The following is a 230,686-nucleotide window of genomic DNA, read 5'->3' on the forward strand; positions in this document are numbered from 1 at the left end:
ACATCGGAATCGGTATCAACAAATACTTTGATGTCCATCAGACTGCGAAGATGTTCATCAATCAGCACATGCAATCCTTCTACAATGACAATATGGTTCGGTGCCAGTTCAACCGTCTCATTGGCAGCACGGTTATCTATGGTGAAGTCATATACGGGAGCATACGCCGCTTGGCCTTTTTTCAACAGGGTGAGATGCTCAATCAACAGATCATTATCGAATGCAAACGGGTGATCGTAATTGGTGAGTCGGCGTTGCTCAGGTGTGAGCTGCGACTGGTCTTTGTAATAATTGTCTTGGGATATAAAAGTAACCTTACCTGATCCCAGACGGTCTATGACGGAGCGAGCTACCGTCGTTTTACCGGAGCCGGTTCCTCCGGCGATACCAATAATGAGCATGGTTGTTCCATAAGCCTCCCTAAAATGGCAGCATGATGAATGGATAAAAGCATATCAGAAATCCTTCGTTCATGGCCTTTATCCACATGTCTGTCTCTGAATACACAATTCTTTCATTGTACCATAGCACACGACTTTTTTCATCTTGGTGTATGGACCATGTTTTGCCTTCAAGGGGTGTTATGCATGCTCATATTCATTTTACTGCATATCTTTGGATGATACTCCCCGTGGTGACTCCCATAGGGCCATTAGGCGCTGGCCGATGGAACTTTTGGTGAACAGATTCAGGATGACATAACCAAGTACACTTCCTGTTGTATTGGCTATTATATCGTTCAGATCGGTACTGCGACCGTTGCCCAAGGTTACTCGGAGCATGAGTTGTGTTATTTCAATGAGGATACTTAGAGCCAATCCCGCTAATGCTGCTGTTCGCATCGAATGAATCCAAGGCTTTATGAAAGGAAGCATGAACCCCAGTGGCATAAACAGCACAATGTTAAGGAGAAAGCTTGGTGTATCCGCGGTCAGGAGCGGAATCCATTGAATGCTTTGATACCATGGGGTCTGATTGGCATAGATTCCGATGTTCACGTCGATAGGGAAAAATACAAAATGCATAACGCCCAACATATATATGGCAAATGCGAGCATCGACACATAATGTCTGACCGTGTACCTGGTTTTGCTCACCCTGGCATGGAGCATCAGGGCGAGCAGGACCAGAACGAATAACGGACCAAGTACGATGAGAGATGAGATTGAATATTGGATGGACATGGAATGGCTCCTTCGATAAGGCAATGATATTAGGCTATTGAAGTTGAATCTTCATTTCCAATCCCTTGATGAATTGTTTATCTTTAACCTCTTCAGCGAAGTCATCCTTGATCTCAAAAGGTTTCACTATCAGATATTTTATATTCTTGGCAGTTGTGGCATATATGCGTTCGGATGTTAATTGGGTTCCCTTATAGGTGCCCTCGCCGCTAAGTGAGGTCAGTTGCCGCCCTTGATCATCATAGACGGCAAATCCGATGTGACTCAGCTGTTCCTGCTCTTTTGCCGTAAGAGTATTCTTATCATTCAAACTGATAACAGTAGTTAGGCGAGTAGTGACAGGGGTAACCTCAGCTTCCGTAACAGCGGCCGTATACAGATCGTTGGTCATGGCTGTGTTAGGCAGAACCTGATGAATGTTTTCTGTTGATTTGGCAAATGGAACCGTAAGCTCGAACTCATGATCGATGCCCTGCAATGTCAATTGAACTTTGGCGTCGAACTGATCCGGCCAATGTGCCGTTCCCTGATCGGAGGAAATGACCTGTTCAAAGAGCAGTGTATCTGGCTGCGTTTCTCCTACCGAACTATAGAACAGTCCGCTATTCGGACGGGTCCCGTCCACTTTGAAAAAGACATTCTCAATTCCGCTGCTCAGTTTCACGATGTCCTTGCCATTGTCATATTCGCCTTGATTCAGATTAGGCGCAGTGAAATGAACCAGAAACGCAGCACGTGTACCATCATATACCGCTTCAAGCACTTCGAGCTTCACATCCTGGTAAGCAACCTTACTGTTAACAGGGGTAGTCAAGCCTTCGTTGCCCGCCGTTCGCAGACCCATATCAGCTTCTATAGAGCTGAAGAGGCTGCCCACGAGTGGAATATTGCGCAAGGAGGCAGCCATGGCCGGTGATACAAAGCCGGATGCAAATACGGTAACGCCCAACACTCCGGCTGCGATCGTCGCGGCTGCAGCCTTGTGCCATCGCTTGTTCCGGCGACTGGAGCGCAAAGTCTGTTCCGTTTTCAATGTGTTTGGTGACGTCGGCAGAGATTCCAGTGTGGCATCAATCCGGTTACGAACGAGTTCAGACATCAGAGGACGCTCCTTCGCTTGGTTCTTTAATTCCTGATCGATATTAAACGGGTTTGACATGTAAGTTTACCTCCCGAAAATTTTTGAATTTTTGATATAACTCCTGCCTTGCCCGAGTAAGTCTCATTTTCACTGCACTTTCGGAAATATTCAGGGCATCGGCGACTTGACGGAGGGACAGGTCTTCAAAATAATGCAAAATGACAACAATTCGTTTCGATTCCTCCAGACGGTCTACCGCTTCTCGCATATCGACCTCGTCGTAGGGACTGGAATGCTCCCGCTTTTCTGAAGGTACTTCCGCATAAGCGGTGGAGAGAGCGCGGCGGGACAGCATCGTGTTACATTCATTGATGAGGATGCGAAACAGCCAGGTTTTAAAATACCGGGGTTCCCGGAGTGTATGCACCGATTTGTATGCGTTCAGAATTGTCTCCTGAATGGCATCGGCCACGTCCTCCTCTTTTCGCAGCATGGATTTTGCGGTATTGTACAAAGAGTTTTCAATGTCTCGAATAAGCCGGATAAAGGCTTCACGATCTCCTTGGATGGCCTGGTTAACGAGATCGGTTGAACCCATGGATAACAGCTCCTTTCGTATTGGAGGGATGAAGCCAGCACTTGGCTGGTTTTTATATGAATTAGACTGGCGGGCAGGGCATATGGTCACATTTTCTTTTTATAGTTTTAAAAAAGGGCGTTGTTATATATGACGTATCGGGTCTCTGCGTTCCCTTCAATAGAAGAGAGGCTGATATTGCCTAAGATTGGATGATTGACTTTTTCAAAAACAGCACTATAATAAACTTATATTCATAACACGGACTGTTACTGGGGAAACCAGGCATGACCGAATTCGATTGCTTTACTGTAATCGCTTTCGGTCTTTTTTTATTTTGTTGGGGGGGTGAGAACATTGAAGGTTATTAAGAAAGTGAATAACAATGTGGCGATTGCTATTAATGAACATAGCGAAGAGGTATTTGTGGTAGGCAAGGGTGTAGGATTCCTGAAAACGCCTTACGAGCTGACGGAGACGGACTTGGTGGAGAAAATTTTCGTAGCACCGAAGAACATCCGGATGTATGATCTGCTGAACAGTATTCCGATTGAGGATATTTATCTGGCGGAGGAAGTCATCAAGCTGGGCAGTCAGATCCTGAATAAAACATTTAACCCGAATCTGCTTCTCACCCTGTCTGACCATATCAGTTTTGCATTAACCCGAACCAAAGAAGGCATCCGTATCAAAAATCCACTTGAATGGGAAGTGCGGACACTCTATCCGGACGAGACCCGGGTGGGGGAGGCTGCGCTGAAGCTGATTCAGGAAAAAACGGATATGGCTCTGCCAACAGCCGAAACAACACTGATCGCATTACATTTTGTCAATGCACAGGTAGGCTCGGGAGAGATGACGGATACCACCAAGGTAACCACAGTTACGGGCGAGATCCTGTCCGTGATCAAATATGCTCTCAAAATTGATTTTCAGGAAGACTCCATTCACTTTATGCGATTTGCAACACACATCAGATACTTCATCATGCGGCAGATGAGCGGTAAGTCGCTCAAAGACGAGAATGAATCTTTGTTCCTGATGGTGAAGGAGAAGTTTCCGAAAGAACTCGCTTGTGTGGAGAAGATTGCTGATTTCCTGAAAAATAACTATGGCTGGACCTGTTCTGATGATGAAAAGTTATATTTGATTCTGCATATCCAACGATTGATTTCGAATGAACCAACGGAATGAACTAGTGAAGGAACTAACCGAATAATCCATATTGGACTGTTACTGATTCGATCAGGCATGACCAAGCGTAGGGAATGACGATTCCCCGGCTTGGTCATTTTTTATATATTCAATTTATTCATGTAGAGGAGAAGGGTCATGAACAACAAAGACTTGGCTAAAAACGTACTTGATCTCGTTGGCGGCGAGCAAAATATATCGGGTCTGACACACTGTGCAACCCGTTTGAGATTCGTATTGAAGGATGATAGCAAAGCAGACCTTAAGGCGCTGGATCAGCTCGAAGGTGTGCTTAAGGCACAGAATTCCGGGGGACAGGTTCAGATTGTCATTGGTGCCAAAGTAGACGCAGTCTACAGTGAAATGAAAAATCTGACTTCTGACCAGATTGGCGAGCTTACAGAGTCTACAGACAATGGACCGAAAAAGAGACGCAACCCCGTCAACGTAGTGCTTGAAACCATCGCAGGTATATTCACGCCTGTTCTGCCAGCACTTGTTGGTTGCGGGATGATCAAATGTTTGGCCACCGTTATAACTGCAATGGGTTACCTGGAAGGCTCCGGTTTCCTGACGATTATTAACATGATCGGGGACTGTATTTTCTACTTCATGCCATTCTTCCTGGCTGTTAGTGCAGCAAATCGTTTCAAAACCAATCCCTATTTGGCGGTAGCTCTTGCTGCGGGATTAATGCATCCAACTATTTTGAACGCTGCGGCTCAGATTGCTGAGACAGGTGTAAACAGTATTGATTTTCTCGGCATGCCGATTCTGTTGATGAAATATTCCTCTTCCGTCATTCCCATCATTCTGGCGGTATGGATCATGAGTTATGTGTATCCAATCGTCAATCGAGTGATTCCCAAGTTTCTACAGGTCCTGCTTACCCCAATGATTGTTTTGTTCATCATGATTCCAGTGGAATTAATCGTGCTTGGGCCAGTAGGATCATATATCGGTGACTGGTTGACCAATGGCATTAACTCATTGTTCTCAACCGCAGGTGTTCTTGCTGGTGCCATTCTTGGATTTTTCAAACCGATTATGGTCATGTTTGGTATGCACTATGCGATCATGCCTATTCAGGTTCAACAAGTGGCTACACTGGGTGCAACCGTGCTGTTACCAACGGCATTGGCCGCGAATTTGGCTCAGGCTGGAGCAGCCTTCGGTGTGTTTGTACTGACGAAGAGTAAAACGATGAAATCAGCAGCTGCTTCCAGTGGATTCACCGCGTTGTTCGGGATTACCGAGCCGGCGATCTATGGTGTAACGCTGAAATACAAACGTCCGTTTTTCGCAGGTTGTTTGGCAGGCGGATTAGTCGGTGGATTCTACAGCTTGGTGCATACAACAGCGAATGCAATTTCACTGCCAGGTGTATTGGCCATTGGCACGTATTCATCGGATCGTTACATGTATGTCGTTATTGGTTGTATTGCCGCAGTTGTACTCGGGTTTGTGTTCACGCTGTTGGCGGGCATCAAGGAAGATACAGATGGAAGTAAATCGAAGCAGCAAGCTACGGATAAAGTAAACAGCAATCAGCCAGCCGTTGCCACAGAGGTGACTCCAGCATCCGTATCATCACAGACATCCACATCTTCGGACATGCTTATCGTTAGTCCAATGACAGGGGAGATCAAACCGATCTCTGAGGTGGAAGATCAAGCATTTGCCCAAGAGTTAATGGGTAAAGGCATTGCGATTGTTCCGACAGATGGCAAGGTATACGCTCCATTTGACGGGGTAGTCGAAGCACTTTATCGCACCAAACATGCCATCGGATTGAAAGCTGCGAATGGTGTCGAGATCCTGATTCATATCGGGGTGGATACCGTCAGTCTGAAAGGGAAATATTTTAACGCCCATATCGAACAGGGGCAGACAATCAAGGCCGGCGATTTATTGGTGGAATTTGATCCAGAAGGCATTACGTCAGCAGGCTATAACACCATTACATCCATTGTCGTTACCAACATGCAACAGTACGGAGATGTGCTGACTACAGCGACCAGCGGCCCGATTGGGGAGAGCGAAGCGCTAATGAAGCTGATCCCTTAAAACTTGAAATAAAACCTTAATCATACGTAATAACAGGAGGAAACTAAAATGACGAATTCCAATTTTCCAAAAGATTTTTTGTGGGGCGGTGCACTATCTGCCTGTCAGGCCGAGGGAGCTTATAATGTAGATGGCAAGAGCCTGACCATTCCAGAAGTGATGAAGTTCAACGAGAAGAACGATCGCAAGGTGACCAAGCAGATCAGAGTGAATTGGGAGATGATTGAAGAGGCCAGGAATGACCCGGATACGATTAAATATCCGAAGCGTCGGGGTATCGATTTTTATCATAACTTCCGTGAGGTTATCACCTTGTTTGCCGAGATGGGCTTCAAAGTATTTCGTTATTCCATTTCATGGGCCAGAGTATTTCCGGGTGGCGACGATGCCGCTCCGAACGAAAAGGCACTAGAGTTCTATGATCAGGTGATTGATGAATGTCTTAAACATGGAATGGAGCCCCTGATCACCATCAGCCACTTTGATACACCAATTGTACTGATGGACAAGTTCGGAGGATGGTATAACCGCAAGCTGATCGATCTGTATGTGAACTATTGTGATGTGCTGTTTAATCGCTACAAGGGCAAAGTGAAATATTGGGTGACGTTCAACGAGATCAACATGAGCGTGAAAGCATCGGCCAAGACGCTGGGCATCATTGATTATGATGCTCCAAATTATGAGGAAATGTTGTTCCAGGGATTGCATCATCAATTTGTAGCTGCGTCCAGAGCAACCAAGATGGCTCATGAGATCGATGCGAATAACCAGATCGGAAGTATGGTCGCGTATTTCACAACGTATCCTTACACTTGCAAGCCGGAGGATGCGCTTCAGATGCAACAGGATGATCAGATGAAAAATCAGTTCTATCTCGATGTGCTCAATAAAGGCGAGTACCCTTACTATAGTAAAACGTATTTCAAAAACAAGGAGATCCAGCTGAACATCGAGGATGGCGATCTGGATAGCATTCGCGCACATACAGCTGATTTCGTGGGGATGTCGTATTACAACTCGATGATTTCCAGCAGTGATACAGAGCAGCTCGAACTAACGGCAGGCAATGTACACAGTGTATATAAAAACCCGCATCTGCCCGCTAACGAGTGGGGTTGGCAGATTGATCCGATTGGCCTGCGTTATACGCTTAATCTCGTCTATGATCGGTATCAAAAGCCTGTCTTCATTCTGGAGAACAGCTCAGGCTTCTACGATAAGCTGAATGAAGATGGAACGATCAACGATCCCTACCGAATTGATTTCCTGAGCAAACATATCGAACAGATGGGACTCGCCATTGCGGATGGGGTCGAAGTGTTGGGTTACACGATGTGGGGGCCCATCGACATGATCAGTTCAGGGACTTCCGAGATGAGCAAACGGTACGGATTTATCTACGTCGATCAGGACGACTATGGCAATGGTACGCTGAAAAGATATCGTAAGGATTCGTTCTTCTGGTATCAGAATGTGATCCGTACCAACGGAGCAGAACTGTAACGCACCATGAACATTTTGGGTCGCATCAAAAAAATACCCGGCGGCTTGCTGATTGTTCCTATGCTGGCCGCCGCGGTCATCAACACGGTGTTTCCATCGTTTTTTCAGATCGGAGATCCAACAACAGCGCTGTTCACATCAAAAGGTACCATGGTGCTGATCGGTATGATATTACTGATATCAGGAACACAGCTTAACTTGTCACAGCTTCTGGTGACTTTGAAGAGAGCAGGGGTGCTCTGTATATCACGTATCCTCATCAGCTGCCTGTTCGGATGGGCGTTTGTACACTTTTTTGGCATAAGTGGGTTCGGTGGAGTGTCTGCGGTAGCCTTCATCGCCGTGCTGACCAGTTGTAATCCGGGATTATATCTGGCCTTGATGAACACATATGGAGATGATGTGGATCGTGCTGCGTTTGGCATTCTAAATCTGATCGCCGTGCCGGTTATTCCGGTTATGATATTGAATTCGGCAAGCGGTGTCGGTATCGATTACCTTAGTGTACTTGCTACGCTAGTGCCTTTTTTCATTGGCATAATGCTTGGTAACCTGGACAGCAACATCCAGAAGATGTTCGCTCCGGGAACACTGATTCTGCTGCCTTTCCTGGGTACAAGCTTTGGGTCCAATATTGATCTGCGTATTGCATTTCAGTCCAGTCTGTCCGGCTTGCTGGTCACGGTGTTATTTTTGCTGATCTGCATGTTGCCGCTCATTGGAATCGATCGCACGATATTAAGACGGCCCGGTTACGCAGCGGCTGCGACATGTTCGGTTGCTGGATTATCCATGGTGGTGCCTTCGATGGCTGCCGAATTCAATCCGGTGTATGCGCCATATGTGGACACAGCTATCGCTCAGATTGCGTTTGCCGTGATCCTGACGTCGGTGACCGTGCCTTATATCGTGAAGCGTTTGACGGGAGGAACAGCGACGGAAACTTCTGCTTCGACAAATCACTAGAAAAAAACAGCATGTGTTCTGTCAGGTCATGACGGATCACGTGCTGTTTTGATTTGTTCATCTATATGATCTCCTGGGGGAGGAGAGGGATCGATCGGTTTATTTTACAGACCCAGCAGTTGTTTAACACTTTCAGCTACAGCTTTGCTGGATTGTGGATTCTGTCCTGTGACCACGCGGCCATCTGTTGTGACATAGGAGCTGAAGGCAGCAGCTTTATCGTATTGTGCAGCACGTTCTCTCAAAGCATCTTCCAGCAGGAAAGGAACATACTCGGTTTGTTGAGCCAATGCTTCTTCTTCATTCGTGAAGCCGGAAACCGTTTTGTCGTTGATTAGAAGCAGGCCGTTGGACAACTTCACATTCAGCAGGGCTGTAACCCCGTGGCACACGCCGGATACAACGCCACCTTTTTCATAGATATCGCGAGAAAGCTCTTGCAGTTCAGCATTGTCCGGGAAATCCCACATCGTACCGTGGCCCCCTGTGAAGTAGATCGCATCATAGTCACTTGCATTTACTTCGCTAGGTTTCAACGTGTTCTTCAGTTGGTTCATGAATGTTTCGTTCTCGAAATAGGCTCTGGTGCTGTCATCCAGAGAGTCGCCCAGACTTTTCGGATCAAGTGGTACGTTCCCACCTTTAGGGCTAACCAGATCGATCTGAACATTGTCATTATGGTCAAACTCTTCAATAAAGTGAGTTGCTTCGCTCAGCCACAAGCCAGTAGGCTCGTCCTTTGTTGCATACTTATCTACATTTGTTAGAACAACCAGTATCTTTTTCATATAAAAACCTCCCGTAAAATATATAACATCAATTTATATTAATTATCACAAAATTAAATTGTGTAAAATCTATTATCGAATATAACATAACCTTTTTCTAAAGTAAAATCATGAACGTATCGTCGATCTCCAATGTGACTTTCAAGCGTAGGAGTAAAGAACAATCTAGTAGTAGTAAATATGCCCGTAAGAATGCAGTTTTACTTATTATGCCCTACTTAATTTACTCAAATTGTAAGCGGAGGTAGGCGTGTGTGAGGAAAATCGTAATTAAATCAAATTTGAAGTTAATTTGATTGAACAACTAGTTCTTTTGATTTAGAATGGCGGAAGATGCCAACGAGAAACTGGTACAAATTACATATATACTTGGAGGAACATTCATGAAACGTTCAGGCAAATTTTTCGCTTCAACAGTGGTTGCTGCTGTTGCTGCAGTATCCATCGTCTCTTCAGCTTCAGCGAGCACAGTTTCAGTCTCCAACATCTCTGGCGTAACACCTATCAACATTAGCAGTATGGATATCGAAACAGCTTTGATGATGGTTCAGAGCGAACGTACCAAATTGCTGGATGCGCAATTGCAAACGCAAATCCAGGAGGTACAGAACCGTAATCAACAGATCGCGGAGTTGAACTCTCAGTTGCAGATAGCCCAGCAAAACGGGGATGAAGCAACTGTTCAAAAGCTGAAAGGCCAAATTGATGCTGCGGGCAACTCCCAACAGATGGACATGCTTCGTCTGCAGTCCATGTCTAACAAGCGCAATGAAGCGTTTGATGTAATGACAAACTTTGTCAAAAAAATGCAGGATTCAAGATCATCCATCATCGGTAACATGCGTTAAGAACGGATAATTAACTGCAACAACACAAAAAGAGCGAAGCCGGAATTTACTTTCCGAAACTTCGCTCTTTTTCTCTTTTTTATGATATATATCATCTAATCCAAGTTAGCCCGACCAGTCACGACGCCGAGTGAACAGATCCTGCAACTCATCCGTCGACAATTCGGTAATCCAGTTCTCGGAGCTTGTGATGATGTTATCGCTGAGCTGCTGTTTGCTCTCCAACATCTCGTCGATTCGCTCCTCCAATGTGCCAAGAGAGATGAACTTATGCACCTGAACATCCTTAGTCTGACCCATCCGATAAGCCCGGTCGGTAGCTTGGTTCTCAACAGCCGGGTTCCACCAGCGGTCAAAATGGAAGACATGATTGGCTGCGGTCAGATTCAATCCCACGCCGCCAGCCTTGATGGACAGAATGAAGACGGACGGTTGCTTATCCTCAGGCAATGTACGGGATTGGAATTCCTCAATCATGCGATCTCGCGCCGTTTTGGACGTACCCCCGTGCAGGTACAATACAGGCTCCTGCAACTCCTGACGTAGTACTTGTTGCAGCATCTGTCCCATACCGATGTATTGGGTGAAAATCAGGCATCGTTCGCCCTCGTCCCGTAATTCACGGACAAGCTCCATCAGTCGTTCCAGCTTTGCAGAGCGGCTGATTAGCATCGCCATATCCTGCGGGCTGTACACATCATAAGCAGATGTCAGTGCACCGTCTTCGGGCAGCTCCTCCGGCAAAGCTTCTTTTGTCAGCAGCAGCGGGTGGTCACACAATTGCTTAAGCTGAGTTAGGGCTGAGAGGATCGCACCTTTGCGCTTGATACCTTCCAATTCTTTCATTTTATCCATCAGGGCCTGCACGGATTGGTCATACAATGCACTTTGTTCGCCCGTAAGGTGAATGTAAGTTTTCATCTCATTTTTGTCCGGCAGATCAAGCTGGATATTTGGATCTTTTTTCTTACGGCGCAGCATGAACGGTTTCACGAGCTGTTGAAGATCCTGCATCCGTTGCTCATCCTTATCCTTCTCTATGGCACTAATGAAGCGAGTCTGAAATGCTCGGGGGTTGCCCAGATATCCTGGATTGATAAAGTCATAGATCGACCACAGCTCGGACAACCGATTCTCGATCGGCGTACCTGTCATGGCAATGCGGTGTTTCGCAGGGAAGCTGCGGACAGCCAGCGACTGTTTGGTCTGAGCATTCTTGATATTCTGTGCCTCATCGAGACAGATGCATGACCACGTATAAGTCTGTAACATCTCCTGATCCAGTGTAGCCGTAGCAAAGGACGTGATAATAATATCCACCTGCTCGGTCTGCTCCCGGAATTCTTCTCCACTTAATCGGCGTGCGCCATAATGCAGACTGACATGAATGGAGGGTGCGAAGCGGCTAATTTCCTTTTGCCAGTTGCCCAGTACGGAAGTTGGGCAGATCAGAAGTACCGGGGCTTGTCCCGGCTTACGTGGTTCATGATCCTTGATGTGTAACAGATACGTGATGAACTGAATGGTTTTCCCAAGACCCATATCATCGGCAAGACATGCCCCTAGTCCGAATCTGCGCAGGAAACCAAGCCATGCAAAACCTTCCTTCTGATACGATCGCAGCTCGGCATGAAGCCCTGTCGGAATGGGCAGAGAAGGCGCGCCACCTTGTCCACCACCCAGTTGTGCGATAACCCGATTAAGGTGTTCGTTCAGTTCAACCTCCAGCCGAATGTTCTCATTATCCTGCGGTTGCTGCTCTTCCTCGGTTTGTTGTCCTTCCTTCCATTTCTGATTGCGATATTCGCGCTGTTCATTGTGCAGCAGATGCAGGTGCAGAATATCCTGGAATGAGAGTCCCTGTTCCCGATCTACACCGCCCATGGCACGACGTATCTGTTCCAGCAGGTCGGGGTCGAGAGGAACCCATTCTCCGCGGAAGCGAACCAATCGTTCATTACGGGCAACAAGGTCGGCGAATTCATCTTCGCTAAGATCCGTGTCACCAATCGCAATTCGCCAGTCAAAATGAATAATCGAGTCCAGTCCAAAGAACGACTGTCCCCGCTCACTGCCTTCCTCCGGCTGAACCTTGGCACGCAGCTTTGGTTTCTTCTTACGGGCTGCTTCCCACCAACCAGGCAGCAGAACTTGCCAGCCCGCTGCGAGCAACCGCCCGCTATCCTGCGTCAGGAACTGCCAGGCTTCCTGATCTCCCAAAGGATCACTCAGCACATCGCGTCTACCGCTAATGGAACCTCCGAGACGCGGCAGATGTGCACGCAGTTGATCCAGCCATCCGGCAGAGCGGTCCAGAACGAAGGGGGTCCATACCTCTGGCCATTCCCCTTCAAGCCTACCCCGTGAATCCAGCATGACTGGTACCAATACGGCGGCATCCAGCTTATTCTGTAATACCAGTCGCAGTCGCCATGATGGCTCATCCTCATCTGGCTCCTGCAATTGCAGCATGGGTCTGAAGGGTGCTGCATCTGCTTTCCAACCAATGGATACGAGCCAGGACTGGGCGTCCATTCCGGCTGTCTTAGGGAGAGTGCCACGCTCTGGGAACAACTGCGGGAATTCACGCCGTAGATCGGTCGCCGCTTCCTCTGAACTGTACCAGCGCTGGAATACAAAGGCGGAGTAGGCCGCCCCGAGTCCTTCGGCATAACTCTCGTCCGTCTGATGAATCGCCTTGGTAAGCGATGCTCGATCCTGCTTTTTCAAGCTATCCGGGTCCCAGGTCCACTGAAGCTGTCCTGCACGGTAGGCCTCGAAGCTAGGTACGTATTTGCGTTTTTCGATAGATGCTGCGAGCGCGGGAGCTAGTCGAATCAGATGTTCCGCTTGCTCGTCCCACTTCCATTCAATATGAAGCAGGGTATGCATCTCGGCAAAGAAGGGAATTACTTCTTCCGCTGGCAGAACAACCAGCTCAATCTCTTCAATCTGCCGAACTTCCAGTTCGGTCCCGTAGAAGGAAGGCGCATGCCAGGCGAACAATCGCTGCTTCAGCGACTGTCCTGATACAAAGTGGTGTGTGTTGAGTGCTCCGTAAAACAAAGCATCGCCATATCCGGTTAAAGCGACGTGAACCTCAATCGTTTCAGTGTAAGGATGAATTAAGCTCATGAGATCAGTTTACCTTTCCGAAGCTCTTCCTGCAGGGCACGCAGCCGACTGTTACGAACGGCGAGTGTGGTGATGAACTGCTCCCAGTGCGCTTCTTGCTTCAACTTTTTATAGATTTTGGACAGGCGTTTCAGCAGCTTCACCGCTGCCTTGTATCCGTCCCTGTTTTTGTGTCCGATATAACGCTCTACCGCCTGATGATAGAAGGGGAGCAGCAGTTCAGGTGCATCTTTTTCGATCGGTTGCAGCACCGCTACGCGGAATTCGAGAGGTTCCGTTCCCGTACTCAGTTGAAAATCAATCCATCTGCGCCACTGTCCACGCGAATGCATAGCATCCTCGTAGGCGGGGCGGGAGTGGGGAAGCATACTGACAAGCGTGTCCCACATACGGTTCTCTGCATCGGGCAGATGTTGAATGGCCGTATCCCATAGATGCATGTAATCATTCAAAGGTGTATTACGCCGATTCGCCAGAAGGGGGCCAAGTTGTACCAACCAATCCCCAAGCCTTTTCCATTCAGCCGAATCTGCGAGTACATGGAGAAAATGCAGCAGATGTTCTGGCGGGAAACCGTAGGCCGAGCTTCCATGGACGAGTCGTTGCCACGCCTGATCATCCTGCCCCAGATGGAAGTGCATCCAGCTCTGCGCGAGTACTAGCGGCAGGGGCAGTGTTACGGCTTTGCTTGCTCTCTCACTACTACTTCCATTACTTTGAGCGCTATCCAAGACACTTCCACCTGAATGGTGAGGTGTCGAAGCGGCGGTTATATTGCGCTCTATATCATTTAAAATAGTCTGTTCCGATTTCAGCATGTCCTGAGACTCTTGAAGCTCAGGCACAATCCAGTTTAACCACAGTTGTCGATAGATCGGAGTGAAGAACATCATGCTGGCTGTCTCAGACATCATCTGTTTGCGTAAATAAGCCGAGGTTTCGGCCAGTCTGCTCCAAAGTTGTTCAAGCTTGTTTCCCTTTAGACCTGACAGGTCTAGTGGATGGTTAAAAATCCGCTCAATGTCTTTCAGAAGTGCATCCACCGCGAGCTGGGCAGGGTAACTCAAGTACACGGGGGTATGCGTGATGGAGTTACGGGCCGGTGGCACGCAGAATCGGATGAGGTGCAGCTGTACATGTAGTTCAAAAAGTTGGTCCATTGCAGCGGACAGCCTTGGTTTAATGGCATATAGCTCGTCCGTTGCTTCCTGTACGTAGGATGTGCTTGCTGTGCCGGTACCCAGCCGTTTCAGACAGGAGTGGAATAACTCATGCCATTCCGAGATTTCGAGATCAGCAAGCTCTGTTGCACGTTCCTTGATCTGGCTGTATTGGTTGTCCGGAATGTCCATATCCTGTTGTTCATCGGCTTCTGTGTAGCTGGATAGTCCTGCGGACATGGCCCCAACGGCTTTGGTCGTTTGTTTAAGCGCAGTACTGGAGTGTGCATTCACAATCGCATGGACAGGTCGCTCCAGTTGCTCAGCATAACTCATTAATACAGCCGTCATATGTTTGCATACGGAACTCACCGGGCAGGTACAATGACTTGTAGTCAGGGATTGCATGCTCAGGGTGACCTCATATTCTTCCGATCCTTGTACAACGGCCGAAATCCCTTGTTGTTCGGAATAGGTTAATGGTCCGACACGTTTCTGTTTATAATATTGGAATCCGCGCATGATCGTCAGGTTATTAAAATGCTCTGCAACCTGCCTGATCAACTGTTGCCACTGCGCATCATCCATCCTCATGTTATTCGGTATGTTCATCATTCCATCTCCTGGGGTAAACATAGGTTCAGTAGTCACCACGTCTATGACGTGATGTTGTAAATTTGTTGTATCCATCATATCAGTTATGAGCCAATCCGTGCATGGGTTATGAAGAATTTGAAGTTATTTTAGACCAACAGGAATCAGGATGAACACGTCGGTTCTGCTGGCGGCTGACATGCAAGAATGCACCATATTGTGTATGCTTATGGTATGTATTCCTATCAGGAACGATGCAGGCCGGGGAAACGGCCATATTACACACAACAGGAGAGAGCATATGAAAATACTTACGTTAAACACACACGCTTGGGCGGAAGAGGATCAACTGAACAAGATCAGTCAACTGGCTGATTTTATTAATACACATCAATTCGATGTGATCTCCATGCAGGAGGTCAACCAATCCATGCAGGAAGCGGCGCTTTCTGAAGAAGAACTGAAGATGTATTATGTTACTGAATCCGACGCTGTGATTAAAAAAGACAACTATGCCTACGTCCTGCTTCAGCAGCTGACAGAGCAATATTACTGGACGTGGATTCCCGCGCATGTTGGGTTCCAAAAGTACGATGAAGGACTGGCGATCCTTAGCCGGACGCCGATTAAGCAGGCTTTTGGGGAATACGTGTCTCACATGAGGGATTATAACAATTACCGTACACGCAAGATTGTGGGAATCGAGACGGTCGTTCAAGGTGAAGCAACCTGGTTTGTGAACGGACATTATAACTGGTGGGATGATGCGCAGGAACCTTTCAAGGGACAGTGGGAGTTGACGGAGAGCAAGCTTGCCCCCTACATGGACCAGCCGTTATATATAATGGGTGATTTCAATAATGTCGCGGAAGTGCGTGATGAAGGCTATGATTATATGATGAGCAAAGGATGGAATGACCTCTACACCACAGCATTGCAAAAGGATGAAGGAGCAACTGTGGTGAAGGCCATTGCCGGCTGGGCAGATAACAAACGCGATCTTCGGATTGACTATATTTTCTCCAATCGTCCGATTCAGGCTAAATCTTCCACCGTGGTCTTGAACGGTAAAAACGGACCGGTCGTGTCTGACCATTTTGGTGTCGCTGTAGAGATATAACAGCCGTGTGACCATAAACTATAAAGGTGATATCACCGCCAATACGAAACAAAGCCTCTGCTGACTTCCTGTTAAGGGAAGTTGCCGGAGGCTTTTCACATTCTAAATCATTTTCTGTGTCTATGTACATTTCATATCATTCATTCTTTCTTTCTGCTGTGGAACTGGACTGTTACTCGAGCGCCAGCATCTGATGTACAAACTTTTTCAGATTCGCGCTTGTCTCGCTAAGCTGTTCGATACTTTCCATGAACTCGGTAACAAGCTTGGCCTGATCCACCGTTGCTGTTGTAATCTGACTGATCTCTTGTTCCATATGCTTCATGGAATCTTGTACACTACCGAGGGATGTTTCGATATCAGCCGCTGCTTGTTTCGTATGATCGGACAGCTTGCGTACTTCACTGGCAACCACACCGAAGCCAGCTCCCTGATCGCCCACACGGGCTGCTTCTATCATGGCGTTGAGTCCAAGCAGGTTGGTTTGTTCCGATACTTCACGAATGACGTTTGTTACTTTACCTACACTGACCGAGTTCTCTGAAGCTTTTTGGGAGTTGCGCAGAATCTCTTCCGAGGTTGCGGAGAGTTCTTCGGAATGTGCAGCAATCTGCTGAATGCCACCAACGAGAGCGTTAATGGTTGTTTCATTTTCACGAATCAGATTTTCCAGTGTCATATGGCTATCCAGCGCGTAGTTCACACCCAATATACCCACAACCTGATCGTTCTCTTTAATAGGGATTAGAATGGAATCAAAAGGTCTGCCCTGCAGATCACCAGGCATACGTGCCACGGTACGGGAATCTCTGTTAGTCAGCATTTTGAAATGTTTATAATCATCATGCAGCTCATCCCCAACCTTCACACCAATCTCCAGACTTTTTGCCTCGGAAAAATACAATACTTTCTCATGATCATTAATGGATATGGATATGTCGTCACGGAACATTTGGCTAACAAAAGGCATAGCATTTACCAGAGATTCAAGAGTATTCAATGTGCATCTTTCCTTCCCGATACAAAAAGTGGAATTTTTCAATCTATATAAGTTGAACTAAAGATATATTCACACGTACACTCCGATGACAGAATAACCTTCCAATCGCTGTTATCCCCAGATTTTTTTGATTCCCTTTTCTCAAGGGAAAAATCCGGTGATAGCGTATGCTTACGATGCAGCTTTCTTTCAGAAATCTTTTAGGCGAACGCTTCGCTTTTTCAGTTTTTTTCTGTCCTCTACGTTTCTGTGTAAATGATTAGTTCAACATATATAGTTTCTATATCGGTAACATTTTCCGTTTTTTTGAATTAATGTCCCAATGAAGGTGTAATTGGCGAAGGGAAAACCAAATCTTCTGATTTTTTGTAAGCGTAATCAAAAATCTGTAGCCACCACCGAACATGTCAGTTATACTGGGATTATTATTCGGCTATTCAGAAGATAACCAAGGGACATACCTATTTCCCGGTAAGGGGATTACCCACCTAGGTTAAGCGCTATACTTTATCGGTTAGGTGCTCCAGTGTGGATGGTATGAATGCAATGATATAAGACTTTATTTCAACGGGAGAAGGATGTGTGCCATCGATGACGACCTATTTCAGTGAACCACAGAGCATGTATTACCGATTTGGAGAAGATCAGGATCAGGTGCTGAAGGTGCTAGCCGAGAGGTATATTGGAGCCAATGCGCAGGCTGATTTTGTATATCGGGTATTCCAGAAGTCTGGTATTTTGCAAAATGAAAAAGGGCTTTATGATCTGAATTTAGGTAAACGCTTTCCTGATGCACCTAAAGACCATATATCCTACGCAGCTGCACTGGTATGGGGGGACGAGGACCGGAATCTGGACGTATTGGTCCGCTGTTATGGACCTGTTCGTTTCTATTTCAATGAGCAGTTGGTCTATCGTTCTACCGTAATGGATGAGATTAGTCCAGACGCAACGGTGAAGCTCAGCATCGATATCAAGCCCGGTTGGAACACCATTTGGCTGGAAATGAAAAACACACCTGCCGGCTTCGGTTGCCAGTTCGGCTCAGATGAAGGTAAAGTGCGTATTCTGAACGTATTTGCGCCGTTTCAGGAGAGACAGGGACAAGCGGGTTGGGTGTTCTCCCAACCGAACCTTGCTGCGAGTAAGCAACCAGACCTGCTTGGAAAAGAAGCAGATTACAGTTTGAACTGGCTGCCTGAGACAGGCTGGTCTGACGAAGATAAAACCAAGCCAGCTTTCGAACGAATATTCGGAAATCTTTCTGGAAAACATGCTTATGCCTGGTCCCATCTGAACAATAACGATTCAACCGGGAGTCTGGTGCGATTGTCAGGCCAATCCTCCGGTTCTCTGAGTATTTGGATTGGCGGCAAGCCTGTAGCGCAAGTGAAGGAAGCGGGTCCGTTCGAGGTGGATGTACCAGCCTCTTTTGGGCGGAGTGACCTGCTTGTCCGAAGTGAATGCAATGATACGGCGGCGGGACCTTGGCAATTTAATTTGAATGCAACCGTTTCGGGTAAGCCACTTTCACTGGAACTTCCTCAGCGTGTGCACGGTGCTTCCGGAGAGTCTTGGTTATATGTCGGCCCTTTTGAATCGGGGGTTGAACCGGATTTGCAGGATCTGACCCGAACGGATCGAGTGTACCAAACAGGATTAGAACAGACATATTGGCGCTTGGATCGACCGGATGCCTGGATCAGACCCTATTATGAAAATGCCATGTTAAGCAACAAATGGACAGTGGGCAGTGTGACTAATTATGGTCGCTGGGACTATCCATTGGGTGTCACTGTATATGGTCTATTACGGACGGGGCGTTATTTGCAGAGACCGGACATTACACGTTATGCGGCTGAGCATGTGCAGGCATGTACCCAGATGTATGAATACTCCTTATGGGATCGGGAGCAGTATGGTTTCCCGGCAGTTAATCAACAATTGGTCATGCTGAAAATGCTGGATAACTGCGGTTCTTTTGGTTCAGCCATGCTGGAAGCGTACTCCGAGTGTCATGAACCAACGTTTCTTACGATTGCTGAACGGATTGCAGATTTCATGCTTTCCCGCCTGGAACGGCAGGAGGATGGTGCATTTTATCGCACATGTGTAGGGGAGTATGCCGAGAATACCATGTGGGCAGATGACCTCTATATGAGCACGCCGTTTCTCGTTCGTTATGCACGGGTGACAGGCAACTCAGCCGCATTGGATGAAGCCGCCAGACAATTTTCACTGTATCGGAAGTATCTGTTTATGCCTGAGTTCAAGATCATGTCCCATGTGTATGATTTCAAATACGGACAGGCAACGCAGATTCCATGGGGACGGGGAAATGGCTGGACACTGTTTTCCTTGACAGAGGTATTGGAAGCTTTGCCAGCAGAGCATCCCGAGCGCCCAGCCTTAATAGATTTCTTCAATGAGCTGTGTGAGGGGTACGCAGCGCTTCAAGGGGAAAGCGGGTTGTGGCATCAGGTGTTGAATGTTCCACAGACGTATGAAGAAGCCTCCTGCACGGCGATGTTTGCCTATGGTTTTGCGAGAGGTGTGCGTTTTGGCTGGTTCAAAGACCCTGAATTTTATGTCGCAGCTGCCGAGCGGGCTTGGAAGGGACTCATCTGCAAAGCAATCGATCGTCAAGGGAATGTGCATGGCGTGTGCAGCGGTTCGAGATATGCGTTTACGGCAGAGTATTATGATCAGGACTTGCGTACCGTCACCAATGACAATCACGGAATAGGCATTATGATGCTGGCAGGAACCGAAGTGGCAAAAATGAAGAAACATCTGGCTGAGCACAGGGTGTCTTCACCTGCAGTCTCACATTCCTGACAGACCACCGAGGTCTGATGTTCATACTTTCGTTCCATATCAACCCGCTATCTTCTTCTTACGTATCATGCATGTATACCCGTAATCATACCGATACGGGAACGGAACCGCCGGGAATATCATTCCTGGTGGTTTTTGATTCCTGTAACTCCTTACTTTTTTGACAGGAAAGCTTACTTTTGTTTATGTCATGTGCAGCAATGGATCGATACAATAGATTTTGTAAGCGATTCCATAAATGCAAGAAGGGGAGGAAATTCATTTATGATGATTACAAAAAAGTGGGTAACCCTGTTCTGCCTGTCCCTGTTATTGTTCGCTACAGCCTGTTCTGGAGGGGCCACTGATACACCATCTTCTTCTGGCGAAGCAAGTGGAAGTGAGGGAGATTCATCAGGCAAGATTGAATTGCGCATGACCTGGTGGGGATCACAGACCAGACATGATCTGACGACCAAAGTGATCCAATTGTTTGAAGAGAAACATCCGGGAATCACCATTAAACCTGAATATTCCGGTTGGGACGGTTACTTTGACAAGTTGACTACACAGGTAGCCGGTTCGAATGCACCAGATATCATCCAGATGGATTACGCCTTTTTGACTGACTTTGCCCGGCGTGGTGCCTTGCTTGACCTGACCCCGTTTGCAGAGAGTAAAGAGCTGCGGACAGAGGATCATGATCAGAGCATGATTACAGCCGGTTCGATTGACGATAAATTATATGCGATTACCCTCGGAGTTAACGCACCAGGTGTCATCTATGACGCCACCGTATTTCAGGAATTAGGAATCGAAGAACCACAAGAGAGTTGGACATGGAAGGATTTTGGGGATATTGCGACCAAGATCGCCGCAGCCAAAGGTGAGGGATTCTATGGATCGGCAGACATTTCCGGTACAACGAACATGTTTGAAGTGTTTATTCGGCAATCCGGGAAAGGATTGTTTGATGGTGGCACAATGACCGCTACCAGCGAGGAGCTTCAGCAATGGTTCGATATGTGGAGCGCACTACGCGAGAATGGTGGAGTGACCACAGCGGAGATAACGGCATCCACAACCAATGCGCTGGAGACACGCCCGATCTCACTGGGCACAGCTGCCATGGATTTTGCATGGTCCAATCAATTGCTGACATTCCAGCAGGTGAACAAAAATCAGGATCATAAGCTTGGCATACAAGTGCTTCCGCATGGTGTAGGTGAAAAGCAAATCGGTGAATATCTGAAGCCAGGCCAGTTCCTCTCCGGTTATGGCAAAACCAAACATCCAAAGGAAGTTGCCATGTTCATTGATTTCATGGTCAATGATCCAGAAGCAACCGCTATTCTTGGTTCTGAACGTGGGGTGCCGGTCAATTCCAGTATTCGTGAACAGATGCAACCTACGCTGCCGGAAGCAGAGCAAGTCATTTTCCAATTTATCGATACGGTATCGAAGAACTCCAGCGAGATTGACCCGCCATACCCGCAAGGATTTGCTGAAGTGGACACGAGTTTCAAGAGCGCAAGTGAGCAGATCGCCTTCGGTCAAGGCAGTACTCCGGATGTGATTGCACAGTTTATTGAAGGAGCCAAGGCTACGCTTGGATCGAGTCAATAATAATTGAAACTGTCTCAGACTTCTAATTCTGCGGGGAGGTTGCGAAGATGACGACATCACAGGTCAGTCAAGCCCGAATCGAGCGTGTAACTACCCGGCGGGTGAAACGGAGATATGCCCACAATGGAGCAGCGCTTCTGTTCCTCGCCCCATGGCTTGTCGGATTGTTATTTCTAACCCTTGGTCCCATGTTGGTATCGTTATACATCTCGTTCACTGATTACAGTATCCTGGCCGCCCCTTCCTGGGTCGGTCTGGATAACTACACCACGATGTTTACATCGGATAAACTGTTTACCCAGTCGCTCAAAGTCACATTCACGTATGTCGCTGTATCGGTACCGGTAAAGTTGATCTTTGCGCTGCTGGTAGCCATGTTGCTTAATAAAGGGATTCGAGGGCTCGGTATTTACCGGACAGTGTATTATATTCCGACATTGCTTGGAGGTAGCGTGGCGATTGCCATGTTGTGGCGTAAAATGCTGGGTGGGGACGGGCTACTCAATAGTGTACTTGCCATGGTAGGCATTAAGGCACCCGATTGGGTTGCTAATCCGAAGTATGCCCTGTACTCCATCGTACTGTTATCCGTGTGGCAGTTCGGATCGTCGATGATTATTTTCCTGGCAGGCCTGAAGCAGATTCCACCCGAGTATGATGAAGCCTCAGCGGTAGATGGTGCAGGTCCTCTGCGGAGATTCTTCTATATAACGTTGCCGATTCTGTCACCTGTCATCTTCTTCAATCTCGTGATGCAGCTGATTACGTCGTTTCAATCGTTCACACAGGCTTTTGTTATCAGTAATGGTAGCGGAGGGCCAGTGAATTCAACCTTAATGTACTCTCTGTATCTGTACAAAAAAGGATTCTCATTCTTTCAGATGGGCTACGCTTCCGCGATGGCCTGGGTGCTGGTCATCCTGATTGGCGTATTTACATTGCTCGTATTCCGCAGCAGCAAGCTGTGGGTGCACTATGAGGATGGTGGGAAATCATGATTGGACAACGGAACTCTACAGCATGGGTCGTCGGCAAACATGTGTTGATCTCAGGCATCGCCTTTGTCATGCTCTACCCGATCCTCTGGATGCTGGGCAGCTCATTCAAACCGGGACATATGATCTTTACAGAGACCTGGTTCTGGCCACAGGAATGGAATTGGCAAAATTACATGAATGGCTGGTCGGGTATTCAGGGCAATCCATTCTCCCGCTTCCTGACCAACTCTGTCATCCTGTCGCTTGGCGCCGTGCTGGGCAATGTCATCTCCTGCTCTATGGCGGCATATGCGTTCGCTCGGCTGAATTTTCGTTTCAAAGCCATCTGCTTTGGCCTGATGCTTATGACGATCATGCTGCCACATCATGTGACGCTGATCCCGCAGTATATCCTTTTCAACCACCTGGAGTGGGTGAATACGTATCTGCCGCTTGTGGTGCCAAAATGGCTGGCGACCGATGCCTTCTTCATTTTCCTCATGGTACAGTTCTTCCGGGGATTGCCCAAAGAGCTGGATGAGGCGGCAACTATCGATGGATGCGGTCCTGTGAAAATATACACCAAAATCATCATTCCACTTGCTTTTCCAGCGCTGGTTACCACGATGATCTTTACGTTCTTGTGGACATGGGACGACTTCTTCAGTCAGTTGATCTACTTGAGTGACGTGAGCAAATACACCGTGCCGCTGGGTCTGCGTTTGTTCCTTGATTCCAGCTCTCAATCCGATTGGGGTCCGATGTTTGCCATGTCGGTGTTGTCGTTGGTGCCATGTTTCATTGTATTTATTGTGTGTCAAAAGTACTTCGTGGAAGGAATCGCGACCTCTGGGCTCAAAGGGTAATTCCAAGACGAAACGAGTTGATTTTTCCATGGGGAAAGGAAGATGGTCTTCATTTATTAATCAAAAGCTGCAGCAAAGCAAGCTCTCCACGTTGATGGTGACTTGCTTTATTGCGTTTAACCTGTTGCTCGTCTCGGTTATCGTCTGGCTGGCATATCAGTCTTTCTCCGCGGTCACATTTGCCGAGATTAGCAAAGCACGTCTGGCTCTTCTGAACGAAAGCACACGTCGGGGATTTGATTTCATCACAGGGGTAACCGGAACCGCCTATGCTTTGGCAAGCAATCGGGAACTGTCCAGTCTGCTTGAAACGGCTGATACGGGCAGGCTTGCACAGATTCACCAGCGGAGAGAGGTCTCTCGAATCCTGGATCATACCATGGTCGTGAGTGAAGGCATCACCTCCATCGAACTGTATACGGATGTTTTTAATGAGGTGACAGTGACTATGGCTGATCGCATATTTCCGGTGGATACCATCGCACACGACTCTTGGTTTGCTACGCTTGAAAAGGCTGATGCCGCTTGGGTTCCGCTGCGTGAGAACGAATCGGGCCAATCTCTGGTCGGATACGCCCAACGGATTTTCGACAGTCGTGGCGGGACGGTTGCCTATGTGCTCATTCGACTGAGCAGAGCGGACATCGTGCGCAGGTTTGCCGATGTACCCATGGTGCTTGATGGAAAAGTCCTGTTGGTAGATACGGCTGGTAATGTCGTAATGCAGATGGGGAAAGTTGATCCAGCAGGGGAGAAGGAACGAGCGGATCGAAGGAATGAAGCGAGTACAGTACAGGAAAAGGGTGAAGCTGTAAATTCATCTTCTTCTATTATAGATAGTGCATGGATTCAGGAACATGTCCAACCTGGTGCAGACGGATACGAAGTGGTTTCCGGTCAACCCGGAGGTGCTCAATTGGTGCTGTACTCCAGGCCAGCCATGCTTCAGTGGCGCCTTGTACAGACTATTCCGGTATATACACTGTTATCTCCGCTCAGACAAGCGGGCTGGCAGATCCTTGGCATCGCCGTACTTGGACTATTATGCTCGGCTGTGCTGGCATACCTGTTTGTAAGGCAGATCATCCGGCCTTTACGACAATTGATCAAGCGAATGAGACAACTGGAGAAAGGGGACTTTGATACCCGGGTCCAACTCTCATTTACGGAGGAATATGCCCACTTGGCTTATGGCTTTAATCACATGGCTTCACAGCTCACGACGCTGATGGAACAGGTGAAGGAGGAGAGCCGGGCCAAGCGTGAAGCCCAGACGGGCTTGCTTGAGGCCCAGATCAAACCCCATTTTCTATACAACACCCTCGACATGATCCACTGGCGCGCACTTGATTACGAAGCCAAGGATATCAGTCGCATGATTGTACAACTGAGTAAGCTGTTACGGATCGGACTGAGTGGAGGGAGATTGTTTATAAGGGTTCGTGATGAGTTGGAACATGCCCGTTGCTACGTTAACATCCAGTCAGAGCGGCTACCGTTCTCCATTCAATATCAGGAGCAGATCGATCCGCATATGCGCGGTTGTTACATTCCCAAAATCATTTTGCAGCCTTTTATCGAAAATGCTGTGATGCACGGGCACCCTGAAGAAGGCACGCTTCGAATTCAGGTGTATATGCACGAAGAGGTTGGCCCGCATGAGGATATCGTCATTCGTATCACGGATAATGGGCGGGGTTTGCCGGAAGGGTGGAAACTCGAAGAGACGTGTGGCATCGGTGTGCGGAATGTACATCAGCGCATCCAGCTTTATTGTGGGAAGAGGTATGGGGTTCAACTGAGCGATAGAGAGTCAGGTGGCGTGGAAGTGACCATTACGCTGCCGCGTATTGAGACCGACGAGCAATTAAATCTATGGCTGGACGGTGAAAAATGATGAAGACCATTATGCTTGTTGATGACGATCCTCATATTGTAAAGGCATTAACAGATCATATCGATTGGCCTTCTCTGGGCCTCAGCATTGCAGGCACTGCTTCCAATGGCTTGGATGCGCTGGAGCTGTTTCACTGCATGCATCCAGATGTCGTTATGACTGACGTCTACCTGCCGGGGATGACTGGGCTTGAGATCACACAGACGTTACGACGTGATCATCCCCACCTGCCGATCATCATTCTTAGTGGATATGACGAATTCGAGAACGCCCGGGCAGCCATGCGCTGGGGTGTGAATCACTTTTTGCTGAAGCCGGCAGAGGTTGAGGAGATTGAGTCTGTGTTGCGTGAGGTTTTATTAGAACAAGATGTACGAGAGCGGCATGAGCGGCTGGAGCGGACGTACAAGCAGGAGGTCGGACGGGTACTTCCCTATCTGCGCAAACAATTTCTTCACGAACTGCTGACTACGCGATATCGGGCAGACGAGCTGCCTAAAGAACGCATGGACTATATAGGTATTCATATGTCCTCACAGACACGAGCCATTAGTCTGCAACTGAATCGCCCCGTGTTTTTGACTCGAATGAAAGAACGGGATTGGCAGCTTCTCCGCTATGGGGCGGCCGATATTATTCAGGAGACGGTGAAGGAGCAAGCGGCGTGCCTAAATGGTCAGGTAGAGATTGTTGATTATTCGGATCAGGTATTTGTGTTGCTTCTATTAGGAGATAAAGATTATCTGGAGGAATGTCTGCCACTTGTGGAGCGGATGATCGATCAGATCTTTACGTATCTGAAAATTGAAGTGAGTGCTGGAATCGGAAGATCCAAAAGTCACCCATGTGAGGTGATAGATTCCTATCTCGAGAGCAGGGAAGCGGTGGAAACAGCAGAGTTTCAAGGTGGAAGTCGTATCTACCATTATGAAGCATCAAAGGAAACAGAACCAAGTGTGACCGATTATTCATTATTGCTTCGTCAATGGAACGAGGCTTGGACGGATATTCGACCTGACCTGGCGGAAGAGGTATGGCATCATATTTGCCTTTTACTGAAAGAGGGGAAATGTGTTGGGATACAGGATGTACAGGTTGTGGCCGTCAGTCTGTTTGACACATTGATGCATAGCTGGAACCGACTTCATCCTATGTTAACGCCGCCGCTGGCGATGAGTGACTTTCTGCGTGAAATTCAATCGAAATATGCTTTGCATGATCTGGTAAGCTGGATGGATCGTATTATCTGCAACTGGTTGGAACAGATACGCAAGGAGATGGGCGAGAAGAAAAGCAATAAACTGATAGAGCAGGTGAAACAGTATGTGGAGCTGCATTACGCCGAAGAGATCAGTTTTGAAGCGATAGCCAAGGGGCTGTTCGTACATCCGAAGTATCTGAGTCAATTGTTCAAAAGGGTGACCGGTGAGAATTTCGTGAGTTATTTGAACGGGTACCGAATTCAGAGAGCATTGGAACTGTTGCAGTCGGGACATTACATGGTATATGAGGTGAGCGAGATGACGGGGTTCCGTAATGCGACGTATTTCAGCCAGGTGTTCAAAATGCTTACGGGCAAGAGTCCGTCTGAGGTGGGGTAGAGCGATACAGGTACAGTAATTATATAAGGTGGAAGAGGAGGTCTGGTTCTTATAATGATCGATCAGCAGGAATATTACATTAAAGGCTTATCCTACTCCATTAGATCAGCAGAGGAAAAGGATGCGGAGGCCTTGTCTTCACTACGTGTACAAATCGATGGGGAAACCGAGAACATGGATCGTGAAGAGGGCGAGGCGTATATCGACGCAGCCGGGTATAGGCGGATCATCCATTTGGACACTGAGAAGTCACGGAATCTGTTCCTTGTTGCTGTGGCGGCGGGCGAGATTGTGGGATACTCCCGATGTGAAGGTACAGAGTTGAAGCGCTTTTGCCATAAAGTTGAGTTCGGCGTGTGTGTAGCCCGAGAGTTCTGGGGACATGGGATCGGTAAGAACCTGCTGGAGAAGTCGATAGAATGGGCAGACCAGACTGGTGTAGAGAAGATGACGTTGAACGTGCTGGCATCCAACGATAAGGCAATCAAGCTATATCAAAAGAGAGGCTTCGTGATCGAAGGTATTTTGAAAAAGGATCGGCGACACGCGGATGGACAGTATCACGACACGATAGTGATGGGCAGGTTCAGAGACTAATAGTATAAAAAGTACAATCTATATAAGCCCACAGGTTATGGAGTTCAATGGTTAGATTTGGTACCGACATAATAGATAGCAGCGTTATTTAGTAGAAATATTATGTTTCTTATCTTATAGAACGAATGTAGTGATGTGAAAGAGTCAGTTTACAACCTATATTGAGATAGGTTAGAGCAGTGAGTGTATATAGGGTAAAGTAAAAGGATATTGCCATTGGAAAAAGAGATTATAAAGAAATTGAACTAGATATAAAGTTAGCTTGGTAATGGGATATTTTACAAGTGGTAATTGTATTGTGCATATGATATATTCTATATCCGGCCAAAAAAACACGAGAAACAAAGTGTTGCAGGTGAAACAAATAAGCTTCGAAAGAAACTTAAAAAAAGAGCTTGCTAAGTTGGTTCGGAAGTGTTATGATATAAAAGTTGCTGAGGAGAACAACGCTTGGTAACAAAACAAGTTTGATCTTTGAAAACTGAACAACGAGTGAGTAAACATTCTGCTTGCAGAATGAACGCGAAAGTTTGAAACAAGCCTTGGCTTGGATCAGCTGGAGCACAAATGAGATTTTTAATCTCGTCAGATTCAAAATGAGCTTATCGCTCTTTTCAATACTTTATTGGAGAGTTTGATCCTGGCTCAGGACGAACGCTGGCGGCATGCCTAATACATGCAAGTCGAGCGGAGTTGATAGGAAGCTTGCTTCCTTGATACTTAGCGGCGGACGGGTGAGTAACACGTAGGCAACCTGCCCTCAAGTTTGGGACAACTACCGGAAACGGTAGCTAATACCGAATAATTGTTTTCTTCGCCTGAAGGAAACTGGAAAGACGGAGCAATCTGTCACTTGGGGATGGGCCTGCGGCGCATTAGCTAGTTGGTGAGGTAACGGCTCACCAAGGCGACGATGCGTAGCCGACCTGAGAGGGTGATCGGCCACACTGGGACTGAGACACGGCCCAGACTCCTACGGGAGGCAGCAGTAGGGAATCTTCCGCAATGGGCGAAAGCCTGACGGAGCAATGCCGCGTGAGTGATGAAGGTTTTCGGATCGTAAAGCTCTGTTGCCAGGGAAGAACGCTTGGGAGAGTAACTGCTCTCAAGGTGACGGTACCTGAGAAGAAAGCCCCGGCTAACTACGTGCCAGCAGCCGCGGTAATACGTAGGGGGCAAGCGTTGTCCGGAATTATTGGGCGTAAAGCGCGCGCAGGCGGTCATTTAAGTCTGGTGTTTAATCCCGGGGCTCAACCCCGGATCGCACTGGAAACTGGGTGACTTGAGTGCAGAAGAGGAGAGTGGAATTCCACGTGTAGCGGTGAAATGCGTAGATATGTGGAGGAACACCAGTGGCGAAGGCGACTCTCTGGGCTGTAACTGACGCTGAGGCGCGAAAGCGTGGGGAGCAAACAGGATTAGATACCCTGGTAGTCCACGCCGTAAACGATGAGTGCTAGGTGTTAGGGGTTTCGATACCCTTGGTGCCGAAGTTAACACATTAAGCACTCCGCCTGGGGAGTACGGTCGCAAGACTGAAACTCAAAGGAATTGACGGGGACCCGCACAAGCAGTGGAGTATGTGGTTTAATTCGAAGCAACGCGAAGAACCTTACCAGGTCTTGACATCCCTCTGACCGGTACAGAGATGTACCTTTCCTTCGGGACAGAGGAGACAGGTGGTGCATGGTTGTCGTCAGCTCGTGTCGTGAGATGTTGGGTTAAGTCCCGCAACGAGCGCAACCCTTATATTTAGTTGCCAGCACTTCGGGTGGGCACTCTAGATAGACTGCCGGTGACAAACCGGAGGAAGGTGGGGATGACGTCAAATCATCATGCCCCTTATGACCTGGGCTACACACGTACTACAATGGCCGGTACAACGGGCTGCGAAATCGCGAGATGGAGCCAATCCCAACAAAGCCGGTCTCAGTTCGGATTGCAGGCTGCAACTCGCCTGCATGAAGTCGGAATTGCTAGTAATCGCGGATCAGCATGCCGCGGTGAATACGTTCCCGGGTCTTGTACACACCGCCCGTCACACCACGAGAGTTTATAACACCCGAAGTCGGTGGGGTAACCGCAAGGAGCCAGCCGCCGAAGGTGGGATAGATGATTGGGGTGAAGTCGTAACAAGGTAGCCGTATCGGAAGGTGCGGCTGGATCACCTCCTTTCTATGGAGAATCGTTTCCTGCAACGGAAACATTCAAATACGCAGGTTCTTAGAACCTGCAACAGCGATTCATTTCGGTCCGTCACTTCGGTGTGGATGAAATGAAGAGCATAAACTACTCACTCGTTGTTCGGTTTTGAGAGCTCAAACTCTCAAAACAGCTTGCTTTTGCATGGAGCTTGTTCTTTGAAAACTAGATATCGAAACGAAACAAACGCGAATTAGAACATTCCTTTTTAGCTGAACTTGTGTTAAACAAGTTTCAATAAAAACGGTAGATTGCTGGAGCGAGTGATCGAAATGGAGCGACTTTTGGATTTGGACGTAGTCCAAACCAAGCGGAGCGACAGCTCGAACACGAGCGCAATGGTTAAGCTACTAAGAGCACACGGAGGATGCCTAGGCGCTAGGAGCCGATGAAGGACGTGGCGAACAACGAAACTGCCTCGGGGAGCTGTAAGCAAGCTTTGATCCGGGGGTGTCCGAATGGGGAAACCCAGCTGGGGTAATTTCCAGTTACTCATAACTGAATACATAGGTTATGTAGAGGCATACCAGGGGAACTGAAACATCTAAGTACCCTGAGGAAGAGAAAACAATAGTGATTCCGTCAGTAGCGGCGAGCGAACGCGGAGAAGCCCAAACCAGAGAGCTTGCTCTTTGGGGTTGTGGGACGTCTCACATGGAGTTACAAAGGAACCGGTTAAGCGAAGAGGTCTGGAAAGGCCCGCCAAAGAAGGTAAAAGCCCTGTAGTTGAAAGTCTGTTCCCTCCGAGACGGATCCCGAGTAGTGCGGGGCACGTGAAACCCCGTATGAATCCGGCAGGACCATCTGCCAAGGCTAAATACTTCCTAGCGACCGATAGTGAAGCAGTACCGTGAGGGAAAGGTGAAAAGCACCCCGGAAGGGGAGTGAAATAGAACCTGAAACCGTGTGCTTACAAAAAGTCAGAGCCCGTTTTAGGGGTGATGGCGTGCCTTTTGTAGAATGAACCGGCGAGTTACGTTCCCGTGCAAGGTTAAGGTGAAGAGCCGGAGCCGCAGCGAAAGCGAGTCTGAATAGGGCGACATAGTACGTGGACGTAGACCCGAAACCGGGTGATCTACCCCTGTCCAGGGTGAAGGTGCGGTAACACGCACTGGAGGCCCGAACCCACGCATGTTGAAAAATGCGGGGATGAGGTGGGGGTAGCGGAGAAATTCCAATCGAACTCGGAGATAGCTGGTTCTCCCCGAAATAGCTTTAGGGCTAGCCTCGGAAAACAGAGTCGTGGAGGTAGAGCACTGATTGGGTGCGGGGCCCGCAAGGGTTACCAAGCTCAGTCAAACTCCGAATGCCATAGACTTACTTCCGGGAGTCAGACAGTGAGTGCTAAGATCCATTGTCAAAAGGGAAACAGCCCAGACCATCAGCTAAGGTCCCCAAGTGTGTGTTAAGTGGGAAAGGATGTGGAGTTGCACAGACAACCAGGATGTTGGCTTAGAAGCAGCCACCATTGAAAGAGTGCGTAATAGCTCACTGGTCGAGTGACTCTGCGCCGAAAATGTAACGGGGCTAAACACACCACCGAAGCTATGGCTTGATGCTTTGCATCAGGGGTAGGGGAGCGTTGTATAAGGGTTGAAGGTGTACCGTAAGGAGCGCTGGACATTATACAAGTGAGAATGCCGGTATGAGTAACGAAAAGATCAGTGAGAATCTGATCCGCCGAAAGCCTAAGGGTTCCTGAGGAAGGCTCGTCCGCTCAGGGTAAGTCGGGACCTAAGGCGAGGCCGAAAGGCGTAGTCGAAGGACAACAGGTCGAAATTCCTGTACCACCGTAAGCCGTTATGAGCAATGGGGGGACGCAGTAGGGTAGTGACGCGGACTGATGGATGTCCGTCTAAGCAGTGAGGCTGATGTGTAGGCAAATCCGCACATTGTAAGGCTGAGCTGTGATGGGGAGCGAAAATTACAGTAGCGAAGGTCATGATCTCACACTGCCAAGAAAAGCCTCTAGCCAGGTGATGGTGCCCGTACCGCAAACCGACACAGGTAGGCGAGAAGAGTATTCTAAGGCGCGCGGAAGAACTCTCGTTAAGGAACTCGGCAAAATGACCCCGTAACTTCGGGAGAAGGGGTGCCCCGGTAGTGTGAATAGCACGAGGGGGCCGCAGTGAAAAGGCCCAAGCGACTGTTTAGCAAAAACACAGGTCTGTGCGAAGCCGTAAGGCGAAGTATACGGGCTGACGCCTGCCCGGTGCTGGAAGGTTAAGGGGAGTGGTTAGGGAGTAATCCCGAAGCTGTGAACCGAAGCCCCAGTAAACGGCGGCCGTAACTATAACGGTCCTAAGGTAGCGAAATTCCTTGTCAGGTAAATTCTGACCCGCACGAATGGCGTAACGACTTGGGCGCTGTCTCAACGAGAGATCCGGTGAAATTTTAATACCTGTGAAGATGCAGGTTACCCGCGACAAGACGGAAAGACCCCATGGAGCTTTACTGCAGCTTGATATTGAATTTGGGTACGATCTGTACAGGATAGGTGGGAGCCTTTGAAGCATGAGCGCCAGCTTGTGTGGAGGCAACGTTGGGATACCACCCTGATCGTATCTAGGTTCTAACCTGGTACCGTAATCCGGTGCGGGGACAGTGTCAGGTGGGCAGTTTGACTGGGGCGGTCGCCTCCTAAAGAGTAACGGAGGCGCCCAAAGGTTCCCTCAGAATGGTTGGAAATCATTCGAAGAGTGCAAAGGCATAAGGGAGCTTGACTGCGAGACCTACAAGTCGAGCAGGGACGAAAGTCGGGCTTAGTGATCCGGTGGTACCGCATGGAAGGGCCATCGCTCAACGGATAAAAGCTACCCTGGGGATAACAGGCTTATCTCCCCCAAGAGTCCACATCGACGGGGAGGTTTGGCACCTCGATGTCGGCTCATCGCATCCTGGGGCTGAAGTAGGTCCCAAGGGTTGGGCTGTTCGCCCATTAAAGCGGTACGCGAGCTGGGTTCAGAACGTCGTGAGACAGTTCGGTCCCTATCTGTCGTGGGCGTAGGAAATTTGAGAGGAGCTGTCCTTAGTACGAGAGGACCGGGATGGACGTACCGCTGGTGTACCAGTTGTTCCGCCAGGAGCACCGCTGGGTAGCTATGTACGGACGGGATAAACGCTGAAAGCATCTAAGCGTGAAGCCCCCCTCAAGATGAGATTTCCCAGTATGTAAGACCCCTTGAAGACGACGAGGTAGATAGGCTGGGGGTGGAAGTGCAGCAATGCATGGAGCTGACCAGTACTAATCGGTCGAGGGCTTATCCAATAGCAAGTGATAATTCGCATGTTTCGTTTCGAATCTAGTTTTCAGAGAACAACACTCTGAAATGTAAGCTACGCGTTTGGTGGCGATGGCGGAGGGGTTCCACACGTACCCATCCCGAACACGACCGTTAAGCCCTCTAGCGCCGATGGTACTTGGACCGCAGGGTCCTGGGAGAGTAGGACGCCGCCAAGCGAAACCCCACTGGGGTATTTTTTTTCGAAAATTGATAAGGGCCCTTAGCTCAGTTGGTTAGAGCGCACCTCTGATAAGGGTGAGGCCGGTGGTTCGAGTCCACCAGGGCCCATAGCAAGACCACAACAAGAAATACACCAGAGTATGGGGCCATAGCTCAGCTGGGAGAGCGCCTGCCTTGCAAGCAGGAGGTCAGCGGTTCGATCCCGCTTGGCTCCACCATTCCCTGATAGCTCAGTTGGTAGAGCACTCGACTGTTAATCGAGTTGTCACAGGTTCGAGCCCTGTTCGGGGAGCCAGTAAGGCCCGTTGGTCAAGGGGTTAAGACACCTCCCTTTCACGGAGGTAACAGGGGTTCGAATCCCCTACGGGTCATAGCTATATTTATAGCTTCAACAAGGGATGAGAATCCCAAAGGTTCGTCGGAGGATATACCTCGTTAGCAACTGCTTCGCAGTCTCGAACGAAGTGAGAGTATCCCCTACGGGTCATAATATGGAGGCTTAGCTCAGCTGGGAGAGCATCTGCCTTACAAGCAGAGGGTCGGGGGTTCGATCCCCTCAGCCTCCACCATAAAACTTTTATAACGACGCGGGGTGGAGCAGCCCGGTAGCTCGTCGGGCTCATAACCCGAAGGCCGCAGGTTCAAATCCTGCCCCCGCAATTAACTTTCCTTGAGAAAGTACTATGGAACCGTGGTGTAGTTGGCCTAACATGCCTGCCTGTCACGCAGGAGATCGCGGGTTCGAATCCCGTCGGTTCCGCCATTTTTTTAATGTAGTAAGGCTCGGTAGCTCAGTCGGTAGAGCAGAGGACTGAAAATCCTCGTGTCGGCGGTTCGATTCCGTCCCGAGCCACCATTTATAACACTATGTAATACGCCGGTGTAGCTCAACTGGTAGAGCAACTGACTTGTAATCAGTAGGTTGGGGGTTCAAGTCCTCTCGCCGGCACCATGTAATCCTGGAGGATTAGCGAAGCGGCCAAACGCATCAGACTGTAAATCTGCTCCCGTACGGGTTCGGTGGTTCGAATCCATCATCCTCCACCAGTTTTTCTATGAGTCATTAGCTCAGTTGGTAGAGCACCTGACTTTTAATCAGGGTGTCGAAGGTTCGAGCCCTTCATGACTCACCATTATATGCGCGTGTGGCGGAATTGGCAGACGCACTAGACTTAGGATCTAGCGTCTTTGACGTGGGGGTTCAAGTCCCTCCACGCGCATCCTTTATTTGCGGAAGTGGCTCAGCGGTAGAGCATCGCCTTGCCAAGGCGAGGGTCGCGGGTTCGATTCCCGTCTTCCGCTCCAATATTTTGCGCCCTTAGCTCAGCTGGATAGAGCGTTTGACTACGAATCAAAAGGCCGGGAGTTCGAATCTCTCAGGGCGCGCCATTATAACTTCATATTTTGCCGGCGTGGCGGAATGGCAGACGCGTTCGACTCAAAATCGAGTGGGAAACCGTGGAGGTTCGAGTCCTCTCGCCGGTATAGATAACGGGATGTAGCTCAGCTTGGTAGAGCACCTGGTTTGGGACCAGGGGGTCGCATGTTCAAATCGTGTCATCCCGATTGTTGTTATGCGGGTGTAGTTCAATGGTAGAACTTTAGCCTTCCAAGCTAATAGCGTGGGTTCGATTCCCATCACCCGCTTAAATATTGATAAGAAAGAGATGGTATTCACCGTCTCTTTCTTTTTTTGCATTCATAGGCATATTGATCATAATTGTATACAAAGATCACGGATTATATGGCTGATTAGCATATACCAGTAATCCCATCCTCATGATATATTTCCCCCCTTTTAAGTCTGTTCTTAGTCATTGTGGAAGATGTTTAAATGGAGAAGGTCTAACACATGTTCGAACACAAGAATATCTTTTCTTTACCGCATTTCATAAAAACGCTTACAAAAATAGCTTGCGTAAATCATTAACCTGTAATACCATATCAATTAAGCGCTTAACCTTTAGGGGTAAGGCGCTTAAACTTAACTTAGATTAAGCGCTTAACCCGTAAAGGAAAGGACGGCGATCAATTCATGAAAACAATTCGACTGACGATGGCTCAGGCACTGCTTCGATACCTGGATCAGCAATATATCTCGGTTGACGGGGTGGAAACCAAGTTTGTGAAGGGAATCATCGGTATTTTTGGACATGGCAATGTAACAGGCATTGGAGAAGCGCTGGAGCGCAGCCCGGGAAGCCTGACGTATATGCAAGGCAAGAACGAACAAGGCATGGTGCATACGGCAGCGGCTTATGCCAAGCAGAAGAATCGTAGACAGATCTATGCATGTACAACATCCATTGGACCTGGTGCTTTGAATATGATTACAGCAGCAGCTACCGCAACGGTGAACCGAATTCCAGTTTTATTGCTGCCTGGAGATAACTTTGCTACACGGGAACCGGACCCGGTACTTCAGCAGTTGGAAGTGAGCAGTGATTATACAATCTCAGCCACTGACCCATTCAAAGCCGTCAGCAAGTACTGGGATCGCATTGTTCGTCCCGAACAGTTGATGATTGCTGTTACACAGGCCATGCGTGTGCTAACCGATCCAGCAGAGACGGGAGCAGTAACGCTCGCACTGCCGCAGGATGTGCAGGCAGAGGCATACGATTATCCAGAATCGTTCTTTGCTCGCAAAGTACATTATCTGGACCGTCGCCCCCCGGTACAAGCAGCCATTGAGCGGGCAACGGAGCAGATTGCCCGAGGCAGAAAGCCGCTGCTCGTTGCAGGCGGCGGTGTGTTGTACTCTGAGGCGTCCGTTCAACTCGTGGAATTCGCCGAGGTATTTGGTATTCCAATCGCCGAGACGCAGGCGGGCAAGAGCGCAGTCTCTTGGGACCACCCACTAAATGTGGGGGCCATCGGGGTTACAGGTTCTCTAGCAGCCAACAGGCTGGCGAGAGAAGCGGATGTGGTGATCGGCGTCGGTACTCGTTTCTCCGATTTTACGACGGCGTCCCGCTCTGCTTTTCAACATCCGGAAGCTTCATTCATCAACATTAACCTGAATGGCATGGATGCCGCCAAGTTAGGTGGTGAAGCCATTCTGGCAGATGCACGCGAAGGATTGCAGACTTTGCAAAAGGAATTGCAGGAAAGACAATACCGAAGTGCATATGGTGCATCCGAAATCGCTGATCTCCGCGCTGAGTGGAATGCAGAAGTGGATCGGCTGTATGCAGCACAGCATGAAGCAGGGCTGGCACAGACTACAGCAGTTGGCGTGGTTAACCGTACCATTGATCCATCTTCCGTCATCGTGTGTGCGGCAGGTAGTCTGCCGGGTGATCTACATCGTCTGTGGCGTGCGTCTGAACCAAAGACATACCACATGGAGTATGGGTTCTCCTGTATGGGGTACGAGGTAAGTGGAGCTTTCGGAGCAGCACTTGCGGAGCCGGATCGGGAAGTGTACGCCATGGTAGGAGATGGCAGTTATCTGATGCTGCATTCGGAGTTTGTGACCAGTCTGCAGGAACAGAAGAAGATGACTATCCTATTATTCAACAACAATGGATTCCAGTGTATTCATAATTTGCAGCGGGAACATGGTAGTGACGGATTCGGCAATGAGTTCCGTTATCGGGAATCCGAGAGTGGACGACTGACCGGGGACTACATGCCAATGGACTTTGCTGCACACGCCCGAAGTATGGGAGCCAAATCCTATAGAGCGGAGACAGCAGAACAGCTGGAACAGGCACTCCGAGATGCGAAGAACGAAACAGTGAGTACGTTGATTGAGATTCCGGTCGTGCCTGGAACCAACGCAGATGGATACGAGTCATGGTGGAATGTGGGTGTACCTGAGGTATCTGCCGAAGAAAAGGTAGTTCATGCTCATCACACCATGCAAGCCAACCGTGCCAAAGCAAGACCGATTTAATCCGGTTTATATAGAATACCTTCTAAAAAGGGAGCCTGAGGAAGCGGAGTTAAAAGCTTCTGAAAGAAAGCTGTACCGGAAGGTTGTTCTGTCATCGGAGTGTACAGTGTAAATATAGTGAACAACAAAGGAGACGTGGAGCAATGAGCAAGCTGCCATTCCAGCTTGGGATTCATCCGATCAATTGGGTCGGTGAAGATGTGAAAGAGCATGGTGATGCCACAACGTGTGCACAGATTCTGGATGACATTCAGCGTCTTGGGCTGACAGGTACAGAGATGGGACGTAAATATCCAACCGATCCTGCTATATTGCGTGAGGAATTGAGTAAAAGGAATATCAATCTGGTCTCCCAATGGAAATCCGTACTTTTCTCCGACCCGGCGTATCGTCAGTCGGAGCTGGACAGTTATCGCAGACATGCGGAGTTTCTGCAATCTATGGGCAGTAAGGTGATCAGTACGGCGGAGGTAGGCGGGTCACTTCATTTTGATCCAAGACGAACTCCGAATGAAAAAGAAGTGCTCAGACTCAGCGAATCTGAATGGCATATCCTCGCTGAAGGGTTGAACGAAGCAGGAGCTATCGCCCGTGAACACGGTTTGAAGCTTACGTACCATCATCATGGAGGCACGGTGGTAGAGCAACCGGATGAGATTGATCGACTGATGGAGCTGACAGACCCTTCTCTCGTGTATCTGCTCTATGATACTGGTCATGCCTACTATGGTGGAGCCGATCCACTTGAGCTGCTGCGCAAACATTATGATCGGATCGCTTATATCCATCTGAAAGATATCCGCCCGCATGTGCTGGATGAAGCACGCGCGGAACAGTCTGATTTTGTTGGTTGTATTCGTAAAGGAGTGTTCACTGTACCAGGAGATGGATGCATTGATTTTGCACCAATTCTGCAAGAACTGATCACAAGAGGGTACGATGGCTGGGCGATGCTTGAAGGAGAGCAGGACCCTGCAATTCATAACCCGTATGAGTATGCGAAGCGATCTTTGAACTATATGGAGTCGTTACACCAACACAGCTGATTCGTTTAGCATTGCAGCAGTCAGAGGCCACACCTATGAATTGAAAAAGGAAGAAGCCCAGCAAGAGTATAACGTTACGATTGGAAAATAAAACTGACTTACTCTAGCCGTTTACGAGTCCTTACGATGGAATGAGTAACTAGTCTAGATATCGATATACAACATGTAAAATCCCACCACAGAAAGGGGCTCACATGCAATGACCTACGTATCCTTTCCGGTATCCAGGAAGAAGGATTTCACCGCGATTGGCCGCTTGTGCATCGACTTGAACGCCAATGAGATCAATCGCCCGATGGAAGAGACGATGACGTTCACGAAGTATGTTGGCGGCTCTCCGGCCAATATTACGATTGGCATGTCCAGACTGGGTATGGAGACGGCTTTTATCGGTAAGATCGCGGGTGACCAGATGGGCAGATTCATCCAGAGTTATTTGGAGAAGAACGGCATCGACACATCGAATGTAGTTACAGATGACACTGGAGCGGTGACAGGGCTTGCTTTTACCGAAATCAAAAGCCCAACGGATTGCAGTATCCTGATGTACCGGGACAATGTAGCGGATCTGTTATTACAGGCGCAAGAAGTACAAGAGCAGTTGATTGCTGACTCCAAAGTGCTGCTAATCTCAGGCACAGCCCTCGCGCAAAGCCCATCCCGTGAAGCTGTATTACAGGCACTAACGTATGCGAAAAAACATGGCACAGTTATTGTGTTTGATCTGGACTATCGCCCATACACCTGGACATCAGATGAAGAGACAGCGGTCTATTACAACCTTGCAGCCGAGAAATGCGATATCATCCTGGGCACACGTGAAGAGTTCGACATGATGGAGACATTCGACCATAATCCGGATCATAGCGATCAGGTAACTGCACAGAAATGGTTTGACTTCTCAGCGAACATCGTTGTAATCAAGCACGGTAAGGAAGGGTCCATTGCTTATACACGTGAAGGGCTTTCACACCGTGCGGACAGCTATCCGGCAAAAGTGGTCAAAACGTTCGGTGCAGGCGACTCCTATGCGGCCGGCTTCCTATATGGATTGATGCAGGGATGGACGATTGAGCGCAGTATGGCGTATGGCAGTGGCGCAGCAAGTATCGTCATTTCGAGCCACAGCTGTTCGGATGCGATGCCAACGGTAGAACAGGTGAATGACTACATCGAACGTTGCAATCGGGGCGAGATCACCGTGTCTTGAAGCTCGTTGCAATACTTTGAATAACAAACACACTCATACAGATCAGCACCAATGATATAAGTTAACATACGGGATCACACATAAGCGAAGGGAGACAGAGCTATGGGAAAAGGGATTTCTGAAGCGTCTGCAACAGCGACAATGGTACAAAACTGGATCGGAGGTGCCTGGGTAACCCCAGTGTCAACTCGTACGGAGCCGGTTGTGAATCCGGCCACGGAAGAAGTTATTGCACATGTGCCACTGTCTGAACAAGCGGACGTGGATCTGGCGGTTCAGACAGCACGAGAAGCGTTCAAATCCTGGAGTAGCACACCGGTTCCGCGCCGTGCACGTATTCTGTTCCGCTACCAGCAGCTGCTGGTTGAACATTGGGAAGAACTCGCCCGCCTGGTAACGCTGGAGAATGGTAAAAGCTACGCCGAAGCGTATGGCGAGGTATTGCGTGGCATTGAGTGCGTTGAGTTCGCGGCAGGTGCCCCGAATCTGATGATGGGCAAACAACTGCCTGACATCGCGACAGGACTGGAGTCGGGCATGTACCGCTACCCGATCGGCGTTATCGGGGGAATTACCCCATTCAATTTCCCAATGATGGTACCCTGCTGGATGTTCCCGCTGGCTATTGCGTGTGGCAACACCTTTGTCCTGAAGCCGTCCGAGCGTACACCGCTGCTGGCAGGCCGCCTGGCAGAGCTGTTTAAGGAAGCAGGGCTTCCGGACGGCGTGCTCAACATCGTACACGGTGCACATGATGTCGTGAACGGGTTGCTGGAACACAAGGATGTTCAAGCGATCTCCTTTGTCGGATCACAACCAGTGGCTGAATACGTCTACACTACTGCATCCAAGCATGGCAAACGGGTACAGGCACTGGCTGGTGCCAAAAACCACTCCATCGTTATGCCGGACGCCGATCTCGATCTGACGGTGAAAGAGATTACGAGTGCAGCCTTTGGTTCAGCAGGGGAACGCTGCATGGCATGTGCGGTTGTTGTGGCTGTGGGTGATGTGGCTGACGAACTGGTACAAAAGCTGGTGGAAGCAGCAGACCGCATTACCATCGGTAACGGTATGGATGAGGGCGTGTTCCTCGGACCTGTCATCCGTGGACCACATAAAGAGCGTACACTCAGTTACATTGAAGCCGGAGAGCAGGAAGGCGCGGCTTTGATCCGGGATGGACGCAAAGATCAGGCAACAAGTGAATCCGGTTATTTTGTAGGGCCAACGGTATTCGACCAAGTTGAGAGCAATATGAAAATTTGGCAGGATGAGATCTTTGCTCCAGTACTCTCGGTAGCAAGAGTGTCTACGCTGGAGGAAGCCGTTGAGCTGGCGAACCGTTCCGACTTTGCCAACGGTGCGTGTCTGTTCACCCGCAGCGGGGCGAGTATGCGTCAATTCCGTGAAACGATTGATGCGGGCATGTTGGGGATTAACCTGGGCGTACCTGCGCCAATGGCATTTTTCCCGTTTTCGGGCTGGAAGAAGTCCTTCTACGGTGATCTTCACGCCAATGGCACGGATGGTGTTGAATTCTACACTCGCAAGAAGATGGTAACGGCGCGCTGGTAACAACCAGAGCATCACTCGGGCTAAGGGGAACGCCCAGCCCATATGGACGCACATAGGGAGGATAACGGAATGGGCAAGGACAAAGTAAGAATTGGCATCATCGGTGCGGGACGGATCGGCAAAATTCATGCAGACAATCTCCTGCGCAACCCGCATGCGGAGATTGTGGGAATCAGTGACTTGTTCGCGGGTCCTGAATTGGAGGCTTGGGCCTCCAGTCGTGGCATCCCTGTTGTAACGACGGACAGCAGTGAGTTGATCTCGATGCCTAATGTAGACGCGGTGCTGATCTGTTCTTCAACCGATACACATGTGCCGCTGATCGAACAGGCCGCTCAGGCGGGCAAACATATCTTCTGCGAGAAGCCGGTCAGCATGGATCTGGCACAGACCCAAGCGGCTGTAGCGGCAGTTCAGAAGGCTGGCGTGAAGCTGCAAATTGGATTTAACCGCCGCTTCGATCACAACTTCAGACGGATACGTGCACATGTGCAGGATGGTACGATTGGTGATCCGCATATTATCAAAATTACTTCTCGCGACCCGAGTCCACCGCCTGCGGAGTATATCCGGGTATCTGGCGGAATCTTCATGGACATGATGATCCACGATTTTGACATGGCACGGTATCTGTCCGGGAGTGAAGTGGAAGAAGTGTACGCTCAGGGCAACGTGCTGATCAATCCGGTTTTTGCGGAACATGGTGACGTGGATACAGCGATTGTAACGATGACGTTTGCCAATGGAGCGATTGGTGTCATTGATAACAGTCGTCAGGCTGTATACGGGTATGACCAGCGTGTTGAAGTGTTTGGCTCGATGGGCAGCGCCGCAGCGGCGAATGATCATCCGAATACGGCTGAGATCAGTACAGCGGCCGGGCTCATGCGCGACAAACCGTTACACTTTTTCCTGGAACGCTACAATGAAGCGTATGTGCAGGAGACAGCCCTCTTTATTGATGCAATCCTCCATGATACACCGGTTATCGTAGATGGCCACGATGCAGTACAGGCTGAACGAATTGCGCTGGCAGCAAAACTGTCCATGGAGCGGGGAAGACCTGTGAAGCTGAGTGAAGTTCCTGGGATGTCATTGGAATCGCAAACGGCAACGCCATAGTAGATGATTAAAGTCACTTTTTATAATAGAGGGCATGAATAGTCCAAGTTTTTGTTTTTTTATAAGTATCAGGTTGTTGTGGACGACTACAGAAAGGAGTGGATGGCAAGATGTCAGAACGTATTGTGAAACCCGTGGTCAACCCCGAGGGAGACGGTACACTTATAAACGTAACACCGGAGTCTGCTGGGTGGGAATATGTTGGCTTTCAGGTAGCGAAGCTGGCAGAGGGGGAGACACTAACCCGTGAGAGCGGTGATCAGGAACTCTGTGTGGTGCTCCTCAGCGGTTTCGCCAATGTAAGTACCCGGGAGCACACATGGGATAATATCGGAAAAAGAATGAGTGTTTTCGAGAAAATCCCGCCGTATTCAGTCTACGTCTCAACTTCCGATCAAGTGCAGATCACAGCACGTACCGAACTGGAAATTGCTATATGTGTTGCACCCGGTAAAGGCACGTATCCAGCTCGTCTCATTGCACCCGAAGATGTAGGGGTAGAGGCGAGAGGGTATGGCAATCTGGAACGCCAGATTCACAACATTTTGCCAGAACAGAAGGAAGCAGACAGTTTGCTCGTTGTTGAGGTGTTTACACCAGATGGGCATTGGTCCAGTTACCCGCCACATAAGCATGATCGGGATGCACTCCCGGATGAATCTTTGCTGGAAGAAACGTATTATTTCCGTGTACAGCCTGAGCAGGGATTTGCCATTCAGCGCATATACACGGACGATCGCTCTGTGGATGAGACACTTGCAGTGAAGAACGGTGAAGTGGTGCTTGTTCCGGACGGATATCATCCGGTAGGCGCTCCTCCGGGGTATGAGGTCTACTATCTGAACGTGATGGCTGGACCAACCCGGACCTGGAAATTCCATAATGACCCTGACCATGAGTGGTTGATGAAAAAGTAAAACAGTTCATGCTACGCACATTGTGCTGGCTTCAAGTTGCGTATGCAGACTTCCCCCTGCATAATAAGAAGAGAACAATTATCTATGTATAACGAAATTTATATATAGCACAAATGGGGAAAAAACAATGAAAGCAACCATATACGATATAGCACGTGAGGCGGGTGTATCCATTGCAACCGTCTCACAGGTCATTAATGGCAAAGGCAAGATCAGTGAGAAGCGGCGCGCCGAGATTATGGAGATCATGGAGCGCCTTCACTATCAACCCAGCGCGATCGCAGCTGCACTTACAGGTAAGCAGACGTATACATTGGGGCTGCTCGTACCGGACATCTCAAACCCGTATTTCGCAGAACTCGCCAGAGCCGTGGAAGATCGAAGCCGACAATTGGGTTATAGCGTGGTCATCTGCAGTACGGATAATAAGGACGAGCGGGTAGAGCGTTACCTGAATCTGCTCCAGCAAAAAAGGGTCGATGGTATGATGATCGGAACCGGGATCGATAATGCCGAAATTTTGTCACCCCTCTTGCAGCAGTCCATCCCTGTCGCTTTGATTGCTCGCCATATGCCATCCCTGTCGGTGCATACAGTCACCATTGACGACTTGCTTGGCGGCACGCTCGCAGCGCAACATCTGCTTGAACTTGGGCACACCCGTGTAGCAGTGCTGTCGGAACCGTCCAAAGTCAGCAGCAGTCAGGAACGTGTACGTGGATTCCGTGAAACCTTGATTAAGGCAGGTCATACGCTGGAACCGAATCAGATCCGAGAATCGGCAGCTGACCTGAGCTCAGCCAAAAAAGAGGCGCTACTGCTGCTCGGTGAGAAGGATCACCCGACAGGTTTGTTCTGTTGTAATGACATTCAGGCCATTGGTGCACTTCAGGCAGCCAAAGAGCTGGGCCTACGGGTGCCAGAGGATGTGTCGATTATCGGATTTGATAATACGATTCTGGCTTCGGTGACGAGTCCGCCGCTTACAACCGTTGCCCAGCCAATTGAAGAACTGGGACATCGCGCTGTAGATTTGTTGATTGAAGAGTTAAAGGATGAACAAAAAGAGCCACAGAAGATTGTGCTGAAGCCTGAGCTGGTTATCCGAGAATCAGCAGGTCATGTATTGGGCTGAAAACAATTAGGTTTCTGATGTAACCTGATCAGTTTTGAGGCCAAGCCTACGTGTGTCATATTCTTTTATGCAGATACGGGGCCGCTTCATCCCTTATTCCGAATATGTAACGTATCAACATAACAAACAAGCCGCATTCACCCTATGGGAGAACGCGGCTTGTTGATTTATATCTTGAACTTTTTCACTTCTTCAGCGAGCGTATTAGCTTGTTGAGCCAGTTCATTGGAGCGTTCCGAGATACTCGTAATATAATTGAACTGTTCTTGCGTTGAAGAGGCAACCTCTTCGGTGGAAGCGGCGCTCTGTTCGGACATGGCCGCAACACTGGAGATCACTTCAGCAATCTTGCCAGAACTGTTATCCAATTCGGTTGTTGCAGACGAAACTTGTTGAAGCTGAGTGTCAATGCCTTCAATAGATTGCTTGATTCGCATAAATGAGTTGCGCATCTCATGTACGGCAGCAACCTGTTGCTCAATACCATGTTCAGCAGAATCGACCTCGCTCACGCTTTGGTGGCTAGCCGCCTGGATTTCATTCAGCAACACGATGATGTCCTGAGCAGAGCCGGCGGATTGTTCAGCCAGTTTGCGCACTTCCTCGGCAACCACCGCAAATCCAAGTCCATGTTCACCCGCTCTGGCGGCTTCAATCGAAGCGTTCAGTGCGAGCAGGTTAGTCTGAGAGGCAATACCTTGAATCATGCTGACGATGCTTTCAATCTTCTGTGATTTGTCTGCGAGTAGATTGATTGATTCACCCACACGGTCAATCGATTGGCGGTTACCATCCGAAAGCTCCACCTGATGATCTACCGCTTGTAGCCCAGCTAGCATGGCTTCTCCTGCCTCACGCATCATCGTTACGGACTGCTCGACACTGCGATTGATACCACCAACACTATCACTCATCTCCGACAGACGGCTTGAGCCATCATACACGGATTCAGCCTGTGTACTGGAACCTTGAGCGAGTTCATCAGTGGCAATGGAGATCTGCTCAGCGATGCGTTTGGTTTTATCTGTATGCTCCTGCATCTCACCGGAGATACTTTGTACGCGATCAGCAGAAGCCGTTACTTGCCTAAACAGCGAGCTAAGCTGATCGGACATCTGATTGAATGCCATACCTAGTTCAGCGAATTCATCTTTGCCTTTGATCTGCACCCTTCCTGTAAAATCACCACTCGACATTTGGCGGGAGGTCTCATGTAGATTTCTCAGTGGCTTGATGAAGAGTGTTGCGATCCAATAGGCACCTGCCAGTACAACTAATAATGTAATGGCGATAATGAGAATGTAGTTATTGCGCAATTCATAATAGTCCGCATAGGCGAGTTTCTCAGATATGACTGATCCGATAATCCAACCAGTACTTGGAATTTGTTTGAAGTAGAGGAGCAGATTTTCTCCGTTATATTGGAATGATCTTTGTCCTGAAGGATGCGTTTGCATCTCTGCAAGCAACGGTCCCAATTGATCGTTTTCTGCGGCTGAAGTACTTGCAAGATCAGCCTCGGGATGAGCTAAAATAACTCCCTTTTTGTCGAGCATAAAAGTGTAGCCTAGTCCATCCAGGTTAATTTGGTTGACTGTATCGGTTAACTTGGAAAGTAGAATATCAGAAGCAACCACTCCCCGTATTGCACCATTTTCTGTCTTTACTGGCATGGCGATAGACACCGTAAATTGTTTGGATTTGTTGTCGATGTAAGGGTCAGTAAAAATCAGCTTGTCTGCTTGTAGAGCCTCTTTATACCAAGAACGATCCCTGGGATCATAATCTTTATCTGGGACGAAGTCAGAACCATTTATAAACTGTCCTTCCTTATTTCCGTAAAATATGTCCTCTAAGTTGTTAGGGTTGGTGCCCTTATACATGATGGACAGATAATCTTCATTAAGATCAGAAGATGAAACAGCCTCCTGAATTACAAGGCCTAGTGTTTCCACTAATTTCTCGTTTCCGTGTAACCAGCCGTCCAACTGAAATGTTGCGGTAGATATTAATCCTTCTAGTTTGTTGTTCACACTCTGAGAAGCTTGGTTTTCCGTCTGAACCAAACCAAGTGGTGCGAGCGCGCCTGCTATAAGCAGAACAGTGACGAAGAAGGCTAACATCAATTTGAGTTTTAACTTCATACTTTTCCCCCTAGATGTCATGAATGTGTTAGTATGTTTGAAGCTTATTATATATATCGTCATATAATATTTAATCCTTAGGCGAGACCAAATGGTAAAATGCGGAAGAATAACGAACACAAAACGAGTTTTATTTGATATATAATATGTAAGGCCTCAATTTCTAGGAGGAGGTTAGACTGTGAAAAACAGAATCAAGATGATTATAGGTATCGTCACGATTATTGTTGTCGTAGCTATTGCAGTGCGTATGTATACCTCTGGTCAATATACTAAGTATATCCCCAGCAAACATACGACGTTTCGAGCAGAGGTTACAGATCATATGAGCATGCTGGATCGATTGGATCGACTGACGATTAGGAAGATTTCAAGTGCAGATTCGTATAATGAAGATGATGAAGTGACGATTACAGATCCCAATGAGATTAGAGACATGCTGAAGCTATTAAAGGATATTGATCTTAAAAGAGTACGGGAATTCGACGTTTCCGAAAGGAATCCGGATTACTATGAGTGGCGACTCACCATTAATAAAGAAGGTCGCTTTACCGATGGATTTGGACTGACGTTTTATAATGAAAAGTCCATCTCAATCTACAGCGAGGCAAAAACGAGAGACAAATTTGAGGACTACGAGATTACCAATGAGTTTAATCTGAATGAGATGGACCGCCTTTTTGAAAAGCTGAAGGAGGAGCAAACTTGACCATCATATCCAACTATTATGAACGCCCTATTGAAGAACAGGATATTCCTTTCCTGTGGGAGATGTTATACGCATCCCTGCATAGAAGAGAAGGCGATGAACCTTTTCCAATCGAAAGTATTCATACTCCCGGACTGTCCAAATACGTTGAAGATTGGGGAAGAGAAGGGGACTTCGGGTATGTTGCAGTTGACCAGCAGGGCAAGAGACTAGGTTCAATAACATTAAGATTCTATACGGATCAGAATGCGGGATACGGTTATGTGAATGCAGCTACGCCAGAGATGGGAATGGCTGTAACGGAAGATGCACGTGGAAAAGGAGTAGGTACCTTACTGCTTCAGACCGCATTAGATGAGGTTGAACGGCGGAGAATTGCAGCAGTCTCGCTTAGTGTTGACCCGGATAACCAAGCGATTCGCTTATATAAGCGGTTAGGATTCGTGGAGGAGTCCCTAAATGGTACATCGGTAACGATGGTGCGTGTAAGTAAACTTGAATCTTAAATGATGAGCGTTCGGATCACTGGCATAACTGAGTAAGCAAAGTGGAACTGCAAAGAAAAGGCGCTTCCTCATGGGGAACGCCTCTTTCTGTGTGCCATGTACAGCATCGGTATCTCTCTTATTATACTTAGTCCGTATCACTTCAATATTATTTCAACAAAAATGCCAAAGCCTCATCATACGTTTCCCATTGAAATTCAGTTTGGTGCGCCGATTCTTTGGAAATCCGATTCAATTGCATTTTGGCGATCGCACCACCTACAGCTACACTGGCTCGCTTCATACCCCACTGTGTCAGTAATTTCTGGTGTTCCACAATTTTTTCTTTGGTATCCTGAGGGAAAGCCTTCATGTTCCGCATATCTATTAGCACATCAAACGAATTTCCCAATTGTTCCGCTATTCTCTGGATTTCTGTATTCGCTTGTTCGACATGTTCAGGAGAAACAATACCTTCCCAGATAATTTCAATAATAGGTTTAGTTGAATCCAAACGTCTAACAGACATGTAGGCAACTCCTCGATAATAAAATAATATGTAATATATGAGACTATAAGCCTATTAATTATACCTTTTTATAGCGAGAATGAAAACTGATTTCATAATATAGTGGTTCTTATGGACTACTTATTCCTAGGGAAGTTAAATTCAGGGATTGTTATCACATCGTCATTGGGAGGATGGCTGGATAGCTAAAAGCCATCCAGAGGATGAACTCCAGATGGCTTCTATGATTGTAACATGATAAATTGAAAATCCTGCGTAAGTTAGAAGCCAATCTTCAAACTGTTGCCTTCCGTAGCTACACCTTTGGAAAGGGAAATGCTCAGCTTTTGTTCTGCCGAGAAACCAAGTGTTTCCCCGTCATGCAGTGTGACGTCGTTTTCAACCACATACGTTGTTGTCATGAACATCATCTCAAATACATCGCTTAAGGATTCAGACGATTGCATAATCTCCATCTCTTCTTTACCAAAGTTACGTAGTCCGTAAGTGTAAGCTGAAGCGCCTTCGGCATTTTGGAATAATCCGATGAAAATCCAGAGCGAGACGGGCAACTCATCATGTTTGATCCCACGGCTGGTTTCGACATATTGACTGGCTTCAACAACAAGTGGTGCCATGTATATGGCCAACGCGTGATCCAACTGTAATAAGGCACTTGCTGTTTGAGTGAACAGAACATGTCCATCAATAGCATTTGATGCGTTCAGAACAGAGACAATAATCTGAGACTGGTGCCGTGAGGTAACTTGCTCCGCTTCTCGCCAAAGGATGTTTAGCTTGGCATTCTCCTCAACTTCACGGTCGGGTACAGGCGCGGCAATGTGAGCACATACCACCTGCATCCCATTCACCTCAAAAAAGAGATTGCCCTCCTCCGGCCGTTCTTCAATCTCGATATCCCATTCGTTCTTCATGTTCCTGATGAAGAGATCAAAATCACAATCGTCACGCTCCAGCAGGACAAAACCCACGATGGTTTCACTGTAATTAGTCGATTCCACAGCACCACCTGCAGGTACCTTCTCCTTTTTGCGCCGCCGAAGCTTGTCAAACAATCCCATGACATGTTCTCCTTCCAATTCCAGAACGATTCTGGTCATTGTACACTGCTATCTATTCACTACCTTACCATAAAGGAGTTAACATGAATCGAAGCAATGCACCATTCGACAGAAATTACAGGAACAGAACTAGCAACAACGCAATGATCGCAGGCAAACCTTGTTTAATGATGATGGAACGTGAAGAAGTAGCCCCTCCATAGAGAGCCGCGATAATCACACACGCCAGGAAGAAAATCTGAATATGCTGTCCAACGGCAGCATCCGGATATACGAGTCCCCAGATCAGACCTGCCGCAAGAAATCCATTGTAGAGACCTTGATTGGCCGCGAGGGATTTGGTGGATTTGGCGAATTCCGGCGTGAGATTAAAGGTTTTCATTGTGCGTGGACGAGTCCACATAAACATCTCCATCACCATGATATAGAAGTGTTCGACAGCTACAAGAGCTACAAAAATGATACTAATCAAAGGAAACACCTTGCTTTCTGATATGTAATTTATGTACTTGTCCATCCTAGTATAAATGTTTGCAACAAGAACGGAAAGAGTGAATTTAATTTGTAACAATTTAATTGCGTATTATTGAAATTATTTATCGTTTTCCAGTTGAGTTATGATGTTGAAATTAAAAAAAGGTATACAAAGCTAAGCATACGCCGATTGTCGACAATCCATTCATTGGGTAATAATGAACAATAAAGAAGTGGTATTGCTCAGGAAAGGGAGAGGATTACTATGGGAAAGGTTCAATTCGTCTTGTTGGCTGATGATCCATCCACATTTGTGACCCGAGTTGTACCTTTTATCGACATTGAACTTGCAGGAATTCCGGGTGACCGTCATTATGGTCTGCTTCGTCCGGCGGACTCACGTCAGAAAATCTACAAGCGTGGTACACCGATTGCGAATCGCCGCCAGCTCAGTATTGTGTCTGAGGAAGAATGTGCTCTTATTGCTGAGAAAATGTACATTCCTGAAGTGCGCCCAGAGTGGCTTGGTGCCAATCTACTGGTCCGTGGTATTGATCGATTGACGGAACTGCCTGCTGGAACGCGGCTCCTATTTCCGAACGGGACAGGGTTAATATGTGAAGGGGAGAACCTTCCCTGTGTACATCCGGGGAAAATGATTGAACAATTCTACGAACAGGACGGTTTGCGCAAAAAAATCGTGCCTGCGGCTCGCAAAAAACGTGGGATTGTGTGCTCGGTTGAAAGGGAGGGTGTAATCCATACGGGGGATACCATAGAAGTCATTCGCCTGTCCTGATTTTCAGGACAGGTTAATTTATTAGCCCTCGGCGCTCACCATTCAGATGTCTAGAGTGTAAGTACTCCTCTGGTGTACTACCAATAATGGACTTGAAATCTCGGATGAAATGGGATTGATCATGATATCCAAGATCCTGAGATAGCTTAATCAGGTCACAGTGAAGACCGCGGTCCATCCATTCTGCAGCATTTTGCAGACGATACAACTTGATTACGGTTTTGGGTCCGATGCCCACATACTGATTGAACAGGCGTTGAAGCTTTCGGGTATGCATATTCCAATAGGAAGACAGATCATCTACTCTCAGCATCTCCCGGTTCTGTTCAATCTGTTGTACAATATCGTTAACCATTCTCGCTTGAGGATCTTCAGCAGGAAGGTGTGCACATAATAGCTGGTCGATGTAACTGGTTTTATCCGCATCATCTCCTGTCCCAAGAAGCCGGTCTTCTAAGGACTCCGCTGTGACGTCAAGAATATTGGATACATTCATCGGCTGTCCGTACAATGAAGAAACAGGAACCCTAAGGAAGGGATAAAACCCTCCTGGGTTGAACTTCACGCCAAATACACGACCTTTCCCGCTCACAAGATAGGAGAATTTACGTCCCGATGGTCCGAAGAAAAACGTATTGTTCCGTTCCACAATCAGATTGACACAAGGGTTAGGCACGACATGTTGGGGATACGGTTCAAGTCCGGTCAGGTCCCACGATACGATCCAGTAATGTTTAACAAAAGGCCGAAGTGCTTCGGAAGGAGCATGGCGTGTCAGTTGATATTTATGGTCACCTTCATTCAGATTCAACAGGCCCATGCTTGGTCTGTCTCCTTGTTCTACCTGTTTCATCTGGACACCCCTCCTGCTCATCTACATTATTTAGGTTCTCTGAACAACAATGCCCGCACAGCAAAACGGGGTAAAATGAGTTGCCTGCGCCATCTCGAAGGTTGACTGAGGAGGCGATAGAGCCATTCCAGGTTAAGCTTCTGCCATATCGCAGGGGCACGTTTGGTTTTGCCAGCCACGATATCGAGACTGCCTCCTACACCTATGGCTACACGAGCGTTCAACTGGTGACGATACTTGTTAATCCAGTATTCCGCATGGGGCGCACCCAGAGCTACGATAAGAAAGTCTGGTTGAGAAGTACAAATCTCTTCCACAATCTGTTGTTCCTCATCTGCCTGGAAATAACCATGGTGTCGGCCTTTTACGATAACTCCAGGGTAACGCTGTGCAATGACCTTTACTGCCTGTTCACTGACGCTTTCCTCTGCTCCCAGCATGTAGAATGACCAGTGTTCTCGATCACCTTCCTCCAATAAACGAAACAGCAGATCACAACCGGTTACCCGTTCAGTCAATTGTCCGCCCCGAAAACGGGATACCATCACAATGCCGGCACCGTCAGCCGTGACCAACCCGGCTTGATCGACAACCTCTCGAAGAGAGGCATTCTTTTGACAGGACATGACAATCTCGGGATTGCCTGTGATGACATGGAATAGTTCATTGCTTTCCTGATCTACAACTTCACCAAGGATTGCAACCGTTTGATTCATCGTTATATTGGGAAAAGGGATGCCCATAATATTCGTGGATTGGCTCATATCTCATTTCCTTTCTGATTCTGTCTCATCACCTTGAACAGTCCTGTTATTTCACTCCAGTTTAGTATATCTGATCTTCTGGGAAAGCACTATATGGGCGCAATCCGTTTGGATTAGGGTATAACATTCCCGAAAACATAAAGAGCTTATATTTTACCTGTTGTCGCGTTTTTACAATACGGCCTTTGGGGTATAACGATAGGATAGGAGTGCGAGCTTGGCAGATCGCGTATCCAATACATAAAGGGAGTGAGTCCATGGAACTGAAATATGAATTCTATATCAATGCAGGACTGGAAGAGGTGTGGAATGCTCTAATATCACCAGACGGCACACGAAACAGCTTTTTCGGCAGTGAACTTCGTACCAATTTCCAACCAGGTCAGCCGTTTGCTTATGTAGGGCCGGGCAATGATGGTGCAGAAACAGTCCATGTGTATGGAGATATATTGGAATTTGAACCGTTGTCCAGACTTAGTTATCAGGAGCATCCCGGACCGTCTTACCATGCGAATCATGCTGAGCTTCAATCCAGAGTGGTCTTCCAGTTGGAAACGGTAGGTGAGTGTACGAAGCTGACGCTGATCAATGATCAGTTTACAGATAACCATCCTTCCATTGCGAATGCACAGAGTAGCTGGTGGATGATTCTAAGCAGCATCAAAACTTGGGTGGAGACGGGTAAAACACTGAATTTTGGCTGGTAGCTGGTAAGAGGCAGTCATTTAAGATTTATTTTCATAAAAATAAAGACATTTAATATAAGAACCAGTGCTGATTCAGTGCTGGTTCTTGTTTTTATACAAAAATTGAGACTATTGCTCTACACTTAATGTCTGATAATGTCGAAATATATATCATATGAGCTAAGAGGAGAAATGAGCATGTTTCGTAAACGTACTGAATCGACCAAACACCTTCGTATAGATGCGTATCAGAATTTACTGGAGTATAGTCGTAAACTGGTAGCAAACGCAGAAAAGGGCGACTATGACGCATGGATCGAAGATGGCATTGAGTTTCAGGATACCGATGAAATAGCTAGTAATATCAAAAAAGCAGTACATATGATGAAAGCTCAAAACGAAGACGTGGAAATGCGCCTTAGAATGCTGAATCAGGCGATGCATGTGGGATTATGGGAATCTGAAATTGTTGCTGGTGATCCACTGGATAACAACAATATCGTCGCATTTTCGAATGAATTCCGCCAAATGTTAGGCTTCCATAATGCCAAGGATTATCCCAATTCATTTGCAAGCTGGGCGAAATCGATATATCCGGATGACAGACCCCAACTGGTGCAGGAGATTATGAAACATGTGAATGACATAAGAGCAACAACTGCCTATAACGTCATCAGCCGTATGATTACTAAAAGTGGAGAAATTCGCTGGTTCCGATGCCTTGGACAAGTCATCCGAAATCAGGCTGGAGTTCCGGTCAAACTTCTGGGTATCATGTTTGATATTCATGAGGAGAAGAGCAAGTCTGATGAGCTGGAAGCACTCGTCACCCGATATGATCTGGTTAACCGCGCATTGGTGGAGGCACCGTGGGATATGACCGTCGTGGCTGGAGATGTGGTTAATCCAAATAATGAATTCTGGTGGTCACCCCAGTTCCGTAAAGAATTAGGGTTTAAAGACGAGCAGGATTTCCCGAATGTGTTCAACAGCTGGAGCAGCCGACTTCATCCGGAAGACCATGATCGGACGATCAACGAATTTGCCAGACATATGAACGATTACAGTGGTCGTACACCGTACGATCTGGATTATCGTCTGCAACGCAAAGACGGGGAGTATCGGTGGTATCACGCGGGTGGGGAGACCATTAGGGATCAGGATGGAGTACCACTCCGTGTAGCTGGAACCATTCGAGATGTCACCCATGAGAAGAATAAGGAACAGATCGTGGAAGCCATGAATCTGAAGACAAAACAATTGTCAGAGTCCATTGGCGAGATGGTACGTGGAATCAACTCGATTACCGATCAGGCACAGGATCTGGTTACTGCACAGGAGTTATCTGCCGATGCAGCTATTCAAGTGAAGAGCAGTGCAGATGATACGAAGAATATCACCGTGTTTATTCGAGAGATTGCCAGTCAGACGAATCTACTGGGGTTGAATGCAGCAATTGAAGCTGCACGAGCGGGAGAGCTGGGACTGGGATTTGGCGTCGTTGCAGGAGAAGTGCGGAAACTGGCTGATCACAGTTCAGAGGCCACAGTAAATATCGAAGATAGCATGCAGAAGATGAAAACACTGATTGATCAGATTCTTGAACATATCGGTAATATGTCCACGTTAACGCAAAATCAGGCTGCCCTGACACAGCAGGTGAATGCTTCAATGGATGAGATTAATACCATGTCACAGGATCTGGTTGATTACTCGCGGAATCTATAATCTCGAAGCCGTCTGTTGTAACATCAGACTCATTGGCAAACATCATCAACAAAAAATCCACCGGGATGCATTTCTGCTCTCGGTGGATTTTTTGTATTTTCTATATATAGCTAAGATGTATAGCTTCAGTTACAGCTATTGAATTAAACTTGTTGAACTTTGATCAGGTTTGTATTACCGGATTGACCGATTGGAACACCAGCGGACAATACAATGATGTCACCTTTTTCAATGTAACCTGTTTTGATTGCGTTACGCGTAGCCGATTCGAACATTTCATCCGTTGTCGTTACTTTGTCGCCCATAACCGGAATAACACCAGAGAGCAGGCAGATTTTCGCCAATACTTCTTCATGTTGTGTAACTGCGATGATTGGCGCTTTTGGACGATATTTGGAGATCATGCGTGCTGTGAATCCACTCTCAGTCGAAGTGATGATTGCTTTTGCATTCAGTACGAGGGAAGAACTTACAGCGCCCTGACTGATAACTTCAGTAATATCAGCGATCTGTTGAGCCGATTTTTGTGCGAATTGCTCTTTGTAATCGATCATTGTTTCAGCACGGCGAGCAACAGCAGCCATCGTGCGCACGGATTGTACCGGATATTTACCAGCAGCTGATTCACCGGACAACATCACAACATCAGCACCTTGAAGTACAGCGTTTGCCACGTCACTAACTTCGGAACGAGTAGGGCGTGGGTTCACTTGCATGGACTCCAGCATGTGTGTAGCTACGATAACCGGTTTACCAGCGCGGTTACATTTATCGATCATTTCTTTTTGCATCATGGGTACGTCTTCGATCGGCACTTCAACCCCGAGATCCCCACGAGCTACCATGATACCGTCAGATGCTTCAATAATATCGTCCAGGTTCGTCATACCTTCCTGGTTTTCGATTTTGGAGATGATCTGTACGTGGTCTACACCGCGTTCTTTCAAAATGCTGCGGATTTCACGGATGTCATCACCTTTACGAACAAAGGATGCTGCGATAATTTCGATATCGTTTTCGATCCCAAATCCGATGTGCATAACGTCACGCTCGGTTACACCTGGCAATGTCGTTTTGATTCCTGGCAAGTTAACCCCTTTGCGTGGTTTCAGAATGCCGCCACTGATAATTTTACAATGGATATCGGATCCTTCCACAGACAGTACAGTCAGATCCACAAGGCCATCATCGATGAGGATACGATCGCCAGGTTTCACAACGAGGTTCAGTTCCGGATAGTTTACAGAGATACGCTCAGCATCACCGAGAATTTCTTCGGTAGTCAGGATCAGCTCTTTACCAGCTTGCAGATGGCAGGATGCTTCTTTCAGTTTACCGATACGTACTTCCGGCCCTTTGATGTCCATCATGATCGGTACATAGGTGTTCAGTTCGGAAGCTGCTTTGCGGATATTGTTAATCCGTGTAACGTGATCTTCCAGTTCGCCATGAGCCATGTTCAGACGGGCAACGGTCATACCTTCCTGAATCATTACTTTTAACAATTCGATTGAGTCACAAGCAGGTCCCATGGTACAAATAATTTTTGTTTTTAACATGCTAATTTCCTCCTCATATTTAAGCTTATATGTGTATTGTAGCGTTTTCTGTCGAATCAGGGTATGAACTATAGTACAATGATTAGAGTATAGTCCGATAATGAGGTGTGTTATGGTCACTCCACTTGAAGTACGACATATTAATGGTGTCGGTTGGTACGAAGAAGCTGTGCAATCTCAAGAAACTTGGCGGCTTAGCTTGGTTACTTATGGAAAATGTGTATATTGGGTGAACGGTGATAAACAGATCATGGAAAAGGGTGAATTGCTCCTCATTCCAGGTGGTACCCCATATTACGGCAAGAGTATTCCTACAGTAACGCACACACAGATTGTCATTCAATTGCAACGCGACCATACGGAAACTCTGCCTGCACTGGAACGGTATGAGGCTTTGCGGCATAAACCTGGATGTTACGAGCTGATCCATCAACGCATGAGCGCTATTTATCAACAATGGCAGGAGCGTCCGTCTTATTATGTCATGATGAGCCAAGCCTTATTGATGGAAGTGTTGATTTATATGAACAGGGAGCTTGATCGTGGAGTTATCCCGCCGGAGAGGCATAATCATGTTGAACGGATGAAGCGATATATTGAGCGGCATTATCGGGAGAAAGTAACGAAGGAAGAACTCGGGGACGAGATTAATAAAACTCCCAATTATGCTGCTGCATTATTCAAAAGCATGACAAATCAGACCATCAGTCAATATGTCCATGATCAACGGATGAAACGAGCCATATATCTGCTCACCGAGTCACAACTCTCCATCCAGGAAATTGCCGAATTTCTCGGCTACCGGGATCTCTCTTATTTTTACCGCATATTCAAACGTATAACCGGAAGTCCACCGTCTGACCTTCTCCATGAACGTCCACCTATAGCATGAAACGCGTAGTCCAATCCAAATAAAGTTCTTCTATATAAGTAGGTTTAATTAAATGAGTACAAAAAAAGAGGGCATATGCCCTCTTTTGCTGTATAGCAGGATCATCATCCCGCCTGTTACATATATAAATGTCGTTATACATGACTGCTTGGATTAGAAGCTGTGAGTGGCTGCTTGCCTTTTTTTCGTGCATGCCCAAGACGAAGAGCAAAGACATGTACAGTCCAATACGCGGCCTCAGCAAACAAAATGCCTCCAGCGATGTCCAGCAAGGAATGCTGTTTTACAAACACCGTTGAAGCAATAATCAACCACAGCCATACCGACCAAGAAATCCGAGCCAAAGGTTTAAAGTTCAAGTGTCTGTTGATCACAATAAACAGCAAATAGCTGGTCAGAACATGAACACTTGGGAAACAGTTGAAGGGCGCATCATTAGTATAGATAAACTGTACTAACACGCTGCTCAGATCAGTTCCGCCGATCTCCGGTCGTGGGACATGGGTAGGGAACACCGCAAAGCAGACATTGGCAGCCATGACACCAACATTATAGGTAATCAACGTACGCCAGAATAGCGACTTGTTCGTCAGACCCAAATAGAGAAATCCAAGATACAGAATGGGCATCCAGCTAATGTACGGATAAATAAATTCTTTGAGAAAAGGAATCTGTGTGTCAATCCAAGCATAATTGTAGAACACATCACTTCCGGTGTTGCTGCCTAAAAAAACGTAAATGGAGCCTTGGAGCGGTATGCACAGAATAGCCAGTAAATGCCCCCAGCGCTGAAAGAATGCTTTCATAGTATCCCCCTGATTTCATTATGCATTGTGAAACTATCGTTAATGGGTACTTCATAGATATATGACGTTGAAGAGTCGCCACACCCCTGCAGCTTTGAACTCTTGTAATACTATAATGGACAGATAAAGGTATAAGCCATACCTGATTTTAGGTGAAAAGAAGTCAGGATAAGTCTCTTTTTTGTTACTTTTATAGTTTTATCCATAATAGGAATATTCAATATGCGAATGATGTGATACAACTATATTGGTATATAAGTTCTTATGACAACGGAAAACATAAATGAAACGAGGTAGGTGAATGTATGATTAATCCGCAACCCAAGCCAAAACATTCCTTTTCCGAGCGCAAACCTGTGCTCACCGTTGTGATTATTGAGTTGCTTCTCCTGTTAGCTGTATTTGCAGCAGGGGCCATTGCAACGATAAAACAACTGGACTACACTTTCCCTGTACTCATTTCCTTTACACCCATTGCAATGGTTCTGATGATCTATCTGACGTTAAGACGCAAGTGGGGAAAGACTGGCTTCCGATCTTTGCGAAGTATCCCAGCTGGCCATGCAAAGTATTATATTCCACTACTCCTTGTACTGGGTACACTTGCCCTGAAAGGATTTGGGGAGCTGAGCTTGTCACAGGTAGCCTTTTTCATCTTTTTTACCTTGCTCGTAGCTTTTGTAGAGGAAACGATCTATCGTGGACTTATTTTCAAAACATTGCTTCAAAAAAGTGCAGTGGCCGCAGTTGTGACCTCCAGCATCTTGTTTTCGATTACACATCTGCTGAACGCATTGTCTGGTCAGGATATAACGGATACGATCATGCAATTGATCTATGCGCTGCTCTTGGGAGCTGTACTTGCGTTATTGATGCTGAAGAACGGAAATATCGTACCGCTTATATTGTTTCATTTCATACATAATCTGATTCAATTTCTAGGGAATGATCTGGAGGACACAGGGACACTTCCTTACGATCTGTTTATACTTACAGTACTGATTGCTTACTGTGCATGGTTAGTGTGGAGCAATCGAACACATTCGTCCATTCCATCCAAAGGGAGTGAGCAAGCCAATACGGTTGTTCATTAATGGTATTGCGGGTATTGCTTGAAAGTAGTTATCATACAGTTTCCCGTCAGCAGTTGGATCATGGTATACTTCAGTCTGGCGGGAAGACAGATATGTTCATGATACGAGGTCTGCCTATCCGTACATTAGGTTTAGACAGTAGGTGATATAGTGGAGAAGACAGCACAAGGTGTAGCAGAATGGATGGTACAGGAGATTAAATTCACAGGAACACTTCATCAGGAAGCTGCCATAGAATATGTGAAGACCCATTTTGGTGAAGAGTTTGTTTTTGTGAACGAGAACGGCAATACATCCTTGTCCAAGGAAGTGAAGAAAGCTTTCCGAAAGCTTCATCGTGGTCAGATCGCCTGGGATCGGGATGCATTTATGTGGGCATGGACATAGTGTGTTATACTGGAGTAAGATGATTCGTTGGCTGTGTTGGATATGCATGTCAGATTATTATATAAAAAATGTATAAGATGGATTAGATCTGCATATCCTTTCATAAGACCGTACACAAGCGATCAGGCACATAAACGTGATAAACCCTGGCCCCACGCGTGTTAATAACATGTATTTCCAAAGCTGTTTGAAAAGAAAATACAAAGATTTGCTTTTTGGCTGAAATGGAGTTATAATAAAAACAAGTTGTAGAGAGTGGAAAACCTAATTCATATATTGTAAAGGGCGATCACTTATAGGTTTATGACTGGTACCTTTTTCAATGTGTGAATTTTTATTTGCTTGCTGCAAAGAACAAAGGAACATGTTAATCTTTATTTGGAGGTGTAATTCACATGCAAAACGGAACAGTAAAATGGTTCAACGCTGATAAAGGCTTCGGTTTCATCGAAGTTGAAGGCGGAGAAGATGTATTCGTACACTTCAGCGCTATTACAGGCGAAGGCTTCAAAACGCTGGACGAAGGTCAACGCGTGCAATTTAAAATTGTACAAGGAAACCGTGGTCCTCAAGCAGAAGAAGTTGTAAAACTGTAATTAAAGCATAGCTGCCTTTAACATGTTATAATGGTAAAGGCAGCTTCTTTTTTTTGATCAGTTATATAAAATTCGGCCCATTAGTTGTCGAGGCAGGAGTTCGGTGGAACGTGAAACTTCCGCTAAGTATAGGCTTCTGTGAAATAACGTCGGTTAGATGTTTTTCCATAACAAAGGGGGTAGAAGTCATGTATAATCGCAAAAAACCGTTGGAAGAGATTCCACAAGCTGATGCGGCAATCTGGGAATGTACGAGTGATACGTGCAAAGGATGGATGCGGGACAATTTTGCGTTTGATAACGTACCTACTTGTCCGATATGTGCTTCTGAGATGGTCAGCACGACTAGGATGCTACCATTGCTTGAGAATTCGAATAGTAATCTGAAAACGATGCCTAAAGGAAATCGGATTTAACATAGCTTACCCGCCTCTAACGAGGTGTTTTTTTTTAAGATCAAATTGACACCCTGTGCGAAGGTAAGGGTATTAAATATGAAGTTCCCGGCATTCGTTTTAGCGAATGCCTTTTTTGTATCATTTTTTAACAGAAAATATAATGTAAATGACGGGAATCACATGAAAAAAACAAAGACCCTTTTTGCTATAAGCAAAAAGGGTCTTTGTTATGACTACAATTTTACCGCTATCAGATTTGAGTTTTAAATGAACAGGAATGGCAGCAAAAACAGAGTTGCTACCAGAGCCAGTTCGATCCCTGCTCCTGCTCCATAGCCATAACCGCGACCGTATCCATATCGACCGTAGGCTGAAGATTTAACTTTTTTTGATGCAACAGCGTTTTTCTTGCTGCTTTTTACCAGCTGTTGTTTGGACTTGACTGAACATAGACGTGGTCCCTCGAAACATCCGTTCAAATAAACTTTGCCATCACGACATTGACTAAGCGTACCATACATATGCTTACCGTCGTTCATAACGAGACAAACGGAACGTCCAACGTGCGGAGAAACCGTTTCTTCACATACCGGATTAATTCTGTACATGCAAATCCTCCTCATTAGATGCGGTTGCCGCTTGAATTCAACGGTTTGTATATCATAGTAAAAAGAAGAGCAATTGGTATGGACGAGTACCCGGAAAATCGAATGGGGAGGAGCCGTTTTTGAATCTGCTCCATACACTGGGAGGAGTGAGGAGGGGTTTCGCGTGGATTATCATGACATGCTGGCTCGGTTAGGGGAGGGAAGTGCCCATCCTGGAGGTTTTTTGGCAACGCTGAAATTGCTGGATAGCTTAGCACTGCCTGTGGGTAGTCATATTCTTGAGATAGGGTGCGGCACTGGGAGAACTGCGTGTCACCTGGCTAAAAGTGGATATCGGGTAACGGCGATTGATCTTCATCGCAATATGCTGGATAAGGCAGTTCGACGGGCGAGACGAGAACGGGTGGATGTTCGATTTGTTCAGGCTGATGTAGCATCGTTACCTTTTCCTGAAAATCAATTTGATATGGTATTCGTGGAGTCGGTCACAATCTTCACCCCATGGCGGAGTGCACTTGCTGAGTATAGTAGAGTGTTGAAGCCGAGTGGACTTTTGGTGGATCGCGAGATGGTTCTATCAGGTCAGAAGACCGAATTGATGTGTCGCAGGTTAAAGCAATTTTACGGTATACGAACTCTGGTAACGGCTACAGCATGGAGTAAACGCCTCAAGCAGTGTGGTTTCACCAAGGTGGAGGTCAAAGAACATTCGCGTTCCATGGGAAAATGGGGCGTTGATCATGATCCACATCGGGAGATCGATATGAATTGGTTTGAGGATGAACGTATGCAGCGAATGAGTCAAACCAATGATCGTTTGCTCGCGAAATACGGCAAAAAGTTGGGATATGCTGTTTTTGCGGCTAGGGCGCCGTTGGAGGTCAAAAAGGGAAAATAGGAAAAAGGCAACTCACACAATCGTGTGGGTTGCCTTTGTTTTGTTCTGACAGTACGTACTACAGCATATCGTTGTCGATAATCCGCCAGTGGTGTTTGAGCAGGGCTTCCAGTTGGTTCTTATCTTTGGCTCGAAAAGCACTTAAAATTTGCCGGTGCTCTTCATTAACTTCGAGCAGTACCTCAGATAGCTTTGGTTTATTATCACTAACATACGACTGCCGGATGAAACTGTTCTTCAATGTGTTTAACATCTCAATGACTGTAGCGTTACCACATCGCTGAATGTACAGATTATGGAACTGATATTGGTTCTTGTTGTAGGCAGCAAGATCAAGTTGGCTGATATCTTCGTCCATTCGGACTACCAGAGTTTCCATCTCCATAAGTTCAGATGGTCTGAGATGGTCTGCTGCAAGTGTGGCGGCAAGCGCCTCCAGCACACCGATCGCTTGGGAGAATTCCAGTTTTTTGCCTGCATCAAAAGGAGTGACAATAAATCCCCTGCGTGGGATGTATTGCAGCAGATTGTCTGAAGCCAGCTGAAAAAGCGCCTCCCGGGTAGGTGTGCGACTGATGTCCAGCTTTTTGCATATTTCGGCCTCGTTGATCTTCTGGTTGGGAAGTAAAGTCCCGTCCTGAATCTTCTGGGCAATGTAATCGTATACGTGATCTTTCAAGGACCGGTATTTGGGTACCTCCATACCGAATCCTCCTTTCTATGTATAGTGAATAAATAGATGGGTGTGAGGCCGTACTGCACGCGCCGTTCAGGAGTTTCAAGTTTTTATCATCTTAACACCGAGGGGGAAGTTGGGCAAGCAAACTTCATGTTTCAGGCGATGTAAATGCTGTGTCATATATAGTACATTTTATGGAATTAAAGCGTATAAATGTTTAAATAATCATTGTGATAAACCAGATTGTTTGTTAGTATAACTTACATATAAGTCCATATATTGTCTTATATATATTGTATACAAATTATTTTGCTACTCATTCAAAAAAAGAATAGGGGTATGATGTGTGAAAAAAGTGCTGTTGCCAATGATGCTGTTGTTACTGGTTGTAATCATGTCCGCATGTGGGCAGGAAAAAACGACAGGAGCCGGATCGGAACCAGATTCATCCTCGGGAAATAGCTCGACAGCAAAGGAAGTCATTGTACTTGGAACCAGTGCAGACTATGCACCCTATGAATTTCATAAGAAAATCGATGGTAAAGATACCATTGTAGGTTTTGACATCGAGATTGCGAAAGTAATTGCGGCTGATCTGGGAGCCGAGCTGAAGATTGAGGACATGGACTTTGATGGCCTTCTTATGGCCCTCGGTACAGATAAGGTTGATTTTGTAATATCAGGCTTAACCCCTACCGAAGAACGGAAGAAGAATGTTGATTTTACGGATATCTACTATTATGCAGAGCAGGCTGTACTTGTTAGAGAAGGGGAAGATACGGCATTAAAGTCCATGGATGATCTATCAGGCAAACAGGTTGGTGTACAAAAGAGTTCCATTCAGGAAGGGATTGCTCAGGAGATAGAGGGGGCAAAGCTCACTTCTCTGGCCAAAATACCTGAACTGATTCTGGAGTTGCAGACGGGGCGTGTAGACGCACTCATCCTGGAGAAGCCGGTGGCTGAACAGTATGTGAAGAACCAAGAGGGGCTTGTTGTTGCAGGTGTGGAGATCGAACAGGCTGAAGACGAGGGTGGTTCGGCCATCGCGGTGAAGAAAGGTAATCAGAAGCTGCTGGATCAGATCAACACTACATTGGAAAAACTCAAAACGAACGGAGATATTGAACGGTTCGTCGTTGAAGCGAATGAGATGCTCGGCGAATAAACCGGACGAGTGAGGGATATGCCGTGAATTTAGATTTTTCCTTTCTATTAGAACATTGGCAGGATTATGCACGAAGTGCGTGGGTTACGCTTGAACTTTCCTTCTTCGGTGTATTGTTTGGTACGTTACTTGGTGTGATCATGGCATTAATGCGATTATCCCAAATATGGCCAATTAAATTTGTGGCATCGGCGTATATTGAACTCATTCGAGGAACGCCGATGCTGGTACAGATTCTTATTATTCATTATGGTCTGACGGTTATAGGTGTGAACTTGCCAGCATTTATGTCAGGGGTGGTAGCTCTGACGATGAATAGCTCGGCTTATATGGCGGAGGTGTTCAGGGCCGGGATTCAAGCGATTGATAAAGGACAGACCGAGGCTTCGCGCTCCCTTGGTATGACGCATGGTATGACACTTCGCTATATTATACTGCCGCAGGCTTTTCGTAACATGCTCCCAGCTATCGGCAATGAATTCATTATTATCATTAAAGATTCTTCGCTTGTCTCCATGATCGGCATAGCCGAGATTATATACACGGCCAGAACGATTCAGGGTGTTACGTTCCAGCCGCTTGCTCCGCTGCTTGTTGCCGCCGGCCTCTATTTTATCATCACATTTACACTGGCTAATTTACTCTCGTGGTTGGAACGTAGATTGTCTACTTCTCGCTAACTATTGATAAAGGATTGGATTCAAGAAAGGCTTGGAGTAGGCTGGAGTGGAAAAAGAGAGATGTAGTCGTAAATGGGGATGGCATCGCATACATTGTTATTGTATTTTGTATACAATATTTCGGAAAGGTGTTGGGTGTGTATGTCAGATTCCAAAATGTTAATGGATTGGTCGGAGCGTTATGCTGCACCTAATTATCATCCACTCCCTATTGTTATTGAACAGGCGGAAGGGGTATGGGTGGAAGACCCTGAAGGCTGCCGTTATATGGATATGTTAAGTGCATACTCTGCATTGAATCATGGTCACAGACATCCTGTGATCATACAGGCGCTCAAGGATCAGGCAGATCAAGTGACGCTGACATCTCGGGCATTCCATAGCAGCTCAGCTTCTCTTTTTTATCAAAAACTCTCACAATTCACGGGGAAATCGAAGATTCTCGCCATGAATACAGGAGCGGAAGCGGTGGAGACTGCGGTGAAGGCGGTACGTAGATGGGCTTATCGTTGCAAAGGTGTACCTGAGAATCAAGCCGTAATTATCGTATGCTCTGGTAACTTTCATGGAAGAACCCTGACGGTTACGTCCTTTTCTTCTTCAGCGGAGTACAAAAAAGATTTTGGACCGTTCACACCTGGATTCCGGATTATTCCCTATGGAGATATTGAAGCGCTGAAAAAGGCCATTACGCCAAATACGGCTGCTTTTCTTGTAGAGCCTATTCAGGGCGAAGCTGGAATCGTTATCCCGCCTGCTGGATATTTGGCTGAAGCTTTTGCTCTGTGTAAGAGCCAGCAGGTGTTGACTGTATCTGATGAGATCCAGACGGGATTTGGAAGGACAGGTCGCCGTTTTGCCTCCGACTGGGAAGGGGTTGAACCAGACATCTGGGTTATGGGCAAAGCGCTGGGGGGAGGAGTCATGCCCATCTCGGCTATCGCTGCTGATGCGGAGATACTTGATTTGTTTGAGCCGGGGTCTCATGGTTCTACGTTTGGGGGTAACCCACTCGCTTGCGCTGTGGCTATAGCAGCTCTGAAAGTTCTTGAAGATGAGAAGCTTGCCGAGCGATCGGAGCATCTGGGGAACTATTTTATGAAAAGACTTCGAGATATTCGCAGTTCAGCCATACGGGATATTCGGGGGAAAGGCTTATTTATCGGTGTTGAACTGCATGAACCAGCCCGTCCTTATTGTGAGCGTTTGATGTCTGCTGGACTGCTGTGTAAAGAAACCCATGAGACAACCATTCGATTTGCTCCACCACTGACGATTAAAGAGTCCGAAATTGACTGGGCACTGGAGAGAATTGAGCAGGTATTGATCAACAATGAGGGAGCTGACCTACATGAAAAATGATGATGATGTCCATGGTGGAATAAAAGATACTTCTATTGATACAAGTCAAACATCTGTACGGCGTAATATTGCTATCATTAAGGTTCCTTTTGGACTCGGTGGAGCGAGAGGTGGAGCGGAGTTGGGGCCGGATGAATTGATTACAGCTGGACTGAAGCGGGAGATTGCGAGTCTTGGGCTAGTGCTCTCCAAAGAAGTGCGGGTAGATTGTCCTTCTGAACCTGCTGCCCCTACTGAGCGGAATCGGGTAAAATATTTAAACGAAGTACGGCAGGTCAGCGAGAATGTGTTTAATGAAGTATCTGTTGCGTTAGAGGAGGGGGCCTTTCCGCTTGTGCTTGGAGGAGATCATAGTGTAGCGATAGGTACTTTCGCCGGACTAACTGCGCATTATTCTAATCTTGGGGTGATCTGGTTTGATGCGCACGCAGACTTGAACACGGAAGAACGAAGCTTGTCCGGCAACATGCATGGGATGAGTGTGGCTGCATCCTTGGGGCATACTGCATATAATCTGTCTCACATTGCTGGAGCAGGCGCATTTATAGATCCATCCAACTTGGTCTATATTGGTCTGCGTGATCTGGATGAGTATGAGAAGGAGCAGATTAAGGGGCTGGGCATCCAAGCATTTACGATGCATGATATTGACAGGATGGGTATACAGCAAGTTGTTGAGCAAGCGATAGCTATAGCTGGAGAAGGAACGGATGGTATCCACGTTAGCTTTGACATGGACTGTCTGGATCCGCGTGAAGCTCCGGGGGTAGGCACACCTGTACCGGGTGGTTTGAATTACCGGGAGGCACATTACGCATTAGAGCTACTTGCTTCCACGAATCAAGTTACGTCCATGGAACTGGTTGAGGTGAATCCGTTGTTGGATCACAATAGACACACGGCACGACTTGGTGTGGAACTGATTGCTTCGTTACTTGGTAAGCGTATATTGTAAGCACTGAGAAGTGAAGCGGAGTGTGTAAGCTGTGCCTGAGGAGTGTACTTTATTTATTATAGAAGGAAAGAAGAATATGATCTCTGAAAACCGGGGCTAGTCACAATCAATTGTTCACTGCAATCGCAGTGGAAGTGGCTTCCCTGGTTATGTTTAATGGATAAGTATATTAGAGCGCCGTAATGAGGATGCTGAGAGTTATTTCTATCGTACAGGAGCGTCAAATTACATATGGTGCCGATGTTGTAGGCGATTATTAATAATCAAAAAAGACTTGCAATGTAAATCTGTACATGGTATATTCTAATTCCGGCCAAGAAAACACGAGATACACGGTGCGGCAAGCGAATAAAATAAGCTTCGAAAGAAACTTAAAAAAAGAGCTTGCAAAGTTGGTTCGGACATGATATTATATAAGAGTTGCTGAAGAGAACAACATTTGGTAACGAAACAAGTTTGATCTTTGAAAACTGAACAACGAGTGAGTAAACATTCTGCTTGCAGAATGAACGCAAAAGTTCGATTCAAGCCTTGGCTTGAATCGACTGGAGCACAAATGAGATTTTTAATCTCGTCAGATTCAAAATGAGCTTATCGCTCTTTTCAATACTTTATTGGAGAGTTTGATCCTGGCTCAGGACGAACGCTGGCGGCATGCCTAATACATGCAAGTCGAGCGGAGTTGATAGGAAGCTTGCTTCCTTGATACTTAGCGGCGGACGGGTGAGTAACACGTAGGCAACCTGCCCTCAAGTTTGGGACAACTACCGGAAACGGTAGCTAATACCGAATAATTGTTTTCTTCGCCTGAAGGAAACTGGAAAGACGGAGCAATCTGTCACTTGGGGATGGGCCTGCGGCGCATTAGCTAGTTGGTGAGGTAACGGCTCACCAAGGCGACGATGCGTAGCCGACCTGAGAGGGTGATCGGCCACACTGGGACTGAGACACGGCCCAGACTCCTACGGGAGGCAGCAGTAGGGAATCTTCCGCAATGGGCGAAAGCCTGACGGAGCAATGCCGCGTGAGTGATGAAGGTTTTCGGATCGTAAAGCTCTGTTGCCAGGGAAGAACGCTTGGGAGAGTAACTGCTCTCAAGGTGACGGTACCTGAGAAGAAAGCCCCGGCTAACTACGTGCCAGCAGCCGCGGTAATACGTAGGGGGCAAGCGTTGTCCGGAATTATTGGGCGTAAAGCGCGCGCAGGCGGTCATTTAAGTCTGGTGTTTAATCCCGGGGCTCAACCCCGGATCGCACTGGAAACTGGGTGACTTGAGTGCAGAAGAGGAGAGTGGAATTCCACGTGTAGCGGTGAAATGCGTAGATATGTGGAGGAACACCAGTGGCGAAGGCGACTCTCTGGGCTGTAACTGACGCTGAGGCGCGAAAGCGTGGGGAGCAAACAGGATTAGATACCCTGGTAGTCCACGCCGTAAACGATGAGTGCTAGGTGTTAGGGGTTTCGATACCCTTGGTGCCGAAGTTAACACATTAAGCACTCCGCCTGGGGAGTACGGTCGCAAGACTGAAACTCAAAGGAATTGACGGGGACCCGCACAAGCAGTGGAGTATGTGGTTTAATTCGAAGCAACGCGAAGAACCTTACCAGGTCTTGACATCCCTCTGACCGGTACAGAGATGTACCTTTCCTTCGGGACAGAGGAGACAGGTGGTGCATGGTTGTCGTCAGCTCGTGTCGTGAGATGTTGGGTTAAGTCCCGCAACGAGCGCAACCCTTATATTTAGTTGCCAGCACTTCGGGTGGGCACTCTAGATAGACTGCCGGTGACAAACCGGAGGAAGGTGGGGATGACGTCAAATCATCATGCCCCTTATGACCTGGGCTACACACGTACTACAATGGCCGGTACAACGGGCTGCGAAATCGCGAGATGGAGCCAATCCCAACAAAGCCGGTCTCAGTTCGGATTGCAGGCTGCAACTCGCCTGCATGAAGTCGGAATTGCTAGTAATCGCGGATCAGCATGCCGCGGTGAATACGTTCCCGGGTCTTGTACACACCGCCCGTCACACCACGAGAGTTTATAACACCCGAAGTCGGTGGGGTAACCGCAAGGAGCCAGCCGCCGAAGGTGGGATAGATGATTGGGGTGAAGTCGTAACAAGGTAGCCGTATCGGAAGGTGCGGCTGGATCACCTCCTTTCTATGGAGAATCGTTTCCTGCAACGGAAACATTCAAATATGCAGCTTAGCTGCAAAAGCGATTCATTTCGGTCCGTCACTTCGGTGTGGATGAAATGAATAGCAAAACACTCACTCGTTGTTCGGTTTTGAGAGCTCAAACTCTCAAAACAGCTTGCTTTTGCATGGAGCTTGTTCTTTGAAAACTAGATATCGAAACGAAATAAACGCGAATTAGAACATTCCTTTTTAGCTGAACTTGTGCAAACAAGTCAAGTGTATAAAGGTAGTTAAATTGCTTTTGTGATGGTATCGGGTGAGAGCGACTTTTGGCTTTGCGCAAGCAAAACAAGGGAAGCGAACGACCGAAACCGGAACAAAATGGTTAAGCTACTAAGAGCACACGGAGGATGCCTAGGCGCTAGGAGCCGATGAAGGACGTGGCGAACAACGAAACTGCCTCGGGGAGCTGTAAGCAAGCTTTGATCCGGGGGTGTCCGAATGGGGAAACCCAGCTGGGGTAATTTCCAGTTACTCATAACTGAATACATAGGTTATGTAGAGGCATACCAGGGGAACTGAAACATCTAAGTACCCTGAGGAAGAGAAAACAATAGTGATTCCGTCAGTAGCGGCGAGCGAACGCGGAGAAGCCCAAACCAGAGAGCTTGCTCTTTGGGGTTGTGGGACGTCTCACATGGAGTTACAAAGGAACCGGTTAAGCGAAGAGGTCTGGAAAGGCCCGCCAAAGAAGGTAAAAGCCCTGTAGTTGAAAGTCTGTTCCCTCCGAGACGGATCCCGAGTAGTGCGGGGCACGTGAAACCCCGTATGAATCCGGCAGGACCATCTGCCAAGGCTAAATACTTCCTAGCGACCGATAGTGAAGCAGTACCGTGAGGGAAAGGTGAAAAGCACCCCGGAAGGGGAGTGAAATAGAACCTGAAACCGTGTGCTTACAAAAAGTCAGAGCCCGTTTTAGGGGTGATGGCGTGCCTTTTGTAGAATGAACCGGCGAGTTACGTTCCCGTGCAAGGTTAAGGTGAAGAGCCGGAGCCGCAGCGAAAGCGAGTCTGAATAGGGCGATGTAGTACGTGGACGTAGACCCGAAACCGGGTGATCTACCCCTGTCCAGGGTGAAGGTGCGGTAACACGCACTGGAGGCCCGAACCCACGCATGTTGAAAAATGCGGGGATGAGGTGGGGGTAGCGGAGAAATTCCAATCGAACTCGGAGATAGCTGGTTCTCCCCGAAATAGCTTTAGGGCTAGCCTCGGAAAACAGAGTCGTGGAGGTAGAGCACTGATTGGGTGCGGGGCCCGCAAGGGTTACCAAGCTCAGTCAAACTCCGAATGCCATAGACTTACTTCCGGGAGTCAGACAGTGAGTGCTAAGATCCATTGTCAAAAGGGAAACAGCCCAGACCATCAGCTAAGGTCCCCAAGTGTGTGTTAAGTGGGAAAGGATGTGGAGTTGCACAGACAACCAGGATGTTGGCTTAGAAGCAGCCACCATTGAAAGAGTGCGTAATAGCTCACTGGTCGAGTGACTCTGCGCCGAAAATGTAACGGGGCTAAACACACCACCGAAGCTATGGCTTGATGCTTTGCATCAGGGGTAGGGGAGCGTTGTATAAGGGTTGAAGGTGTACCGTAAGGAGCGCTGGACATTATACAAGTGAGAATGCCGGTATGAGTAACGAAAAGATCAGTGAGAATCTGATCCGCCGAAAGCCTAAGGGTTCCTGAGGAAGGCTCGTCCGCTCAGGGTAAGTCGGGACCTAAGGCGAGGCCGAAAGGCGTAGTCGAAGGACAACAGGTCGAAATTCCTGTACCACCGTAAGCCGTTATGAGCAATGGGGGGACGCAGTAGGGTAGTGACGCGGACTGATGGATGTCCGTCTAAGCAGTAAGGCTGATGTGTAGGCAAATCCGCACATTGTAAGGCTGAGCTGTGATGGGGAGCGAAAATTATAGTAGCGAAGGTCATGATCTCACACTGCCAAGAAAAGCCTCTAGCCAGGTGATGGTGCCCGTACCGCAAACCGACACAGGTAGGCGAGAAGAGTATTCTAAGGCGCGCGGAAGAACTCTCGTTAAGGAACTCGGCAAAATGACCCCGTAACTTCGGGAGAAGGGGTGCCCCGGTAGTGTGAATAGCACGAGGGGGCCGCAGTGAAAAGGCCCAAGCGACTGTTTAGCAAAAACACAGGTCTGTGCGAAGCCGTAAGGCGAAGTATACGGGCTGACGCCTGCCCGGTGCTGGAAGGTTAAGGGGAGTGGTTAGGGAGTAATCCCGAAGCTGTGAACCGAAGCCCCAGTAAACGGCGGCCGTAACTATAACGGTCCTAAGGTAGCGAAATTCCTTGTCAGGTAAATTCTGACCCGCACGAATGGCGTAACGACTTGGGCGCTGTCTCAACGAGAGATCCGGTGAAATTTTAATACCTGTGAAGATGCAGGTTACCCGCGACAAGACGGAAAGACCCCATGGAGCTTTACTGCAGCTTGATATTGAATTTGGGTACGATCTGTACAGGATAGGTGGGAGCCTTTGAAGCATGAGCGCCAGCTTGTGTGGAGGCAACGTTGGGATACCACCCTGATCGTATCTAGGTTCTAACCTGGTACCGTAATCCGGTGCGGGGACAGTGTCAGGTGGGCAGTTTGACTGGGGCGGTCGCCTCCTAAAGAGTAACGGAGGCGCCCAAAGGTTCCCTCAGAATGGTTGGAAATCATTCGAAGAGTGCAAAGGCATAAGGGAGCTTGACTGCGAGACCTACAAGTCGAGCAGGGACGAAAGTCGGGCTTAGTGATCCGGTGGTACCGCATGGAAGGGCCATCGCTCAACGGATAAAAGCTACCCTGGGGATAACAGGCTTATCTCCCCCAAGAGTCCACATCGACGGGGAGGTTTGGCACCTCGATGTCGGCTCATCGCATCCTGGGGCTGAAGTAGGTCCCAAGGGTTGGGCTGTTCGCCCATTAAAGCGGTACGCGAGCTGGGTTCAGAACGTCGTGAGACAGTTCGGTCCCTATCTGTCGTGGGCGTAGGAAATTTGAGAGGAGCTGTCCTTAGTACGAGAGGACCGGGATGGACGTACCGCTGGTGTACCAGTTGTTCCGCCAGGAGCACCGCTGGGTAGCTATGTACGGACGGGATAAACGCTGAAAGCATCTAAGCGTGAAGCCCCCCTCAAGATGAGATTTCCCAGTATGTAAGACCCCTTGAAGACGACGAGGTAGATAGGCTGGGGGTGGAAGTGCAGCAATGCATGGAGCTGACCAGTACTAATCGGTCGAGGGCTTATCCAATTAGCAAGTGATAATTCGCATGTTTCGTTTCGAATCTAGTTTTCAGAGAACAACTCTGAAATGTAAGCTACGCGTTTGGTGGCGATGGCGGAGGGGTTCCACACGTACCCATCCCGAACACGACCGTTAAGCCCTCTAGCGCCGATGGTACTTGGACCGCAGGGTCCTGGGAGAGTAGGACGCCGCCAAGCGATTTCCCTTTGGGGTATTTTTTTGCCCCCCTTGCAAAGGAATAAGGGATATATATTAGGGCCCTTAGCTCAGTTGGTTAGAGCGCACCTCTGATAAGGGTGAGGCCGGTGGTTCGAGTCCACCAGGGCCCATAGCAAGACCACAACAAGAAATACACAGTGTATGGGGCCATAGCTCAGCTGGGAGAGCGCCTGCCTTGCAAGCAGGAGGTCAGCGGTTCGATCCCGCTTGGCTCCACCATTCCCTGATAGCTCAGTTGGTAGAGCACTCGACTGTTAATCGAGTTGTCACAGGTTCGAGCCCTGTTCGGGGAGCCATATGGAGAGGTGTCCGAGCTGGCCGAAGGAGCACGATTGGAAATCGTGTAGGCGTCACAAGCGTCTCGAGGGTTCGAATCCCTCTCTCTCCGCCAGATAATTTTTTAGCATGGCCCGTTGGTCAAGGGGTTAAGACACCTCCCTTTCACGGAGGTAACAGGGGTTCGAATCCCCTACGGGTCATAATATGGAGGCTTAGCTCAGCTGGGAGAGCATCTGCCTTACAAGCAGAGGGTCGGGGGTTCGATCCCCTCAGCCTCCACCATAATACTTTTATAACGACGCGGGGTGGAGCAGCCCGGTAGCTCGTCGGGCTCATAACCCGAAGGCCGCAGGTTCAAATCCTGCCCCCGCAATTAACTTTCCTTGAGAAAGTACTATGGAACCGTGGTGTAGTTGGCCTAACATGCCTGCCTGTCACGCAGGAGATCGCGGGTTCGAATCCCGTCGGTTCCGCCATTTTTAATTGAATATACACCGTGCCGGTGTAGCTCAACTGGTAGAGCAACTGACTTGTAATCAGTAGGTTGGGGGTTCAAGTCCTCTCGCCGGCACCATTTTTAGTATTTACATCTGAATTTGTGATAGAATGTATATTACAGATGCAGTTGCTAATACTAAGATACTCTTAGTGGATGAATGGCTTACTCTATGGCGGTCGTGGCGAAGTGGTTAACGCACCGGTTTGTGGATCCGGCATTCGGGGGTTCAATTCCCCTCGATCGCCCCATGATTTTTTTAATGGGGATTAGCCAAGCGGTAAGGCAACGGACTTTGACTCCGTCATGCATAGGTTCAAATCCTATATCCCCAGCCAATTCATTACGAGTCATTAGCTCAGTTGGTAGAGCACCTGACTTTTAATCAGGGTGTCGAAGGTTCGAGCCCTTCATGACTCACCATTATATTTTGCGGTCGTGGCGGAATTGGCAGACGCGCACGGTTCAGGTCCGTGTGGGCTAACCCCCCGTGGAGGTTCGAGTCCTCTCGACCGCACCATATGTTTTGCGGAAGTGGCTCAGCGGTAGAGCATCGCCTTGCCAAGGCGAGGGTCGCGGGTTCGATTCCCGTCTTCCGCTCCAATATTTGCGCCCTTAGCTCAGCTGGATAGAGCGTTTGACTACGAATCAAAAGGCCGGGAGTTCGAATCTCTCAGGGCGCGCCATTATTCTCATAAGTATCGGGATGTAGCTCAGCTTGGTAGAGCACCTGGTTTGGGACCAGGGGGTCGCATGTTCAAATCGTGTCATCCCGATTTTTTTTATTTGCGGGTGTAGTTCAATGGTAGAACTTTAGCCTTCCAAGCTAATAGCGTGGGTTCGATTCCCATCACCCGCTTCCTAGTGACATATAGAAAAGCCTTTGCTTATAGCAAGGGCTTTTTTTGTGTTAAAAAGAATAAGCGTGATCTATATAAAATAGGGTCAATTGTCATTTGATTAAGGACAAAATCTTTGTTTAAATAAATAGAACAATTCGTATCTGATTAACCTTGTTTTTTAAAGGAGGACAAACAGTAATGAAAAGAGCTCTGGTCATTGGCGGAAACGGAACGTTTGCCAAAGCGGCAGCGTTTGAGTTGCCACGAGGCATTCGTTTGAATTCAGTTAGTCCTAATCTGTTTGTAGAGTCGGCAGAGAAATATAAGGATTTCTTTATTGGATTTAATCCTATACCTGTAGAGAAAGTGGCTAATACGTTTATCCAGAGTGCACTTGGGATCGAAACAGCCCAAAACTTTAAAATATATTAAAAGCCTGATGTGAATGCAGAATTACTGGAATGAAGAATTGCTGAATGAGACCATTCGGAATATAAAATATAAAGGAGATTCACCGAAAATCCGGTGAATCTCCTTTTGTTTGCTGTGGATTAAACAGAGTTTGTTTATTATTATGAAGCAGGTAGTCCAAGAACTTCGAGCATTTCATTACGTTTGAGCGATTCGGCAATGGGGCCGTCAATGAGCCATTTCTTAGCATTGAGGACATAGACATGACCATTTTGGACAGCGGGTAGGCTTTTCCATACTTGGAGTTGCTGGATTTCGTTAAGTTCATCTTTTGTTTTTTGCAACGCTTGAGCTGACCCATCTGAGCTAATGGACACGATAAACAGATAGTCTGCTTTGATTTCAGGCAAAAGCTCAACCGAGATACTGGCATTCATCCGATCCGGATTCTCGGCCTCAAGTTTGGTAACGAGAGCATCGGGAGTGAATCCAATTTCATAACCCGCTCCTACATAACTGGAAGCTGGGAATGGCGTGGATGGAATGGATGAGAAGAACAAACGCATATCTTTCTCTTCCAGGCGCAGGAATGCAGCTGTAGGTTTGGTCTTGGTGGTATCGGCTGCGAGCTTCTGAGCTTCAGTTACCTGATCTTTATTTTTTTGTAAAAGCTGTTCAGCCCGCTCTTCAACATCCAGTGCAGCAGCTACCTGCATGATAGATTCCTGCCAATTACGGCGATCATAAGTGATCGTTGGCGCGATCTTCTCGAGTTGTTCGAGAATTTTGGCATCCAAACTGGCATTGGCAATAATAAGATCCGGATTGGCGCTGACTACAGCTTCAAAATTGACACTTTCATTAATGGGTTCGACAGCCACGCCTTGGGCTTCAAGTTGCTCATTCAGGTAATCTTGCCGGCCAATAGGTGTAGCAAGTACCAGTGGTACCTCCAAGGAGAGGAGAATGTCCTCCATATTAATGGACACAATCCGTTCAGGATGTACCGGGATTTCTGAGCTGCCACTGGCGCTCTCCACCGTCTTGGTAGCTGATTCAGTGGATAAGTCACCAACTGTCCCCGCAGCTGATTTCACGCCATCCGCAGATGGCTGCGAAGTGCTTGCAGGTGTCTGTCCACACGCAACAAGTAACATGGCGAGTATGACCAGTATCCCCGTTATTTTGACATAATGCTGTTTGTACATTGTAATCCCCCTGTGTTTCTATTGATATTGATTCTCAGTACACTTTATATTGTAGCGGTCTCATGTTGGGGGAGACATAGCCTTCTGTGCTATCCGGTCATGGATTAATGTGCTGAAGTCCCACCAAAAAGTTTCAGGGCTTCATCGATGATCTGATCATGGGCATACGGTGAATAATCCAACCAAGGCATTTCATCTAGCAGATATACATACTGGTTCTGCACGGGCCTCAATTCTTGCCATAGCTGAGTATGTTGTAGATTATGCCAGCGCTGCTGGGATTCCGGGTCCTGGTCCACAATCAGTAACATGCGATCTCCTGTTATATGAGGCAACTCCTGTTCATCCAATGCACGATACACTTGCCCTGGAAGCAGATCGTGTGAAGGGGACACGCCCAGGTCGTTATATAGAACAGCGCCCCCATTGCGTCGCCCGTAGATTAACAGATGACCCATCATGATATGAATGATGGAGACCGTATCCTTACCGATTAAATGAGTAAGCTGCTCTTTGGCATGGATTACCTTGTCATCATACTGCTCCAACCATTGCTGAGCATCTTGTTGCTCTCCCACAATGGTGGCAACTTGTAAGAAATGTTCCCGCCAGCTCAATTCTTTCCATGGAATAACGATGGTAGGTGCAATTCGCTGTAGCGTTCTTTTTAACGTATGGGCTTCGTACTCATTACAGAGTATGAGGTCCGGGCTCGCTTGCATCAACAACTCAACGTTGGTTTGCCAGATATGAGGATTCATGCGTTTGCTACGTCCCAGATGATAAGGGATATTGGAGAAAAACAGATTCCTGTGTTGATCCCGTCGGTTATCGATCAATGCCGCATGGGGAATGATCTGTAATGCCAGCAGATGGCCGGTGGTTCCGAAGGAAAGGGCAGCGATTTTACTGCGCTTTTGCCGTTGATAGGTGGAGGGAGACACGCCAACATATTTTTTGAATTTGCGGCTAAAGTAAAACTCGTCCTGAAAACCAACCTGTGATGCGATATATTTGATGGTTTGTCCGGGAACGAGTAGCATCTCTTTGGCCCGGTCCATGCGGATGCTATTCACGTATTCCATGGGACTGATGCCAGTCCGGTTTTTGAATACCCGCGAATAGTGCCATACACTCATACTTGCCACTCCGGCAAGAACTTCCCGAGAAAGATGCTTAGCATATCCAAGCTCAATAAGTTCAAGTGTTTGATCCAAAGCAGAGGTGTGTTCGGAATCTCCTATTGCACTTTCTTTGGGAGGAGCATACACATGGGTCAACAATTCATGCATCAAAGTCTGAATACGAAATGGACGATTTTCTTGAGGTACAGAGGTGCATTCATGGAGCTGTGAGGCAATTCTGGTACATTCCTGAAAAAGTTCATGTGGCAATTCATCGGCGTATGACGAACGAAGTAACCCTTTTTGGTAAATCTCCCTTACAGTAGAGCCGGAAGTAGCTTTATTGATATCTGAAGTGGGCTTCAACAGATCAAAGTATATCGCGATGCCCTGTAAAGGATGAACCTCATCCGTTGTATATTCTATCGCTGTTCCTGGCAGGATCAGATACATTTTGCCGAGTGTGGCATGATTCAGCCTATGCCCAATACGAATAGCGGCTTCACCGCCAGTACAGATGAGCAGAAGATGTGAGTCCGCTAATACGAATGGGGGAAGAAAAGACGCTTGATTGAGAACTTCGGATGTTTTGAATCTTGCATATAGGTCACGGGTATGGTCACCGTTAGGTATCAGTGGAAAGACTTGCAAAGTCACCAGAATCCCTCCTTAACTTACAATAGTAACATTACATATGATGTATTTGAGAATAATTATCAATTATCGCATATTGTCATTCAAATAAGAAGTCCATATGATAATATGAAATGATATACAGAAGAGAAAGCGAAGGGGGTATATAGAATGTGGTTTATACTTGGTTTTATTATCTTAGTTTCGATATTTGGTATTCGAACGACGAGTCGATCCAATAAACTAAAACATCAGTTCGGATCAAGGTTACATGCAGTAGGGATTCATCAGTCAGGGCTTCCACAAGTTGCGGAAGGCAGGCGGGTGGATGTGCTGATAGGTAATGGGAACTTATATATTCAAAATGGTCAGCAAACGTTTGAACTCTCATTAAGAAAAATCGGGAGTGCAGGATATCCAAAAAGAACAGGCAGCTCAAATTCGAGAAATTATCTCGTAATACACTACGAGATGAATGGTAGGGTACGTCCGATAGTATTAAGATTTATGAAGCCTGCGCACGCTAAAGCATTTCTATGGGAAATCGAGGGTCAGCTATTCACGCGAAACTCAAGTGATGGAATTATAAGACTGTAGATATTCTGATCATTTAACCGTGTAACTTTCCACTATAAATTGAATTGATATAGGTTACCGAGTTGGAAAATAGCCAATACATATTTACCTTCATCCAAACCGTTGAGCGAATAACCAGTAAAATCTCAACCGATGTTAATTGTAGAATTACTTAAATAACAGATCATTTAATTCACTACGCAAAAAAAAGACAAGCTCCTCTCCTACGATGAGCGCAGGAAGAGGAACTTGTTTTTTAGCAAGAGCTTGCGATTAGTATCTTTCCAGAATCGTTTGTGTTTTCAAGCCATCGGCAGGAATCAGCCAGTTGTTGTTCTCCAGCAATTGCAGCAGTTGGGTACGCAGTCCGGATACGGCTACAGCATCATCAGTTTTGAAAGAAACCTCTACGATATTCTCAATACCTGTACCTGCTGCATCACGAATCGGCCATACTTCGAGCGTAAGCTCTTGACCATTCCATGTACCTTCATAACGTTGGAATGTGATTGGGCCATATGCACGGGATTGTGTAAGCTGCTGTTTACCCCAGTTGGAGGAAGTCCAGCCTTTCAATTTGCCTGGAAGCTTGTCCAGTAACATGTTCAAGGCTTCTTGCTGCGAAGGAAGTTGAACACCTGTCGCTTTGGTATCGACTTTTTTGGTGTTGGAGAAGCTTAAGGTTTGTTTGCCATATCCCCAATCAATCTCAGCCTCGTAATTATCATCTGATTTATCAAAACCCTCTTGATTAGCCAGAGTCAGTGCTGCATTGATGTCGCCATTGATCACAGGGTAACGTTTTTTATAAGTCAACTCGTAGTTATTCTTGTCATCCTTTTTGCGAAAACGAACGTTCCATCCTTGTTGATCCAATCCGAGCGCATTGGTATCGAAGTACTCTACGTTAATGTTTCTTGGCGTGGAATCCAGGCCGAGTGTCTGAATCACTTCACTGCGTGGAGTCCCATCTGTATTCAATACAAGCTCCGGCTTGGCCAGAAACTTTACTTCATAAGCAGGAACGGCATTGGCAGCAGCCGAAGCTTGGGGTGCTCCCAGAAATGTCATTCCACTTCCCAATGTTACGATGCTCAGCATCAATGAGGCAGTTACCTTTTTCCACTTTTTCAAAACCAATCACTCTCCTAATCTGGATTAACGTACAGATCCCACTTTATCGCCCGAGTATCTGAAAGCGATTACGGGGAGCGCACATTGCGTTAACCCTGCATAGATTTGATGAATGGCAAACGATAGTTTATAGCGGATCAGGGCGATCAGCCATGGAAAATGGGGAAGCCATGACTCACCTCTCGCAGCACTTCTTTGAAACGGTTTACCTGAACGGAAGGGTGGCGGTCTTTGTTATGTACGGTGTATATATGGCGCGGTGCCTGCTCTCCCGGAATGGGAAGAACTTGAATGAGTCCGTGCTGTTCCTCCCACTGTACCGCCATCCGAGACATGAATGAGACATGCCCTCCGATTAACACGAGCTGTTTGATCGCTTCCAGGGAATCCATCTCAACGGTGCTCCGCAAACGAATGTCATGTTGCGTGAGCCATTGGTTGGTTAACCGTCTAGTACTGGATTCATCGCCATGTAGGGCAAAAGGAATCTGAGCAATATGATCAGGTGTTAATGCATCCTTCTGGGCCAACCCATGTTGTGGAGAACAGATCAATACCAAATCGTCTTCACATAACGTCTCGGCTTGCAGCGCGGGTCCAACAAATGGCTCGGAAGAGATCACCCCCAGATCAATCTGATGCCGAATTAACATCTCGCGAATAACAGGTGATGGTTTGACGGATAGGACGATACGAATGCCCGGGAATTCCTGAGAAAAGGTATTGAATATGGTGGGCAGCAAATATGTAGCCGGTACATAGCTTGCTCCAATGTGCAGGGTGCCCCGATAGAGACTGTCATATTCCTTCACTACCCGCCTTGCCTCTTGGGTCAAAGCATTGATTTTGACGGAATAGTGAAGCAGAGCTTGTCCAGCCTCGGTTAGAAAGGTCTTCCCACTGCGCGATTCGAATAATCGCACGCCCATCTCTTCCTCCAATGACTTCATATGAAATGTAACGGTAGGTTGTTTGATCCCCAGTAACTCGGCCACGCTTGTCATGTGATGATGCTTGTCGATCAGCTCAACAATTTGTAATTTGATCAGATTCAATGTCCCAATACTCCTCTCACTTCTACTAGCCCCAATATATAAGATGATCTAATGTTTTCATAAAGACGGAGAGTACAGAACCAATCTGAAGAAGCGAAGCCAAAAGCTTTCTGGAAGAAAGCTGCTTCGGAAGCATATGCTTCGCCTTTATCCCCGGATTTCTCCCTTCATAAAGGGAATATAAGAAATCTGGGGATAACAGCGATCGGAAGATGGTGCTGTAATCGAAGCGACAACATGAAAATTAATTTAGTTCACCTACTATAGATTTAATCTATGAACATCAACAGAATTCATCTAAAAAGTTAATTCCATTTTTACATACAAGACATACAACTCGCGAAAGCGGACGTTAGACTGAGAACAGTGCAAGAGATCAAGTAACAGAAGACAGGCAGGGATGCTTATGAAATTAGAGATAACAGGAATTCAAAAATCATTTAATCAAACACCCGCACTGCTGCCGACAGATCTAACGCTTGAACATGGAAAGTTCACGACACTGCTCGGCCCATCGGGCTGTGGCAAAACAACACTGCTCCGCATGTTGGCCGGACTGGAACAGCCGGACGCAGGGGAGATTCGTGCAGATGGTCAGTGTATCTACTCTGCGGCGAAGCGGATTGATATACCGACACACAAGCGTAATCTGGGCATGGTGTTCCAGGATTTTGCATTATGGCCGCATATGACTGTATACGAAAATGTAGCGTTTGGCCTGAAGGCCGGAAAACAGAAATCTGATCTGCGGCAAAAGGTGAACGAAGCACTTGGCATGGTTCGCCTGCAAGGCATGGAAGATCGATATCCTCATCAGCTGTCTGGTGGACAGCAGCAACGGGTTGCTTTTGCCAGAGCCGTAGCGGTCAGACCTGGTGTGATCCTGTTCGATGAGCCACTGAGTGCATTGGATGCTGTACTCCGGGAAGAGATGCGGATTGAGATGATGTCTTTGGTACGGGACATGGGACTGACTGCGCTGTACGTCACACATGATCAGATCGAGGCGATGTCAATGTCGGATGAGATTGTGGTGATGCAGAAGGGTCGGATATTGCAAAAGGGAAGCCCGGAAACGATCTACTCGGCACCAAGTGATCCCTATGTCGCTTCGTTTATCGGAAAGTCCAACTGGCTCACGCCTAATCAATCGATGGTGCGTCCAGAGCATGTCACCTGGAACAAAACAGGTCATGACGATCTGTGTTATCCGGGGACGGTACTTAGTGTCAGCTATGTAGGTGAGCGTTATGAAGTACGAGTGCAGATGGAAGGGCTGGGCGTATGGACAGCCTATATGAACCAAAGGGTGCGCGTAGGGGAGCGGGTGCAGCTCTATGTAACCCCTGAGCGGATATGCCGAATGGACGGTTATGACCACCCGAGTATGAAGCAGAACGAAGCGATTGCGGTGGCATATTAATTTGTTGAACGAGCACGCAGTTGGAAGCAGGAATACACATTTTATAAGAAACCAGGGGAGATGGACGAATATGTTGGGTATGAAAACACGGAAAAAGAGCGCAATGCTGTTATTAACAGCGGTAATGAGTATCAGTTTGTTCGGATGTAGCACAGGGAACTCGACCACAGGCAACGCGGCACAACCCGCGGGTGAAGGAAACACTGCAGCAGCGGCGGAAACAACGAAACCGGCTGGCGGCAAGCTGGTATTGTACAGTGCCGGCCCTCAGAAGCTGGCGGATAACATCGTGAGCGGATTTACAGACAAAACAGGGATCGAAGTTGAGATGTTCCAAGGAACGACAGGCAAAATTCTGGCTCGTATGGAAGCTGAGAAATCCAATCCGGTTGCTGACGTTGTGATTCTGGCTTCCTTGCCTTCAGCACAGGCTTTGAAAGCAGACGGACTGACCATGCCTTACCCCGAAGCAGCCAATGCAGACAAGCTGAACAAGGACTGGTCGGATGCAGAGGGCAACTATTTTAGCAGCAGTGCTTCCGCACTTGGTATTGTGTATAACACCAAACTGGTATCTACACCACCAACAAGTTGGGCAGAGCTGGCTACGCCTGCGTGGAAAGATGCAGTGAACATTCCCGACCCAACATTATCAGGTTCAGCACTCGATTTCATCACAGGATACCTGAGCGCGAATGGTGAAAAAGGTTGGGATCTGCTGAGTGCCTATAAAGCCAATGGTGTAGCGATGGCAGGCGCCAATCAGGAAGCACTTGATCCGGTCATTACGGGTGCCAAAAGCATCGTAGCAGCAGGTGTGGACTACATGGCGTATTCCTCCAAGGCAAAAGGTGAACCACTGGATATCGTATATCCTGAGGAAGGCACGGTAATCAGCCCAAGACCGGCAGCGATTCTGAAATCCAGCCCAAATGTAGAGAATGCCAAAGCGTTCATTGACTACCTGTTGTCCGATGAAGCTCAGAAGCTCGTTGCTGATGCTTATCTGATTCCGGGCCGCGAAGACATTGAAGCGACTAACCGTGCCAATGTGAAGGATATTCCACAGCTTAAAGTGGATTGGAACTGGATGAGCGAACATGGCGAAGAGACAGCGGTGCGTTTTTCCGAGACTTTTAAGTAAGAACTTTTGCATAAATCCAAAGAGCGTCTTTCAATAAGCAAGGTATAGATCGAAATACTTATTCGTCTAAATAATACCTGCTGTCTGTGGAAAGTCATGTGAGGTGAACGTAGTGAAACCTGTTGTAATAGACAACAACCGAATTTTTCGGAGAGTGGGCGTGATTCTGGCCCTCTTTCTGCTGACCATAAGTATTGGCATGCCGCTCTTGCTGATCTTCTGGCAAAGTGTGTATCCGGACGGGCAGTGGGATTGGATGGCTCCGATTCGCACGATTACCGGTCATCATCTATCAGGTGTATTGCTGAATTCCGTCTGGCTTGGCATCTGCGTTGTAGCGGTAACCACACTGCTGGCGCTGCCGCTGGCCTGGATGATGGCGAAGACTCGGATGGGTGAGCATCGCTGGGTCGATGTAATCCTGATGATTCCGTTCATGACCCCGCCGTATATCGGCTCGATGGGCTGGATTCTGTTTATGCAAAAAGGGGGATACCTGCAGCAATGGGTACCCTCATCTGCAAGTTGGAGTGAGCTGTTCTTCAGCTTCTGGGGCATGGTGCTCATCATGAGCTTGCACCTGTTCCCGTTCCTGTATCTGCTGCTTCGTGATGCATTGATCCGGATCGGTGGCAATCTGGAAGAAGCGGGAGCTGTGCACGGTGCACGAGCAGGATACCGTTTCAGACGTATTATTTTACCCCTGTTGTTGTCGTCTTACGGCATGGGGATCATGCTGGTCTTTGTCAAAACGATTGCGGAATTCGGAACACCGGCAACCTTCGGGCGCAAGATTGGCTATTATGTCATGACCTCCGAGATTCATAAGTACATCTCCAGTTGGCCGATTGATTTCGGCAAGGCGACTTCGCTGGCATCGGTGCTGCTGTCCGTCTGTCTGGTGATGTGGTATATGCAGTCTGCCATGAGCCGGAAGTTCACGTATCGTCTGGTAGGTGGCAAAGGGCAACGTTCGAAGCGATATTCTCTTCGTGGCGGAGCAGGATGGTTGTGTGGGGCATATCTTGCAATTCTGTTGATCCTGTCGATAGGTATCCCGTATTTCTCCATCATCGCCGCTTCGACCATGAAGTTACGGGGATCGGGAATTGCTTTTGATAATCTGACCTTGGATCATTACAAAGAGCTGTTATCTTGGGGCTCGGTGAGTATGAAGGCCATCGGGAACAGTCTGGGATTATCCCTCGCGGCTTCAACCGTTGCTGTTATTATCGGAACGGGGTTTGCACTTGCGATCGGCAGATCATCTTCATTCATGCAGCGTGTGATTGACTTGTTCAGTCTGTTGCCTAATACGGTGCCGGGCATCGTGATGGTGGTGGGACTGATTCTGTTCTGGAACTCACCCTGGATGCCAGTCACGTTGTATAACACCTACGGTATGGTTGTGCTCACGTACGTTGTTCTCTTCTTGCCTTACACCGTGCAGTATGTAAAATCGAGCTTTACCCAGATTGACGGAACGTTGTTCCAGGCTGGGCAAGTGTTTGGCGGGAAGCCGCTGTATATTCTGCGGCGCATCCTGATCCCGCTGATCCTGCCCGGCATGCTGGCCGGATGGATGATGACCTTTACGATTGCAACAAGGGAACTGGTCGGATCGTTGTTGATTCTTCCACCGTCGATGCAGACGTCGGCTACGTATATTTTTGCGCAGTTTGAACAAGGTCAGGTATCACTTGGCATGGCGATGGCCGTTGTAACTGTAGGTATGACGGTGCTGATGCTGCTTGGAATCGAACTGCTGAATTCAAAGAGAAAGTGGAATGCATCATGATCAAACTGAACGTATGGGGCGGTGCAGGGGAACATGGACGTTCCGCCTATCTCCTGAGCGGGAGCCGGTTTCGCCTTTTGCTGGATTGTGGTGTGAAAAAAGAAGGCACAGGCCAGTATCCGCTGATTGACCCGGAGATTGTCCCGCAACTGGACGCGGTCCTGTTATCCCACGCCCATGAGGATCATTCGGTCGCCATCCCTTTGTTGTATAAGATGGGCTACCAGGGTGAAGTGTGGACGACAAGAGAGACGAGGGCGCAGCTGCGTACGTATTTTGCCAACTGGCGCAGGTTTGCAGAACGTGTCGGAGAGAAACTCCCTTACGATGAAGCAGATGAGCAAGCTATTCGTTATCGGTATCTGGAAGATGAGGTCGTATCCCAAACTTGGTTTGAACTCATTCCGGAAGTAAAAGTGATGTGGGGCCGGAGTGGACATCTGGCTGGATCGGTGTGGTTTGGGGTTGAAATGGAAGGCAAGCAGATTTTCTATTCCGGGGACTACACGTCCGAATCAATGCTTTTACAGGAGGATTGTCCAGCAGAGGCGTTATGGCAGACAAGCATGCTTCGTGAGAATCCTGTGTCCGAGGCTCCGAGTAGCGAGTGGTGGGGTGCGGAGCAGCTAATCGCTATAAACAGTGGGCAAAAGGCTGGAGAACTCATAACGTCACAAGATCAGACATCTGTTGCATCAGAGGCGTCGTCAAGAACACTTGTATCCATGGAGATACCCATGAAGCAGGGGAATTTCACATCCAACGTAGCAGATGGAGCAGTCAGAGCAGGCAGAGCAAACGTAGCAGACGTTGCCCCAATATCTTTCGTCGGACTGGTGGATCTGGCAATCGTTGATGCGGCCTACGGTACGGACGAGGATACACAGGCCGACAAACTGGAACAGCTGGAACAAGCCATTTGCCAGACGATTGCTCAAGGTGGAAAGGTGCTCTTACCCATGCCTGTTGTAGGGCGTGGACAGGAGATCATACTGTGGGCACAGCAACAATTCCCGGCTATCCCAATCGTAGTGGAACAAGGACTGGTGGACGGCATGAAGCAGCTTATGCATGTTCCGTATTGGTTGAGGGAGAAGGGAGAGCATGTCATCGGAAGTTCGTTGAAAGACGAAATTGATGGCTTTCTGACCGGACGAGGATGGAATCTGCCTACGACCACCCAAGAGCGGGAACAACTGTTGGAACATCATGCTGCTTCGTTGTGGTTCATTCCGGACGGCATGATGCAGTCCTCGCTTGCCCGTTGGTATTATAGTCAATTATCAGACAAGGAGGAGAATCTGATTCTGCTCACTGGGCATGTTGCTCATGATACATTTGCTGATAAGCTGCTACGGGTTCCTGACAAGTATGGAGCATGTGAAGTGCGGAAAATACGCTATAAAGTGCATCAAGGCTGGAAGGATATTGAGCGGATGATGCATCAGGTTCCAGCAAGGCATACGGTCCTTGTGCATGCTGACCGGGCAGAGACGGACAGATTAAAAGAAGGATTGCTCAGAAATAGCCCGTCACCGGGAACAGTTATACATTCACTGTCAGCTGGTGACGAGCTATATGTGTGAATCGTGTATGAATCGAATTGATGCGTCAGATTGGAACGTCCCTGGGGACGTTCTTTTTCCATTGTTGTCTGATCATTTAGGGTTCGCGATGAATGGGGTGTTCCAGTTCGGCATGACCCATCAAACTATCAACGGCTTCACCATCCACCAGTATATCCAGGCTCTTCACTTCATCAAATTGAAACATCGTTGTTGTTAAAGCTTCCAATGCGAGCAATTCTCCACTGGTACCGAGACTGGCTTCAGCGGGGATATGAACATCCAAAGTCACCGTACCCTCAGCATATTGGACAGAGAGCAATTCCACTTGCTCCCAGAGGGAAACAAGCTCCGAATCGGTGTTCGTTTGCAACGCTGCAAATGTTTTTTCATATTTTTCGGAATCATCCTTGTATTCAATTTCCTGCTCTGTTTTCTCCAGCTCAAGGACCTGAGAATCTGCCAAATATACATCGACGACTTGTGTATTCATTGTGCCCAGATCCACCTCCGTTTTGGCTGGGTTTGGCGCCTGCGTCTGTCCTCCCTGAACAGCAGGTTCATTTGAACCGGATTCGCTCACTGGCTTCTGGGAACATCCAACTCCGATAAGGATCAAGCATGATAATATAAGTGCACAACCTAGCTTCTTATTCAAAGAATCACTTCCTTCATCTGATTTATTTGATGATTTATAGGCCCAAATACTCCTTGATTCCATCGGCTATCGCTTGAGCGGCTTTCGTCTGAACAACTTCGGACGACATCAGTTCTTCATCGAGCACATTACTCAAGAATCCCACTTCCAAAAGCACTGCAGGCATGGTCGTGTCTCGGATTACTTCCAAGTTGCCATTTTTCACACCACGATCTCTGAGACCCATGGCTTTCACCAAACGTTGATGAATGATAGTAGCTAATTCCTTGCTGTTACTGCGTTGATAATAATATGTCTCCGTACCTGTGGCTTGGGGGGCGGACTTCACACTATTGCCATGGATAGATACAAATACATCCGCATTTAATTGATTGGCGATTTGAACACGCTCAGGGCGGGTGGGATAGGTATCACCTTCACGAGTCATCACCAACTCGATATTGGGTTCATTGAGCAGCAGGGCTTGTACTTTGTGAGCTAATACCAGGTTGTATTCCTTTTCCGGTTTGTTTGTGATGCTGATCGTCCCTGGATCACTACCACCGTGTCCTGGATCGATAACCACGACCTTGCGTCCTGAATCGCCTACTGGAGTGACTGGAGCAGGTGTGATATTGTCTCCCGCAACATTCAGATCAATGATCAGTTTATCGGCAATGACGTTCTGGCTGTACTGGACATCCTTCACATTATTCAATTCTACAACAATTCGAACTTGCGCCGGATCTCGTTTGAAAAGCGAATATCTCACTTCCGTTACATTGGGATAACCACTCACATCCAGCTTGCCATTGAGTCCTTGATCCAGCGGCTGGGAGATATCACCAAAGGTGGCTCCGGGCAAGTCCACAACCAAACGATCAGGGTACTTGAGGGTCGTTACTACCGGCTGAACGGCCCCATCCGTGGATAAGACGAGCTGATTGTTGGCAAATTGGATATCAGTAACCTGAGAGGTAGACGTTGAATCCCCTTTTCCAGAAGTGTTGCCTGGTTCGATAGCAGGTCCCTTACTGGTGTTTGTTAAGTATACGATCTTGTCTTGATTGTTCCATCTTACCTTAAGCCCCATTTGTTCACTGACAAATCGAATGGGCACCACCAGCGTTTTATTCAAAATTTGCGGGGCTATGTTCAAAGTGACTTGTTTGTCAGCAACCATGGCTTGCTTTTGATCCACGGTTAGAGAAATTGTCTGTTGATCTTGCTGAATTTTTACAGTGCGTGCCTGTTGGTTCCAATCGACTTTGAATTTCAAATTCTCGGCAACGACGCGAATCGGGATCATCACGTTTTTATTGATAATCGTCACCTGTACATCACTTGGGAGGACTAATTCCTCTCCATCCATATAGATTTTCGACGTGCTTGCAGCGGCATTTCCCTGATTAGGGAGCAAAACGAGTAAGAACAGACTCAAAAACAGTAGTAAAATGGTTTTCTTCATTATGCACCTCGACTAGTATTAGATCTATATCTAACTTTCCAAAATATCCCTACATAATATAAACGGTAAAAATGTAAAAATGTTTCTCTTCTGATATCTAATTATCAATTGATGGATGAAAACATGATGTGTGATCGCAAATGGGGTGAATCTCTCTCTTTTTATTTTCAGTGATGTAATTAAATTTCATATAATGTTTGACTTGTGAAATTTAATATCATATACTGGGTGAAATTATGGCAGGATGACGTGTTCATCGGGTCTTGCAGGAGGTTGGAAGTGGATGGATACAGGCAGCTATCCGATGTGGGAGAAGTATCGTTTGAAGCAGGAGCATCTGGTCATCGGACTAATGTCAGGAACGTCACTTGATGGAACAGATGCGGCACTGGTGCGTATTCAAACCGATACGAGCGGGGCATTACAGCAGATCGAGCTGGTTGATTTCGTCTGTGTTCCGTATTCAAATGAATTGAGAGACCTACTGATCCGGTTATGTTCACCGGGGACAGCTCGTGTCGACGAGCTGACAGCCGCGCATTTTGGTGTATCGGAGTGGTATGCGTATAGCGTTACGGAACTGATGCGGTCTTCCGGCATCTCAACGCAGCAGGTGGATGTGATCAGCATGCATGGACAGACGGTATGGCATGCTCCTGTAGCATCTGCATTTCCAGGGCCAACGGGAGCAAGTATTGATGTGGTATCAACATTGCAGATCGGTGAATGTGCTGTCGTTCGAGAACGGACAGGACTGCCAGTGATTGGCAACCTGCGAGCAAGGGATATGGCCGCTGGTGGGGAAGGTGCCCCGCTTACGCCTTATGCGGATGCTCTGATGTTCCGCAGTCCGACGGAAGGGCGGTTGGTGCAGAATATCGGCGGCATTGGAAATGTAACGGTGCTTCCATCCGAGTCATCTACCGAAGGTATTTCGGCTTTTGATACGGGACCGGGTAATATGGTGATGGATGCCATTGTGCGGCAGGCAACGGATGGGCGGCAGCATTATGATCCGAGTGGAAGTATTGCCGCACAGGGGAAGGTCGATCAGGGTCTGGTAGAACTGTGTTTGGAGGATGAGTATTTCAAAAGACTTCCGCCGAAAAGTACCGGGAGGGAAGTATATGGCGCCGCGTATGCAGTGAGACTGATGGAGATGGCCTCAGCACGTTCCTTAACGCTGGAAGATACGCTGGCTACTGCCACTTGTCTGACCGTGGAAACCATCGTGCGTGCAGTGAAGGATTTTATCCTGCCCAAGGTGCAAATATCGGCCATGCTCGCGTGCGGTGGTGGCACTTCCAATGCCACGCTGATGGAGATGATTCGTCAGAGACTACCTGAGGATATCCGTTTAGAACGAACAGCAGATTATGGCATACCCGATGATGCTCGGGAAGCCATTGGATTTGCTCTACTGGGCCATGAGGCACTTATGGGAAGAACCAATACACTCCCGGCGGTAACCGGCGCGAAACACGCCGTAATCTCAGGCAATCTCACACTTTAGTAAGATCTGAATTTAATATGAGTTCAGTTATGGAAGGGCGAGGAATCCGATTAGACGCGAGTGGAATTATAAGATAAAATGCTTGTACATGAATGCAGTACGGAAAGGAGGAGCGAATGGAAGGCATGAAAGGTGGACTTGTGCGTTTACGCGCATTAATGGATGATTTAACTCCGTCCGAACGGAAGATCGGAGCTTATATTCTCGATCACCCGCAAGAAACTGTTCAATCCTCGGTGGCCCAGTTGTCTGAACGGAGTGGAGGCAGCCCAGCTGCCATTATCCGTCTCTGCAAATCACTGGGTGTAACGGGTTTTCAGGAGCTGAAGCTGAAGATTGCCGGAGATTTGCAGACGAGTGAGCCATATCAATATACGGAGATTCGTCCCCAGGACTCCATGGAGAGCATTATTCAGCATGTGTCCGCAAACAATATTCAGTCGGTGAAGGATACGGTTCATATTCTGGACCCACGTCTGGTCGAAAAAGCCGTGGACGTGCTTCATCAGGCAAACCGGATCTTTTTCTATGGAGTAGGGGCCTCCAACCTGATTGCGCTGGATGCACATTACAAGTTCATGCGAATCAATCGCACAAGCTTTTCGTTCGCCGATCCGCATATGCAGATTTCGTCCGCAACGACGCTTCGTGAAGATGATGCGGTGGTATGTATCTCGTATTCAGGGGAGACGTCGAACGTAATCTCCTGTCTCAAGCATGCTCATGATGGTGGTGCAGCGACAATCAGCATTACCAAGTGGGGCAGCAATACACTCAGTAGTATGGCGGATGTGCCCCTGATGATTACTTCCACCGAAAGTGATATTCGAAGCGGAGCAACTTCGTCACGGATTGCACAGCTGAACGTGATCGATATTTTGTATCTGGCGATTGCCAGTCGGGATTACAATCAGTCGGTGGAGTATTTGGAGAAGAGCCGACAGGCTATTCTGGAGCACAAGTGAAGTAAAACCATATGAATCCCTTTCTGTATATGCAGGAGGGGATTTTTTGACGGATTATATCCGCTTTTAAAATAAAAAAATAAAAAAAAGAGCCCAGACTAATGGAATAATGTCGGGCTCCTCTCTTTCAACCTCTAATAATACCCCTGTACAGCTCAGGAAGGCCCCGCAATGGCGCTACGCACAAATCCGTCAGCCAGATCAAGCCTGTGCTGGGCTTCCGTTACATCCACGCCTGCCATCAGCATGACGATTGCCGTTTTTACATGACCGTCTGCACCGGTAAAAGCCTCTTCAATATCGGCTTCATTCGCTCCGGTTGCCAGATGTATCATGCGTTTGGCCCGATGGACAAGCTTCTCATTTGAAGGGTTCAGATCAACCATGAAATTACGGTAAACCTTGCCCAGACGAATCATGGCGGTAGTGGTGAGCATGTTCAGAATCATTTTCTGGGCGCTGCCTGCCTTCATACGTGTTGAACCCATGACAACCTCTGGGCCGACAACAGCCTCAATGCTCACATCAGCCAACAGTGTCATCGGAGTGCCTGCATTATTGCTCAAGCTGATCACCGTAGCTCCGATCTCCTTGGCGTGTCTCATCGCACCCAGCACATATGGCGTACGTCCACTGGCTGCAATGCCAACCACGACATCGTTTCTGTCTAAGCCATGTTCATCAAGGTCCGCAGCTCCCAACTCCTCATTATCTTCAGCACCTTCAACCGGGTCCTTCACTGCCCGGAATCCCCCTGCAATAATACCCTGCACCATAGATGGCGGGGTTCCGTAGGTAGGCGGGCATTCCGAGGCGTCAAGTATTCCTAATCGTCCACTGGTACCAGCGCCTACATAAAATAGCCTGCCGCCAGACTGAAACGCCTCCAAGATCCGATCCGCAGCTTGAGCAATGACCGGAATGAGGGGCTGAATGAGCTCCGCAATCCGTTGATCTTCCTTATTAATGAGCTCCATAATTTCTGCCGAAGGCAATTCATCTATATGATCCGTTAGTGGATTGGGTTGTTCTGTTAGTAGTGAATTCAGCATGTGATTCATCCGTATGGCCTCCTTCTCTCTTTTAAAATGATTCATTCAGGGAACGGCGTTTTCTTGCCAGTTGTGCTGCGCCAACCGCTGGAGCGGGGGCATCTTCATGATATACAAAGTCCAACTCTTCATAATATTCAGATAACTTGTGAATAAATGTATTTCGGAAAAGTGCAGCGTATCGAAACAGTGATCCGGACAGGACAACCGGAGTGGATGCAAATTCGGGATGACGTGCAATCAGCGCCTTGGCGGTATCCGCCAATTGTGAGGCTTCGTCGATGATCAGTGCCCGGGCGGCCTCATCTCCGAGTTCAGCTGCTTCTATAGCTAAGCGGGCGATGGATGCGGTCTCGGTTTTGCCCCAATCCGTCTGATACACCCGCGTCTTTAGCTCTGATATATCCCGAAGGTTCAGATTCTTTAGAAGAAGAGGGATTAAGCGGGTTGGAGGAAGAACACCGTCATAACTCTGCATAACCACTTGGAGTGCACGCTGCCCAATACGATAGCCGCTCCCCTCATCTCCGAGCAGGTGACCCCAGCCTCCTGCACGGTATCGCTCTCCTTCCAGCGTAAATCCGTACACGATGGAACCTGTTCCAGAGATACACAATACACCGTGCGTATGTCCGAGAGAGGCCATCAGAGCAATCTCTCCTTCGGATACAACCCAGACTGGACAACCTTCTGATGCCTGTCGATTACGACTCTTCATATAGTTATTTACTGCTTCGGCTATAAGTTGCCGTTCTTGAATTGTATCTACACCTGACATTCCAAGGCATATACCCTCACAATTTGTCGATAAATCACTTATTAAATTAAATAGCTGTTCCAGCACTCGTTGCAGTTCGGAAAGGGCCTGTTCAGTTGATACGCTATGAGGATTCGTGGGACCTCCGCTGAGTCGAGCAAGAATTTTACCAGATTCAGAAATGATTGCTGCATCAGTATTGGTACCGCCTCCATCTACGCCTACATATACTCGCAAAGTGGCTCGCCTCGCTTGCTTGGGTTTTCTTTTTACATAGTATAGTTGCATGAAAAGAAAAAGTAAAATTAAATTTTATAATAAAAAATAATGTTGAATTTTTATTTTACAACTCATATAATGAATTCAATCTACAATTTTGGAAGGAATTAATACTGTTAATGTTAACTAAGTTGACGTTAATATTGCATTTAAGAGATTTAGCCTGCGACTGGCAGGTCCAATCTCCAGGGGAGGTGCTTTTCCTTACTGCCGAGTTTATGGGTGGATGCCGTTTAAAGGCTGAATGATCACAAAAGGGGTAGCATGGTTAGGCAATGAAAGAATCGGATGATGACATGCGAAGGAGATGAAGGGATGAAAAAGAAGAGTCTGGTATGGGCAATGTTGTTGATGATGGTCTGGGTTACAGCCTGTGGGAATAGCGGAGGTGCTGCTTCGGATGACCCGAATGCCGATGATACGGTAACGGTATGGACCTATCCTGTACATGGCACATATGAAGATGAACTGAAGGATCTAATCTCTGATTTCAATAAAGAACACCCGAACATTACCGTGAAGACGGAAATGCTCTCCTGGGCGGAAGGGCCCAAAAAATTCGATGTCGCTCTGAACGCAGGCAACCCGCCGGATCTTTACTTTCATAGCGTAGACGGCACATATGTGAATACGGGATTGGCACTTGAGCTGGACAGCTACCTGACACCTGAGATCAAGGACGACTACCTGCCGGGTACGCTGGATTTAGGCCAGATTCAGGGGAAACAGTACGGACTACCGTTGTATCAATTCCAATGGGCATGGGGTGGTAACAAACGCATTCTGGAGGAAGCAGGCATTGATTGGAAGTCCATTCAGCAAAATGGCTGGACCTGGTCCGAATTCAATGATGCTGCTGCCAAGCTGACCAAAACGCTGGATGGCGGGGCCAAGCAATATGCACTGGTTACCGACGGAACCTCGCTTGACTTCATTGAAATGCTGTCTCGTAACAACGGGATGATTGATGTTCTTGATAAAGACGGCACGTTCCAATGGAATGATGGTCGCATTCTGGATACCCTTTCTTTTATCAAAAACCTGATGGATCAAGGGTATATGCCGAAGGAAACGGCGGCTCTCGCTCCGGCAAAACGGACGGATATGTTCTACGCGGGGGAAACGGCGATTATCTCCAAAGCGATTCCTTATTATGATGTGATGATTCAGAACCGCAACAAGGACATCGATGATGGCAAGGTGCAGGGAGAGAAGGTTGATTTTGTCCTGTTGCCTGTCCCGCATAATGATGATCAATCTGCAGCAACAACGATGGGCGGCGAAGGGTATGTAGCCTTCAAACAGAAAAAGGACAAAGGTGAACAGCATGCCAAAAATACGTTCCTGGTCATGGAGGCGCTCAGTGGTGCCAAAGCAGGGAACTCGGCCAATGAACTGGCACTTCCATTCGTAAGACAGTCCCAAGTGGAACTGTTTAAAGGGAAGGAACTTGGTCAACCGGATAATCTGGCTGCTGCAAAAGTCATGGCAGAGAATATTGCGATGCCGGTTGTACTGGAACTGGATATCGACAAAGCATCTCAGCAAAAACAATTCAAGGAACAGGTTGTGAAGCCTAATATTCAGGCGCTGTTCTCGGGTGAAAAATCACCAGAGCAGATCGCAGAAGACTTCAAGAGCAAGGGCCAGCAGATGTTTGGACAATAACTCGGACAATCAAACATAACGTAAAACCACACTGATTAGGAGAGGAGGATTCGCCATGCAGACCGCCCTTGCGCCAAAACCGTCAGTGCCCCGGACTTCTCGGGTTGCCCGGTTCTGGCGAGACTACGGGTGGGCGTATTTGTTTATTTTGGCGCCTGTCCTGCTGTTTCTCATTTTCACACTGTATCCTGTTCTGACGGCTCTTGTGATGAGCTTCCAGAAATACAATATTATGAACTCGACGTGGGTTGGATTGGATAACTACGAGCGACTGGTGAAGGATGAGACGTTCTGGAAGTCGATTAAAAATACGGTGATCTTCACCGTAGGCACAGTCCCGGTCAATATTCTCATTACATTTGTACTGTCCTATTTCATCTATCAGATGAAAAGCAAATGGCAGACATTTTTCAAAGCTACCATGTATCTGCCTGCGGTAGCCTCCGGAGTGACCATCTCCATTGTATGGCTGGCGATCTTTGATCCGACGGATTCAGGACTGCTCAACCGTTTCCTCGGTCTGTTCGGCCTGGACCCGGTAATCTGGCTGGGCCAGTCGGGAACGGCACTCTTTTCCCTCATTCTGATGAACTGGCTTGGATCGCACGGAGCGGGCATTATTCTGTATCTGGCAGCCATGGGTGGTATTCCAAAATCGCTGTACGAAGCGGCGGATATTGATCATGCCAGCGGCTGGACCCAGTTCAGCAAGATTACATGGCCGCTGCTCAAACCAACGACGTTGTATCTGCTCGTCACGGGTGTGATCACGTCTTTCCAGGTGTTTATCTCGGTATATCTGATGACACAGGGTGGACCAAACTTTGCGACAACTACAATCGCTTATCTGATCTATGAGACGGCATTCAAGTTCTATGAATTTGGATTGGCTTCTGCACAGTCGTTTGTACTGGCGATCATCATCATAGTCATCTCCGTCATCCAGTTCAAATATTTCTCCAGCGATATTGAGTATTAGAGGTAGTTGCATTAAGCATCCGGGGGTGAATGAAATCCATGAAATCAACACAGAAAAAGATACTGCTCGTTGTTACATCCATTCTGCTGGTGGTCTGGGCGCTGGTGACGGTCATTCCGATGTATTGGATGCTCGTTGGTTCGGTGCAGGATAGTGCGATGTCGGCTTCGTTTAAACCACAGATGATTCCGGAGCAGTTGTCGTTATCACCATATGAGCGCTTTTTTGCCAAAACTGATGCCTGGCGCTGGCTGTACAATTCGCTGCTCATCTCGATCATTCTGACCGTAACAAATGTATTCTTCGCCTCCTTGGCGGGATATGCGTTTGCCAAACTGAAGTTTCCGGGTAGTCAGGCGGTATTCTGGACGTTGCTTGGGACCATGATGATCCCGGCACAGGTGACGCTGATTCCTTTGTATATTCTGATGGTTAACGTGTTTGACTTGGGGGATACGTATACGGCCATTATTCTGCCTGCTGCCGTTAGCGTAGGGAACATTTTCTTGATGAAACAGTTCATGTCTACGTTACCCACATCGCTGATACATGCGGCACGTATCGATGCATGCAGTGAGTTCGGCATCTTCTGGAAAGTCATTCTGCCGATGGCAAAGCCGGGAATAGCGGTGCTGGCGATATTCACGTTTGTGGCTTCGTGGAATGAATTCTTCTGGCCGTTCCTCATTACCAATTCCAACGAGATGCGTACCATTCAGGTGGGGTTGGCCTCGTTTGTATTTGCCGAATCAACGGACTTCGGTGCAATGATGGCTGGGGCGACAATAGGTGCGCTGCCCATGATCATTCTGTTTTTCTCACTGCAACGTTATTTCCTACAGGGCATTACGATTGGTGCAGTAAAAGGTTAACTGTTAGTTCAGGACAAGCGACAACGTAAAGGGGGATCTACCTATGGCACGCGTGGAGTTTCGCCAAGTGCGCAAAGAATTCAAAGACGATCATAAAGGAACGTTCACGGCTGTGGCCGGCTCGGACTTTGTTATAGAAGATAAGGAATTCGTAGTGTTTGTGGGTCCTTCGGGCTGTGGCAAGACAACGTCACTGCGGATGATTGCCGGACTTGAAAAGCAAACGAGCGGTGATATTGTGATCGGTGACCGGCTTGTTAACGATCTGCATCCGAAGGATCGGGATATCGCGATGGTGTTTCAGGATTATGCACTCTATCCGCATATGACCATCCGTGAGAATCTTTCTTTTGGCCTGAAAAATCTGAAAAAGCCAAAGTCCTATATTGATGAACAGGTGCAGAATGCGGCCTCCATTCTTGGACTGGAAGCGATGCTGGAGCGCAAACCACGCGAGCTGTCTGGTGGTCAGCGCCAGCGTGTTGCGGTGGGACGGGCGATCGTCCGTGATCCGCAGGTGTTTTTATTCGATGAACCACTGTCCAATCTGGATGCCAAGTTGCGGGTGCAGATGCGGGTGGAGTTGGGCGAACTGCATAAACGTCTCGGTGCCACGATCGTGTACGTGACACATGATCAGGTAGAAGCCATGACACTTGGGGAACGCATCGTGGTCATGAACCATGGAGATATCCAGCAGGTGGCTTCACCGAAAGAACTGTATGCGAGTCCGCGGAATATGTTTGTTGCCGGATTTATCGGTTCCCCGGCGATGAACTTCATTGATGCGCGGATTGAAGGCACGCAGGTTGTCATCGAGGGGGCATCATTCACCTTGCCAGCAGATGTACTCGCTCGTCTTCAGAGCCATCAAGGCAAGCCGGTGATTATGGGTCTGCGTCCAGAGCATATTTTTGGTGATGATGTCGCTCCGAATATCCCGACAGACCATATGCTGCAGGCGCGAGTTCAGGTTGTAGAACATCTGGGCTCCGAGAATTTGGTGTATTTCCATTCTGGTGCCCGTACTGTTACGGCCAAGGTTCACCCGGAAACACATGCTTATGTAGGAATGGACAAAAATTTTGTGCTGGACCTGCGTAAGGCGCACTTTTTCGATCCAGAGACGGAGCTTGCGATTGGACGGGAGTAAGAGACGATGCCTGAAAAAGGAACGGTGAGAAAGGGGAGAATAAAAATGCGTAAGCTGAGTGAAGTATTGATTAAGTCGGGCGCAGAAATCTATCGGGATATTATTCTGGTGGCCTTGTACAGTGTCATTAGTTCCATCGTATTGGTTCCCATTCTGATGTTTGCTCCGCTGGCGATCGCGGTGCTGCTACTGGCTTTGATGTATATGCCCATCCTGTTCGGGGTCTGTTATGCCGTGCATCACAGATTGGAACGTAAGGAACGGCGCAATGGGCTTGAGGATATCTGGATCGGAACGTTGAAGGGAATAGTCCCGGGAGGATCGGTGGGTGTGCTTTTCGCGGTGCTTGGTTTCATTCTATGGTCAACCTGGTGGTATTACGGCGGACAGGGTGGAATTACAGGTACAGCAGTGAGCGTGTTCCAGACGTTCTTTGTTCTCATGGCGCTGATGTCACAGTTCTATACCTGGCAGCTTGTTTTACAAAAAAACATGGGCATCGTTCAGGCGATGGGGGAAAGTGTAAAGCTGTTCTTCCGTCACCCGGGGTACACGATGGGCGCTTGTTTTCAGGCCATGTGCCTGACGGCTCTGCTGATGCTGACTATCGTTGGTTTCGGAACACTGTTTGGAGGTATGTTTGCCATCTATCAGCATAAGGTTGCTCTTAATGTGCTGGAGCCTGAAGAAGAGCCTGTTGCAACAGGTGGTAATGATCACCAGCATACAGGCTGGATAAGCCAGGGGAATGTGTGATGGGCCAGTTGAATGGGACCGAGCAGATCCCGGCTGTAAAAACGGGAGTTGATCTTCTGTCCAGAGGGTTATCGCATCCATGGATAACGGGTAATCGAATCGGTCTAATTACAAACCCGACTGGTATTACAGCGGATTTTGTATCGACAATAGATGTGTGCGCCGGACTGGCTAATACCGAGCTTACAGCGCTCTATGCCTGTGAGCACGGACTGTGTGGAGAGCTTCAGGCGGGTGTCAGATTCGGAGACATGCTTCATCCACGTCTGGACATTCCGGTGTTCAGCCTGTATGGAGATTACAAGAAACCTACGCCTGCAATGCTGGCTGGAGTGGATACGGTGCTGTTCGACATTCAGGATGTGGGTATCCGTTATTACACGTATGCCTCAACCTTGTTCCATATGATGGATGCCTGTGCTGTAGCAGGCAAACGTATGCTGATTCTGGACCGTCCCAATCCGCTTGGTGGAAACGTTGTGGAAGGCGGTGTGCTGAACGCGGGGTATGAATCACTCGTTGGCGCTTGGCGTGTACCTGTACGTACCGGATTGACGGTAGGTGAACTCGCCCTGATGGTCAACAGCGAGATGGATGTACCTTGCGAATTGGACGTGGTTGCTATGGAAGGATGGCAGCGCTCCATGGAGTTTGCGGATTGTGGGCTTCCCTGGATGTTGCCCTCTCCCAATATGCCCACGTTGGACAGTGTGCGGGTATATGCGGGTACGTGCCTGTTCGAAGGCACTAATGTATCGGAGGGCAGGGGCACGACCCGCCCATTCGAGTGGATTGGGGCACCCTGGGTTGAGGGTGAGCGTTTGGCGGAACGATTTCGGGAATACAAGCTGGAAGGTGCGCATGTGCATCCAGTGTACATGTCGCCAACATTCTCCAAACATACAGGTGAGCTGTGTGGTGGCGTAAGGATTTTTGTAACGGACAGCAGGAAATTTCGGGCGGTAGAGACAGGGTTAGTGCTTTTGCATGAACTGGTGTCACTCTATCCGGAGCAATTCTGCTGGCTGGAGCCGCCAAAGCCGGGTTCAAGGTACTTTATCGACCTGCTGGCAGGGGGTAAGGAAGCCAGGGAAACGATTCATGACCGGGCGGGCTTCGTTCGTTTAATCGAAGAGTGGAATGTACAGGCAGCGGAATGGAAGGAGCGGCGAAAGCCGTTTTTGTTATATGAATGAATGGATGTTTGTTATCGGAGGGAGGTAAGAAATGAGTGGGCTAAAAGAGTTATACCAGTCGAAGCTGAAACAGATGACCTTGCGTGAGAAAATCGGGCAAATGCTGCTTTGTGGTTTTCATGGCACCGAAGCTGCTGGCGATGTGGAACCCTTTCTCCGAAAGTATCCAATCGGTGGCGTGATCTATTTTGCGCGCAACGTTGAGTCGCCAGAGCAGGTAGAGCGGTTATCGTTGGGGTTACAACAGATTGCCAAAAGCAGTGGTAATGTGCCGCTCTGGATATCCATTGATCAGGAGGGCGGCATGGTTGCTCGAATTACCGAAGGAATTGCCTTGATGCCTGGAGCAATGGCCATTGCCGCTGCCGGTTCCATTGACGATGCATATCAGGCGGCATATATCAGTGGGTTGGAGCTGAAGTCCATGGGCATTAACATGAACTTTGCTCCAGTATTGGATGTAAACAATAACGCGGCCAATCCGGTCATCGGTGTACGATCATTCGGCGAATCTCCACAATCGGTTGCAGAATATGGGGCCACAACCATTGCGGGAATACAGGACGCTGGGATTGCAGCGACAGCCAAGCACTTCCCGGGGCATGGGGATACGGATACCGATTCCCATCTGGACCTCCCGATCATCACTCATGATCGTGAACGGGTAGAGCGCCTGGAGTTGATTCCATTCCGAGCCGCTATCGCCGAAGGTGTCGATGCCATGATGTCGGCGCATATTTATTTCCCTGCACTGGAGCCAGAGCGTCTGCCCGTAACGCTATCGAAAACCGTATTAAGCGGTCTGCTTCGCCAGGAACTGGGTTATGGGGGCATGATCGTGACAGATTGCATGGAGATGGATGCCATTGCCGTGAATTATGGCACTGTCGATGCAGCCGTAATGGCGGTAGAGGCTGGGGCAGATCTGGTGTTAATTAGCCATACGGCTAAGCTTCAGGCAGAAGCATTTGAAGCGTTGTTAGCAGCTGTGAAGAGCGGGCGGATTAGCGAGAGACGTATTGATGAGTCGGTGAATCGCTTGCTGATGTACAAGGCAAAACGTGGTTTGCTGGAGAGTGGAATGGGCGGCGCAAGTGATGATGAAGTGAATATTGTAGTATCGAATGCATCATTGCCAAAGGCATCAAACGCTCCTGCTCTATCCAGTTGGTCGGAGCGCAACAGTTCATTACACCAAGAGGTTGCCCGCCGTATTAGCGAGAATAGTATCACACTGGTGCGCGATCAGCTGAATATGCTGCCTTTAAAGCCGGAACGCACGCTGGTCATAACGGTTGCCACGTCCGTGACGACAATTGCCGACGAACAGCTGACTCAGACGTTCACCTTGGGCTCAGCTTTATCCATTTATGGACTAGATGTTGTCGATCTGATGGTCACGCCCGAGGAAGTTGCCATTCGTTCCGCCCGTCTGCTTCAGGCAGCGGAAGCAGATGACATTCGGCAGATTGTGGTGGGAACCTACAATGCGGGAAGCCCCTCCGGCGATCCACAGTGCAGGCTGATTGGTTGGATACAGCAATTGGGCAAACCACTGGCTGTTGTGGCATTGCGAAGCCCTTATGATCTGCTGGCGCTTCCAGATGCCCAAGTCTATGTAGCGGCTTACGAGAGCCGGCCACTTGCCATGGATAGCGTCGCTCAGGCGCTGATGGGGCGCATTCCTTTTGCGGGGAAACTTCCTGTAACGTTAAAGCAGACGGATGATGAAAGAGCGGGTGTCTCCTAGGCAGTGATAAGAATATGAGTTAATCTGCCTTTTGCAGGATGGAGAAGAGATGAATTGTGAGTTGAGCGAAACGGAAGTGTGAGTCGTTAAAATGAAAACATATACTGCACAAAGAGACGATCCTTTAAAGGACCGTCTCTTTGTGCAGTATATAAGCGATTAATTATGGATTATTGCAATTGCAGTGCTTTGGCTGTCTGTGCCTCAACTTCATCCAAAAGTGAAGTCATGTCCATACCTGCATGGTTGCCAAGCAGGATAATCGTGATATCATCGGACAGATTACGTGAAAAAGCTGTGGCAAACCCGCCGCCACTACCGTTATGGAAGACGGTGCGGTTTGTGCCATTCTCTTTGAGAATCCAGGCGTAGCCATAGTTTTTATCGGAGTAGGGTTCATACATCTGTTCAATCGTACCCTGGCTTAGAATCTTGTCCGTATACAACGCACGATCCCATTTCAGCATATCGTCCACCGTGGAATAGATGGTTCCTGACCCGGATTGAGACACATAATAAGGCGCAGTTACCCAGGCGTCATCTTGTTGAACAAAACCACTAACCGTATGCACTTTACGGGAGGCCTCTCCCGAATTCTTCATACCAAGTGGTTTCATTATCGTCTGCTGCACGTAGTCGGCATAACTCATGCCGGATACCTGTTCAACGACGTATGCAAGCAGAACATAACCGCTGTTGCTGTACAGATAGGCACTTCCTGGTTCAAACTTCAGCGTTTTGTGGCGAATCTCCTCTACAGTCTCTTCCATAGAAGTTCCTTCGCCCCGACCAAATGCGGATGGCAGACCTGAAGTCTGAGATAAGAGCATGTGCAGTGTGATCTGATCTCCCTTCGGTATACCTGAGATGTACTTGGAGATTGGATCTTGCACATTAATCTTACCCTCCTCCACGAGACTCAGAATGGACGCGGCCGTGAAGGATTTGCTCAGCGATGCGATTCGGGTCTTCTGATCCGGGCGATTTAGCGTCTGTTCATCGGCAAGTCCGTAGCCTTGTTTTAGCAGAACTTCACCATCCCGGGCGATCAAAGCCATACCTGGATAGTTGATCTCGCGCAGATATGTATCTACGCTTGCAACCTCGCTATTCAGCAAGCTGACTTGATCAGTGACCATATTTACATTCATCTGACCTGTAGCTGTGCGTTGGACTTTGATGTCTGCCTTGATTGCATTAGCCATGGCTCGGACAGGTACCATCAACGTACCGTTAACGGTACGTGAATTCACACCTGTAGCCAGATCGACCTTGTTTACCTTAATGGAATTGCTACCAGCCTGATGGATTAGCTTGTCTCTGCCAACGGTAATGGTAGCCGTTTTGGTGCGATTATCCCATTTCAACGTGCCTTTAACCGATGTGACCACATCCCGCAGTGGGACAAACGTTGAGCCTTTGATTATAAGTGGTGCGTTCTTCCAGGATTGTTGCTCACCATTCACTTCAATGTGAACTGCTTGCGTCGCCTGCGCTGCGGATACCGTAATACCAGCTTGTCCCAGAATCGGGCCTGTGCACAGGATGAGCGCTAACAGAATGCGAAACATGGATGAATACACAGTGGAAATACATTGTCTTTCATTTGACTTACGTAAGATTTGAAACCTCTCCTTCCAATCGTTTCTTGAATAACCAGCTTATGAGCATTGTAAACGATCTCGCTTAGAGGGTCAAAACGAAAAGAAGGATAAGGTGAATCCATCTAACCTGATCCGAAAAATTAAATTTGTACTAATTTAGTATCTATACATAATATTTTCATAGCGATTGTCCGATAAAAAGATGGGTGAAGATTATGATGGGGGATAGTTAAATGAAGAAAAGGATTCGCAATTGGTTTACTTTAACCGTAAAAAAACGCCTGATTGCTGCATTGCTCCTGTTCCTGATAGTACCGAGCATCACCGTGGGATGGTTGTCTTATCAAAAAGCGGCTGACCAGGTTAAGCTGGAGATTATTCGTTCCGCACAGGCCAAAACAGAAATGCTCAGTCTGCAGATTAATCAAATGCTGGATATGGAGAAGGATAACGCAGCGCAGATGGCTGCGGGTATTACTTCAAAGGATATTATTAATAAATCCCCTGCACTGCAAAGGCAGATGGATCGGATGTCTCAGAATCATAAGGAATTGGGTGTACTCACCGCAGGTGCGGACGATGGCAGTTGGATGAAATCCCCAGAATCCGAGGAACAGAATTATGATCCTCGAGAACGTTCATGGTATAAGATGGGCATGTCTCAGGATGAACCGGTAATCTCGGATACGTTCCAGTCGGCTTCGACGGGCGAATGGGTTGTGACCGCAGCGGTCAAGCTGGCTGATGGCAAAGGGGTATTCGGGGCCAATGTCAGTCTCAATCATCTGAAAGAATCCGTTGATCAGATACGCATCGGTAAAGAAGGCAAACTGTACATGCTGGATAACGGTGGGAAGTTCCTGTTCCATTACAATATTGAATCCGGTACACAGTCGGATGAACCTTACATTAATGAGATGTATACGAAAGAAAGCGGAACCGTGAAGTATACATATGATGGTCGCGAAGTGGAAGCTGTGTATTTCACCAACCCGGTGACAGGCTGGAAAATTGTTGGCGAGATGGTTCCTTCGGAAGCAACTGAAGCCGTAATGCCTATTTTGATTCGTTCCATTACAATTGTGGCATCTGCATTGGTTATTGGGCTGATTCTGCTTGTTTTCATTATTCGCAGCATTCATCGGCCATTACTGCAATTAACACAGGCAGCATCGAAAGTAAGTGCCGGGGATCTCACCGTTCGGGTAGGTTTGCAGCGCCGGGATGAGTTCGGATTGCTTGGAGAAAGCTTCGACACGATGACAACTTCACTGCGTAATGTGCTTGGAGAGGTACATGATACGTCCAGCCAGCTGGCGGCATCTTCGGAAGAGCTGATGGCAAGTTCGGAGCAGACATCGAAAGCCACAGAACAGGTGGCTGAACTGATGCAGGATGCAGCTGCGGGAACGACTTTGCAGAACAATAGTCTTGCTGCTACAGGCCAACTCGTAGGCGAAATGTCCATTGGAGTCAAAGAAATCTCATCAAGTGCTGAAGACACCGCTCGTATCGCTCTGGATGCTTCCACCAAGTCGGAAGCGGGCATGGTGACAGTGGAAGAAGCAGTTACCCATATTCAGCAGGTGAATGACGAGAGCAAAGCCATGTCTGTGGTCATTGAGGATCTGCGCGCGAAAAATGAAGAGATTCTGGTGATTGTGGCCGAGATTACGGCCATTGCCAAGCAGACGAACATTCTTGCTTTGAATGCATCCATTGAAGCTTCAAGAGCTGGCGAGCAAGGGCGCGGATTCGCGGTCGTAGCCAACGAAGTGAAGACACTGGCTCACAGTTCAGGCGCTTCAGCCGAGCGGATTAATGAGCTTATGCATGAGATGCAGGAGAAAACCAATGCGGTGCAATCCACTTTTGCCCGTACGGGAGAAGGTATGGTGAAGAGTTCGCAGATGGTTACAGAAGCGGGCGAAGCATTCAATAACATTCGTACTGCGGTTCAGTTGGTGGCTGCACAAGCTGGAGAAGTATCCGCGGCTTCCCGTCAGATTGATGGCGGCATGAGTCATGTCAACAAGGCAGTAAGTGATACAATGGTTCTGTCGGACAGAATTGCCTCTGGAACGGAAGATGGATCAGCGGCGGCTCAAGAGCAGTTGGCTACAATGGAAGAGGTTGCAGCTTCTTCGGCAGCATTGTCACGTATGGCTGAAGATCTGCAAAGCATGATTGAACGGTTTAAGTTGTAACAGGGATTGAAATGAGACTGCAGGGTTGCGACCCTGCGGTCTTTTTTCTGTTGAACAAGGAGGCATACGTTATGTCTTTAAACACAGTATTCTTTTCCGTTATGTTGACATATAATAAACAAAATTATATTATGTCTATAAATAAACAAACATAAATATAAAATATTTTATTGTATACGGTTGGAATGACCATAACAATGATAAAAAGGAGCTTTACCATGAAATCATCGGAATCCTGGTTGCAAACAGCTTCATTGGAAGAGATTAAGCGTGGTTATATGGAGGAGGGTCCCGCCTATATATGTGTCTGCTGCGGATACAGGACGGAAGCGGGGATTATCTACCCTGAAGATGGAGTGCTCTATGAGGCAGCCCGTTATATGCGAGTGCACATTGAGAAGGTTCATGGATCGGTATTTGAATATTTGCTGGAGCTGGATAAAAGCGTAACCGGATTGTCTGATGTCCAGCGCGGATTGCTAGCCCAGTTTCATGAAGGAAAGAAGGATGCTGAAGTACAGAAGGCCCTTGGTATCGGGAGTGCCTCCACGATCCGCAATCATCGGTTTGTATTAAAGGAGAAGGAACGGCAGGCTAAAATATTCCTCGCATTAATGGAACTTCTCAAAAGTAAGGATACCCAGGCTCCAGCCGAATGGGTGTCACCGGTGACAAGACATGGACATACGATCCATCGTGATTCATTTGATATTACAGGACAGGATCGGGAGAAGGTGCTGAACAAGTATTTTCCAGAGGGTACCGGCGGTCCACTGACGACGTTTCATATGCAGCAAAAGCATAAATATATCGTGCTCACCGAAATTGCCAAACGATTCGAGACAGAGCGCAAATATTCCGAGAAACAGGTCAATGAGCTGCTGAAGGAAGTTAATGATGATTACGTGGAAATACGGAGGTATCTCATCGACTATGGTTTGCTGGAACGTGAGCCAGACGGCAGTCAGTATTGGCTGGAAAGCCGAGCAGATCAACAGAGCGCTGAAGTTGGAAAACCGGAGCGCAAAGAAAAGAGGGAGCAGGAGAAGATGAATCGTCGCAAAGAATTACAGGAACAGGCCAAAGAAGTCAAAACGGAAGCGGGCGTCTACCAGATTCGGAATGAACGGAACGGCAAAGTTTATATCGATAGCACACTTAACCTGAAAACCATTAACGGACAACGGTTCATGTTACAGATGGGTAGTCATCTGAATCGAAAGTTGCAGGCTGAATGGAATGAATATGGAGAGAGTGCGTTTGTAATCGAGGTGCTGGAGACATTGAAGCAAGATGATAACCCGTATTACGACTCCAAAGATGCACTCGCCAAATGTCTGAATCGCTGGTTTGAACAGTTGGAGCCCTACGGAGATCAAGGGTATCACGGAGATAAAAAGCAATCTGCTGAATAGGAGAGGCATTTTCCTCTCTAAAATGCCTGACCTTTTATAACCCAAAGCCCCTTTGCCAATATGATGGCAAAGGGGCTTTGGGTGTTACAGACTACTTATTATTATATAAGTTGACTAATCTTTTACACGATAACAGCGATTGGAAGGTTATTCTGTCATCGTAGTGTTAGTGTAAACAATCTTTAGTTCAACGACTACAGCTTGAATTGTTCCACCAGCTTCTGCAGCTTGTGAGCCAGATGGGCAAGGGAATCAGCAGAGGATGATATCTCCTGCATGGAAGCCACTTGCTCCTCCGTAGCTGCGGAGATGTTCTCCGTTCCATCGGCATTGGTTTCCGATATGGCGTGGATCTGATCAATGGATTGCACCACTTCGGCTGTACTTGCAGACATCTGTTGTGAGGCGGCTGCAATGTTCTCAAGCTGATGATTGACGACCCCAACAGCCTCACTAATCTGGGCAAAAGCTTCATCTGCAAACTGAACGGCACGAATGCCGTTGCTTACATCCTGTTGCCCGATCTGTACATTGTGATTGGCCATTGAAATCTCCTGTTGAATCGCTCCGACCATCTCTACAATCTTCTGCCCGGACAGGCTCGATTGTTCCGCCAGCTTGCGGACTTCGCTGGCAACCACGGAGAAGCCGCGTCCATGCTCACCTGCACGTGCTGCTTCAATAGAAGCATTGAGAGCAAGCAAATTGGTCTGTGCAGCGATATCTGTAATGACAGATACCATCTCACCAATGGATGTGGAATGCTGTTCAAGTCGTCCAGCAGTATCTGCCATACCTTGCACAAAGCGACTCACGGAACTCATCTCGGATACGGCCGTCTGCATGGTAGCATTCCCTTTATCCGCGAGCTCACTTGCTTGCATGGCAGCTTCGGATACTTGCTGTGTGCTGTTCGTTACCTGTCCCACACCTCCAGCAAGCTCATTCATCTGCAGTGCCGTATGTTTCAGGCTGCTTGCTTGTTTCTCAAGTCCAGCTGCGGATTCTTCCGTAATCAGGGCGACTTGCTCAGTTGCTTTGGTTGTCTCCGATGAGTTGACTGCCAACTGTGTGGAAGAGGCGGTTAACTCGTCAGCTGTATGTCGCACGTCCTGAATAACGGTTCGCAAGGATTCACTCATCTTATTGAAGCTAGTGCTCAACTTGCCGAATTCATCCTGTCCTAATACAGCAACCTCAATGGTCAGATTACCATTACTAATTTCGTCAGATGCCTTCACCAAGCGGTTCAGTGGTTTGGTGATTGATTGCACAATCCAGAAAATAATGATGGAGCTTACCGCAATTGCAATCGCTACAACAATAAGTGTGGTGTATAGGATCGGACGGACAGAAGCCGTCACTTCCCCACTGTCGATGACACCAACCACGGTCCAGCCCGTCGTTTCATTGGTGGAGAAAAAGGCGTGTTCCTGGTTTCCATTTAGCGTATAAGTCAGACTTCCGTTTTTCTGTGCAAAAATATCTTTATAGGGTGCCATGGTTCCTTCGGTCCCCGGTTTCTCGGTAGGATGTACAATGATTTTATTGGCATTATCAATGATATAGATATAACCCTTCTCGCCGATCTTCGTGGAGTTAACCGTCTTCGAGAGGGCTTCAAGCGACAGGCTGACAGAGACGACACCATGGCCATCCGCTGAGGTCTGAGCTACCGAAGCAACAACATTGCCGGTATTGCTTGATAAGTAGGGGGTGATCACGGTAGGGACATCTTTGTTCTGCGTAGCAGCCTGATACCACGGGCGTTCGCGCGGGTCATATCCTTCTTTGTTCACCGCAGTTACAGGGGAGTTAATATACACGCCCTGATCGGTACCGATGGAGGCAAGTTCCACGTCATCATGTGTTTCCTTATACGCGTCGAGCAAGGTACGGATGGTATCTGTTTCGTCACCCTGATTGGGTCCGACATTGCCTGCATCCAGCTGACTTGCCAGGAAATCAACATTTTTGCGTGTTGCACCAATGATCTGGTCAATAGTTTGGTTGAGCACAGTAACACTGCTGATCGCGTTCTCATACATTTTCTCTTCAACCTTGGCATCGGCTGTTTGGAACGAGATAATGCCCAGACTAATGGTTGGAATGAGCAATACAATGGCAAATGATAAAATTAGTTTCTCTCTCATCTGCATCGTTCTTTTGACCCCTTGTTTACGAATTTTTTTCATACACATTCCCCCTCTGTGTAACCCATCCCCATGTCTAGTGGACAAGCCCATCTGGTAAAAGATATTTCATTCCATCCTTTCCAGAAGTTTCTGGTGCTATCGTATGACAAATTTCGCGTTTATTCAACATAATTTATGAGTTTCGCGAAAATATTTTTCGATTTTGTAGGTATTTAGGATTAGATCTGTTCTATAAAAAGTAATCTGTCTCTCCCTTAGTGCACATCTTGTGGTATATTTCTGAATTAATGTGGTACGAAAAATGCACCTGAATAAGTACTCATCCATATATATCGGTTTATGGGGACAGAAATTGGAGAGGGGGCGTACGGCAGTTGGACCAAAGTACACTACAGATATCTGGACAGGAGAACATGGAAGAGGTCCAGGATCAGGCTACATTCATGCAGGGGGTCAAAGATTGTATCCCAACCCTGCTTGGTTATTTGAGTATAGGTTTTGCAGCGGGTGTCATTGAAATGACCGCAGGTCTGAGTCTGGCGGAAACGGCACTGCTCAGCCTGATTTTATATGCAGGATCGGCTCAGTTCATTGCAGCAGGCATGCTTGCATCGAATGGATCAGCAGTAGCCATCATGTTCACCATATTTTTTGTGAATCTTCGTCATTTGCTGCTCAGTGCAGCTGTATCACCGTATTTTCGGCATCTGACCCCGCTTAAAAATATGTGGATTGGTTCACTGCTTACCGATGAGTCTTTCGGCGTGGCGATGACACGTGCAATTGGTAGGGAAAGGCTTAGTGAACGCTGGATGCACGGTCTGAATATTACCGCATATCTGAACTGGTTCGTGGCTAATATGGCGGGAGCGTACTTTGGACGCTGGATCACTAACCCGGAACGACTGGGTCTGGATTATGCCCTGCCAGCGATGTTTATTGGACTGGTTGTACTCCAGTTGGTGCATCGCAAAAACAAAAAAATACACATTAATGTGGCTATTATCGCCGTGGTCTGTGTAATCTTCGCCAGCATGGCTTCACTTGGCAGCATGAGTGTCATTGTGGCTGCGGTCATTGCGGCAACGATGGGAGTGTTCATGGAACGATGGAAGTAAGATGGGATGTATTCTGGATTATTATGGGCTCGGCACTGTTAACATTTATCCCGCGTGTACTGCCACTGATGCTGTTCAGCAAGATACAGATTCCAATGTGGTTGTTACGCTGGCTGGAGTATGTACCCGTAGCGGTCATGGCAGCGCTAATTGGTCAGGAACTGTTCATGTCAGACAACCAGTTAGTACCGATTACGCATAATGCAGCTCTGTGGGCATCCCTACCTACGGTTGCAGTAGCCATATGGACACGCAGTCTGCTTGGAACCGTATTGGTTGGTATTGTGGCTATGATGATTTTGCGATATTGGATCGGATAGTTGAACTAAAGAATATTTACACTAACCACTTCGATGACAGAACAACCTTCCGATCACTGTTATCCCCAGATTTTTTAATTCACTTTTATAAAGGTGAAAATCTTGGGATAGCGTATGCTTTCGATGTAGCTTTCTTTCAGAAAGCTTTCAGGCGAGGTGATGCTTTCGAAGTAGCTTTCTTGCAGAAAGCTTGTAGCTTCGCTTCTTCAGGTTCTTTCTGTCCTCTACGTTCTCGTGTAAATGGTTAGTTCAACTTATATAGGTTCTATTGTTATATCCGGTAATTCCTTCGTCTGATCGGTTAATACTGTTCTATAGAGGACAGATAGCCTATCTGAGCGAAGGGAGCTGGATTCATGAGTGAACTGAAGCGCAAGCTGTTAATTACGGGAGCTGCTGGAGTCATTGGTCGCAGTCTGTTGGAGGGGTTGAGATCCAAAGGCACGTATGACATCGTCGCGGCTGATCTGCGAGAAGACGAGGAAGCTGGCATTGTAGCCATGGATGTGACCGATGGGGAACACCTGAAGGAACTAATGCAAGGGGTTCATACCGTTCTGCACATTGCATGGGCCAAGGATGAGGAAGATTTTCTGGGCAAAGTTCTGCCGATCAACGTAACCGGAGCCTACCATGTGTATGAAGCTGCACGGTTGAATGGTGTTCAGCGGGTGATCTTTGCAAGTTCCAACCATGCGACAGGCTTCTATCCTACAGGTGAGGATATTGAAGTGGATGACCCGTACCGACCGGACAGCTTCTATGGACTTAGCAAATGTTATATTGAACTGCTGGGACGTTATTATGTTGACAAATATGACCTGTCCTCATTCAACATTCGGATTGGAAACTTCTCAGGTGATACATACCCGCACTCGGAGCGCTCGGCTCATATCTGGATCTCACCAAGGGACATGGTCCAGCTCGCTGAGTGCTGTATTGAAGCCGATTCAGATATGAAGTATCTGAATCTGTACGGGACTTCTGCGAATACAGATAATTACTATGATATTAGCTATCTGGCCCAGAAGATTGGATACCACCCACAGGATGATGCAGCCGAGTTGTGGGAAGAGGCAAAGCTTAGAGGCGTACCCGACAAACAGGATGAGACAGCCTATCAGGGCGGAGGCCATGTGGAGAAAGAACCAAAAGATTCATAAGATGGCGACACTCAGTGATGAAAACGCTATTTTCTATTGTAGCCGAAAGGGATAAAATGGAGACTGAGGTGTTCAGTGTTTCCATTTTGCACAAGAGGAAGGAACGATTTCAATCATGAGTACAAGTCCATCCGTTATATTGTTTCAGGGAGACTCGATTACAGATGGGGGAAGATCACGCAATGATGATCCAAATCATTTTCTCGGACACGGATATGCGTATCTAATCTCCAGCAAACTGGGTATGGAACTCGCGGGTAAGCAAAAAACCTTCTATAACAGAGGCATCAGCGGGGATCGGGCATCCGATCTGTACGCACGCTGGAATGAGGATACCATTAGTCTAAAACCGGACCTGATCAGCATCCTGATTGGGGTGAATGATGCCTGGCGCACGATGAATGGTGAACCTAGCGGGGTAACGGATCGTTTCGGACGGGCGTATCGCCATTTGCTCGAGGAAACTCGGGAAGTGATGCCGGATACGGGGCTGATTTTGATGGAACCGTTTATTCTGAGAACCGGAGCTACCGCGGAGAAATGGGATGCCTGGGAAGAGTATATCGGTCAATATCAGAAACTGGCCCAAGGTCTTGCTGAGGAATTTGGAGCTGTGTGGGTGCCATTGCAGCAGACGTTTAATGACGCTATGAAACAGGCGGATGCAGCGTACTGGTTATGGGATGGCGTACACCCAACCGCAGCAGGTCATGAGCTGATTGCACGCCAATGGTTGTCTGTTGTACAGAATTCATCGCTTGCGATTGTGTAATAACAACAGCGGACAGTTGCGATATGGGCAGCAGCACTTTAGGTATACAGGATTAGTTGAGGATATAAGATAGTTAAGAGTATGAGATAGCCATAAAGAGCCTGTGGACAGGCAGAATGCAACGGAGAACCTGACGAAGGTTCTTCGTTTTTTTTGTGTTGGGAAGGAGAAGGACGTAACGTCGTGGAAAGGGTTGTAAGGGATAATTTTTCAAATGTGCTATCATATCCGGTAAAATGAAATCGATTACATTATAATATGGGTATGACAATCCATTAACGGAGAGTGGTGAATCCAGTGGAAGATTCCATTCACGAAGTCGAAAATGAAAATATAAACCAACGTGGAAACGAGAGCAGAACATTGAGTTCCTTAAGTGCCGACAGACTCTTGGAGAAGTTATCCCGGCCTGAATTGGCTACGTTATACACAGACTTGAAGGCTTACGCTGAACGTGCCTTGAAAGAACCCATGCCTTCCTTGTTGTTCCGTCTATATCGACAGTTCAGCGAGACGGGTGAGCGGAAAGCTTATGAGCAGGCTTATTTCGATCGAAGGGGCAGGTTGGCTGCTGTGGCGATGCTCGCATTGGATTCAGCTAGGCCGGATGCACTGCAAGCGCTGGAGGAAATGTTGTGGAACGTGTGTGGTGAGTATACGTGGTGCTTGCGCGCGCATCTGGGTACGGGAGAGGTCGATCAGGTGAATGGAAACATTGATCTGTTCGCCGCAGAGACAGTACATATGCTGGCAGAGATGGTGACCATTCACGCCGATCGGCTGGATCGTCTTGTCATAGAACGGATCAGGTTTGAAGCAGAGCGGCGAATCTTCGCCCCGCTTTACCGGGAGCAACGGAAGTTCCACTGGCAGACAGCGGATCACAACTGGTCGGCGGTCTGTGGTGGCTGCTGTGGCATGGCCGCATTGTTACTACTCGAGGATGAGTCCACACTACAGGAATCGATCTCCCATACGGTCAGCTGTATGAACGCATTCTTGAGCGGTTATGGCGAGGATGGCGGCTGCGCCGAAGGTATTGGATATTGGGTATATGGCTTTGGTTATTTCACCTATTATGCCGAGATGCTTCGTGAATATAGTGAGGGCGAACTAAATCTGCTGACGGGTTCCAAAATAACAGCTATCGCAGCCTTCCCGCTGCGAGTTCATCTGTCAGGCGGAACATTCGTGAATTATTCGGACAGTGCCGAGCAGGAAGACATTCCTTCCGGACTACTCTCCCTGCTCGCGTCCCGGGTTGGGTTGCAGGTGGATCTGCCGCTTCATATTCCACTCCTTACAGATGATCCCTGTCATCGCTGGGCTCATCTGTTGCGGAACGTGATGTGGAGCGATCCGGCAGTGTATGGTGGTGAAGGTGCCTCTGGGCAGTTTGAACGGGGATTTATTTTTCGAAATCTGGGCTGGATGATTACAAAAGGCTCGCTCGATTCCCGGGATACAAAACATGCGAACGGCGCACCCCTTCATGTGGCTATTTCCGTTAAAGGTGGGCATAACGATGAACCTCACAACCATAATGATCTGGGGCAGTTCATTATCCATTGCGGTGGTGAGAATATTCTGTGTGATCCAGGAGCAGGGTTGTACAGCCAAGCGTATTTTGCACCAGGCAGGGAGCAACTGTTCCACATCTCGTCATCCGGTCATAACGTTCCGCTCATTGAAGGCCAGGAGCAATGCTCCGGTCGGCAAGCACAGGCCCGTGTGTTAGAGGCAAAGCTGGCAGAGGGTGGCGGTGAGCTGAATACAACATTGGATCTGACATCCGCTTACTCTGGAGCTGCTTCACTGGCTCGTTATACGCGCCAATTTCATTGGAAGATGGCTTCTGAAGGTAGCGGGAGTGGAGCGGAATTGCGTCTCACTGACCGTTTTCAATGGAAGAGCAGGATGGTGTCTTCGACAGAACGATTCTCTTCGGTGGATGATTCAGATGCAGGATGTTCGAGCGTAGTGGAGCGATGGATGAGCAGAGTACAACCTGAGGTGGTGAAGAGCGGTAATCTTCGCTGGCAAGGTGTGCATGGAACGGTCCATATGACGTATGATGCGAACCAGTGGCAGGTTTTTACGGAGGTTATGAACACAGTTGATCATGACAATGTCCCAGTCACATTCTATCGGACGTCACTATCATGGACAGGTGTGATTGATGAGACGGATGTTCGGACAGAACGCCCTAATCCGCTTGAAACGGTATGTGAGGTACACTTCATCATTGAACCGAAAATGGGAGAAACCGAGGTGAGCATGCGTGAGTAAATATACATCTGCGTCCACGTATCCATGGAAAGATGAACTCGAACGTTACCGTACATTGGCAGAACAAGCGGGCCCCGCTCCGGCAGACGGCTGGAATCGGGAGCGCAAGTTGGCACTTGTTGAAAGTGTTGTTCGCGCTTACACACCATATCAGGACAGCCAAGGTGCAATTATCGACCCGTTCTCGGGTGTGGAGAGATATTATTCTACACCGGCCTATGCGATGGCTGCGGCAGTTTTGGTTGATGCAGGGCGTACAGATTTGCTCCAATCCGCAGCAATAGCCCTGTCACAGAGCATTGATGCCGTGGTGAATCGTAGTGCACCAGACAATCACCCTGATTTTTATCCAGTGCTAATGATGAGAGCTTATATGTTGTTGAAGTCACATCTGCCTGAACAAGCACAGATTTGGGCTGAAGCACTCAAGACGATCCATCCTGAACAAGATTATGTATTTACGATGAGCAAGATGAACAATCCCAATCGCATGATTAACTGGAACGCCATTATGATCTCTGGCGAATATCTGCGGTGGCATGAACAGCTGGCAAGTGAAGATACAGCGTGGATGGATCGTTATCTGGAAGCTTATCATGTGCCCCGTTTTACGGCTCTCGGGTTGTATCAGGATGGACCGCTGGACCGCCCGAATTGTCCATTTTCCTATGATATTGCCACCCGTTATCACCTTGGGGTGATGCTTGAGGCGGGTTACGAGGGAGCCACTGCCGATAGGTTACGTGAGCAGCTGCGCCATGGTGCCTTTAGCTCGCTACTGACGCTCTCGCCGCTAGGTGAGATTCCACCGCGTGGTCGTAGCTCCCAGCATCAGTGGAATGAAGCTGCCGCAGCTTATGTATGTACTACACATGCAACGCAGGCTCTGGAGGCGGGAGATCCGGTGATGGCGGGTGCTTTTATACGTGCGGCCAATCGGTGTTTTGCTGCTGTTGAGCGCTGGAAGATGCATGATGGACGCTTGAAAATTGTACGCAATGAATACGCGCCAGAAGATCGCCACGGTTATGAGATATATACCAACCACACCTGTTACAACCTTTGGACGGCAGCAGCCCTGGCCCACGCTTGTCTCAGTGATCCGGGAGACGATGTGAGCGAAGTGTACCTTCCTTCTGAACTGGGCAGCAGGGTGTTGCAGACCGATGGGTGGTTCGAAACCGTGATTGCATCCGTACCTGGTCAGCAACTGGTAGTACACACAGCGATGAATGATCCGTATACGATCCCTGGTTTGGTACGGGTTCAGCAGACAGGGTTACCTGGTCTGATTGGTCCGTCGGCTGCCAGCCATGTGCAGGCCGGATTCACGGAATTTGCCGAAGGGGTGGTCCGTCCGCTCAGCTACTGTCCTGCTTGGAAGACACCAGATGGGGTATGGCACAGCCTTGCAGAGGGTATTCCATCGGGTGGTGCGTATGATCGGGATGTTGGATTAGACCCTGCTCAGGGAGGTGGGTCAATCGTGTATGAAAAAGCGGGCCAGGATACGCCGAATCAAGTAGAGGGACATCTGGCGGAAAGAACGGCAGAAGATTTCGGAGAGCATCAGGTTAATTCTTTTGCTGTGACATGGGTCGGTCCATTACCCGGAATTAAATCATTGCGTACCCATTATGTGCAACAGGCTGATGTGCTGACTATAACGTATGAATTCGAAGGAGAGATCGCTGCAGCAGGGGCACTCATTCCGTTGATGTTCCATGATGGTCGTGAACAGGCGGTAATTACCCATACGGATCATAGTGTACGAACGGAGTATCGGGGCGCATATGTAGAATCTACAGCACTGGATCAGGGAGCCATAATTCATCTGGAGGAACAGGCTGTGGCTTCCCGTAATGGGTTACTGAAGGAAGCGCGGATTGAAGTGAACGGCGCCAGTAGTTTGACATTTACAATCCGCTTGGGCGAGGTTAGTGATATTTAACTGATAGATATTGAAGTTACGGCATACGACGCTATAGATAAGTTGAGGATGAGCTGGAGCGCATCAAGCATAGGTGTCCGGTATTGAATAGAGGAGGGATACGTTCATGAATACATCAACGTCGGTAAAATGGCTCGAGGAAGCGTGGCAACAGGGCGCTGCCAAGACAATTCGGAATGCAAAGCGGATCAAGGATACTTTTCCGCACATTGCTCCGCAGGGGACGTATGACCGGAATGATCCGGAATGGTGGACAGCGGGTTTCTGGCCTGGATTGTTATGGCTGGTCTATGGGGATGCGCCGGAAAGTGAAGCGGCGGCTTCGCTACATCGCATTGCCGAAAGCTGTGAGCGGCAACTGGAAGGTTGTCTGCGTGATCCCGAATCGGTGGATCACGATCTGGGGTTCATCTGGCTGCTTAGTGGCGTAGCCAACTACCGCCAGACGGGCAGCATGGATGGACGGCGGCGCGGCATGCTTGCCGCCAACCTGCTCGCTGCCCGGTTCCATGTGCGCGGTGAGTTCATCCGCGCCTGGAACTTCAGCTCGTCAGCAATGGATACGCGCGGCGTAGCCATCATTGACAGCATGATGAACCTGCCGCTGCTCTACTGGGCATCCGAGCAGAGCGGCGACCCTCGCTTCCGCTGGCTGGCGGAAGCGCATGTGGACACCGTGGCGCGCGAATTCATCCGTGCGGACGGGTCCATTTGCCACGTGGTGGAGTTCGATCCACACACGGGGCAGAAGTTGCGAGAGCATGGCGGACAGGGCCATGCTCCAGGTTCCGCCTGGGCGCGGGGCACCGCCTGGGCGTTGCACGGGTTTGCGCTGTCTTTCCGGTATACGGGCGAAGCCCGATATCTGGAGACAGCGGAGCGTGCGGCCGATTTCTTCCTCGCCATGCTTGGCGAAGAGATCGTGCCGGTGTGGGATTTCCGCGCACCTGCGGAGCATCAGGTGGCGTGGGACTCGTCCGCTGCGGCGATTGCAGCGAGCGGGTTGCTTGAGCTGGCGAAGCTGTCGCCACGCGGGGAGACCTATGCTGCCGCGGGAGAACGTATCGTCCGCGGCTTGCATGAGCACTATAGCTCCGGCGACTCAGCAGCGGAAGAAGGTCTGATCATGCAGGGAACGGTGCATTACCCGGAAGGGCGAGGGTTGAATGTGCCGATTATATACGGCGATTATTTCTATATGGAAGCGCTGGCGAAGCTGCGTGGACATGCGGGGTTATTTTAAAAGAAGAATCGAGAACTACGGGCTGGAAGAACTGAAGGTGAGAACAGATTAGTAAGGTCGTCGTGTTATGAGTCATCGAGTTGTTAGCAAACCATCATCACCTGTCCGCATAAGGCTGTCTCCGGCATTAGGAACGATATTCCTTCTATTGGAGACGGAGTATACCTAAGTTTGAGCTTTGAATAGACGAATCAAGGTGAGCGGACAGGCGGATGGTGCACATAATCGAAGGAAGACAAAAGAATATCTGGCATATGAATATTCATTCTTACAGGTCCAGTTGGGGTGCAGACTTAGCTATGCTTTACTGAAAAAATCGATTTTCACTTCGAAGGCGTACGTCTCAGAATGACAAAGTCGGCAGAAGATTGATCTGGATAGCGCTGCGGAATAATCTCATGAACTTTGAAATCAGGGTAGTCGAAGAGATATTCAAACAGATTACGGTCCTGGATTGTATCAATCCCCGGGTTGCCGTTTTCTTTCAAGCGGGTGTAAAGCACCACCCATGCTGTTGAGGAGTGCAGAATATCATAGAGGGTGTTGCGAAAGTCTGTTTCATCCGTGATGTGATATAACACATCCAGACAGACCGTCAGATCGGCTTGCAGGAAACCTCGGTTAATCCATAGGCCTGGTGTATACAGCATGAAACTCTTGGAAGAATCCTTGGCAAATTGGGAAGCACAACGCTTTATTGAAGATGCCGCTACATCCACGCCCAGGTAGTCCTCATAATTCATGTATTGCAACTGGTTGCCATCCCCACACCCAAACTCAATGACACGATGAATACCTTCACGTTGAATCAGTCCGTTCACGACCTCGGCCTTGAATTCAGCCAAAACCCCGTATGAACCCCTCCCGGAAGTTTCACCCGAACGATATGTTTCCTCCCAATACCCGATGTAATCAAAAGGCTGACGCATTATGTTTCCTCCAATCCTGTTAAAAGAAGTTCAAGACAGTCAATATACATAGGTATGCGCAATATTCGCAGGTATGATCGGTTGAAACAGGAATAGAAGATAAATTAATTTCCATAGAATTCCCTGAAAATCTCCTGAAAGTCTAAACATCTGGAAAGGACTAGCCGACATTAAACATAAGGAAAAAAATGATGATAATCGGGGGGAAATGATGTTAAAGCCAAGATTGACCAAGTACATGGTGATGATGCTGGTGTTGATGCTGAGTATTTCCAACGTAGGCTTGGCCGCTGCGGCAGATAAAGAACTGTCCAAAATTGTGGTTTCCAAGAATGAGATGTCGCTCGAAGTTGGTGATTCTGGGTCTGTTACTGTGACAGGGGTATATTCAGATAATACCTCGGCTAATGTAACGATTAGTACAACCTGGAGTAGCGAAGATACTTCGATAGCAACTGTATATAATGGTGCAATCACGGCCAAAAAGGAAGGTAAAGCGACGATTACCGCAGCTTACCAGGGCCAGAGTCAGACCGTTCAAGTGAAAGTAACGAAGAAGGTCAAAGCCCTTTCGAAAAACGTGCAAAGTCTGGATTTGCGCACTGGAGATACAAAAGAAATTATTTTGACAGCAACGTATAGTGACAATGAAACAAATAATGCAGCAGCAAGTACTGCAGAATGGTCTACCAGTGATGAGAAGGTTGCTACCGTTGTGAATGGTAAAGTAACTGGACAAAGCGCAGGTACGGCAGTTATTACTGCGAAAGTTGGCAGCCAAAGCGTGACGGTGGATGTTAACGTTGAAGTGGTTAAACGTGTAGATGTAGATAAACAGCAGGTTAACCTGTTGTTAAACAAAAGTGAAAGTGTGAAAGTGACGGCTACGTACCCAGATGGCACAACCAAAGATGTAACGGATCTGGCGGAGTGGACATCCAGCAATGAGAAGGTCGCAGACGTTCTTAAAGGCGAAATTACAGGATACTCGGCAGGTTCTGCCAAGATCACAGCCAAATACGGTACGAAATCCGTATCCGTTGACGTAGATGTAGATCTGACGAGCAAGCTGAGTGTGGAGAAACAAAGTATTTTCTTCCGTTTGAGCGACACAACTAAAACGGCTAATGTTGTTGTAACGGCTTCTTATCCAAACAGTAGCGATGTGAATGTAACGGATCAAGCAACATGGACATCTAGCAACGAGAAGGTTGCAACGGTGTTTAAGGGACAGATCACAGCCATTAGCGCAGGTTCAACAACGATCAAAGCAACCTATAGTGGAAAAACTGTAGAAATTGCTGTAGATGTAGATACGGCAAGATATCTGGATATCAAAGATGTAAATGACAAGCTCGCCATGAGTGTTACCGGTGATAACAAGTCTAAGACATTGGTAGCCAATGCCGAATATATTGATGCCAGTACAGAAAATGTAACTTCCAAAGCAACGTGGACTTCAAGCAATGCAGACGTTGTATATGTATCAAACGGCGATCTGATTGCATACAAATCCGGTACGGCTACGATCACTGTAGCTTATGGCGGTAAAACGGTTAAATTCACAGTGAATGTAGACGTAGCAGACAAGTATGAAATGGATAAGAAAAAAGCATCAGTAGCTGTTGGTGGAACGACTTCTGCCAAAGTACTGGCGTTGTATGGTGAAACATCCAAAGATGTATCTGAAGATGCAACTTGGAGCAGCAGCAGCGACAAAATCGCTGAGGTAGATAGCAAAGGGGTTATCACAGGTGTTGCTACAGGTAAAGTAACCATTACCGCGAAGATTGAAGGCAAAACACTGACTCTGCCTGTTGAAGTAGGTATGGCTAGTGGACTGGAAGCAGATGTGAACTTCGTTGTTCTGTCCGCCAAAGAAACACAGAATATTCTTCTGACAGGTACGGATGAAGATGGCAACACGCTGGATGTAACATCCGAAGCAACTTGGAAATCCAGCAACTCACGTGTAGCGGATGTGAAAAAAGGTGTGATCACAGGTAACAGCAGTGGTAAAGCCAACATCACAGCCGAATACGGCTCCAAAAAAGTGACGATTCAGGTTGAAGTGGATGTCATCTCACGTATTGAAGCTTCCGAGCTGGCTCTTTCCCTGAAATCAGGCGATACAGCTGATCTGACGGTAACTGCCTTCTTGAGCGACGGTAGCGAGCGTGATGTTACGGACAAAGCTGAATGGAAAACGAACAGCTACAAAGTAGCTCAAGTGACCAAAGGTAAAGTCAAAGCTACAGGTTCAGGTAAAGCCAAAATTACTGCAAAATACGGTAGCAAGTCTGTAACCATTGCTGTAGATGTGGATACACTGAAATATTTGCAGACGGATAAAGTAACGTTGACTATGAAACCTGGTGAAAAAGTAACCGTGGCTGCAACTGCAACGTATGCCGATGGCAGTGAAGCTAATGTATCCAAGCCGGCTCTCTGGAAATCTTCCCGTATTGCAACAGCATCGGTGAAAGATGGAATTATTCAGGCGAACGGCAAAGGTAAAGCGACAATTACGGTGACATTTGCAGGTGTGAAAACAAAAGTAACGGTAGTGGTTGAAGCGAAGTAATTGCTTTTCCAAATGTGAGCGTGAAACGCGCAAATAAAAACGGTGATGCCAGCTAATAGCTGGTATCACCGTTTTCTGTTTATAAACTAGAACGTGTCTCCAAGCGCTAACGAATCTGAAACGTCTTATTCAGGGATCGTCCCCTGTAGGTTCTATAACTACATCGTGTGAGACAGTACCAACGTACCATAGGCAAAAGCGATCACGATCAGAATGGCTGGATGCAGCTTGGTCTTGGTCATAACCCAGAGCGAGATGCCTGCGATGATCAACGTCTGCCAGATACCGATGGAATCAGTGGATAGCTGCCCGAATTCCCATGTAAGCAGAATCATGAGTACAGCGATAACAGGCTGCACGAGTAGGGTCATGCCTTTGACTTTGGGTGACGTGCGATGTTTGTTCAACAGACGAAGTAATATAATTAGTGCGGTTGCGGAAGGGACGATTGTAGCAAAACTTGCGATAAATGCCCCAAACCAGCCTGCCACGTGGTACCCGACAAATGCAGCAATTTTGGTTGCAATCGGGCCAGGAAGGGCGTTACCAATCGCCAGTACATCCCCAAATTGCTCGGTAGTCATCCAATGATAGTGGTTCACAATCTCTTCCTGCATGAGCGGAATGGAGGCCGGACCACCCCCATATCCCAAGATGTTTGCTACGAAAAATCCCCAAAATAATTCCCACCAAGTCTGGAGCATCCTTAGGACACCTCCTTATCGGACTTGCCTTTGGATTTGAAGCGCTGGACTAGCTCCAGATGGAAGACACCATATCCAAGGAAAACCGCGATCACAATCCCCGGATGGATATCCAGCAGCTGCAACAGTACAAAGGCAATTACGCCGAATAGGGCGGCAAAAACTTTACCGAGTCCCTTCCAGGCTTTCATGGCAAACTCATAAGCCATCATGCCCAGCATGACAAAAATGACCGGCCGCACGGCGGCTACCATGCCTGCCACCACTTTCGACTCGCGTAGTGCGTACATGGAACCGAGCAGAGCAATAATGGCAATACTGGTCGGTAAGATGTGAGCGAGTACGGACACAATCGCGCCCACCACACCTTTGGTTTTATAACCGAGATATGCGGCCATCTTGGTCGCGATGGGACCCGGCAGGGCATTGGCGATAGCCAAAATCTCGCCGAACTCCTCATCACTGACCCATTTGTAACGCGTAACGGCTTCGTAACGGATTAACGGGATCACCGAAGGGCCGCCGCCATATCCGAGAATTCCGGTTCGTACCATTCCGATGACGAGACCGTTGTAATCTTTCCAACCCATGCTGATTTCCTCCTAGAGTCTCATGCCCATCCGGCTTTTATAACGTTTCAACAATAGCTGTGATTCCACTTTGACGATACCCGGCATCTTATAGAGCTTCTCCAGCAAAAACTGCTCCATCTCTTCCATATCCGCAAAAATACCGTGCATGTGCAGTGTACTCGGGCCTGTCATATGATAAAGGCTGGTGACGGCTGGCTCTTCATCCAGTTTCTCAGCGACTTCATCCAGGAAGGGCGGTTCGACATCGACATTGAAAAAAGCCGAGACCTGGAGCCCAACTTTGCCAGGGTTGATCACAACGGTGAAGCGTTCGATGATTCCTTTTTCGGATAAAGCATTAATGCGTGCCTGAACAGCCACACGTGACAACCCGATCTGTGTACCCAGATCCGTATAGGATATTCGGCTGTTGTGGTGAAGCGCAGCGATAATTTTGCGATCCATCTCGTCCAGATTGTACATTTGTGGAATTTCTCCTCCTTTGGAGGAGCGTTTCTCTGACATGTTGACCATCCTTTTCTCTCGCTATATGAAATGAACAATGAAATTTTACTAATCATACAATGTGTATGTGGCATTCATAGTTTAATGACGAATCGTAATTGGAGTCAATCTATTTATCATGATTATTGAATTTAACCGATTTTGAGCCTTCATTTTGTCATTTCGACCAATCGGAAAATAAAAAGACCACTCGCACAGTCCAATAGCGAGTAGCCGGTTAATAGATAGCTGGAGAGAAGCGAGAGCACGATACGAAGAAATTCGGTTATGCTCGGGCTGTCTTGGGCAGTAAAAGGGTAACGGTTGTCCCTTCGCCAGGCTCGGAAGACACTCTTAACGTTCCTCCTGCGCCACGGGCACGCTCTTCCATACTGAACAATCCAACACCATTGCCAGCGGTTACTTCGCTGAATCCCGCGCCCTGGTCTTCAATAATAACCATCGTCATGTCCTCGGCGTCTTCTATAGTAACACGTGCCTCGGCAACATCAGCATACTTCGCGACATTGGTTAAGGCTTCCTGAATAATCCGGTAGATGGCTATCTCCCGGTTCATCTCCAATCGTTTGCGCAAATTACATTCCAGATCAACTTCGATCCCGTAGTGACGGGTGTAATTCTCGATATACGTACGAATCGCCGGAACAACACCCAGGTCATCCAGAACGGATGGTCTCAGCTCCCATGCCATACCGCGTACATCTTCCATGATACCCGTGACCTGCTTACGAAGTGCTTCAACCCCGGGTTGAGGCTGGTCTGCCAGCAGTCGGTCCATCTGAATCACCAGAGAGAAGAGACTCTGTCCAATCCCGTCATGCAGTTCACGCGAGATCCGGCGTCGTTCCTCTTCCTGAATATTCATGACCTGGGACATCATCTTCTGCAATTCGGCCTCGACTGATTTCAGCTTGGTGACCTCACTACGTACAGCCAGGTATTGATATGGCTCGCCGTCGTTATCAAGGAAAGGCACGATGGTGGTGTTGACCCAATAATGACTGCCATCTCTGGCACGATTGAGAATTTCCCCGTTCCATACCTTACCTGAGGATATCGTGTCCCACAGGTTTTTCATAAAGCTTTTGCCATGGTATCCGGAATTAATGATTCGATGATCCTTGCCGATCAGTTCCTCGCGCTCATACTGCGAGATTTCACAGAATTTATCATTCACATACTGGATTTTACCCTTGCGGTCTGTCAGGGCTACAATGGAGGATTCATCCAAGGCAAATTTCAGGTCACTCAGTTGATGCAGGGAACCCTTCAACCTGCTGCGAAATTCATTATCCGTAATGTGATTATCGATTTCGTTCAGCAGGAGGCGTACGGGCTGGTCTGCGAGTCCACTTAGTCTGTTCTTGCGTGCACTACTCAAAGTTCAGCAACCCCTTTTTCATGGCGAATTTCACCAGTTCCGGTCGTGTACGCAGGCCAAGTTTCTCCATCAGATTGCTTTTGTGGGATTCGACCGTTTTGACACTGATGATCAGATGTTCGGCGATTTCCTTGTTGGCGTATCCTTTGGCAATCCAGGACAAAATCTCTTTCTCCCGCTCGGATAACGTGTCATACGGTCCGGCGTTTTCCTGTTTGGCTTTGTCCAGGTATTCACTCATCAGCCGCTTGGTCGCACTTGGGTACAGATAGGCGCTACCCTCTGCTACGGAACGAATTGCGGCAAGCAATTCTTCATGCGGCGCACTTTTGAGGATATATCCGGATGCTCCTGCATGGATGGCGCGGAACAGATATTCTTCATCGTCATGCATGGTCAGTATCAAAATGGAGACATCCGGCATCAATTTCTTCAATTCAGCGGTAGCGGTCAGACCGTCTTTGCCTGGTGGCATGCTGAAATCCATCAAGACCACATCTGGTTTCAACTCTTGAGCCTTGGCAATGGCTTCATCGCCATCTGCGGCATCTCCAACGATATGTATATCATTCTTTCCTTCAAGTAAGGCGATCAGCCCGGAACGTACGACAACATGGTCGTCTACAACTAATAGTTGAATCACATGATTTCCCCCTGTCCGCTTCCTTAGTTCTATCTATATCATAACAAAAAAGGAAGCCATTCAGAGCTTTAATCTCCGAATAGCTTCTCTCACGCTCTAGTTCAAACTATTATCCAAACACCTTCGGCTGAAGATGTATAGCAAATTGCTCCGTCTGCCGGATCATGTCCGGTGAGAAGGTGCAAGGCAGTCTGCTGCCAACGAGCAGCACGGCACCGGGCAGGCTTCCTTCCTGGAACACAGGTACCGCTATGGCACTTACCAGCCGCTCAGCAAGCATTAACGGGCAACGACCGGGTGTGTGCTCCCCGGTGGATTGTGCATCAGATCGGGCTGTGCGCCCAGTCCGAAGGGCTGTGCCTACCAGATCTTGTCCGGGGCGCATTTCCATGCGTTTCACCCGTTCATTACTAGCCCCAGAGGTATACTTCCAGCGTAGCATCGTCCCGTTCAGACAGGCAAGACCACAGAAGTCGCTGGATGTGTTCAGGCGCAGGCCGTCGATCATCTCCTGAATGCCGGATGGCAGTTCATCATGCATGAGAGGACACTTCCTTTTTCAGAAATTATAACGTACGTAACGTGGAATTATTATCATTAACCTTTCAGGATCATCTTAAAGTAAGGGTATTACAATGTTAGTTCTATTGTAGACCCATTCACGTACGTTGTAATTCAGGGAAAACCCCTATTTCCGTTCCGTAATCTACTGAACTTGGGCAGTGGAGGACTCCTGACTCAGGTACACCAAGGGATTGAAGAAATGCGAAGGATGAGGCATATCGGTGAAATGTGACTTTTCTCACAGCAAATTCAGGGAGTTTCTTGTCAATGATCAGGTAATCCCCCGATAACCCTGAAGCTACTTTCGCGATATGATGTATACATAAGGAATCACCGAGGGGGACGAAGGTAATGGGTACAGTATTTGTGGAAAGAACAACCCAAAGAACAGAGCAGAAACAAACGGAGGCGGGCAAAATGACACGAGAAACAGGCGGAATCCTTTCGTTCGTTACACCTGAGCAATGGGACCTGATTGAAGCGAAAATGCAACCCAAACGGGTAAAGTCGGGGTATAGTCTCTTTCTAGAAGGCGATGAAGCCGGATATCTGTACTACATTCGTTCGGGACGAGTGAAAATGACCAAGTCGACGGAGGATGGGAAGGAAATTATTTTATCCATTCAGCAAAGCGGCGATCTCATCGGTGAATTCGGCGGCATCGGCGGATTTAATCATAGCTACAGTGCAGAGATGGCGGAAAAAGGGGAGCTGGCGATTATCTCGCTTAGCGATCTGGAAAGCATACTCAGCAAACATGGCGACCTTGCCTTGAAATTCTTGCAATGGATGGCACTGTCGCAGCGGATTACCCAGTCGAGATTCCGTGATTTGCTGCTCTATGGCAAGGCTGGTGCGCTCGCTTCGACACTGATCCGTGCCAGCAATTCGTATGGCAGGGTTACACCGGATGGCATCGTGCTAGAGATGAAGCTGAACCATACCGATCTTGCCGAGATGATTGGAGCTACCCGGGAGAGCGTAACGCGGATGCTGGGGGCATGGAAGGAACAAGGTACGCTGGATATGATGGACGGAAAACTGATGATTCGGGATCTGGCTGCCTTGCGTTGCATGTGCGGATGTCCGACATTCCCAAGTTGCCCCGTAGAGTTGTGCCGGTTGTAAAATAGCTTGTTCCGGGAGTGTATCTCCATTGGCGATTGGGGTCGTTACGGAGAACAATAAAAAGAGCTGGCATCCGTATAATCGGTGTCAGCTTTTTTGATGTATGAGGAAAATTACATATGTAACAATTGGTCTCCATTGGCGGCGCCATATTCACTGGATAGAATCGAATAGATCACAGAGTCATGAAAGGAACCTTTGTAGAACCAGTGCTCGCGCAATAGCCCTTCTCGCTGCATGCCGATCTTCTTCATGACATTCTCCGAAGCTGTGTTGTGCGGACGGCATTTGGCGTAAATCCGGTGCATGCCCAGTTCATTGAAACCAAAACCTATTAGAGCACTGGCTGCTTCGGCGGCATACCCTTTTCCTTGATAGGCGGGATTAAGGACGTAACCGATCTCTGCATTGGTTTTCTCCATCACGTGAATACCTACTCCACCAAGGAGAGTTCCATCACTTTTCAAACATATCGCCAGTTCATAGCCTTCTCGTGGTTGTGTCTGCTGCATGTCCAACACAAACTGCACGTATGCTCGCGTATCTTCTTCTGTATTCGGTCCCCATGCCGTATGCTGAGTAACTTCTGTCATGGATGTGTAGCTATGTATACTTTTCCAGTCTGTCTCCAGAATATCCCTGATGATGAGTCGTTCGGTCTCCAATTGCATCGTTGTTCCCCTCCTATATAAATTGAACTAAAGAATATTACACTTGCCACTCCGATGACAGAACAACCTATCCGATCGCTGTTATCCCAGATTGTTTGGATTCCCTTTTTCAAAGAGAAAATCCGGGGATAAAGGCGAGGTGTATGCTTCCGAAGCAGCTTTCTTTCAGAAAGCTTTTAGCTCCGCTTCTTCAGGTTATTTCTGTCCTCTCCGTTTCTCGTGTAAATGTTTAGTTCAATTATATAATAAAACAAAAATAGCCCAATAACCGATTCATGTAAAGAATGGGTTATGAGCTATGTAAGTATAAGGCATATTATTGTGGTTGTTTACATTGAACTGCGGGATAAGTATACGCCAGCTTACGGATAATTTCCTTTTGCCATCTCGTATCACCCAGGTTGGTTGCCAGGTTCAGAAGATCCAAATAATCGTCAAGCTGCAGATCAGCCTTTTGCAGAGTTGTATTCATTCGATGTTCGTTCCCCTTATCTATAAATTCGTAAAATCATATGCAGTAGAAAGTTACAAAGAGACAAGTTCAAGAATGATAATCATTATCACGTTTATATATTCATTATGCAATGAACGCTGGCAAAATGCAATCCCAAGTCCGCAACGAATTTAACTTTTTTCTGAAAATAGGCTCATCCACAGCACATAGGGAGTGTATACACCGAGTATGCAGACGGATACAAGAACCAGCCATTCAGCAGAAAATGGTGAATCTCGGTGGTGAATGTGGTCATATGAGCATTCGTCGCATACACATCACCAGCGAATGACGGTTGCCGTTTTTATTCCTTCGGTATGGAATTCTAATGATCATCAGTATGGGCCAATAGACTCAACTTCTAAACTTTTCAATAATTTTACAAAAAGAAAGAGGAATTCAGCATATGAACAATTAAATTAAAGGAGGATAACCCATTATCAGGTAATTTAGAGGAGGAGAAAGGGAATATGAAGAAGGCGTTATGGCAGCACTGGATCGGGGCATTCCTGGTCTTTATCATGATGGCAACCGCACTGCTGGGGCCGGGTTCGCAAAGTCCGGTACAAGCTGCAGCACCACTTACGGTATCTCAGGCCATCGCTGCCCAGAGCGGTGGAGGAACAGCAACGGTTGAAGGAATCATTGTTGGACATGCTACCGGGTCACTTACCGCGAAGTTTACATCTCCGTACGCCAATGATTTTAATGTTCTGATTGCAGATTCAGCGTCAGAGCGAACCAACGCCAGATTATTGGATGTACAGATTCCCTCATCTTTCCGTTCGCAATATGGATTGGCGTCCAATCCGAGTCTTGTAGGCAAAAAGATCATCGTAACCGGAACCCTCGGTGCCTACAACAGCTATGCAGGAGTCAAAAACCCAACGTCCATCACACTTTCCTCCGGAACAACCAATCCTGATCCAGAACCGAACCCGGGCACAACACTGCCGGACGGTACTGGCAAGAAGGTACTATTTGATAATACCCACGCCCAGACAGCAGGTGCTGCCGACTGGATTATTGACGGGGCATTTTCGGATTTTGCCAATGGTTTGCGAAACGCAGGCTTTGCCGTGGATCAGCTGGAACGCAGCATCCCGTATACATTTGGTGAGCAAGCCATCACCTATAATAAATTGAAAGACTACCACGTCTTTGTCATTGGCGAAGCCAACGTGCCGTTCAAAGCAACAGAGCAAGCTGCGCTGGTGCAGTATGTACAGAACGGAGGAAGTATCTTCTTCATCTCCGACCACTATAATGCAGACCGCAACAAAAACCGCTGGGATTCTTCCGAAGTATTCAACGGCTATCGCCGCGGTGCCTTCCTGAATCCGGCCAAAGGCATGTCTTCAGCTGAAGCCGAATCACCAGCGATGCAGAGTGTGACTAGTTCAGACTGGCTCGCGACGAACTTTGGTGTCCGTTTCCGCTACAATGCCCTTGGAGATGTAAATGCATCGGATATCGTTGCACCTGCACAATCCTTCGGCATTACGGCTGGTGTTAATTCTGTAGCCATGCATGCGGGATCGACCGTTGCGATTATAGACCCGAACAAGGCCAAAGGCTTGGTCTATGTACCAAGTGGTGTGTCCAAGTGGGGCAATGCCGTGGATCAGGGCGTATATAACGGTGGTGGACGAGCTGAAGGAGCCTATGCTGCCATTGCAAAGGTTGGTGCAGGCAAAGCCGCATTTATCGGCGACTCTTCACCTGTGGAAGATGCGACTCCGAAATATTTGCGTGAAGAGACCGGTGCTACCAAGAAGACCTATGATGGATTCAAAGAAGTGGATGATGCAACGTTCCTTGTGAATACCGTGAAATGGCTCGCAGTCAAAGAGAGCTACACTAGTCTGGCACAAGTGCCGGGACTGACATTGGATACGGCAACAAGCCTGCTTTCGATGGAGGCACCGTCTGCATCAACTGAGCCGCAACTAGAGCCATGGGCTGCACCTGCGGCGGGATACAAATGGTATGATCCGACTACGTTTAGGACAGGTTCATACGGAAAAGCACAATAAGTAAAATAGACAGGACATCAAATAATGCGAGTAGGGTCTGACCGTGAGTTTTGCGGACAGGCTCTTTTTTTGCTTGTTATATCAGTTACAATCACGACTATAGAGCCTTGCTGCATTGCATAAATAACTGCTCCGGAGGGGAACGTATGGGTACTAATGATGCGGCGTGAAGCTCAACCCAACCAGAGGAGGCGGTGAATGATGACTCAGCAAGGAGACTGTGACAGTTCCTCAATGAGGCAGAAGCTCAAGGCAGATCTGCATCGTGTGGCGGATCGAATGAACATGACGTTATCCCGTTTTGACAATGACAGTGTCTGTCTGCTGGGGCAATTTGCAGAGATTCGAGCGGAGATTAAGCAGATCGAGGTGCTTGCCTCTTCGTTTTATCTGGATTGTTATCTGTCTCCCTTTACCGAGAAGTTTGCTGAATTAACATCGAGCGTACAGCATCTATCTGACCGGAGATATGGGGCGTTAATTGTGATTGAACGGGAGATACCGTTGGAGTCGATCATTCACTCAGGCGTGACTGTGGATGCAAGAGTGACGCATGCGTTGTTGGAATCGCTGTTTATTCCCGGTGCACCACTTCATGACGGGGCTGTGTTGATTCGTGGCAATCAGATTGTATCCGCTGGTAATGTGCTGCCGTTGTCGCAAGCGGAAGTGCATGAACGTAAAATAGGCACCCGTCATCGGGCTGCGCTGGGACTCAGTGAATTGACGGACGCCGTTGTACTGGTTGTCTCCGAAGAGACGGGACAGGCTTCATTTGCTGTGGATGGCGATTTGCATCCCATTAATGTGGTTGAGACGCTATCTTAAATGTGAACGCAAGTGGCTTACTTGGCGCGATTGAGTTAATGCAGTTGAGGGAAGTGTGCCTTTCTCCTGTAAGGGAGAGAGGTTTTTCTATTGATAGACGATAAAATTATAATCTGAAATTCGACAGCTTTGCTTCCGCCATATGAGAAACATCGATCGATGCTTCTCTGACATTGCGATGTGATTTTGCACAAACTGGGTATTCATGGGTACAATAGAGGATGGTCAATGAATAGAGAACAATGCGATTGGATCGCAAAAATGGTTGGAGGAGACGGTTAGCACATGAGTTGGTTTGAAGCAATGGAGCAACACGATTATGAGGAACTGGTTCTGTGCCAGGATCGAAATTCAGGGTTAAAAGCAATTATCGCCATACACGACACAACACTCGGCCCTGCGCTGGGAGGCACACGGATGTGGACTTACGCTTCAGAAGAAGCAGCCATTGAAGATGCCCTGCGCCTTGCCCGTGGTATGACATATAAGAATGCAGTATCTGGCCTCAATCTGGGCGGTGGCAAAACCGTTATCATCGGAGATCCGCGGCGTGACAAAAACGAAGCGATGTTTCGGGCTTTTGGCCGATACATTCAAGGCTTGAACGGACGTTATATCACGGCCGAAGATGTAGGTACGACGGAAGAGGACATGAACCTGATCTATCAGGAAACCGATTATGTGACAGGCATCTCGGCGAGTTATGGTTCATCCGGTAATCCATCACCTGCAACGGCTTGGGGTGTATATCGGGGGATCAAGGCAGCAGCCAAAGAAGCATTTGGTACCGATCTGCTGGCGGGTAAAACGATAGCGGTCCAAGGTGTCGGCAATGTGGCGATGCATCTGTGCAAATATCTGTATGAGGAAGGTGTACATCTGATCGTTACGGATATCCATAAGGACTCGGTGAAACAGGCCGTGGACCGCTTCGGCGCAACAGCAGTTGATCCCGCAGACATCACGAGTGTGGAGTGTGATATCTATGCACCATGTGCGCTCGGCGGCACGATTAATGACGATACACTCAAAACGCTCAAGGCGAAGGTCGTAGCGGGATGTGCCAATAATCAGCTGCTGGAGACCCGTCATGGGGATCAGCTCTATGATATGGGCATCGTATATGCGCCTGACTATGTTATCAATGCAGGTGGCGTAATTAACATTGCGGATGAGTTGAACGGTTACAACGCGGATCGGGCGTGGGGCAAGATCGGAGAGATCTATTCCAATCTGGAGAAAATATTCGAAATCTCACGTACCGAGGGCATCGCTACCTATGTTGCCGCAGATCGTCTGGCTGAACGGCGGATTGAGCAGATGAAGAATACGCGCAGCACATTCTTGCAGAATGGTCACCACGCGCTGAGTTCCCGGAGATTGCGCAAGTAATCGTAATAGAATCATAACCAAATTTAAAGGGTCTGTTAGATAACGGCAACATCCATCCCAAAGATGGATAGTCGATCTGACAGGCCATTTTTTTATGTTGCTATCAGAATTGAAAAAAGAAAACAGTGGCAATATCTGCCTAAACGATCAATTTCACTATGGATTTTTCCGATAATGTATTTACATCATTTAGATGGAGATGGTTCAGGGAAGCGGGGAGAAGTGGGAATGGGAAAAACGGGGGAAAAGCAAGGGATAGGGTATAAGATCAAAAATATGTCACTTAAGATCAAGCTGCCAATCATGATCAGTGTATTGGTTGTTTTGGTTCTGCTCGGTGCAACGACCACAAGTTATATGATTTCATCTGATGTTGTGGTCAAGAAAAGCAAGGATGAAATGAATGTGATGGCTGACCGCCTTGGGGAAGGGCTTTGGACAGCGATGCAGCTTCAGCAACAGATGAGTCATGCGATATCTGTACATAACACGTTCAAAGAACTCTTGCAGTTGCGTGATACAAACGAAATGACAGACGAAACTTTTTTTACGGATGAGAATCCATATTTCAACAGAGCAAATACGATTCTCACCGACAGTATATCCGACACGGTAGGCACCAAGCCGGACTTGTTCGTGTTTGACAAGGAAGGAACGATGGTGGCGGGAACCATGCCGGAAGTCATTGGGCAGTCACGGGGAGATCGGGAATATTTTAAGGAGTCCATACAGGGGAAATCCTTTATCAGTGACGCGGTTGTCTCTAAGACTGGCAAGAAGCTCATTATTGTATTCTCGGAGCCTATCACCGATGAACAGGGGAATATACTGGGGGTGTTCGCCATGTCGGTGGATAGCAGCTTTTTCCTGGGGCAACTGGGAGACATTAAAATCAATGCCCAAGGCAGAGTTGAAGTGCTGAGCCGGAGCGGCATCATCATGTTCGACTCACTGGACCCTTCGGTTGTGGGACAGACACTTGCGGAAGACAAGGAAGCTATGGAACTTATAAATGTCAAGGCAACGGACGAAGTGAAAATCACTTCGATGGATCGAGATGATATCTACTACCGTGTTAATCAGATTCCTGACGCAGATCTCTCCGTGGTGATTATTGACGATTATGATGATATCAAACGTCCATTAGAGGATATGCAGCGCCAAGTGGTTATCGTGACATTGATCGGAATTGCTCTGGCTATTGGCGTAGGACTATTGATCTCTCGTAGTATTACGAGACCTATTGTTCGTCTGATCGGGCTGTTCCAACAGCTTGCTCAAGGGAATCTGACCGTCAAGGCCAATGGTAGATATAACAGTGAATTCAAGGATCTGGCGGAGAGCTTCAATGGCATGGTGGAGCAGAACCGAAACCTGATTACCGATATGAATAGTTCGATCCATGTTCTTCAAGCCAGCACTCAGGAGCTGGAGGAAACATCCAGACAGACAGCAAGATCCATTGATGAGACATCCGCGACGTCCATGGGGATCGCGAAGGCGATGGAGGCCCAATCGGAAGATACCGAACAGATTGCAGGCAAATTCAACAGCTTCGGCGATAAAGTGGCTGCCATGAACAGCAGTGCCCAGGATGTGAAGGCGAGAGCAGATGAGATCGAATCTGTGTTCCACAACGGGAATGAAGTCGTCAATGAATTGATGCGTATTAATGAGGTGAACGAACGGGAAGTCGAGAAAATCTCGGAGATCACAGTCAAACTTCAAACGAGTTCGGGCAGTATTAGTCAGATCACAGAAGCCATCAGCCAGATTGCCAAGCAGACCAATCTGCTTGCATTGAATGCTTCCATCGAAGCATCCCGGGCTGGAGAACATGGCAGAGGATTTGCAGTTGTAGCCGAAGAGATTCGTAATCTGGCAGAGCAGAGTTCCCGCCAGTCCAAGGAAATCTCCAGCATCATTGAGCAGAATCTGGCCGATGTAGCCGAGAACAACCAAAGTGTTGCAGAGATTCATACCATCTCCTCCAGACAGGATGAGCTTGTCTTGCAGACTCGTCAAGCGTTCGATGTGATTCTGGAGAAGGTAACGGTTATCAATCGACAAATTGCCACGATGGCAGGACAAATGCAAGAGATGTTGCAGAACAAGGATGACGTACTGGAGTCAGCCCACAGTTTGTCCGCTTCAGGGGAGCAGGTATCTGCTTCGGTTGAAGAGGTAACGGCAACCATGATGGAGCAGTCTTCAACGGTACAACAATTGGCGAACATGGTCGATACGATCGATCAATTGACGCAAAAACTGGCCGAATCGGCTGCGCGATTCAAGGTGGAGTAAGGTTAGTTGAATAGGTTTAGAGGGAAGGAAGGCAAAAGGCACTCTGTATGAGTGCCTTTTGCTTTGTTTTTTTAGGGTCTCGATCAATGTGCTCTAGTCCATTTAGTGATCAAGAAGATCAGCGGTTGAAAGAGGGGTACTAAGTTACCTTTATCAAAATGTAATGCATTTCTGGTTCAGCAGCTTCATGAATTGATCCAGCGCACTGCTGACATAACGATCCTCACCGCGGACAAAGGTTGTTGTAGTATGAGTATAACGATCTGCGAGATCAAGTACGGAGAATTCATCCGGTTTCTTGTGAATAACGCTGCACGGCATAATGGTAAAAGCAATGCCAGATTCCACACAGCTGAGCAGGTTTTCCATCGTACTCACTTCAATGATATTGCGAGCGGACAACCCCTCTTCCTGCAAAAATTCTTCGGTCATTTCACGATACGGGCAGCCCTCGGGGAAAACAACCCATGATACTTGGCACAGGCTTTCGGGTGGTGTATCCATGCGCTTGGAGATGATATGAACCGTGTCCTGCATCTCATATTCCACCTTCAGCCCCTCCTTCACACAAGCCCCGCTGATAAAAGCACCATCAATCTCATCGTCCTGTATTTTCTTGCGCAGTACTTTGGGTGAAGTGGCGTTAACAAGTGAGATGGACACCTTTGGGTAGGTTATTTGATATTCATTCAGAATCTCCATAAAGCGGCTGGATGCCGCCGTTTCCACAATGCCGATTTTTAGCGTGCCGGAAGGCTCCCCGGGATCGGTCATATCCTGCTTCAGATCATGTAAAAGGTTGTGAATCTGTGTGGCGTACTGGACGAACTGTTCTCCTTTGGAGGTCAGTACAACACCTTTGGGAAATCGGTTGAACAACTGGATTTGATATTCCTGCTCCAGTTTTTTGATGCGTGTAGTGACATTGGATTGAGCGTAATTCAGTTCTTTGGCGGCCTGTGAGATTTTGCCTGAACGTGCTACCGCGAGAACAATATCGATATCGGAAAGTTCCATGCTGTATCCTCCTGAACGTGGATTAACTTATATTGCTTCCGCAGATGTTGATGTTAGGTATCTCTCTGAGAGATACAACTATATATTTCAATCATTTTACGATATATCGAAGCCGCCGTACAATATCCTTAATGACAAAGAGAGTAGGGATATGACATGGATAACATGAATACACATTCAACACTATTAAGCCCGGTAACGATTCAACAGTGGCAATTAAGGAACCGAATGGTGATGGCGCCGTTGACCCGGGGATTTGCTGATGATCAGAAGGGGACCGTGACGGATGAGATGGTGGCATATTATGAGCAGCGTGCGCGGGATGGCGTGGGACTGATCATTACCGAGGGCATCAACCCGAATCTGGCAGGCAAAGGCACGTATGGCATCCCCGGCTTATATACAGATGAACAGACGGCTTCTTGGAAAAGGGTCACAGATGCTGTTCACAGACATGGCGGCACCATTATTGCTCAACTGTGGCATGTTGGCAGGTTGTCCCACTCCGATCTGATCGGAACCGTTCCACTGGCACCTTCCAGCCTTGCGGCAGAGGGAAGAGTGCATAAGCTGCATAAGCCGTATCAGGTTCCTCAAGCGATGAGTGCACAGGACATAGAGGATACGATTCAGCATTTTCAGACGGCAGCCCGCAATGCGGTTCTGGCAGGGTTCGACGGGATCGAGCTGCATGCTGCGCATGGGTATCTGATCGACCAGTTTATCAATGAGAAGACCAACCATAGAACAGATGAATACGGGGGAGACACTGCGGGCAGATTGCGGTTCCTGCGGGATATTATTGTGGCTGTGAAAAAAGAGATCCGTGTGGATCGCATATCGGTACGATTCTCCGAGAAAAAGGACGATGATGCATCCTATGCATGGGCAGACAAAGCTGGAATGATCGATGCATATCTGAACTTGTTCCGCGAGACGGGAATTACGATCTTGCATCCCTCAACAGACCATTATGCGAAAGTATGGGAAGGGGAGCAGTCCTTTCACGAGCGGATTCGTAGTCGGTGGGATGGAATCATCATTGGTGTGGGGGATTTGGATGCTCAGACCGCAGAGCAGGCGATTGGGAAGGGAAGCATAGATTTGGCTGCGTTCGGCAGACCGTTTATCGCCAATCCAGATCTGGTACAGAAATTGCATGCGGGTCAGCAATGGATTGAGTATAATGCGAATGCACATTTGCCTGCTTTGGTGTGAACATAAAGAAAAAAGGGCAGAAGCCGATCCTGAGGATCGCTCTGCCCTTTGTTTACTTATGAAAAGGAATGTATGCAAAGTCATGTATTTTCCGTACTGAAAGTTCTGGGTAATCTATCTTGCGTGCTATAGCCACGCGGACGATGTAGACCCGAAGTTTAGATGCTCTTTGAGAAATCAAATGGTTCTGTTTCGCTTTTTCTAGTTGAGCTTTTTTCGATATACCAGAGAATAATCATGCACAACGCATAGACCAGACTGACAGCCAGAATAATGATCCATACACTTTCCATGTCCATGCTTTTGATGAAAATGCCTGTCAAATATGGACTAAGTGTGTAACCCAGGCAACCTACGAATAACAGCAAGCCATTAAACCGCCCCTGATGTGTATCGGGTACACGCGAAGCAATATACAGATTGATATTGGTCTGCACGAGAATCTCTCCAATGGTCCACAGCACCGTGGATAAGGCGACGATGGAAAAATGGGGGAAGGTTCCGAGCAGGTTCAAGGATCCAAATCCGATTCCATAGAAGAGTGCGCCTGTAGCTATGGAGTTTAGGGCAGTTAATTTGCGTGTAGCGGACAGGATCACGGTGGTAAGAATAATGACGCTAATGGCATTGATGGTCATGACAGAGCCGTAATAGGCTGCCCCGTTCTCGCCAAATGAGTGATTCATCTGGAGTGGGAGACTAAATGAGTATTGCATATAGATAAAATAGTTAAGAAATGACACAACGATGAAAAAGGCAACGAGTGGGTTTTTCAGCAGTAGTCTGAATAACGGCGAAGGTGGTTGGCTCGATCGTTGTTGTTCTTGTTGTCCAGCATGTTCGCTGTTTGTTGATGCCAATTCCTTGCGTGTGCCGATCTTAACCTGGTTGATGATGATAAAGGTAGATATCAGAAACACCGTACCGATACTTATAAAGACAATGTTGACGTGATCCTTGATAAAAAAACCGGCGACCAGTGGTCCGATGGCTATACCCAGATTGGCCCCCAGATACATGAGGGAAAAGGCGGACTTTCGTTCTTTCTCCTCCGTACACAGTTGAATAATCAGTGCATTATAAGCAGGCCGGGTAATACTGATGAAAAACATAACTGCAATCAGAAGATAACCAACGGTAATGGTGCCTGACCAAAAAGAGCAGCTTATAATCATGATGGCAGACAACAGTTGCCCAATGACAATAATTGTTTTTTTGCCCATAAGATCGCTTAAATAGCCGCCAAGAAGTACACCGGGTCCGCTAATCAGGGCTGCCATGGACACAAAGATCCCTGCACTGACCACATTCATGCCCATCTGTAACGTAAGCACCAAGGTAATCAGGGAGAATACAAAATCTCCCGTGCTGTTAATCGTTCTGGCTAAACAGAGATAATAGATATCGCGGCTCAGACCCGCGTAGGTTTTGAATAACGACAATAATTCCAGCCCTCCCCAAGATAACCGTCACTCCCAGACCAAAAACGGTGAGGATCATCCGTACATCTTATACAGTTTCAGTTTCAGCAACCGTCACTTCAATCTTGAAGCGATCATACATATCCAGCAGGGTTTGGCGCAATCCTTCAAACGAATCACCCTCCACGATGGCAAATCCTGATCGGGTCATGGTATCGTTTACGTCCCTTGCGCGCTGTCCCACTTGATAGGATACATTGAACTCAACGATGCCAGGGATATCCGCATAATCCTCTATCCCGGATATGTGTTGAATTACCCCTGCGCGTGAAGGGAAGCAGATCATGCCTGTGAATTTATGGCGCGTCTCCTGTTGCTTAAATTCATATATTCCAACTTCCAGATCAGTGACGGCTTCGAAGAAATCAACGCCATGGGTGTTCTTGATACAAGGAGGCATGACATGCGATCCCCCGATTCTTGCACCAATTTCTCCAAACACCACTTCTCCTTCCGGAGTCAGAAAAAGTTCCGCATGTGTTACGGATTGATTGATACCCAAGGCAGCAATGACCCGTTCATTGAGTTCTTTGATGTGATGGATAAAATCAGCTTCCGTGCCTTCAGGGAACGTAATACTGGCCGGAGGTTTCTGCTTCGTTGCAATATCCAGGCAGTTATACAGGTATTGGGAAACGGATGCAAATACAACCTTGCCCTTGGACACAATGGAATCACAATGAAACTCCGTACCGTGGATGAATTCCTCCAGCAAATCCTTTTGCTGTGCTTGTCGTGTATGGTGTAGATAATGTGCCAGTTCATCCATGCTGGATAATTTGAACGTATTGATACTTCCATATCCGCTGAGTGGCTTCACAATAATCGGGAAGCCGTGTACAGCAGTGAAACGAATATAGTCCTGTTCATGTAGAGCAATGGCAATCTCGGATGTCCGAATTCCGCGTTGATGCAGCATTTGTTTCATGATCCATTTGTTGCGAACAGCCTCAGCCTGATTGCGCTGCATACCGGGGATCCCGAACTCGGAACGGAGCTGACCACCGATCTCAATCGCATTCTCACCCGGCGTTAACAAAGCTGTGATGGAATGGGTTTCACGAATCTCGATCATATGCTCCCGGATGGCATCTACGGACTCCAGATGATCGACATATCTAATTTCATCAAAGAAGTCCCTGAGGACCTCATCATGATGCAAATTATGCCGTTCAATAATCAGAATTTTCTTGTGATCCGCCAATTTCTGCAAAGGTTTAACGAAGTTTAGACCAGTAGGTAGCCTGAAATCAGATATGTATACAATTGTTTTCATACGTTCTCGTAAATCCCCTTTCAACAAAATACTAAAAATAGTAAAAATTCATTTCATAACATTATAGCTCAATATTTTCCATTTTGAATACACCTTTTGGTTAAAAATATGAACCAAAATACATATTTATGTTGCGTTAAAGTGTTAATTGACAATAGGAATTTTTTGGTATACGATCTTTAGCGGATTAGAAATAAAAAGGAGGAAATAGAAATAAATGGAGATCGTTAAAGAGAAATATGCCATACTGGGAACGCTGGGAGACGATGAAGGATTCCTGACTTGCAGCATGCATATCGCGAAGAAATTAGACAACTCGGAACGTATCAAGCCATACCCTGAATTTGAAGCGGCTGCGGAAGACTTGAGATCAGGGATCATATCCTGCTTGCTGGTCCCCGGGGCGTATCCCAAGCTCAACAGCTTCATCATGGATTCTGAACTAGCGGTGTCTGAGAGCTTTGTGGAGAAAATTCCTGCGCTGGTTCTATCCGGCTTCCATGCGGTATGTCCCGATCAGATCGATATTATCTATCATCATCCAGCAACCACATACTTGTTATCTGAACTTGATACAACCTATAGAGAGAACAGCACCGTATCGTCCAACCCTGAAGCTTGCAGGAAGGTCATGCACAACACGGAGAAGTCCATTGCGCTCACGAATCAGCTATGCGCTGATCATTACGGGCTTGTGACCTACAAAGTATTGCGCGAGGGAATCAATATGCCATGGGTATGTTTTACACAAAATACACAGAGGGTGAATACAGTCATATGAAAAGAATTGCTATTATACTGGATAAAAATTTGGAACCTGGCGCCGCCGCCAATGTGGCTGCCCTGTTAATGGGACAAGCAGCCCTGAATGAGCCGGGGTTATATTCTGATCAACCTGTGCTGGATCATAGCGGCGTTCAGCATGCGGGCATCCGATATAGCACTGTCATTCTGAAGGCTGGGGAGAATCAGCTGATCAATCTGGTCAAGTCCTGCTCAGATGGCAGCGATGGACTGAGTCATATTGTTTTTTCACAGACAGGCCAGTCGCTCAACAATGCCTTTGAACAATATGCAGTTGAGATTGCTTCGATGGAATTGGAAGCTACCAAAGTGGTAGGTGTCATTGTATGGGGCGAGGATGATCAAGTTAGGGCAGCGACCAAAAAATTCAGTGTCATGAAATAAGGGAAAAGGGCAGAAGCTGATCTTAGAGATCACTCTGCCCTTCTTTACATATGAAAGAATCGTTATAGAGGTTGTTTAAGGTACTGAAAACCGACCTTTTTGAACACGCACTTATAGATGTTTGCTGACAACGGCAGCTTTCTTTTCCGTAAAGTAATACACCAAAGCGAGCAGCGGCATGATCAGGCCAATCAGCGTTGTGAGACTCCAACCTCCGTTAGCATAAGACCAGCTTCCAAGAGATGAACCAATCGCACCGCCGACAAAAAAGATCGACATGAATATACCATTCACACGTCCTCTCGCTTCACTTCCTAACGAATAGATGATGCGTTGACCCAGCACCAGATTTCCCGAGACCGCCATGTCGAGCGTGATGGCAACGATCACAAGAAGTACAAGGGTAGCGGTAGAGTGACCCTGGAACAGATAGGCGAGCCCAAAAGAACCAGCCGCGATAACCATGGCGAGTCCGGTTAATATGCGGGTAAAGCCTTTATCCGCCCATCTTCCGGCAATCGGTGCTGCAACGGCGCCTCCGACGCCAGCCAATGCAAACCATGCAATTCCTTGCTGGGACATGCCATACTCATTGGCGAGCTGCATGGGAACTGTAGTCCAGAACAAGCTGAAGGCGCCAAACAGGCTGGCCTGATAGAGGGCTCGGCGGCGGAGCATGGGAAATGTTTTTAACAGGGAACCCAATGACAGGATTAATTGTCCATACTTCATCGCCGGTTGGGGCTGACGTGCAGGAAGTGCGCGTGACAGGAGCAAGGTTAACAATACGATAATGATTGCGGAGAAGACAAAGACCGCTTGCCAGCTGAGCAGACTCGTAATAAAACTTGCGACAGGGCGAGCCAGCATAATGCCCAGCAGCAGGCCACTCATCACATTACCGACCACCCGTCCGCGTTGCTCCTCCGAAGTGAGGTAGGTGGCGTAGGGAACCAGAATCTGTGCAACGACGGAACCAATACCGATGAAGAGGGAGGCAGCCAGAAATAATATGGCATTGGGAGAGAAGGCGGCGGCAATCAATGCAACGACCAGAATAATGAGGAAAAAAGTGATCAGCCGCTTATTCTCCAGAATGTCACTGAGCGGTACGATGAACAGCAGGCCAATCACGTAACCGATCTGTGTTAACGTCACAATCAGTCCGGCAGCAGCAGAGGAAAGCCCTGTTGTCATGCTGATCGGTCCTATAACCGTCTGAGCATAGTACAAGTTTGCCGCAAGTAGCCCGCATGCCGCGGCCAAAAGTAAAATCAACCAACTTGGAACCGGGGTTGTCTTCACATCGTTTTGCAAATGCATGATTATCATCCTCCAATTTTTATGTTAATGATCCTTAGTGACCTAATGGTTCCACTCAAACCATGACCGATCAGGCGTCCAAACCTTTGCGGTACTTTTATGGATTCACTAATTACTAAACGCTTCGTTTACTAATTACAGTCATATAATAAACTAAACGTTTAGTATTGTAAATAGGCGATAGGAATTTTTTGTATGTCGAAGTAAGGTAAGAACGAAATTGTTTAATGTATCGGTATTTTAGTATAATGAACGTACAGTTTTTATGAATTAGAGATGCATTTGTTACACCAAGGAGGGCTTATGATGACAGCCAAAAGAGGGCGTCCCCGTAATGTGGAAACCCAGAATGCAATTCTTGCAGCTTCCTATGAATTATTATTGGAACACGGCTTCGGAGCGGTTACGATCGAAAAAATTGCTGAACGTGCTAAGGTGAGTAAAGCAACGATATATAAATGGTGGCCCAATAAAGGAGCTGTCATTATGGATGGGTACATGTCTGCGGCAACGGCAAGATTGCCTGTACCGGATACAGGATCAGTATTTGAGGATGTGCGCATTCATGCGAGCAATCTGGTTGATTTTTTGATCAGCCGGGAAGGAAAAGTGATCTCACAAATTGTTGGAGAGGGTCAGTCTGATCCAGGTCTAGCAGAAGAATACCGAACCAGATACATCCAACCTCGTCGACGTGAAGCGTGGGGAATTTTTGAAAAAGGTGTAGAACGGAGAGAGTTGAAAAAGGATTGTGACATCGGACTGTGCATAGACCTCGTCTATGGAGCGATGTTCTATCGTATGTTGGTAACTGGCGAACCGTTAGATACTGAATTCGTGAAGCGTTCGTTGGTTTCCTTGTTTGAAGGTATTAAATCTTGATCATAGAGAAGGACATCTTGGGGGAGGGAGAGGGCGATTCGCAAGTATCGCCCTGGGTGTGGGTGCAAAAGGCTTGTGGATGAATGGAGAATGTGTGGAGAATTGAGAACTACACCTGGAAGATCGGTGAGATGGCTGGGGGCCATGAATCAGGAGAATGCGATGTGGAAGTGGGAAGAGACTGGTTCAAGAGCGGGGGTTCATTCCATACCGAACTGGGCAGTTCGCGGCGTAATACAGGGGCGACTTCCTTGGCAAAACGCTCCACTTGCTCCAACTGCTCGCTATGCGTCAGTCCATCTACGCTGATACTCAGCACCTGATGTCCGTAAGCGGCATGATAGTCCAGAATTTTCTCAATGACCTGCTCCGGACTGCCGATCAACACAGGACCTCGTGCAATGTTATCCTCCAGATCGGTGAAGGGCGACTGGTTATGCTGTGCGGCGGCGGTGGCATGGAACGCTTCATAATATGGCTTATAACGACGAATGGCTTTTTCACCCGTATCCGCAAGATAGAGACTGCCGGCACCAGAGCCAATCACGGCTTGCTGCGGATCATGACCATAATAATCGAGGCGCTCCCGATAATGATCAATTAACGCTTTGTATTTGGCTTGCGGGTGAAAAGAATTCGACGTGAAGAGCGGCTCGCCATATTTTGCAGCGAGTTCCGTCGAGACCGTGCTCGACGCGCTACCATGCCAGATGGGGATGGATTGCTGAAGCGGCCTGGGCCACGTGGTCACTCCCTCAAGAGGAGGGCGATACGTTCCCTGCCAGGTTACATTCTCTTCAGACCACAGCCGTCTTAGCAAATGATAGCGTTCATCGAGTGAGTCCCATTGTTCCTCTTCGCGGATGCCGAACAGCGGATAGTGCCGAGGGTCATTGCCTTTCCCGATGATCATCTCCAGCCGTCCGCCTGATAATTGATCCAACGTGGCATAATCCTCGGCAACCCGGACTGGATCAAGTATACTCAGAACAGTGACGGTGGTTAGTAACCGAATGCGTGTGGTTGCTGCGGCTATTGCGGTTAATACGACAGGTGGCGAGGAAGATAAAAAAGGCGCACCGTGTCGTTCACCGATCCCATAGGCATCGAATCCCAGTCGTTCAGCCAGCTTCGCTTGCTCTAATATATTGTGGAATTTCTGCTGAGTCGTCAGAGCCTCCCCGGTCACGGCATTAGGCAGATTCATCATGAGACTAAACAAGGCGAATTTCATCTGACCTTCTCCTTGAACTGAATTAATAATTTTGTGTTGTATAATCCTATTGAAATAGTAGGATATGTAAGTTGGATTAAATGTATCACGTTCTCACGGATTCTTCTAATGGATTTTTTCTATAAGCAGGTGCAGCCAGGCTTCATTACATAAATGTGAAGGGAATTGCCACGATTTTTATTGACCGCTGTAAAATTTAGGATTAAAATTGTGCTTATCATATAAATTCAAAATTATGGATTTTCATTGTGGAGGTGGGATACATGGAACCTACAACTACGATACGCTCATATATTGAGGACTACATCAGGAAACAGGGGTACACCCTGCAGTATTTTGCCGATATATCGGGAGTTAACGCTGGAACGCTTAGCGCAATTATTAAGGGGACTCGGCCCATCGCTATGGCGCAACTGGATCTGATTACCCAAGGCATGAAGCTGGAAGAGGGGTATTTCTACGAGATTTATGGGGCTGAATGTTTCGTGGAATCGGCACCTCATTGGAGGAGACTGGAACCATTCCTGCAACGCTGTGCTGAATTGGACAAGCTGGAATGTATTCATAAGGTTATCCAGGAAGTGACGGATGATCGCTCGTATATCTCGGAGTTGTTTGAGATGGCGGAAGGCATGCTTGAACGTGGACAGACGAAGGCTGCACGGATGTTGTACGAATGTGTGGCGGAGTGTGAGAAATATCAACACTCGGAACGTCTGGCTCTGTGCCAGTATCGCATCTTCACCCTCTCGCTTGGTCAGAATCAACATGATAACCTACGGGCCGCCGTGCACTTCGAGCCTTATATTAATCGGTTGGATGAGGAGAGGCAGCTGGATGCGATAAAGGATTTGGCGAATACGTACTCCGCACTTCGCTATTGGGACAAGTTGTTCGCGCTTGCAGATGAATTGGGACATAAAGCGGAAATTATTCAATCGTATACTAAGAAAAAAGTTATTAAAGAAAATAGGATTACAGCGTACCCTTTATTTGTATACAGAGCTTATTCGAATTTGCTTAAAAGCAGTGCATGTGAGTGGAGAGAGATGTATAACGATGCACTGGAATATACAAATAATTATGCTTCTTTGGTTAAGATACCCAATCCTGATGATGAAGAAATGATATATATCAATATGTTCAACAGATGGGCAGAGGTTAATACTCAATTGTATAAACTGATGATGGGAAAGACAGAGGTTCTCCCGGAATATATAGCTTGGATTGAGCAGAATGAAGAGGAGACACTTACTGGTCTTGTTAAAATTATAGAAGCAGCAAATAAGTACGACTTGGATATAGATTATGTTATTTCTAAATTTGATATTTCCATTAATTCTATGTTGAATGATAGAACTTTATCAGAAGGATACAATGAACAAATGAAAAACAATCTGTACTCAAAACTCTTATTAGAGTTGGCAATGTATTATTTTAAAAGAGAACGATACATGGAAGGAATACACAAGCTTGTCACCTGTTTGAGTTCAGCCATCAAGATTAATAATTCTAATGACATAATACAATGTGTTGCTCTCTTTGAAAGGTATAGGTCTTTTGCATCTAAAGAAATAGAAGGTATCTATTATAATCTAATGGAGGAGGCTTATAGTTATTATGAAATCAAAAAAAATCATAGCTATACTTTTGTTTAGTGCTATTATTGTTTGTTTTCCCACTATACTAATTAAAGTACAAGATCAAATCTATAGTCTGCTAGCACATGGTGATGGAATGTTGTAAGATACAAAAACTTAAACTACACTAATTAATAGCGGTTTATTTCCGAATGCGGAAGTAAGCCTTTTTGTGTTTTTATAGATTGACCGATGTAAAATACAGGATTAAAATAACATTTATTATATGTAATTGAATTATAAGTGATTTATGTGACGGAGGTGAGATCGTGGAATCGGTACCTACAATAAGAGTACATATTGAGAAATTCATGAGAGAAAAAAATCTCAAGTTGCAGCATTTTTCCGACATTACAGGAATTAATGTTGGGACTTTAAGTGCCATTCTTAAAGGTAGCAGACCGATGTCTATGAACCAACTGAATCAGATCACTTCTGTTATGGGGTTAGAGAAAGGGTATTTTTATGAGAGTTATGGGGTTGAATCCTTCATAGAATCTTCGCCCCACTGGAGACGTTTGGAGCCATATCTATATGAGTGTGCTGAGCTTTGTAAGCTGGATTGTATACAACAAGTCATCACTCATGTAACGGACGATCGATCATATATAGAAGAATTATTTGATGTAGCTGAAAGCTTTTTTGCTAGAGGATTAAAAGAAGCGGCACTCATTTTATATGAATGTGTGGCCGACAGTGAGAAGTATCAACACTCGGAGCGGTTGGCTCTTTGCCAGTACCGCATTTTCCTGCTTCAGAAAACACTGAGTAAATATGATAATCTCAATGCAGCAGTAAAGTTCGAATCGTATATTGATAAATTAAATGAAGAAGTGCAATTGGATGCAATTAAAGATTTGGCAAACGTATATAATACGATACATTTGTGGGACAAGGTTGATGCATGGGCAAGGGAACTGGAACGGAAAGCAGAATTCCAATTAAAAATTCAATCTCGTAGGCGAAAAAGTAATAAAAGAAGGCTAACAGCCTATCCTCTTTTTACATATGTAGCCTATGCAAACTTGTTAATATCAAGCGTTTATGATGCTCGTAAGGAATATGAAAATGTCCTAAAGTATATAGAAAAATACTTGGAAATAGTTGAGGTTGAGAATCCTACACAAGAGGATCAACAAATAATAGATTTGTTCCTAATATGGGGAGAAGGAAATCAATATGCTTCCCAATTAATGCTTGGTCAAGAAAATGTAATCAATTCTTATTTGGATTATATCGAAAACAACCCGTCAGAAATATTAGCTGGACTCATTAATATTTTGCAAGCATCTAACCAGTATTCTTTTAACATTGACTATGCTTTAGACAGATTTAAAGATCAGATCAATTTGTTTAATACTGACATGTATATTAAAGGTAGTTATAACGATCAAATGTTAAACCACGTATATCAAGATTTTTACTATGAATTGGCAAATTATCAAATGAAACAACGTAATTATTCACTTGGAATGGATGCCTTACTTATGTGTTTAGATCTCTCTTCTTCAAGTAAAGATGACCTGATGTGCATTAAATGTTTAGATTTGTATGGGGAGTATAGGAGTGAAGCCGCCGAAACACAGATCAGAAAGTACAAAAAATTAATAGAAAAGTTAAGTTTACCGACTTTTTAATAATGAAATATCTGGGAAGGGATGATGAAGAAGATGCACAATATTCGTTCCGTATATGTTGTTTAATTATGAACTTGCAAAGTATAAATCAAGACTAAAAGTTTATCAAACCGGTATAAATGTAATTCTTAATACACTTATCTCTTTCAATGTTTAACCAAGACGATCATTTGCCAGTAAAATGTGTTGATTTATACGGGACTTATAGACAGCAAGCTAGTTTGTCTCAGCAAGAGACGTATTCACAATTATTTAAGACGATAAATATTAAATAAAACAAACAGCCTATCTGCTTTTGAGGTAGGCTGTTTTGTATTTTGATAAAGGATTACGCAGAGCGCAATGCCTTTTCTAAAGATTTGTTTTTACAATATTATGCAAAACATATTATGTTCTAAAAAGCACTTGTAGTCATTAGCGAAACTAATAGCTTACTCATATTGAATATTTTCCAGAATGTCCTAGAGGGGGACTTGCCATGAGAGAACTGAGTAACTTGAAAGACCAAATCGAGCAAGGTCGGCAAGAGTTGAGTCGCTTGGTAAATCAATATGAAATCTCAAATATAAAAGTGATTGAACAGTCTATGGCACTGGATGAGCTAATTAATGAATATAATCGAGTTACTTTAGGAGTGAACGTAAAGAGGTGTAAAGTATTGTGAAGCTAACTTGAAATCATAGTCATACTAGAAATAGTGTTTTTATGATGATTATCAATGTTTAATAACAATAGGGCTATATTATGGATTATTATTCATAAAAAGTTTATTTAAGTTTCTTTTGAAAATGATTATATGATTAATCTGAGCACGTTCTCAATTACAAAGAAAGAAAAGAGGTGATTGCAACGTTAGGATATGGATAAAATTTGATTTAAGTCGATGAAGAGAGAATTCGAGACTCAAAGATAACACAGTCATATGATCTTAGTTTCTTTATTAAGTTAGTTAGGTTATTAACGTGACTATTTTAAAACTTATGAGGAGGTTCTATCTATGAAAAAATTTGGGAAAATTCTATTAACAGCAATTATGATTTCTTCTGTATTTTCAACGGTGGCATCTGCTTCATCTGAGGGACAAGTTTTAAGTACGAATACGCCTGAAATAGTGAGTAATAATGATATTTCTCAGACAAGTGCAATAGGTATTTTTGATCCTAATTTTAAAGAAAAAGCTAGTTCACAAGGACTTGATCCTGAAACAATTATTGCAGGGTATTATGTTCCTTTTGATAAGACCCGTTCCAATCTATCAAACGATCAGGTGCTTCCTTCTGCGATAGGAGATTACTATCTGAAAAACATTGACATGACCCAAATTACTGGAAATGTTATTGAGCGTGCGGTTGGAAAAGGCCCAGCGCCCTTGTCCTTGTCCGTTATTGATGGTGTAGCTACTACATTCTCTGCTGAGATTTCTTCGAAAGCAGGATGGGGTGGTGCAGAGATTGCTGCGAAGCTAGGTACGACCTATCAGGCAACTCGTAACTTTAACAAAACATACGGACCAATCCAAATTCCTGCAAATAAAACATATACCATTTACTGCGCACCAACATACAACTACTATTCGTTTCAGATATGGAAACAAGGTTTCTTTTCTGATTCTTATATTGGTACTTATGAGTATAAAGAGCCAACGGGTTTATACTTTTACTGGCAAGATACTACTGGTTGGTAACTAGACATAATTTCACAATTTTGGTAATATAGTAGCGCGTACAACAGCAATATTATATTATCAAAGGAGAATTTAAATTTGAAAAGTAAATTGATTTCCTTAGTAGCCCTTATCTGTTCATTTGTATTATTTGTTATTGGATTTCAGTTTATTGCTCAAAGTACTGATTGGGGTATGGACAAAGCTATGTTGGTTCTTGCAGAATACCAAAATGTAAAGTCTGATACCTCTGATATCTTTGGTAGTTTTATAAACTCAGAGATTTGGTCGTATAAAATTGAAGGAATATTATTGATATTTTTAGGGATGTTAATGTTGTATTTAGCAAATTCATTACGAAGTAAATAATGAAAAGTATTCGGGTCCCGAATACTTTTTTTCTTATTTACAATTTAATCTGTAGTTCAACATATAAGTATGAAAAAGGTTGAATTTCTTTGAAAACCTTTGTAAATAAACATTTTATTCTGCAAAGGAATAAAATATGAATTTTTTGGCAATGTATCCTAAAATGTTATACAAAGAGGGGGTGCATGCTGTGAGTGAACCGGTACAGATCACAGATAAAATCGAACGGAACCGGCAAGAGTTGAGTCGTTTGGCGGAGAATCATGGCATGCAGGACAACAAAGTCCTCCGACAGTCCATGGTACTGGACGAGCTTATTAATGAATATAATCGATTCAAATATAAAAGCCATCTCAGGAACAGACAACCGATTGCATAATGCAGTCGGTTTTTTGGTCTAATTAGTGTTCTATAGAAATAGCGTAGTCGACTGTAGCGATACAGTCGGCTTTTTTGCATTCACCCTGAAACCCATGCGTATAACTTGAAATTCCGTACCAATTCCAGGATTGGCAGGATAGCGGATGATCATTAAAACTGGATATGATGACCCCAGTTATATCCAGATTGATCTATGAAGGGGGCTCATACAATGATCGGGAGAGGGAGGGATGAACGGAAATGATGGACAAGGTACGCATTTTTTTCGGAAAAAACGTAAACCTGCGCACCAAGTTGCTCCTGTTGTTCCTGGCGCTGACGTTGCTGCCGCTAAGTTTGCAGGGAATGATGAACTACAAGCATTTCTCGCAGACGATGGATCGTAAGACCGAGCAGTTCACCATTGATATGGTTCGCCAGATTAACGCCAATCTGAATCGGCTGCTGAAGGACTTTGAGCGGTTGTCGCTCTTGCCGCTTTATGATCAGATGGTGCTTGGCATTCTAGGGAAATACAACGCTTCAATGGGGTCGGGAACATGGGCGAGGTCTGAGGATTATCTGAAAATGAAGCTTTACACATCTGGTCAAGCTTATGACCGGCCCGAGATTCGGGGGATTCATCTGATCAGCAACAGCGGCATTTTGTTCTCCAATCTCGATTCGCTGGCGGTTAAGCCGGTATGGGACAGCAGGCAGGATGACTGGTTTGCAGAGCTTGAAGACTCGGAAGGGACATGGCGCCTGCTTCCCCCGCATCAACCCGGCTATTACACGGGCATTCAGCAAGAATCGTATATATCGGTGGGCAGAGTGCTTCGAGATCCGGGTACGCTCCAGCGATTGGGGTACATTCTGATTGACATCCGTCTGGAAGCCTTCGGCCAAATGTTATCCAATCTGAATGTTGAGCAAGAGGCAAGCCTGATGATTGTCGACAGCAAGCAACGTCTGCTGTTCGAACGGACCTCAACTGGAGGAATCTCTGCGTACGACCAGTTGTTAATGCATGGACAGCTCCAAAACTATGCAGGGAACCAAAAAGTTGTTCTGGATGGACAGTCCTATCTCTATGTACAACACCATTCCAGCTATTCCGGGCTCTCGGTGATCAGTCTTACACCTATTGCTGTGATTCAAAAGGAGTCGGGTGAGATGCTCACCTTCACAATAGGGTTCGCTGTATTGTGTATGGCGGCTATATCGATTCTGGCGGTTCTGTTATCCTATCGTATCACCCGGCCGCTGATTCGACTGAAGCACCACATGATTCGGGTGGAACAGGGAGATTTTAGCCAGCGGGTAGCACACTTCAGCAATGATGAATTCGGACAGATGGGCCGAGGTTTTAACCGAATGATGGAAGAGATTCATCGACTGTTTAATGAGGTGTTCCTGCTGGGCATTCAAGAGCGGGAGGCAGAGTTGTCGGCGTTACAAAGCCAGATGAATCCTCATTTTATATACAACACACTGGAGTCCATTAACATGATGGCCATTCGCCAGAAGCATGCTGAGGTATCGGACATGGTGACGGCGCTTGGCAAGCTGCTGCGTTATACGATTGATAAGGTGGACCGGATGGTTCCACTTGGGGAAGAACTTGCTTTTGTACAATCCTATGTACGCATTCAGCAGGTACGTTACGACGGCAAGTTAGAGATTATCTATGATATCGAAGAAGGGATAACCGAGTATTTGATTCCCAAGCTGGTACTGCAACCGCTGGTGGAAAATGCAGTCTACCATGGCATTGAAGGGCTGGAAGATGGGGGAATGATCTGGGTATCTGCCTTGAAATTCGACCACGAACTGCTGATTAGTGTACGAGACAACGGTAAGGGTATGACTCAGGCAAAGATTGACGAGTTAAATGAGTCCATATCAAAACAGCCTTCCAATGAGGCATTACGTTGCCATGCCGGGGACAGTTTGGGGCTTAACAATATCGCTCAGAGGATTCGCCTCATGTATGGAGAAGGCGGCAGCCTAAGCATTGATGGGAGTCCCGGGCAGGGACTGGTGGTCACGATATCCATTCAACTTCTACCGAAAGGGGATTGAAGCGCATGTATAAAGTCTTGCTTGTAGAGGATGAGACGGTCATCCGTCAGGGACTGAGGGAGCTGATCGTACAAGTGTCTTCTCAGTTTCAGGTAACGGGCGAAGCGTCGAGCGGTACCGAGGCGCTGGATTTTCTGAGATGTGAGGTGCCGGACGTGTTAATCACGGATATCCGCATGCGTGAAATGGACGGTTTAACTTTGGTAAGCAAAGCCAGAGACATGTATCCTGAATTGCTAATGCTCATCATAAGCGGCTATGGCGAGTTTGAATATGCACGCAGAGCGATGGAGTTTGGGGTGTTGAACTATCTGTTGAAGCCAATCGATCGTTATGAACTGGCATCATGCATACAAAAGATTCAATTGCTGCTGGATCGCAGATATGGTATTTCAACCCTTTCGATCCCGGAGTCATCTGGGAAAACAGAACACGCTGGTGGAGATACGCGGAAGATTATCCGAGATGTGAAGGAGCACATCAAGCAACATCCCGATGGAGATCTGCGACTTCAGACGATAGCAGATCTTGTTAACTTGAACCCTACTTATTTAAGCCAGTTGTTCAAGAACGAAATAGGCATCAATTATTCCGAATACATCACTGAGGCACGTATGGAGCGGGCCAAGTGGTTGCTGATCAACACGGGTCTCAAAATCTATGATGTGGCACGGTTATCCGGGCATCAGAGCCCCAAACACTTCATGCTGGTGTTCAAGCAGCAGGTGGGATGGACCGCAGGAGAATATCGAGACCGATTCAGTATCTCTTGAAAAACCATACCATTTCTGTAGTTGACGTGATTTAAGGGGGAATGATGCTTTCGTTATACTTTGGTTGCACATGTATACCACGACTTCCATAAGGGGGATTTCCATGAAAAAAGCAGGACTGATACTGGTGTTTATACTCATGATGATGGCTTCAATCGCGTGCACAAGCTCTAATTCCAGCAGTGAATCTGGCAGTTCAAGCGGAGAGAACGGAGAGGTCGAGCTGAAGTTCATGATGTGGGGCAATCAGGCGCATATGGATGTATACAACAAGTTGATCGATGACTTTACGCGGGAAAATCCAGGCATCAAAGTAACGATGGAATCCGTACCTTTCGCAGAATACCAGCAAAAAATTTCGGTGCTTGCCGCCGGAGGCTCTCTTCCCGATCTCGCCTGGGTATCGGAGCGAATGGTGCCACAATTCAAGTCCAACCACATCCTGGCCGATGTATCCGAGTTCAAGGATGATGCACAGTTTAAGCTGGATGATTATATTCCAAGTACATTGGATTTGTTCCGTGATGGCGATGAACTGCTGGGACTACCTTTTTCTACACCTCCGGTGGTCATGTTTTACAATAAAACGCTGTTCGACCAAGCCGGCCTGACTGATCCAAACTCACTTGCCACCCAAGGAAAATGGACATGGGAACAGTTCGAAGAGTCCGCCAAAGCCATTACCAGCAAGGATGCGACTAACCGAATCTATGGCGCCAACTTTTTTCGCGACTGGAAGACCTGGGCGGTGCTTTCCTCCTACTCCTGGTCCAATGGAAGCGGTCCATTCGACGAAGGCATGACAACGTTCACCTGGAACGATGCCTATGGCGTACAGACCTTTGAATTACTAGAACGCATGATGTTCACCGATGAATCACACCCGAAGGCGGGCGAACAGGTCAGCTTTGATGCGGGTAATGTGGGCATGTTCTTTGATAATTACAGCTATGTTTCCAAAGCAAGAGAAATTACGGATTTTGAATGGAGCATCGCTCCTATGCCTTCCGGCTCTCAAGGCAGTGTGCCGATGCTGGGGCAGGCCGGATATGCCATGTTCAACGACAGCAAACATCCAGAGGAAACGAAGAAACTGTTGAAGTATTTTGCCAGTGAGCAGGGGATTCAGGCGACAGCCACCTACTTTGTACCTCCGCGTACCTCTGTTCTGAACTCAGATGCATTCATTCTTCAGCCGAATAACCCGAGCAAAGAGCATATCGTGCAGGCCGTCATTGATGAAATGCCAAAAGCGCGCTTAATTCCCGGTCATATCCGTTGGCAGGATATCGACAATGCGGTATTGCAGGGATTTGACCGACTGTTTGCAAAGACAGCGACAGCTGAGGATAACCTGAAACAAATGCAGGAAGAGATCCAAAGTGTGTTGCAACCCTAAATCATTCAATCGAAACCGGAGGTGAGAACGATGGGCAAATTCAAAGAGTTACTTGAGCGGAAACCGCTGTCGCTGGTGGTCAGCCTGCCTGAGAATGATATTGCTTTGGCTCGGGCAGCCATGGAAGAGGGCGCTGATGCACTGAAGGTGCATTATAATGTCGGTCATCGCGCCAGCGGGAATCATTTTGGTCCATTAGACATGTATGCCGAGGTGTTTCGGGCGATCCGCAGTGAGTTTGGTGGTCCGCTTGGGGTCGTACCTTCTGGCAGTATTGATGGGGCACAAAGGGAGGATGTGGAGCGTCTTGGGGGGCTGGGTTTTGATTTTTATTCCATCTATGCACATCACTTGCCATCCTTCATGTTGAATGACTTGGGGCTGGACCCAACGTTTGCGATCAATGAAGAATATGATGCTTCCCTCGTAACATCGGCAGCGCACTTCGGCTTCACCGCTCTGGAGGCATCCATTGTACCTGGAAAAGAATATGGTACACCGCTAAGCTTCGCGGATGTACTCAAGTATCGCCGTCTGGTCTTGCAAGCCCAGGTTCCGGTATTGGTTCCTTCCCAGCGAAAGCTGGTGCCGGAGGATGTTCGGGTGCTGCGCGATACCGGGGTAAAGGCAATTATGCTTGGGGCGGTCGTGACAGGCAACACGGAGGAGCAGCTGCGAAGGGCTGTGAACGGGTTCCGCAATGCGGTGGACAGTCTGAGCTGTCCGGACTAATCAGGGAAAGTCACGTGTATCATGGGGGACACCCTATGTTAGCATCCAGTCGTTCTAACGAATCGAGGACATGTTATTCGCGCCCATTTGTACAGAACTGAAGTTTAAGGAATCGGAGAGACGTTATTTCGTCCATTTGGTCGATTTTTAAGGTTCTGGCGACATTTTATGGAGAAATAACATGACTGAGATTCGTTACCCGGTGCATTCTTTAAACTCTGCCTTATAAGATGCGGTAGATTCATTAGCGCATGGAGCGAGGGGATCAATCCTTTTGAATCAGCCCCTTATACAGAATCGTAGCAGAGTTTAGCTTCGGAGGAAATTGGATTAAAAGGGGGAGGCCTGATTGACCCATTCACGCAAGCGCAAAAGAGGGGGGCCACTCGCCAGAGAGGCCCAGATCGCAGGTTGGCTGTTTGTATCGCCGATGGTGCTTGGGTTTACCCTGCTGCTGTTATTTCCCATGGGTCTCGCGTTATACATGAGCCTGACCGATTGGCCGCTGCTGGGGGAGCATCATTTTATTGGACTGGAGAATTACCGAAATATTATGACAGATGCCATGTTCTGGAAGGTGCTCGCCAATACGGTTTATTTCACAGCGGGGCTGGTGCCTCTTAATATTGTGCTTGCCCTGCTGCTCGCGTTGCTGCTATCCAGAAATCTGCGGGGCATCGGAATTTTCCGAACAGCGATCTTTGTTCCGGTCATGACCTCGCTGATCGTATGGGCCATCGTGTGGAAGCTGATGTATGCGACAGAGTCGGGATTGATTAATCAGCTTCTGTTGATGGCGGGCATCAAGGGTCCGGCCTGGCTGTACAATGAAGATTTGGCAATGCCGGCGGTGATTGTGACAAGTGTGCTGAAAAATGTCGGTCTGAATATGGTGCTGTTCATTGCAGCCATTCAGCAGGTGCCGCGTTCACTGTACGAAGCAGCAACATTGGACGGTGCGGGCAGAAGAGGAACCTTCTTTCACGTCACGTTGCCTATGATCACACCAACGGTGTTTTTGACTGTGGTCATGACCGTGATTGGTTCACTCAAAGTATTCGGGCAGATCTATGTGATGACACAGGGCGGGCCGAGCAACAGCACCAAGGTATTGGTTTATTATATCTGGGAAAAAGCATTCAAACTATTTCAGTTTGGCTATGCTTCTGCTCTCGCATATGTACTGTTCTTGATCGTGCTAATTCTGACGCTGCTGCAATGGCAGCTCCGAAAGAGGTGGGTATTCAATGAAGGCGATGCCTAGTCCTTCGGGGCGGAAGATAGGAAGTACTCTGGGGACGTATTTGCTGCTGACCCTGATTTCGCTCATTATGATTATGCCATTTATCTGGATGATATCGACATCATTTAAGGAACCCCAGAGCATATTCACCTATCCACCGCAGTGGATACCGGAACCATTCCGATTTCAGAACTACATCGATGTCTTTCGATTGATTCCGTTTCACCGTTTTTATTGGAACAGTATCTACATTTCTGCGTTGGTTGTGCTGGGAACAGTATTCTTTGCTTCCCTCGCTGGGTACGCATTCGCCAAAATTCCGTTTAAAGGACGTAATGTGGTATTTCTCATCCTGCTGAGTGCGATGATGATTCCCCATGAGGTAACGGCGATACCGATGTTTCTGTTCATGCGGCAGCTGGGGTGGATTGATACCCATCTTCCGCTGATATTATTGCCGATCTTTGGCGCGGGTGGTGTGTTTGGCATCTTTGTGATGCGGCAGTTCTTCATTACGGTGCCAACGGAGCTGGAGGAAGCGGCGATGATTGACGGCTGTAACCGATTCCGGATATATGCGCGAATTATGCTGCCCATTGCCAAGCCGGGTATGGCTACGCTGACGATCTTTACGTTTGTGACCATCTGGAATGAGTTTTTTGATCCGTTGATCTTCATTAACTCGCGTGATCTAATGACGCTGCCGCTTGGATTATCCCTGTTTACAGATGAAGTGGGTACAGCCTGGCAATATCTGATGAGCGCCACCGTCATGGCAACCTTGCCACTGTTAATTGTTTTTTTCCTGGCACAACGGCGCTTCATTGAGGGGGTTGCCATGACGGGACTGAAAGAGTAAGCCATGAAATACGTGCAAAGGCGAGCAATACGTGCAATAGAACGGAAGGAGGGACAACATTTGCGTGAACGGATGAGCATGGAAAAGGAAGAGGCAGATGTCGTTATTGTGGGCGGAGGTCCAGCTGGTATAGCGGCAGCCATTGCGGCTGGACGACAGGGTGTCCGCACAGTGCTGGTGGAGCGATACGGATTCGTGGGTGGGATGTCCACTGCCGCTATGGTCTATCCCTGGATGACTTTCCATACGGAACATGGTGAGCAGGTCATTAAAGGTATTGCGCAGGAGATTGTGGATCGTTTGCAGATGCGTGGCGGCTCCCCGGGGCATTTGCGTGATACGGTTGGATTTGTGCACAGTGTCACACCGTACCATCCAGCCATCTTTCAGGTGGTTGCGGCAGAGATGTTGCAGGAGGCTGGTGTCCGGCTGTTATTGCACAGCTTCGTGGATGAAGTGGTCGTTGGGGATGATCGGGTGGAAGCGGTGCGAGTGACAAACAAGTCTGGAAGAATGGAGTTTCAGGCGAACGTATTTGTGGATGCAAGCGGGGATGCGGATCTGGCTTATCTTGCGGGTGCTTCTGTGGCAAAAGGACGAGACGGGGATCATCGGTCGCAGCCGATGACCATGAAATTTCGTATGCGTGGTGTGGATCTTGGACGAGTAAAACAATACATGCAGGAGCATCCGGAGGATTTCTATGTGAAAACCCCCTTTGCTGAACTGGACAGCATCCCGTTAACCGGCGTGAGCGGCTTCTACTCCCAGTGGAAAAAAGCAGGTGTGCCAATTAATCGCGATCAGGTATTGTTTTTTACCGGACCGGCAGAGGATGAAGTGCTGATTAATTGTACCCGGGTGCAGGGACTTGATGCGACAGATGCCGAGGATCTGACCTCTGCGGAACAGGAAGGCCGGAAGCAGGTGCTGATGATTGCTGAGTTTTTGCAACATGATGTGCCTGGATTCGAACGGGCTTCGATCTCGGCGGTAGCGCCGCAGATTGGTATCCGTGAATCCAGGCGGATCATTGGGCAGTATGCATTGACACAAGCGGATGTGGTTGCAGGACGGAAATTTGACGATGTAATTGCCAGAAGTGGTTATCCGATTGATATTCATGATCCTTCGGGTCAAGGCGTTGTGGCTGCCTTTATAGAAGGAGATGGGGCGTACGATATTCCGTATCGCTGTCTGATCTCTCGCAATATCCGCAATCTGCTGGCGGCAGGACGCTGCATCTCCACCACACATGAGGCGCATGCAACGACAAGGTTGACTCCAAGCTGTATGGCTACCGGAGAGGCGGCAGGGACAGCGGCTGCACTAACAGTGAAGATGAAGCTGGACCCGGTGGAACTGCCGATCGTGTTGCTACAGGCGGAATTACGTCACAACGGAGCGGCGATCTAGCGGATGAGCTGATTGTGGGCGAATCATTAGTAGTGGAAGTGGGTGTTTATTTAATTCGCGGTGGCGTAATGGAAAATGTAACGAATCTCAGTGAAGCTATTCTGCTCAAAACCCTGAAATAGGGGGGGGAGCGGGGTGAATCGGAAGAATAGAGCGTCTACGATTCGATAGATTAGAAACTATCCCAAAAATGGCTAAATAAGCTTCCCTCAGTTCGCTAGAAATTGGTGGGAAGCTCGTGAATTGATGAGCATAATTGTAGCCCCAAAGACTCCAAATCCACTGCATAGGTGGATCTAGAGTCTTTGGGGCGCTCTCATTCTTATCATCCATTTGGTTCTTTCCTTCATGTTCCTTCATGTTTCGTATTCCTTCATGCCTTATTCCCTCCGATTATCAATTCATCCGTGCCTCAAGTCGCCTTGCGACAATGGACAGCGCGTAGTTGATGGCAAAATACAATACGGCTGCGAGCAGCAGGGCCGGGATAATGTAATCGAAACTTTGACCGCCAAGGATCTGCACGTTGTGCATCAGCTCTGGCAGAGAGATGATGATCGCCAGTGAAGTATCCTTCAGGAGTGAGATGAACTGGCTGACCATCGGCGGGGACATGCGGCGTAGCGCCTGTGGCATGATGATGCCACCGAGGGTCTGCATGTAGCTGAGGCCCGAGGAACGGGCAGCTTCCACCTGACCGCGCTCAACGGACTTCAGACCGCTACGGACGATCTCGGCAATCATCGCGCCTTCAAACAGACTCAGTCCAACGACCGTGGACCAGAAGACGGACATTTTAATCCCGAGCTGCGGAAGTACCATGTGGATGAAGAAAATGATGAGCAACAGCGGCAGATTCCGGATCGTATCCACGATCACTGCCATGATCTGTGACAGAACAGGGATACGGGTAAATCGGATCGTACCCAGCACAGTGCCGAGCACAAAGCTGAATATAATGGATAGCCCTGCTACCTGCAGGGTAATCAGGAATCCTTGAAGCAGGAAACGAAGGTTGGGCCACGCATAGGCCCCGCTAAAGTCCATATTTTATTAGCCTCCTTCTGTATGCAGGAATGGAATATCGAAGATCAATAGATGGGGCATGGACAAGTCAATATATCTCCCTAAGAAACTACGCCAAGTACAAGTCGATCTGTTACATGGTGACCTGACCTGCCGGTTTGTTCTTTTTCGGTTTGCCTTTGGTGCTGCGCGCTTCTGCATCGCTCTGTCCAAACCTGCGCTCCATATAATGCACCAGGAAGCTGAGTGGTAGTGTCAGCACCAGATAGAACAGCGCAACAATGGTGTACACACTTAGCGGCTGGAATGTATCCGAGTTAACCAGGTCGGCAAAATACATAAGATCCATACCGGCGACAACGGCAAGAATGGATGAGTTTTTGACCAAATTGATGAACTGGTTGCCGATGGACGGCAGTACAATCTTGATGGCCTGGGGCAGAATGATCAGGTTCATGGCCTGTACATAGGACAAGCCGGAGGATCTTGCTGCTTCCAGTTGTCCACGCGGCACCGTCTGAATGCCCGCTCGGATCGCTTCGGCAATGAAAGCGGCGGTGTAGATGGTCAGACCCAGAGTGCCGGAGACAAACCCATCCAGCGAGATGCCTAGTGCAGGCAGTCCAAGATAGAAGAAAAACACAACCAACAGCAATGGGATGTTTCGGATAAATTCCACAAAAGCCGTGCCAATCCAGTTCAGCGGTTTCACAGGGGATATCCGAAAGATAGCCAGGATCGCGCCAAGGATAAAGCTGCCAATGAGAGCCAAAATGCTCACTTGAATGGTATTCAGGAACCCTTCCAGAAAACGATCCGAGTGTCGCATTAGTACGCTGAAATCCAATGTGCCCATATAGGCGAAGCCTCCGTTCTCCAGATGTAGAAACGGCGATTACGTCTGCTCATGCTTCGCATCTAACAGACGAATTCGCCGTTTATCTATCTTAATTCGGGTTACTCGGGCTTGGAGCCCAGCCATTTCTCATGTAATGTGTCATATTCCCCGCTGTCTTTCATGCTTTTGAGCAGCGTGTTGACTTCCTCCACGAAGGCAGTGTCGCCTTTGCGAATGGCCATGCCATAAGGTTCGCTTGTGAAATTGCCACCAACCAATTGGAAGCTGTTATCCGTCTGTTGCATGCCGATGAGGATGATGTTATCTGTGGTCAGCGCTTCGCCTTTACCTGCTTTGAGAGCAGTGAATGCATCCTGATAGTTATCGAATTCAAGCACCTCAGCATCCGGGGCTTTCTCGCGAATATTCTGAGCGGATGTGGAGCCTTTCACCGCGAGCACTTTCACCCCGCTGAGGCTTTCCAAGCCGGTAATTGCACTGTCGTTTTTCACCAGCAGGGACTGCCCTGCTTCAAAATAAACATCACTGAAATCCACCTGTTCCTTACGCTCATCCGTAATTGTCATTGTGGCGATGATGATGTCGATGTCTCCATTTTGCAGCATGGGAATACGCGTCTTGGAAGTGACCTCTTTCAGTTCGACCTTGGTCTCATCTCCAAGGATCTGTTTGGCGAGTGCCTTGGCGATATCAATATCGAATCCTTCAACGTTGCCACTTGCGGGATCTTTCAAGCCAAACAGCTTCGTATCGTATTTCACACCGGCAATGAGCTTGCCGCGTTCCTTAATCCGCTCAATCGTTCCTTTCGCCTCGGCGTCACCACCACCGCTCGCTGAAGGTGTATCTGTACCTGTACTACAACCGGACAATACAAGCGAGAGAATGAGGACAAGCATAAATGATGGCCATTTCAATAATTTCTTCATGAATAAAGACCCCTTTCAAAATGGAATATTGGATTATTCTCAATGATGAATCAGACGGCTCAGGAATTGCTGTGCTCGTTCTTCTCTGGGGTTGTCAAAAAATTCAGCAGCGTTGGCCTCTTCAACAATTCGGCCTTCGTCCATGAAGATGACCCGGTCCGCAACTTCGCGGGCGAATCCCATCTCATGGGTAACAACGACCATGGTCATGCCATTATGGGCAAGGGAGCGCATAACATCGAGGACCTCCCCGATCATCTCGGGATCGAGAGCAGAGGTCGGTTCGTCAAAAAGCATGATTTTGGGCTCCATGGCGAGTCCTCTGGCGATAGCTACCCGTTGTTGCTGTCCACCGGACAACTGGGATGGATAACTATCTGCTTTGTCGGCAATGCCCACCCGGGTCAGATACTTCATTGCTGTTGCGGCTGCCTGTTCTTTGGGTTGTTTGCGCACCTTCATGGGTGCAAGGGTAATGTTATCGATGACTTTTTTGTGAGGATACAGATTGAAGTGTTGAAATACCATGCCGATGTCACGGCGGAAGAGGTTAATGTCCACCTTTTTCTGATGTAGAGGAATCCCACTGACGACAAGTTCACCTTCGGTAATGGTCTCCAAGCGGTTAATACAACGGAGTAATGTGCTTTTGCCGGAGCCGGAAGGTCCGATAATGACAACGACTTCTCCTTCTTCAATGTGAAGATGGATATCCTTGAGGACATGAAAATGACCGAAATGCTTCTGGACACCCCTAAATTCAATCAAGAGTACACCCCATCCTTTCTGCAACGTCTGTGTGTAAAAGGGATAATAAGGAATAAATTGAAACTAGTTATTTAATCATACATAGTCATCCTGCTTATGGCAATTGGTTTGTGATAAAACATGACATAAGTAATGGGTTATCTAGGGCTATAGCCAGAAAATATGTTATATATCTGTCATGTTATTAAATGCCTTGTGACGAATCCTGACAGAAAAATGAATCTATTCTCCTAGTTGTTTTCCAACCTTTGGAATAGTTGTATAGAGTATACTGAAAGTGATGTTTGATTTATGACTCTGATTAACAAAACAAATAGCATCAAGTTCCACGTGTACATGGCAAGAAAGCTCAACCCTACACGTCATGCCATTGATATGATGGAGTGAGAGAGCGTCCGTTTGAACGTAAGTAAGGAAAGTAAAAGCGATGTATTGACCCCATAACAATTCCATTACATGTAGAGAGGATGATTCTGCACGATGAATACATATCACTCCCCATTATCGACAGGAGCAAGTGCCCAGTCCGATGTTCGAGCTTATGAAGCCGATTTGCCTGTCATTCCTGCTCAGGATTTTCAGCTTACAGACTATGGAGCTGTTGGAGATGGTGTAACGGATAACACAGAAATGTTTCGACTTGCCATCGCGGCGTGTGCCGAAGCAGGAGGTGGAAGAATCGTAATTCCTGCCGGGGTATGGCTCACAGGCCCGATTGTAATGCGCAGCCGGATCGAACTACATGTGGAAGCAGGAGCACTGGTTACATTTAGCCGAGATTTTGATCAATACCCATTAATTGCATCAAGCTTCGAAGGCTGGCAGGTGGTACGTTGCCAATCCCCGATCGATGGTGATCAACTGGAGGATATTGCGATTACTGGTGAGGGGATATGGGATGGTGGCGGGGAAGCGTGGCGTCCGGTGAAACGCTCCAAAATGACCACTTCACAATGGAACCAATTGGTCGCTTCCGGTGGTGTTGTAGAGCAATCCGGTGGGGATGAGGAAATCTGGTGGCCTACCGCAGCTGCACTTGAAGGCGGCACCATTGCGAATCGATTGCATCAGGAGCAGGTAAGTGATACCACTGCCTATGAAGAAGTCAGAGACTTTTTGCGCCCCAACATGGTCAGTTTACGGAGATGCAAACGGGTATTGCTGGACGGTCCAACGTTCCAGAACTCACCTGCATGGAATCTGCACCCCTGGGCATCTGAGCATGTCACCATTCGTAACGTGAGTGTGCGGAATCCGTGGTTTTCTCAGAATGGAGATGGGCTGGACATTGAATCCTGTCGTCATGTGGTGGTGGAGAAGAGTATATTCGATGTCGGTGATGATGCGATCTGTCTGAAATCAGGCAAGGACGCCGAAGGCCGTGAGCTTGGCCTGCCATCGGAGTACATCACCATTCGGGATTGCACGGTGTATCACGGTCATGGCGGGTTTGTCATTGGCAGTGAAATGTCCGGTGGTGTGCGGCATGTGCGAGTATCGGATTGTACGTTTATCGGAACGGACATTGGACTTCGCTTCAAAAGCGCACGTGGGCGCGGCGGAGTGGTCGAGGACATTCAGATTGAGCGCATATATATGAAAGATATCATTATGGAAGCCATCTCGTTTTCCTTTTTCTATGCGAATCAGGAAGGCTCTGCCCGGGGCAGTGATCTGTCTCAGGAGATTAGCGAAGAGACGCCAATGTTCCGGGATATTCGAATATCGGATGTGGTCTGTGCCGGTGCCGACACTGCGTTGCTTGTGAGTGGATTGCCGGAACTGCCTTTGGATGGGGTGATCATCCAGCGTTACAACGTGCAAGCTCGCAGTGGTATCCAATGTGCTCATGCGAAACATCTGCATATCGCTGAATTGCAGGCGCAGATCACCGAAGGTCCGCTGGTTCATTTGCACCAGTGCAAAGGGGCAGAGTTAGAGAGCATTCAGGGCAAAGGCGCAGATGGCCGACTTCTGATGGTGACAGGACACGAGTCCGCAGGCATTGTCTGCCGAGAAGGTGATGCCGACACAGAAGGTCGCCAGATCTCTGTTGGTCCCGAGGTACGAAGTGGTGTGATCATTCGCAGGTAAAAGTTATGTAATAAGGTTTATACAAGTTGGTCAAACTCAGCCGCAGTGGCGTAGCCATAGATCCAGTAATCGTGGTGCTTCACGATATAAGGGATGCGTAATCTCTGGAGCAAGGCTACCCACTCGGCTTTTATATGAAGTTATCGGATGATCTACCGGTGTTCCTTGCGATAGCGCAGCGGTGTTGTACCGGTAACCTGTTTGAATGTTTTGTTAAAATGAGCCGTATGCTCAAATCCTACCTTCTCTGCGATCATTTGTACACGCTCTTGTGTGGTAAGAAGTCTTCGCTGTGCCTCTCGGACCCGGACAACACGCAAGTATTCGCTGAATCGAAATCCGGTAAATCGGCTGAACATTCGGCTCAGATAGGATGGACTGATATAAAAACGATTGGCTGCACCCTCCAGCGTAAGTGGTTCGGTATAGTTTTTATTCACATAAGTGACAATTTCACTGATTTTGTTCTGCATCGGATGCAAGGGGCCGGGGCATGACTGCCGGATGTTCTCCTCTACCCGATGAATACGGATCAAAAGTTGGGCAAGCAGACTTCTTACGGCGATCTCATAGTGAGGGCGTCGCTCTTTGCATTCTTGCAGCATCTGCCACAATATACGCTCCATCTCGGGCTGTTCCGCTTCAGGCAGGCGAAGGAGTCTTGAACAATTAAAAGGCAGCAGACCACATATGCCAAGTTCCATCCCCGTTGCAAAAGCAGGCGAAAAACCGATTAATATCCGTTCGAAGCCGGGAATACTTCCTTTGGAGGTGGTATGTACATCGTGTGGATTAATCAGAATGAAATCACCCTTGCGGGCGGACAGAATCTGACCATTCATGGAATAGACTCGTTCACCTTCAAGCAAGTAATACAGTTCGTAGAATGGATGAGCGTGAGGTTGTGGCATACCATTCCCGTCATGTCTTCGCATATGTTCAATGGTAAATGAATGTTCACCGATTCGGTATTTGGGTCCAATCCGATCCTCTATGAGACTCATGGTACAGCTCCCCTCTGCTTCACGGATTAACAACGATATCCATATCATAACGGAAAATCCATCTTTTTGTAAACGCTATCATTGGAAATGAAATATTTCTTTAATCCTATCGTTAAAAACCGAGAGAACGAATCTGGCCTGGCCCATATGTACTGTCAAGGTGACAAAACTTGAATGATGTTTTAGAGTAGGGGGAGAGAGGCGAAACTCTGGTTAAGGAGTGTCTCCAATATGATTTGGAAGGAAGGAAACAGGTTATGACGACACATGAATTATCGCCATTGGTTGCTGCGCTCAATATGCAGCCTCACGTTGAAGGCGGTTGGTATAAGGAAGAATGGAAGGCATCTTATCAGATTCCACAGTCCGTTCTGCCGGATACATACTCCGGTCCACGATTCTCGGCAAGTTCCACGTATTTCCTGCTGCACGCACATGAAATCTCCGAGTGGCATACGGTTCTGTCCGATGAACTTTGGCTGTGGCACAGCGGCAGTCCGGTTGAACTGAAGCTGGGCGGCAACGGGGAGAACCCGGAGAACGAGGAAGTTCTTGTTCTGGGGATGGATATTGCTGCGGGGCAATCACCACAGGTGCTCGTTCCTGCCGGCGTATGGCAGACAGCACGTCCGCTGGGTGATGAGCCTGTACTGGTAACTTGCGTAGTAGCGCCAGGTTTCCACTTTGATGATTTCAAGCTGGTATCCAAAGGCTAAGTATAACTTTTATCACGAAATCCCGATCCAGGTGCATAGGCATCCGAATCGGGATTTTTTTGGATTGAGCGTATTAAGTATGCTAAGGTCTGTACCCAGTTCAGGGATAGATCAATCCCTTTTGAATAAGCATCACTTTTGGCAGTAACTGATCACTTGGGATTCTCGTTACTCATCCAGCTGTCCACATAAAACTCCTCATGATAATCCGGTTGCTGAGCGAGTTCTTTGAGCTTCTGTTCAGCTTCTTCAGCGGTAAGATATTCTCCAATAACTGCTGTAAACTCACCAGTGGACGTTTTGAGGAAAGAGATGTCCTCATCCGGATAGGATTCTTTAATTATACCCATCGATTCTCCAAAAGGCATTGATTCTGTGCGGAGAGAGTATACCTTCCGAGGTGTGACCGGTTTACCGTCGGAAGTCAGTTTCACTTCCAGGTATCCAGGGTTCTTGAATTCCGTTACGGCATACTGTACCCCTTCTTTGAGTACAACTACGAATCCGGCGGAAGAGTCGTCTAAAATCATGGAAGCATAAACATCTTTCACTAAAGGCTGGGTCATGAAGTCGGCTTTGACTTTCTCTATATCCATGTAACGTGCACCGCTAAAAGTGAAGAGGATACGATTAGGTGCTTCTTTGTGTACCACATTATAATGGGGTGCATCATTAGTCTGAGCTTGCTCGTCGGTGCTAAAATTGATTTTAAGCGTATTTTCGGTTGCTTCCGATCCCACAGTTACTCCATCGGTAATCTTGCCGCCATCGCCGAATTGAAGTACCTGAACAATCGTTCCGACCACAGGTATTTTGGACATGGCGTTTGCTACGGAAGGGATGTTCACCACGAAGAGAAAAGCAGCACATGCAGCTATGACTGAGGCATAACGAATCATTCGAGATGAACTCTTGCGAGCAGCGGCTCTTTTCTGTGCACGATGAATAACGTCATTAAGTTGAGCAGGGATTTCAATATTTTCGTAACGATCTTTTCCTGTCATACGTTCTCAACCTCTCCTTCAATCAAATAAATTTTTAATTTTTTGATAATACGATAGAATTTGGACTTAACTGTATTTTCCGGTATGGAGAGCACTTCAGCCATCTCTCGAAAAGGCAGATTCACAAAGAATTTTAATATAATATAGGCTCTTTCCTCGGGGATAAGCCGGTCCAGTGCAGCATATAGATCCATTTTCTCTTCCGGCGACGCCCCTCGCTCTGGAGCCACAAACTCCTGTGCATGATCCTCCATATAGGTCACTCGCTGGTTACGTCGAATATGATCTATCGCTGTGTTAATCACAATTCGTGACATCCAGGAATCAAAATAAGTCATGGACTCCATCTTTCCATAAGCGATGTACCCTTTATAGACCGCTTCGGCTACGATATCCAGCGCTTCTTGTTCATTTTTAACATAGCAGTATGCCAGTCGATATAATTTATTTTGAATCTCTGTTATTTTCTCGCTGAACTGTCCTTCTTTTGTCTTTTTATGGTTCAGTCTAATCACTCCTGATCCCCCCTGATCAACCTAAATATTCAAGTCACCGCTCGTTCCAGGCCTGGATTCTATATAAGTGCTTGAGTTCGCTTGACACTCGTTAGACTGATGAGGAGACAAAATAGTTCTAAACGGTCAAAAAACTTTTTTCTTTCGACCCTTAATAGGATAAAGAGCCTCGCCTCCATTCTTAACAACGAATAGTTTGCCTATAACATCACATACCAAAACACCCGCTCTTCCAAGATCGAAGGCGGGTGTAATCGAATTCATCTGTTTATATTAGAAGTTAAAGTTGTCTGGATCAGAACCAAAGCGTTTATTCTCGTTCAGGCCGTTAATCTGCTCTATTTCTTCCGAAGTTAACTCAAAATCGTAGAGATCGGCGTTCGCGCGAATACGCTCAGGCGTGACAGATTTCGGTATGGTCACGATGCCGTTCTGCAGATCCCAGCGCAGAATCACTTGTGCCGGGGACTTGCTGTATTTGGCTGCGATGTCCTTCAGCAACGGATGATCCATCAGATGACCTTGTCCGAGCGGAGACCAGGCTTCGATCTGAATCTGATGTTTGTTGCAGTACTCACGAAGATCTGACTGAATCAATAGTGGGTGAAGTTCTATCTGGTTAACTGCCGGTTTGATCGTGGCATCGATCATCAAGTCTTCCAGATGGTGAATCTGGAAGTTGCTCACACCAATCGCCCGGATGCGTCCTTCTTTATGGAGTTTCTCCAGCGCTCGCCATGTATCTTTGTACTTGCCCTTAACCGGCCAGTGGATGAGATAGAGATCCAGGTACTCCAGTTCGAGTCGTTCCATGCTGGCTTCAAAGGCAGCTAGCGTGGATTCATATCCCTGATCGCTATTCCATACTTTCGTGGTAATGAACAGATCCTCACGAGCTACTCCAGATTCACGAATACCCTGAGCGACACCTGTTTCGTTGTTATACGCTTTGGCTGTGTCGATGCTGCGATAACCAGCTTGAATGGCTGTTTTGACAGCATGAACGACTTCGTCTCCGTCTTTAACTTTGAATACCCCAAAACCCAGCCATGGCATTTTGACTCCGTTATAGAGCGTGGTTGTGTCCTGCACGTGTTTCATGGTCCGAAATTCCTCCTCTTATTGATTCATTGTTCCACTATGTAATTACCCTGCTGTTCAGCAGCCAATCGATATCGAAGGGCCGTCTTGAATGATTATACTAAACTCTGCCTGGTCTTGGAAAAGGGATTGATCCGTTTTACGAAGTAAACACCGCTATTATCCTTTTTCTTCAACCAGAGGTTTGGTTTTGACGCTTGTGGGTGATAAGATGAAGTATACGAATTATGGAAGTCAAGACTTTGTAATTGGAGAGTTTACATAAGAACAGACGAAGTACGGAATCGGGTACAGACCAGACCGTACGACTAACGATAAAGGAGCAAGAATACAATGGCTAAACCTAAACAAACCAAAAAAGCAGCAGCCTGGTCTCTCGTGGTAATGGGAGCAGGATTTGCTGCATCCTTGCCGTTCCAGGGCGTTCCCGTGGGCAAGTTGCTGGTAGGATCATTTGAAGCGGGACTCGTGGGTGGACTTGCGGACTGGTTCGCCGTTACCGCATTATTCCGTCACCCGCTCGGCATTCCCATTCCACACACGGCATTGCTGCCGAAAAATCGTGATAAAATGACGGAAGGTCTGGTCTCCGCAGTAGAGAATAACTTGCTAAACAAAGACAGCATTACCGAGAAAATTGCAGATTTCAAAGCAGCAGAGACGGTACTCGATACGTTGACCCGTGAGCTTCACAGTGACGGGATCAAGATCATGATTGATACGCTCTGCAAACGAATTCTGGCGGGTCTGCCGTTAGAGCAGATTGCTCCGCTCGTAGCACGTGAGATCAAGTCACAAGCGGGCGCCTTTGATCTGGGTCCGATTCTGGAACGGGCTGCCCACCAGATGACAGAGCGGGGTTATGACGCAAAAGCGCTGGACTACGGACTGAAGCAAGCCGAGGAGTGGCTGGTTAAACCCGAGACGATCATGTTTTTGGGTGAAAGCGGCATGAAAGCCATTAGTGGCATTCAGATGAACGGATTGATGCAGTTTGCGATGAATGCGTTCCTGGGTTATATGAACGAGGAGCGTTTGGGTGGCATTTTACAAGGATACCTCTTCGATCGGGTAGAGGATATGAAACGTGAAGGCAGCGCTCTAAGGTACAAGGTGCTTGATATGGTACGTACCCAGACGGTGCGTTTGGCAATGAGCGAGGCTCTACAAGATGGAATCAACAATTGGAAGAACAATATGCTGGAGGGCTGGAACGCAGAGGAAACGGTGCTGAACAAACTCACCGAACTGAGAGACAAGGCGCTCGCCGCGATGGAAGAGGGACAGTATGTAGATACGTATGCACTGCCTGCCATTGAGCGGGTATTGATTGATCTGCGGGCAGATGACGAGTTGATGACAGGCATGAATGCCAAGATCATAAATGGTGTCACAACACTGCTGGAGAAAAACCATTCCAAAATCGGTAAACTGGTACGCGAAAATGTGGACAAAATGGACAATGCCACTTTGGTTTCGATGATTGAGGATAAGGTTGGACAGGATCTGCAATGGATTCGGATCAACGGAGCCGTTACCGGATTTGTTATCGGGATTGCGCTGACTGCGCTGCAGATGGCATTGGCATAAAAGTAATGTATGTAAAAGGAGGGCCGCTCCTACGAGGAGCAGGCTCTTTTTGCTGTGGATGGGAAAATTATTATCTACTTGATGCAAGAATTAGGAAAGTGGGTAATGTACACCAAAGTGTCCTATTTGAATCATATAGGAAGAAAGTTACATGAAAACGATTCTGTTAGCCGATATGGCTCATGTTGATTTTGTACTATGATTCAGGTAACAGATGAATAGGGTGTACTTCACATATAGTGAATGCCTCGATTCTACCATGAGGGGGGATCCGTATTAAACGTGCAGGGTGGTTGAAGGGTTTATTCACACTAATGATGGTGTTTACTATATTTTTGGGAGGTTGTCAGAACATGAATGCAAGTGAGAAGGAAGCTCTATACCAAGAAGCTGAAGCAACCGTAATTCAGCACTTCAAGCAGAAGTTTGAACTGGATGTTGTGATTACAAGCAAAGAGTTGTTGCCGGAAATGGCAGTGTCCCAGATTGGGCTGAAAGGGCATGTGAAAGATCATGAAGATCAGAGCTTTGGCATTTCGTACGACTACAAAAAGAAGGTAACCAAGAACTTGGTCATTAGCCCTGAGATTGAGGAAGTGATGATGGCCAAGGGACATGATCCATACGACAAATAAAGGGAGGTGTAGTTATTGAGTAACGGGTCCAATATTGATGATGAAACGTATAAAACGATGTCTGATCTAGCCTACCAGGATCAAAAGGCTGGAGACAAATTAACGGAACTTCCCGGATGGGAGGTCCTTGAGGGGACGGAAAGCAATAAATTTTCCGGTTTTGATGCTGTAACATTTTATAATCCCGAGACCAAGGAAGCTGTCATTGCTTATCGTGGTACAGAAGGAAGTGCGTCCTTGGATCGCTCTATACCTGACTTTGTCATGGATGGCCGCATTGGGGGCGGAGAGTTGATTCGTAAGGGTCAGCAGGAGGCCGGGAATTTTGTTAATAATCTTACGCCGGATTGGCTCGACAAAGGTGTCGAAGGTGTCAAAGACTTCACGGGCATATCCAAAGTGGAGGATTGGGCTGGTGACAGGGTAAGAGACGTGGAGAACTGGACGGGTGATCGCGTAAAGGATATCGAGAAAACCGTTTCCCCTACAGGCTGGGCCAATCAGATGTATCAATCCGAAGACTACGCAAATCACATGCAGAACAAGCATAAGGATCTGAATTTCTCGATGACTGGACATTCCTTGGGCGGGGGAAATGCACAATATGCATCTGCTTATACCGGAATTCCAGCCGTGACGTTTAGTGCACCATCTGTAATGGGTAATCTGACGCCAGAAATGCGGCGCCGGGCAGAAGCGGGTGCATTTGACGGGCAGGTTGTGAACTATGCAAATCCAAGTGATCTGGTAGCCAGCGGAACGCTGGGAGGATATGACCGGCATGTGGGATCGACCTATTACATCAACTCCGATTATGACTCGGCGAATGACGGCGTGAGTATTATCGATAAAGCCAAGAACTCATTTGGCGGGGAAAACTATCACAGTCTGGATCAATATGATTTCAAAAATGGTTACATATCCAATGACCTGTACGATCCGATTACTGGAGAGAGAATCCGCTATTCACCACGCCTTATGGATCACATGGGACCATTCAGCAAGAACTTAGGCCCGTTACGTTCCAAGTCTGGCGGCGGTGGAGGTATGGCTTCGGCTGCTGCGGCTTCAGGTCTGATTCAGGTAACGCCGGAAGAACTGAAAAGTGTCGCTTCGCGGTGGAAGCAAAATGCACAACAATGCAATGCCGAGCTAAACCAGGTACGAAGCCGCATGGCTCAATACCTGCATACAAGCCGCAGTCGCAGGCTGGAGCCGATTGTCACCCAACTGGATGCGTCGATTCAAGAACTTAGCACATGGCATATGAAACATACCAGCCAGTTCCTGAACTTTATTGATGAGAAAGCAGATGCCTTCCGGCAGGCGGACGAGAGTCCGGTTCATTTTAATTAGGAACCAGGTTGGTTAATGTCGATATCACGTACATGGGGGAGGGGAGACACAAGTGGGTGGACAATTGCTGGTGGAATTGAATGATCTTCGAATTGCGGAAAAAGAACTGACACAGCTGCTTGCCCGTCTGCAAGCCGATGAACAGGAAGCGAGGGCGTTATACAGTCGCCTGAACGATTGGAAGGGGCAGTCTGCTGACCATACAAGGCAGCAGATTGAAGAATTTTTTGCGGGCCTGTCCAGACGAATTCAATCCATCGAACAGCAGAAGAAAAGCTTGCTGCAATACATTGAGATCATGATCCAGACGGATCAGGAACGCTAAGAAGTAGCCATACTGTTGCCATATTGCGGATGGCAATCAGCGTGGATAAGAGTGTGAATGTGGAGCGGCATGATTAGGCCTAAACCACGGATTGTAAAGAACATGGGTAACCAATCAAGATGATGATAGCTAAAAAAGCCTATGGCTTATCGGGTTTGATCCCGACGCCATAGGCTTTTTGTTATCTGAATTTTTCTCAGGTTTTCGTAAAACTGTAAGTTAGTTCTTAACGTTTTTTGCGACGCGTCGCCAGAGCGATTCCCAGGAAGGACAGAATCAGAGCCAGGATAGATACGATCAACGTTGCTTGTTGAAGTTTCAGCGTACCCGGGTCTGTATCCGTGTTGTTTGGTTCACCTGTAACGGTGTCATTGAGTGCATCGCCCAGCGTGGTGTCATCGTTTGCTTTGCTATCGTCGGTAGCTGCATTATCCCCAGTGGCGCCTTCTGTACCTGCACTATCGTGTCCATCGTTGGCATGACCTCCACCTGCCGCAGCATTACCAGCAGAGTCCGGATCTTCGCTAATCGTTGTGATACTGTGTGGGTTGGCATCACTTGGTTGGCCTGTCCATTCTACAATACTGCCATCACTGTAGTATTGGAAGGCATCCCAAGCTACTTCAGCTTCCGCCTTAGGGTTCTGTGCAACGAAGTTGAACTGCTGGAATTGTCCTGCCAGAATTCCCTCGTTATCGCCGTCAATTTCCCATGTGATCGATGTTACTTCATTGGAATCGTTCTTCTCCGTGGTGATTTTCCAGCCAGCCAGTGGTTGATATTGCTTGAATGCAACACCTTCCGGAACTTTCATGGTGATCTTGGTCGTAGGCAGTTCTTTCTCGGATGGAATCTTAATCGTGTACGTCTGCCATGCGCTTGTCTGTGCAACGGATGGGCTAACGGTAACGTGAGCGCTCGCGAATCCGGCGAATAACATGAATGCTGCGGTACCTGTTGCGATAGTGGATGTTAGTTTGGAAATCCATGATGTTTTCTTCAAAATAAATAACCCCTTTCAGTTCTTATCATATATGATTCGGCCCATTCTCTTAAATGAGTGTCTACGTTCTGCAAAGGCACCGTTCGGTTACGAATGGTTCTTTCGATCACCGTTATTCCCGGATTTTTTTGATTCAACTATATAAATTGAACTAAAGATGGTTTACACATGCAATCCGATGACAGAATAACCTTCCAATCGCTGTTATCCCCAGATTTTTTGATTCCCTTTTCTTAAGGGGAAAATCTGTTGATAAAGGCGAACGCTTCGCTTTTTCAGGTTTTTTCTGTCCTCTCCGTTTCAGTGTAAATAATAGTTCAATTTATATAGTAATAAGTTGAAATCCGGGAATAAAAGCGCGTGCTTCGCTTCTCCAGAATCAATTTCGTATTCTTCACTACATTTGCAGTTTGTAGAAACACTAATTTTAGATTGGGTCACTCAATATAAACGTTGTGTAACTATGGCTTGGCGGTATCAATCTCAAATTCGGCATCCAGTGCATCCAACGTTTTGGTCAGGAGATGTACCTTGATATTCCAACGTCCAGGCATGGAGATGTAATCTTCAGCCTTGTACACACCAGTATCATTTTTCGGAATGGTGATCTCATAGATCCCCATATCCATGTCCAGATGTGTGAGTGACAGGGTGATCTGTTCCAGATCATTAACGATACTGCCATCTGCACGTTTCACATCGACTTCAAATTGGTTCTCTCCCGTTATATTGGGACTCACCTGAAGTGTGATCGCCGAGCCATCTTCTGTAGTTTTTGTCTCCTGATACGGACCGACCGCTGCTGGTTGTCCCGGAGACAAATGTGTCAGCACGGCAGCAAGAGCGAGAATCACAGCACCAGTAGCAAGCTCGGCTTTCAGGCTGCCGGATAATCTGCTTCCCGTAGCTGCTCTTGCCAATCTGGCATGACGCCATGCAAAGAGAATCATCACAATCAGCAGGACGACCTTGCCGATCAGAACAAGGCCATAGGCTGTAGTGAACAGGGAGGTCAGCACGGGTTCGGGCAGAATAATCAGACTGCTGTATATCCCTGTAGCAACCAGAGCGGCTACGGCGCCAATCCCCCAGGCGGTAAACCTGCGAATAGCAACCCAGTAAACTTCTCCTCGCACCTTCGATGGCAGCTTGTCTGCCATTGGGGGCAGACATATCGCCATGGCGGTTAGTGCGCCAATCCAGAAAGCAGCACCAATCAGATGTATGAAATCCATGGCAATCGCCAGCTCACGTTGATCCGCCGCAGCCGGATGTCCCGTCATGGCATGCGTGAACAGCCATCCAAGCACAAGCACGAGTGAGCCGTAAGAAGACCAGATGCGAGCACGGATGGATCGATCGCGATCATATCCGGAGAGAATCGTGACAGCCAGCAGCAGTACAATGAGTATCTGTAACATCCAGATCTGACCAAAGGATGTCAGCTTGAGCGCACTTCCGATCAGTCCCCAGCTTAGTTCGTTCAGAGCCACACCAGATTCATACAATGTATTCAGTGGCAGGCTGACCAAGGCGGCAAAGGAAGCAGCAGCATAGCTGATCCATAACAATCTGTAGCTACCCGGAACGTCCATAGGTTCGCTTGTCATGGATGTCGGTGCAATTCGCAGCAGCAAGAATGCAAGTGTCCCAAGAATGACAGACAATCCGAGATACTGAATCCAGTCGGTCAAGGATACGATCCATTTGAGCGGTCCACCTGTTGAGCCGGAACCGGATGTAAGATCACTCAGCCCGGCAGGGGAGCCGGATGGCTCACCAATATGGAAAACATATGCCCCTTGGATGGGGTGCCCATCGGCAGATACAGCTTTCCAGTTAACGGCATATGTACCGTTCCCGAGTCCAGCCTGAAGGCCAGTCTCCAGAATATGAGGGCGATCCACATCAATCTGTACATTTCCATCGTCTGCCTGATTACCGTCAGGTCCGGTAATTTTGATATCATAAAAGGCCGTCTGCAAGGATTCGTTGAACTCCATCGTCAGCCGCTCCGGAGCAGCTACGAGGATCTCATTTTCTCCTGGCGAAGCCTTAACAATATAAGCATGGGCAGATGCCCACTGTGGCATAACAAGGCAGCATACGAGCAACAGGCAGGTGACCAATGCCCAGTGCCGTTTGCCCCATTTCAGGGTAAAGCGTGTAAAAATCAAAAAATCATCACCCTCAGGTTATAGATTTGTAGTCATTCATGGTCCTTTAAGCATAATCTAACCCATTATAACTTTGTCCAAAATGACTGCGTATGACTACATTGGGCTATAAAAAAACGATTTGGTCTACATAAATGTGACAAAAGCATGAATGTGTATGTTGCAGAACAACATCTCGTCTCATATTACAAATCTCATATAGGTATGTGTTACGTTCGTGCTACCATTCACATATCACTACGAAACTGCGCTATTTGCGAAGTTTACGTCCCGCAAGCCCGCTCTCTAGCGCATAGCGGGTGAGTTGTACCCGATTTTCAAGCTGGAGCTTCTGCAAAATGTTTTTGAGATGATTCTTCACGGTCTGGTCTGAAATACCGAGTTGATCGGCAATCTCCCGATTGGTATATCCCGCGGATACCCATTGCAGGATCTCAAGTTCCCGCGCCGTTAGCGGGTTATCTTGCACATCTTCACTGCGTGGTGCGGGAAACTCCTGCAAAATCCGGTAGGCCAGTTCCTTACTGAGGGGTGCGTCGTCACTGACGATGGCGCGCAGGTATTCAAGCCAGGTGGAAGGTGTTAGATTTTTGAGCAAATAGCCTTGAGCGCCTTGTTTCAGTGCTTCGAACAGAAACGTCACATCATCCGATACTGTGACCATAACAACAATAACATAAGGGAATCGCAGCTTGATCTGACGGGTGGCTTCCAGTCCATCCATGCCCGGCATCTGCACGTCCATCAGGATCAGGTCGGGCATCCATTGCCCGGTGAGCTCCAACGCTTCCTGTCCATTCGAAGCTGTACCAATCACTTCAAACAGGCTGTCCTCGGATAAAATGCTACAGATCGCTTCCCGCGCATGCGCATGATCATCAACAACCAATACACGTACATGTTCCATATTAAGTATGCTCCTTTCCTACCGTCATTCGGGTATGCCCCGGTCTTGAATCGAGGGTAAAAGACCAACCCATCTCGGCAGCACGCTCCTTCGTAATTCGCAGTCCGTACCGATCCTTCAGATGAAGAGGATCTCCACGTAGTCCATTCCCATTATCCTGAATATAAATGAACCAGGCAATTGGGTTACCTTCCGCGTGAACCTGAACGCGGGTAGCCTGCGCATGTTTGCGTACATTCAGTAAACCTTCGCGGATACAGGCGAGCAGTTCCACTTGCTCCTTGGCAGAGAACGTTACACCACTGAGGTCCCAATGAATCTGTGCACCAGGTACCGTTTCTTTGACGAGAACTTCGACCTGCGCATGCAGTGAAATAATTTCTGATGTTAGCGTAGAGGAGGGAACAAAACGCAACTGGGCAATCGCTTGCCTTACATATGTATTGACTTCATGCACGGTTTTTTGAATCTCTTGGATCTCATGCTCATGTCCGCTCCCTGCCAGACTACGGCCTGCTTTATCGGTCTTCACGGACAGCAAGAAAAGAGACTGAGATATGCCGTCGTGAAGTTCCCGTGCCAATTGGTCACGAGCTTCCAGCGCTGCTTTCGCTGCACGTTCCTGCTCCAGAGCAGCCCTGGCACCTTCGAGCATGTGGAACAATCGGCTGAGCAGTGTCACGCTGACGAGGTAAACGATGACGGGTGTTAACCAGTTTCCAGCGTCCATCGAAAGGTATGGCATCAGAAACTGATGGCGAATATATTCCCAGATGCCAACCGTGAAAGTGGGGATCAGCAGAATCATCCATTTAATTTGTTTATAGGACATGAATGCAGAACTCCTTTGATCTAGGATTAGCTTAATTAGGTACTTTATTTATACAGGGATGGGACCATTATAACGCAAGCTTGTCCAAGACCCTAGTCTGTGTATTTGGAGAAAGCTGGGGAGGATCAGGGAGTATTTAGAAGGATATCTAAGAATGATAAGGGGTGAAATGTTGTCACGCTAGGTGAGGGTTGGTGTGAACAGCTGAGGAAGGCTGAGTCCGTTTTCCCTATCGGAGAAGGTCCTCTATACTTATATAGAACGTGAATTCATTACAAAACATGTTAAGGAGTGAAGCAACAACATGAGTCAAGAAGTATTGGAACGTCGCAGTGAATTGCTCAAAAAGAACATTCACCAGATGCTTGTTCAAGACAATCAGCACGGTATCAGTCGCCAAGACAACATGTTTTTGCAGCAGATGATCAAAGAGCTGCATCAGACCTCACATGAACTGAATACCAAATCTTAATGTAGAATCTGCACGAGAATGAAGCTGTCTGGTGTACGATTCATTCCATGAAAATGAAATTGGCGCTATCTCCGATCAGACCGGGGATAGCGCTTTGACTTGTTTAGGGCTTATAGAAGAAGCTCCGTTCATCTTACTGCAACTGTTGCTGAGCGGTTCTTTTCTCAATATATTGAATGAACAACTCGGCAAGCTCCGGATCGAACTGTGAACCCGAACATGCGCGTAGCTCCCGAATCGCTTCTTCCACGTTCTTGGTTTCCTGATATGGCCGCTCTGTCGTCATGGCATCAAAGGAGTCAATCACGGTCAGCATCCGGCACAGCCGGGGAATCTCGTTACCCTTCAGGCCATAAGGATAGCCTTTGCCATCATAGCGCTCGTGGTGAAGTTCAATATACGGAATCAGATCGGCGAAGCGATCGTTCGTGATCACCATTTTTTTGCCCCAGGTGACATGTCCTTTGATCGTTTCCCATTCTTCTGCAGTGAGCTTGTCCTTTTTGTTCAGAATGGACCAAGGAATCTCCAGTTTTCCGATGTCATGAATCAGTGCTCCCAGCACGAAACGACGTTTTTCCGCATTGTCTAGTGCAAGCAATTCACTGATATCCAGTGCATATTTGTAGACCCGTTTGGAATGTTTAAACGTATCCATATCCTTGTATCTGAACAGATTGAGCTGCTGCTCGATGTCACGAACGTCCTGTACCAGATCAATCTCGTGTTCCATGCCATCATTGCTGCCGTGGCGGTGCACGTTGTTCTTGCCCTGTTTCTTCGCATAATACAGTGCTTTATCCGCCTGATCTACGAGCTGGGATTTGTTATACATATCCACCTGATAGGGCGCGACGCCAGCAGAGAAGGAGAGACAACCGTGTGGAAACACTTCAACACCTTCAAATGGCGTGTCGTTCAGTTGTTTACGCAGCTTGTTCATGAACCTGTAGGATTCGTCCAGTTCCATGCCTGGCATGAGCAAAGTAAACTCTTCCCCTCCATAACGAAAGGCGGTAACAGGTGTGCCTTCCGTCTTGCGCATCAGAAAATCTCCCAGCAGAGCCAGCAGACTGTCACCTTGTAGGTGGCCAAACCGATCGTTATACTTTTTGAAATCATCAATATCAATAAGCCCCAGACAGAGCGGCGTTCCCTGCGTACGAGCGGTAGTCAGTTCATTTTCCAACATACTTTCAAAGTAACTGTGGTTGAACAGGCCTGTGCGTTGATCCGTGTTAGCTTTCTCCTCAATGGTCTGATACATGACAAACAACTGCTTGAATGCATGGGAGAGCAGAATACTGAGACTCAGATACAACAACAGACCGAGCACGCCATTGTGTACAACCAGAATCGTCAGGACAAGCGCCAGAATCAGCGTACATAAATAAACCAGCAGGGATTCGGTTACGAATGCCCGCTTCATCTGCTGTAATGCATCCTTTGTGGAGAAATGAAAGAATAAGCCAAGTGTGATTGTGTTGATGATGAAGTAGGCTGCGAGTGCTGCAAAATAAGGAATCAGGTTATAGCCGTCCAGAGTTCCCGATTGCCCACCAGTCCACTCAAACACGGCAGCTGCTCCTGTAATCATGAGACTGTAGATGCTGAAATTGACAATGTGTTTCCACCAGGTAAGCTTGCGCTCTTTGATTAACAGGATGATGGAGACAGGAAGCAGTACAGATAAACTGAAAGCTCCGCCAAACATGAATATACAGGCAAGGTATACCGATGAATCCATGGATTGCTGATTGCCTTTGGGTGGAATCTGGAATGTGAAATAATCCAGAATTAACGCCGCACCCAGCATGGTGTAGACCATGACCCAATCCGCCGTGGTTAGATGAAGATAAGACCACTTGTTCATGTACAGAAAAACACCGATCCCGGTACAACTAAGCAAAATAACATACATACTGCTTCGATCTGCCTTATGGATAAGGTTACGAATAAAGTTCATAAAAAATCTCCTGCTTGAGTTTAGTCTAATCTTGATGTGTATATAGTTGGTGTTCTTCTATAGGGATATACTATATAGATGTATAACATACCAAGTTGCCTGCCAAAAATCCAGAAAGAAAAAACAGGCCGCTGGCAGCCTGTTTGTCTTGTTTGGCGGTATGGATACTAGCCGCCCAGCTTGTATCCCGAAGTTAACGCTACAACGACAGAAGCCACGATGATTGCGTTGATGACAATGCGGGAATATTTCATACCTTCTAATTTTTTCATGGAGAAGACCTCCCTTCCTTGGAGTCTACCTGTTTCTTCAAGCCTGATGAGTTTTAGCAGGTTGCACAGCCTTTTTGTCCCGATTCACCATCATGTATTGGATAAAAAGGAATATGCCAACGTTCATGACCACATCACCGATACTGATCACCTGAGTCCGTGGATAAGGGCTGGAGAGTGGTATGATATCACCGAGAAAAGGCAGATTTGTAGATGCATCCATCATAAAATGCTTTGATACGGCGCCGCCTTCCCTGAGCATGTCTACATAATAGGGACCCAGTACAGCGGAGGCTTCCACAGAAACAGGCATGCGCCCACCATTTACAGCCATAACGGCAAAATTGAGAAATACCCCAATCCAGATGAGCATGAACCCGGTATGGTGTCTGTTGAGCCACAGGAAAGCGAGCCCTGTAATGTAAACGGCAGCAAAGAGATATCCATTAATGGATGCCACCCATTCGAATCGTTCCTGGAGATAGAAAATAAAGAACTGGATTAGTAACAATACAGGGAAAATCCAGCCGCTTCGCAGTTTGAGTGCTGCAAACTGGTTGAGCCCATGCCGCAACCCGCCCCGAAAAAATCCAACGATTAAGCCTAGTAGAATACCGTCATATACCATGGAGTAACTCCTGTTCGTGCGGAGATATGCAATATGATTGCGTGTTTGTGTACATAATAGGATTCGACCTTATATTGGTAATTCCTGCATGAGAAAAATGATTTTGTAGAAGAAATTTGCAAAATGCTGAACAAAAAACCGCCTTTACGAATCTAGGGGTCGAAACCCCTGTAAAATTCGGTAAAGGACGGCTGCTTATGGTGCCAAAATACGAGCTTTAATTCGGTTAAAGACGGAATTTATTTTATTCGGATCCACCGTTCAGATAGTTGAAGAAAGGCTGGTCCACCCAGAAGTCATACGTTGTAATGTCCGCATCAGGTGCCAACTTCAGGAAACCTTCACGAATGGATTTGGCATTCTCTTTCAGAGAGAAGGACTGAGCATAGTAATTGCCAAGCGCGATCTTATTATTGGAAATGACAGGATAGTTCGCCAATGCAGTTGGTGAATAATACAGCGGTTGCCACCAGGAACTGAGAATCAATGGAGATGTACTGTCACTGTTCTTTTTGGCATATTTCAGCACAATGTCGTTGAAGCGGACTTTGTCTGCCACATTGTTGAACTCGAACTGAATATCATATTCCTTCGCAGAAGCAATATAGTTGCCGTTCTCGATCTGTGTCACTTTATAGTCTGGCGTTTCCTTCGGCTCGCCCCATTCCTTCAAATATATGAATGCAGATGTCTTCGGCTGGAATTGCACATCAGCATCAATACCTTCGCTACGCAACAAACCAACCAACTGTACAGCATGTTGAATATTATCGTGGCCGTAGGTAAGTGTCAGTTCATCGATAAAGTTGGAATCAAAGCGGCTATCCTTCAGATTGTAACCTGTTACGAGATCATCTCGCAGGGCCTGATCCACAATCTTTCTCAGCTCAGGTGATTCAATTAGATCGGCTGTGCGATATGCAGCGTATAGTTTGGAATAGATGTCCGCATCGCCGGAACGCCCAATCTCATGTTTGTATTTCCCTTGACTGACTAGTACGCGTCCAAGCAAAGTATTAGCGAAATCTTTACTTGCTACTCCGCCTTTAAGGAGAGCAGGGTATAGGCTTTCGGGAATCAGGCCAGTATCGATCGCCGCAGCCAGTTCCTGTGCGGCTTGTCCCTGAACACGGTTCGGGTTAATGCCAACTTTGGCAAGCGCTTTGGCTGTTTTCTCTGCAGGATATGTATAAGCCAGTTCCTTGAATCCGGCTGCTTTCACCGCGATGAAGACCGCTGCATAAGTGCTCAGATGATCCTTGGCACGTACTTCTGTACCGGAAAGAACCCCATTATTGTATAAGGATACGGCAGCATCATATGAAGAATCACCAGAAGACAGATCGGTAAAGACTGGAGCTTTGGCTTCACTGTCACTTGCTTGAGTTGCTTCCGTGATGGCTGCAATGGCTTGAATGAAATCACCTTTGGTAATCTGTTGCGGCAATTGAATGTTGTATTTCGCTTGCAAGAATTGAGCAAAATCCGCTGCGCTTTCCGTATAAGCGCCTGGCGCCTGAGCTACCGGTCCTTTGACACTTTGTAATGTGGTTGGTTTAGCCGGAGTTGCAGATGCTGCAGAAGCGGAAGCGGGCAAGCTTAGGCTGCCGAGTGTTACCGGAGCGGCGAGTAGAGCCGCCAGTGTGATCTGGGTGATTTTTTTCAAATGAATAGCCTCCTTAAAATGGGTTGGAAAATAAATAGCTTTGGGTTATAATTCTGACAATTCCTATCAGAATATAACAATTGGATCGACTTTAGCACGGAGACGCGCTGGATGTCAACGGAAAAAAACTTGTTACAGAACGGTTTCCAAAGCTTGGTAGAAAGTGAATTGTCAATTATATTCTATTTGAGTGTATACGCTCAAAGATTTATTGACAAGGATCGACAGTATCCGCTAGGATAAGAAAAAAGAATGTTGAAAAGGGGTATTTTCAAAATGAAAAGAGGTTTATCGTTCGTCTTATCGATCATCATGTTGGCTATTTTGTTAGCAGCTTGTGGAAATTCGGCTTCCAAAGACGAACAATCCGCCCAAGGCAGTGATTCTGAGAAATCTCTTCGGATGGCCCTCGTACTTCCCGAAAAAATAGGAGTTAACCCTTTCTTTGTACAGATGGATGAAGGCTTCAAAAAAGCAGGTGAAGAATTCAAAGTAGACACCAAGACGATTGAATCGACAGACCCGGCAGCATTTGAACAAAATCTGCGTGCTGCGGTTGCCGAGAATTATGATCTGATTATTACAGCAACTTTCCAGGCAGAAGATGCATTGAAGAAAGTCGCAGCAGAGAATCCGGACAAGTCCTTTGCAATTGTAGATACAACCGTTGATCTTCCCAACGTTCGTAGCGTTGGTTTCCGTGAATATGAAGGGGCGTACCTGCTCGGTGCAGCTGCTGGATTGTCCACCAAAACAGACAAAGTCGGCATGATCGCAGCAATGGATGTACCATTGATCAAGAAATATACAGAAGGTTTCAAAGCTGGATTGGAATCCGTGAATCCGGATGCAGAATTCCTCGTGAACTATGTAGGTGGATTTAATGACCCGGCCAAAGCCAAAGAATTGGCGCTGGTACAATTCGGCAAAGGCGCTGACTTCATCGCTGGCGCATCCGCTGTCGGCGATCTCGGCGTGTTCGAAGCAGCCAAAGAAAAAGGATTCTACACATCAGGTCAGGATACGGACCGTACCGTTGAAGACCCGGAACATATCGTATTGTCTCAATTGAAATCAACGGATACCGTTGCTTATGAGACTGTGAAAGATTTTGTGGAAGGCAATTTCAAAGCAGGTGCAGTGAACTATGGCTTGAAAGAAGACGGTGTAGGCCTGACTTACGTTACACGTGACAGCGAATCTCCATTGAATGCTTTCGTTGGACAAGAAGTAATCGACCAAGTGAAAGCAATCAATGATGATATCGTATCCGGAAAAATCGTAGTCAAAGATCCATTGCAACAATAGTTTTGAATGTTCTTTTCAATGAATGAGTGATGGAAATGATCAGCCGGCTGCCCGATCAGGCAGCCGGTTTTGCTGCTATTAAATGACCGAGTCCGAGGGGAGCGAATGCGAGATATGCTGTTGGAGATGGAGCAGATTACGAAGAAATACGGCGGCTTCACCGCTAACCGTGACATCCGTTTTAATTTGCGTGAGGGAGAGATTCATGCCCTGGTAGGTGAGAACGGGGCCGGTAAAACAACCTTGATGCGTATGCTGTACGGTATGGAACAGCCCACGTCAGGCACAATCAAAGTCCGCGGACGTGAGGTGAGCTTTGCCACGCCGTCCCAGGCGATGGCAAGTGGCATCGGCATGGTGCATCAGCATTTCATGCTGTTCCCTTCCTTTACGGTGGCGGAGAACATCGTGATCGGACGCGAACCGGCTAAGGCAGGTGCATTTGACCGCAAAAAAGCAGCGGCTCAGGTAAATGAGCTTGGCAGAAAATACGGCATGCCGGTGGACCCGTGGAAAAAAGTTTCCGAGTGCCCGCTTGGCATGCAGCAGCGTGTTGAAATTCTCAAGGTGCTGCATCAGGGCGCAGACATCATTATATTGGATGAACCTTCGGCGGTACTGACACCGCTGGAAGTGAAGGAATTGCTGGCGAACATGAAATCACTCGCCAAGCTGGGCAAAACCTTTGTCCTGATCACGCACAAGCTGCAAGAAGTTATGGATGTAGCAGACCGGATCACGGTGCTTCGGGATGGTCAGGTGACAGGTACGTTGGAAGCGAAGGATACACATATGGAGGAATTGTCCCGTCTGATGGTTGGTCGTGAACTTGTGCGTATGGACAAGCAGCCATCGGTTCCAGCGGAAGCGGTGCTTCAGGTGGAAGGGATCAATCTGTCCGGAGCGAAGGATCGTTCGGCGCTCAAGGAAATCCATATGGAGGTTCGAAAAGGTGAGGTGGTTGGTATAGCGGGTATCTCGGGTAACGGCCAGTCGGAACTGATTCAGGTCATTGCCGGACTGCGTAAGGCGGATAGTGGTCGCGTCTTGCTCTCCGGGCAGGATACAACCAACTGGCCTGTACGGCGCATCCGGGAGCATGGACTTGCTCATATCCCGGAAGATCGTTACATGTGGGGAGCGGCCAAGGATGCGAGTGTTCGCGAGAACGGACTAATGGGACACCATCATCGCTTGCAGTCACGCGGCATTATCAAAGCCAAAGCAGCAAGAACAATGGTAGAGAGTTGGATCCAACAGTTCAGCATCAAGACAGGTTCTGCGGAGACCAAGGCACAGTTTCTGTCCGGAGGAAACTTGCAGAAGCTGATTGCCGCTCGTGAATTTGCACAGGATACACCGTTTCTGATTGCAGCCGAACCAACACGTGGTGTGGATATCGGAGCGATGGAGACGATTCATGCCGAATTGCTGCGCAAGCGTAGCGAGGGTGCGGGTATTCTACTCATTTCATCAGAGTTGTCCGAAATTTTGCAATTATCTGATCGGATTATTGTCATGTATGAAGGTGAGATTGCGGGAGAATTGAGAGCAGAGGAAGCGACTGAGGAACAGATCAGCTTGTTAATGGCAGGAGGGAAAGAGCGGATATGAATCGGGTAAAAGAAACACTTCGCGGACTCGTGCAGCCGCTGCTTGCCGTATTCATCGGTCTGATTGCAGGGGCTGTGGCGATTCTGATCGTTGGCGGTAATGTGGTGGATACGTATGCGGAGATGTGGAAAGGGGCCTTCGGCAACTTCTACTTCTTCACGAATACGCTGGCTCGTTCCACACCAATTATCTTGGCAGGGCTTGGCGTAGCATTGGCATTCCGTGCCGGATTCTTTAATATGGGAGCGGAAGGCCAGATGATTCTTGGCGGGCTTAGTGCCGCGCTCACGGCGCTCTATCTGCCAGGCCCAGGCTGGTTTGTGTGTATTGCTGCGATTGTGGCAGGTATTCTTGCCGGGGGAATCTGGTCCCTGTTTGCAGGGTGGCTGGATGCGCGTTTCGGCATGAATCTGTTGATCACAACCTTACTACTTAACTATATTGCCATTTATTTCGGGGGCTACATGGTCTCCTATCCATTCAAGGACACTACAGGATCTGCTGCGATGGCTCAAACACCCATGATTGACCAGAGTATCTGGTTGCCAAAGTTGTTCCAGGGCATGGGGCTGCATGCAGGCTTCATTATTGCCATTGTAGCAGCTATTCTGATCTACTGGTTCACACATAAAACGGTGACCGGTTATGAAATCCGCATGCTCGGCAGCAACCCGTCCTTTGCAACCTACGGTGGTGTTCGCCGCATTCGCATGATGATGCTGTCCATGGTCATTAGTGGCGGACTTGCTGGACTCGCGGGTGCGGGGGAAGTGCTTGGTACACAGTACCGTTTCCTTGATGGCTCGTTGTCATCGGCAAGTTACGCATGGAGCGGCATTATGGCAACGCTGCTTGCCCGCTCACATCCACTCGGTACTGCTGTGGCAGCTATTTTGCTGGCTGCTTTACAGACAGGTGCCATGGGGATGGAACGGAACACAGATGTGCCGCTGGAAGTTGGCAGTGTCATCCAGGCTGTATTGACGTTATTTGTATCAGCTCAGATCGGTTATTCATTCCTGAAGCGGAGAAAGGAGAAAAAGTCCAATGCAACAACTGTTTGATGCAGCCATGTTTGGCTCAACCTTGCGGATTATGACTCCAATCCTGCTTGCAGCGCTCGGTGGGGCTTTGTGTTCTCGTGTCGGTCTGTTCAACGTCGGTCTTGAAGGACTGGTTCTGATCGGTGCGTTCTCCGCGATTGTCGGTAATTATCTGTTTGGCAATGTGCTGCTGGCTGTACTCTTTTCCATTATAATTGTGATGTTATTCTCGGCGCTCTTTGCCTTTATAAGCATTAATCTGAAGGCCAACGCCATCGTGGTCGGGATCTCGCTCAACTTCCTGGCTGCAGGGGTGACGACCTTTGCACTGCGTGCGATTTTTGATGTGAAAGGTGCATACTACGACAAAGACATGGTGGGACTTCCCAAGTGGGATATTCCATTGATTAAGGACATTCCGTGGGTCGGCGATGTAATATCGGGACATAGTCCGCTAGTCTACCTCGGTATTGTGCTCGTGATTGCATTACAATTCTATCTGTTCAAAAGTGTATCCGGCTTCCGCCTGCGCTCCGTCGGTGAGAACCCGATTGCAGCACAGAGCATCGGGATCAAGGTACGGGGTATCCAGTATGGTGCCGTTCTGATGTGCGGTGTGTTGTGCGCTCTGGCTGGAGCACAGTTGTCGCTCGGTCAGGTGACGATGTTTACCGAAGGCATGACTGCTGGTCGTGGTTTTATAGCGCTGGTGGCAACAATGTTAGGACAAGCCAATCCGCTTGGCGTGATGGGCTCCAGTGTGCTGTTTGGCTTCATGGAAGCATTGAGTATTCGTCTGCAAGGATTCTCCCTGCCAACGCATTTCACGTTGATGCTGCCGTATATTGTGACGCTGGTCGCGATGTTCTTTTTCAAAGACCGTACCTATGCACAGGATGCACTGAAAGCGGGCGGAAGCTCGCGTTAATTCTGAATGTCTATGTTAGAGACAGTAAAAGAAGGAGGAATTCCACTTGCATAACAAGGCTGAACGTTTGAAAAAAAGTAAAACCCCGGCACCCAAAACAGGTAACGATCACGGAGATCGGCTGCCGCCAGGACAGATGCTGACGGAGAAATTCCCGATTCTGCATGAAGGGGAAGTGCCGGAATACGACCTGTCCACCTGGGACTTGAAGGTATTCGGCGAAGTGGAGGAAGAGAAGGTGTTCTCTCTAGCTGAGTTGCAGGCGATGCCTCAGGTGAACACGGTGAGTGATATTCACTGTGTTACCCGCTGGTCGAAATTCGATACGCCGTGGGAAGGTATTCGCTTCTCCGATTTTGTGAAACTTCTGGGAGTTAAGCCGGAAGCCAAATACGTCATGATTCATGCGGATCATGATTATGAAACAAATGTACCGCTTGAAGAATTGATGCATGATGACGTATTGCTTGCATTCAAATACAATGGCGAGCCACTGACGCCCAAGCATGGTTTTCCGCTGCGTATGGTTGTGCCACAACTTTACTTCTGGAAGAGTGCGAAGTGGATACGTGGTCTGGAGTTTATGACAGAAGACCGTAATGGATTCTGGGAAGTGAATGGTTTCCACCATTTTGCCGATCCGTTCAAGGAACAACGCTTCTCGGGTGAAGATCTGCCGATTCCGGAAGACGAGTGGACGAAGAAGGAGTTTGATTAAGATGTTGATGCCTATTTTGCAGATTCATTCGGAAGACATGCCGGCATACGCCATCGTCTGTGGTGATCCGGCACGTGCGGAGAAGATTTCCCATAAGTTGGAGCAAGCGAGAGAACTGGCGTTCAGTCGGGAGTATCGTACATTTGTTGGTTTGTATGAAGGGGTACAGATCGCTGTGGTCAGCCATGGTGTAGGTTCACCTGGAGCAGCTGTCTGCTTCGAGGAATTGATTCGCGCGGGTGTGACAACTCTGATTCGTGTAGGTACGGCGGGATCGTATACAGCTGATTATCCGGCAGGCAGTGTGATTGTGAGTACAGCAGCTGTTCGTACGGATGGGTTGACTCGCCAACTGGTGCCGGATGGTTTCCCAGCGGTAGCGGACATTGGGGTGACACAAGCGTTGATTGAAGCTGCTCGTGAGCAGGGGAACGCAGCAAATGCCGAATCTGCGACTGCAGCGGGCAAAGTGGGCGTTGGTATCACCGTAACGCTGGATGCGTTCTTTGCAGGCGTGGAAGAGATTCCACACCGCAAGTATAAGCAGGCTGGAGCACTTGCGGCCGAGATGGAAATTGCGGCGCTCTACATCGTCAGCACCTTACGTGGCGCGCGTGCCGGAGCCATTGTCGCGATCGATGGATTCGCGGACAGCGACCTGGCTGCCGAGTATGATCCACATACGGATGCGGTTGGACAAGCGGTGGAGCGTGAGATTAATGCAGCGCTACGCGCACTCGCCACGCTTGCTCGCGAGGATCAGGCATAGATTGGTTAAGGCAAGTATACATTTTTGCTCAGTGTTACAAGCAAACCAGTAGATGATGTCCATTTGAGGTGGACAATATAAAAAGGGCGTCCCGTAAGGTCACGAATTTGACCCAGGGGGCGTCCTTTCCTTTTTAAGAGGGGGATGCAGGTACAGTAGCGAATTGTATTTGCATGGCATGTCATTAAATTAGGAGAGTGATTAAATATGGGCTGGAGTGAATTACGTGAAATTCCTAATGAATACAGCGATGAAGTACAGCGGATTGATGAGCAACTTTTGAAACTGATTGCAGCCAGAAAGGACATAACCGGAGCTGTCCAATACCAACCCCCTCAAAATACCATCGATGAATGGGTGAGCTTACTGGATATGAAGGAGGAAGATATCCGATATGTTCTCCGTAGCGTGCAACCGATGCCGCAAAGACACTACTTTCCAAGTGAACCTCTTCAATTGACGAGTGTGGTGCCGATTATGAAGAAAATGATCAAAGATTCGTGTGAGTATATAATCACGCATTCGATGCAATATGAAGGCGAAAGCCTCGTTTATGTGGAGATTCAATATAAGGGGAATGAAGCTGAGCGTATACAAATGGTTCCACATTTGGCTCTGGAAATATTCAGCGAACAGAGACATATCACCATGCGACATGGCAGTCGTGGAGGAGGTGGGGAGACGCAGATTAGTTTCCGAGTGGTTCCTGCTCTTCCTTCGTCTCTGGAAAACGTTCGATTCTCCTTGATTCCCTCAATACCTGAGATGGAATACAAAGTAGAGGAAGTCATTTTGGATAAACAGGTTGACTTCGATTAACGGAAGGGTTTAGAGATGGATTTAGCTTAATAAAGTTAATGTTTACGTCAAATAACACATAACTTGGGGGGATGTCCCTCGAAGAGAATGATAAAGCAAAAAATGGGTAAGTTATATAAAGGAACATCATATTGAAGATAAACAAATAAGGGAGGATTCTACGATGACACAGAACAATCAACCTCAGGACGAGGCGGAAATTCGCAACAAACTGGATGAAGACGGGGATTCCTTGATGGAGAAAAAGAAGATTCTAAGCGGAGTAGACATTGAACCGCAGGCGGACGAATGGGCAGCGAAGCCATCACCTGTTGCTTTTAATGAAGGAAATACTTCTTCGAAAAAATAAACAACATGAGCATCCTACGGGCTTGATGGAATGAAGATAAATGTAGCGAAGCAGGTACCCTTATGGTATCTGCTTTTTGGTTGTATAATAATGTAAAATTCAGCAGACGAAAGAGTGATGGGGATGATTACAGGTAAGAATAACATCAGAATGGCAGAAATGAGGGACTACTCTGGCGTGTCATTGTTGATGGATGAGCTGCACCAGATGCATGTTGAGGCACGGCCGGATCTATACAGAGCGTTAGAGACCAGAATGGAGGAAAAGGAGTTCACCGAACTGCTGGAAACGGACAAGCGTTTCCTATATGTTGCCGAGTCTTCCGAAACGGGGCTGATTCTGGGTTACGGGAGCGCGCAGTTAAGTGTAATTCAGGATAACCCATTGATGGTGGATCGCAGGATGTTGTACATCCATGAACTTGTAGTGGATAACAAACATCGGGGCCAAGGAACAGGTAAACAGTTACTACAAGCATTCATCGAGCTAGGGAGAGAGCTTCAGGCACACAGCGTGGAATTATCCGTGTCGACTTTTAACTCTGGTGCACAGGCTTTCTATGAACAGATGGGTCTGGTTGTCCGCAGTAGCAGGATGGAGTATACCTTGTAAGATGCACCGCTCTATTTAATTAGGATGGATTCATCCATTTTTATCAAAATATCAGAATAGTCTTGAATACCCCCATGGGGTATGTTACTCTTAGAAAAGAACGAAAGAAAAGGGGTGTTCAGATGGAACATCAGAGCCATCCCGAGGAACCTATGCAATCCTCCATTTCAGATTCAACGGAAGCTTCGGTTACAGTTCAAGAAGCGGTATCCTGTCATGCCGAGGGCAGTGATGGGAAGCATGTGCGCAAGAGTCACCATTCGCAGGAGATGAAGAGTAACCTGGTCTCTCGTTTGAACCGTGTGGAAGGTCAGATTCGCGGGATCAAAGGATTGATCGAAAAGGATACGTACTGCGATGATGTGCTGACGCAGATTGCGGCGGCTCAGTCTGCTCTTAACTCGGTAGGCAAGCTTCTGCTTGAAGGTCATATGAAGAGCTGTATCGTTGAGCGTATTCAGGCTGGTGAACATGAGGTTGTGGATGAACTGCTGGTTACGATGCGGAAGTTAATGAAGTAAGTTATATCAATTTACCAAATCAAGTTATCATTTTAATATACCCCAAGGAGGAATTTACAATGTCTAATGTTACGTTGAACGTTACGGGAATGTCCTGCAATCACTGTGTGAAGTCGGTTGAAGAAGCTGTGAAGAATACCGGTGCGAGTGGTAAGGTTGATCTGGCAGCGGGAACAGTAGCGGTGGAATATGACGAGCAGAAAGTGAACGTGGATCAGATCAAAGCTGCGATTGAAGATCAGGGATACGATGTAGTCTAACGGGATCACAGGCTTAAACCGAACATGCTCATGGGCACAACGAGGGCAAATCCCTTTTCCCACGAGTCAGGTTTAAGCCTAATTTTCTGTCTGATATATACCCCTTAGGGGTATGTTCGAATGCAACATATAAAAATTGAATCGATATGAAAGGAGCTGACATGATGGATAACTCAACGAATAAACCGATGGATGGATCATCTGACCCCACACCAATGCCACCTATGGCAGAGGCACCAGGACTGAAGGCAACACTGCACATCACGGGAATGACCTGTGCTGCATGTTCGACACGAGTGGAAAAGGGCTTGTCTCGCATGGAAGGTGTGCATCAGGCCAATGTGAACCTTGCCATCGAACAGGCAACCGTATCTTATGATCCGAAGACAACCAGCGTGAACGCGTTGCGAGATAAAGTAGAGGCGCTTGGCTACGGTACGGTGTCCGAATCGGTTGATCTAAACATCACCGGTATGACGTGTGCTGCCTGTTCTGCGCGGATTGAAAAAGGTCTTTCCCGACTACCGGGAGTATCTCAGGCGAATGTGAATCTGGCGCTGGAAACAGGGCATATCGAATATGCGGCTGGCACATTGAAACCTTCGGATATTACCGCCAAGATCAAGCAGATGGGCTACGGTGCTGAACTGCAATTGACGCAAGAAGAGACCACATCGGTTCGTGAACGTGAGCTGCAACGCAAAAAGTGGAAATGGATGATATCTGCGTTGTTATCGATTCCTTTGCTGTGGGCAATGGTGGGGCATTTCTCGTTCACATCCGGAATCTATGTCCCAGATCTGTTCATGAACCCTTGGTTCCAGCTGATTCTGGCAACGCCAGTACAGTTTGTGATTGGTTGGCAATTCTATGTGGGGGCGTACAAAGCCCTACGTAACCGCAGTGCCAATATGGACGTTCTCGTCGCACTGGGTACCAGCGCAGCGTTTTTCTACAGTCTCTATCTGACGTTATCCAGTGGGTACTTACCTACTACAACCATGGATCATGGGGCAATGGGAACGAGCACAGCCGCCATGCCTTCGGTAGAACTCTATTATGAGACAAGTGCAATTCTGATTACGTTAATTCTACTGGGAAAATGGTTCGAAGCTGTGGCGAAAGGTCGCTCTTCACAGGCGATCAAAAGCCTGATTGAACTGGCTCCACGTGAAGCTCGTGTCATCCGTGACGGACAGGAAGTGATGGTTCCTGCCGCATATGTTGCGGTTGGCGATCTGATCCTGGTGAAGCCGGGGGACAGTATCCCGGTGGATGGTATCGTTGAAGAGGGGCAATCCTCTGTGGACGAATCCATGCTAAGCGGAGAGAGCCTTCCCGTGGATAAAAAGCCTGGAGATCCCGTTACAGGTGCTACGCTGAACAAAAATGGGGTATTACGACTGCGTGCAACCCGAGTGGGATCGGACACGGCTTTGTCCCAGATTATTAAAGTAGTCGAGCAAGCTCAGGGCTCCAAAGCACCGATCCAGCGGATTGCAGATGTCATTTCAGGCATATTTGTTCCAATTGTTGTTGGCATAGCTGCGCTGACATTCCTGATCTGGTATCTGTTTGCAAGTCCGGGTGACTTCGCTGGTTCCCTTGAAAAAGCAATTGCCGTGCTTGTCATTGCCTGTCCGTGTGCACTGGGGCTGGCAACACCGACCTCTGTCATGGCTGGATCAGGACGTGCGGCTGAATATGGCATTCTGTTCAAGGGTGGCGAACATCTGGAGTCCGCACAACAGATTCAGACCGTGGTGCTCGACAAAACAGGTACAGTAACCCAAGGTAAACCGGTGCTTACCGATGTTATCACGGCTCCGAATTGGACGGAATCTGATCTGCTTGAGCGAGTGGGAGCGGCCGAACAGAGTTCCGAGCATCCGCTGGCAGAGGCGATTGTTGCAGGTATTCGTGCCAAGGGTCTGGAGCTAACATCGACGGAGACGTTTGAGAATATACCGGGATACGGCGTGCGAGCTTCAGTAAAAGGGCAAGAGATCCTGGTCGGCACGCGGCGTTTGCTTGCGGATTCAAAGGTGAATGTCTCTGAGGAAACCGTTCAGCAGATGAACCGTCTGGAGGAACAAGGACGTACAGCGATGCTGGTAGCGGTGGATGGTCAGTGGGCAGGGATCGTGGCTGTGGCTGACACCATCAAGGATACCTCTCGCGAAGCCATTGGGCGTCTTCAGGCGATGGGGATTGATGTCATCATGATCACGGGAGACAATGAGCGAACAGCTCGCGCTGTAGCAGAACAGGCAGGGATCGGTAAAGTGCTGGCTGAGGTTCTGCCGGAGGGTAAAGCTGCGGAAGTGAAGAAACTTCAGGAGAGTGGCCTGAAAGTTGCAATGGTAGGTGACGGCATTAATGATGCTCCGGCACTCGCTACTGCTGATATTGGGATGGCCATCGGAACAGGAACGGATGTAGCGATGGAAGCGGCGGATATTACGTTGATGCGTGGTGATCTGAACAGCATTGCAGATGCCATTGAGATGAGCCGGCGCACGATGGGGAACATCAAACAAAACCTGTTCTGGGCACTCGGTTACAATGTTATTGGTATTCCTATTGCGGCAGTTGGCTTCCTGGCTCCATGGCTGGCAGGGGCAGCGATGGCGTTCAGCTCGGTGTCGGTTGTATTGAATTCATTGCGTCTGCAACGCATGAAGCTGAAGAGAAATGACTGACAGACCTTTGTTTGGAGATATATGCAATGCCTCATTGTCAATGAAGTGAGGATGAATAAATGCGCGGTCCGCTGCGGCGGACCGTGTTTCTTTGTTGAGAAAAATACAGTTGAGTCGCCAAAAAGTAAGCCTGAATCGTTGATATAGATGTTCTTTTCTACGGAGAAAGGATAGCATAATGTCTTTTTGTGAAAATGGATCAATTGTATTCATGAATAAAGCTTACGTTTTCTGAATTTTTCAAAAATGAGTTGACAATGTGGACATATTCACATAAAATTTAAACGATCGTTTGATTCAAACGACTGTTTAAATCAAATTAGAACTATTTGAGTAATGGAGGGCACCTTTTATGTTACAGGCTTTACGTACATTGTTTAAAAAACCGCCAGTGATTGTAGGGATCGTAACAGCACTTATGTTCCAAGTGATCTTTAGCGTGATCTGGATGACCGCATATTCTGGAGTAAATGACCGTACGAAAGAATTGACGGTCGCGATTGTGAATGAGGACGGTGAAATGTCCAAAGGAATCGCAGATTCGCTCGCAGGAACACTGCCTTTTCATACCGTATCCAATCTAAGTGCGGCTGAAGCGTTGGATCAGCTGAATCATCACCAAGTACACATGGTGCTGGATATCCCGGCTGGATTTAACGAATTGCTTCAGACGGCTGGCTCAACTGCCGAGATTAAATACACCATTAATGAAGCGAACCCTGTTACGATTAAAAGCATGATGCAAGGTGTATCCCAAAGTGTGACAAACACGATTAACAAACAAGCTACAGCACAAGGGGTACAGACGGTGTTGACCGCTTCAGGTGCACCTGCCGATCAGGCTGCTGAAGCCGCGACAAACCTGACTACCCGAGTGGAAGGAACGACAACGTCCATTAACCCGGTCAACGGGATGAATAATCAGATGGTGCCGATGATGATGGTACTGGCTTCCTATGTAGGTGCCATGATCATGGGGATGAACCTCCAGACAGCCATGGGTATGCTGTCATCTACCTATTCCCGATTGACTTTGTTTGGCGCGAGAGTAGTCATTAACGTGGGTTCTGCATTGGTCGTTTCCTTGCTGGGATCATCGCTGATCGTGGCACTGGGAGGACAGATTGCACAAGGATTCGTTGCATTCTGGTTGTTCCAGGCGCTCTTCCTGTGCACGTTCATGTTCTTCTCCCAGTTCTTCCTGATCTGCTTCGGACCAGCAGGAAGTCTGTTCAACATCATCTCACTGTCCTTGCAACTGGTATCTTCGGGTGCAATGGTACCGCGTGAATTGCTGAACAGCTTCTATAGCGGCATTGGGCAGTACCTGCCTGCAACATACGCCGTTCAGGGTATTCTGAGCGTGCAGTTGGGAGGCCCAGGAGTTCAGTCTGCTGCGGGCTCTATCGTGATTGTGCTGTTGGTTGCAGTTGCGTTGTCACTGGTCGTGACATTGTTGAAAAAACAACGCATGCCAGCTATGGCTCCAAGCCCAGCTCAAGCGAACAACTAATACAGCAGATGTATACCATTGCTTTATAGGATAGGACAAGCACCCCGATGATTTTCATCGGGGTGCTTGGTGTAATATAATAGACAGATGATTCGCTGGCTGCAGTCCTTGAGCTGGAGCGAATGAGATGAACGGACAAGAGGGAGCGGGACGGAATGACTGAACCGGAGTTGGATATCAAAACGAGGATATTGCTTGCAGCCAAGAAGCTTTTTGCACAGCAAGGGTATGACGGGACGAGTGTTCGTCAAATATGTGATGAGGCAGGTGCCAATGTGTCACTGGTGTCTTATCATTTTGGCGGCAAAGAAAAGGTGTTCGAAGCATTATTTGAGCATTTTTTCCCAGGGCATATGATGAACTCGCTGGCGGAAGAGTCGATGTCCTCGCCTGTGGAAGGTATCCGACGAATTATTGGTGAAGTTGTGAAGTTCACGATGACGGATCGGGAGATGAGCGATATTGTGCAGCTTGAAATTACACTGCGGACACATCGTACAGCTACCGTATTTCGTTTTCTAGACCCTGTATGGACCCGAGTGAGGGACCTGCTGCAAGAAGGAAAAGACCAGGGATTGTTCCAGGTCGAGTCCGTATCTTATGCGATGCTTCAGGTTATGGGTGTGGCTTTGGCGCACAAACGGGCCAAGAATTCACGATTTGGCTTTGATTATCAGGATATGAATACAGACGAGCTTGCTGAGCAGACAATTGAGTTCGTACTTCGAGGATTGGGAGTGAACAGCCATGAATGAAACCATTGAGTTGATGATGAAACACCGCTCTGTACGCAAATTCAAGCCAGACCCAGTAAGTGATGAGCAGCTTGCAGCCATTGTATCTGCAGGGCAGATGGCTTCCTCTTCAAGTAGTGTGCAAGCATATACCGTAATTGCTGTGACTGACTTAGCGCAAAAAGCCAAGCTGGCTGAATTGGCAGGCAACCAGGCCTATGTCAATGAATGTCCGGTGTTTCTCGTATGGTGTGCTGATCTGTATCGGCTGAGTGATGCTGCGAAACGTCATCTTCCTGAAAAGGAATCGTATGCCGATTCAACTGAGAATTTCATGGTAGCCACAATTGATGCTGCACTGGCTTCCCAGAACGCCGCTCTTGCAGCGGAGTCACTAGGATTCGGAATCGTATATATTGGGGGGCTTCGTACTCGGATTGAGGAAGTTGCTGAGCTGTTGGAATTGCCGGAAGGGGTATATCCGGTGTATGGCATGTGTATTGGTGTTGCAGATCAGGAAACGGGAATTCGCCCGCGTCTGCCACTTAATGCAGTTCTGCATCGTAATCGTTATAATGCCGAGCAGAGCATCAAAGGTGTTGAGCAGTATGATGAGACAACGACGGCGTACATGAAAGAACGGACTAACGGTGAAAGAACGACTCCATGGTCCGAACTGATGGCGAAGCGCCTGACTGAGCCGACACGGTTGCAAGTGAGACCTTTCCTGGAAGGCAAAGGATTCTTGAAGCGTTAAGTTGAACTGAAGGTAGTTACACTTGCCACTCCGATGACAGAACAACCTTCCGATCGCTGTTATCCCCAGATTTTTTGATCCAATTTTTGTGAAGGTGAAAATCTAGTGATAAAGGCGACCGCTCTGCTTCCTCAGGTTATTTCTGTCCTCTACGTTCCTGCGTAAAAATTTAGTTCAACTGATATATAATAGTAGACTAGAAGTCAGTCGGGGCGAAGCCGACTGGCTTCTTTGTGTTGTGCTGTGTTGGCAGGGCAAGTGAGAGTACTTGCTGTTACCTGATTGTACTCAAGTTAAGCCGTAGAAACGCTTTGTGTTCTGATAAAAGAGACGAGTAGCCCGTTCCGTTCCCATACCGGTGATCTCACTCCATGCCTGGATAACCTGTCTGGTCATGGCCGGGTGTGTCATTCGTCCCTGAAACGGCCCTTCGAAGGGCCAAGGTCCATCGGTCTCGGCCATCACTTGTTCCGATGGATATTGCCGGGCGAGTTCACGAATCTCTTCTTCGTAATGAATATCTGGCGTGAAAGAGATGAAATAGCCATTATCAGCCATGCGTCTAATGGTTTCGCGAGAACCCTTGAACCAGTGGAAATGGGCGCGTCGGAACTGATTTTGCTCCAGCAAATCACAGACGATATCCGCATCTTCGTATACCGCATGAAGGACAAGTGGTTTGTTGTGCTTTTTGGCGAGCTGGATGAAACGTTCAAGCAACTCGATATACCCGCTCTGATCGAAGCACTGCCCTGCCTGCTCCGCTTCCTGACGGTTGTAATAGGGAAGACCGATCTCTCCGATGGCTATAGCTTGTCCGATATGCTCTTCGATCCATTGGAAGAACAGATTCATTTCTGCAACGGACGGCAGTTCCTGTTCCGGATGGAAACCGAAGGCTGGATAGATGTTACGTGGATGTTGTTTTGCAAGCTCCAGATTGGCCTGGGCAGAAGCGAGATTCATGGACACGGCGATGACTGCCTCGACTTGTTGAGACGGGAAAGATAGCAGCATCTCGCGTTGTTCGTCAGGCGTATACTGATCGAAATGAATATGAGCATCGATTAATGGTGCAAAAGCTTGAGAATGCACGAGGGAATTCCTCCTTGTGGTCATTTATATTCTAACTATGTTACGCAAAATTTCTTGTGTTGGATCACCCATTAAAGGGAAATAATAACTTAAAAACCCGCGCTATCAAGATAGGCGGGCTTTCTGCTGTTCTTCTCTCATCCACTGAGCAATCTGCCGTTTACGCTCCAGAAAAGCGGATTCCTCCGTAATTTCTTCTCGTCTTGGGCGATCAAAAGGAACATGTACCTCGTGCAACACCGTTGCAGGTCGGTTGGATAATACATAGACCCGATCCGCTAGCAGCAATGCTTCTTCGATATTATGGGTGATGAACAGCACCGAGCGGCGGTTCTGTTCCCAGATATCGAGCAGCCAGCGCTGCATGTCACTACGTGTCAGTGCATCCAGCGCGCTGAAAGGTTCGTCCAGCAGCATGAGTTCCTGCGGACTGAGCAGGGCGCGCAAGAATGCCGCACGCTGCTGCATTCCGCCCGACAGCATATGAGGATAGGCTTGCTCGAACCCGGCAAGACCCACGCTACTTAACCACTTACGAGCTTCTGCAAGTGCTTCGACCCGAGGGGGTGCACTTGAAGCCACTTCTCCAGCAAGCAGTACATTGTCTTCAATGGTACGCCAAGGGAAAAGGGCGGGCTGTTGTGGCATATAACTAATCTTGCCACGCTGTCCCGTTACATTCTGACCGTTCATAAACACTTGGCCTTCCTGTGGCTTCAGCAGACCGCCGATGATATGGAACAGGGTGCTTTTGCCACAGCCGGATGGACCAACGATAGCAACAAACTCGCCTTGCTCCACAGTCAGGGACAGGCCGTTCAGAACCGGTAACCTGCTCCGCCGCTCACGGAATGATGCATGGACTTTAACAACGTCCAGTGCAGGTGGAACCGGGGCAGGAGTCGTATTGGCAGGGCGATCAGGCGTAGCCGGGTGAAGCTTTTCACCATGCTTTGGCTCCATTGTGTGTGCTCCTCGTTCAGGCTGGACTTGTTTGTCCTGTTGCCGATTCATATGGTCATCACTTCCTATATACAGATTACATGCTTTACTACCGCTTCTGTGGCCGCCAGCGCACGAGCAGCTTCTCCAGTAGTGCAATGAGCAGGAAGAGCAGTAAGCTGAGCGCGACAATAATCATGATCGCCACGAATAAACGATCGGTGCGATAAGCTGACTTTTGCAGCATCATATAGTAACCAATACCCTTGTCTGCGCCAATCCATTCGGCGATGATGGCCCCCATCACGCTATAGGTAGCAGCGATTTTGACACCGGAGAACACGGATGGCAGCGCATGGGGAAGCTCCAGCTTCCAGAAGATATGATGACGTTTCGCACCAGCCATGCGCATATAGTTCATCATCGCTGCATCTGTACGGGTCAAGCCGTCCATGGCTGCCACTGCAACAGGGAAGAAGCAGACGAGGATGATGGTAATCAGCTTGGGCAACAGCCCGAATCCGAACCAGATTAACAGGAGCGGCGCGAGCGCGATGGTTGGGATATTTTGACTAAGAATAAGTAAAGGATACAGGGCCGACTTGAGAAAAGGAACCAAATGCAGCACCATCGCAATCAGTAATCCAACCGCTGTTCCAGCGGCGAATCCAATCAGCGTTAACTGAATGGTTGCGGAAGCGTGCATGCCAAGCCGTTCGGCCTGAGTTGCCGCTTCGCGGGCGATGTCGGACGGTGCAGGCAGCATCCATTTCTCAATATGGAAGAGGGAAACGGCCCCCTGCCATATCGCTATAAAGAGAATAACCGCCACAATGGGCGGCCATACGCTTTTGAAATAGGCAGGCATTAGCGATACTTCTCCGTCAGGGTATCCATGCTGAAGCCAGTAGGGCTATGGGCAATTTTGATCTGGGAGATGATGCTTGGGCTGCCAGCCTCCACAAGTACCTCGTGCATTTTACGTACAACTTCCAGCAGTTCCTCCAGTTCCCCCTCCATTGTGGTGTCGAGCGCGTTCACCTGATATTTCAGGCCGGATTGCTGAATAACTTCAATGGCGCGATCAACGTAAGGATAAGAGTTCTCGCCATTTGGCGTTTTGGGGATAACCTGAATACTAAGTAGTGTGCTTGCCATGAGAGATCACGGCTCCTTTCGTGATATATAAAATGAACTAATGACTGTTACACTTGCCACTTCGATGACAGAATAACCTTCCAATCGCTGTTATCCCCAGATTTTTTTGATTCCCTTTCTCTAAAGGGAAAATCCGGTGATAAAGGCGACCGCTTCGCTTTTTCACGTTATTTCTGTCCTCTCCGTCCTCGTGTAAATATTAAGTTCGTTTTATATGAGAAATTTTATTGGGGTAAAAAATCGTTTGTATATGCCTTGCTCACATCGATCTGTTCATCCAGCAATTTTTTGCTAAACATCCAGTCGGTGTAGTTCTGCCACACTTTCTGTTTTTGCTCACCCCAGCGCGGGGCGTCATCTGTGTACTTGGGACTAAGCCACTTCTGGCTTGCCAGCACCAATTCCTTATCCAGATCCGGTACGGCCTTGATCAGAATGTTGGCTGCGTCTTCGGGATGATCAATCGCATATTGATACCCTTCGGAGGTGGCTTTCAGGAATGCTTTCACCAACTCAGGGTCGTTTTGGATCGTCTGCTCGTTTGTTACGAGGACAGGCGTGTAGTAATCCAATGCTTCTGAATAATCCTTCACATATAACATGTCGATCGGTTCCCCGCGCAGTTCGGCTTCAATACCTGTCCAGGCGTAGAAAATCCACGCGAAATCAATGTCTCGTTTCACTGCGGTGAAAAAGTCGGCGTCACCCATATTAATGTTTTTCACTTTGGATACATCGGCTCCGTCGCCTTCCATAATGGATTGCATCACGGCTTCTTCGACTGGGGAACCCCAACCGCCATAGGTTTTACCTTCAAAATCTTTCGGTGACTTGATATTCCGATCCGCCGGAGCAGCGAAACCAGATGTATTATGCTGGATAACTGCTGCGATGGAGACGAGTGGAACACCCTGTGTGCGGGCTTGAGTTACACTCTCCTGATAACTTACGCCAAAAGGCACTTCATTGGAGGCAACCATCGTATCTGCGCCACCGGCACCTGGTTGTACAATCTCCACGTTCAAGCCTTCGGCCTTGTAAAAACCTTGATCTACAGCTGCATACAGGCCTGTGTGATTCGTATTCGGTGTCCAGTCGAGCACCACTTTAATATCTTTCAGAGCGGCAGTGTCACCTTCGTTGCTGCTTTCCGTATTTGTGTTGCCGTTCTGCCCAGCTGGGGCAGCTTCTTTGCCACCACATGCGGCTACAGTCACCATAAGCACGCATAAGAGCAACAATCCCATCGTTTTACGCCATTTCATCTGTGGTTCTCTCCTTCGGTATGTCCGGCCGTTTGGCACGGGTACTCCTTGGCTTCATATCCAATCATCTTGCATAAATCGACAGATTTATACCAGTTGAGATCTGGATAACGTCACTTTTTTTAGCTCTCTGGCTATATAAAAGAACATTAAAAAAGCGTCCCGTATTCCGGGACGCGTGCAGGCGTTAGAGAGGTGGCGTTCAGCCATAGGGCTGTGCCAATTCGATATACTCCGATTCCTACGCTGGCATGATCCAGATCAGGTCTAAGGGTTAGTATCTTGGTGGGATACACTCTCAGCCGGCCAATTCCGACTCCCCTGGGAAACTATGAAGTTACGGGCATTACTAGGTGTAATTATAGGCCAGCGGGTGGAACGTGTCCAGTCAGGAACTGGATGGGGACACGTATGAATTAATCAAACAGGCCATTATACATGAGTATATCAGCCTGTTTAGATGTGTTATTTTCAATAATTATCGTTGCGAATCATATAAGTAAATCTGGCTGAGTGCAAAAGCATCGGATTTTGGGTCATAGCCTCAGTGCTGAGGATCTGGAAGGTTTCCAACAAAAACTTAGATCAATTCCGATGTTTGATATCTCGTCGCATAAGGGCTGCTTTCCCTATTTCAGCGATCAGCTTTTGATCGATTGACCTTGACCGGAGACGCTTGCTTCATTTAAACAACATAATTTAGATACAAAAGGAGATAGTACTGCTATACAAATAATTACTTTTTACATAAAAATGGGGGCGTACTGAATGATCCTTAAAACTATATTCGCAATTATTCTTTCCTATTGTGTCTACGTTTTTTTCACAGCTTACCTTTTATTTTTGGTTCCGTCTCCATCTACTATTGAAAATACGGGTATGCAAAAATTGTTAACAGCAGGAAGTACGACAGATCGCGTACTGCTCTTGGAGGACGGCTTTCAATCCGGTCAGGTGAGAATCCAGACCATTCGAGAGGCGAAAACAAGCATCGACCTGGCTTATTACTCCATCCAAAAAGGAAAAACATCTCAACTCTTTTTTGCTGCTTTATTCGATGCAGCTGATCGGGGTGTTCATGTTCGAATCATTTTAGACGGGATTTTTCACAACATGCGCGGAGAATTGCGTGATATTCCAGATGCCATTGCAGCTCACCCCAATGTGGAGTTAAGGTATTATGAACCACTCAACATAGTTATGCCATGGACATGGCATAATCGTCTGCATGACAAGATCTTTCTTGTCGACAACACATATGGCATCATTGGCGGCCAAAATATTGGTGATAGATACATGGCATTGCAACCCCAAAAAGACTATGTATTCGATCGGGATGTCCTTGTTTACAATCCAAACCATAATACGAACAGCACAGTTGTTGAAATGAAAAAATATATAGATCGGTTATGGAACCATCCATTCACCAAACCAGAAAAACATGTCAAACGTCAGCATCATGCAAAGGGGTTAAAAGAGCTGGTTCAGCTGGCTCAGTTATATAAAAAAGCTCAGGCTGAGAGCAATCCTTTTGTTAAAGTGTTGCCGAAGGAATGGGCGCAAGGGGCTCTTCGTTCCGACCACGTCGCTTTCATTCACAATCCAATCCAAAGGCTGTATAAAGACCCGACCATGTGGAGAGCATTTGTTCATTTCGCCAATCAAGCAAAGTCGAAGGTGTACCTTCAGACGCCATATGCCATTCCTACCAAGAAAATGAAGAAAGCCGTACATCTGTCGATGAATCCAGAAGCAGAATGGGTCATGTTAACCAATTCAATCCAGCAGACCCCTAACCCTTTGGCTTTCGCGGGATACTTAAGCTCTAAGAAACGGTTGCTTGATACCAATCTAGCCATTTATGAATACCAAGGACCTTATTCCATACACGGCAAATCATTTGTCATGGATGATTACCTCAGCATGGTTGGTTCGTATAATCTTGATCCCAGATCCGCCTTTCTAAATACCGAATCTGCTGTGGTCATTTATGGTTCTGCATTCGCCAACGAACTAACAGAGGCTATGGATATCAAACGTGCACATAGTACACGTGCGAATAAAGGTGAGCATCCAGCAGAATCTGCGAATAAGAAAGGCTCTGGGTTCAAACGAATAGCAATCACAGCTTTATCCAAACTGTCTTTTCTCTGGAGATTTCTGTTGTAGGAAAGAACCAGCTAATAGATATAGCTACTTTCACAAATTTTAATTTGGATAAATCATAACTGTTCACAGAATGTTCACTTATGTGGAGGGCTTCCTCATCTCTATAATTACGAAGGTAAACAGAGAGGATGAGAGAATTGCCAACAAGCAAGAAGGAACAAATTATTCTCGGATTAATGATGTGTACAGGAATGGTTGTCGTCATGATGACATTCAATTTATGGCACAGTGGGTTACTCGGTAAGATGTCCCCGCTTGAGATACTGCTTCAATTCATATTATGTTTTGTCATCGCGTTTGTGGTAGAGTCCTTCATTGTCGGACCTGTGGCGAGAAAGATTGCCTTTTCCTTGCCCTTTGACAAGTCCAACAAGATTTTGGGTGTGCTCGCCATGTCATTTTTTATGGTGATTGGCATGGTTCTGATCATGTCCTTGTATGGGATGGTTTCAGCATATCTTGCTGATCAATTAAGTGGGTCATCCGTACTCCGTACGTATCTCCATACCATTGCTCGTAACTTCAGCCTTGCGCTTCCATATCAATTGATCATTTTGGGACCCCTCGTCCGATATGTATTTGGTAAATTCATCAAAGGCAATGGCCCTGTAGTGCCTGTCGTTAACAAAAGTATGTGATTCAGATGGGCCTAAAGTATTTCCTGGGCAATCTTGTGCAAATGAATAGATCGTATTCTCACCTGTAATGAAAGGTGATCTGAGGCAAAGATAGGCTACCTTCCACCACAATTACAGCGCTAACGAATCGAGAACATCTTATTAGGCCAGTTTTTAGGGAATAAAAAATCTAACGAATCTCTGCGGCGTTATTATGCAAAAAACCTCCAACGGACCTTGGATTTGAGATAATTATCTATAATAACGTCTCTAGGATTTCGTTAGATTTCAAATATCCTAAAATGCAGATAAATAACGTGTGCTAGGTTCTTTATACAAAGTAACGCTACAAAAAAATGTCCACCGTCAGGTTATGGCGGTGGACATCTCAATCTCTTTAATAGGTATTTCTAATCCTCAGGACTGGATCGACACATAACTGTTAAGTCGCAGAATTCGCTATATGTTTGTTCTGCCATTGATACGTGATTACGCTAATGACAAGCAGGCCAACTGCAAAGATCGCAAGCATCCATGCAGACTGATTAACCGCCAGATGATCAAGACTCCATCCCGTAGTCAAAGGCAGAATGGCACCGCCAACTCCACCGGAGGCAATCAAAATGCTGGGTGTGGATTCTTCTGTTCCGGGCAGCAGTTTACTGGCGAAGACAAGGGCGATGGAGAAAATGCCTGACATCGCAAGTCCAAGCAGCAAGATGATGAGAAACGCAGACCAGATTTGGTTTGTAAATGGAAATACCATTAATAAGAGAACAGAAGCAAGACAACTGTACAGGACATAGACTCGGTATTGAAATTTCTCTGCGATATACCCGGCGAAGAGTCGTCCGACAGACATGGCAATCCAGAAACAGGTGACACTAAGTGCTGCTCCGGCTTCCTTCATGTTCATTTTCTCAATCAGAATCGCTGGCATGAAGTTTGCAAGACTCATCTCTGTGCCAACATATAGGAAAAAGAACAGGACGAATAATACCAGAAGAGTCCTGTTACGGCCACGATAGGTTGGACTGGATGTACTTGCAGATGCGGGATGCATCTCACCCGATGTCCCAGCAGTGTGGGCATGTACTGAACCGTTATTAGAACTACGTCGCTCCAGAAACTTATCGAGCTCACCAAATGATCCTTTTGCCCAGAAAACAAAGGTCAGCGCTGCGCAGATCGCAACAACAAGAAAGGAAAGGCGCCAGTATCCGGCAGCAATCAGACCGCTGGCAATGAGCGGCATGACCATCGCCCCGATCCCGAATAACACTTCAAGTCGACTCATGGCAACGGCTGTATTGTCTTTGATTGCAGCGATGATAATGGTTCCAATAACAGCTTCAACCATTCCGAATCCAAAGCCGGCTGCGGGTGCGATGACGAACATCCAGCCCCATGGGGGCAGCAGCATGTAGGCTAATTCTGCAATACAGAGCAGTGCTGTGGCGATTAACAGGCCTCCCCGTTTACCAAAGCGTCTGTTCAGCCATGGAGATAACAATACACCACCCAGGAATCCGGCAAATTGAGCGAAGATCAGCGTTCCGCCTTGGCTATAATCTTTGCCATAATGTTCAAGTGCAACCGGCAGAATGGAACCGAGCACAACGTGGGCAAGTCCAATTAGGAAATAGGACAGACATCCGATCCAAAGTAATTTTTTCATAAAGAACTCCTTCTACTTATATACATAAAATGAGGATCACAATAAAGCGCAATCTTGAAGACAAAGTCTATCATAACAGGACATGTTAAGTTGTGCCATGAATTCCTGATCGATACAGAAAGTTGCAATTAGGTCCGGCGTTCGTATATACTGAGACCAACAATTACAGATCGGACCATGCCGTTGAAGAGCATCCAACTCGGAGGCGTTTTCGCCAGGGGAGCGGTATTTCCCCAAGTTAACCGGAACCGCCCGTTATCGCGGACCAAGAGGCTGGAAGCAGGATATCCTGATTCAGCAAGTTGGGTGGCACCGCGAGCAGAGCGCTCCTCGTCCCAAGGGATGAGGGCGCTCTTTGTATTTTTACAGCCAAAGGAGACGGTGACCATGTTGGAAATGAAATGGATTCGGGCACATGCAGAAGAGGTTCAGGCCGCAGCAGACGGGAAAAAAATCAAGATCAACATTCGCACATTGTTAGAGCGGGATGAAGAACGTAGAGCACTTTTGCAGGAATCGGAAGAAGGACGCAGGTTGCGCAATACGTTATCTACTGATATTGGCAGGCTAATGCAAGCGGGGAATCGGGAACAGGCTGAGGGCTTGCGGGTTCAGGTAAAACAGATCAATGAACAGTTGGAACAGGTGGAGGCGAAGCTTGCCCCTGTGCAGGAGGAAGTAACCAAGCTGCAATGGCTGGTACCCAATATCGTATCACCGGATACCCCTAATGGCTCGTCGGACGCAGACAATTTAGAGCTGCGACGTGTGGGAGAGGTACCAACGTTCGAGTATAACACCAAAGATCACGTAGAACTTGGGGAGTTGCATGATCTCATCGATATTCCCCGTGGAGTTAAGATTGGCGGTACGCGAAGTTATGTATTAAAAGGTGCTGGCCTGTTATTACATCGGGCAGTACAGCAACTTGCGCTTGATCTGCTGCTGAAGCACGGGTTTACACCGATGGAAGTACCACTGATGGTCAGGGAGGATGCACTGGTGAACACCGGATTCTTCCCAACGGGTCGAGATCAGGTCTATGAACTCCAAGGGGAGAACAAGTGGCTGGTGGGCACTTCTGAAGTGCCGCTTGTTTCGTATTATGCGGATGAGATTGTTGATGTTCAAGAGCCTGTGAAGCTGGCCGCGGTATCGACGTGTTTCCGCAGTGAGGTTGGCTCCGGCGGACGTGATGTACGCGGATTGTATCGTGTGCACCAATTTGCCAAAGTTGAGCAGGTCATTCTCTGTGCCCCTGATGCGGAAGAATCGGAACGCATGCTGCAAGAGATTACGGGACACGCCGAAGAATTGCTGCAATTACTGGAACTTCCTTATCGTGTTGTCGCTGTATGTACCGGAGATATGTCGCAGAAAACGTACAAACAGTATGACATCGAGACCTGGATGCCGAGTCGCGGTGCATATGGAGAAACACATTCGTCGTCGAATTTGCATGATTTTCAGGCTCGCCGTTCGAATATTCGTTGCCTCGATGCCGAAGGCAAGTTGGCCTATTGTCACACGCTAAATAATACGGCGGTGGCATCGCCGCGTATCCTGATTCCGTTGCTTGAGAATCATCAGCAGGAGGATGGAAGCATTCACATTCCGGCAGCCCTGCGGCCCTATATGGGCGGGGCCGAGAGCTTGATTTTGCCAGAGCAGGATGAAGTGAATTAGAGAGGTTAGGTAACGCTTTAGGAAGTAGAAAAGGGGATGTTCCACACGTCATGTTGCATGTGACGATGGACATCCCCTTTTAAACGGTAACACTATTTAAAGAACCGATCTCCTAATATTTTGTGCTGAATTTAACTGATCTGGTTAGTGCTTGGACCTAAGATTTAGCTTACTTTCTTTGATTAAAATTTCTTCGTTTATGTAAGTAAATAAAATTATTTCTTAAATGTTAACGCAGCTTCCATTCACGCTCGTTAATGATTTCAATTTGTCCAGATTCAAGGGCTTTTTTGAAACGATTGCGGGCTGTTTTCATCAATAGAACCATTTCGTCTTCAGGACGAATCTTGGTGGATGTCGAAGTGACGATAGCTTTCATACGTTTACGGTTATTTTTAGGTGAAACCATATCAAGCAAATTCTTTTCGATCATACATATCCCACCCCATTTTTTAGGTTTATTAAAACAGTATTACGCGACCTTCCCATATTATACAATGAAAATCATGAATTGTTCCAAGACTCCCACTTATGTTATTCAACTTTATGCAATTCGTATCCGATATAATATAATAGAAGTAAAATATTGGATTATGGGAGTTGGAAATTAAAATGAATAGAATCAAACTGGCGCTTCGAGGCACACTTGCTCTAATGATTGCATTGACCGTACTGGTCCCTTCGTTGGCTTTGGCGGCTACCGGAGATGTGACATCGATTGAAATAACCAATAGCAGCCCGCAGAAAATGAGTGTCTCCGAAACAGCTGCACTTCAGGTGATGGCAACGGTTGAAGGTTTTGATAACAAGCAGGATGTTACCCAAGGCGTGACTTGGTCTACCAGTAATGCAGCAGTCGCGACGATGGTGAAAGGCAAAGTCAAGGCTGTGGCCGCGGGCGAAGCAACGATTTTTGCAGAAGTAGACGGGGCTAAAGCCCAGTTGGTTGTCCAAGTGCAGGAGAAGATCAAAAGCATCAAAGCTTCACCGAAATCCTACAGTTTTGTTAAAGGCAGTGAAAGCACTCTTCCGAAAGTAAGTATTACACGTGCGAATGGTAAGGAAGAGGATGTGACGTCTGAGATTGTGTGGTCCGTATCCACTTCTTCGGCTGTCCTGGAAAACGGTAAAATCAAAGGCGTTACGCCCGGCAGAGTATTGCTGCAAGGCAAGTATGGATCAACGATTGTGAAAGTTCCCGTTGCTGTGACGGATGAGATTACTAAAGTCGAGGTTACCCCTGCAACTATGCAGCTGAATATCAAGAAGTCCAAAGCGTTGAAGGTTATCGGCACCTACGCAAACGGTAAAACGATCAACCTTTCGAAACAAGTGATATGGACCTCTTCCAATACAAATGTAGCTATCGTGAAAAATGGAGCCGTCAAGACACTGACAGAAGGACAAGCGACCTTGACAGGAACTTATCAAAATCAGACAATAAAGGCAGAGGTTACCGTTGTACCTTTGCTCAAAAAGCTGATTACTGGCCAGAAAAAACTGGTTTTGTCCCCACAGGGAAGCACAACGCTGAGTGTGATGGCCCAGTATGATACGGGTAAAACCACTGTTGTGACGAACAGCGCGGTGTGGAGCAGCACAAAGCCGGGCGTAGCGACAGTAACAAATGGCAAAATCGTGGCTGTAGGCAAAGGGAAAACGTCCATCACGGCCAAGTGGGGCAACAAAAAAGTGACGATCCCTGTGACGGTAAAATAAATCTTCATATAATGAAGCATCTTGCATGAATCAAAAATTAGTTTCAGCACATGACATCGTTAAAATCATCAATGTAACAGACAACTAGGGGCGTAGACATACGCTCCTTTTTTGGATATATAGAAATATGTATCTGAAATGCCTTCTGCTTGAACAACAATATAACAGGATCGGATGGGATGAAAATGAAAGCTTCGATTATAAGCTCAGACTCTAACTCTAGTGATCTGGCTTACCTGAAATATCTTTTTCTATCCCTGAGTTCCATACTTACATTTCAACGGAGCACTACGATTGAGCGCATGAAGCAACGCACCTATGAAAAATACAGAGAAGGTTACCATTTAAAATGTCATGGTGAATAGGAGATACCTGAATGAAAGATTCAATGCAACCAGAGAACTGGCCTGCCTGGGCGACAGAGTCGGTAGAGATTGCTCCGGCCAACCCCAACTGGGACGCACAGGCTCAGGAAGAAATCCGGCAACTCAAACGTCTTCTACAGCAGTTTGATATCCAGCAATTCGAACATATTGGAAGCACGTCCATTCCAGGGTTACCCGCCAAGCCGATTATTGATCTGATGGCAGAGGTACAGTCATGGGATGATATGGATCTGATTGCGGATCAGCTGAATCCGGTGGGCTGGAATTACGTTCCGCCTGGACTGGATGGACGGGAGTACAGACGATTCTGGGTGAGGGTTAAGGATGGCAAGAGAGCGGTACACCTTCATCTGATGCGTCCGGGAGAGGAGCGTTGGGATCGTCAAATTCGGTTTCGGGATGTGCTGAGAAAACGCCCAGATCTGGTAGAAGCTTACGCCGTCCTGAAGACGAAGCTTGCTGATGAGAATAAAGAAGACAGGGAATCGTATACCGCTGCCAAAACGCAATTTATTTTACAAGTGCTTAATGAAGGCGTGTGATTGATTGAAAAGTTTACTTATCAAAGACAGGCTGATCTATTTCTTCGCAGTCATGATGACCATGGCGGCAGGACTCGCATCCAGACACTATGGTGAACGATTGCCAGATTGGGTGTATGAACATCTCGGAGATGCATGTTGGGCGGGCATGATTTATTTCGGAGTACGCATGGTGTGGCCTCATCGCAGCTTGGTATGGGCGATGTGTTTGAGCTGTGTATTCAGCTGGACGATTGAGTTCTCACAGTTGATTCAGACGCCTCGGCTGATTGAGATACGTTCAACTGTATGGGGTGCTCTTATTCTGGGACATGGTTTTCTGGTGATCGATCTGATTCGATATACGGTCGGTATTCTGTGCATGTTTGTGATAGATCGTTATTTCCTGAGAAATAAGATGGCTGGATCATGAACTCAAGTGAATCATGGAGGGGTGCTGTATGAATGTAGAAAAACTTTTTGCCGAATCGCTCGAATTCGAAACACAGCGGTTAAAGCTGAGGCGGCTTGCGATGGATGATCTCGATGAATATTATGCGTTTGCCTCTGATCCGCGAGTGAGTCAGCAAAGCTTGTGGAACTGCCATGAGACGGTGGAGGATTCAATTCAATATATTCAGCGGGTGCTGGATAATTATGAACGGAAAACGGTACATATCTGGGCTTTTGTTTTAAAGGAAACAGGGACCTTGATCGGGAGGGGTGGCATTTTTGATCTCAACGAACCCATGCAGAGTGCTGAACTAGGGTACGCGATAGCCAGCAGTCAATGGGGTAAGGGGCTCGCAGCAGAAGCGATGCAACCCATCGTGGATTATTGCTTTCAGGAATTGGACTGCAATCGGTTGGATGGGAAATGTAATGCAGGCAACATAGGCTCTGCACGCGTAATGGAGAAGCTGGGCATGTCGTACGAAGGTTTGTTACGCAAACAGTTGAAGATCAAAGGTGTATTTACGGATCAAAAATTGTACTCCCGTATCCGGGATGATCTATAATACTTCCAATGACACATAGGGTACATCGCAGAAATTGAAGGAGGCGGAACCATGATCTATAGTATTATTTCCCGTTCGTTGTGGGAGCAAGTGTCAAAAGGGACTGAGTATGCACCAGATAGCCTGGAGACGGACGGATTCATTCATTGTTCCACCAAGGAACAGATTCCATGGGTAGCCGGGCAATATTATGCAGGCCGCACGGATCTGTTATTACTTAGTATTGATGAGAAGGCGTTAGAGCCAGAACTGGTGTATGAGGATCTCTACGAATTAAATGAACTATATCCACATATCTATGGAGAGCTCAATCTGGATGCGGTGCGCAAAGTCATTCCATTTGAACCGAATGCAGACGGTACGTTTTCATTTCCTGAATAAAATAACATGTGACGCTTCTGTTTGAACATGATCTGGGGACAACATACTTTTCCGAAGGGTGGTTAACGGATGGATATGAATCAGGTTTTTCTGGAGACAGCGGAGAAGCAATTCTTGTATTACAAGCAGCTCGGGGAAAAAGCTATGGCACAACTGGAGTCCGAGCAATTGTTTCAATCCTGGAATGAAGACGCGAACAGCATTGCGGTAATCGTAAAACATCTATGGGGCAATATGCTGTCCCGTTGGACGGATGTACTGACAACAGATGGTGAGAAACCGTGGCGTGAACGGGACGCCGAATTCGTGAATGATATTACATCCCGGGAAGAGCTGCTCTCCAAATGGGAAGAAGGCTGGAATTGTCTACTCGAATCCATTCGTTCGTTTACCCCGGAGCAATTGTCTCATATCATATATATTCGGAATGAAGGACATACCGTCATGGAGGCAATTATTCGGCAATTGGCGCATTATCCGTATCATGTCGGGCAGATTGTATTTGCCGCGAAAATGCTTAAAGAAACAGCTTGGGACAGTCTCTCCATTCCGAGAAACGGGTCAGATCAATATAACGGCGGCAAATTTGCCAAGCCGAAGGCACGCAAACATTTTACAGAAGATGAACTTCATATAGAAAAAGGTGAGGAGCAACAATGACTCAAATTGCATTGATTCGCCACGGAAGTACAGCGTGGAATAAGGAAAAACGTTCGCAGGGACAGACGGATAATCCGCTGGATCAGGATGGCAGGGAACAGGCGGTATTACTTGCCGCGAGACTGGCTGAGGAATCCTGGGATGCCATCTATGCAAGTGACTTGGAACGTGCAAGTGAGACGGCTCGCATCATTGGTGATCGCTTGGGCATTCAGGAGATTCATCTGGACCCTAGACTTCGCGAGATGGGCGGAGGACAGGTCGAAGGAACGACGGAAGAGGAACGGTTAGCCAAGTGGGGAGCGGACTGGAGTACTCTGGATCTGGGACGTGAGCTTGTAGATGCAGGGACTGTTCGAGGTAGTGCGGTGCTTGAAGATATTGTACGGCAGCACCCCGATGGAAGAGTGATCGTTGTCAGTCACGGAGCCGTCCTGCGGAATACACTGCGAGGACTGGTGCCTGAACTGGATATCAGCGTGAAGTTGTCCAACACATCCATTACCCGGATCGCCAAGAATGAGAATACGTGGCAATGCGAACTGTACAATTGCAGCGTACATTTGGATTCGTCAAGGGAGTCTTAATAGATGGATGCCCTGACGTTAAAACGCTAGCAAACTTTGTGGACAAAGGGGAGATGGCGCATGACTGAAATGACGTATTCATGGACGGAGAAGATCCTATCTCCGCTGAGTGAGACAGCAGTTATCATCCAGTGCGGGGATCAATTGTCTGATGCTGTGCAGCGCAGAGTGATGTCTGTATGTGCTTTGCTGGAAAAAAGCACTCTGCCAGCCATGATTGAATGGGTGCCTTCATACACGTCCGTTACAATATTTTATGATCCGTTCATCTCCTCTTACCCTCAGTTATGCAAGATTCTGCTTCAGCAGTTGAATCAAATGAAGGAATCCGTACAAGACAAACCCAGAACGGTCACGATTCCCGTATGTTACGGTGGCGAGTGGGGGCCTGATCTGGACTACGTTGCCAGTGAACATGGACTGACCCCAGAAGACGTTATTGCGATTCATACATCCGGGGATTATCTCGTACATATGATTGGATTTGCACCGGGTTTTCCGTATCTCGGCGGGTTGTCTGAACAGATTGCTACGCCCAGACGGGCAACGCCAAGGATTCGGGTTGAGGCGGGTACAGTAGGTATTGGTGCTAAACAGACGGGAATCTATCCGGTGGACACACCCGGAGGATGGCAATGTATTGGACGAACGCCACTCCGGTTGTTTCGGCCGGATGAGAACGTACCTAGTTTGCTGGCAGCAGGTGATCGGGTTCGATTCGAACAGATTACGATGCAGGACTATCTGGCGTTGAAGCGGAAGGAGGGCGAACGATGAGTATTGAAGTGATTCGCCCTGGCCTGTTATCTACCGTTCAGGATGAAGGCAGAGCCGGCTATCGCCGGTATGGTATTCATCCTGGCGGGGTCATGGACACCTTTGCAGCCAGAGCAGCCAATATGCTTGTGGGCAACTCCCGACATGCAGCAGTGCTGGAGATGACGATGACGGGGCCGGAGCTTCGATTTCAGGAGAGCCAGCTTATCTCACTATGTGGAGCTGATTTGACGGCAACGGTGGATCATCTGCCTGTACCTTTGTGGCGTCCTGTGCTGGTGCGGGCTGGAAGTGTACTGAAATTTGGCCCATGTCGTCATGGTTTGCGTGGATATCTGGCGATTGCGGGTGGAATAGCTGTGCCTGAAGTGATGGGCAGTCGAAGTACAGACCTCAAGACAGGTCTTGGCGGTATGGATGGGCGAGCCTTGCGCGTGGGGGATCTGTTATCCAATGGTGAACCTTCAGCCGATGCGCGAGTATGGATGCAGCGTACGGAGCATCAGGTAAAGGAGAGTGAGCGGGACCACCGAATATTGGCGCCTGCGTGGCTTTTATCTGAACGTGAAAGACCTGACTATTATGGGCAACCTGTTATTCGTGTGATGGAGAGCAAGGATAGTTCGCTGTTCAGCCAAGAAAGTCTGGGACAATTCTATGCCGAAAAATACGTGATCACTTCGCAATCCGATCGGATGGGCTATCGCTTGCAAGGCTCCATACTGGAGCTGGATCAGCCTCTGGATCGGCTGTCTGAAGCCGTTACCTATGGCACGGTGCAGGTGCCACCGGATGGTCAGCCCATCATCTTGATGGTGGACCATCAGACGATTGGAGGTTATCCTGTCATTGCACAGGTAGCTCGGGTGGATATGCCAATCCTGGCTCAGGCTAGGCCAGGAACCCGAATTTCTTTTAAAAAGATTACGGATGATCAAGCCTGTCAGTTGTACATGGAACAGGAACGCAACATGCAGCTCATCGATAAACTGATACGCAGGAGAATGGCAGGAATGGGGGGCGCTTAATGAATACCTCGAAAACCTTGGATATCAATTGTGATCTGGGCGAAAGTTATGGTATGTATCGCACGCTATCCGATGAGTCCATTCTACCCTTGATTACATCAGCCAATATTGCCTGCGGGTTTCATGCAGGAGACCCGGCTACAATGCGGCTGACGGTAGAGAGGGCATTGGAGCATCAGGTGGCAATTGGAGCCCACCCCGGGTTGCCGGATTTGCAAGGGTTTGGCAGAAGACGTATGGACATTACGCCACAGGAAGCATATGACATGGTGGTGTATCAGATTGGTGCGCTGGATGCCTTTGTCCGGGCAAGCGGAGGGCGAATGCATCACGTAAAACCACATGGTGCCTTATACAATATGGCCGCAGAAAATGCGAAGCTTGCTGAAGCCATCACCGAGGCGATCTATCAAGTACAGCCTGAACTGTATCTGTATGGTCTGGCGGGCAGTGAGCTGATTCATGCCGCGGATCGCATCGGTCTGCGTAGTGTGAGCGAAGTGTTTGCGGATCGAACCTATGGGACGGACGGAAAGTTAACTCCTCGCAGCCAAGCTGGAGCCCTCATTGAAGAATCGGGACAAGCGATTGCTCAAGTGCTCCAGATGGTAAAAGACGGAGTAGTTGTATCCACGGATGGTACATTGGTTCCCATCAAGGCAGAGACGGTCTGTATCCACGGTGACGGAGCAAACGTTCTCGCATTTGCTCAAGAGATTCGTCGTGTGTTGGAATCGGAAGGCATTAAGTTATCTGCGCATACCACGGGATGATACCCATGTTCAGCAGAACAACAGTAGTATCAGGTTGTTAGGATTGAACTTTGAAATTTTGGAATGACAAGGAGTGAATGAACAGAATGAAACCCATACGCAACTCGGCAAAGGCTGTCATTGTGCAGGATGGACGATTGCTGGTCATCCGGCTGGAAGGCCAATATGGTACCGCTTATGTGTTCCCAGGTGGAGGACAGGAGAAAGGTGAAGAACTCAAGGATGCGGTCGCGCGCGAATGTCTGGAGGAGATTGGTCAGGCCGTGAACGTGGGAGAGCTATTACATATCCGGGAGTATATCGGTAAAAACCATGAATTCGCCGAGTGGGATGCAGACATCCACCAGGTTGAATTTTATTTTGCGTGTAGCTTGAAGAATCCTGAGGCAACCGTTTTTGAAGGCTCCAATCCAGACGACCACCAAGTCGCCGTGGAATGGATTGCAATTGATGAGCTGTCCCAGATTCGTTTATATCCAAAAACGATTGGCGAATTGCTTCTTAAATCAGGCTCTTCTTCAATCTATCTTGGAGATCTGAATTAAATTAGCCATGAAGAAATATCGTGCTAACCCCGGTATGTAAACATTTTTATAAATAACTTTTCCAATTTTGTCACGTTAACGTATCGGTTCATGGATTCACCATAGGTGAGGTGGGTACACTATAAGTACAGGCTTATTACAGAAGCATTTGCATTAAGCTGTCTCTAGTAATAAGGGATTAATGTCATTAAAGACAAAGAGATAGTAATAACTACACGTCTCTTGTACTTTTTATTATCCACCCTTAATTGGGAGAACGGTAGACGTAGTGGAGGGGACGGAATCGATTCTGAGGAAGCAAAGCGTTCGCCTTTATCACCGGATTTTTCCCTTGAGAAAAGGGAATCAAAAAAATCTGGGGATAACAGCGATCCAAAGAACGATCCGTACCCGGAACGGCCGCCTACAACGTTCTTCAAATATCCCCCAAACCGAAAGGAGCACTTCCCATGAACCAGACTGAATTGGAACAAAACATTGTAAAAGCATTGGAAAACAACCCTTTTTGCAGCTTCTCCACTGTGGAGAATGGTAAACCGAAATCCCGCTATATGGCGCTTTTCAACGATGGACTGAACATTCATCTGGCAACGAACCGTCGTACACACAAAGTAGAGGAACTGGAGAATAATCCGAATGTTAGCCTTCTACTTGGTTATGAGGCTGGTGGTTCCAAGGAAGTGGTTGAGATTGAAGGAACCTGTGAAGTGACGAAGAACGAAGGCTTGCGTGAGCAAGTGTGGAACGACGAACTGAAGGCCTGGTTCGATGGACCTAACGATCCGAACTATGTCATTCTGGACATCACCCCGGCTCGTATTGAATACACGGGGAAAGATCATGAACATCATGTGTGGGAACAATAATCCGAATATGAACATAACCTCTGCAAAGTAGCGTCCTTATGCGAAAATACGCGCAGAGTTTGATCCAACCGTGAAGGCCATTAAGGTTTCACGGTTTTTGGTATGGATGAATAACGCTGAATTGGATATACATGTAAGGCACATGTAATATACGTATTTTAAAGATAATAAGCACTATATACCTACTAAAATGTTGAAAAAAATGTCGAAATCACGCATGATAATGTAAACTCGCCTAGGTATGTGCGGGTAATGTAAAAATAATGCTTTTCAATGGCTGGACATTGCGTTATGATTTGGAATGTAAACGGCAAGCACAGACATAAATAGATGTTCATGTGAGATAAACTTACCTGAAGTTCCGATGCATGTCATCTGAGCATCAGTACGCACAACCCATGAAATCTATCTTTTTTCTGCGCTCTTCGTTTGCCCATTCATGCATGATTCAATGTACATAACCGGGAGGGGTTATTTTGAAAACGAGTAAAAAAGTATTATCAAGCCTGACTGCCGCTTTGGTTGCATTAAACGTGCTTGCAGTATTTCCGGTACCAGTATCGGCTGCGGATGCTGCCAAAGTTAAACTGCGGATCATGGAGACAACAGATATTCATGACAATCTGATTAACTACGACTATTATTCCGACAAAGAGACAGACCAGTATGGACTCGCCAAAACAGCGACACTGATCAAAAAAGCGCGTGATGAAGCCAAGAACAGCTTGCTGTTTGACAATGGTGATCTGATCCAGGGTAACCCGCTGGGAGACTATGTTGCGAAGATTGATCCACTGAAAAAGGGTGAGACTCACCCTGTATATAAAGCGATGAATTTGCTCGATTATGATGCAGGTAACATCGGCAACCATGAATTCAACTATGGTCTGGACTTCCTGGACATGACACTGGAGGGAGCAAACTTCCCTTACATTAATGCCAATGTCTATGTAGATGATGGTGATGATGATGAGACAAATGACAAGAACTATTTCACACCGTATGAGATTTTGGATAAAAAGGTAACGGATGAGACTGGCAAAGAACATACGATTAAAGTGGGTGTGATCGGATTTGTACCACCACAAATTATGCAGTGGGATAGCGCTAACCTTGAAGGCAAAGTAATCGCCAAGGATATTATTGCTACCGCGAAAAAATTCATTCCGAAAATGAAAGCCGAAGGTGCCGACATTATTGTAGCCATCCCTCACTCCGGATTTGAGGATATTCCTCAAACGGATCTGATGGAGAACTCCGTATTGTACCTGAGCCAGGTAGAAGGCATTAATGCCATTTTATTTGGACATGCTCACAAAGTATTCCCAAGTGCTGATTTTGCCGGCAAAAAAGGGGTAGACCTTGAGAAAGGTACAATTAATGGCGTTCCTGCTGTAGAGCCAGGGTTCTGGGGTGATCATCTTGGTATCATCGACCTGGATCTGGAGCTGGTTGATGGCAAATGGAAAGTGGTAGATTCCAAAACGGAAGCACGCCCAATCTATGACACAGCCAACAAAAAGCCATTGGTAGATGCGGATCAGGATATCATTGATGCGGTTCATGAAGAGCATGAAGGTACATTGGAGTATGTTCGTGGTCCGGTGGGCGAGACGACTGCTCCTATTAACAGCTTCTTCGCTCTGGTACAGGATGATCCATCCATTCAGATCGTAACGAATGCACAGAAATGGTATGTCGAAAAACATATGCAAGGTACGGAATATGAGAAAATCCCTGTATTGTCCGCAGGTGCACCGTTCAAAGCAGGTGGACGTTCAGGCGCTTCGTATTACACGAATATCCCTAAAGGCACCATTGCCATCAAAAACGTTGCTGACCTGTACGTATATCCAAATACGGTACATGCTGTAATGGTTAACGGTGCGGAACTGAAAGAATGGCTGGAATGGTCTGCAGGCCAGTTCAACCAGATCGACCCGGCTAAAGGTGGACAACAACAACTGATCAACAACGACTTCCCAACGTACAACTTCGATGTTATCGATGGTGTAACGTATCAGATTGATGTGACCCAACCAGCCAAATACGATAGCAAAGCTACGATTGTTAATGCATCCGCAAGCCGGATCAAGGACCTGAGCTTTAACGGCAAACCGGTTGACCCAGCACAAAAATTCATTGTAGCGACAAATAACTACCGTGCTTCTTCATCCAAACTGGCTAACCCGGACGGCAAACGGATCGTTCTGGCTGCACCGGATGAGAACCGTCAAGTGATCATCGACTACATCCGTGAGAATAAAACGATTAATCCGGCAGCGGACGGCAACTGGTCCCTGGCACCAATCAAACCATCTGCTGGGTTAACGGCAGCAGCGCTGAACGATCTTGAAGTTGTGTTTGCTTCTTCCCCGGATGCGAAAGATCTGGTTGAAGCGAACCCGGCGATGTCTTTCATTGGTACAAATGATGATGGTTTTGCTGAATACGGAATGAAATTGACTGGAGAAGCAACAACAACTCCGAAACCAGGTACGGAGCCTGCTCCTACGCCTACAAAGCCAACTAAACCTACGGAGCCGACTACTCCAACCAAACCAACGACCAAGCCACAGCCTGAGAAATCAGCGGGCAGCAAAGTGGTATATGTCGTGAAAAAAGGCGATAACTTGTACCGTATCGGCTTAAAATATGGTGTGGACTGGCGCAAGATTGCCACATTTAACGTAATTCCAGATGTGCATAACCTCAAAGTTGGACAGAAAATCGTGATTCCCGCTTCTTAAAGTTTAATAAGCGGTGAGGAGAAGACCGACAGTCATCAGACTGTCGGTCTTTTTTCTGCAAATTTGAATATATTTGTTCCAAGAACCGTCATACAGGAAGTCATCAAAACAGTAGAGATTAATTTTAAGACCCATGATATAATATTTACAAACTTTGGGTATATACAAGTGAAATCTAATGGACATGGAATCTAAATTGGCAAGGGGGGTCCTACATGAATTGCAGTGGCTGCAGTCCAATCTATCCTATAGAGGGCCAAGGTACCTTGTACTTGCGTCCCATTTCCCCCGCTTTGCTGGAAGCGCTACAAATGCCGGGAAGACTTATCGAGACGTCGGATGACATGATGTGGATGCATTTTTCGAATCTGGAGACGGTTCAGAGCTTAATAGAAAAGATCGGCGAAATGGATCCGACATTACGTGATTCCCTAACTGTTCAGATTATGCCTATATACGAACAGGCTAATGAAGAAAGCTGGATTAGTCTAACCATGCAGGAGTCCCGTTTCAAGCATGCGGAGCTGGTTTCCATTATTCTGGAGCATCAATTCAGCAGTCATATGCAACCCATCGTTGATGGATCAGAGCAGATTATCGGATATGAGTTTTTGCTTCGTCCTGCCGAGAATGGAAAATCCTTCAGTTCCTATGAATTATTTGAAGTTGCGCGTGAGACTGGGCTGCATTCTTTTCTGGATCGATTGGCGCGTATTACGGCTATTGAGACCAGTGCCCTTTTTCTGCCGCATGGTGTCAAACGCTTCGTAAATTTCCTGCCTTCCTCCATATACAATCCCGAATATTGTCTGACACATACGTTTGAAGCGATTGAACGCCTTTCGCTGGACCCTAAAGATTTTGTGTTTGAAGTCGTGGAAACAGAGCAGATTCAGCATATGCCCATCTTGCAGCAAATATTTGAGGTGTATCGCTCCCGTGGAATGTCTGTTGCACTGGATGATGTGGGTGCCGGATATTCAACAATAGAGTTGATGAATCGGTTAGAACCGGATTTTGTCAAAATAGATCGAAGTCTTATTGACCGTTGTGATCAGGATTCGACCAAACAAGAGAAAATTCTTCACATTGTTGAGATGTCGAGTCGATTTGGTGGGCAAGTCCTTGCCGAGGGGATCGAACGGATGGAAGAGTTTGAATTCTGTCGTTCCATAGGTATTGAGCTTGCACAGGGCTACTATTTTGGTAAACCCTCGGCACAACCCCCAGGCGGTCCATACTCCAATACTTCATCTAATTCATGGAATAATTAGTAACCTGTACCTTGTACAAGTCGCTTCTGATCAGAGGTGGCTTGTTTGGCGTGTCTGCACATTTTTCTCTCAAATAAATACCCTCATTTAACCGATATATAAGATAAGCCTTTTAGATTGATCCATACATACAAAGAAAGAGGGCTTTTTACATTTAGAGGGGGAGAAAGACATGAGTGAAACTCAGGATAATAAACCAATGAAAGCAGCAAAACCTGCCAAACCAAAACATAATCAAAATAAAAAGAAGAAAAAGAAAGGTTTTGTCTGGAATATCAGGAACAAACTATTGGTCTCCTTCCTGGCCGTACTGCTCCTGCCAAGCTTGGCAATCGGCTTGATCACACTAACGATGGCTGAAGATGGCGTACAAGGACAATTAGTGGATAGTGCCATGCAAAGTGTGAGCACTGCCAATACCATTGTAGAAAGTCAAGTGAATTACAAGATTCATGATATTAACTATTTCGCGGATGCCCTTGATCCGAGCCTGGTCAAAGGAGAGAACGATAGTCCCGAGCTTCAGGTGAAGCTGGAGCAATATCTGGGTTTGCATCCCGATGCCATGAACATTTTTGTTGGAACAACGGACGGAGTCATGGTTCGAGGTAAAGCAAAAGCAAGCAGTACGCGGGGAGATGCATATGATCCTAGGGAGCGGGAGTGGTACAAATTAGCGATGGAAAAGCCAGGTACAGCCGTTGTATCAGCGGTGTCTGTTAATACCGATGGCGTTGCCGTTGTATTTATCTCCAAAACATTAAAAGACCAATCCGGTGTTGTCGGTTTGTCTATGGATCTAACAGATCTGCAAGAACAAGCATCCATTAAGGTGGGTAAAGAAGGCTACGTCATTATTATGGATGCAAACAAAAACTATGTCGTTTCCCCTATAGCAGATGCAGGTACACCGGAAACGAGCGGCTTGCTGGATGAGATGTATGAAGGTCCAGAAGGTCAATTCGATTACGTGTACAACGATCAGCCGAAGATGATGATTTTCTCAACAAATGAAGCAACAGGCTGGAAAATTGCCGGCACGATGTTTAAGAGTGAAATAACCAATGCGAGTAAGGATATTCGTATGGCCACATTTATTGTTATTCTGGCGGCTACGTTCCTTACGCTCCTCTTTATTATCTGGTTTACACGCTCCATGCTGCGTCCAATTAAACGACTGCAGGAATCTGCCAGAGCCGTAAGTAAAGGTGACTTGACCGTGAAAATGGAAACAGGGCGTAAAGATGAAGTTGGAGAACTGGCGAAGTATTTTGAACGAATGGTCGATAACCTGCGGATGATGATTCTGGGCGTACAGGAAACGACAGAGCAGGTATCTGCTTCTTCTCAAGAGTTGTCTGCCAGTGCAGAACAAACCACCAAAGCGATTGAACATTCAACACAGGCCATTCAGGAACTGGCTGAAGGTGCAGAGCAGCAGGTAAACAGCGTGAAAGACGGATCTGGACAGATGAGCCGAATGGCAGAAGATGTTCGAATGATGTCGGAGCGTGTGCAATCAATTACGGCGAATATGCGGAATACGTCCGGAGCAGCATCTTCTGGTAATGAGGCAGCAGGACAGGCTGTTGAGCAGATGAACAGTATCCAGGAAACAGTGGAGCAGCTGGGGACGGTGGTTCAATCTCTGAATGCCCGTTCCGTTGAGATTGGTAGCATGGTTGATGTCATTGCATCCATCTCCAAACAAACCAACTTGCTCGCATTAAATGCTTCTATTGAAGCGGCAAGAGCGGGGGATGCGGGTCGTGGGTTTGCAGTTGTTGCCGGTGAGGTACGCAAACTGGCAGAAGAATCCGGAAGTTCGGCAGCGCAGATCGGTGAGGTGGTTCATAATATCCGTCAGGACATGGATGCCGCTCTGATCGCCATGAATGCAGCACAGACTCGGGTGGGAGAAGGAATTCAGGCTGTGAATACATCAGGACAATCCTTTGCCCAGATTCGGGAGGCGGTGGAAGATGCTGTTCATACATTGGATGACTTGTCCGCAACAACGAAGCAACTGGAGAGTGGTGCATCCCACGTTGCCAAGGCGATGAGTGATATTTCGAGTGTAACCCAGGAATCGGCTGCAAATACAGAATCTGTGTCTGCATCTTCGCAAGAACAACTGGCATCGGTAGAAGAGATAGCATCATCGTCGGCACATCTGAACAGCATGGCGGAACAATTACAAGGACTGCTTGGCATGTTCAAGATGGTAGAGGACACACCGAAGGATAAGGGCAAAGAATAAAATCTAACATTGGAACGCCATAATTCACCACATCTTTTATAATAGAAGAAAATAAAGATAGACAATGTTCCTGTTGCCCTGTATAAATATATCGTCTGGTTATCCTGCGCGTATAGCGGTGTAATCTTACAAAACAAGATCGAATTAACGAAATAATATATTGATACAGGATACAGCAGGAGGCTCTATGGTATACGTAGCAATACTGATTTTTGTAGTGACGATCACCTTGGTGATCTGGCAACCTCGTGGATTGGGTATCGGTTGGACTGCTTCTGGCGGGGCATTGCTTGCTCTGCTGTGTGGGGTTGTCAGCTTAAATGATGCCTCGGATGTAGCATCCATTGTATGGAATGCAACGCTGGCTTTTGTCGGCATTATTATGATTTCTCTTATTCTCGACGAGACGGGTTTCTTCGAATGGGCTGCCCTTCATATGGCAAGGCTGGCTGGAGGAGACGGTCGCAGACTGTTCTTCTACTCCATTCTGTTGGGAGCCGCGGTGTCTGCTCTGTTCGCGAATGACGGTGCCGCGCTCATTCTGACGCCAATTGTGCTGGCAATGGTGCGTGCATTGAAGTTTGATGAGCGCATGGTGCTGGCTTTTGTGATGGCAAGTGGATTTATCGCCGATACCACATCGTTACCGCTGGTCGTCAGCAATCTGGTTAACATTGTATCGGCCGATTTCTTTGGTATTACCTTTGTGGAGTATGCGGTGCGCATGGTTGTACCCAATCTGTTCTCCATCGTAGCGAGTACGGGGATGTTGTTTTTGTTCTATCGCAAAAGCATCCCCCTTCGCTACGACATCTCCGCGGCACGTGAGCCGAAGGAAGCGATACGTGATCCACGGATGTTCCGAATCGCCTGGTTCATGCTTGGGCTGTTATTGGTTGCCTATGCATCCAGTGAGTTTCTGCCGATTCCCGTGTCGGTTATCGTTGGCTCCGTTGCGTTGCTGTTCGCTTTATTGGCACGCAAGAGCGAGGCTGTTGATCTGAAACGGGTAATTAAGGAAGCGCCATGGTCGATTGTGGTGTTCTCCGTGGGCATGTATATCGTCGTATATGGACTGCGTAATGCAGGGTTAACGAATCATCTGAGCCGCTGGCTGGATGCCATAGCAGAGCATGGTTTGCTGGCAGCTTCGCTCGGGATGGGCATTATCGCTGCTGTATTATCATCGGTGATGAACAACCTGCCGACCGTGTTGATTAACCTGCTAGCCATCCAGGGCGCACATACCGAAGGTATCATTCAAGAAGCATTGATCTATGCCAATGTCATTGGTTCTGACCTGGGTCCCAAAATGACCCCGATTGGATCACTTGCCACATTGCTGTGGCTGCATGTGTTATCCCGTAAAGGTGTGAAGATCACATGGGGGTATTATTTCAAAGCAGGCATCATCCTGACGATCCCTACATTGTTAATTACCCTGGCCGGGTTGGCATTGTGGTTATGGATTCTGGGTTAGCAAAATTAGATTTTACATTGAGTATGAATAAGATAATCTTTTGCAATGTAAAAGGCTGCTCTCACAGCTGGTGCTACGCACTGGCAGCGAGACAGTTTTTTTATTTCCTGCTTTTGTACCCTTCTATAGAAGAAACAGATTTTCTTGCTCTATCAAAGAATCAACAAAGAATTTACATAAGGGCAGCCCATTGTAGGGCTGGCCTTCTTTGCCTACTTCCCAGGCAGGAGATTGAAATGCCTGAGATCCAACGAGCGCTGACACAGCGAAGGGAACGGAACGATTGTGGAAAAGCGAAGCGTTCGCCTTTATCCCCGGATGTATTCCTTGGGAATAGTAAATCATATAGATCCGGGGATAACAGCGATTGAAACAACGTCCGTTCCCGAAGCGCCCACTTCAGCGCAATTTGTCTCAAATGATTTTCAATATACAGCCGATATTTTTAACATTGCGTTTACAAAACACTGATTTTAAGATGACATACTGAAACTACAATGAGTAAAGAGTTGATGGTGAACAAACAAATTCACAAAACGCCATCACTACATTGGGGGAGGAAAACAAAACATGTTTAAAAAGTTGCCGTTTATTTTGATGACCTTAACGTTCGTACTGGTTCTCGCAGCATGCGGATCGAAAAATGACGCTGGTACAGAGGGTGCCGCAAGCAATGGATCAGGAGAAGCTGCTACTGAGCTTAGCGGTAACATTCTGGCAGTCGGATCGACAGCATTGCTACCTCTGGTAGAACAAGCTGGACAGAAATTTATGGCAGTTGATGAATATAAGAACGTAACGGTTCAAGTTCAAGGTGGCGGTAGTGGTACTGGTTTGACACAAGTATCTGACGGACAAGCTACAATCGGTAACTCTGATGTATTTGCAGAAGAGAAACTGGAGGACGAAGCCAAAGTAAAAGAATTGGTTGACCATCAAGTAGCAGTAGTAGCTATGGCGCCAGTTAGCAACAAAGATGCAGGTGTAGAAGATTTGACGAAGCAACAACTGGTCGACATCTTCTCCGGTAAAGTAAAGAACTGGAAAGACGTTGGCGGCGCGGATAAAGCAATTGTTATTGTAAACCGTCCGAGCAGTTCCGGTACTCGTGCAACTTTCGAGAAGTATGCATTGGGTGCGAAAATGGGTGATATCCAAGGTTCGATTCAAGAAGATTCTTCTGGTAACGTAAAAAAATTGGTATCTGAAACGCCAGGCGCTATTGGTTACCTTGCCTTGTCTTACTTGGATGACAGCTTGCAAGTGTTGAAATACGAAGGTGTAGAAGCAACAGTTGAGAACGTAGAAGCAGGAACTTATCCAGTATGGGCTTACGAGCACATGTACACAAAAGGTGAGCCAGATGCAGCAACAAAAGCATTCCTGGACTACATCTTGAGTGACGAAATTCAACAAAACGACGTGACAGAACTGGGATACATTCCAATGTCAGGTATGAAAGTAAAACGCGATGCAGCAGGTAATGTGGTTGAGTAATCTTTGAACTTGCGCATACAGCGAAAGAGGCGGACTTAGGTCCCGCCTCTTTACGCGGTTTGCTCTAAAATAATCCCATATTTTGCATTAATTCTACTATAGAAGGATGGTTGTTATGGAACAGACCGAAGGGGGAACGGTAATGAATAACAAGTTGAAACCGCGCCGGCCCTTAAAAGAGAAACATTATTGGGAAGAGTGGACGGGACGGATCTATACGTCGATTTGTGTCGTTTTCCTGATCGTTGTCATGTTTTCCATTGTTTATTTTGTAGCGTCCAAGGGACTATCCACATTTTTCCAAAATGGAATAAGCATCAGCGAATTCCTTGGTGGAAAAACGTGGAATCCGACCGGAGAACCTGCGTTCTACGGGGCATTGCCGTTCATTACAGGTTCTTTCATTACAACCTTGCTTGCAGCACTGATCGCAAGTCCGCTTGGCCTGTGTGCAGCGCTCTTCATGACAGAGATTGTTCCGGGTAAAGGGAAAAAGATCTTGCAGCCTGCGATTGAGCTTCTGTCCGGAATTCCGTCCGTTGTGTACGGATTTATCGGTCTGAGTGTCATCGTACCTTTGCTTCGCAGTATCTTTGGTGGAACAGGCGTCGGGATTGCAGCCGGATGTCTTGTTCTCGCCGTAATGATTCTTCCTACGGTCACAAGTATTATGGCAGATGCATTGTCCGCGTTGCCAAAAGGATTGCGTGAATCCTCCTACGCACTGGGTGCCACTCGCTGGCAAACCATCTACCGTGTCATTATCCCAACGACTTTGCCAGCTTTGTTGACAGGTGTCGTTTTGGGTATGGCCCGTGCTTTTGGTGAGGCACTTGCTGTGCAGATGGTTATCGGTAATGCACCGCATGTTCCAACATCCTTGCTCGAATCAGCTTCAACATTAACAAGTGTAATTACACTCAGCATGGGTAACACCACGATGGGTTCTGTTCATAACAATGCACTGTGGAGTATGGCGCTTGTCCTGTTGGTGATGACATTTGTCTTCGTCATTCTGGTTCGCCTGCTTGAAAGGAGAAACCGGGTATGAAAATGAAGGCAAAGACGGTAGATAAAATTGCAACATCCGTTATCGTTGTACTGGCCCTGTTCATTGTTATCCTATTGCTCGGTCTGCTTGGCTTCATCATGTATAGAGGCATTGGACATATTAGCTGGAACTTCCTGACAAGCGCACCTCAGTTGCTTAAGGGTGGCGGCGGGATTGGTCCACAGCTCTTCAACTCCATATTCTTGCTTGTTCTGACCTTGATTGTTACCATTCCACTCGGATGGGGTGGCGGGATTTACATGGCGGAATACGCCAAACCAGGCAAGATTACCAGCTTTATTCGTCTGGTCGTTGAAGTATTGTCATCATTCCCTTCCATCGTTATCGGTTTGTTTGGTCTCTTGCTGCTAGTAAATCAATTTGGTCTTGGTTTCTCCCTGATCTCGGGTGCCTTGGCTCTGGCGATCTTTAACTTGCCACTGATGGTACGGACAACGGAGCAGGCCTTCCGGGCCGTTCCGAAGGAACAAAAGGAAGCAGGTCTGGCGCTTGGACTGTCCAAGTGGAAGATCATCACTTCCATTCTGCTACCTGTGGCATTGCCGAGCTTGATTACGGGTACGATCCTGGCATCGGGCCGGATCTTCGGTGAAGCAGCCGCGCTGATGTTCACCGCAGGTATGAGTAGTCCACCATTGGACTTTACAGATTGGAATCCGACGAGTCCAAGATCACCGCTTAATCCTTTCCGTCCGGCAGAGACACTTGCTGTCCATATCTGGAAAGTGAATAGTGAAGGCATTGGGCCAGATTCCAAAGAGGTGGCAGCAGGGGCATCCGCCGTGCTTGTCATTCTCGTGCTGGCGTTCAATCTAAGTGCACGCTGGATCGGTCGGGTTGTATTCCGCCGCATGACAGCTTCGAAATAAGGAGGAACCAACATGGCCATACCTTTTGGTACGGAACAGTTAAGCATATATTATGGACATTTCCAGGCGGTCAAGCAGATTAGCCTGACGTTTCCTGAAGCAAGCGTAACGGCTCTTATTGGACCGTCTGGTTGCGGTAAATCCACGTTCCTCCGGTCACTCAACCGGATGAACGACGAGATTGCCGGTTCCCGTACAGAGGGACATATCTGGATGGACGGGAACGATCTGAATGAGCCTGGAACCGATGTAATCAAGCTTCGCCAGAAGATTGGCATGGTGTGGCAGAAGCCGAACCCTTTTCATAAGTCCATCTACAACAATATCGCGTTTGGCCCCCGCTACCGCGGTACGAAGAGTAAGAAGGCACTGGATGAGATTGTGGAAAAAAGCTTGCGCCGTGCTGCGCTCTGGGATGAAGTGAAAGACAGACTGCATGAGTCAGCGCTGTCTCTCTCTGGCGGACAACAGCAGCGCCTATGTATCGCTCGCGCTCTGTCTGTTGAACCACAGATTCTGCTGCTCGATGAGCCGGCATCTGCACTTGACCCGGTATCTACGGGTAAAGTTGAAGAGTTGATTACGGAGCTCAAGAAGGAGCTGCGGATTGTTATTGTTACCCATAACATGCAGCAGGCGGCACGCATCTCGGATTACACGGCTTATTTCTATCTGGGAAGCATGGTTGAGCACGGGGATACAGAGCACATTTTCACGAACCCGGACAATCGTCTGACGCAAGAATACATTATGGGTCGTTTCGGTTAATTGGATCATGGAGTGTAACATAGAGTAATAGACAGAGAGATTAAGAAATAATAAAGACAAAAGAAAGCACAATGCCTGGACGGTTGTTCGGGGGTTGTGCTTTTTTAATTTCATTTTGGAAGAATTTGCTGTATATAAAGCAACCATGCTACGATATTTAGTAATAGGAGAGCGTTTACATTACTTTGAAGGAGATGTTGATCATCGCTACAGATCAGATGTCTTACGACCATATGGCAGCTCAGATTATACAGAACTACACTATTGAGAAACCTGTCGTTTCCTATATTCGTCACAACGAGAATCTGACGCACCATGTCGTGGATGAAGAGAGCGGGCAGAAGTATCTGCTGCGTATCCATCAAGCCGCATATGCAAGTATGTCAGGGATTCAACATACGCTTCCTGCACTTGAAGCGGAGATGAACCTACTCTACGAATTAAACGCAACGACAGCATTACGCGTGCAACATCCGGTACGCAATGCATCCGGTGAATGGGTCACGGTATGGACAAGTGAGGCAGGGAAAGAGATTTGTTGTACAGTACTGGAGTGGATTGAGGGAAGAGACATCCAGCAGGGAGAACGCCTGACAACAGATCAGATCTATGATCTTGGGGCACAACTGCAGATGCTCCATCAATATGGGCGTGAGCAGAATCAGACAGATCGAACAAAGGTACGGCCGGCATATGGCAATAGCCATGAGAACTTGGTCATGCTCGGGCAGCTAGAGGAAGGCGTCCGACTGGGGATTTTTACAACGGAAGACTTCGATCTGCTTCGTGAGACGTTTGAGAACATTAATGAGCAGTTAGAAACATACCCGCAGCACGCAGGGACATGGGGGATCATTCATGGGGATATTACTCGCAACAATCTGCTGATAACGGATCAGGGGATGTCCATGATTGATTTTTGTCTACACGGTTATGGTTATTATCTTTTCGATGCCGGAGGGGCAGCACTTATGTTCAATCGGGAGGAACGTGACATATTCTTATCCGGTTATACCCAACAGATCGCACCCCTGACGGATCGTGATATCCGGTTAATGGAAGGGTTCATGTTGATCTTTACACTGGGTTATTATGCCTTTCAGATGGCGAATGAGTCGAGGCACGAATGGATGAAAGATCGCATGCCGAAGCTATGCAGCAAGTATTGCCGACCTTATGTACAGAACGAGAGCATCTTCTACGAACTGTGAATTAGGGTGTGCAGATCCGGAAGGGCTACGAACAGTGTGGTTCAAATATTATGGTTGCCTGAATACCCGAACAGTTTCGTGGACAATATCATAAATAGTAGTAAGCACATCTTTGATTGAAGGAAAATGAAATAATATGTTTAAAATATCCTTTTATCGTATTAATGTGATGAAAGCTGACAAAATATTCTGGTTTTCATCTGTTCAATAGGAAATGAAGGAAATACATCCAAAGAAATCGTTAAGTTTGTTGACACTGATCTTCCGGTCGATTAATCTTAATGAAGAAGAAATGAACGATTTCCATTACTGTTCTGACATACGCTCAGAATGGTTCCATATAGCGGATGATAACGAGCGGGAGAGACCTGGGTTAGCCGAGCAAATGGCTAGTGTTCAGGCACCGAAGGAGCAAGCTGCTGCGCACCCGGCGCAGTCGTTAATCTCTCAGGTAAATGTACCATCGTTGGACGCAACTCTGGAGAGTGCGCGAATTGCGCCACCCAAGGGGTATATGATCAGTCAGACCAGTGAACTTGTCTGTAATCACAGGCAATGCACCTTGTCGTGAGACACTACTGATCGTGAAACTCTCAGGTATCGAGGACAGAGAGAGGGCCTAAGGCCTTCTCCTGTCCTTTTTTGGTGTCATCATTCAGTAATAAAGGAACATTATGGCATGGGATCTGGATGGAAATGACGAACACAATTGGAGGGTTGCAGGTGCGATTTAAAGATGTTTTCTCAATTATTGGTCCGTCGATGACAGGGCCTTCAAGTTCACATACAGCTGGTGCGGCAAGGTTAGGAAGAATTGCTCGTCAGTGGCTGGGATGTACGCCAGATCGTGCCCGGCTGACCCTGTACGGTTCATTTGCTGATACGTATCAGGGGCACGGAACAGATCTGGCACTGATCGGCGGTCTGCTGGATTATGTCACAGACGATCCGCGTATCCCGGATGCAGAGCAATACGCAGAGGAAGCGGGCATGGAGGTTGAGTTTTATACAAGTGGCCTGCCTGCTCCTCATCCAAATACGGTCAAAATTGAGTTGTGGCATGGAGAACGTGCCTGCTCCTTAATCGGTGCATCCATTGGTGGTGGAAGCGTATCGGTGCATTCGATGAATGATTTTCGTGTTCAGATTAGTGGTGAGTTTCCAACACTTGTTCTGCGACATGCGGATAAAGCGGGCGTACTCGCGTCAGTGACGTCCACGATCAGTTCATCCGGGGTTAACATCGGGTATATGCAGGTGGATCGGAAAGCCCGTGATGGCGAAGCACTTACCGCGATGGAAATGGATGGTGTGCCTAATCCTGATATGCTCAAGCGTCTAAGGGGGCTGGACCATGTATTGGACATTCGTGTCATTGATTTGAAGAGAGGAGTTGATTCGGATGCGATTTAAACATTTGCACGAACTGAATACGATCTGTACAGCGGAATCCAAAACCATTGCT

General features: G+C 47.4%; 193 protein-coding genes, 34 tRNA genes, 6 rRNA genes and 2 riboswitches (2 of these 235 only partly in view). Of the genes, 169 read left to right on the plus strand and 64 right to left on the minus strand.

The annotated features are described in order from the left end of the window. From udk to MKY92_RS01320, 4 genes are all read right to left on the minus strand, one after another. A protein-coding gene (udk, locus tag MKY92_RS01305; protein WP_017691162.1) for a uridine kinase crosses the window boundary here: on the minus strand, positions 1 to 401 show its 5' portion. 232 nt of this gene lie to the left of the window's left edge; the window shows 401 of its 633 coding nt (coding positions 1-401); the start codon lies at positions 399 to 401; the stop codon falls past the left edge of the window. A gap of 201 nt (positions 402 to 602) precedes the next feature. Then, on the minus strand, positions 603 to 1,184 hold the full coding sequence (locus MKY92_RS01310) for a VanZ family protein (RefSeq protein ID WP_339298833.1): 582 nt from the start codon (positions 1,182 to 1,184) through the stop codon (positions 603 to 605). A 34-nt stretch (positions 1,185 to 1,218) separates the two neighbouring features. Then, positions 1,219 to 2,343 (minus strand): DUF4179 domain-containing protein, encoded by a 1,125-nt coding sequence (locus MKY92_RS01315; protein WP_339298834.1) that lies wholly within the window; start codon positions 2,341 to 2,343, stop codon positions 1,219 to 1,221. Continuing rightward, the gene (locus MKY92_RS01320) at positions 2,327 to 2,863 is read right to left on the minus strand and encodes a sigma-70 family RNA polymerase sigma factor (RefSeq protein ID WP_339298835.1); all 537 of its coding nucleotides are present in this window, start codon (positions 2,861 to 2,863) and stop codon (positions 2,327 to 2,329) included. Before MKY92_RS01320 ends, MKY92_RS01315 begins: the two co-directional genes overlap by 17 nt. 327 nt (positions 2,864 to 3,190) lie before the next feature. Here MKY92_RS01320 and MKY92_RS01325 point away from each other — a divergent pair, with 327 nt between their 5' ends. The 4 genes from MKY92_RS01325 (at position 3,191) to MKY92_RS01340 (ending at position 8,575) form a co-directional block, all read left to right on the plus strand. Further along, a complete protein-coding gene (locus tag MKY92_RS01325; RefSeq protein ID WP_339298836.1) occupies positions 3,191 to 4,036 on the plus strand; it encodes a PRD domain-containing protein in 846 nt (281 codons plus the stop codon). A gap of 138 nt (positions 4,037 to 4,174) precedes the next feature. Beyond that, positions 4,175 to 6,103: a beta-glucoside-specific PTS transporter subunit IIABC gene (locus MKY92_RS01330; protein ID WP_339298837.1), complete on the plus strand. Its 1,929-nt coding sequence runs from the start codon at positions 4,175 to 4,177 to the stop codon at positions 6,101 to 6,103. Between the two features lie 48 nt (positions 6,104 to 6,151). Beyond that, positions 6,152 to 7,609, plus strand: a complete 1,458-nt coding sequence (locus MKY92_RS01335; RefSeq protein ID WP_339298838.1) for a family 1 glycosylhydrolase — start codon at positions 6,152 to 6,154, stop codon at positions 7,607 to 7,609. A 6-nt stretch (positions 7,610 to 7,615) separates the two neighbouring features. Further along, on the plus strand, positions 7,616 to 8,575 hold the full coding sequence (locus tag MKY92_RS01340) for a 2-keto-3-deoxygluconate permease (RefSeq protein WP_339298839.1): 960 nt from the start codon (positions 7,616 to 7,618) through the stop codon (positions 8,573 to 8,575). 104 nt (positions 8,576 to 8,679) lie between these two features. Here MKY92_RS01340 and MKY92_RS01345 read toward each other — a convergent pair whose 3' ends face one another. Further along, the gene (locus tag MKY92_RS01345) at positions 8,680 to 9,363 is read right to left on the minus strand and encodes a type 1 glutamine amidotransferase domain-containing protein (RefSeq protein WP_339298840.1); all 684 of its coding nucleotides are present in this window, start codon (positions 9,361 to 9,363) and stop codon (positions 8,680 to 8,682) included. 383 nt (positions 9,364 to 9,746) lie between these two features. On the opposite strand from MKY92_RS01345, the gene MKY92_RS01350 reads away from it, so the two are divergent. Continuing rightward, positions 9,747 to 10,211: a hypothetical protein gene (locus MKY92_RS01350; RefSeq protein ID WP_339298841.1), complete on the plus strand. Its 465-nt coding sequence runs from the start codon at positions 9,747 to 9,749 to the stop codon at positions 10,209 to 10,211. Between the two features lie 105 nt (positions 10,212 to 10,316). Here MKY92_RS01350 and MKY92_RS01355 read toward each other — a convergent pair whose 3' ends face one another. After that, positions 10,317 to 13,337 (minus strand): DEAD/DEAH box helicase, encoded by a 3,021-nt coding sequence (locus tag MKY92_RS01355; RefSeq protein WP_339301637.1) that lies wholly within the window; start codon positions 13,335 to 13,337, stop codon positions 10,317 to 10,319. Positions 13,338 to 13,342: 5 nt separating this feature from the next. Then, entirely contained in the window at positions 13,343 to 15,121 is a 1,779-nt protein-coding gene (locus MKY92_RS01360) for a hypothetical protein (protein WP_339298842.1), read from the minus strand. Positions 15,122 to 15,401: 280 nt separating this feature from the next. Here MKY92_RS01360 and MKY92_RS01365 point away from each other — a divergent pair, with 280 nt between their 5' ends. Then, a complete protein-coding gene (locus MKY92_RS01365) occupies positions 15,402 to 16,220 on the plus strand; it encodes an endonuclease/exonuclease/phosphatase family protein (protein ID WP_339298843.1) in 819 nt (272 codons plus the stop codon). 172 nt (positions 16,221 to 16,392) lie between these two features. On the opposite strand, the gene MKY92_RS01370 is transcribed toward MKY92_RS01365, so the two are convergent. Then, a complete protein-coding gene (locus MKY92_RS01370; protein WP_339298844.1) occupies positions 16,393 to 17,220 on the minus strand; it encodes a methyl-accepting chemotaxis protein in 828 nt (275 codons plus the stop codon). A 591-nt stretch (positions 17,221 to 17,811) separates the two neighbouring features. On the opposite strand from MKY92_RS01370, the gene MKY92_RS01375 reads away from it, so the two are divergent. From MKY92_RS01375 to MKY92_RS01540, 34 genes are all read left to right on the plus strand, one after another. Continuing rightward, positions 17,812 to 20,058: a glycoside hydrolase family 88 protein gene (locus MKY92_RS01375; RefSeq protein ID WP_339301638.1), complete on the plus strand. Its 2,247-nt coding sequence runs from the start codon at positions 17,812 to 17,814 to the stop codon at positions 20,056 to 20,058. Between the two features lie 264 nt (positions 20,059 to 20,322). Then, positions 20,323 to 21,663 (plus strand): ABC transporter substrate-binding protein, encoded by a 1,341-nt coding sequence (locus MKY92_RS01380; protein ID WP_339181269.1) that lies wholly within the window; start codon positions 20,323 to 20,325, stop codon positions 21,661 to 21,663. Between the two features lie 47 nt (positions 21,664 to 21,710). Next, complete coding sequence (locus MKY92_RS01385; RefSeq protein WP_036616398.1) at positions 21,711 to 22,661, plus strand: sugar ABC transporter permease; 951 nt, start codon at positions 21,711 to 21,713, stop codon at positions 22,659 to 22,661. Next, a complete protein-coding gene (locus tag MKY92_RS01390) occupies positions 22,658 to 23,506 on the plus strand; it encodes a carbohydrate ABC transporter permease (RefSeq protein ID WP_017691148.1) in 849 nt (282 codons plus the stop codon). Before MKY92_RS01385 ends, MKY92_RS01390 begins: the two co-directional genes overlap by 4 nt. A 28-nt stretch (positions 23,507 to 23,534) precedes the next feature. Then, positions 23,535 to 25,403 carry a histidine kinase gene (locus MKY92_RS01395; RefSeq protein WP_339298845.1) on the plus strand — a complete coding sequence of 623 codons (1,869 nt, stop codon included), beginning with the start codon at positions 23,535 to 23,537 and terminating at the stop codon, positions 25,401 to 25,403. Next, on the plus strand, positions 25,400 to 27,004 hold the full coding sequence (locus MKY92_RS01400; protein ID WP_339298846.1) for a response regulator: 1,605 nt from the start codon (positions 25,400 to 25,402) through the stop codon (positions 27,002 to 27,004). The genes MKY92_RS01395 and MKY92_RS01400 overlap by 4 nt, the downstream gene beginning before the upstream one ends. Positions 27,005 to 27,055: 51 nt before the next feature. Then, the gene (locus tag MKY92_RS01405; RefSeq protein WP_339301639.1) at positions 27,056 to 27,601 is read left to right on the plus strand and encodes a GNAT family N-acetyltransferase; all 546 of its coding nucleotides are present in this window, start codon (positions 27,056 to 27,058) and stop codon (positions 27,599 to 27,601) included. A gap of 622 nt (positions 27,602 to 28,223) precedes the next feature. Next, positions 28,224 to 29,776, plus strand: a 16S ribosomal RNA gene (locus MKY92_RS01410). Positions 29,777 to 30,143: 367 nt separating this feature from the next. After that, a 23S ribosomal RNA gene (locus tag MKY92_RS01415) occupies positions 30,144 to 33,071 on the plus strand. Positions 33,072 to 33,146: 75 nt separating this feature from the next. Further along, positions 33,147 to 33,263: ribosomal RNA gene (gene rrf, locus MKY92_RS01420) — 5S ribosomal RNA — on the plus strand. Together the 16S, 23S and 5S rRNA genes with 17 tRNA genes alongside form the textbook arrangement of a ribosomal RNA operon. 38 nt (positions 33,264 to 33,301) lie before the next feature. After that, positions 33,302 to 33,375 (plus strand) — tRNA-Ile (locus MKY92_RS01425). Between the two features lie 34 nt (positions 33,376 to 33,409). After that, positions 33,410 to 33,485, plus strand: a tRNA-Ala gene (locus MKY92_RS01430). 1 nt (position 33,486) lies between these two features. After that, a tRNA-Asn gene (locus MKY92_RS01435) sits at positions 33,487 to 33,562 on the plus strand. Positions 33,563 to 33,566: 4 nt separating this feature from the next. Further along, positions 33,567 to 33,638 (plus strand) — tRNA-Glu (locus MKY92_RS01440). 122 nt (positions 33,639 to 33,760) lie between these two features. Then, positions 33,761 to 33,836, plus strand: a tRNA-Val gene (locus tag MKY92_RS01445). A 17-nt stretch (positions 33,837 to 33,853) separates the two neighbouring features. Next, a tRNA-Met gene (locus tag MKY92_RS01450) sits at positions 33,854 to 33,927 on the plus strand. Between the two features lie 25 nt (positions 33,928 to 33,952). Beyond that, positions 33,953 to 34,030: transfer RNA gene (locus tag MKY92_RS01455), tRNA-Asp, on the plus strand. A 17-nt stretch (positions 34,031 to 34,047) separates the two neighbouring features. Then, positions 34,048 to 34,123: transfer RNA gene (locus tag MKY92_RS01460), tRNA-Phe, on the plus strand. Between the two features lie 20 nt (positions 34,124 to 34,143). Next, positions 34,144 to 34,219 (plus strand) — tRNA-Thr (locus MKY92_RS01465). 9 nt (positions 34,220 to 34,228) lie between these two features. Beyond that, positions 34,229 to 34,314, plus strand: a tRNA-Tyr gene (locus MKY92_RS01470). 10 nt (positions 34,315 to 34,324) lie between these two features. Continuing rightward, positions 34,325 to 34,400, plus strand: a tRNA-Lys gene (locus MKY92_RS01475). 6 nt (positions 34,401 to 34,406) lie between these two features. Beyond that, a tRNA-Leu gene (locus MKY92_RS01480) sits at positions 34,407 to 34,487 on the plus strand. Positions 34,488 to 34,497: 10 nt separating this feature from the next. Continuing rightward, positions 34,498 to 34,572 (plus strand) — tRNA-Gly (locus MKY92_RS01485). Between the two features lie 7 nt (positions 34,573 to 34,579). Further along, a tRNA-Arg gene (locus MKY92_RS01490) sits at positions 34,580 to 34,656 on the plus strand. A gap of 17 nt (positions 34,657 to 34,673) precedes the next feature. Beyond that, positions 34,674 to 34,752: transfer RNA gene (locus tag MKY92_RS01495), tRNA-Leu, on the plus strand. Between the two features lie 7 nt (positions 34,753 to 34,759). After that, positions 34,760 to 34,833, plus strand: a tRNA-Pro gene (locus tag MKY92_RS01500). A 10-nt stretch (positions 34,834 to 34,843) separates the two neighbouring features. Beyond that, positions 34,844 to 34,914: transfer RNA gene (locus MKY92_RS01505), tRNA-Gly, on the plus strand. A 388-nt stretch (positions 34,915 to 35,302) separates the two neighbouring features. Beyond that, positions 35,303 to 37,168 carry a 3D-(3,5/4)-trihydroxycyclohexane-1,2-dione acylhydrolase (decyclizing) gene (gene iolD / locus MKY92_RS01510; protein WP_339298847.1) on the plus strand — a complete coding sequence of 622 codons (1,866 nt, stop codon included), beginning with the start codon at positions 35,303 to 35,305 and terminating at the stop codon, positions 37,166 to 37,168. A gap of 143 nt (positions 37,169 to 37,311) precedes the next feature. Beyond that, positions 37,312 to 38,214 carry a myo-inosose-2 dehydratase gene (gene iolE, locus MKY92_RS01515; RefSeq protein ID WP_339298848.1) on the plus strand — a complete coding sequence of 301 codons (903 nt, stop codon included), beginning with the start codon at positions 37,312 to 37,314 and terminating at the stop codon, positions 38,212 to 38,214. A gap of 199 nt (positions 38,215 to 38,413) precedes the next feature. Beyond that, positions 38,414 to 39,424, plus strand: a complete 1,011-nt coding sequence (iolC, locus tag MKY92_RS01520; protein WP_047841171.1) for a 5-dehydro-2-deoxygluconokinase — start codon at positions 38,414 to 38,416, stop codon at positions 39,422 to 39,424. A gap of 102 nt (positions 39,425 to 39,526) precedes the next feature. Next, positions 39,527 to 41,002, plus strand: coding sequence for a CoA-acylating methylmalonate-semialdehyde dehydrogenase (locus MKY92_RS01525; RefSeq protein WP_339298849.1), 1,476 nt, complete (start codon positions 39,527 to 39,529; stop codon positions 41,000 to 41,002). Positions 41,003 to 41,071: 69 nt separating this feature from the next. Continuing rightward, complete coding sequence (iolG, locus tag MKY92_RS01530; RefSeq protein ID WP_339298850.1) at positions 41,072 to 42,124, plus strand: inositol 2-dehydrogenase; 1,053 nt, start codon at positions 41,072 to 41,074, stop codon at positions 42,122 to 42,124. A 110-nt stretch (positions 42,125 to 42,234) separates the two neighbouring features. After that, entirely contained in the window at positions 42,235 to 43,041 is an 807-nt protein-coding gene (gene iolB, locus MKY92_RS01535; RefSeq protein ID WP_074093115.1) for a 5-deoxy-glucuronate isomerase, read from the plus strand. Positions 43,042 to 43,168: 127 nt separating this feature from the next. After that, positions 43,169 to 44,176 (plus strand): LacI family DNA-binding transcriptional regulator, encoded by a 1,008-nt coding sequence (locus tag MKY92_RS01540; RefSeq protein ID WP_339298851.1) that lies wholly within the window; start codon positions 43,169 to 43,171, stop codon positions 44,174 to 44,176. A gap of 167 nt (positions 44,177 to 44,343) precedes the next feature. On the opposite strand, the gene MKY92_RS01545 is transcribed toward MKY92_RS01540, so the two are convergent. Further along, positions 44,344 to 46,320, minus strand: coding sequence for a methyl-accepting chemotaxis protein (locus MKY92_RS01545; protein WP_339298852.1), 1,977 nt, complete (start codon positions 46,318 to 46,320; stop codon positions 44,344 to 44,346). Between the two features lie 181 nt (positions 46,321 to 46,501). Between MKY92_RS01545 and MKY92_RS01550 the strand changes: the two genes are divergently transcribed. Together MKY92_RS01550 and MKY92_RS01555 are read left to right on the plus strand one after the other, a co-directional pair. Beyond that, the gene (locus tag MKY92_RS01550) at positions 46,502 to 47,029 is read left to right on the plus strand and encodes a hypothetical protein (protein WP_339298853.1); all 528 of its coding nucleotides are present in this window, start codon (positions 46,502 to 46,504) and stop codon (positions 47,027 to 47,029) included. Continuing rightward, the gene (locus MKY92_RS01555) at positions 47,026 to 47,535 is read left to right on the plus strand and encodes a GNAT family N-acetyltransferase (protein ID WP_339298854.1); all 510 of its coding nucleotides are present in this window, start codon (positions 47,026 to 47,028) and stop codon (positions 47,533 to 47,535) included. Before MKY92_RS01550 ends, MKY92_RS01555 begins: the two co-directional genes overlap by 4 nt. 148 nt (positions 47,536 to 47,683) lie before the next feature. Here the strand turns inward: MKY92_RS01555 and MKY92_RS01560 are convergent, their stop codons facing one another. The 3 genes from MKY92_RS01560 to MKY92_RS01570 all read right to left on the minus strand — a co-directional run bounded on the left by MKY92_RS01560 (position 47,684) and on the right by MKY92_RS01570 (position 49,621). After that, positions 47,684 to 48,043 carry a hypothetical protein gene (locus tag MKY92_RS01560; RefSeq protein WP_339298855.1) on the minus strand — a complete coding sequence of 120 codons (360 nt, stop codon included), beginning with the start codon at positions 48,041 to 48,043 and terminating at the stop codon, positions 47,684 to 47,686. A gap of 260 nt (positions 48,044 to 48,303) precedes the next feature. After that, the gene (locus MKY92_RS01565) at positions 48,304 to 49,143 is read right to left on the minus strand and encodes a DUF4261 domain-containing protein (RefSeq protein ID WP_150364030.1); all 840 of its coding nucleotides are present in this window, start codon (positions 49,141 to 49,143) and stop codon (positions 48,304 to 48,306) included. 76 nt (positions 49,144 to 49,219) lie between these two features. Further along, positions 49,220 to 49,621, minus strand: a complete 402-nt coding sequence (locus MKY92_RS01570) for a DUF1304 domain-containing protein (protein ID WP_339298856.1) — start codon at positions 49,619 to 49,621, stop codon at positions 49,220 to 49,222. Positions 49,622 to 49,843: 222 nt separating this feature from the next. Between MKY92_RS01570 and MKY92_RS01575 the strand changes: the two genes are divergently transcribed. Further along, the gene (locus MKY92_RS01575; protein WP_339298857.1) at positions 49,844 to 50,377 is read left to right on the plus strand and encodes an MOSC domain-containing protein; all 534 of its coding nucleotides are present in this window, start codon (positions 49,844 to 49,846) and stop codon (positions 50,375 to 50,377) included. A 13-nt stretch (positions 50,378 to 50,390) separates the two neighbouring features. Here MKY92_RS01575 and MKY92_RS01580 read toward each other — a convergent pair whose 3' ends face one another. Together MKY92_RS01580 and MKY92_RS01585 are read right to left on the minus strand one after the other, a co-directional pair. Continuing rightward, positions 50,391 to 51,230, minus strand: coding sequence for a helix-turn-helix transcriptional regulator (locus MKY92_RS01580; protein WP_339298858.1), 840 nt, complete (start codon positions 51,228 to 51,230; stop codon positions 50,391 to 50,393). A gap of 26 nt (positions 51,231 to 51,256) precedes the next feature. Beyond that, a complete protein-coding gene (locus tag MKY92_RS01585) occupies positions 51,257 to 51,994 on the minus strand; it encodes a WecB/TagA/CpsF family glycosyltransferase (RefSeq protein ID WP_339298859.1) in 738 nt (245 codons plus the stop codon). 257 nt (positions 51,995 to 52,251) lie between these two features. On the opposite strand from MKY92_RS01585, the gene MKY92_RS01590 reads away from it, so the two are divergent. Both MKY92_RS01590 and MKY92_RS01595 read left to right on the plus strand, forming a co-directional pair. Beyond that, a complete protein-coding gene (locus MKY92_RS01590) occupies positions 52,252 to 52,701 on the plus strand; it encodes an SRPBCC family protein (RefSeq protein WP_017691129.1) in 450 nt (149 codons plus the stop codon). Positions 52,702 to 52,878: 177 nt separating this feature from the next. Next, positions 52,879 to 54,408, plus strand: a complete 1,530-nt coding sequence (locus MKY92_RS01595) for a PAS domain-containing protein (RefSeq protein WP_339298860.1) — start codon at positions 52,879 to 52,881, stop codon at positions 54,406 to 54,408. A gap of 143 nt (positions 54,409 to 54,551) precedes the next feature. Here the strand turns inward: MKY92_RS01595 and pyk are convergent, their stop codons facing one another. After that, positions 54,552 to 55,967 carry a pyruvate kinase gene (gene pyk, locus MKY92_RS01600; protein WP_062838171.1) on the minus strand — a complete coding sequence of 472 codons (1,416 nt, stop codon included), beginning with the start codon at positions 55,965 to 55,967 and terminating at the stop codon, positions 54,552 to 54,554. Between the two features lie 112 nt (positions 55,968 to 56,079). Here pyk and MKY92_RS01605 point away from each other — a divergent pair, with 112 nt between their 5' ends. Next, positions 56,080 to 56,859 (plus strand): AraC family transcriptional regulator, encoded by a 780-nt coding sequence (locus tag MKY92_RS01605; RefSeq protein ID WP_036607966.1) that lies wholly within the window; start codon positions 56,080 to 56,082, stop codon positions 56,857 to 56,859. 134 nt (positions 56,860 to 56,993) lie between these two features. Here MKY92_RS01605 and MKY92_RS01610 read toward each other — a convergent pair whose 3' ends face one another. Next, the gene (locus MKY92_RS01610; protein ID WP_339298861.1) at positions 56,994 to 57,665 is read right to left on the minus strand and encodes a phosphatase PAP2 family protein; all 672 of its coding nucleotides are present in this window, start codon (positions 57,663 to 57,665) and stop codon (positions 56,994 to 56,996) included. A 305-nt stretch (positions 57,666 to 57,970) separates the two neighbouring features. On the opposite strand from MKY92_RS01610, the gene MKY92_RS01615 reads away from it, so the two are divergent. The 4 genes from MKY92_RS01615 (at position 57,971) to MKY92_RS01630 (ending at position 60,158) form a co-directional block, all read left to right on the plus strand. Further along, on the plus strand, positions 57,971 to 58,759 hold the full coding sequence (locus MKY92_RS01615; RefSeq protein WP_339298862.1) for a CPBP family intramembrane glutamic endopeptidase: 789 nt from the start codon (positions 57,971 to 57,973) through the stop codon (positions 58,757 to 58,759). Positions 58,760 to 58,909: 150 nt separating this feature from the next. Continuing rightward, positions 58,910 to 59,146 (plus strand): hypothetical protein, encoded by a 237-nt coding sequence (locus MKY92_RS01620; RefSeq protein ID WP_036607962.1) that lies wholly within the window; start codon positions 58,910 to 58,912, stop codon positions 59,144 to 59,146. A 395-nt stretch (positions 59,147 to 59,541) separates the two neighbouring features. Then, complete coding sequence (locus tag MKY92_RS01625; protein WP_024633772.1) at positions 59,542 to 59,742, plus strand: cold-shock protein; 201 nt, start codon at positions 59,542 to 59,544, stop codon at positions 59,740 to 59,742. A gap of 188 nt (positions 59,743 to 59,930) precedes the next feature. Beyond that, positions 59,931 to 60,158, plus strand: a complete 228-nt coding sequence (locus tag MKY92_RS01630) for a cold-shock protein (RefSeq protein WP_017691121.1) — start codon at positions 59,931 to 59,933, stop codon at positions 60,156 to 60,158. Positions 60,159 to 60,403: 245 nt separating this feature from the next. On the opposite strand, the gene MKY92_RS01635 is transcribed toward MKY92_RS01630, so the two are convergent. After that, complete coding sequence (locus MKY92_RS01635; protein ID WP_339298863.1) at positions 60,404 to 60,748, minus strand: hypothetical protein; 345 nt, start codon at positions 60,746 to 60,748, stop codon at positions 60,404 to 60,406. 163 nt (positions 60,749 to 60,911) lie between these two features. Here MKY92_RS01635 and MKY92_RS01640 point away from each other — a divergent pair, with 163 nt between their 5' ends. Further along, the gene (locus MKY92_RS01640; RefSeq protein WP_339298864.1) at positions 60,912 to 61,646 is read left to right on the plus strand and encodes a class I SAM-dependent methyltransferase; all 735 of its coding nucleotides are present in this window, start codon (positions 60,912 to 60,914) and stop codon (positions 61,644 to 61,646) included. A gap of 58 nt (positions 61,647 to 61,704) precedes the next feature. Here the strand turns inward: MKY92_RS01640 and MKY92_RS01645 are convergent, their stop codons facing one another. Then, positions 61,705 to 62,349 carry a GntR family transcriptional regulator gene (locus MKY92_RS01645; protein WP_221825677.1) on the minus strand — a complete coding sequence of 215 codons (645 nt, stop codon included), beginning with the start codon at positions 62,347 to 62,349 and terminating at the stop codon, positions 61,705 to 61,707. Positions 62,350 to 62,671: 322 nt separating this feature from the next. On the opposite strand from MKY92_RS01645, the gene MKY92_RS01650 reads away from it, so the two are divergent. The 25 genes from MKY92_RS01650 to MKY92_RS01770 all read left to right on the plus strand — a co-directional run bounded on the left by MKY92_RS01650 (position 62,672) and on the right by MKY92_RS01770 (position 74,205). Next, positions 62,672 to 63,493, plus strand: coding sequence for a transporter substrate-binding domain-containing protein (locus MKY92_RS01650; RefSeq protein WP_339298865.1), 822 nt, complete (start codon positions 62,672 to 62,674; stop codon positions 63,491 to 63,493). A 23-nt stretch (positions 63,494 to 63,516) separates the two neighbouring features. After that, the gene (locus MKY92_RS01655) at positions 63,517 to 64,173 is read left to right on the plus strand and encodes an amino acid ABC transporter permease (RefSeq protein WP_339298866.1); all 657 of its coding nucleotides are present in this window, start codon (positions 63,517 to 63,519) and stop codon (positions 64,171 to 64,173) included. 141 nt (positions 64,174 to 64,314) lie between these two features. Further along, entirely contained in the window at positions 64,315 to 65,535 is a 1,221-nt protein-coding gene (locus MKY92_RS01660) for an ornithine--oxo-acid transaminase (RefSeq protein ID WP_339298867.1), read from the plus strand. Continuing rightward, on the plus strand, positions 65,525 to 66,490 hold the full coding sequence (gene rocF / locus MKY92_RS01665) for an arginase (protein ID WP_339298868.1): 966 nt from the start codon (positions 65,525 to 65,527) through the stop codon (positions 66,488 to 66,490). Before MKY92_RS01660 ends, rocF begins: the two co-directional genes overlap by 11 nt. A 611-nt stretch (positions 66,491 to 67,101) precedes the next feature. After that, positions 67,102 to 68,654 (plus strand): 16S ribosomal RNA (locus MKY92_RS01670). Positions 68,655 to 69,015: 361 nt separating this feature from the next. Beyond that, positions 69,016 to 71,943 (plus strand): 23S ribosomal RNA (locus MKY92_RS01675). Between the two features lie 74 nt (positions 71,944 to 72,017). Then, positions 72,018 to 72,134, plus strand: a 5S ribosomal RNA gene (rrf, locus tag MKY92_RS01680). Positions 72,135 to 72,192: 58 nt separating this feature from the next. Beyond that, positions 72,193 to 72,266: transfer RNA gene (locus tag MKY92_RS01685), tRNA-Ile, on the plus strand. A gap of 33 nt (positions 72,267 to 72,299) precedes the next feature. Further along, positions 72,300 to 72,375 (plus strand) — tRNA-Ala (locus tag MKY92_RS01690). A 1-nt stretch (position 72,376) separates the two neighbouring features. Beyond that, positions 72,377 to 72,452: transfer RNA gene (locus tag MKY92_RS01695), tRNA-Asn, on the plus strand. A 3-nt stretch (positions 72,453 to 72,455) separates the two neighbouring features. Beyond that, positions 72,456 to 72,547, plus strand: a tRNA-Ser gene (locus tag MKY92_RS01700). A gap of 16 nt (positions 72,548 to 72,563) precedes the next feature. Further along, positions 72,564 to 72,635 (plus strand) — tRNA-Glu (locus MKY92_RS01705). A 6-nt stretch (positions 72,636 to 72,641) separates the two neighbouring features. After that, a tRNA-Val gene (locus MKY92_RS01710) sits at positions 72,642 to 72,717 on the plus strand. A 17-nt stretch (positions 72,718 to 72,734) separates the two neighbouring features. Then, a tRNA-Met gene (locus MKY92_RS01715) sits at positions 72,735 to 72,808 on the plus strand. Positions 72,809 to 72,833: 25 nt separating this feature from the next. Then, positions 72,834 to 72,911, plus strand: a tRNA-Asp gene (locus tag MKY92_RS01720). A gap of 22 nt (positions 72,912 to 72,933) precedes the next feature. Further along, a tRNA-Thr gene (locus tag MKY92_RS01725) sits at positions 72,934 to 73,009 on the plus strand. Between the two features lie 97 nt (positions 73,010 to 73,106). Beyond that, positions 73,107 to 73,182: transfer RNA gene (locus MKY92_RS01730), tRNA-His, on the plus strand. 12 nt (positions 73,183 to 73,194) lie between these two features. After that, positions 73,195 to 73,269, plus strand: a tRNA-Gln gene (locus MKY92_RS01735). A 9-nt stretch (positions 73,270 to 73,278) separates the two neighbouring features. After that, positions 73,279 to 73,354: transfer RNA gene (locus tag MKY92_RS01740), tRNA-Lys, on the plus strand. A gap of 9 nt (positions 73,355 to 73,363) precedes the next feature. Continuing rightward, a tRNA-Leu gene (locus tag MKY92_RS01745) sits at positions 73,364 to 73,451 on the plus strand. An 8-nt stretch (positions 73,452 to 73,459) separates the two neighbouring features. Next, positions 73,460 to 73,534: transfer RNA gene (locus MKY92_RS01750), tRNA-Gly, on the plus strand. A gap of 6 nt (positions 73,535 to 73,540) precedes the next feature. After that, positions 73,541 to 73,617: transfer RNA gene (locus MKY92_RS01755), tRNA-Arg, on the plus strand. Positions 73,618 to 73,633: 16 nt separating this feature from the next. Beyond that, positions 73,634 to 73,707, plus strand: a tRNA-Pro gene (locus MKY92_RS01760). A 12-nt stretch (positions 73,708 to 73,719) separates the two neighbouring features. Continuing rightward, positions 73,720 to 73,790 (plus strand) — tRNA-Gly (locus MKY92_RS01765). A 181-nt stretch (positions 73,791 to 73,971) separates the two neighbouring features. Then, positions 73,972 to 74,205 carry a hypothetical protein gene (locus MKY92_RS01770; protein ID WP_339298869.1) on the plus strand — a complete coding sequence of 78 codons (234 nt, stop codon included), beginning with the start codon at positions 73,972 to 73,974 and terminating at the stop codon, positions 74,203 to 74,205. Positions 74,206 to 74,345: 140 nt separating this feature from the next. On the opposite strand, the gene MKY92_RS01775 is transcribed toward MKY92_RS01770, so the two are convergent. The 4 genes from MKY92_RS01775 to MKY92_RS01790 form a co-directional block, all read right to left on the minus strand. After that, the gene (locus tag MKY92_RS01775) at positions 74,346 to 75,392 is read right to left on the minus strand and encodes an ABC transporter substrate-binding protein (protein ID WP_339298870.1); all 1,047 of its coding nucleotides are present in this window, start codon (positions 75,390 to 75,392) and stop codon (positions 74,346 to 74,348) included. A 104-nt stretch (positions 75,393 to 75,496) separates the two neighbouring features. Then, complete coding sequence (locus MKY92_RS01780; RefSeq protein ID WP_339298871.1) at positions 75,497 to 77,173, minus strand: AraC family transcriptional regulator; 1,677 nt, start codon at positions 77,171 to 77,173, stop codon at positions 75,497 to 75,499. Positions 77,174 to 77,998: 825 nt separating this feature from the next. Then, complete coding sequence (locus MKY92_RS01785; protein WP_339298872.1) at positions 77,999 to 78,859, minus strand: hypothetical protein; 861 nt, start codon at positions 78,857 to 78,859, stop codon at positions 77,999 to 78,001. 146 nt (positions 78,860 to 79,005) lie between these two features. Continuing rightward, positions 79,006 to 79,914: a LysR family transcriptional regulator gene (locus MKY92_RS01790; RefSeq protein ID WP_339298873.1), complete on the minus strand. Its 909-nt coding sequence runs from the start codon at positions 79,912 to 79,914 to the stop codon at positions 79,006 to 79,008. A gap of 406 nt (positions 79,915 to 80,320) precedes the next feature. Between MKY92_RS01790 and MKY92_RS01795 the strand changes: the two genes are divergently transcribed. From MKY92_RS01795 to MKY92_RS01810, 4 genes are all read left to right on the plus strand, one after another. Further along, a complete protein-coding gene (locus MKY92_RS01795) occupies positions 80,321 to 81,337 on the plus strand; it encodes an ABC transporter ATP-binding protein (RefSeq protein ID WP_076329907.1) in 1,017 nt (338 codons plus the stop codon). 70 nt (positions 81,338 to 81,407) lie between these two features. Further along, entirely contained in the window at positions 81,408 to 82,481 is a 1,074-nt protein-coding gene (locus MKY92_RS01800) for an ABC transporter substrate-binding protein (RefSeq protein ID WP_339298874.1), read from the plus strand. Between the two features lie 199 nt (positions 82,482 to 82,680). Then, a complete protein-coding gene (locus MKY92_RS01805) occupies positions 82,681 to 84,279 on the plus strand; it encodes an iron ABC transporter permease (RefSeq protein ID WP_339301641.1) in 1,599 nt (532 codons plus the stop codon). Continuing rightward, positions 84,276 to 85,865 carry an MBL fold metallo-hydrolase gene (locus MKY92_RS01810; RefSeq protein ID WP_339298875.1) on the plus strand — a complete coding sequence of 530 codons (1,590 nt, stop codon included), beginning with the start codon at positions 84,276 to 84,278 and terminating at the stop codon, positions 85,863 to 85,865. Before MKY92_RS01805 ends, MKY92_RS01810 begins: the two co-directional genes overlap by 4 nt. 76 nt (positions 85,866 to 85,941) lie before the next feature. On the opposite strand, the gene MKY92_RS01815 is transcribed toward MKY92_RS01810, so the two are convergent. Together MKY92_RS01815 and MKY92_RS01820 are read right to left on the minus strand one after the other, a co-directional pair. After that, complete coding sequence (locus MKY92_RS01815) at positions 85,942 to 86,427, minus strand: GerMN domain-containing protein (RefSeq protein WP_339298876.1); 486 nt, start codon at positions 86,425 to 86,427, stop codon at positions 85,942 to 85,944. Between the two features lie 109 nt (positions 86,428 to 86,536). Continuing rightward, positions 86,537 to 87,949, minus strand: a complete 1,413-nt coding sequence (locus MKY92_RS01820) for an N-acetylmuramoyl-L-alanine amidase family protein (protein WP_339298877.1) — start codon at positions 87,947 to 87,949, stop codon at positions 86,537 to 86,539. A gap of 283 nt (positions 87,950 to 88,232) precedes the next feature. Here MKY92_RS01820 and MKY92_RS01825 point away from each other — a divergent pair, with 283 nt between their 5' ends. Both MKY92_RS01825 and MKY92_RS01830 read left to right on the plus strand, forming a co-directional pair. Next, a complete protein-coding gene (locus MKY92_RS01825) occupies positions 88,233 to 89,462 on the plus strand; it encodes an anhydro-N-acetylmuramic acid kinase (protein ID WP_339298878.1) in 1,230 nt (409 codons plus the stop codon). 125 nt (positions 89,463 to 89,587) lie between these two features. Continuing rightward, positions 89,588 to 90,427 carry a MurR/RpiR family transcriptional regulator gene (locus tag MKY92_RS01830; protein ID WP_036616797.1) on the plus strand — a complete coding sequence of 280 codons (840 nt, stop codon included), beginning with the start codon at positions 89,588 to 89,590 and terminating at the stop codon, positions 90,425 to 90,427. 155 nt (positions 90,428 to 90,582) lie between these two features. Here MKY92_RS01830 and murQ read toward each other — a convergent pair whose 3' ends face one another. Beyond that, positions 90,583 to 91,488 (minus strand): N-acetylmuramic acid 6-phosphate etherase, encoded by a 906-nt coding sequence (gene murQ, locus MKY92_RS01835; protein WP_339298879.1) that lies wholly within the window; start codon positions 91,486 to 91,488, stop codon positions 90,583 to 90,585. A 22-nt stretch (positions 91,489 to 91,510) separates the two neighbouring features. Then, positions 91,511 to 92,473, minus strand: a complete 963-nt coding sequence (locus tag MKY92_RS01840) for a BadF/BadG/BcrA/BcrD ATPase family protein (RefSeq protein ID WP_339298880.1) — start codon at positions 92,471 to 92,473, stop codon at positions 91,511 to 91,513. A gap of 357 nt (positions 92,474 to 92,830) precedes the next feature. Between MKY92_RS01840 and MKY92_RS01845 the strand changes: the two genes are divergently transcribed. Genes MKY92_RS01845 through nagZ form a run of 7 tightly spaced genes read left to right on the plus strand, consistent with a single transcriptional unit; the run spans position 92,831 to position 100,889 of the window. Then, complete coding sequence (locus tag MKY92_RS01845) at positions 92,831 to 94,183, plus strand: extracellular solute-binding protein (protein WP_339298881.1); 1,353 nt, start codon at positions 92,831 to 92,833, stop codon at positions 94,181 to 94,183. A gap of 55 nt (positions 94,184 to 94,238) precedes the next feature. Then, a complete protein-coding gene (locus tag MKY92_RS01850; RefSeq protein WP_017691097.1) occupies positions 94,239 to 95,162 on the plus strand; it encodes a sugar ABC transporter permease in 924 nt (307 codons plus the stop codon). 38 nt (positions 95,163 to 95,200) lie between these two features. Continuing rightward, the gene (locus MKY92_RS01855; RefSeq protein WP_127548078.1) at positions 95,201 to 96,034 is read left to right on the plus strand and encodes a carbohydrate ABC transporter permease; all 834 of its coding nucleotides are present in this window, start codon (positions 95,201 to 95,203) and stop codon (positions 96,032 to 96,034) included. A 43-nt stretch (positions 96,035 to 96,077) separates the two neighbouring features. Continuing rightward, on the plus strand, positions 96,078 to 97,187 hold the full coding sequence (gene ugpC, locus MKY92_RS01860) for a sn-glycerol-3-phosphate ABC transporter ATP-binding protein UgpC (RefSeq protein WP_017691095.1): 1,110 nt from the start codon (positions 96,078 to 96,080) through the stop codon (positions 97,185 to 97,187). Positions 97,188 to 97,232: 45 nt separating this feature from the next. Next, positions 97,233 to 97,943 (plus strand): hypothetical protein, encoded by a 711-nt coding sequence (locus MKY92_RS01865; RefSeq protein ID WP_339298882.1) that lies wholly within the window; start codon positions 97,233 to 97,235, stop codon positions 97,941 to 97,943. Next, positions 97,943 to 99,139 carry a DUF1343 domain-containing protein gene (locus MKY92_RS01870; protein WP_339298883.1) on the plus strand — a complete coding sequence of 399 codons (1,197 nt, stop codon included), beginning with the start codon at positions 97,943 to 97,945 and terminating at the stop codon, positions 99,137 to 99,139. The genes MKY92_RS01865 and MKY92_RS01870 overlap by 1 nt, the downstream gene beginning before the upstream one ends. A 31-nt stretch (positions 99,140 to 99,170) precedes the next feature. Continuing rightward, a complete protein-coding gene (gene nagZ, locus MKY92_RS01875; RefSeq protein ID WP_339298884.1) occupies positions 99,171 to 100,889 on the plus strand; it encodes a beta-N-acetylhexosaminidase in 1,719 nt (572 codons plus the stop codon). A 170-nt stretch (positions 100,890 to 101,059) separates the two neighbouring features. Here the strand turns inward: nagZ and MKY92_RS01880 are convergent, their stop codons facing one another. Then, on the minus strand, positions 101,060 to 102,460 hold the full coding sequence (locus MKY92_RS01880) for a serine hydrolase (protein WP_339298885.1): 1,401 nt from the start codon (positions 102,458 to 102,460) through the stop codon (positions 101,060 to 101,062). Positions 102,461 to 102,726: 266 nt separating this feature from the next. Between MKY92_RS01880 and MKY92_RS01885 the strand changes: the two genes are divergently transcribed. Together MKY92_RS01885 and MKY92_RS01890 are read left to right on the plus strand one after the other, a co-directional pair. Beyond that, positions 102,727 to 104,700: a methyl-accepting chemotaxis protein gene (locus MKY92_RS01885; RefSeq protein WP_339298886.1), complete on the plus strand. Its 1,974-nt coding sequence runs from the start codon at positions 102,727 to 102,729 to the stop codon at positions 104,698 to 104,700. Positions 104,701 to 104,918: 218 nt separating this feature from the next. Then, on the plus strand, positions 104,919 to 106,115 hold the full coding sequence (locus MKY92_RS01890; protein ID WP_339298887.1) for a DUF2087 domain-containing protein: 1,197 nt from the start codon (positions 104,919 to 104,921) through the stop codon (positions 106,113 to 106,115). Between the two features lie 194 nt (positions 106,116 to 106,309). Here MKY92_RS01890 and MKY92_RS01895 read toward each other — a convergent pair whose 3' ends face one another. Then, a complete protein-coding gene (locus MKY92_RS01895) occupies positions 106,310 to 108,310 on the minus strand; it encodes a methyl-accepting chemotaxis protein (protein WP_339298888.1) in 2,001 nt (666 codons plus the stop codon). A gap of 374 nt (positions 108,311 to 108,684) precedes the next feature. Between MKY92_RS01895 and MKY92_RS01900 the strand changes: the two genes are divergently transcribed. From MKY92_RS01900 to MKY92_RS01930, 7 genes are all read left to right on the plus strand, one after another. Then, positions 108,685 to 109,389 carry an AzlC family ABC transporter permease gene (locus tag MKY92_RS01900; RefSeq protein WP_036616527.1) on the plus strand — a complete coding sequence of 235 codons (705 nt, stop codon included), beginning with the start codon at positions 108,685 to 108,687 and terminating at the stop codon, positions 109,387 to 109,389. Next, entirely contained in the window at positions 109,380 to 109,709 is a 330-nt protein-coding gene (locus tag MKY92_RS01905; protein ID WP_339181346.1) for an AzlD domain-containing protein, read from the plus strand. The genes MKY92_RS01900 and MKY92_RS01905 overlap by 10 nt, the downstream gene beginning before the upstream one ends. A gap of 365 nt (positions 109,710 to 110,074) precedes the next feature. Continuing rightward, positions 110,075 to 110,872 (plus strand): NAD(P)-dependent oxidoreductase, encoded by a 798-nt coding sequence (locus MKY92_RS01910; RefSeq protein ID WP_339301643.1) that lies wholly within the window; start codon positions 110,075 to 110,077, stop codon positions 110,870 to 110,872. 115 nt (positions 110,873 to 110,987) lie between these two features. Next, the gene (locus MKY92_RS01915; RefSeq protein WP_339298889.1) at positions 110,988 to 111,644 is read left to right on the plus strand and encodes an SGNH/GDSL hydrolase family protein; all 657 of its coding nucleotides are present in this window, start codon (positions 110,988 to 110,990) and stop codon (positions 111,642 to 111,644) included. 390 nt (positions 111,645 to 112,034) lie between these two features. Further along, positions 112,035 to 113,933 (plus strand): heparinase II/III family protein, encoded by a 1,899-nt coding sequence (locus tag MKY92_RS01920; protein ID WP_339298890.1) that lies wholly within the window; start codon positions 112,035 to 112,037, stop codon positions 113,931 to 113,933. Then, positions 113,926 to 115,884 carry a glycosyl hydrolase gene (locus MKY92_RS01925; protein ID WP_339298891.1) on the plus strand — a complete coding sequence of 653 codons (1,959 nt, stop codon included), beginning with the start codon at positions 113,926 to 113,928 and terminating at the stop codon, positions 115,882 to 115,884. Before MKY92_RS01920 ends, MKY92_RS01925 begins: the two co-directional genes overlap by 8 nt. A 106-nt stretch (positions 115,885 to 115,990) precedes the next feature. Continuing rightward, on the plus strand, positions 115,991 to 117,127 hold the full coding sequence (locus tag MKY92_RS01930; protein WP_339298892.1) for a glycoside hydrolase family 88 protein: 1,137 nt from the start codon (positions 115,991 to 115,993) through the stop codon (positions 117,125 to 117,127). A gap of 323 nt (positions 117,128 to 117,450) precedes the next feature. Here the strand turns inward: MKY92_RS01930 and MKY92_RS01935 are convergent, their stop codons facing one another. Then, positions 117,451 to 118,056, minus strand: coding sequence for a class I SAM-dependent methyltransferase (locus MKY92_RS01935; protein WP_339298893.1), 606 nt, complete (start codon positions 118,054 to 118,056; stop codon positions 117,451 to 117,453). Positions 118,057 to 118,282: 226 nt separating this feature from the next. On the opposite strand from MKY92_RS01935, the gene MKY92_RS01940 reads away from it, so the two are divergent. Continuing rightward, entirely contained in the window at positions 118,283 to 120,640 is a 2,358-nt protein-coding gene (locus MKY92_RS01940; protein WP_339298894.1) for an Ig-like domain-containing protein, read from the plus strand. Between the two features lie 158 nt (positions 120,641 to 120,798). On the opposite strand, the gene MKY92_RS01945 is transcribed toward MKY92_RS01940, so the two are convergent. The 6 genes from MKY92_RS01945 to MKY92_RS01970 all read right to left on the minus strand — a co-directional run bounded on the left by MKY92_RS01945 (position 120,799) and on the right by MKY92_RS01970 (position 125,006). Then, complete coding sequence (locus MKY92_RS01945) at positions 120,799 to 121,344, minus strand: chromate transporter (RefSeq protein ID WP_339298895.1); 546 nt, start codon at positions 121,342 to 121,344, stop codon at positions 120,799 to 120,801. A gap of 2 nt (positions 121,345 to 121,346) precedes the next feature. Further along, positions 121,347 to 121,934, minus strand: a complete 588-nt coding sequence (locus MKY92_RS01950) for a chromate transporter (RefSeq protein WP_339298896.1) — start codon at positions 121,932 to 121,934, stop codon at positions 121,347 to 121,349. Between the two features lie 12 nt (positions 121,935 to 121,946). Beyond that, positions 121,947 to 122,441 (minus strand): Lrp/AsnC family transcriptional regulator, encoded by a 495-nt coding sequence (locus MKY92_RS01955; RefSeq protein WP_036616550.1) that lies wholly within the window; start codon positions 122,439 to 122,441, stop codon positions 121,947 to 121,949. A gap of 265 nt (positions 122,442 to 122,706) precedes the next feature. After that, the gene (locus MKY92_RS01960; protein WP_339298897.1) at positions 122,707 to 123,822 is read right to left on the minus strand and encodes a PAS domain-containing protein; all 1,116 of its coding nucleotides are present in this window, start codon (positions 123,820 to 123,822) and stop codon (positions 122,707 to 122,709) included. After that, the gene (locus MKY92_RS01965) at positions 123,815 to 124,465 is read right to left on the minus strand and encodes a response regulator transcription factor (RefSeq protein ID WP_017691068.1); all 651 of its coding nucleotides are present in this window, start codon (positions 124,463 to 124,465) and stop codon (positions 123,815 to 123,817) included. Before MKY92_RS01965 ends, MKY92_RS01960 begins: the two co-directional genes overlap by 8 nt. A 109-nt stretch (positions 124,466 to 124,574) precedes the next feature. Further along, the gene (locus MKY92_RS01970) at positions 124,575 to 125,006 is read right to left on the minus strand and encodes a GAF domain-containing protein (protein WP_339298898.1); all 432 of its coding nucleotides are present in this window, start codon (positions 125,004 to 125,006) and stop codon (positions 124,575 to 124,577) included. A gap of 374 nt (positions 125,007 to 125,380) precedes the next feature. On the opposite strand from MKY92_RS01970, the gene MKY92_RS01975 reads away from it, so the two are divergent. Beyond that, the gene (locus MKY92_RS01975; RefSeq protein WP_339298899.1) at positions 125,381 to 126,157 is read left to right on the plus strand and encodes a Crp/Fnr family transcriptional regulator; all 777 of its coding nucleotides are present in this window, start codon (positions 125,381 to 125,383) and stop codon (positions 126,155 to 126,157) included. Positions 126,158 to 126,270: 113 nt separating this feature from the next. On the opposite strand, the gene MKY92_RS01980 is transcribed toward MKY92_RS01975, so the two are convergent. Both MKY92_RS01980 and MKY92_RS01985 read right to left on the minus strand, forming a co-directional pair. Beyond that, entirely contained in the window at positions 126,271 to 126,828 is a 558-nt protein-coding gene (locus MKY92_RS01980; protein ID WP_339298900.1) for a GNAT family protein, read from the minus strand. 316 nt (positions 126,829 to 127,144) lie between these two features. Continuing rightward, entirely contained in the window at positions 127,145 to 127,300 is a 156-nt protein-coding gene (locus tag MKY92_RS01985) for a hypothetical protein (RefSeq protein WP_017691064.1), read from the minus strand. Between the two features lie 542 nt (positions 127,301 to 127,842). Between MKY92_RS01985 and MKY92_RS01990 the strand changes: the two genes are divergently transcribed. The 4 genes from MKY92_RS01990 (at position 127,843) to MKY92_RS02005 (ending at position 133,881) form a co-directional block, all read left to right on the plus strand. Next, on the plus strand, positions 127,843 to 129,357 hold the full coding sequence (locus tag MKY92_RS01990) for a DUF6359 domain-containing protein (RefSeq protein WP_339301645.1): 1,515 nt from the start codon (positions 127,843 to 127,845) through the stop codon (positions 129,355 to 129,357). A 198-nt stretch (positions 129,358 to 129,555) separates the two neighbouring features. Beyond that, positions 129,556 to 130,185, plus strand: a complete 630-nt coding sequence (gene cdaS / locus MKY92_RS01995; RefSeq protein ID WP_221823805.1) for a sporulation-specific diadenylate cyclase CdaS — start codon at positions 129,556 to 129,558, stop codon at positions 130,183 to 130,185. A 285-nt stretch (positions 130,186 to 130,470) separates the two neighbouring features. Further along, on the plus strand, positions 130,471 to 131,577 hold the full coding sequence (locus tag MKY92_RS02000; RefSeq protein WP_339298901.1) for a Glu/Leu/Phe/Val dehydrogenase: 1,107 nt from the start codon (positions 130,471 to 130,473) through the stop codon (positions 131,575 to 131,577). 228 nt (positions 131,578 to 131,805) lie between these two features. Beyond that, the gene (locus MKY92_RS02005) at positions 131,806 to 133,881 is read left to right on the plus strand and encodes a methyl-accepting chemotaxis protein (protein ID WP_339298902.1); all 2,076 of its coding nucleotides are present in this window, start codon (positions 131,806 to 131,808) and stop codon (positions 133,879 to 133,881) included. A 153-nt stretch (positions 133,882 to 134,034) separates the two neighbouring features. Here MKY92_RS02005 and MKY92_RS02010 read toward each other — a convergent pair whose 3' ends face one another. Beyond that, a complete protein-coding gene (locus MKY92_RS02010) occupies positions 134,035 to 134,898 on the minus strand; it encodes a LysR family transcriptional regulator (protein WP_339298903.1) in 864 nt (287 codons plus the stop codon). A 165-nt stretch (positions 134,899 to 135,063) separates the two neighbouring features. On the opposite strand from MKY92_RS02010, the gene MKY92_RS02015 reads away from it, so the two are divergent. After that, positions 135,064 to 136,116: an alkene reductase gene (locus tag MKY92_RS02015; RefSeq protein WP_339298904.1), complete on the plus strand. Its 1,053-nt coding sequence runs from the start codon at positions 135,064 to 135,066 to the stop codon at positions 136,114 to 136,116. A 158-nt stretch (positions 136,117 to 136,274) separates the two neighbouring features. Here the strand turns inward: MKY92_RS02015 and MKY92_RS02020 are convergent, their stop codons facing one another. Further along, complete coding sequence (locus tag MKY92_RS02020; RefSeq protein WP_339298905.1) at positions 136,275 to 137,558, minus strand: MFS transporter; 1,284 nt, start codon at positions 137,556 to 137,558, stop codon at positions 136,275 to 136,277. A 67-nt stretch (positions 137,559 to 137,625) separates the two neighbouring features. Continuing rightward, complete coding sequence (locus MKY92_RS02025) at positions 137,626 to 138,873, minus strand: ATP-grasp domain-containing protein (RefSeq protein ID WP_339298906.1); 1,248 nt, start codon at positions 138,871 to 138,873, stop codon at positions 137,626 to 137,628. A gap of 217 nt (positions 138,874 to 139,090) precedes the next feature. Here MKY92_RS02025 and MKY92_RS02030 point away from each other — a divergent pair, with 217 nt between their 5' ends. Together MKY92_RS02030 and MKY92_RS02035 are read left to right on the plus strand one after the other, a co-directional pair. Then, complete coding sequence (locus MKY92_RS02030; RefSeq protein ID WP_339298907.1) at positions 139,091 to 139,654, plus strand: hypothetical protein; 564 nt, start codon at positions 139,091 to 139,093, stop codon at positions 139,652 to 139,654. Further along, complete coding sequence (locus MKY92_RS02035; RefSeq protein WP_339298908.1) at positions 139,651 to 140,061, plus strand: DUF2000 family protein; 411 nt, start codon at positions 139,651 to 139,653, stop codon at positions 140,059 to 140,061. The genes MKY92_RS02030 and MKY92_RS02035 overlap by 4 nt, the downstream gene beginning before the upstream one ends. A 111-nt stretch (positions 140,062 to 140,172) precedes the next feature. Here MKY92_RS02035 and MKY92_RS02040 read toward each other — a convergent pair whose 3' ends face one another. Further along, positions 140,173 to 141,384, minus strand: a complete 1,212-nt coding sequence (locus MKY92_RS02040) for an MFS transporter (protein ID WP_339298909.1) — start codon at positions 141,382 to 141,384, stop codon at positions 140,173 to 140,175. A 306-nt stretch (positions 141,385 to 141,690) separates the two neighbouring features. Between MKY92_RS02040 and MKY92_RS02045 the strand changes: the two genes are divergently transcribed. Next, positions 141,691 to 142,266, plus strand: a complete 576-nt coding sequence (locus MKY92_RS02045; RefSeq protein WP_339301647.1) for a TetR/AcrR family transcriptional regulator — start codon at positions 141,691 to 141,693, stop codon at positions 142,264 to 142,266. 109 nt (positions 142,267 to 142,375) lie between these two features. On the opposite strand, the gene MKY92_RS02050 is transcribed toward MKY92_RS02045, so the two are convergent. Continuing rightward, positions 142,376 to 143,500, minus strand: coding sequence for an LLM class flavin-dependent oxidoreductase (locus tag MKY92_RS02050; RefSeq protein ID WP_339298910.1), 1,125 nt, complete (start codon positions 143,498 to 143,500; stop codon positions 142,376 to 142,378). Positions 143,501 to 143,904: 404 nt separating this feature from the next. Here MKY92_RS02050 and MKY92_RS02055 point away from each other — a divergent pair, with 404 nt between their 5' ends. The 13 genes from MKY92_RS02055 (at position 143,905) to MKY92_RS02115 (ending at position 157,676) form a co-directional block, all read left to right on the plus strand. Continuing rightward, positions 143,905 to 145,158, plus strand: coding sequence for a transcriptional regulator (locus MKY92_RS02055; protein WP_339298911.1), 1,254 nt, complete (start codon positions 143,905 to 143,907; stop codon positions 145,156 to 145,158). Positions 145,159 to 145,409: 251 nt separating this feature from the next. Continuing rightward, complete coding sequence (locus MKY92_RS02060; RefSeq protein ID WP_339298912.1) at positions 145,410 to 146,777, plus strand: helix-turn-helix transcriptional regulator; 1,368 nt, start codon at positions 145,410 to 145,412, stop codon at positions 146,775 to 146,777. Positions 146,778 to 147,255: 478 nt separating this feature from the next. After that, positions 147,256 to 147,441: an aspartyl-phosphate phosphatase Spo0E family protein gene (locus tag MKY92_RS02065; RefSeq protein ID WP_339298913.1), complete on the plus strand. Its 186-nt coding sequence runs from the start codon at positions 147,256 to 147,258 to the stop codon at positions 147,439 to 147,441. A gap of 333 nt (positions 147,442 to 147,774) precedes the next feature. Further along, positions 147,775 to 148,461, plus strand: a complete 687-nt coding sequence (locus MKY92_RS02070; protein WP_339298914.1) for a hypothetical protein — start codon at positions 147,775 to 147,777, stop codon at positions 148,459 to 148,461. 78 nt (positions 148,462 to 148,539) lie between these two features. Further along, the gene (locus MKY92_RS02075) at positions 148,540 to 148,809 is read left to right on the plus strand and encodes a hypothetical protein (RefSeq protein ID WP_339298915.1); all 270 of its coding nucleotides are present in this window, start codon (positions 148,540 to 148,542) and stop codon (positions 148,807 to 148,809) included. A 190-nt stretch (positions 148,810 to 148,999) separates the two neighbouring features. Then, positions 149,000 to 149,188, plus strand: coding sequence for an aspartyl-phosphate phosphatase Spo0E family protein (locus tag MKY92_RS02080; protein ID WP_036616818.1), 189 nt, complete (start codon positions 149,000 to 149,002; stop codon positions 149,186 to 149,188). 242 nt (positions 149,189 to 149,430) lie between these two features. Continuing rightward, on the plus strand, positions 149,431 to 151,254 hold the full coding sequence (locus MKY92_RS02085; RefSeq protein ID WP_339298916.1) for a sensor histidine kinase: 1,824 nt from the start codon (positions 149,431 to 149,433) through the stop codon (positions 151,252 to 151,254). A gap of 5 nt (positions 151,255 to 151,259) precedes the next feature. After that, positions 151,260 to 152,027 (plus strand): response regulator, encoded by a 768-nt coding sequence (locus MKY92_RS02090; protein ID WP_339298917.1) that lies wholly within the window; start codon positions 151,260 to 151,262, stop codon positions 152,025 to 152,027. 103 nt (positions 152,028 to 152,130) lie between these two features. After that, a complete protein-coding gene (locus MKY92_RS02095) occupies positions 152,131 to 153,426 on the plus strand; it encodes a sugar ABC transporter substrate-binding protein (RefSeq protein WP_339298918.1) in 1,296 nt (431 codons plus the stop codon). Between the two features lie 30 nt (positions 153,427 to 153,456). Then, positions 153,457 to 154,158 carry a hypothetical protein gene (locus MKY92_RS02100; RefSeq protein ID WP_339298919.1) on the plus strand — a complete coding sequence of 234 codons (702 nt, stop codon included), beginning with the start codon at positions 153,457 to 153,459 and terminating at the stop codon, positions 154,156 to 154,158. Positions 154,159 to 154,507: 349 nt separating this feature from the next. Further along, positions 154,508 to 155,422 carry a sugar ABC transporter permease gene (locus tag MKY92_RS02105; RefSeq protein WP_339298920.1) on the plus strand — a complete coding sequence of 305 codons (915 nt, stop codon included), beginning with the start codon at positions 154,508 to 154,510 and terminating at the stop codon, positions 155,420 to 155,422. Further along, complete coding sequence (locus tag MKY92_RS02110; RefSeq protein WP_339298921.1) at positions 155,406 to 156,260, plus strand: carbohydrate ABC transporter permease; 855 nt, start codon at positions 155,406 to 155,408, stop codon at positions 156,258 to 156,260. Before MKY92_RS02105 ends, MKY92_RS02110 begins: the two co-directional genes overlap by 17 nt. Before the next feature lie 78 nt (positions 156,261 to 156,338). After that, positions 156,339 to 157,676, plus strand: coding sequence for an FAD-dependent oxidoreductase (locus MKY92_RS02115; RefSeq protein ID WP_339301648.1), 1,338 nt, complete (start codon positions 156,339 to 156,341; stop codon positions 157,674 to 157,676). Positions 157,677 to 158,072: 396 nt separating this feature from the next. On the opposite strand, the gene MKY92_RS02120 is transcribed toward MKY92_RS02115, so the two are convergent. The 4 genes from MKY92_RS02120 to MKY92_RS02135 form a co-directional block, all read right to left on the minus strand. Next, positions 158,073 to 158,723, minus strand: coding sequence for an amino acid ABC transporter permease (locus tag MKY92_RS02120; protein ID WP_339298922.1), 651 nt, complete (start codon positions 158,721 to 158,723; stop codon positions 158,073 to 158,075). A 112-nt stretch (positions 158,724 to 158,835) separates the two neighbouring features. Beyond that, complete coding sequence (locus MKY92_RS02125; RefSeq protein ID WP_339298923.1) at positions 158,836 to 159,558, minus strand: amino acid ABC transporter permease; 723 nt, start codon at positions 159,556 to 159,558, stop codon at positions 158,836 to 158,838. A 101-nt stretch (positions 159,559 to 159,659) separates the two neighbouring features. Further along, positions 159,660 to 160,490: a transporter substrate-binding domain-containing protein gene (locus MKY92_RS02130; RefSeq protein ID WP_017691036.1), complete on the minus strand. Its 831-nt coding sequence runs from the start codon at positions 160,488 to 160,490 to the stop codon at positions 159,660 to 159,662. A gap of 39 nt (positions 160,491 to 160,529) precedes the next feature. Further along, positions 160,530 to 161,258 carry an amino acid ABC transporter ATP-binding protein gene (locus MKY92_RS02135; protein ID WP_051449904.1) on the minus strand — a complete coding sequence of 243 codons (729 nt, stop codon included), beginning with the start codon at positions 161,256 to 161,258 and terminating at the stop codon, positions 160,530 to 160,532. 480 nt (positions 161,259 to 161,738) lie between these two features. On the opposite strand from MKY92_RS02135, the gene MKY92_RS02140 reads away from it, so the two are divergent. Continuing rightward, positions 161,739 to 163,352, plus strand: coding sequence for a glycoside hydrolase family 28 protein (locus MKY92_RS02140; RefSeq protein WP_339298924.1), 1,614 nt, complete (start codon positions 161,739 to 161,741; stop codon positions 163,350 to 163,352). Positions 163,353 to 163,504: 152 nt separating this feature from the next. On the opposite strand, the gene MKY92_RS02145 is transcribed toward MKY92_RS02140, so the two are convergent. Further along, the gene (locus MKY92_RS02145) at positions 163,505 to 164,356 is read right to left on the minus strand and encodes an AraC family transcriptional regulator (RefSeq protein ID WP_339298925.1); all 852 of its coding nucleotides are present in this window, start codon (positions 164,354 to 164,356) and stop codon (positions 163,505 to 163,507) included. A gap of 257 nt (positions 164,357 to 164,613) precedes the next feature. On the opposite strand from MKY92_RS02145, the gene MKY92_RS02150 reads away from it, so the two are divergent. Next, positions 164,614 to 165,072 (plus strand): cupin domain-containing protein, encoded by a 459-nt coding sequence (locus tag MKY92_RS02150; protein ID WP_076216501.1) that lies wholly within the window; start codon positions 164,614 to 164,616, stop codon positions 165,070 to 165,072. Positions 165,073 to 165,224: 152 nt separating this feature from the next. Here MKY92_RS02150 and MKY92_RS02155 read toward each other — a convergent pair whose 3' ends face one another. The 3 genes from MKY92_RS02155 to MKY92_RS02165 all read right to left on the minus strand — a co-directional run bounded on the left by MKY92_RS02155 (position 165,225) and on the right by MKY92_RS02165 (position 167,692). Further along, positions 165,225 to 166,076, minus strand: coding sequence for a hypothetical protein (locus MKY92_RS02155; RefSeq protein WP_339298926.1), 852 nt, complete (start codon positions 166,074 to 166,076; stop codon positions 165,225 to 165,227). Continuing rightward, positions 166,073 to 166,591 carry a sigma-70 family RNA polymerase sigma factor gene (locus MKY92_RS02160; RefSeq protein ID WP_339298927.1) on the minus strand — a complete coding sequence of 173 codons (519 nt, stop codon included), beginning with the start codon at positions 166,589 to 166,591 and terminating at the stop codon, positions 166,073 to 166,075. Before MKY92_RS02160 ends, MKY92_RS02155 begins: the two co-directional genes overlap by 4 nt. A 273-nt stretch (positions 166,592 to 166,864) precedes the next feature. Further along, positions 166,865 to 167,692 carry an aldo/keto reductase gene (locus MKY92_RS02165; RefSeq protein ID WP_339298928.1) on the minus strand — a complete coding sequence of 276 codons (828 nt, stop codon included), beginning with the start codon at positions 167,690 to 167,692 and terminating at the stop codon, positions 166,865 to 166,867. 333 nt (positions 167,693 to 168,025) lie between these two features. On the opposite strand from MKY92_RS02165, the gene MKY92_RS02170 reads away from it, so the two are divergent. From MKY92_RS02170 to MKY92_RS02185, 4 genes are all read left to right on the plus strand, one after another. Beyond that, positions 168,026 to 169,282: a DUF445 domain-containing protein gene (locus MKY92_RS02170; RefSeq protein WP_339298930.1), complete on the plus strand. Its 1,257-nt coding sequence runs from the start codon at positions 168,026 to 168,028 to the stop codon at positions 169,280 to 169,282. A gap of 353 nt (positions 169,283 to 169,635) precedes the next feature. Next, on the plus strand, positions 169,636 to 169,917 hold the full coding sequence (locus MKY92_RS02175; protein WP_339298931.1) for a hypothetical protein: 282 nt from the start codon (positions 169,636 to 169,638) through the stop codon (positions 169,915 to 169,917). A 15-nt stretch (positions 169,918 to 169,932) separates the two neighbouring features. Continuing rightward, positions 169,933 to 171,273, plus strand: coding sequence for a hypothetical protein (locus MKY92_RS02180; RefSeq protein ID WP_339298932.1), 1,341 nt, complete (start codon positions 169,933 to 169,935; stop codon positions 171,271 to 171,273). Between the two features lie 52 nt (positions 171,274 to 171,325). Further along, the gene (locus MKY92_RS02185; RefSeq protein ID WP_017691024.1) at positions 171,326 to 171,598 is read left to right on the plus strand and encodes a hypothetical protein; all 273 of its coding nucleotides are present in this window, start codon (positions 171,326 to 171,328) and stop codon (positions 171,596 to 171,598) included. Between the two features lie 226 nt (positions 171,599 to 171,824). On the opposite strand, the gene MKY92_RS02190 is transcribed toward MKY92_RS02185, so the two are convergent. The 4 genes from MKY92_RS02190 to MKY92_RS02205 form a co-directional block, all read right to left on the minus strand. Beyond that, positions 171,825 to 172,601 (minus strand): YcnI family protein, encoded by a 777-nt coding sequence (locus tag MKY92_RS02190; protein ID WP_339298933.1) that lies wholly within the window; start codon positions 172,599 to 172,601, stop codon positions 171,825 to 171,827. A 461-nt stretch (positions 172,602 to 173,062) separates the two neighbouring features. Beyond that, the gene (locus MKY92_RS02195) at positions 173,063 to 174,778 is read right to left on the minus strand and encodes a copper resistance protein CopC (RefSeq protein WP_339298935.1); all 1,716 of its coding nucleotides are present in this window, start codon (positions 174,776 to 174,778) and stop codon (positions 173,063 to 173,065) included. Between the two features lie 250 nt (positions 174,779 to 175,028). Next, a complete protein-coding gene (locus tag MKY92_RS02200; protein ID WP_036616682.1) occupies positions 175,029 to 175,685 on the minus strand; it encodes a response regulator transcription factor in 657 nt (218 codons plus the stop codon). Position 175,686: 1 nt separating this feature from the next. Then, on the minus strand, positions 175,687 to 176,517 hold the full coding sequence (locus MKY92_RS02205) for a histidine kinase (RefSeq protein WP_339298936.1): 831 nt from the start codon (positions 176,515 to 176,517) through the stop codon (positions 175,687 to 175,689). A 304-nt stretch (positions 176,518 to 176,821) separates the two neighbouring features. On the opposite strand from MKY92_RS02205, the gene MKY92_RS02210 reads away from it, so the two are divergent. Continuing rightward, positions 176,822 to 176,989 carry a hypothetical protein gene (locus MKY92_RS02210; RefSeq protein WP_017691019.1) on the plus strand — a complete coding sequence of 56 codons (168 nt, stop codon included), beginning with the start codon at positions 176,822 to 176,824 and terminating at the stop codon, positions 176,987 to 176,989. A gap of 133 nt (positions 176,990 to 177,122) precedes the next feature. On the opposite strand, the gene MKY92_RS02215 is transcribed toward MKY92_RS02210, so the two are convergent. The 3 genes from MKY92_RS02215 to MKY92_RS02225 all read right to left on the minus strand — a co-directional run bounded on the left by MKY92_RS02215 (position 177,123) and on the right by MKY92_RS02225 (position 181,521). Beyond that, complete coding sequence (locus MKY92_RS02215) at positions 177,123 to 178,955, minus strand: diguanylate cyclase (RefSeq protein WP_339298937.1); 1,833 nt, start codon at positions 178,953 to 178,955, stop codon at positions 177,123 to 177,125. Between the two features lie 309 nt (positions 178,956 to 179,264). Further along, a complete protein-coding gene (locus MKY92_RS02220) occupies positions 179,265 to 179,855 on the minus strand; it encodes a DUF5317 domain-containing protein (RefSeq protein WP_076216483.1) in 591 nt (196 codons plus the stop codon). 244 nt (positions 179,856 to 180,099) lie between these two features. Next, the gene (locus tag MKY92_RS02225; protein WP_339298938.1) at positions 180,100 to 181,521 is read right to left on the minus strand and encodes a hypothetical protein; all 1,422 of its coding nucleotides are present in this window, start codon (positions 181,519 to 181,521) and stop codon (positions 180,100 to 180,102) included. 276 nt (positions 181,522 to 181,797) lie between these two features. Here MKY92_RS02225 and MKY92_RS02230 point away from each other — a divergent pair, with 276 nt between their 5' ends. From MKY92_RS02230 to nfsA, 15 genes are all read left to right on the plus strand, one after another. Further along, positions 181,798 to 182,829, plus strand: a complete 1,032-nt coding sequence (locus MKY92_RS02230) for a BMP family protein (RefSeq protein WP_145325689.1) — start codon at positions 181,798 to 181,800, stop codon at positions 182,827 to 182,829. A gap of 114 nt (positions 182,830 to 182,943) precedes the next feature. After that, positions 182,944 to 184,443, plus strand: coding sequence for an ABC transporter ATP-binding protein (locus tag MKY92_RS02235; RefSeq protein ID WP_339301649.1), 1,500 nt, complete (start codon positions 182,944 to 182,946; stop codon positions 184,441 to 184,443). Beyond that, complete coding sequence (locus tag MKY92_RS02240) at positions 184,440 to 185,507, plus strand: ABC transporter permease (RefSeq protein WP_237177570.1); 1,068 nt, start codon at positions 184,440 to 184,442, stop codon at positions 185,505 to 185,507. Before MKY92_RS02235 ends, MKY92_RS02240 begins: the two co-directional genes overlap by 4 nt. After that, complete coding sequence (locus tag MKY92_RS02245) at positions 185,491 to 186,414, plus strand: ABC transporter permease (RefSeq protein ID WP_017691011.1); 924 nt, start codon at positions 185,491 to 185,493, stop codon at positions 186,412 to 186,414. The genes MKY92_RS02240 and MKY92_RS02245 overlap by 17 nt, the downstream gene beginning before the upstream one ends. A gap of 46 nt (positions 186,415 to 186,460) precedes the next feature. Further along, complete coding sequence (locus tag MKY92_RS02250) at positions 186,461 to 187,132, plus strand: sulfite oxidase-like oxidoreductase (protein ID WP_017691010.1); 672 nt, start codon at positions 186,461 to 186,463, stop codon at positions 187,130 to 187,132. Between the two features lies 1 nt (position 187,133). Continuing rightward, positions 187,134 to 187,901, plus strand: coding sequence for a nucleoside phosphorylase (locus MKY92_RS02255; RefSeq protein ID WP_339298939.1), 768 nt, complete (start codon positions 187,134 to 187,136; stop codon positions 187,899 to 187,901). A gap of 207 nt (positions 187,902 to 188,108) precedes the next feature. Then, complete coding sequence (locus tag MKY92_RS02260; protein ID WP_339298940.1) at positions 188,109 to 188,720, plus strand: hypothetical protein; 612 nt, start codon at positions 188,109 to 188,111, stop codon at positions 188,718 to 188,720. 163 nt (positions 188,721 to 188,883) lie between these two features. Beyond that, a complete protein-coding gene (locus MKY92_RS02265; RefSeq protein WP_036616704.1) occupies positions 188,884 to 189,069 on the plus strand; it encodes a hypothetical protein in 186 nt (61 codons plus the stop codon). Positions 189,070 to 189,219: 150 nt separating this feature from the next. Then, a complete protein-coding gene (locus MKY92_RS02270) occupies positions 189,220 to 189,681 on the plus strand; it encodes a GNAT family N-acetyltransferase (protein ID WP_339298941.1) in 462 nt (153 codons plus the stop codon). A 122-nt stretch (positions 189,682 to 189,803) separates the two neighbouring features. Then, positions 189,804 to 190,202, plus strand: coding sequence for a metal-sensitive transcriptional regulator (locus MKY92_RS02275; RefSeq protein WP_237177576.1), 399 nt, complete (start codon positions 189,804 to 189,806; stop codon positions 190,200 to 190,202). A 59-nt stretch (positions 190,203 to 190,261) separates the two neighbouring features. Beyond that, positions 190,262 to 190,462 (plus strand): copper ion binding protein, encoded by a 201-nt coding sequence (locus MKY92_RS02280; protein WP_036673156.1) that lies wholly within the window; start codon positions 190,262 to 190,264, stop codon positions 190,460 to 190,462. Positions 190,463 to 190,677: 215 nt separating this feature from the next. After that, a complete protein-coding gene (locus tag MKY92_RS02285; RefSeq protein ID WP_339301650.1) occupies positions 190,678 to 193,164 on the plus strand; it encodes a heavy metal translocating P-type ATPase in 2,487 nt (828 codons plus the stop codon). Positions 193,165 to 193,516: 352 nt separating this feature from the next. After that, positions 193,517 to 194,677 (plus strand): ABC transporter permease, encoded by a 1,161-nt coding sequence (locus MKY92_RS02290; RefSeq protein ID WP_074093224.1) that lies wholly within the window; start codon positions 193,517 to 193,519, stop codon positions 194,675 to 194,677. 155 nt (positions 194,678 to 194,832) lie between these two features. Further along, positions 194,833 to 195,432, plus strand: a complete 600-nt coding sequence (locus tag MKY92_RS02295) for a TetR family transcriptional regulator (RefSeq protein WP_339298942.1) — start codon at positions 194,833 to 194,835, stop codon at positions 195,430 to 195,432. Then, a complete protein-coding gene (gene nfsA, locus MKY92_RS02300) occupies positions 195,425 to 196,168 on the plus strand; it encodes an oxygen-insensitive NADPH nitroreductase (protein WP_339298943.1) in 744 nt (247 codons plus the stop codon). Before MKY92_RS02295 ends, nfsA begins: the two co-directional genes overlap by 8 nt. A gap of 288 nt (positions 196,169 to 196,456) precedes the next feature. Here nfsA and MKY92_RS02305 read toward each other — a convergent pair whose 3' ends face one another. From MKY92_RS02305 to MKY92_RS02325, 5 genes are all read right to left on the minus strand, one after another. Continuing rightward, positions 196,457 to 197,287, minus strand: a complete 831-nt coding sequence (locus MKY92_RS02305) for a TatD family hydrolase (protein WP_339298944.1) — start codon at positions 197,285 to 197,287, stop codon at positions 196,457 to 196,459. 81 nt (positions 197,288 to 197,368) lie between these two features. Next, positions 197,369 to 198,277: an ABC transporter ATP-binding protein gene (locus MKY92_RS02310; RefSeq protein WP_339298945.1), complete on the minus strand. Its 909-nt coding sequence runs from the start codon at positions 198,275 to 198,277 to the stop codon at positions 197,369 to 197,371. A 37-nt stretch (positions 198,278 to 198,314) separates the two neighbouring features. After that, on the minus strand, positions 198,315 to 199,073 hold the full coding sequence (locus tag MKY92_RS02315) for an ABC transporter permease (protein ID WP_339298946.1): 759 nt from the start codon (positions 199,071 to 199,073) through the stop codon (positions 198,315 to 198,317). Further along, complete coding sequence (locus tag MKY92_RS02320) at positions 199,073 to 199,363, minus strand: thiamine-binding protein (protein WP_017690996.1); 291 nt, start codon at positions 199,361 to 199,363, stop codon at positions 199,073 to 199,075. The genes MKY92_RS02315 and MKY92_RS02320 overlap by 1 nt, the downstream gene beginning before the upstream one ends. Before the next feature lie 224 nt (positions 199,364 to 199,587). After that, positions 199,588 to 200,628: an ABC transporter substrate-binding protein gene (locus MKY92_RS02325; protein WP_339298947.1), complete on the minus strand. Its 1,041-nt coding sequence runs from the start codon at positions 200,626 to 200,628 to the stop codon at positions 199,588 to 199,590. A 220-nt stretch (positions 200,629 to 200,848) separates the two neighbouring features. Then, positions 200,849 to 200,961, minus strand: a riboswitch (TPP riboswitch). A gap of 546 nt (positions 200,962 to 201,507) precedes the next feature. Here MKY92_RS02325 and MKY92_RS02330 point away from each other — a divergent pair. Beyond that, the gene (locus MKY92_RS02330) at positions 201,508 to 202,797 is read left to right on the plus strand and encodes a phospholipase D family protein (protein ID WP_339298948.1); all 1,290 of its coding nucleotides are present in this window, start codon (positions 201,508 to 201,510) and stop codon (positions 202,795 to 202,797) included. Between the two features lie 128 nt (positions 202,798 to 202,925). Then, positions 202,926 to 203,435, plus strand: coding sequence for a hypothetical protein (locus MKY92_RS02335; protein ID WP_339298950.1), 510 nt, complete (start codon positions 202,926 to 202,928; stop codon positions 203,433 to 203,435). A 421-nt stretch (positions 203,436 to 203,856) separates the two neighbouring features. Here MKY92_RS02335 and MKY92_RS02340 read toward each other — a convergent pair whose 3' ends face one another. Further along, positions 203,857 to 205,092 (minus strand): MFS transporter, encoded by a 1,236-nt coding sequence (locus MKY92_RS02340; protein WP_339298952.1) that lies wholly within the window; start codon positions 205,090 to 205,092, stop codon positions 203,857 to 203,859. A gap of 387 nt (positions 205,093 to 205,479) precedes the next feature. Between MKY92_RS02340 and serS the strand changes: the two genes are divergently transcribed. After that, positions 205,480 to 206,778: a serine--tRNA ligase gene (serS, locus tag MKY92_RS02345; protein WP_339298954.1), complete on the plus strand. Its 1,299-nt coding sequence runs from the start codon at positions 205,480 to 205,482 to the stop codon at positions 206,776 to 206,778. Positions 206,779 to 207,007: 229 nt separating this feature from the next. On the opposite strand, the gene MKY92_RS02350 is transcribed toward serS, so the two are convergent. After that, complete coding sequence (locus MKY92_RS02350; RefSeq protein WP_076253873.1) at positions 207,008 to 207,211, minus strand: hypothetical protein; 204 nt, start codon at positions 207,209 to 207,211, stop codon at positions 207,008 to 207,010. Positions 207,212 to 207,390: 179 nt separating this feature from the next. Between MKY92_RS02350 and MKY92_RS02355 the strand changes: the two genes are divergently transcribed. From MKY92_RS02355 to sdaAA, 23 genes are all read left to right on the plus strand, one after another. Continuing rightward, positions 207,391 to 208,497 (plus strand): Ig-like domain-containing protein, encoded by a 1,107-nt coding sequence (locus MKY92_RS02355; protein WP_339298955.1) that lies wholly within the window; start codon positions 207,391 to 207,393, stop codon positions 208,495 to 208,497. Between the two features lie 376 nt (positions 208,498 to 208,873). Further along, positions 208,874 to 209,425 carry a GrpB family protein gene (locus MKY92_RS02360; RefSeq protein WP_339298956.1) on the plus strand — a complete coding sequence of 184 codons (552 nt, stop codon included), beginning with the start codon at positions 208,874 to 208,876 and terminating at the stop codon, positions 209,423 to 209,425. A 4-nt stretch (positions 209,426 to 209,429) separates the two neighbouring features. Beyond that, positions 209,430 to 209,837 carry a DUF2809 domain-containing protein gene (locus tag MKY92_RS02365; RefSeq protein ID WP_339298957.1) on the plus strand — a complete coding sequence of 136 codons (408 nt, stop codon included), beginning with the start codon at positions 209,430 to 209,432 and terminating at the stop codon, positions 209,835 to 209,837. Between the two features lie 28 nt (positions 209,838 to 209,865). Beyond that, complete coding sequence (locus MKY92_RS02370) at positions 209,866 to 210,423, plus strand: GNAT family N-acetyltransferase (RefSeq protein WP_339298959.1); 558 nt, start codon at positions 209,866 to 209,868, stop codon at positions 210,421 to 210,423. Between the two features lie 51 nt (positions 210,424 to 210,474). Beyond that, complete coding sequence (locus MKY92_RS02375; protein ID WP_101314894.1) at positions 210,475 to 210,804, plus strand: DUF952 domain-containing protein; 330 nt, start codon at positions 210,475 to 210,477, stop codon at positions 210,802 to 210,804. A 69-nt stretch (positions 210,805 to 210,873) separates the two neighbouring features. Beyond that, a complete protein-coding gene (locus MKY92_RS02380) occupies positions 210,874 to 211,464 on the plus strand; it encodes a DUF1572 family protein (RefSeq protein ID WP_339298960.1) in 591 nt (196 codons plus the stop codon). Then, the gene (locus MKY92_RS02385) at positions 211,461 to 212,051 is read left to right on the plus strand and encodes a histidine phosphatase family protein (protein ID WP_339298961.1); all 591 of its coding nucleotides are present in this window, start codon (positions 211,461 to 211,463) and stop codon (positions 212,049 to 212,051) included. The genes MKY92_RS02380 and MKY92_RS02385 overlap by 4 nt, the downstream gene beginning before the upstream one ends. 60 nt (positions 212,052 to 212,111) lie before the next feature. After that, on the plus strand, positions 212,112 to 212,828 hold the full coding sequence (pxpB, locus tag MKY92_RS02390) for a 5-oxoprolinase subunit PxpB (protein WP_339298963.1): 717 nt from the start codon (positions 212,112 to 212,114) through the stop codon (positions 212,826 to 212,828). Next, positions 212,825 to 213,856, plus strand: a complete 1,032-nt coding sequence (locus tag MKY92_RS02395; protein WP_339298964.1) for a biotin-dependent carboxyltransferase family protein — start codon at positions 212,825 to 212,827, stop codon at positions 213,854 to 213,856. Before pxpB ends, MKY92_RS02395 begins: the two co-directional genes overlap by 4 nt. Then, positions 213,856 to 214,629 carry a 5-oxoprolinase subunit PxpA gene (locus tag MKY92_RS02400; protein WP_339298965.1) on the plus strand — a complete coding sequence of 258 codons (774 nt, stop codon included), beginning with the start codon at positions 213,856 to 213,858 and terminating at the stop codon, positions 214,627 to 214,629. Before MKY92_RS02395 ends, MKY92_RS02400 begins: the two co-directional genes overlap by 1 nt. A gap of 86 nt (positions 214,630 to 214,715) precedes the next feature. Next, positions 214,716 to 215,174, plus strand: coding sequence for an NUDIX domain-containing protein (locus tag MKY92_RS02405; RefSeq protein WP_339298966.1), 459 nt, complete (start codon positions 214,716 to 214,718; stop codon positions 215,172 to 215,174). 449 nt (positions 215,175 to 215,623) lie between these two features. Next, positions 215,624 to 216,040 (plus strand): pyridoxamine 5'-phosphate oxidase family protein, encoded by a 417-nt coding sequence (locus MKY92_RS02410; RefSeq protein ID WP_017690978.1) that lies wholly within the window; start codon positions 215,624 to 215,626, stop codon positions 216,038 to 216,040. Positions 216,041 to 216,516: 476 nt separating this feature from the next. After that, positions 216,517 to 218,790: a bifunctional 2',3'-cyclic-nucleotide 2'-phosphodiesterase/3'-nucleotidase gene (locus MKY92_RS02415; protein ID WP_339298967.1), complete on the plus strand. Its 2,274-nt coding sequence runs from the start codon at positions 216,517 to 216,519 to the stop codon at positions 218,788 to 218,790. 215 nt (positions 218,791 to 219,005) lie between these two features. Next, positions 219,006 to 220,064 (plus strand): EAL domain-containing protein, encoded by a 1,059-nt coding sequence (locus MKY92_RS02420; RefSeq protein ID WP_339298969.1) that lies wholly within the window; start codon positions 219,006 to 219,008, stop codon positions 220,062 to 220,064. Between the two features lie 172 nt (positions 220,065 to 220,236). Then, entirely contained in the window at positions 220,237 to 222,324 is a 2,088-nt protein-coding gene (locus MKY92_RS02425; RefSeq protein ID WP_339298971.1) for a methyl-accepting chemotaxis protein, read from the plus strand. Between the two features lie 187 nt (positions 222,325 to 222,511). Next, positions 222,512 to 223,804 (plus strand): arsenic transporter, encoded by a 1,293-nt coding sequence (locus MKY92_RS02430; protein ID WP_339298972.1) that lies wholly within the window; start codon positions 222,512 to 222,514, stop codon positions 223,802 to 223,804. A 570-nt stretch (positions 223,805 to 224,374) separates the two neighbouring features. Further along, positions 224,375 to 225,301 (plus strand): phosphate ABC transporter substrate-binding protein PstS family protein, encoded by a 927-nt coding sequence (locus tag MKY92_RS02435; protein WP_339298974.1) that lies wholly within the window; start codon positions 224,375 to 224,377, stop codon positions 225,299 to 225,301. 142 nt (positions 225,302 to 225,443) lie between these two features. After that, positions 225,444 to 226,352 (plus strand): phosphate ABC transporter permease subunit PstC, encoded by a 909-nt coding sequence (gene pstC, locus MKY92_RS02440; protein ID WP_100528178.1) that lies wholly within the window; start codon positions 225,444 to 225,446, stop codon positions 226,350 to 226,352. 2 nt (positions 226,353 to 226,354) lie between these two features. Then, a complete protein-coding gene (pstA, locus tag MKY92_RS02445) occupies positions 226,355 to 227,242 on the plus strand; it encodes a phosphate ABC transporter permease PstA (protein WP_339185299.1) in 888 nt (295 codons plus the stop codon). A 12-nt stretch (positions 227,243 to 227,254) separates the two neighbouring features. Next, complete coding sequence (gene pstB, locus MKY92_RS02450; RefSeq protein WP_145152038.1) at positions 227,255 to 228,010, plus strand: phosphate ABC transporter ATP-binding protein PstB; 756 nt, start codon at positions 227,255 to 227,257, stop codon at positions 228,008 to 228,010. Between the two features lie 194 nt (positions 228,011 to 228,204). Further along, positions 228,205 to 229,221 carry a phosphotransferase gene (locus tag MKY92_RS02455; protein WP_339301651.1) on the plus strand — a complete coding sequence of 339 codons (1,017 nt, stop codon included), beginning with the start codon at positions 228,205 to 228,207 and terminating at the stop codon, positions 229,219 to 229,221. A gap of 348 nt (positions 229,222 to 229,569) precedes the next feature. After that, positions 229,570 to 229,693, plus strand: a riboswitch (glycine riboswitch). 251 nt (positions 229,694 to 229,944) lie between these two features. Next, complete coding sequence (sdaAB, locus tag MKY92_RS02460) at positions 229,945 to 230,634, plus strand: L-serine ammonia-lyase, iron-sulfur-dependent subunit beta (protein WP_339301653.1); 690 nt, start codon at positions 229,945 to 229,947, stop codon at positions 230,632 to 230,634. Further along, positions 230,624 to 230,686 carry the 5' end (the start) of an L-serine ammonia-lyase, iron-sulfur-dependent, subunit alpha gene (gene sdaAA, locus MKY92_RS02465; RefSeq protein ID WP_339298976.1) on the plus strand. 915 nt of this gene lie beyond the right edge of the window, so the window shows 63 of its 978 coding nt (coding positions 1-63); it begins with the start codon at positions 230,624 to 230,626; the stop codon falls past the right edge of the window. The genes sdaAB and sdaAA overlap by 11 nt, the downstream gene beginning before the upstream one ends.

It is taken from the genome of Paenibacillus sp. FSL R5-0623, from assembly GCF_037974265.1.
Lineage (GTDB): Bacteria > Bacillota > Bacilli > Paenibacillales > Paenibacillaceae > Paenibacillus.

What these genes read in the sequence shown, in the direction of transcription:
- MKY92_RS01310 (WP_339298833.1), bottom strand. Translation starts at nt 1,184, where the DNA reads ATGTCCATCCAATATTCAATCTCATCTCTCATCGTACTTGGTCCGTTA.
- MKY92_RS01315 (WP_339298834.1), bottom strand. Translation starts at nt 2,343, where the DNA reads ATGTCAAACCCGTTTAATATCGATCAGGAATTAAAGAACCAAGCGAAG.
- MKY92_RS01320 (WP_339298835.1), bottom strand. Translation starts at nt 2,863, where the DNA reads ATGGGTTCAACCGATCTCGTTAACCAGGCCATCCAAGGAGATCGTGAA.
- MKY92_RS01330 (WP_339298837.1), top strand. Translation starts at nt 4,175, where the DNA reads ATGAACAACAAAGACTTGGCTAAAAACGTACTTGATCTCGTTGGCGGC.
- MKY92_RS01335 (WP_339298838.1), top strand. Translation starts at nt 6,152, where the DNA reads ATGACGAATTCCAATTTTCCAAAAGATTTTTTGTGGGGCGGTGCACTA.
- MKY92_RS01340 (WP_339298839.1), top strand. Translation starts at nt 7,616, where the DNA reads ATGAACATTTTGGGTCGCATCAAAAAAATACCCGGCGGCTTGCTGATT.
- MKY92_RS01345 (WP_339298840.1), bottom strand. Translation starts at nt 9,363, where the DNA reads ATGAAAAAGATACTGGTTGTTCTAACAAATGTAGATAAGTATGCAACA.
- MKY92_RS01350 (WP_339298841.1), top strand. Translation starts at nt 9,747, where the DNA reads ATGAAACGTTCAGGCAAATTTTTCGCTTCAACAGTGGTTGCTGCTGTT.
- MKY92_RS01360 (WP_339298842.1), bottom strand. Translation starts at nt 15,121, where the DNA reads ATGATGAACATACCGAATAACATGAGGATGGATGATGCGCAGTGGCAA.
- MKY92_RS01365 (WP_339298843.1), top strand. Translation starts at nt 15,402, where the DNA reads ATGAAAATACTTACGTTAAACACACACGCTTGGGCGGAAGAGGATCAA.
- MKY92_RS01375 (WP_339301638.1), top strand. Translation starts at nt 17,812, where the DNA reads ATGACGACCTATTTCAGTGAACCACAGAGCATGTATTACCGATTTGGA.
- MKY92_RS01380 (WP_339181269.1), top strand. Translation starts at nt 20,323, where the DNA reads ATGATGATTACAAAAAAGTGGGTAACCCTGTTCTGCCTGTCCCTGTTA.
- MKY92_RS01385 (WP_036616398.1), top strand. Translation starts at nt 21,711, where the DNA reads ATGACGACATCACAGGTCAGTCAAGCCCGAATCGAGCGTGTAACTACC.
- MKY92_RS01390 (WP_017691148.1), top strand. Translation starts at nt 22,658, where the DNA reads ATGATTGGACAACGGAACTCTACAGCATGGGTCGTCGGCAAACATGTG.
- MKY92_RS01395 (WP_339298845.1), top strand. Translation starts at nt 23,535, where the DNA reads ATGGGGAAAGGAAGATGGTCTTCATTTATTAATCAAAAGCTGCAGCAA.
- MKY92_RS01400 (WP_339298846.1), top strand. Translation starts at nt 25,400, where the DNA reads ATGATGAAGACCATTATGCTTGTTGATGACGATCCTCATATTGTAAAG.
- iolD (WP_339298847.1), top strand. Translation starts at nt 35,303, where the DNA reads ATGAAAACAATTCGACTGACGATGGCTCAGGCACTGCTTCGATACCTG.
- iolE (WP_339298848.1), top strand. Translation starts at nt 37,312, where the DNA reads ATGAGCAAGCTGCCATTCCAGCTTGGGATTCATCCGATCAATTGGGTC.
- iolC (WP_047841171.1), top strand. Translation starts at nt 38,414, where the DNA reads ATGACCTACGTATCCTTTCCGGTATCCAGGAAGAAGGATTTCACCGCG.
- MKY92_RS01525 (WP_339298849.1), top strand. Translation starts at nt 39,527, where the DNA reads ATGGGAAAAGGGATTTCTGAAGCGTCTGCAACAGCGACAATGGTACAA.
- iolG (WP_339298850.1), top strand. Translation starts at nt 41,072, where the DNA reads ATGGGCAAGGACAAAGTAAGAATTGGCATCATCGGTGCGGGACGGATC.
- iolB (WP_074093115.1), top strand. Translation starts at nt 42,235, where the DNA reads ATGTCAGAACGTATTGTGAAACCCGTGGTCAACCCCGAGGGAGACGGT.
- MKY92_RS01540 (WP_339298851.1), top strand. Translation starts at nt 43,169, where the DNA reads ATGAAAGCAACCATATACGATATAGCACGTGAGGCGGGTGTATCCATT.
- MKY92_RS01545 (WP_339298852.1), bottom strand. Translation starts at nt 46,320, where the DNA reads ATGAAGTTAAAACTCAAATTGATGTTAGCCTTCTTCGTCACTGTTCTG.
- MKY92_RS01560 (WP_339298855.1), bottom strand. Translation starts at nt 48,043, where the DNA reads ATGTCTGTTAGACGTTTGGATTCAACTAAACCTATTATTGAAATTATC.
- MKY92_RS01565 (WP_150364030.1), bottom strand. Translation starts at nt 49,143, where the DNA reads ATGACCAGAATCGTTCTGGAATTGGAAGGAGAACATGTCATGGGATTG.
- MKY92_RS01570 (WP_339298856.1), bottom strand. Translation starts at nt 49,621, where the DNA reads ATGGACAAGTACATAAATTACATATCAGAAAGCAAGGTGTTTCCTTTG.
- MKY92_RS01575 (WP_339298857.1), top strand. Translation starts at nt 49,844, where the DNA reads ATGGGAAAGGTTCAATTCGTCTTGTTGGCTGATGATCCATCCACATTT.
- MKY92_RS01580 (WP_339298858.1), bottom strand. Translation starts at nt 51,230, where the DNA reads ATGAAACAGGTAGAACAAGGAGACAGACCAAGCATGGGCCTGTTGAAT.
- MKY92_RS01585 (WP_339298859.1), bottom strand. Translation starts at nt 51,994, where the DNA reads ATGAGCCAATCCACGAATATTATGGGCATCCCTTTTCCCAATATAACG.
- MKY92_RS01590 (WP_017691129.1), top strand. Translation starts at nt 52,252, where the DNA reads ATGGAACTGAAATATGAATTCTATATCAATGCAGGACTGGAAGAGGTG.
- MKY92_RS01595 (WP_339298860.1), top strand. Translation starts at nt 52,879, where the DNA reads ATGTTTCGTAAACGTACTGAATCGACCAAACACCTTCGTATAGATGCG.
- pyk (WP_062838171.1), bottom strand. Translation starts at nt 55,967, where the DNA reads ATGTTAAAAACAAAAATTATTTGTACCATGGGACCTGCTTGTGACTCA.
- MKY92_RS01605 (WP_036607966.1), top strand. Translation starts at nt 56,080, where the DNA reads ATGGTCACTCCACTTGAAGTACGACATATTAATGGTGTCGGTTGGTAC.
- MKY92_RS01610 (WP_339298861.1), bottom strand. Translation starts at nt 57,665, where the DNA reads ATGAAAGCATTCTTTCAGCGCTGGGGGCATTTACTGGCTATTCTGTGC.
- MKY92_RS01615 (WP_339298862.1), top strand. Translation starts at nt 57,971, where the DNA reads ATGATTAATCCGCAACCCAAGCCAAAACATTCCTTTTCCGAGCGCAAA.
- MKY92_RS01625 (WP_024633772.1), top strand. Translation starts at nt 59,542, where the DNA reads ATGCAAAACGGAACAGTAAAATGGTTCAACGCTGATAAAGGCTTCGGT.
- MKY92_RS01630 (WP_017691121.1), top strand. Translation starts at nt 59,931, where the DNA reads ATGTATAATCGCAAAAAACCGTTGGAAGAGATTCCACAAGCTGATGCG.
- MKY92_RS01635 (WP_339298863.1), bottom strand. Translation starts at nt 60,748, where the DNA reads ATGTACAGAATTAATCCGGTATGTGAAGAAACGGTTTCTCCGCACGTT.
- MKY92_RS01645 (WP_221825677.1), bottom strand. Translation starts at nt 62,349, where the DNA reads ATGGAGGTACCCAAATACCGGTCCTTGAAAGATCACGTATACGATTAC.
- MKY92_RS01660 (WP_339298867.1), top strand. Translation starts at nt 64,315, where the DNA reads ATGTCAGATTCCAAAATGTTAATGGATTGGTCGGAGCGTTATGCTGCA.
- rocF (WP_339298868.1), top strand. Translation starts at nt 65,525, where the DNA reads ATGAAAAATGATGATGATGTCCATGGTGGAATAAAAGATACTTCTATT.
- MKY92_RS01770 (WP_339298869.1), top strand. Translation starts at nt 73,972, where the DNA reads ATGAAAAGAGCTCTGGTCATTGGCGGAAACGGAACGTTTGCCAAAGCG.
- MKY92_RS01775 (WP_339298870.1), bottom strand. Translation starts at nt 75,392, where the DNA reads ATGTACAAACAGCATTATGTCAAAATAACGGGGATACTGGTCATACTC.
- MKY92_RS01795 (WP_076329907.1), top strand. Translation starts at nt 80,321, where the DNA reads ATGAAATTAGAGATAACAGGAATTCAAAAATCATTTAATCAAACACCC.
- MKY92_RS01800 (WP_339298874.1), top strand. Translation starts at nt 81,408, where the DNA reads ATGTTGGGTATGAAAACACGGAAAAAGAGCGCAATGCTGTTATTAACA.
- MKY92_RS01805 (WP_339301641.1), top strand. Translation starts at nt 82,681, where the DNA reads ATGCCGCTCTTGCTGATCTTCTGGCAAAGTGTGTATCCGGACGGGCAG.
- MKY92_RS01810 (WP_339298875.1), top strand. Translation starts at nt 84,276, where the DNA reads ATGATCAAACTGAACGTATGGGGCGGTGCAGGGGAACATGGACGTTCC.
- MKY92_RS01820 (WP_339298877.1), bottom strand. Translation starts at nt 87,949, where the DNA reads ATGAAGAAAACCATTTTACTACTGTTTTTGAGTCTGTTCTTACTCGTT.
- MKY92_RS01825 (WP_339298878.1), top strand. Translation starts at nt 88,233, where the DNA reads ATGGATACAGGCAGCTATCCGATGTGGGAGAAGTATCGTTTGAAGCAG.
- MKY92_RS01830 (WP_036616797.1), top strand. Translation starts at nt 89,588, where the DNA reads ATGAAAGGTGGACTTGTGCGTTTACGCGCATTAATGGATGATTTAACT.
- murQ (WP_339298879.1), bottom strand. Translation starts at nt 91,488, where the DNA reads ATGAATCACATGCTGAATTCACTACTAACAGAACAACCCAATCCACTA.
- MKY92_RS01845 (WP_339298881.1), top strand. Translation starts at nt 92,831, where the DNA reads ATGAAAAAGAAGAGTCTGGTATGGGCAATGTTGTTGATGATGGTCTGG.
- MKY92_RS01850 (WP_017691097.1), top strand. Translation starts at nt 94,239, where the DNA reads ATGCAGACCGCCCTTGCGCCAAAACCGTCAGTGCCCCGGACTTCTCGG.
- MKY92_RS01855 (WP_127548078.1), top strand. Translation starts at nt 95,201, where the DNA reads ATGAAATCAACACAGAAAAAGATACTGCTCGTTGTTACATCCATTCTG.
- ugpC (WP_017691095.1), top strand. Translation starts at nt 96,078, where the DNA reads ATGGCACGCGTGGAGTTTCGCCAAGTGCGCAAAGAATTCAAAGACGAT.
- MKY92_RS01865 (WP_339298882.1), top strand. Translation starts at nt 97,233, where the DNA reads ATGCGTAAGCTGAGTGAAGTATTGATTAAGTCGGGCGCAGAAATCTAT.
- MKY92_RS01870 (WP_339298883.1), top strand. Translation starts at nt 97,943, where the DNA reads ATGGGCCAGTTGAATGGGACCGAGCAGATCCCGGCTGTAAAAACGGGA.
- nagZ (WP_339298884.1), top strand. Translation starts at nt 99,171, where the DNA reads ATGAGTGGGCTAAAAGAGTTATACCAGTCGAAGCTGAAACAGATGACC.
- MKY92_RS01880 (WP_339298885.1), bottom strand. Translation starts at nt 102,460, where the DNA reads ATGTTTCGCATTCTGTTAGCGCTCATCCTGTGCACAGGCCCGATTCTG.
- MKY92_RS01885 (WP_339298886.1), top strand. Translation starts at nt 102,727, where the DNA reads ATGAAGAAAAGGATTCGCAATTGGTTTACTTTAACCGTAAAAAAACGC.
- MKY92_RS01890 (WP_339298887.1), top strand. Translation starts at nt 104,919, where the DNA reads ATGAAATCATCGGAATCCTGGTTGCAAACAGCTTCATTGGAAGAGATT.
- MKY92_RS01895 (WP_339298888.1), bottom strand. Translation starts at nt 108,310, where the DNA reads ATGAAAAAAATTCGTAAACAAGGGGTCAAAAGAACGATGCAGATGAGA.
- MKY92_RS01900 (WP_036616527.1), top strand. Translation starts at nt 108,685, where the DNA reads ATGGAAGAGGTCCAGGATCAGGCTACATTCATGCAGGGGGTCAAAGAT.
- MKY92_RS01905 (WP_339181346.1), top strand. Translation starts at nt 109,380, where the DNA reads ATGGAAGTAAGATGGGATGTATTCTGGATTATTATGGGCTCGGCACTG.
- MKY92_RS01915 (WP_339298889.1), top strand. Translation starts at nt 110,988, where the DNA reads ATGAGTACAAGTCCATCCGTTATATTGTTTCAGGGAGACTCGATTACA.
- MKY92_RS01930 (WP_339298892.1), top strand. Translation starts at nt 115,991, where the DNA reads ATGAATACATCAACGTCGGTAAAATGGCTCGAGGAAGCGTGGCAACAG.
- MKY92_RS01935 (WP_339298893.1), bottom strand. Translation starts at nt 118,056, where the DNA reads ATGCGTCAGCCTTTTGATTACATCGGGTATTGGGAGGAAACATATCGT.
- MKY92_RS01945 (WP_339298895.1), bottom strand. Translation starts at nt 121,344, where the DNA reads ATGCTCCAGACTTGGTGGGAATTATTTTGGGGATTTTTCGTAGCAAAC.
- MKY92_RS01950 (WP_339298896.1), bottom strand. Translation starts at nt 121,934, where the DNA reads ATGGGTTGGAAAGATTACAACGGTCTCGTCATCGGAATGGTACGAACC.
- MKY92_RS01955 (WP_036616550.1), bottom strand. Translation starts at nt 122,441, where the DNA reads ATGTCAGAGAAACGCTCCTCCAAAGGAGGAGAAATTCCACAAATGTAC.
- MKY92_RS01970 (WP_339298898.1), bottom strand. Translation starts at nt 125,006, where the DNA reads ATGCATGATGAACTGCCATCCGGCATTCAGGAGATGATCGACGGCCTG.
- MKY92_RS01975 (WP_339298899.1), top strand. Translation starts at nt 125,381, where the DNA reads ATGGGTACAGTATTTGTGGAAAGAACAACCCAAAGAACAGAGCAGAAA.
- MKY92_RS01980 (WP_339298900.1), bottom strand. Translation starts at nt 126,828, where the DNA reads ATGCAATTGGAGACCGAACGACTCATCATCAGGGATATTCTGGAGACA.
- MKY92_RS01985 (WP_017691064.1), bottom strand. Translation starts at nt 127,300, where the DNA reads ATGAATACAACTCTGCAAAAGGCTGATCTGCAGCTTGACGATTATTTG.
- MKY92_RS01990 (WP_339301645.1), top strand. Translation starts at nt 127,843, where the DNA reads ATGATGGCAACCGCACTGCTGGGGCCGGGTTCGCAAAGTCCGGTACAA.
- cdaS (WP_221823805.1), top strand. Translation starts at nt 129,556, where the DNA reads ATGATGACTCAGCAAGGAGACTGTGACAGTTCCTCAATGAGGCAGAAG.
- MKY92_RS02000 (WP_339298901.1), top strand. Translation starts at nt 130,471, where the DNA reads ATGAGTTGGTTTGAAGCAATGGAGCAACACGATTATGAGGAACTGGTT.
- MKY92_RS02005 (WP_339298902.1), top strand. Translation starts at nt 131,806, where the DNA reads ATGGGAAAAACGGGGGAAAAGCAAGGGATAGGGTATAAGATCAAAAAT.
- MKY92_RS02010 (WP_339298903.1), bottom strand. Translation starts at nt 134,898, where the DNA reads ATGGAACTTTCCGATATCGATATTGTTCTCGCGGTAGCACGTTCAGGC.
- MKY92_RS02015 (WP_339298904.1), top strand. Translation starts at nt 135,064, where the DNA reads ATGAATACACATTCAACACTATTAAGCCCGGTAACGATTCAACAGTGG.
- MKY92_RS02025 (WP_339298906.1), bottom strand. Translation starts at nt 138,873, where the DNA reads ATGAAAACAATTGTATACATATCTGATTTCAGGCTACCTACTGGTCTA.
- MKY92_RS02030 (WP_339298907.1), top strand. Translation starts at nt 139,091, where the DNA reads ATGGAGATCGTTAAAGAGAAATATGCCATACTGGGAACGCTGGGAGAC.
- MKY92_RS02035 (WP_339298908.1), top strand. Translation starts at nt 139,651, where the DNA reads ATGAAAAGAATTGCTATTATACTGGATAAAAATTTGGAACCTGGCGCC.
- MKY92_RS02040 (WP_339298909.1), bottom strand. Translation starts at nt 141,384, where the DNA reads ATGCATTTGCAAAACGATGTGAAGACAACCCCGGTTCCAAGTTGGTTG.
- MKY92_RS02045 (WP_339301647.1), top strand. Translation starts at nt 141,691, where the DNA reads ATGACAGCCAAAAGAGGGCGTCCCCGTAATGTGGAAACCCAGAATGCA.
- MKY92_RS02050 (WP_339298910.1), bottom strand. Translation starts at nt 143,500, where the DNA reads ATGAAATTCGCCTTGTTTAGTCTCATGATGAATCTGCCTAATGCCGTG.
- MKY92_RS02055 (WP_339298911.1), top strand. Translation starts at nt 143,905, where the DNA reads ATGGCGCAACTGGATCTGATTACCCAAGGCATGAAGCTGGAAGAGGGG.
- MKY92_RS02065 (WP_339298913.1), top strand. Translation starts at nt 147,256, where the DNA reads ATGAGAGAACTGAGTAACTTGAAAGACCAAATCGAGCAAGGTCGGCAA.
- MKY92_RS02070 (WP_339298914.1), top strand. Translation starts at nt 147,775, where the DNA reads ATGAAAAAATTTGGGAAAATTCTATTAACAGCAATTATGATTTCTTCT.
- MKY92_RS02085 (WP_339298916.1), top strand. Translation starts at nt 149,431, where the DNA reads ATGATGGACAAGGTACGCATTTTTTTCGGAAAAAACGTAAACCTGCGC.
- MKY92_RS02090 (WP_339298917.1), top strand. Translation starts at nt 151,260, where the DNA reads ATGTATAAAGTCTTGCTTGTAGAGGATGAGACGGTCATCCGTCAGGGA.
- MKY92_RS02095 (WP_339298918.1), top strand. Translation starts at nt 152,131, where the DNA reads ATGAAAAAAGCAGGACTGATACTGGTGTTTATACTCATGATGATGGCT.
- MKY92_RS02100 (WP_339298919.1), top strand. Translation starts at nt 153,457, where the DNA reads ATGGGCAAATTCAAAGAGTTACTTGAGCGGAAACCGCTGTCGCTGGTG.
- MKY92_RS02110 (WP_339298921.1), top strand. Translation starts at nt 155,406, where the DNA reads ATGAAGGCGATGCCTAGTCCTTCGGGGCGGAAGATAGGAAGTACTCTG.
- MKY92_RS02115 (WP_339301648.1), top strand. Translation starts at nt 156,339, where the DNA reads ATGGAAAAGGAAGAGGCAGATGTCGTTATTGTGGGCGGAGGTCCAGCT.
- MKY92_RS02120 (WP_339298922.1), bottom strand. Translation starts at nt 158,723, where the DNA reads ATGGACTTTAGCGGGGCCTATGCGTGGCCCAACCTTCGTTTCCTGCTT.
- MKY92_RS02125 (WP_339298923.1), bottom strand. Translation starts at nt 159,558, where the DNA reads ATGGGCACATTGGATTTCAGCGTACTAATGCGACACTCGGATCGTTTT.
- MKY92_RS02130 (WP_017691036.1), bottom strand. Translation starts at nt 160,490, where the DNA reads ATGAAGAAATTATTGAAATGGCCATCATTTATGCTTGTCCTCATTCTC.
- MKY92_RS02140 (WP_339298924.1), top strand. Translation starts at nt 161,739, where the DNA reads ATGAATACATATCACTCCCCATTATCGACAGGAGCAAGTGCCCAGTCC.
- MKY92_RS02145 (WP_339298925.1), bottom strand. Translation starts at nt 164,356, where the DNA reads ATGAGTCTCATAGAGGATCGGATTGGACCCAAATACCGAATCGGTGAA.
- MKY92_RS02150 (WP_076216501.1), top strand. Translation starts at nt 164,614, where the DNA reads ATGACGACACATGAATTATCGCCATTGGTTGCTGCGCTCAATATGCAG.
- MKY92_RS02155 (WP_339298926.1), bottom strand. Translation starts at nt 166,076, where the DNA reads ATGACAGGAAAAGATCGTTACGAAAATATTGAAATCCCTGCTCAACTT.
- MKY92_RS02165 (WP_339298928.1), bottom strand. Translation starts at nt 167,692, where the DNA reads ATGAAACACGTGCAGGACACAACCACGCTCTATAACGGAGTCAAAATG.
- MKY92_RS02170 (WP_339298930.1), top strand. Translation starts at nt 168,026, where the DNA reads ATGGCTAAACCTAAACAAACCAAAAAAGCAGCAGCCTGGTCTCTCGTG.
- MKY92_RS02175 (WP_339298931.1), top strand. Translation starts at nt 169,636, where the DNA reads ATGAATGCAAGTGAGAAGGAAGCTCTATACCAAGAAGCTGAAGCAACC.
- MKY92_RS02200 (WP_036616682.1), bottom strand. Translation starts at nt 175,685, where the DNA reads ATGGAACATGTACGTGTATTGGTTGTTGATGATCATGCGCATGCGCGG.
- MKY92_RS02205 (WP_339298936.1), bottom strand. Translation starts at nt 176,517, where the DNA reads ATGTCCTATAAACAAATTAAATGGATGATTCTGCTGATCCCCACTTTC.
- MKY92_RS02210 (WP_017691019.1), top strand. Translation starts at nt 176,822, where the DNA reads ATGAGTCAAGAAGTATTGGAACGTCGCAGTGAATTGCTCAAAAAGAAC.
- MKY92_RS02215 (WP_339298937.1), bottom strand. Translation starts at nt 178,955, where the DNA reads ATGAACTTTATTCGTAACCTTATCCATAAGGCAGATCGAAGCAGTATG.
- MKY92_RS02220 (WP_076216483.1), bottom strand. Translation starts at nt 179,855, where the DNA reads ATGGTATATGACGGTATTCTACTAGGCTTAATCGTTGGATTTTTTCGG.
- MKY92_RS02230 (WP_145325689.1), top strand. Translation starts at nt 181,798, where the DNA reads ATGAAAAGAGGTTTATCGTTCGTCTTATCGATCATCATGTTGGCTATT.
- MKY92_RS02235 (WP_339301649.1), top strand. Translation starts at nt 182,944, where the DNA reads ATGCTGTTGGAGATGGAGCAGATTACGAAGAAATACGGCGGCTTCACC.
- MKY92_RS02240 (WP_237177570.1), top strand. Translation starts at nt 184,440, where the DNA reads ATGAATCGGGTAAAAGAAACACTTCGCGGACTCGTGCAGCCGCTGCTT.
- MKY92_RS02245 (WP_017691011.1), top strand. Translation starts at nt 185,491, where the DNA reads ATGCAACAACTGTTTGATGCAGCCATGTTTGGCTCAACCTTGCGGATT.
- MKY92_RS02255 (WP_339298939.1), top strand. Translation starts at nt 187,134, where the DNA reads ATGTTGATGCCTATTTTGCAGATTCATTCGGAAGACATGCCGGCATAC.
- MKY92_RS02260 (WP_339298940.1), top strand. Translation starts at nt 188,109, where the DNA reads ATGGGCTGGAGTGAATTACGTGAAATTCCTAATGAATACAGCGATGAA.
- MKY92_RS02265 (WP_036616704.1), top strand. Translation starts at nt 188,884, where the DNA reads ATGACACAGAACAATCAACCTCAGGACGAGGCGGAAATTCGCAACAAA.
- MKY92_RS02270 (WP_339298941.1), top strand. Translation starts at nt 189,220, where the DNA reads ATGGCAGAAATGAGGGACTACTCTGGCGTGTCATTGTTGATGGATGAG.
- MKY92_RS02275 (WP_237177576.1), top strand. Translation starts at nt 189,804, where the DNA reads ATGGAACATCAGAGCCATCCCGAGGAACCTATGCAATCCTCCATTTCA.
- MKY92_RS02280 (WP_036673156.1), top strand. Translation starts at nt 190,262, where the DNA reads ATGTCTAATGTTACGTTGAACGTTACGGGAATGTCCTGCAATCACTGT.
- MKY92_RS02285 (WP_339301650.1), top strand. Translation starts at nt 190,678, where the DNA reads ATGCCACCTATGGCAGAGGCACCAGGACTGAAGGCAACACTGCACATC.
- MKY92_RS02290 (WP_074093224.1), top strand. Translation starts at nt 193,517, where the DNA reads ATGTTACAGGCTTTACGTACATTGTTTAAAAAACCGCCAGTGATTGTA.
- MKY92_RS02295 (WP_339298942.1), top strand. Translation starts at nt 194,833, where the DNA reads ATGACTGAACCGGAGTTGGATATCAAAACGAGGATATTGCTTGCAGCC.
- nfsA (WP_339298943.1), top strand. Translation starts at nt 195,425, where the DNA reads ATGAATGAAACCATTGAGTTGATGATGAAACACCGCTCTGTACGCAAA.
- MKY92_RS02305 (WP_339298944.1), bottom strand. Translation starts at nt 197,287, where the DNA reads ATGACCACAAGGAGGAATTCCCTCGTGCATTCTCAAGCTTTTGCACCA.
- MKY92_RS02310 (WP_339298945.1), bottom strand. Translation starts at nt 198,277, where the DNA reads ATGAATCGGCAACAGGACAAACAAGTCCAGCCTGAACGAGGAGCACAC.
- MKY92_RS02315 (WP_339298946.1), bottom strand. Translation starts at nt 199,073, where the DNA reads ATGCCTGCCTATTTCAAAAGCGTATGGCCGCCCATTGTGGCGGTTATT.
- MKY92_RS02320 (WP_017690996.1), bottom strand. Translation starts at nt 199,363, where the DNA reads ATGGCAAGCACACTACTTAGTATTCAGGTTATCCCCAAAACGCCAAAT.
- MKY92_RS02325 (WP_339298947.1), bottom strand. Translation starts at nt 200,628, where the DNA reads ATGAAATGGCGTAAAACGATGGGATTGTTGCTCTTATGCGTGCTTATG.
- MKY92_RS02330 (WP_339298948.1), top strand. Translation starts at nt 201,508, where the DNA reads ATGCAAAAATTGTTAACAGCAGGAAGTACGACAGATCGCGTACTGCTC.
- MKY92_RS02335 (WP_339298950.1), top strand. Translation starts at nt 202,926, where the DNA reads ATGAGAGAATTGCCAACAAGCAAGAAGGAACAAATTATTCTCGGATTA.
- MKY92_RS02340 (WP_339298952.1), bottom strand. Translation starts at nt 205,092, where the DNA reads ATGAAAAAATTACTTTGGATCGGATGTCTGTCCTATTTCCTAATTGGA.
- serS (WP_339298954.1), top strand. Translation starts at nt 205,480, where the DNA reads ATGTTGGAAATGAAATGGATTCGGGCACATGCAGAAGAGGTTCAGGCC.
- MKY92_RS02350 (WP_076253873.1), bottom strand. Translation starts at nt 207,211, where the DNA reads ATGATCGAAAAGAATTTGCTTGATATGGTTTCACCTAAAAATAACCGT.
- MKY92_RS02355 (WP_339298955.1), top strand. Translation starts at nt 207,391, where the DNA reads ATGAATAGAATCAAACTGGCGCTTCGAGGCACACTTGCTCTAATGATT.
- MKY92_RS02360 (WP_339298956.1), top strand. Translation starts at nt 208,874, where the DNA reads ATGAAAGATTCAATGCAACCAGAGAACTGGCCTGCCTGGGCGACAGAG.
- MKY92_RS02370 (WP_339298959.1), top strand. Translation starts at nt 209,866, where the DNA reads ATGAATGTAGAAAAACTTTTTGCCGAATCGCTCGAATTCGAAACACAG.
- MKY92_RS02375 (WP_101314894.1), top strand. Translation starts at nt 210,475, where the DNA reads ATGATCTATAGTATTATTTCCCGTTCGTTGTGGGAGCAAGTGTCAAAA.
- MKY92_RS02380 (WP_339298960.1), top strand. Translation starts at nt 210,874, where the DNA reads ATGGATATGAATCAGGTTTTTCTGGAGACAGCGGAGAAGCAATTCTTG.
- MKY92_RS02385 (WP_339298961.1), top strand. Translation starts at nt 211,461, where the DNA reads ATGACTCAAATTGCATTGATTCGCCACGGAAGTACAGCGTGGAATAAG.
- pxpB (WP_339298963.1), top strand. Translation starts at nt 212,112, where the DNA reads ATGACTGAAATGACGTATTCATGGACGGAGAAGATCCTATCTCCGCTG.
- MKY92_RS02395 (WP_339298964.1), top strand. Translation starts at nt 212,825, where the DNA reads ATGAGTATTGAAGTGATTCGCCCTGGCCTGTTATCTACCGTTCAGGAT.
- MKY92_RS02400 (WP_339298965.1), top strand. Translation starts at nt 213,856, where the DNA reads ATGAATACCTCGAAAACCTTGGATATCAATTGTGATCTGGGCGAAAGT.
- MKY92_RS02405 (WP_339298966.1), top strand. Translation starts at nt 214,716, where the DNA reads ATGAAACCCATACGCAACTCGGCAAAGGCTGTCATTGTGCAGGATGGA.
- MKY92_RS02410 (WP_017690978.1), top strand. Translation starts at nt 215,624, where the DNA reads ATGAACCAGACTGAATTGGAACAAAACATTGTAAAAGCATTGGAAAAC.
- MKY92_RS02420 (WP_339298969.1), top strand. Translation starts at nt 219,006, where the DNA reads ATGAATTGCAGTGGCTGCAGTCCAATCTATCCTATAGAGGGCCAAGGT.
- MKY92_RS02425 (WP_339298971.1), top strand. Translation starts at nt 220,237, where the DNA reads ATGAGTGAAACTCAGGATAATAAACCAATGAAAGCAGCAAAACCTGCC.
- MKY92_RS02430 (WP_339298972.1), top strand. Translation starts at nt 222,512, where the DNA reads ATGGTATACGTAGCAATACTGATTTTTGTAGTGACGATCACCTTGGTG.
- MKY92_RS02435 (WP_339298974.1), top strand. Translation starts at nt 224,375, where the DNA reads ATGTTTAAAAAGTTGCCGTTTATTTTGATGACCTTAACGTTCGTACTG.
- pstC (WP_100528178.1), top strand. Translation starts at nt 225,444, where the DNA reads ATGAATAACAAGTTGAAACCGCGCCGGCCCTTAAAAGAGAAACATTAT.
- pstA (WP_339185299.1), top strand. Translation starts at nt 226,355, where the DNA reads ATGAAGGCAAAGACGGTAGATAAAATTGCAACATCCGTTATCGTTGTA.
- pstB (WP_145152038.1), top strand. Translation starts at nt 227,255, where the DNA reads ATGGCCATACCTTTTGGTACGGAACAGTTAAGCATATATTATGGACAT.
- MKY92_RS02455 (WP_339301651.1), top strand. Translation starts at nt 228,205, where the DNA reads ATGTTGATCATCGCTACAGATCAGATGTCTTACGACCATATGGCAGCT.